The organism is Commensalibacter communis, from assembly GCF_947179015.1.
In the GTDB taxonomy this organism is placed as follows: domain Bacteria; phylum Pseudomonadota; class Alphaproteobacteria; order Acetobacterales; family Acetobacteraceae; genus Commensalibacter; species Commensalibacter communis.
In genome coordinates, this window is sequence record NZ_CAMXCM010000001.1 from 1 (window position 1) to 230686 (window position 230686).

Below are 230686 nucleotides of genomic sequence, written 5' to 3' on the forward strand. Positions count from 1 at the left end.
ACTCAGGCATATACACCCCTGCGGGGTGGAGCAGCCCGGTAGCTCGTCAGGCTCATAACCTGAAGGTCAGAGGTTCAAATCCTCTCCCCGCTCCCAATACTCCAAATATAAATGTTTTAGAGAGACGGGTAGCGATGATTATCAGAAGTATCTCTACTAATAGTTAAAAAACTATAAAACTTATTAAATTTATAGTAATAAGGGCAGAGATATTGGTGACACACTAATCCACACTCTTAAAACTCACATTTTTACCATTAGTAAATTGACTTGCGTCTAGACACAAATATAACTACGACCTATATTTTTCTTGGTTTATCATAAATCAATGATACTAACGTGAAATTTAGTATTATATCTATCAATGTCTTATACGACGTTATATATAAAAAATAAATCGTAAGTTGTGAAGACCATTATTGGACATGTCTTATAGAATGATTTGGTGACTATTTAAATTTAAGAAGGCACTTGTGTTTTGAATATTATCAAAATTCGTAGGTAACATATCAATGTTATTTAGATCAAAATTATAATTAAACAAACTAATTTTACTACCTGAAATTTTATCGAAATTTCCTACGACTGTTTTTAAACTTTTACTACTATATAATAATATGTCTCTTATGATACCAGTTGATATATGATTACTGTTACTTGCTGTAGCTACAAGATTTATGTAATTAGCTATGTAAGAAGTGTATGTCTGGATTTTTTTGTTTTTCAGCCCGGCCTGTAAATTATAACGCTCTCCGACGTGTCACATATTCCTAAATTTGAATAAACTCTGGTTTATTTAGGAGGTTTAGCAAAATTTTATACTTTGTTTGCATCAATTTTGCAAAATGTTGTCTACTTTCCTTAAGTTTTCTTTTATTTTATAGGCACAGTCATATTTAAATTCAGTTCAATTACTCTTCAATTGTTTTTTACTTTTATTTACTAATTTAGCGGCTTTGAAAATTGAAAAAATAAGTATAGCTGATTTCGTTCCTAGAAATTGCTTTATTTTTGGATGATGTTTGATGATGAACTATAGAATGGGTTTATTGTGTATACTTTGACAGCTTATTTGAAACAGTACGTATATTGTAATATATCTTGTTTTTATCAATTAAATGAGGATCTTCAGCAGTGTAAATGATAGTAATTTTTATATTGTTAGCAAAAATTCTTTGTCTTGATTTATATCTAAAAAAATGTTTTGATTAGCAAATTATTCTGATAAGATTAAGGTATAAAGTGAAAATTATGCAACAAGATAAAATTACTATATCTATTATTGGTGTAGGACCCAGGGGAATAAATTTATTCGAAAGAATAATTGCTCATTGTTTTTTTGATAAAAAATTACATGGTAAAGAAATAACAATACAATTATTCAATAATAACTCGAATTATGGTATGGGTTGTCATGATATTAATCAATCTGAAAATCTATTAGTTAATACTATATGTAATCAAATTACGACATTTCCAGATGAAAGTGTTTTAAATTATAAGTTTTCATTAAAAGGACCTTCTTTTTACGAATGGTTGCAAAATAAATACAAGAATAATAACGAGTTTAAAATTGACCCCTTGGGATATTATTCGAGGAAAGAGCTTGGTAATTATTTATGTTGGTCTTTTAATTTTCTATATTCGATAGAATTGCAACATGTAAATTTTATTAAAATTGTTGATACAGTTACAGATATTCAAAAAGGAGACGATAATAATTGGATATTATCAACAACTGATACACAATATTTATCCGATTTCGTATTCATAACAACAGGTCATGACTGTCACGAATATACATTTTCTAACAAGAAAAAAATGTATGCGTATCCTTTAACTAATATCCAAAATAATGTTGATGCAAACGATATAGTGGCTATACAAGGAATAGGTTTAACAACATTTGATGTTATAGCTACGTTAACAGAGGATAGAGGGGGTAAGTATATTAAACAAAGTGATCGATATACTTATCTTCCGTCAGGAAAAGAACCAAAAATAGTTGCATTTGCCAGATCTGGACTACCATTAAGTGCCAGAGGAAAATCATATAAAGAATTAAGAGAGCAATATAAAGCAGAATTTTTTACACGCGAAAAAATTCTTGCTTTACAAAAACAAAATAAAAAAGATTTTCAAAAAGATTATTTGCCTTTGATATTACAAGATATGGAATATGTTTACAGTTTTACGTTCTTAAAAAATAAAGATATTATTAAGGCCTATAACTTCTTAAACGATTACATGATGTATGAAACAGAAAGAGAAGTTATTATCGACAAATATATTCCCAATAAAGAAGATCAGTTTTCTTGGGAAAAGATTAGTAATCCTCTTTTAAATCGATCATTTGAAACTCAGGAAGATTTTGATAAATGGCTTTTAAATTATCTGAATGAAGATGTTGACAATGCTATGCAAGGAAATACCCAAAATCCTATTAAAGCATGTACAGACATTTTAAGGGATATAAGAGACTTAATTAGACTATGTGTTAATCATGGCAATTTAACAGAAGAGAGTGCGATTTGGTTTAATAATATATTTGTTCCGATTATGAATAGAATATGTGTTGGTCCACCCGTGGAGCGTATTCAACAGATGCTCGCCTTGGTAGAAGCGGGGATATTAACAATAAATTTAGGTCCCAATGTGCAAGTAGAAGAAAAAAAAGATGGTTTTTATTTGCATACAACGTTTAATACGACAATTAAAAGCGATTTTTATGTAGTTGCAAAAGTATATACGCCTCTTTTGGATCATAGTGAAAATTCTCTAGTAAAAAATATTCTGAATAATAATATTAGTTGTCAATTTAAAATTAATAATTACCAGTATGGTCAGTTTAATGTAGATGATAATTTTAATTTAGTTGATGATAAAGGTAATGTAATAAAGTCGATTTATGCGTTGGGTGTTCCTACTGAGGGGGCAAAATTCTATACTTACATATTGCCAAGACCTTTTGTGAACTCTACAGCATTATACGATGCTGAGGTTTGTGTTAATCATATGTTTTCGCACATTACAAAAAACTAAGACGTTTTTATGAGAATAAACTCTGTTTTATATTTTAATGCCTTAATATCTATCTTATTAATTACAATAAATACATCTTTGAAATTAGATAATATAGATATTAGGATATTTGAAATTATTATACTTTCCATAATCATTTTGCCTGATTTTATTAGAAAGATTAAGAAAAAATTATTATGGATTATGATTTCCCAGTTATTAATTAGTATTGTTATAAGTTATTATTATAATATCAATATAGAGAAAAATATTATATATTCATTGCATTTCGTAGATATTGTTATATTTCTTTTATTTATGAATCTATATTCTGTAATATTTAAAGAAACGAATATAAAAAAAAGTTTTTTACAATTATTATACAGAGTGAATATACGTTTGAGAAAGGCAACTTTGCTAACTATTGCAATTATTAGTGGTTTTGGCTTAAGTCTTGGTACTTCACTCGTTTTATCACAAATTTTTGAAAAAAAAGATTACTTTATTACAGCATTGCTATCAAGAGCGATTATATTGTCTATGATGTTATTTCCTGTGACGGCGACAACTGCGACTTTGATTGTGATTTATTCTGATTTATCTATTTTTTCTATTATTATTACAATACTTCCTATCTTTTTAATGGGTTTTTTGGCTAATTTTTATTTAAATAAAAACACGATTTCTTTACCTAAAAATATCGACACTATCAGAGAGAAAAAGGTGAATCTTTTACCTTTTGCTATTAGTTTTATAACAGTCATTACTTTAATATATTTTAGTATTCCTATATTGCTGGCATTATGTTGGGGTGCAATCATAGGTTTTTTATCTTTAGAACGTGGTAAAAGAAATATTAAAAAGTTAGGAGTGCATTTAACAAAATCTATGGGATTGCTAAAATCGGAGATGTCCTTATTTTTAATCACGGGATTATTAGTAGGGAATATTAGTAATCTGCAATTGCAAATGCATTATAATATCCCTGAAAATTTGCAAATTTATATTGTACCTCCGTTATTGGTGGCGATTTTCATATGCACAGCTTTACTAAGCTTGCATCCCATGGTTGTATTTGGTTTTATTTACCCTCTGAGTATTTCATTTATTAACGCTATTCCTCATAATTTATTATATTGTATATGGACAGTTTGTTTTGCAGCATCTTTATTAATGTCACCTGTCTCGATTATATCAATTACATCATCAATGTGTTCTGGCTTATCGGTAATAAATTGCAGTTATAAAATGCATTGGAGATTTGTTGCCATTCTCTCTATTTCCATGATTATATATATTTATTTATATTCATATTTTTTTCTGTAATCATTACTTACACATGATACCATGAGAAAGTTTTTGGACTAAATCTTTTGCTTCTATTCTTTCTATTTCGGAAACATTCATACCAGCCCAATAAGGTTCATATTTGTTATCTTTTGTTAATTTATACAATTCTTTAGCAAAATAATAGGCATGAGGATATGGTGGAGGTGAGGGGCAATTTGGATGATCGATATAGCGATGCCAATCGTTAATTAATCCTCTTGCGGGACGCCCTGAAATACTTGATGTAATTTGAGTTTCTCTATGGCGAAATAATGCGTCTACATAATTTTTGCTTGCATTAGAGGTACTACATTGTACAAAAGCAGTCCCTAATTGCACAGCATCAGCGCCAGCTTTAAAACATTGCTGAACATGTTGAGAATTCATTATTCCGCCTGCTGCAATAGTCGGAATAGTAATTTCTTTTTTGATTAAATGGATTAAATCAATTGTTTTAATGGAAGAATCAGTGTGGGTATTAAATGTTCCACGATGTCCCCCAGCTTCTATCCCTTGAGCAATAATGATATCAATTCCTGAAGCTGCTATATATAGTGCTTCACTGACATTTGTAGCTGAGGCCATCGTAACGATGTTGGCCTGTTTTAGCTTGTCTATTTGATATGCATGGGGAATTCCAAAATGAAAACTAACAATAGGGACTTGTTCTTTTATTACTAAGTTTAAATAATCATCCCCATCTTTGAAACTCTTATAAAGACAAGGAAATGGAGAATTGATCTGTTTTATCAGCTCTAGATTTTGAAACTGATGGCAACAATATTTCATCCAATTTTTTTCTAAGTCATCATTTGAATCTATAGATTCATGGCAGAAAAAATTTACTTGAAACGGTAGGTTAGTTTGTTTTTTTAAGCTTTGAATCTGCTCCCTCGCTTTATTGATAGATGAGGATCCTAAACCCAAAGAACCAAGGCCTCCAGCATTTGAAACCTCTGCAGCTAGTTCTGGTGTTGATACACCTGCCATAGGAGCAAGTAATATTGGATATTTAATTTTGAGTAAATTTTGTAACACTTTCAAATTCCTTTATTTCTGAGCATATAGGATGTGCCGAATGTTATAAAGTACGATGTTATTAGCAGTAAGAGTATCATCACTTACATTACTTATGTTTGTATTGTCGCCGATCCAAGTTAAAAAGAGAATGATAAAATCCATTCTTTATTGTTTTAATATAAATTATATCAAAAAATTATCTTTAGCGCTATTTATCAGTAATATATGTTGTGAATGTGTTTCGATTGCCATTTACAATATGTTATTAGAATATTCATTGATGGAAAGTTGTGTGTAATGGTTCGTTATTTTAATAATTCTTATATTTTGCACTCACACAATAAACCCATAAAATTGTGTCATGCAGCCAAACAATAACATATGTAAAAAAAATCTGACTAATCGTTTTAATAAAGATATAATCTGCTTTTTTAGCTTAGACAATTATCTCTGCAATGATAGACTCTTTCAGACAATCTGAGAATATCACTAAATAAGCCATCAATCATATTTATAGAAATAGGCTAGTTGAATAATTTGACAATTACATCTGGCATTCTTCGGAAATTCAAGAATTGGAAAAAGTTTAGAACAACTTGTTTTATAAGATTGTGACGCTTGAGAGGTTCTTCCACACACAATTCAAAATTGTGTTAATTTGGATTTCGCTTTTGATAATGTAAAAAAGTTACGTTTTATTCGGATATGTGATTGTTCATCATTTGAAGAATTTCCCGATATAATTGCTGTGTTCTATAGTTCAAGAGGATCTGATTTATCTGAGATCATTAATTTAAAGAGATTAATAGAAGCCATTTTTGGTCAATTTACCAAATTATATTAAAGTTATCTTAAGAGGAATACGCGCATTCAGCGATAATGATCATTTCTAAATATATTCTTTACGTTTGCATCTCTAACATCTTATTGATACCATTAATCATTTATAATATTGAAAATAATATATATGTTAGAACTTTTTGAAATTATAGGGATAGGGCTTGTCACGCTTTTACCCTTGGCTAACCCTTTGACTGCGGTAGCGTTATTTCTCAGCTTAACTGAGGATATGAATCAAAAAAACCGTAATCAACAGGCATTGATGGCGGGTGTATATGTTTTTATCATTATGATTGTGACATGGTATGCTGGTCAGATCGTTATGAATACTTTTGGCATATCTGTGCCTGGATTACGGATTGCGGGCGGGTTAATTGTTTGTTTTATTGGGTTTCAAATGTTGTTCCCTGTAAAAAAATTACATGAGGTACCAGAGGTTCATTCTGTGACCGCAGAATTAAAAAAAGAACCAGATACAAATATTGCATTTGTTCCTTTGGCGATGCCAGGAACAGCGGGGCCAGGAACGATTGCGATGATTATCAGTAATGCCTCAGCGATAAAGCAACCGACAGTGCATATTGCGGAATGGATTATTTATGTTGCTCCAGTCGTGGTTTTTTTGATTGTGAGTGTTTTATTATGGGTCTCCTTACGTAGTTCAATGGTTATTATGCGTATTATTGGGAATAGTGGAGTACAGGCAATATCACGGTTAATGGGATTTTTGCTGGTCTGCATGGGGGTTCAATTTATTATCAATGGTTCTTTGGACATTGCTACAAGTATACATTAAGTTTTTTTAAAGAAATCACGATCTATTGAGTTGACTAGACGGCTTGCTTTTGATTTTCTGCTTGAATTTATTGATCTAAGGGTTTGCAAAAATGTTGCGAAAAAGCAATTATAAAATATCTACTGCTTTAATGGTAATTACTTTTTTTTCAGCAGCATATACCAATCAAGTAGAAGCTCAACAGGCTTTTCAATTAAAAAAAAACAAAAACCTTCAAGTAGAAGACCATAACGATACAAAAGGTGACCCATCTAAAGAGTTATTCTTTAGCGGATTAAACCGCTATTTGGATCAATATGGTATTCAGTTGGGATTAAATTGGGTTACTGAAACGGCTGGAGTTGTCAGTGGTGGCAAGCGTAAAGGTGCAGATTTCACCCAACAGATTGCTTTTTCAGTAGATGTTGATTGGGAAAAGATTATCGGTTGGAAAGGCTTTTCAACTCATGCAGTTATTATGAATCGTTCTGGACGTAATGCCAGTGCAGATTATGTTGGCGATTCTCAAATCCAAGCCCAAGAAGTTTATGGGGGTGGATATGCCCGTTTGCTGCGCATGTATGATTTTTATGGTGAACAGAAATTATGGCACGATAAAATTGATATTAAAATGGGGCGTATGAGTGTGGGTGATGATTATGCCCATAGTGCGATTGCTTGCCAGTTTATGTTATTGACTACTTGTGGCCATCCCAGAAGCACACAATCACAACAAGGGTTTTCCGATTGGCCAGGTGCTGTTTGGGGAGGTCGTATCTTATATAAATTTACTCCTCAGGCCTATATACAAGTGGGTGCCTACCAAAGTACTCCTTGGCCTCAAGGTGGCAGAACTGGTTGGGATTGGGGCACATCAGAGGCAACTGGTGCATTTGTTCCTGTAGAATTAGGGTACAATCCTAATATCGGTAAGAATCACTTGGTGGGTCATGTTCATGTAGGGGCTGGGATTGATAGCAGTCGTTTTGAAACTTGGTCTTCCCAAGTAACGGGTTCAGGTAAAAAAGATAATCGTTTTCAATTTTGGATCCAAGCTGACCAAATGGTTTACCGTAACGATCCTATTGAAGACCATGGATTATATGTGATTGCAAATTACGGTCATGATGCTGCAACAACCTCTACTTTCAAGGATTTTTACAATATTGGGGTTTTGGATCGTGGTTTTTGGAAATCGCGATCATACGATCAATTTGGGTTGATGTTAACTTACTATACCGTTCCACGCGGCTTAAGTAGAGCACAGCAATATCAAATCAATAATGGTATGGTGACGGGTGCTAATGGAATTTTTAATGGTTTATTAAATGGCGCACCTGGGGTTCAAACAAATAGTTTGCTGTTTGAAGCGAATTATGGAGTTGCAGCATATCGCGGTGTCATGTTAATGCCAATTTTTGAGTATTTTCATAATGTTGCTGCGACAAAAAGCACGTATAAAGATGCTGTAGTGTTTGGTTTAAAAACAAACGTTACTTTTTAAAGAAACTATTGTATAAATAACTGCTATTCATTCGTTGAATTGATATCGTATTGAAAATTTGACACGATTATATAAAATGTAACAGCGGTATTTAACAAAGTGATAAAAAAAATAATTTTATCAGGATTTACACTTTTATTACTAGGTGGGTGTAATCCTGAGATGGGTCGTTTGCCTCTTGAAAGCGATGTAGGTTGTTTACGTAAAGAACTATCTTCGGATATGCATTTATCTTTTCAAACAGCCACTAATTTTTGTCAGAAAAGCGATCATGGGGTTCCATTGCCTTTAAACCTTAAAGGTGCATTAGACCTGCAAGTACAAGCAGAGCAAGCAAACATTGCATATATAAATTAAGAATAATTATATTTCGAATTGTTAAGAGATATCAGTTTTTTTAAAATTGATATTGTTCTTTACAGCTCACAGAACGTCTAAAGCGTTACTGGCAATCAATAAAAAAACTTGGAAAGTGCGATGATATATGTATTATTTAGTTGTAGTTAACAAAAGCACTTAATTTTTATATAAAATAAAGTGGTGCCGACACTCGGAATTGAACCGAGGACCTACTGATTACGAATCAGTTGCTCTACCCCTGAGCTATGTCGGCTTATATGTTTTGCTTTTTATATAGGAGCTGAGCATAGACTGCAAGAGTGATAAAGAATTTTTCTATAAGTTTATTTTAAATTTATAGATTTATCACAGTATCTATGTTTGCTTATACAGAAAAAACGTAGAAAAGATACGTAAGGTAAATTGACGCTGAAACAAATGGTCAGGTTTACATTTGATTAAGAGAGAGTTTGTGTTAGAAAGTAAGAAATTAAACGAAGCGATATGTATCGTTGATCAAGTCGTGGAATGTCATTCTTGTGGATTGGTGCAACAATATCCAGAAGTCAATCATGGCGAGTTGGTTGCATGTCATCGATGTGGGCTTGAACTTTTTCGTCATCCCCTTAGCCGACAATGGGCTGTTCCTTTTGCCTTTGCGATATCTTCGGTGATCTTATATTTAATGATGGTGTCATTTCCTTTATTATCTGTGAATATTTATGGGCGGACGAACTCGTTGGGTATTTTGAATGGTAGCATCGAATTCATGCATCAAAGCTTGGGGAGTGTCGGAGCTTTAGTAGGGTTAGTCGTGGTTGTTTTTCCGATTGTGATTATCGGTTTGATCCTTAGTATTTTGTATTATTCACGTTTTACGATACTACCGTCTTTTTTTCCTAGATTATTGCATTTATACCGATTATTACGACCATGGTCGATGATTGAAGTCTATATTTTAGGTGTTTTTGTTGCTTATACAAAATTGGTAGGGATGGCATATGTACAGATTGATTATTCACTATATGCTATGGTCTTATTGATGATTTCTATGAGTGTCACAGATGCAAGTACTGATTTTGCCACTTTATGGGAACGATGCGCAATTAACAAAACAATGGTCTATCATCATAAACAAGTAGAAGTCGGCCATTATCATTCTGATATATTGCCCGAAAATGACTATTTAGCTTCATGCGAATGTTGCGGGTTAGTTTTTAAAACCGATACAAGCATTCACGAAGATGAACATATTGGTACATGTCCTCGGTGTGGAAAAAACATACATAAACGTAAACCCAATAGTTTAAATCGGTCGTTGGCTCTTTTAATTACAGCTTTTGTTTTTTATATTCCAGCGAATTTATATCCTATTATGAGTACAACAATGATGGGTAGGGTAAGTAGCCATCAAATCTTTGGTGGTGTTGTGGAGTTATGGCAAAGCCAAATGATTCCATTGGCGTTGCTTGTCTTTGTGGCAAGTATTGCAGTTCCTGTATTGAAAATATCAGGTATTGGATTAATGATTGCCGCAAGTATAATGAGATCTAAAAAATGGTTGGTAATGAGATCTAAACTATTTCGCGTCATTACCTTTATTGGCCGTTGGTCAATGATTGATGTCTTTATGATATCAATTTTAATTGCGTTGATTCATTTTGATGCGTTGGCGACAGTGCATGCCCATGTTGGCATTTTGATGTTCGCTGCTGTCGTTGTGGTCACAATATTTGCAGCAGATACCTTCGATCCACGTTTAATGTGGGACTATGCTAAAATGAATGATTCCCAAACCGGTCAAACAAAAGCAGATAACAATTAAATCTTAATAAAATTCATGTAAACATTATCAACATTCAGTAAAAGAAATATGTCGAACAATAATAATGATCAATTACCCTTGGCGCCGACACGAAAGATCAAGTTTTCTTTGGTGTGGGTTGTTCCTATTCTGGTCGCCGTCCTAGCGATTTACTTGGGATGGAAAGCCATTTATAACGCAGGTCCTACAATTACGATTTCGTTTGAAACAGCAGATGGGATTGTCAGCGGTCAAACACAGGTAAAAAATAAATCTGTTGTATTAGGGACGGTCAAAAGCGTTAATTTAAGTAAAGATATGCGTCATGTTGATGTTCAAGTGGCAATGACAAGACGCGCTGCATCTGTGATTTCTAGCAACGCACGCTTTTGGGTGGTTCGACCACGCTTTAATGGAGCAAATATTTCAGGATTAGAAACCTTGATTAGTGGTGCTTATATTGCGTTTGATCCTGGCGATTATCAAGTTGGCAAAAGACAACGCTATTTTGTTGGATTGGAATCCCCACCTGGGGTCCGTTCAGGACAGCCAGGAACCACTTATACATTAGCAACTAATAATCTTGGGTCTTTAGGGGAGGGTGCTCCAATTTTCTATCGCGATACGGTGGCTGGGGAAGTTCTTAGTTACGATATGCCAAAGGGCGGTGTAGGACCCATTTTATTACATATTTTCTTAAAGAAACCTTATGATAGCTATTTACATCCTGATAGTGCTTTTTGGAATGTATCGGGCATTAAGTTCGGTTTTGGTGCGACGGGATTAAATATTGAATTACAGTCGATTCAGGCATTAATGTCTGGAGGTGTTGCTTTTGATGAATTAGATAGGCCTTTGGTTGCAGATAAAGAGCATCAAAATAAAGAGACAGTGCCTGCCAATACACAATTTAATTTATATGCTGATAAAGATGCCGCAGAAAATGCGCGTTATCAAGATAATGTCCATCTTGTCACTTATGTGACCTCTTCAGTTAAAGGATTATCCAAAGGAAGTAGAGTTACTCTGTTTGGATTACAGATAGGAACTGTGCAAAATGTTGCTTTAATTATTGATCGGGCTGCGAATAAAACCCGTGCAAAAATTACAATGGACATTCAACCAGACCGTGTCTTTTCTTTTCAAAAGAAATATGATTCTGCGACATTGGCTTTGATTACGAAATCGTTAATTGCAAATGGGATGAAAGCAAGTGTTGCAAGTGATAATTTCTTGTTTGGTAGCTCTTTAATTTCTTTGAACTTTATTGATATGAAAAAGCCCATCATTCCTCAAAAAGAAGGCGATGCTTTGGTGATCCCGAGTCAAGCAGGGGGCATGGACGGGATTATGGCTTCTATGTCAACGGTTGCATCAAAATTAGCGGCAATGCCGTTAGATCAGTTGGGTGAGAACCTTAATAACTTAATGGCACATGCTGATGATCGATTAAATAGCCCAGATGTTACCAAAACGTTGAAAGCAATGCGTCAAACGATGCAAAATATGAGCGATCTTAGTAAGAAAGTAAATAATGGGGCATCACCATTGTTGAAAGAGTTACCAGAAATGAGTCGCCAGTTAGATCAAACCTTAAAGAATGCTAATAAATTGCTAGGAAGTTATGGTGGCAACACAGATTTTCATCGTAATTTGCAAACAATGATTGTGCAATTAAGCGAAACGGCAAGATCATTAAAATTCTTTAGCGATTTTATGACCCAGCATCCATCCGCATTTATAACAGGACGTAAATAATGACTCGTTTAAATACAAAAAATATAGTATTGCGCCGCCATCTTTTGAAAACGATGATGGGAGGATCTTTGTTAGCCGTAACGGGTAGTGTATTGACAGCATGCAGCAATTCTGGCCCGACATACTATACGCTTTCCCCTGTACAAGGCAGGTTGTATAATGTGACTTCTTCTATTATAGAGGTCAGAACACCTTCATTAGCAGGCTTTTTAGATAAAGATCGTATTGTTTCAGAGATCAGTAATAATAAACTTACGTTATCCTCTTCGGATGCATGGGCGGATAATATTACAAATATGATTGGTCGTGTGATGATGTTAGATCTGGCACAACGTTTACCCAATTCACGTGTATTTTTACAAAATCAAGCAACGCAAACTACGCCACAATTCTATGTAGAAATGGATATTTCAAGATTTAATCAAGATGCAAGTGGTAAAGCAGTAGTGACAGCAGATGTAGTGATTCGCACTGATAGCGATAAACCATCCAAATTTAATCGATTATTGACGCTTGAAAAAGTTCCTGCGGATAGTAGCACACAAGCATTGGTCGTTGCATTAAGCCAAATACTTGGGGAAATTGCCGAGACTACTGCTGCAAGTTTGGCTAATTTGCCTTCTATGCCTATAGTAAATTAATTTTTAGAATATATTTATGAGGAAAAAGGAAGGTATATCCTTCCTTTTTTTATGATCTTAAGTGTGAATGTAAAAGGTACGTGATTATATATGTGGAAAATACTAGAGACAATTGGCACGAAGAGTAGTGAAAATGGAGATATAATTCTAGAAGAAGAAAGTTATTTGGGAGCACGTATTACATTGGAGAAATGTGAAAAATATTACACAATCACGGCTGGTATCTATGGCGCCATGGTTCACACAGTATTTTGTGATGAAAAATCTTGTCAAAAACAATATCAAGCAATGAAAAAAGATATTCAAGAATTTCTTGAACAAGATACAGTAGAAACAGAAGCGTTACAATTCTGCGAATATTTTATGAGAAAATATTAAAAAACGCTTTAAAATATTAAAGCGTTTTGAAAGATCTATAATTTTTCGACTTGGTTATATTCGAGTTCAACCGGGGTTGAACGACCGAAAATAGAGACGCTGACTTTTAAGCGACCTTTTTCTGTATCGACTTCTTCGACAACACCATTAAAGGAAGTGAATGGACCATCGGATACTCTGATTTGCTCACCAACTTCAAAATTGACTGAAGGACGAGGGCTATCCATGCCTTCCTGAGCTTGTTTCATAATTTGTTCAGCTTCGGCATTCGAAATAGGAGAGGGGCGCATTCTGTTGCCCAGAAATCCTGTTACTTTGGGAGTATCTTTGACTAAATGCCAAGCTTCATCCGTCATTTCCATTTTTACCAGCACGTAGCCTGGGAAAAATTTACGTTCAGTTTGAATTTTCTGACCGCGTTTAACTTCGATTACTTCTTCAGAAGGAACCAAAATTTCTTCGATTTGACCTGTTAAGCCTTTTTGTTCTGCCTGTTCTTTGATTTGCTGAACAACTTTTTTTTCAAATCCAGAATAAACGTGAATCACGTACCATCTTTTTGCCATGACTGGCTTAACCCCCTATAAGCCAAACAAAGATTGAATACCAAAGCCGATGACTTGGTCTACAATAAAAAAGAATGCGGAAGCCCCAGCGGCCATGGCAAGCACAGCGGCTGTTGTGACTAATGTCGTGCGACGTGTTGGCCAAGTAACTTTCTTGGCTTCACTACGAACATCACGCAAAAATTTCGTGGGATTGACCGACACGAAACACCTTTCCTAATTCAAAATAGTACAACATATTATATTTGTATATAATATATCCGTACGGTTAAAGGACAAGATGAATGTGATTACATTCATGAAATACTATACGTGTCTTTTGGCAGGGGTGGAGGGTCTCGAACCCGCAACCTCCGGTTTTGGAGACCGGCACTCTAGCCAATTGAGCTACACCCCTGCATGATCACTGTGTGACTTTAAACTAGAATCACTCTTTTTGCAAGAACGATCATTTAAAATCATGATTAGGAGAAAAAGCAATGAAATGGATCGAAAGTCAAGAAAAAAATGATGGAAAATATTTTTTTCTATAAAAATAAAAAAAAGACTTGATCTGATAAAAATTTTTGCTAAAAGAGTGTTACATTTATCGAATGCTTATACAAAGCATATCGACATTCTTGGTATAAGCGGGCGTAGCATAGTGGTAATGCAGTAGCCTTCCAAGCTTCTGAGGAGGGTTCGATTCCCTTCGCCCGCTCCAAAAAATTCCCTTACAATTGAAATTATAAAATATAAGCATCGATCTATGCTTGCGTTTTTATATTGATTTTGACATTATTTTTATTGTTCAAATAAGATGATATAAGGATCAATGCAATGTCATATGATAAAGCAAAATATCATTATGGTGCCGACGATTTCCCTGAAGAGTTACCCATCACTCAAGGTGGCGTGCATATGGCTTTTTTTCTATCGTTGGATGTTGGAAAAAGGGTTTGCAGGCGAAGATTTGCTGGAGGATGGCGCTGATTTGTTAGTCAAGATTCATCAAGAGACTGAAGATTACTCTGTATTAGATTTATTATTTGATTTTAATGATGGTGGCTTGATGGACGAGGATTTTAATCAAGAAGGTGCCGAATTTGCGGATGCTTATTATGACGACACCTCAGTATTTTCAAAAAAGTATGGATCTTATTTACAAGATTATAGTGGGTTAGATCTGGATTTACTGGAGGGTGCTAAAGAGCAAAGCTATTATTATATTCAGTTTTCAGATCAAAATTATGAAAAAGTAAAAGGGCTGCTTGATCAACGGTATCAACAGTTCTTAAAATTTCAGGAAAACTAGTTTTTAACGCGCAAATATTCATGATTGACCAAAGTTAAAATAAGCAGGTTTTTGAAAAGAAGCTTCAAACTTTTTTAAAGGCAAAATTGATCGATTATCCTTATTTGCGTGTAAATAAAAAATGTATCTTCATTGAGAATAAAAAAGGGTTTCGGGCAAAAATTAGCTGGAGCTATTTGAGTGCCAGTTTGGAATATGCTTTTTCTCTTTCCGTGAATGATGTTGCAATCAGATCTTTTATTGATCAATTATCCCCTCCTTATATGTCCAATATTGCGAATACAGAAATGATATATTCGTCTTACTACGCATCTGAAGATAACTGTTCAGACATTTTCCCCATTATGTTGCCCAGAACAGAGGAGGGCATAGAACGCGCTTGCTATCGTGTTGCAAGGTTCTTTATTGAAAAATACCTAAAGCGCGTTTATCATTTGATGGAAGCAAAAACCGAACTTATTAATGATATTCTGGAAAATCCCAATTATTATGCATTTCCGTTTTTAACAGCCTTATATGTAATTAAAAAGAATCACTTGGATAAAGCAGGTATAGATTTGGAGTTATTATTGAGTGAGGATAAAATGGGCTATTTGAATGATAAGAATTTAAAAGCATCATTTAATAAAACCATTGCACAGAAATGGGCAAAGGCGCTCGTGTAAAATTGCATGACATGGCAAAATGATTGTTTAGAATTCGTTGTATATATCGCCTAGGATTTTGTTACTTAAAAATCAAGTTATAAAATAATTCATCATTTATACTTGATCTGCCTTATTTTGGATGTTCTAGGGCTTTCCTTTTTATTAAAAATCTTTTATCTAACACACAAGTTTAAAGTTACGGGTTTTGTGGTTTTGCGCTGGGACGTGTTTGTTTGGTCGTACAGACTTGCAACACTTCAGAATTAAACGATAAGCAAAGTGCTTTTTAGTTTATGTTTTTAATAGGGTTTGGTATAGAATACGTTTTTTATAAACATCTATCCAAAGTTGTTGGGAAGGTAAAGAAAGCTATATGGCTTTGTTACGCTATTCTAGAAGAGAAATGAAAGAATAAACGAAGTGAATACCGATGCAACAATGGCTGCTGGCGCAGCATCAACTTTTGCGGCAAATGATCTCAAAGGTCGTTATGCTACTGCTCTTTATGAGTTGGCAGAAGAAGAGCGAGTTTTGAATGAAGTCGTTAGTGAAGTTGAAAATCTGTTAAAAATTATCAACGAAAGCGAATTGTTAAGAGAGGTTCTAAATAACCCTTCTTTTGATACAGCGCAAAGCCGTGAGATTATTGTTAGCACTTTAAAACAAGCTGGATTTAGTCAATTACTTCAAAATTTTGTTGGCGTAATTGCAAATAATCGTCGGCTTGCAAGTTTAAAATCTATTTTATTAGCTTTTTTTGCTTTGGTTGATTTCCGTCGTGGCGTAAGCACGGCCGAAGTAACCACAGCGCATCCTTTAACAGACAAACAACGTGCTCAGTTAAAAGATCGCTTGGCTCAAGTAGGGTATAATAAAGTAAATATACAAGAGCGTATTGATGCAAAGTTACTAGGCGGCTTTGTCATACGCATTGGGGCTCAGCTTTATGATGCTAGCCTTAAATCTCGTCTTAATCGTCTACATAATGTTATGAAGGGAGCCGCGTGATGGAAATCCGTCCCGCAGAGATTTCGGACATCCTTAAAAAACAAATTGCGTCCTTTGATAAAGAGTCTAACGTTGAGGAAACAGGAATTGTTTTGTCTGTTGGTGACGGTATTGCATTGGTTTATGGCCTGCAAAACGTCATGGCGGGTGAATTAGTTTCCTTCGGCGATGGTGACTTAAAAGGGATGGCATTGAACCTTTCCAGCGATCACGTTGGGGTTGTTATTTTTGGTAACGACAGCCAAGTACGTGAAGGGGACACTGTTTCTCGTACGAATCGTGTGATCGACGTTCCTGTTGGTAAAGGTCTTTTGGGTCGTGTTGTTGATGGCCTTGGAAATCCAATTGATGGCAAAGGTCCATTAAAAGATGTTGAACGTCGTTTAGCAGAAGTAAAAGCACCTGGCATTATGCCTCGTCAATCTGTTTGTGAACCGATGTTAACAGGGATTAAAGCCATTGATGCTTTGGTTCCTATCGGACGTGGACAACGTGAATTGATTATTGGAGATCGTCAAACAGGAAAATCAACTGTATTGATCGACACAATGATTGCGCAAAAGAAAACAAATGCGTTAAACGATCCAAAGAAAAGTCTGTATTGTATTTATGTTGCTATTGGACAAAAACGTTCAACAGTGGCTCAGGTTGTTCGTACTCTTGAAGAACAAGGGGTAATGGAATATTGTATCGTGGTTGCAGCAACAGCTTCTGATGCCGCTCCTATGCAATATATTGCGCCTTATGCTGCGGCTTCTATGGGTGAATATTTCCGTGATAACGGAATGCACGCATTAATCAGCTATGATGATTTATCAAAACAAGCGGTTGCTTATCGTCAAATGTCATTATTGTTGCGTCGTCCACCTGGACGTGAAGCATATCCTGGGGATGTGTTCTATTTGCACTCACGTTTGTTGGAACGTGCTGCAAAAATGTCTGACGAAAATGGTGGCGGTTCATTAACAGCTTTACCAGTTATTGAAACACAAGCTGGTGACGTTTCTGCATATATTCCTACCAATGTGATTTCGATTACAGATGGTCAGGTCTTCTTAGAAACAGATTTGTTTTATCGTGGTATTCGTCCTGCAGTTAACGTTGGAACATCTGTTTCTCGTGTTGGTTCTGCAGCGCAAACAAAAGCAATGAAACAAGTTGCAGGTAGTATCAAACTTGAGTTAGCACAATATCGTGAGATGGAAGCGTTCTCTCAATTTGCTTCTGACCTTGATGCGTCTACTAGAAAACTATTGGCTCGTGGTGCGCGTTTAACAGAGTTATTGAAACAACCTCAAAATTCTCCATATACTATGGAAGAAGAAGTTGTTGTTCTATATGCTGGAACTCGTGGATACACAGACGAAATTGCAGTTGATAAAATTGGTCACTTTGAAAAACAATTTATCGAAGTAATGCGTTCTTCTGGTGCTGACATTCTTAATGGAATCCGAGATGCTGCTCAAATCACCAAAGAATTGGAAGAAAAATTGGTGGCATTCTTAAAAGATTTCGTTATCAAGTTCAAGCAAGTTTAAGGGGCATTGCAATGGCTTCTTTAAAGGAATTACGCGCGAGAATTAATAGCGTTAAATCGACAAAAAAAATTACAAGCGCCATGAAAATGGTTGCTGCTGCAAAGATGAACCGTGCTGAAAGACGTTCTCGTGAAGCAAAACCTTTTGCAACAACGATGCAACGGATTTTGGTTAATTTAAAAGAATCTTTGGGTGATCGTCCTGGCTTGCCAAAATTATTGGCAGGAACAGGGAAGCAAGATATTCACTTGATTATTCCAATGAGCAGTGATCGTGGTTTGGCTGGTGGATTTAACGGAAATATTAACCGTGCAACACGTGGCATCGTTGAAAAACTTCTTAAAGAAGGAAAAAACGTAAAAATATGTCCAATTGGGTTTAAATCCTACGTTTATTTCCGTGGTGAATATCCTAATCTTGTTGTAGGACCAGAAGGTGGCGATCATCGGTTGGGAAATGTAACATTTGATACGGCTGATCAAATTGCCAGCTATATTGAAAAATTGTTGCAAGATGAACAATGTGATGTTTGCACCGTGGTTTATAACCAGTTTAAGAATGTCATGTTACAAGTTCCGACTGAATTGCCGTTGATTCCTTTGAATATTGCTGCAACTGAGAAACATGAAGAAACCTTAGACGAAAAATTAGCTGTTCATACAGAGCAATTACAAGCTGAATATTTATTTGAACCTGAACCAGAAGAAGTATTGCATCGCTTACTTCCTCAGAATCTACGGGTTCAATTATTCTCAGCTATGCTTGAAACCAACGCTGGTGAGCAAGGTGCTCGTATGACGGCTATGGATAGTGCGACACGTAATGCAGGTAAAGCAATTGATAAGTTAAGCTTACATTACAATCGTACTCGTCAAGCGAATATTACGAATGAACTTACTGAGGTTATATCAGGTGCAAATGCTGCCTGATTGTTATAATTATTCTGCTAGGAGCTGACCCTATTATGTCGGAAACCGCAATTGAAGAAAAAAACGCAGCATACACTGATTCATCAGCGGGGAATCAGGCTGCATCTAAAAGTAACTCTGTAGGTCGCGTCACCGAAGTCAAAGGTGCTGTTGTTGACGTGCAATTTACAGGTGATTTGCCTTACATTTTGAACGCATTAACTTGTAAAGTTGGCGATCGTAATTTGGTATTAGAAGTCGCACAAGAAATTGGTGATAACCAAGTTCGTTGTATTGCGATGGATTCTACCGATGGTATGGTTCGTGGAATGGAAGTTGCTGATACAGGACATCAAATTCGTATGCCTGTTGGTAATGAAACATTGGGTCGTATTTTAAACGTTATTGGTGAACCTATTGATGAACTAGGTCCAATTAACGCAAAAAGCTACTCACCGATTCACCGTGAAGCACCATCTTTTGAAGAACAAAGTGCAGCAAGTGAAATCTTGGAAACAGGTATTAAAGTTGTTGACTTACTTTGCCCATATCTTCGTGGTGGTAAAGTCGGCTTGTTCGGTGGTGCTGGTGTTGGTAAGACCGTTTTGATTCAAGAGTTGATTAACAATATTGCAATGGGACATGGTGGTGTGTCTGTATTTGCTGGTGTTGGTGAAAGAACTCGTGAAGGTAACGATCTGTATCACGAAATGAAAGATGCTGGCGTTATTAAAGTTGACGGAAACAGCACCGAAGGTTCAAAAGTGGCTCTTGTTTATGGGCAAATGAATGAACCTCCTGGGGCACGTGCTCGTGTTGCATTATCTGGGTTAACTGTTGCAGAACATTTCCGTGACGAAGCTGGACAAGACGTGTTGTTCTTCGTGGATAATATTTTCCGCTTTACCCAAGCTGGTTCTGAAGTTTCTGCGTTGTTGGGTCGTATTCCATCTGCTGTGGGGTATCAACCTACATTGGCAACGGAAATGGGTAATTTACAAGAACGTATTACCTCCACGAAAAAGGGCTCTATTACGTCAGTGCAAGCTGTTTATGTGCCTGCTGATGACTTGACAGATCCTGCACCTGCTACAACGTTTGCTCACTTAGATGCAACAACAGTGTTGAACCGTTCAATTGCAGAACTTGGGATTTATCCTGCGGTTGATCCGTTGGATTCTACATCTCGTTCATTGGATCCTCGTATTGTTGGTGAAGAACATTACGAAGTTGCACGTAGCGTTCAGAAAATTCTTCAAAACTATAAATCTTTGCAAGACATTATTGCGATTTTGGGTATGGATGAATTATCTGAAGAAGATAAAAAAGTTGTTTCACGCGCACGTCGTATTCAACGTTTTCTTTCTCAACCTTTCCATGTTGCTGAAGTCTTTACGGGTATGTCTGGTAAACTGGTTCCAGTTAAAGATACTGTACGTTCCTTTAAAGAAATCATTGATGGTAAGCATGATGATTTGCCAGAAGCAGCTTTCTATATGGTAGGAACCATTGATGAAGCAATTGCAAAGGCAGAGAAAATGAAACAAGATGCTAAATAAGCATTTTGTAGAACTGTAAAGGAAGACAGTAATGTCGATACAACTTGAAATTGTCAGCCCAGAGAAAGTTGTCGTTTCTCAAAAGGTCGATATGGCTGTTTTACCCGGTTTAGAAGGTGATATTGCTGCAATGGAGGGTCATGTTCCTATGATCCTTCTCCTTCGTGGGGGTGTTATTCACCTTTATGAAGGGGACAAAATAACGGATAGTTTTTTTGTTGAAAGCGGTTTTGCTGAGATGCAAGAAACAAAATGCACCGTGCTTGCCAAAGAAGTCAAAAAGCTGGACGAGTTGTCTGAAGAGACAGCAAGTAAACGTTTGGCTGACTTAGAGGAAAGTTATAAAGTAGCTTCTAAGGGTAATGATGCTGAAAGACAACGTGAGTTAATTGACGAAATGCAAAATGCTCGCGTTATGCTAGAGTTAGCTACCTCTGTAAAGAAGTAGCCTTCTCATCATAGAGGAAAGGTATTTATTACCTTCCTCTATATGCCGGAACCTCTTGTTCTGGAATCCATACTTTTTTAGGTGGCGTATCTGTTTGCCAAAACACATCAATTGGCATTCCACCTCTGGGATACCAATACCCACCAATTCTTAACCATTTGGGTTTTAATAACTTTACTATTGTTGAACCGATTTCGACGGTGCATGCTTCGTGAAAAGAGCCGTGGTTACGAAAGCTAGATAAATATAATTTTAAAGATTTACTCTCAACGATCCATTTTTCTGGAATATAATCAATGACAAGGTGGGCAAAGTCAGGTTGTCCTGTAATGGGGCAAAGAGACGTAAATTCTGGCGCGGTAAAACGAATAGTATAATCATACTCTTGATAGGGTGCTGGCACTCGTTCCAGTTTCGCGTCTTGTGGAGATTGTGGCAAAGGGGTATTTTCCCCTAATTGGGTCAGATGTTTTTTCAAATCAGGTGATTTAGACATAATTTTATATTCAATGTTAAAATAGGGTTGTTTGTTCAGAAAATAGTATAAAATGAACTTTAAAAATATTCTATCTTAATATGTAAGTATTGAAGAGAAAGGATAAAATATTGTTTACTAACGAGGAAAAAGAACAGGCAAAATATTTTAAATTTTCTTTTCATCCTTTAGATGAATTGGAGCATTATTTACAACCTCGATTTTTGCCAATTATCGATAAAAACTCAGTGGTAGAAGTAAGAGAAAATTATTCAATCACTGTTCCTAAGCATATTATTTTATTTTGGCATGAGACGGTCCCTCCACTAGATGTGCAGGATTCTATTGATAAAATCCGCCATCATAATCCGACTTATCAAGTGCAGTTATTTGATGAAAAATCAGCAGGTGAATTTATTCAACAGCATTATGGGCAAGACATTTTGCATTTATATGAACGTCGTTGTGTGCATCCATCAATGAAATCTGATTTCTTTCGGATGGGTTATTTATTACAAAAAGGGGGAATATATGTTGATATCGATATTGATTGCTTCACAAGTTTAGAAAAAATTTTCAAGCATTATGATTTCGATTGTTTACTATTTTATACTAAAGGGCAGCCATGTTGTATTGATAACGATTTTGTTGTGTGTCAGCCACATAATCCTGTTATTGAAGCAATATTTAACAAAATATGTAATAATTTAACAGGTGATTATCGCTTTTCAAGTGTGTGGGATTGTACGGGACCCGGTGCAGTATCAATGGCAGTGATGGAACTTTTGATGCAAGGCATCATTGGTGATTCGATGGGTCAGGTAGGATTAAATCGTTTACAGTTATTCGAACATCATTTTATGACCAAAGCATATAGTCATTTAGAGTTAGAATATAAAAAAACAACAGATGGAAATTGGCGATATTTCAAATTACCCACACGCTTAAATTTATTATGAACTTAAAATTTACTTAGAATGGGTTTTTTATCAGCAGTAATAGTATTGTCTTTGATGTGATTTTTGATCAAATCCATTAGAAAATTATTTTGAAGCAAAGTGAAGTATGATAAGTTTATTTTCCGGAAAAATTATTTTCATAAAAGTATATGATCAATTTACAAAAATTTTCTAAACCTGTGATGATTATAGACAATGAGTCATTACAGAAGATGGTTGCATCTTTATTGCAGGAAAAATTCGTTACAGTGGATACCGAATTCGTTCGGGAACGAACTTATTGGCCTGAATTATGTCTTGTACAAATTGCAGGAACAGGAACTGTATATTTACTAGATGCGTTGTCGTCTGATATTGATTTGTCGTTGTTGTTACCGTTATTAACGGCACCTTCAGTCGTAAAAGTTTTTCATGCAGCTCAACAAGATTTAGAAATATTTTTGCATTTACTGGGAGTATTGCCGGCGCCTGTTTTCGATACCCAAGTTGCGGCAATGGTGGCTGGGTTTGGTAATCAAATTGGATATGACAGTTTGGTTGAGTCTTTACTCAAAGTAACGATTGATAAATCACATCGGTTTAGTGATTGGGCAATGCGCCCATTAACAGCTGCACAACAAAATTATGCGGCAGCAGATGTGACTTATTTATGGGATGTATATTTAGTTTTATTACAAAAATTACAAGATACGAATCGGCTAAGCTGGGTTGCAGCTGAGATAGACGTATTGTCCGATCCAAATTTCTTTTTGCCTCCATTGGCAAAAATATGGAAACGTTTACGTCCCAAGACAAATAATCGCCGTGTTTTAGGGTGCTTATATGCTATTATTCAATGGCGTGAAGAAGAAGCACAAAAGCTAAATATTCCTCGGCAACATTTGGTTAAGGATGAGAGCCTGCTGGCGATTGCTGCTGCCTTGCCTGATAGTGTCAAGGCATTGTCTCGTATTCGTGGCATCTCGCATGGTTTTGCAGAGGGTAAAGAAGGTGGGACTTTATTAGCTGTTATCAAAACAGTGAAAAATACAGATGTTGAATCATTGCCTTTGCCTATTCCTGTTGAATCGAACAAACGAAAACCATCTGAAGCAATGATTGCTTTACTCAAAGTATTGCTACAAGCGAAATGTGAACGATATCAAGTGGCTCCAAAATTAGTGATTGATAGTAAAGATATTGAAAAACTGGCATTGGGAAAACGTGATTTGCCTGTATTATCTGGGTGGAGGCGTGACGTATTTGGACAAGATGCTATTGATCTTTGTAATGGGCAGCTTATTTTAGGGGTTCAAGATCAAAAAATAGAATTAATTAAACGTTAATTGATTTTCAGCTTTAGAATAACTAATTGTATAAATCAGATCGATATTATAAAGGGTAGTATGCGTAATGGAATGGAATGAAGAAGCCGTAGGACGGTTAAAAGAGTTATGGGCGCAAGGGCTGTCCACGGCTGAAATAGGACGGCATTTAAATGTGACTAAAAACGCAGTGGTGGGTAAGGCGCATCGTTTAGGGTTGGAAGGAAGACCTTCACCGATTCGTAGAGCAGCTGCAAAAAAAGAAAAAGCACCAGCACCAGCTGTGACAAAAGCTGAAACTCAACCTGCAGAAAAAGTCGTAAAGGTTGCAAAGTCAAAAGCAGAAAAAATTGAGAAAATTGAAAAAGAAAAGCCTGCGTTAACGGCTAATACTGCAAAAGCAGCGGAAGTTACTCAGTTAGAGATGATAGCGCCGATCGTAAAAAAGGAAATCAAACCATCAAAGAAAACAAAAATTGATTTTACAACACCAGTAGAATTGCCAAAAAGACGTTCAATGTCTGATTGTTGTTGGCCTATTGGCGATCCAGGTACGAAGGATTTTCATTTTTGTGGTTCTAAGGTTGTTCCAGGAAAACCATATTGTTTAGAGCATGTTCAAATTGCGTATGTTAAGTTAAGAGATCGTAAAAATAACGTTGCTTAATCTGCTATGTTTCTCTGAACAGTTAAGGTTCAGAGAAACAATATGTATTAATCGATTCTAGGCTCAGCTGTTTTTAGAAGTTCTTCTGCAATAGGAGTCTCTTCGTTGGTTTTGACTTCTGTTTCTGTGTGAGCGGCGGCTGCTTTTGGTTTATCAGCAGTAATCATTTCAATTTGACCAGTGATTTGCCCGCCATCTTCGACTTTTAAGCGACGGCATTTTGCTTTACCAATTAAACGACCGGTTGCTGTTACAACTAAGTTCCCTTGTGCAATAATATTTCCCTCTAAAATGCCTGTAATTTCGATATCTTGAGAATCGACCTCACCTTTAAGGAGACCTGTTTTTTGCACAATGATTTTTTTTGCTTTAATCGTATTGGTTTCGACAGTGCCTTCGATGATTAATGTTTCAACGTCTTCTATTACGCCTTGGATGCGAATTCCTTGTCCTATTGCAAGGGTACGACGATGGGATGCATTATCATGATGTAAAGAACTATTTGTACCATAAGCGCGCTCTGTATTGGGTAAGAGTGTATTACGATTAATTAGTTTTTTCTCTAAGGTTGGGGGTAGGTTATTTTTCATAGAGTGAGAGCCTTCATCATGATTTGGGATAAAATAAAGATTGTATGATTATAAGGTTGTTCTTTAAAACACTAATCTTCATATAGTTGATTAAGGTTAAAATTGTAAATCATAATTAATAAATATATACCAGTTAATATGATTAAATATCAGTTTTCATAATAAGAATTAAGAAAAACTAGATATTGTTTTTAGATAAGACAATGCAAAAAAGAGTTGCTATCGTAATATGTTAATTAATTACGATAATAAAAAGGAAAATAAAGTAAAGATGAGAAGTTTCAGAGAAATCTTGGGTCGTAAACGATCAGATGATACAGAATTTGATATCGTAGGAATAGGGAACGCGATTGTGGACGTCCTGGTTCAAGTCGATTCGAATTTTCTTGAACAACAAGGGATGGTTCCTGGAACAATGGCACTTATTGATGGGCAACGTGCCAAAGAACTTAAATCCATGTTAAAAGCTGAAAAGCAAATGAGTGGTGGTTCTGTTGCGAATACATGTTTTGTTGCTGCGTTGATGGGGGCAAAAACAGCTTATCTTGGCAAAGTTGCTGATGATGGGTTAGGAAAAAACTTTGCGGATGATATTCGACAAGGTGGGGTTTATTTTCCTTCTCAACCTTTAAAAGCCAAAGGGAATGCGGATTTATTGACGGCACGTTCAATCATCTTTGTGACCCCTGATGGACAACGCACGATGAATACATATTTAGGTGCGTGTACGCAATTTAAACCTGAAGATGTTATTGAAGAAGTCATCAGTGCAGGTAAAGTTACCTTTTTAGAAGGTTACTTATTTGATGGTGAATTAGCACAAAAAGCGTTTTATCAAGCTGCAGATATTGCTCACAAAGCTGGAAAAAAGGTTGCATTAAGTCTTTCTGATGTTTTTTGTGTACAGCGTCACTTGGCAGCATTCAAGGATTTTGTATCGACACGTGTGGATATGGTTTTTGCAAATGATCATGAAATTTGTGCTTTATACGAAACAGAAGATTTTGAAACGGCTATTGCTCAAGCTGCAAAGGATGCCCCGATTGTTGTTGTAACACGCGGGGAAAAAGGAAGTGTGATTGTTGCCGAGAATGAGCGAATAGAGGTTGCTTGTGTTCCTACGGTTGTAGTAGATACAACAGGTGCAGGGGATGCTTATGTTGCTGGTTTCTTGGCAGGATGGACAACAGACCGTACTTATGCAGAATGTGGACGTTTAGGAAGCGTGGTTGCTTCTGAGGTTATTTCTCATTTTGGTGCAAGACCATTGCCTGAATTAAAAGAAGTAATGAATTTTTAATATGCAAAGTTATCTTGTCCTCTGACGTGATAGAGGTTAAAGGTAATTGCAAAGATATTTATGCTGTGGATAAGGCATAGAGAATTAATTTTATTGGAGAAAATAGAGTATTATGGAAATCCGTAACATTGCCATTATTGCACACGTTGACCATGGCAAGACAACATTAGTTGATCAATTACTACAACAATCTGGAACATTCCGTGAAAATCAACATGTTGTTGAACGCGCGATGGATAGTAATGATTTGGAACGTGAACGTGGTATTACAATTTTGGCAAAATGTACATCAGTTGTTTGGAATGATGTAAGGATTAATATTATTGATACCCCAGGCCATGCTGATTTTGGTGGTGAAGTTGAACGTATCTTATCAATGGTGGATGGTGCTGTTGTGTTGGTTGATGCTGCTGAGGGTGCATTACCACAAACAAAATTCGTTGTTGCCAAAGCATTAAAACGTGGATTACGCCCGATTGTTGTGGTGAATAAAGTGGATCGTTCTGATGCACGTGCAGATGAAGTGCATGATGAAGTGTTCGATTTATTTGCAGCTCAAGGTGCGAATGACGAACAATTAGACTTCCCAATGCTTTACGCATCTGGTCGTCAAGGTTGGGCTGATTATGTTGTCGATGGTCATAAAGAAGATTTAAGTTCTTTGTTTGATTTGATCGTAAAACATGTTCCTGCACCAAATGTTAATAAAGATGCACCTTTTGCGATGGTTGCTAGTATCTTAGAAGCTGATAACTTCTTGGGTCGTATTTTAACAGGTCGTGTTGAACAAGGGATGGCCAAAGTTAATATGCCTGTTCGTGTATTGCGTGTGGACGGGACGATTGTTGAAACAGGCCGTATCAGTAAATTATTAGCATTCCGTGGTTTGGAACGCGTTCCTGTGGATGAAGTTCAAGCTGGGGATATTGTTGCGATTGCTGGTCTTTCTGACGCAACGGTTTCTGAAACCATTGCTTCTCCTGAAGTTACAGAAGCATTACACGCAGACCCAATTGATCCGCCAACATTGTCTATGACCTTCCGTATTAACGATGGTCCTTTGGGTGGTCGTGAAGGTAAAAAAGTAACATCACGTCAGATTCGTGAACGCTTATTCCGTGAAGTCGAAAGCAATGTTGCGATTAAAGTAACCGACAGTAATGAAACGGATGCTTTTGAAGTTGCAGGACGTGGAGAGCTTCAATTAGGTGTGTTAATTGAAACCATGCGCCGTGAAGGATTTGAGTTAACGATTGGTCGTCCAAAAGTATTAACACGAATCAACGAAGAAACAGGTGAAAAAGAAGAACCATACGAAGAAGTATTGGTCGATGTTGATGAGCCTTATTCAGGTGTTGTGGTTGAAAAATTATCAGTACGTAAAGGGGTTATGCAAGATATGAACCCTTCTGGTGGTGGTAAAGTTCGATTGACTTTTGCGATTCCATCTCGTGGGCTAATTGGGTATCACAATGAGTTCTTAACAGATACTCGTGGTACTGGGATTATGAACCGCCTATTTTCAGGCTATGGCCCATGGGCTGGCGCAATTCCAGGTCGTCGTAATGGATCATTGATTTCTGCAGAAGATGGTGTAGCCGTTCAATATTCTTTATTCTCTTTACAAGATCGTGGAACTTTGTTCGTCAGTAATGGTGAAAAAGTTTATGTTGGGATGATTCTTGGGGAACATTCCCGTGAAAATGACTTGGACGTAAATCCAGTTAGAGAAAAGAAGTTAACCAATATTCGTGCTGCTGGTAAAGATGAAGCGTTATTATTGGTTCCACCTCGTAAAATGTCTTTGGAACAAGCAATTGCGTATATTGAAGATGATGAGTTGGTTGAAGTGACTCCGTCAGCGGTTCGTATTCGTAAACTTTATCTTAATCCTCATGACCGTAAAAAGAATTCTCGTCAAAAAGCTGGCTAATTCTTGTAACTAAATGTAAAAAAGCCACCTTAATTCATTTTAAGGTGGCTTTTTTTGTAACAAATTGTATTATGATAAGCATATGCTTTTAAAGTATTTTTTATAAATATGACTTAAATATGCCAATTGTAATTAAACAAACATGGCAGATATAAAGAAATAAGACCAAAAGATGGTCTAATTGTAATAAATTGTAACAAAATTAAAACTTTAAAATAAGACACGTTAAAAACATTATGTTAGCTTTTATTCATGTCGAAACAACACGGTTTTCGATCCCGTTTTTTAAACTTGGTGATATAAAATGAAATTATTTTCTCGTCTTTCAGCAGTTCTTTCAACTGTAGCAGTATTAGGTTTCGCAGCTCCTGCATTCGCTCAAGAAGCAGCTCCTGCTCCAGCTCCTGCTGTACAAGCAGCTCCTGCTCCAGCAGCAGCTCCTGGTGCACCTGTTGCTCCAGAAGGTAAAGGTCCTGCTCATCATGGAAAAAAACATGATGGTAAAAAACATGCTGGTAAAAAAGGCCATCATGGTAAAAAAGGCCACCATGGCAAAAAAGCTGCAGCTCCAGAAGCAGGTTCAGAAGCTCCAGCAGCAGAATAATCCTAGCTTCTCCTAGGTAGTTTTCAGAAAAAGGGATAGTGAAATCACTATCCCTTTTTTGTTGTGATAAAATAATTAAAGTTTTTTAATACTAATGCAAAATTTTACTTGCTGTTTAACAAGAGAAACATTAAATGATGTCGTTGTGACAGGGTTCATTGATGCGGACAATAAAAATCAATCAATTTTTCACCCTCTGTATGACAGACTATTTTTTATTTTTGATCAATTTATTTATCAGATTTATTTAGATCATGGCGGTTTTATTCAAGCTAATATTATCGATGAAATTAATCTGTGGTTTGATATTGATGATGACGATCAATTCTTACAAATGTCTATTTATTCTCAGATGTTTAAGACAGAACAAGAGATCAAGGTATTAAAGGCTAACTATCAACACACATCGCTTTCGTCATTATTTATTACCTATATTGAAGGTGATATTGAAAGAGATATTGTATTAGATCCTCGTCATTTCTTTGGATTTACTTTTTACTAGAATAATAAATCACGTGTAAATACGATGATATCGATTCCCCAAAGACGTTAATATTTCGTATCCAATGGTATCTGCCTCTTGAGCAAGCGTATCAATAGAGCAATGATCACCGATTATTTCAATTTTATCGCCCACTTGTATAGCAACTTCTGGCAAATTTGTAATATCTAGGCATAAAGAATCCATTGAAACACGCCCTAGTAAGGCAAGTGGAGTACCGGGAAATTTTGGGCTGGTTGCTGATATTTTATTACTGAAGGCTCGAAAAAAACCATCCGCATATCCAATAGAGATTAATGCCAATCTCATATCCTTGGTTGCTGTAAAGCTTGCACCATACCCAATAAAAGCCCCTTTTGAAATATGGCGTGTTTGAATGATTTTTCCTTGTAGAGAAATAACATTTTTCATAGGATTCGGCTGGCTTGGTGTTGGATTTCCGCCATACAGCGCAACGCCTGGTCTTACGATATCGAAATGCCAGTCATTCCCTAGAAAAATACCACTGGATGCAGCAAGGCTGGAACGACAATTGGGGATTAATTGTTTTAAAATATGAAACTGTTCGAGTTGATGTTGGTTTGCTATATGATTGGGTGTATCAGCGCAAGCTAAATGGCTCATTACCAATATTGGGTGAAATATACTCCAATCAACTTGTTGCAAATTGCTTAACTCATCTTGACCAATTCCGAATCTGGACATGCCAGTATCAAATTGTACACCCGCAGCATAAGATGTTTGATGATCTTTACATAAGGACGACCATCTTTGTAACTGATGAATATCATTCAAGATGGGGATAAGATAATGCTTTAGAAAAATGGATTCTGTGCCATAAGGCACACCATGCAAGACATAAATAAGGTATTCTTTTCCTAAGATATTTCTTAAAGCGATTCCTTCGTCAAGATGTGCAACAAAAAACTCTTTGCATCCAGCTTTGGCTAGAGCTTTGGCAACAGGGACCATACCCAACCCATAGGCATTGGCTTTTACAACTGCTCCACATTGTGCAGGAGCCACTTTCTTTTGCAAAGAATGATAATTCTGCACAATAGCAGAAAGATCAACATAGAGTTCGCCCCCTGCATGTTGCGTAAACAAAGTGGGATCAATAAAAGGATATGGTTGTGACATATACAAAGCCCTAAAGAATGTAGTTTACTGAGGGATTCCTTGAGTTGTGGAATGTTCAAAATGCAACGCCAAATCTGGATAAACAACGCTATAGACATCATGTGCAGCCATGGCAGCTTCACTGAACCCTTGTAAGATCAGTTTCAATTTTCCAGGATATTGCGCAATATCACCAATAGCATAAATACCTTCTTGACTCGTTTGTAAAGTGGTTTGATTTACAGGAATGCGTCCTTGACTAATTTCAAAGCCCCAATCTTTCAAAGTCCCAAGGTCGGTTGTTAAGCCAAAAAAAGCTAATAAATGATCTGCTTTTAAACTTTTAATTTCGCCGTCTAGAGAAATCACATCAACTTCATTTAAACATCCTTGCTCACCACGTAATGCATGGAGCTGATAAGGAACCAGTTTATTAATTTTTTGTTCGTTAATCGCTTGTTCTAACCGACAAAGACTTTCTGGTGCAGCGCGAAAACGATCTCGGCGATGGATCAAAGAAATAGAATTGGCTTTGTCTTTTAATGCCAATGCCCAATCAACTGCGGAATCCCCACCACCAGCAATAACAATATCTTTGCCGATAAATTGGTCACTATACCGAACATAATAGTGAATATTTCCTGCTTTTTCAAATTGTTCAATATTGTCCAAAGGGGGACGATTGGGACCAAAAGAGCCAGCACCTGCAGCGATAATGATAGCCTTCGCATGGATTTCATCACCTTTCTGGGTAATGAGGGTAAAGTTGCCTTTTTCTCCTTTTAAAGTAGTAACTGTTTTAGAAAGTAAGCGAGGAACAGAAAAAGGTTCAATTTGTTTTTCAAGAGAATCAATTAAAGATTGTGCAGTAATAGCAGGATGCGCAGGAATGTCGTAAATGGGTTTTTCTGGGTATAAAGCTGAACATTGTCCCCCTACATGTTCCAATGTATCAATCAGAACACAGGTCATTTTTAGCATGCTGCACTCAAATGCCGCAAATAATCCTGTAGGACCTGCGCCGATAATGGCAACATCAGTAGAGATGGATGATTTTGTCATAGCTTTTGACCTTTAATGATTCATCATAAGAATGGTTAATGATTTCGTATTCATAAATAAAAACGCAATATACTGTAGAATAATGGTTTTATAAATAACTTCCCTTTGTAATATAATATGTATAACACCATTTTATAAAGAATAAGCAACTCTATATGCTTTAAGACAAAGAAAATTGATCGTATGAGATTGATGTAAGCGGTTGGGCAAAGGGATAAAAAGATGGATGAATTACTGTATGCATTGCCAAATTTAGAGGCAACAGAGGCATTAGCACAAAAAATTGCTCAGCAAATAAGAAAGCAGGATTCTATTTTATTATTCGGCCCATTAGGCGTAGGGAAGACATCTTTAGCTCGTGCATTATTAAGAGTTGTTTGTAAAGACTCAGAGATGGAAGTTCCCAGTCCTTCTTTTACGTTAGTACAACAATATGACACTTCTGACTTTTCTTTGTATCATTATGACTTATGGCGTTTGCAAGACGAAGAAGAGTTAATAGAGCTGGATTGGGATGACGCTAGAGAAGAGGTAACCTTGGTTGAATGGCCAGAACGATTAGGCAGTTTACTACCAGAAGATAGCTTACAAATTCATCTTTCCATTCAATCAGAAACCATGCGACAAGCAAAGTTAATCGGCTGGAAAGATCGTCTGTCTTTACTGTCATAACAGGTTAAATATTTTAGACTTTGATAAAATAGGAACAAATAGCGGCATGAATTTAATCTCTATCCCGTTTAATATGCCTTTTTTAGAAATCTTGGCAAAGCGATGGATCCATGAAGCACAAAATCAGCCTGATATGATTCGTCAAGGCATGATTCTTGTTCCTAATCAAAGAACAGTCAAAGCACTCATTGATACATTTTTAAGAATTACCGAAGGGAAACCGATTTTATTACCTCGGATTATGTCGATTGGGGCGATTGATGAATCGGCGTTAATCTTAAAAGGTGACCATGCGTTTGCGTTGCCTCCAGCGGTTGATCCTATTTTACGCACTTCTGTTTTAACCAAGCTAATTATGAAAATGGATCAGTCTTTGGAGCATAAAGAACAAGCTGGTGAAATTTGGAAGTTGGCATGTTCTTTAGCAGAACTGATGGATGAAGCAGAATGGGCGGATTGTTCTTTAAAGGATGCACTGCCGAAAGCTGTCGAAGGGGAATATGCACAACATTGGCAAAATATTCTGCAATTCCTCAGTATAATTACAGAGATTTGGCCACAATGGTTGCTTGATAATCAAGTGATGAACCCGATTGCCAGAAAAGCAGCATTATTACGTATACAAGCTAAACATTGGCAAGAACATGGCGCATCAGCTTCAATATGGGCAATTGGGTTTATTGACGCACGTCCATCGGTGGTGGAGTTGCTTTCTTCGATTATGAATTTGCCCAATGGGAAGTTGATTGTCACTGGAATACAAGAAGATCTACCTGAAGAGGTGTGGAATAATTTAGCATTAACGCACCCTTATGCGGAAATGGCGAAGATGTTTATTGCGTTGGGGGTTAAACGATCTGATCTTCAATACTGGCAAGAAGATACGCTTTTGGTTCCTAATGAACGGGTTGAGGCATTTCAACAAACTCTATTGCCTGCCGAGTTATTGGATCAGTGGTTGGTAGGGCAACATTCAATTACGTTGCCAAATTGTTATTTATCTGAACCCACCGATCAACAACAAGAGGCGGTTTCGATTGCATTGATGATAAGGGATGCTTTGGAACAACCCGATAAAAGAGTCGCTTTGGTAACGCCAGACCGTAACCTAGCAATGCGTGTTGCGTTAGAGCTGGGGCGGTGGGGAATCGTCGCGGATGATAGTGCGGGGGAGCCTTTATACAAAACACCAGCGGCTATTTTGCTCAGCCTTGTGGTGCGAGCCTGTATTGAGAAATTTACCCCTGTTTCTTTACTTGCGTTGTTAAAACACCCTTTTGTGTGTTGTGGATATTCTCAAAAAACTTGTCGTGAATATACCCGCTTACTTGAGATCAATATTTTGCGACAATTTGCAGCAACAGGTTTGGAAACGATCGGTCATGCAACGCGCCAAAGAATAGCAGAGTTACAATTAACGCATCCAGAGCATTTGGGTGAACAATCTCTGCAATTTATATCCCATGCCTATGAGGTTTTGAATCTTATTCATTTGCTTGAAAAATTTATGGCACCCTTAATAGAAGGCGATTATAAACGCCCTTTGGATCAATGGGCGATTGCTTTGGTTGAAGTGGTTGAATCATTGACGTCTAATAGTGAACAAGCAGGCGAAGATTTATTATGGACAGCCGAAGAAGGCAATGCTTTGGCTGAGCATTTAAGGAATCTAATCGCTGAAGCACAAATTTTAACAGAAATTACCTTGCAAGAATTTGAAGGGATTCTAAACGCTTCTTATACGGGTATGATCGTGCATACACGTCGAGTTTTGCGAGGGCGAAAAGATAAAGAATTACATCCCAGAGTCTATATTTGGGGATTAATCGAAGCACGTTTGCAGGTCGTGGATATGGTTATTTTAGGTGGGTTGTCCGAGGGCGTATGGCCACCAACGATTGATTCTGGCCCTTGGATCAGCAGACCGATGCGTAGTAAGATCGGAATTCCGTTACCAGATGCCGAGGTCGGACGTTCGGCTTATGATTTTATGTTAATTTGTTGCTCTGTTCCAGAAATCGTGCTGTCTGTGCCTTTGCAAAGGGATAATGCTCCCGTTGTGCCGTCACGATGGATTACCCGATTAAAGGCGTGGTTAAAAGGAAGACAAAGCTTTATTGTTGAGCATCCAGCTTTAGGTTGGGCAAAATTATTGGATCAACCCAAAGGGGCTGCTCAACCTATTTCTGTACCAAAACCAACCCCACCTTTGAAATGGCGACCTAAAACGATTTCGATTACTGACGTGGAATATTGGTTAAAAGATCCTTATGAGATTTATGCAAAACGGATATTAAAACTCAGAAAAATTGTTGGGCTTGAAGAAGATCGCTCTGCCAGTATTTTTGGGAATGTCGTTCATGAAGGGTTAAAAAAAGCCTATCAGCAAGTCGGTTGGGATGAACAAATTGTTAAAGATAGCATGATTCAAGCGTTGGATGAACGGCGAGATATTATTCCTTCGATGCGGGAATGGTGGCGATCCAGAGTGCTAAAGATTGCAGACTGGGTGTATGAAGAAGAGCAAGCTAGGCGCAATGAAAAGAATTTTGGACGAGTTTATTCTGAAATATCCGGTTCGTATGATTTTTCCGAGGAAGCAGGAATATCCTTTACTTTACGTGGTATTGCCGATCGAATAGATTTTAATTACGATGGCACGATTGAAATCTTTGATTACAAAACAGGGCAAGCACCCTCCATTACTAGTGTAAAAAATGGCTCTGCTCCTCAACTCCCTTTAGAAGCTGCGATGATCTATCGTGGTGCTTTTGGTCAAAATCTTGCAGGAAAAATCATTACTCAGCTTTATTATTGGAAGCTCAAAGGCGGCTTGGATAATGATGAGCAAGTAAAGATTGTTAAGAAATCTTCTGGAATCACAATGGAGAATGAAGTTTATTTCTTATCTCAGCATTATTGGGACGCGTTGATCCGTTTGATTAAGCAATATAATGATCCGCAGCAGCCTTATTTGTCTCGTCCCCGTCCTTATTTGTTTGAAAAATCTGCAAGTGGTGGCATCCCAAGATTTGGTGATTACACCCATCTGGCTAGAGTGCTAGAGTGGAGCAGCATGGCAGGGGACGACTAATGCAGTTAGAATTCTTAATGAATACGCCTGTTGACGAAGCCAATGCCCAACAACGATTGGCATCGACACCAACAATTTCGGTCTTTGTGTCTGCTTCTGCGGGGAGTGGTAAAACCAAGTTATTAGTGGATCGTCTATTGCGGTTAATGTTGCCCAGAAAAGGGCGAGGTGGCACGTTACAGCCAGGAACGCATCCACAAAAAATTCAGTGTTTGACTTATTCCAAAGCTGCTGCTGCGGAAATGGCTATTCGATTGCAGCGTAAATTAAGTGAGTGGGTTGGATATTCAGAACAAGAACTTAATCAAGCTTTGCGTGGCTTAGAAATTGAACCAGACGAAGCCATGCGTAAAGCGGCACGTGCTCTATTTGCTCAAGTGCTTGATTTGCCAGGGGGGATGCGGATTGAAACCAACCATGCTTTTTGTCAATCCATCTTGCAGCGTTTTCCATTAGAAGCCTCGATTAATCCTCAATTTAAAATTATAGAGGAAGGGGATAATATCCTTGCGTTTAAACGGGCATTTGATGAGAAAATACATCTGGCTTCTGAACAAGACATAGAATTATTAAGTCCGATTGTCAGTAGTCAGAATTTCTTGGAAATCTTACAAGAATTACAACAAAATCAACGTTTTTTGCCTCCTGTATTTCAACTGATTGAAGAAGGCAGTTTTTCTCTATATTTACGTCAATTATTACAAATTTCTTATTCAAGTAGAGAGGAATATTTACACGCTGTTTGTGAAAAATGGCGTGATGAAACAGAATTTAAAGCATATTTGCAGCAAGCTCTTGAGGCAGATTCCAAGAGATTGAGAGACATAGCAGAATCTATCATGCAATGGCTTTCCTATCCCACAGATCAACGGATAGAGAATTGGGATTTTTTCACTAGTTGTTTTTTAACACAAAAAAACGAACTGAAATCGATCAAAGGAAATAAATCGGATAATCCTGATATTGCGGCTTATTTCATAGAGCAAGGACAATATGTTCTGGATGTGATTGGTCGATTAAACATCTATATTGTGTATGAATATACATTGGCCTTAATGAATGTTTTCGCACCAATTTGGAAACGGTATCAAGAGATTAAACGAACCCAAGGTGCTTTATATTATAATGATTTAATCGCTTATACATTGACCTTGTTAGATGATCCTGGTTCTGCTTGGGTATTATATAAACTGGATGGTGGGTTGGATCATATCCTGTTAGATGAAGTACAAGATAACTCGGCGGAACAATGGAAAATTGCTGCGGATTTATCAACAGAGTTTTTCTCTGGTATGGGACGAGATGAGGATCAACCGCATCCCAGAACGGTTTTTGCTGTAGGTGACTATAAACAATCGATTTATTCTTTCCAAGGCGCAAAACCTCAAGAATTTTTAAGCTGGCAAAAAATATTCAAACGCACTGTGTTAGAGGCAGGACAATTATGGGAAGATCCTCAACTACGTGTCTCTTTCCGATCCAGTCAAATTATTCTGGATTTTGTAGATCACGTATTTGATCCTCAACAAGCGCTAAAAGGATTATCAGGTAGTGGTTCAGAGAATCAATTTCCTGCACATCGTTCCGCTAGGACGGACTCGCCAGGTCGTGTCGATATTTGGCCATTAACGCGTATCGATGCGTTGGATAAAGAAACGGAAATGGAGTTATGGCAGCCCTTAAAAGAAAATCAAAAACATCAAAGTGCAGAGCTTATTCTCGCTGAAACCCTAGCTGATTGGATATCTAAACAAATAGGCAAGGTGCCTCCGTATGGAGGTAAGCCTATTCAGGCTGGGGATATTTTGATCTTGATTCGTAAGCGATCAGTGTTTTCAAAAGCATTGATCCGATCTTTGAAATCTAAAAATATCCCTTTGGCGAATTTGGTTAAAACTCAATTATTGGATCAGTTAGCAGTTCAAGATTTATTGGTTCTATGTGAGGTGTTATTATTGCCTCAAGATGATCTAACGCTAGCTTGCGTATTAAAATCTCCTTTGGGTGGGCTAAGCGAAGAAAGTCTGATGGAACTTGCTGCACCAAGGAAAAATGGCCAAAGCCTGTGGGGGACTTTATTTATCAGGCATAAGGAAAGACCCGATTGGACAGCAGTATGGAAGATGTTGTCCAGTCTGTTCTTGCGTATTGATTACGTCACTCCTTACGCTTTGTTGGTGGAGATTTTAGGCGAATATCAAGGGCGCACGAAGTTACTTGCACGATTGGGTGGGGAAGCTATTGAGGCGATTGATGAGTTACTCTCTCAGGCTCTGCAATACGAAACATTGCATACCCCCTCTTTGCAAGGGTTTCTCTATTGGTTAAAGCAATCTGAGCGGATGATTAAAAACGAAGCCGAATCCAGTATTGATATGGTTCGGATTATGACGGTGCATGGGGCCAAGGGGTTACAAGGGCGTTTGGTGATTTTACCTGACACGATGAATGCAGCGTCAAAGCAGGGGGGCTTTCAATCAGATAAAGTATTAATTTGGAAAAATGATCCGTCTTTGGGGTTAACCGTCCCGCTATATATCCCTCAAAAGCAGTTTGATATCGCTGAAAGCCAGTTGGATAAAGACGCGAAAAAGCAAAGTGATGAAGCAGAAAGTAATCGTTTGCTTTACGTGGCTTTAACCCGTGCCAGTGAATGGCTATTAATTTGTGGCTGGCAGAAATCAACCAAAGAAGAAAAAGGGCTGGAGGAGTTGCCAGTTGGGAATTGGTATAGGCATAGCGTGACAGCTCTGCGACAGTTAAATGCACATTCACGAGATTTTTTCGGTGGGTGGGAAGGCGAGCATCTGTGGATTGAACAGAAAGGGCTTTCTTCTAAACAAGAAACTGCTTTAGATCAACAAATAACAAAATCAGTCCAACCCAAAATTATTTTACCAGCATGGATGGGGCAAGAAAATAATTGGATTGCTCAGACATTAGCGTCCGAAAAGCTACCTGCGGCACATTTGGCACCGAGCCGCCCAGAAGGAATAGAAATGGGGGATGTTTCTTCTGTGATCTCTCCTTTACAAACCAAAGCGAAAAGAGACCCTTTATATCGTGGGCGCTTGGTGCATCAGTTGTTACAATATTTACCAGATTGTCGCCAAGAAGAACGTGCTGATATCGCCCTGCATTGGTTAACACCGCTTGAGGGGCAATTTTCAGCCAAAGAAATTCACTATTTGGTCAAGCAAGTGTTACGGATTATAGAGCATCCTGAGTTACATTGTTTGTTTGATAAAGAAAGCTTAGTAGAGCAACCTTTGGTTGGCACAGTTAATGGGGTTGTTGTCACGGGACAAATCGATCGAATGCGTATTTTATCCGATCAAATTCTATTATGTGACTTCAAATCTGGGCGAAAAATCCCTCAGCAACCAGACGAAACACCAGTAAACTACTTAAAACAGATGGCTGCTTATTGGTCGCTATTAAAATTATTATATCCTAAACATCGGATAAAACCGTTGATTGTATGGACTGATGCAGCTCGAATAATGTTTTTACCAGAGGAATTATTGATGAATTATATTCCAACTGTAAAAGATAATCTTTCTTGATTTCGAAATAGTCGTTATTATGTATAAATTAATCAATGATGACTTATTTTAATGATAAAGGAATTAAACATGGGTGAATTTACAAAAGCAGTCACAGATGCTTCATTTGAAACAGATGTCTTAAAATCTTCTAAACCAGTATTGGTTGATTTTTGGGCTGAGTGGTGTGGCCCTTGTAAAATGGTTGCACCAGTTCTAGAGGAACTCGCTAAAGAAATGGGTGAGCAAGTAACTATTGCCAAAGTGAATGTGGAAGAAAGTCCAGATGCACCGACTAATTTTGGTGTACGAGGAATTCCAACAATGATTCTCTTTAAAGATGGGGTTCCAGTGGCAACAAAAGTAGGTGCGCTACCTAAAGAAAAATTAAAAGAATGGATTGAATCTGCTCTATAAGCTATTCATTCAATTAATGAACATTATCCCAAGTAATTGGGGTAATGTTGTTTTCTTTTAAAATCTTAGGAAAATCTGGATGGCATAAAGCTTCTAGTTCTTTGGTAGGTTCATAATCTGGCATCAGATTTTGATATAATCCAGAGTGGCTGATTGAGGGATGAAAAAAGATCTCCGAACGACCTTTGGGAAGATTGTGAAGTAATTTTGAGATCTTATCGAACTTCATATGCCCACACCAAGATAATCCAAAACACCAATCTAAATAACGCATATTCGCATGGCGCAGCTGATATTTCAGGATGTTTGTCCAATATTGCACCAATAAATTTCCAATATTTTCTTTATAGGTGGTGTTGTCAATCGCCATTAATGTTTTTACTGGTTCGTGTGGCACACGAATATTTCGTACACCAAACTCTTTACTGATCTCTATCAGCATTTTCCCAACGCTGGGATGCAGATGCATATGTTTATGCACATCAATATGATCTAAAACAAGACCAGTATCAATAAATGTCTGTATCTGGGCTCTGATTTCTTTGCGAAGTTGATGCTGTATTGGTTTTTTAAAGAAATAATCTATTCCCATTCGTAACTGATCCGAAGGGAATAGATTATTTGAATTAACGATTAAAGGAATTTCAGAATGTGGCAGAACAGAAGGCCCTTCAATCACCACAAGATGTAATCCAACTTTCAATTTAGGCAATCTTTTTGCCCGTTGGATCGCATCTTCAGCGGCAGCCCCAGCAATCATCAGATTTGCTGTGCTTAAGACACCCTGACGATGTGCTTGCTCGATGGCCTCATTGACCTCGACTGATAATCCAAAATCATCAGCCGAGATTAGAACTTGTCTATTCACAAAAATCCTTTGGTCGTTTAACAGATTAAGAGTGTCTATCGCGTAAGAATTGGAAGAATTCAACACCTTCACGTAAACGGCGTTTCATCATTTGTGGGCTGGTAATCATTTCACCGACGATAGATGCAATTTTTGGCGCGCGGAAATAGAATTTTTTATAGAAGGTTTCAACGCTATCAAAAATTTCTGTGTGGGAAAGATGAGGGTAATGCAAAGGTGCAATTTGAACACCATTTTCATCGATTAACTCGGCATGATCTTTATCTAACCAACCATTTTCCATTGCTTGTTTATACAAGAATGTTCCAGGGTAAGGAGCAGCCAAAGAAACTTGCATTGTATGAGGATTAATTTCAGTTGCAAATTTAATGGTTTCTTGAATGGTTTCTTTGGTTTCTCCAGGAAGACCCAAAATAAAGGTGCCGTGGATTTTAATGCCTAATTCGTGACAGTTTTTGGTAAATTCACGAGCAACTTCAACACGCATCCCTTTTTTAATATTATGCAGGATTTGTTGATTGCCACTTTCATACCCAACCAATAGAAGGCGTAACCCATTATCACGTAATACTTTAAGGGTGCTGCGTGGTACATTGGCTTTGGCATTACAAGACCATGTAACCCCTAATTTACCCAGTTCTTTGGCAATAGCCTCTGCACGGGGAAGATCATCGGTGAACGTATCATCATCGAAGAAATATTCCTGAACTTGTGGGAAATATTGTTGTGCAAGTCTGATTTCAGCCGCAACATGCTCTGGGCTACGAGTACGATATTTATGCCCACCAACCGTTTGTGGCCATAAACAGAATGTGCAATGAGATTTACAACCACGACCTGTATATAAAGAAAGATAAGGGTGTTTTAGATACCCAATAAAGTAATCTTCAATACGCAAGTCTCTTTTATAAACTTCTGTAACGAATGGTAATGAGTCCATATCTTCAATAATAGCACGGTCTTTATTATGAACGATTTGACCGTTTGCATCACGCCATGAAATCCCATCAATATTTTTGAAATCCATGCCTTCTGCAACGTCTTTGATGGTAAAATCAAATTCATTACGAGCAACAAAATCAATAACGTCACTTTTTTCAAGGCTTTCTTGAGGTTGTACAGCCACCTTTGCACCAACCATACCGATTTTCACAGATGGATTGGCATCTTTCAGCATTTTAGCCACTTTAACATCAGATGAAAAAGATGGGGTCGAAGTATGCATAATGACCAAGTCACGATTTTTAACGTCAGCTAAAATCGGTTCCATTCCCATCTTTGCAGGTGGTGCATCAATCAGACGACTATTAGGAATTAATGCAGCTGGTTGTGCCAACCAAGTTGGATACCAAAAAGATTTAATTTCACGCTTTGCTTGGTAACGAGAGCCTGCGCCACCATCAAAACCTTCAAAAGAGGGGGGTTGTAGAAATAGCGTTTTCATCATGATAGCAGTTATCCTTTGAGTGCTACTTTGCAGATTGGAAACAGGTAGCTTTGAATATAATTAATTGATTTGGTTATATATCATCATATGATGTTGTTTGGAACTCTGGATGTTTTTTTATTGTCATTTTTTGCCCACGCCATGTTACATTGGCACCAAAAAAACTGTTAAACATCACAAGGGCAGAGAACCAATCCCTGTAGGGAAGTAATGGTAAGATAGCAAGATGTAGATAGTCTAGTTTTTTATTAATAACAGAACAACATAATGCCTTGTATCCCCAACATACAAAAAAGGAAATCCAAGATACGGACGTAAGTGGGTTAAAAAGAATAGCCAGAGAAGCCCAAAATAGCGGGAGTTGCAGAAAAGAAAATGTAAATCCTACAGGTTCTAAAGTAAAGGTTGTACGATTCCAGCGTAATTCATGTTCATATAGCGAGAATAAGTCTTTTTCAACGATTGTTGTTTTGACAATATCAGATGAAAGTGCAATATCCAACGATCGTGCTTGGACTTTACGACCAATAACAGCATCATCAGCAACGTGATTGACCAGACTTTGAAAACCACCTATTTCATTTAATAAATCACGCTTGATCGTTATAGCAGCGCCCAGACAATCTTGACGTCCTAGATAGCGAGACAAAAGAACACCAGGCATAAAATTATAATTAATATGTGCACTGGCCATATGCTGCACGCGTGATTCAAAAGACGGTAACCCGCTATATAAAGAGGTTACCAAGCCAACATTTGGTTTTTGTAATTCTGTTACAACTTCTTTTAAATAGTTCTTACTGGGCGCATGGATATCTGAATCTGATATTAAAAAAATATCATGTTTTGCAATCGTAGACATGTTGATAAGGTTAGAAACCTTGCGGTTGCAACCGTGTATGTCCGAATTTACAACGATATCAATGTCTAAGTCAGGATAGTGCTCTTGTATTTTTTTAACAATAGGTAATGCACTATCTCTGGCATCATGTAATCCAAAAATGATTTGCAACTTTGGATAATCTTGTTCACAAAAACTCTTTAACGCTTCAAACAATAAGGGTTCTTTGCCAGACAAGGGTTTAAAAATTGTAATCGCAGGTAATGGAGAATAACTATGAAGGTTACTTACTTTATGGTTTTTTTTAAAAAAATGAACCAACAAAGCCCCAATACCAGCTTGAATACATCCTAGTGCAGCACAGCCCAATAAAAATTTATTCGATTTTGAAAGTTTAAATGATGAACCAGACATAGTTTTCTTAAAGAGCACTATTTTTTATTAAATGACTGTGTTTTTTTATTAAGCATTTCCACAAGCGCTTGGCTACCACCTTTAGCTAAAGTGGAACTAAAATCGCCATGTTGAACAGCGGTTTGACTTATGTTGCCATTTAATAATACGTCAACAATTCTCCAGCCTTGGGGTGTGTTTTGCACAATGTAATTAATTGGTGTGGTGTCGTTTCCAGAACCAATCGTCGTGCTGACAATTTGTTTATTTCCTGTTGTGCCTGTTTTTACATCGGGAGAAATTTTGAATTGTGTATCTTTTTCGTTGGCAAAACTGGATAAATATCTTGCAATTGTATATTTCTTAAAGGCTTCTAAAACAGCTGTTTTTTCTTGTGAGGTAAAGGAATTATAACGATATCCAACTGTTTTTCCAACGATCGCAGGAAAATCGTAGCTGTTATCCAAAGCTTGATTCAATATTGCCTCATTTTGGACAAGAGAATTTCCAGCCGATTTTTGGATTGTGTTCAAAGCTTGATACAGTCTCATAACAGGTGCTTTGACAACATCTTGATTGTTGGTTGCCGACATATTACCAGAAGTTTGTGTATGTTGGACTTGTGCTTGCGCTTGAACAGTGATTGCACTCGTAAGGGTAAAACCACATAATAAGAGAAAATGCTGTAATTTCATTGCTGTGTTGACTTTATTCAAATGAACGTTTTGTTAAAGATTATATTAGACTAAGATGAGTGATAATCAACCCTCAATTGCTTTTATGGCTGTTTTTACAATTGATTCTGCATCTAAACCTGCTTGGGCATATTGTGCTTCTTGAGAGTTATGGTTGATGAAAAAGTCTGGAATAACCATTGGTCTAAAACGAATATTATCAAGTAATCCATTGCCTGCAAGATGTTCCATTACGAACGCTCCAAATCCACCACGTGAACCTTCTTCAATCGTGATTAAAACTTTGTGATTGCGGGCAATTTGATTAACTAAATCAGTATCTAATGGTTTTGCAAAGCGCGCGTCAACAATCGTAGGTGAGTAACCTTTCTCTGTTAGTGTTTCAGCGGCTTTTAGACATTCGGTTAAACGTGCACCAAAGGAGAGAATGGCAATACCACCTTTTTCTTTTCCGGTTTGTTCGCCCATTTCTTGAACAATGCGTCCTTTACCGATTTCGAGGATCTCGGCTTGTGTTGGAAGTGTCAACCCCAACCCCGGACCACGAGGAAATCTGAAAGCAATTGGACCTTCATCAAAAGCAGCGGCGGTTGCTGTCATATGCATTAATTCAACTTCGTTACTGGGTGCCATTAATACAATATCGGGCAAGCACCCAAGATAAGCAATATCATAGGTTCCAGCATGGGTGGCGCCATCAGCACCCACCAAACCTGCGCGATCAATTGCAAAACGAACGGGTAATTTTTGTAAAACCACATCATGCATGACTTGATCGTAGCCACGTTGTAAAAAAGATGAATAAATAGCGCAGAATGGGCGAATACCCTCTGTTGCCATACCAGCGGCAAATGTTACCGCATGCTGTTCGGCAATGCCAACATCGAAATAACGATCTGGGAATTTTTGCTCAAATTTATCTAACCCTGTTCCCGTAGGCATAGCAGCAGTAATTGCGACAATTTGCTCATCTTTCTCGGCACATTTTAGCAGCTCTTTGCTGAAAATAGACGTATAAGAAGGAGGGCCAGGAGGGGCTTTGGTTTGCTCACCAGTAATGACATTGAATTTCGAAACCGCATGATATTTATCACCAGAACTTTCGGCAGGTTTATATCCGTGACCTTTTTCTGTGACAATATGCAATAAAATCGGCCCGATATGTTCTGCATCACGCAGATTGCGTAATACTGGAACCAATTGTTGCAGATTATGACCATCAATTGGTCCTACATAATAAAAGCCAAGTTCTTCAAACAAAGTTCCACCGGTCATCATGGAACGCGCATATTCCTCGGCTCTTTTGGCCCTTTTTTCGATGCTTTCTGGTAATTTACTGGCTACTCGAGCAGCAAGATCACGTAGTCCTAGGAAGTGACGAGATGATAGTAGTTGGGACAGATAAACAGACATAGAGCCAACAGGCTGCGAAATCGACATTTCATTATCATTTAGGATAACAATTAATTTTTCCGCACCAGGTCCTGCAACAGCAGCATTATTCATAGCTTCATAAGCCATTCCTGCGGTGATTGATCCATCGCCGATAACGGCGAGAACGTTTCGTTCTATGTAACTTGGGTCGTATTTTGCTTTGAAATGGTTTGCAACTGCAATGCCTAATCCTGCAGATATCGAAGTTGATGAGTGTGCAGCGCCGAACGGATCGTAGACACTTTCTGAACGTTTGGTAAATCCTGATAATCCACCAGGTTGACGTAATGTGCGGATGAGACCCCTGCGACCAGTCAAGATTTTATGCGGATAAGCTTGATGCCCAACGTCCCAAATCAAAGAATCTCTTGGTGTATCAAAAACAGCGTGTAATGCAACGGTGAGCTCAACAACCCCCAAGGATGCCCCTAAATGTCCACCTGTTGTTGAAACAACATCGATGGTTTCAGCGCGTAATTCGCGTGCTACTTGTTCAAGTTGTTCGATGGATAGGTTATTAAGGTCAGCAGGGTGGCGAATATGATCCAATAAAGGGAAGCGCCCGTAGGTAGGAATAGATTTAATGAAATTAGCCGATTCATTTCCTGAAAGATTATGTTGATTCTTAGGATTTTCGGGTTGTTCATCCATGTTTTATCTCATCCGTTTTGTTGCACAAGGATACAAATGAGCGGAACATTTGTATTTCATAAAATTGCTTTTAACCTGTTTAATCGTAGATTGAAACTTCTAATTATACGAATCTTTATTCAATAAACAGTGTATTTAGACATTTTATGGAGTTTTTTTTAATCTGGCATTATAGTTTCGTGATAAAATTATCACGATAATAAGGCAAGAAAAAGATAATTTCACAAAAAAAATGCTATTTTGATGGAAATACATTATGTTGTGGTCTACATCAGGTATGAACGAGATGTGTTAATGAATTAATCTTGTTGAAATAATTTTTGTTGTTCAAAAGATCAAATTTACTCTTGTCGTATATTTTTATTTATCTTAAATAAATCTAAAATTTATTGTATTTTAAATACCGGTTTTCCGGTTTGGGAGCTGAAAAATGGCTGTTCCTCTGATGCAGGCGGTTCGAGTCGGCAGTTATGTTGTTAAACAACATCTACAAGGACGTAAAAAATATCCGCTGGTTTTGATGTTGGAACCACTATTACGGTGCAACCTTGCTTGTTCTGGTTGCGGAAAAATTGATTATCCTGCAGAAATTTTGAACCAAAGGCTAAGTGTCCAAGAATGTTTGGATGCAGATGCTGAATGTGGTGCACCTGTGGTGGCTGTGGCTGGGGGGGAACCCTTGCTGCACAAAGATATGCCCAAAATTATTCAGGGTTTAATTGCACGTAAACGTTATGTTTATTTATGTACCAATGGGTTATTACTTGAAAAGAAAATTGACGATTATAAGCCATCTCCCTTCTTTTCTTGGGACATCCACTTGGATGGCGACCAATTAATGCATGATGCGTCTGTTTGTCAAGATGGCGTATATGACAGAGCAATAACAGCGATTAAACTTGCTAAATCCAAAGGATTTAGAGTTTCAATCAACTGTACATTATTTGATGGTGCAGACCCTCATCGTGTTGCAGCGTTTTTTGATGAAGTGATGGCTTTGGGTGTTGATGGGATTATGACAGCGCCTGGATATGCGTATGAACGTGCACCAGATCAAGAACATTTCTTGAACCGTCAAAAGACCAAGCAATTATTCCGTGATCTTTTCCGCCTGGGTAAAGGGCATAAATGGCGCTTCACGCAGTCCCCTTTGTTCTTGAATTTCCTTGCTGGAAATGAACAATATCATTGTACTCCTTGGGGCAAACCTTTGAAAACAGTATTTGGATGGCAACGTCCTTGTTATTTGTTGGGTGAAGGATATGCATCTACTTATCAAGAGTTAATGGACGATACGAACTGGGATTTATATGGCACGGGTAATTATGCGAAATGTGCCGACTGTATGGTGCATTCTGGATATGAATCCACAGCTGTAAAAGATGCGATTCAACGTCCTTGGCATATTGCTCAGGTTGCGTTAATGGGACCAAAAACCGAAGGACCAATGGCACCAGAGATCGATTTGTCCAAGCAACGTCCTGCTGAATATGCATATAATGAACAGGTTGAAGGGTTGATGAAGAAGATCAAATCTGAAGCACCAAGCACAAGTAAACGCACCACAACAATTCGTCGTGTAAAAACGGTAAAAAAAGAAGAAGTTAAAGAAAACTCATAGGATTTTTTAATAACTTAAGTTTTTTTAAACGAGCTGTTCTTAACGAAAGCTCGTTTTTTTTATCAAGAATGAATGCTTTCTGCCTTTCGAAAAGAGTACAAACTATATTCAGATAAGATGGTCGGATCGATAAAAAATTTATAAAATCAACGTAATTTTTACGTTTCTGATGATTAATTAAAAATGGAAAATATCATGTCAGGAGAATTTTATATTCGCTTTGAATCTTTTGAATGGTATCAAAATAATCAGAAATCCATTGCAAGTTATCTTTCCTCTTTGCCTTGTTTTATCGAGCAGAATAATCGTAACGAATTTTGGCTGTTGGGATTGGAAGACAGGAATCTTCCAGAGCGATGGGAATTTGATATGCGTCTTTTTTTTTAAAAGCAATTTATATTGCTTGAGATTTCTGGGCATCCGGATAGTGTTTCAAAAGATTTAATGAAATTCTTGAACTGGTTAAGAGGACGAACGAGTATTATTGTGCAAGACGAAGATGGTGAACCTTTCGGTTGGTAGTTTTTTTGTTACTTTATTTTCCTTGCTTATTCCTTATTTCTTTCTACCATAGGCATTGTATGCAATCTAATTTGTAATTTTGTAAAAGGACTTTTTATGTCAAACTTAACATTTCGTACCGAAAAAGATTTATTAGGAACATTGGATGTACCTAGTGAAGCATATTATGGTATTCAAACATTAAGGGCGATTAATAATTTTAAATTAACGGGTGTTCCGTTATCTCATTTTGCGCATCTTGTGAATGGGCTTGCTCTGGTAAAATGGGCTGCTGCTGCTGCAAATCATAAACTTGGTTATTTATCCGACGAAAAATATAACGCCATAGAAAAAGCATGCCAACGCATTGTTAATGGCGAATTTCATGACCAATTCCAAGTGGATATGATTCAAGGTGGGGCTGGGACGTCAACCAACATGAATGCCAACGAAGTCATTGCCAATATAGCTTTGGAAGAAATGGGGCATCAAAAGGGCGAATATCAGTATCTTCACCCAAATAATGATGTGAATATGGCTCAGTCAACGAATGATGCCTATCCTACTGCTATTCGTGTGGGATTATTGTTGGGATACGATACTTTATTGGTGTCTCTTTCTAAATTAAGAGATTCTTTTGCAAAAAAAGGCGAAGAATTCGGTCATGTAATTAAAATGGGGCGCACTCAATTACAAGACGCAGTGCCAATGACGTTGGGACAAGAATTTCACGCATTTGCGACGACATTAACGGAAGATTTAGAACGTATTCGGGCGTTGGTTCCAGATTTGCTTTGTGAAATTAATTTGGGTGGAACGGCGATTGGCACGGGAATTAATGCTGACCCGCATTATCAAGCATTAGCTGTAGAACATTTGGCAAAAATCACAGGGCATAAATTGGTTCCAGCAACAGATTTAATTGAAGCAACTTCTGATATGGGGGCTTTCGTATTATTATCTGGCATGTTGAAACGTACTGCGGTGAAATTATCCAAGATTTGTAATGACTTAAGATTATTATCCAGCGGCCCAAGAGCAGGCATTAATGAAATTAATTTGCCAGCTCGACAACCAGGCAGTTCTATTATGCCTGGAAAAGTCAATCCTGTTATTCCAGAAGCAGTCAATCAGGTTGCATTTACGGTAATCGGAAATGATTTGGCGCTAACTTTGGCTGCAGAAGGCGGGCAGTTACAGTTGAATGTAATGGAACCTTTGATTGCTTATAAAACCATGAGTTCTAGCATTTTGTTAATCCGTGCAATGGATATGTTAAGAGAGTTATGTATTGACGGGATTACAGCCAATGTTGAACATTGTAAAAATCTTGTTGAACACTCTATTGGTTTAGTGACAGCATTAAACCCATATATCGGATATGAAAATGCCACCAGAATTGCGCGTAAGGCATTGGAAACGGGAAAGGGTGTTCTGGAACTTGTTCGCGAGGAAAAACTATTGAGTGAAGCTGAGCTTGAGAAAATATTAAAGCCTGAAAATATGATTGCGCCACATTTGGCATTATCTGACCTAAAGCACTAGATCTTTTTTCTAAGATAGTTGAAATATTCTATTTCTTGCCGGCAGTTCAACTTGCAAGTGGGAAATAGAATTTTGTTTTTTATCAACCTATTTGAATAAATATTACATTTTAGATCGAGATTAGGTATATAATTTTGTCTCACGTTTTTTTTGAGCAGGTTAGTACCAATTTATGATTATCTCTATTATCATTATTATATGTTTAATTTTTCTGAATGGCATCTTTGCCATGGGGGAATTGGCATTAATTTCTAGCCGAAAAACGCGTTTGGTAACAATGCAACGCCAAGGTGTACGTGGGGCAGATCGTGCCATACGGTTGATGGAAGATCCACATAGTTTTTTACCAACCATTCAAATAGGAATAACCATTGTTTCAATTTTTGAAGGTGCGTTTGGGGGCGCAAGGCTAGAGGCAGGTTTAAGCGGATGGCTTAGCACATTTCCTGTTATTGGTCCTTTGGCTGATGATATTTCCATTTTTGTGGTTGTTTTGGTGATTACGTTTTTTATGTTGGTTTTTGGTGAGCTCATTCCAAAACAACTTGCTCTACAAGATCCAGAGGCGATTGCCGTTCGATTGGCTAGAACATTTGAAATTATGTCCAAGATTGCTGCCCCAGGCGTATGGGTCTTAGGAAAATGTTCAGAGGCTATTTTGAAAATATTACGTCGTCATAAAAATGTTCGTGTCTCTGTAAGTGAGGAAGAGCTGAGGGCGTATATTGCTGAAGGGGCTCAGACTGGTATTCTTGAAATTGAAGAACGTAATATGATTGAGAGGCTACTCCGTTTGGCAGATCGTCCAGTCAGAGCATTAATGCGACCAAGAAATGAAATTGTCTGGGTGGATCGGTCGGCTTCTGAGCAAGAATTAAAAAAAACGCTATTAAATGCACAGCATACTCGTTTGGTCGTTTGTGAAGGCGGGATTGATAATCCATTGGGGATTATTACAGCCAATGATGTATTGACCATGTTGTTACAAGGAAAAGAGCTGTCGATTGATGTATGTCTGCAATTACCATTGGTTGTTCCTGACAGTATGTCTGCGCTGGATGCATTGGAACGGTTAAGAGCCGATATATTAGGTGTTGTGTTAGTATTAGATGAGTATGGTTCTTTCGAGGGTATTATTACTGTGTCTGATATTTTTAAGGCAATCGTTGGCGAAGAAAATGAACCTTTGGATGCGCCACGTTTAGAATCAGGTGGGGTGAATGAATATTTACTCGATGGTACAACATTGGTTGATGGGGTGAAAGATCAGTTAAATCTTGATGACCTACCTGGTGAAGGTAGTTATCACACCTTGGGAGGATTGATTCTAGCTTTGTTACGCCGTGTGCCTGTAACAGGCGACAAAGTTGTATTTTCTGGTTGGTTATTTGAAGTGGTCGAAATGGATGGCAGGCGTGTGACGAAGGTGCAAGCAAGTCGTGAAGCTGTTGCAAAGAATTAGAATTGCTTGATATGACCAATTGAAAAAGGCTTTCCTGTTTATCAAGGAAAGCCTTTTTATTTTAATGAATAGTTACGGATTTCATAATATGTCGCTCATTTTCGAAACAAGGCCATTCATTTTTTACTAAAGAATTTAATGAAGGCCTTGGAAGATCGAGTTCTTTGGAATAAATCCATAAATAAGTTAATGCACGATGCAAATAATGTCTGGTTTCAGTTACAGGAATGGTTTCCATAAATAATAAAGGGTCGTGTTGATGGTCAGTTATATCTAGCCATTTATTAATCATAGAGGGACCTGCATTATAGCTGGCCAACATATGTAATAAATTGCCGCCTTGATTATCTTTTTTGTTGGACAATTTAGCCAAATGTTCCAAGTAGAGTTGCCCTATTTCTAAATTAAGAGCTGCGTTTTTTAGCTCTGATGGATAATTTAATGAAACATTATCTTGTTTTTTAGCGATATATTGGGCGGTTACGGGCATAATTTGCATTAATCCCATCGCGCCATTTTGAGAGATTGCTTTGCTATTAAAATTTGATTCTAATCGAGTTAATGCATAAACAAGCGCTGGATTCATTTTAAACCCGTGCCTTGGCTTTAACGTAGGCAGAGGCAGAGCAACGTTGCTTTTAACGGCTTCTTCATGATGCGTTAAAATGGTTTTTAATTGGTTAGAAAGTGTTTCAAAATCAGCAGCTTCAGCGATTAGTTGAATAGAGCGGGATAGGGCAATATTATGATTGCTTTGCATCCATAGCTGTCTAAGGACGATCTCCGCTCTTTCTCTTTGCCCCACCTGTAATAATGCAAAAAAACGTTTTCCAAAAGGCGTGTCTTCAACCGCACTAACGTCAGCATTACTTGCTGTATCATTTGATGAAGAGGGTTTGGAAAGATTTTGTTTGTCTTTTTCCAATGTTTCTTGGGCCAAGATCCCATAAAAGGTCAATGGCGCATTTGCAGCTTTACGCAGCCACGTTTGATACCCATTTGGATCATGTGCTTGCAAGCGTGTGCGTGCGGCCCAAAAGAAGCAACCTGCTTGAATATGGGATGCCGTTATATCGGCATGAGAGGCTTTGGAAAATAAATAAAAAGCCAAGTCATTATTATTTTGTTTCCACGCAATCAGGCCAGCAATATAGCCTGCCAGGCCCACGCGTCCTTTGGAAAGCGAAAATGCTTGTTGAGCAATACGAAGAGCGTCTTCATCTTTTCCGATAGAAAAAAGCTGCTGCGCAATTTCAGCTTGTAATTGAGCTGCGTATAGATCCGTCATCCCTGAAGTTTTTTTGATGAGGTGTAGGGCACTTGTTGCCCCTTTTATCCCCAAAGTACTACGGGTATAAATGGTTTTATCTAATAAAGGATTTCTTTTAAAAGGCGTTACGATAGGATCTGTTTCTGTCGGCATAGGCAATGATGCTTGCTTGACATCTGCTTTTAAGACAGGGAAGGCGTGATCCATAGGAATGGGTGTATTGGTAGTATTTAAACTGTTCAATCTTTTGATGATTTCTGGAGAATCAGCATAAGTTGGAAAGTTTTTTAACCAAAGTCTGAGTTGCCCAGTATTTGGGGTAAATTGAGGGTTAAGATAACGCTCGGCCAAAATATCGCCAAGCAACAAATTGTCTGAAATCGCAATTGTTTCAGACTGAGCCGTTTTGAAATCCCCTTGACGTTGAAGATCAAATATGTGGCGAATACGCCGAGCATCCAACGCATCTAATGGGCGCGGAAACCGAATTGAACCATTACTGCCACTTGATGAAGGACGAGTGGTTGTGATGGTTGCTTCTTCATATTGATCTTGTTGCTGAGGTGTTTGCGCTCTGATCGTAGACGCTGAAACACCTGCCAACAAGGTTGCACTGGCCACCAAAGCCCGAACAACCGAAGGGGAGATAGAATATATCCCTTGCATAATGCCCCAATATGTAAGTTATTTGTCTAATAAATCAAGTTTTTTATTTTAAAAGTAGGCGAAATGGTATAATTTATTAAACAAATCAAAGGCTTATATAGGAAAATTTATACCTGCTTCTTCAAGCGTTTTACGAATATGTAAAAGGTCATGCCAAGTTTCTTGTCTTATCTTTGCGCTGGCTTGGATTTGAGAGGGGTGACGTAAAGGGAATAATTGTAATGTAATATGTGTTTGTGGCAGATGAATCGTATGCCATTTCCCTTGTAATTGACTGATTGGGGCGGAAGTCTGTGTTAAGACGCGAGCAGGTAGAATGCCAACACTAAATATGAATTGAGGTTTGTAGATCTCTAGTGCCTTGTAAAGAAAAGGTAAACAGACGGTCAGCTCATTGTTGGATAATTGTCGTCCTCCTGGTGGGCGCCAAGGGATAATTGGCATACGGAAGCAATCCTCCAAAGAAAGATGAATGCTATTTAACATCTGATTGAGCCAGAATTCAGATTGACCAAAAAATACTTGCCCACTACGATCTTCGTCAGCATCAGGAACTTCGCCAATGACAAAAATAGGTGAATTTGGATTTCCCTTTGGCAAAATAGAATGCATTGCCGTATTATGTAAAGGGAACTCTTTAAAAGAAACAATAGCCTTGCAAAGCTCATCTATATTTTTTGCTTGTAAGGATTGATTTGTATGTTTTACAAGGGAATGATGATGCGGAGAAGATGTTTTGATAACAGGGATTGAAGGGGTTGACTTTCTGTCATCCAAGTGGTTTGTACATAAGGATGTAAGGGTTTCATCAACGCCCCATTCTGAATAAAGAGTTAAAAGAGATAAATGATCAAACATGTTGGGTAACGATCAATCTGAAGGTTGATTAAAATCCTGCTTATTGAAAAGATATACATTATGCAATGTCCTCGCTTTTTATGCACTATATTTTTATCTATTTCTATGATTGCTGAAATTCCTTTGGCTTCACAAGCTGTGGCTGTGGCACAGGATCCCGATCCTGTTTTATCTTTTGAGCATAAAAAGGGGGGGTATGGCGATTATTTAGCCGCTGTATTTGCCGCCAGAACTGATGATAGTGATATGGCATCCCGCCTTTATCATAATGTGTTATCTTTACGCCCAACCGATAATGATTTACGTCGGATCACATTTTATCACAGTGTGTTGGCGGGAAATGATATTGCTGTGCAACTGGCAAAAACCCAAAAAGATCCTGTTGCAGACTTAATTATGGCAAATGATGCGATTTTAAAGGGGCAGTGGCAAGATGCATATCGTTACGTTTCGCGCCCTCCGATGGATATGTTCAGTCAAATGACCTATCCTTTATTACAAGCATGGTGTTTATATGGTGAGGGTAACAAAGACCAAGCCTTAGCAATGTTAATTAAAAATAGTCAAGGCAAACCGTTATCCGCTTTATATACGTTACATACGGGTATTATGTATTCTTTAGCTAAAGATGATGATAAAGCGGGTGCCTATTTTGAAAGAGCTAATAAATCCTTTCCTGGTGAAGATATGCTCTTAACCCAGACTTATGGAAACTGGCTTATTCGGCATCATAGAGCTGGTAAAGCTGAAGCTATGGTGGGTAATTTAGTCAAAAACTTACCTTTTTTACAAGTTTCCGCACAAGATATTAAAAATGACTTACAACAATTTCCATTAAAAAATACGCAACAGGCAATTGCACAAGTTTATTTAGCAATGGCATCTTTGTTGCAACAAGATATTGCCTCTCAACCACCAGATAGTAATATTGATCAGAAGCTCGCTAATAGGATAGCGCTACACACCGAGCAGATATTTTTACGATTAGCACTAAAATTGAACCCTGACTTATCTTCTGCAAAAATGATGTTGTCTGGAATTTTGGCACAAGAAAAAAATTTCGAAGCAGCAAAAGATGTTTTATTACCTATTGCTGTAAATGATCCATTAAAGACCGTTATGCAATTGCGTGTTGCGCGTTTAAATGCATTGTTAGATCATAATGAGCAAGCAGAAAAAGAAATAAAAACTCTTATTCAAGACTATCCTTTGTCGGCCGATATTCGACAGGCTTTGGCGGATTTATATTTTGATCAAAAACAATATCAAAAGGCAGCGGAAACATATAGTAAAGTTCTAGAGCTGACCCAATTAATGGATAGTAGTGTTTGGCCAGTATTTTTTGCGCGTGCAGCATCCTATGAAAAATTAAACCAATGGGATAAAGCAGAGAAAGACTTAAAACAAGCCTTAGTATTTGCACCCAATGAGCCCATGTTGTTGAATTTTCTTGGGTATTCTTGGATATTAAAAGGAAAAAATACCCAAGAAGCACAAGAAATATTACAAAAAGCCGTTGATATTGCTCCTGAAGAAGGCGCCATTCGGGATAGTCTTGGTTGGGCAATGTTGGTTAATAATCAACTTGACGATGCGGTTAAGCAATTAGAGTTAGCGGCAGAAACAATTCCACAAGATCCAGAATTGAACTATCATCTAGGGGTTGCGTATTGGAAAACAGGGCGACATCAAGAAGCGATTAATCAATGGAACGTGGCGTTAACCTGTTCGCCTACTCCTGAGGAAAAAGAACTGATTTTAAACGCATTACAAAGCGCCAAAGAAAACAAAGATATTACCGTCATTACTCCAGAAAAATAGAGACAGAGGATATTTCCAATTATGGAAGAAAAAGCGTATGCAAAGATTAATTTAAATTTGCATGTAACAGGTAAAAGAGAAGATGGGTATCATTTATTAGATAGCTTGGTGGTTTTTCCTGATGTTGGGGATCGTGTGATAGTAATGCCTGCCAAGGCTGGGCAAACGGATTTGGTCAATTTGCAGATAGTCGGGCCATTTTCTGCATCATTACAAAACGAAGATTTAAAGAGTAATCTGATTGTTAAAGCTGCATATCAATTGTCAGCTTTAGCAAAGAAAGAGTTATCACCTGTCAATTTAATTCTTGAAAAGAATTTACCAGTAGCTTCTGGGATTGGGGGTGGTTCTTCTGACGCTGCGGCAACGTTACGGGTATTAATTAACTATTGGAATATTGAAATATCATCGCAAGAGTTAGCACAGTTGGCATTAAAGTTGGGCGCAGACGTTCCTGTTTGTTTAACGCCTGTTGCACAACGAATGGAGGGAATAGGGGAAACACTTTCCTTGTTACCAGAATTGCCTCGGTTTGGAATGGTTTTGGTTAATCACGGAGAAGCTGTTTCGACAGCAGAAATTTTTCGTAAAAGAGATGCCCAATTTTCAAAGCATCTAGAGACTATAAATAGTGTAAATAATTTCGAGTTACTGATTCAAGAACTATTAAAATTGACCAATGATTTACAGCTGCCTGCTTGTGCGTTAAACCCCAAGATTACGACTGTATTACAATCAATTGAACAGCTGCCTTTTTGTCGTTTGTCCAGAATGAGTGGGTCTGGAGCAACTTGCTTTGGATTGTTTGAAACAGCACAACAGGCAAATGAAGCTGCAATTTTATTAGCGCAACAACATTCATGGTGGATTTGGGGAGGCGAGGGAAACATTAAATAGAGATATGTTTCTATTGTATTAATTTTTCAAAAACGATATCCATTATTTAAATAATAAGATAGAGAAAGAGAACAAAATGGCTATTGATATTAATATTAAAATTGCAGATGATCGTAACAAAGCAACCTTAACTTTTTCAGATGAGACCAATCCAGGTTCAAAGATTGATTTAACTCAAGCAGAATTAGAAGACCTTATCCGTGTATTAGGAATAGTAAATTGGTCTATGGCTGATGGAAAACCCATTCCTGATATTAAGGGTGCAAAAATAAAACCTGCATATCAAACAAAATGGGCGATACAAAAGGATAAAGATACAACTGGGACGTTGCTTGCATTTCAGCATCCTGGCTATGGTGCTGTTGGATTTGTCTTATCTGATCAACAAACTAAAGAATATACAAAAGCATTGCAGAAAAGTTTAAAAATCAAAAGATCTGTTTCAAATTAAAATTCAGAAACCTGTTTATTGTATAAAATAGGTTTCTAAATAACTTAATCCGAAGCCGGTTAAATATATTTAAATGCTAGTATACCGCCGAGTAGTAGTATACAAAAAGCAGTAGCAACCCAAATCATTCGCTTTTCTATGAAGTCTTGGATAGGGGGGCCAAATTTATAAAGCAGTGCAGCTTCTGCAAAAAAACGTATCCCGCGAGTGACTAGACTGGCAATCATAAACGGCATAATAGAGAAATGTGCAGCTCCAGAAGCAATGGTAACAAATTTATAAGGAATAGGGGTTAATCCTTTGATCAGAATGATCCACACACCATATTGATTAAATTTTTCTTGTAAGTTAAGAAGCTGTCGTTCGGCATGATAAAAATGAACGATTGGCATGGCCAAATATTGCAATAAGAACGCCCCAATAATCCATCCTAGCAATCCACCAAAAACACTGAAAATGGTGCATATGGTTGCATAAAACCAAGCTTTATGCCTTTTAGCGAGGATCATTGGACATAATAAAACATCAGGTGGTATAGGAAAGAAACTGGCTTCGGCAAAAGCAATACAAGCAAGCCATACAGTTGCGTAACGGCTTCCTGCTAATTGAATAGCACGTTGATAAAGGCGGTTGAGCATAACATTATTCCTGACTATCAAAGAATTAATATAGCTCTGCCATGTTTATCTTTGCTCTGCAAGGTTTTATATAAGTCATCAGGTGCTTATGCGATTAACGTCACTTTTGCGCATAGACCATTAGGCTGGCGATTATTTAAGGTAATATCTCCACCTTGTCCATGAATAATATTTCTTGTGATCGATAACCCCAGTCCAGTTCCTCCTGTTGCTCGATTTCGGCTGGTTTCCATACGAACGAATGGTTCAAAAACGTGGTCTAGGGCTTCTTCGTTAATACCTGGCCCATCATCTTCAATTAAAATAACAATTCTTTTGTCGTGGTGTGGATCTTTTATTGAGGATAATTGTTCTATTTTCAATGTAACCGACACATTACCAGCATAATGGAGAGCATTTTCCATTAGGTTTTGTAAAGCACGTTTTAGACTAATAGGGCGGGCTTTAGTGGTGATATGCGGTGTTGGTTCACATAAAAGGATATTTTCTTTTTTATCAGGATGTGTTTCTTGTAATTCATGAATTAATGCATGTAATAATTTTGTTAAATCAATCGATACAATAGGTTCATGACGAGCGCTGTCTTTCCCAAAATCAAGGGTTGCTTTAATCATACTTTCTAATTCGTCTAAATCTGCAATAAATTTCTTTTGTAAGGTTGGATCCTCGATAAATTCAGAACGTAATTTTAATCGTGTGATCGGTGTGCGTAAATCGTGACCGATTGCAAGTAATAATTGGGTGCGATCATTAACAAAACGATTAATGCGATGAGCCATATTATTAAATGCCCTTGCAGCACGAGCGACTTCCAAAGGACCAGTTTCAGGTAAAGGGGGGGCATTGACGTCTTGTCCCAGCCTTTCAGCAGCAGCAGCCAAAGTGCCAACAGGGGCAATTAAACGACGTACTCCCCAAAAGGTTAACAGTCCCGTTGCGGTTGCCATGACGAAAAAAGCGATTGGAAAAGTGGCTGATGTAAATGGGTTTGGAGATGACAATGTATAGCTGATATTTAACCATTTATTATCATCAGGCAGTTGAAAGGCAATGGCACTGCGATGCGTATCTCTGTCAGAAGCTGCAATGATTTCTTTGGGGCGTAATTCTGGTGGAAAGAGAACTGTGGTGAGTAAATGCGATACAGTTTGTTCTAACTTTTGAGAGCGAGATGAGATTTTTTGTAAATCAGGTTGATTAGATAAAAAGATTGTAAAGCCATGCATCGGATCAAGATCATTGATTTCATCGATACGATCAACACTATCCACTTCTGAAATATCACGATAGATTGCGGTCGCACGATTGGCGGCTTCTTGTTCTTGGGTAAGGCGGTCGAAGTCTAAACGATCCAATGTATGAATCATTAACCCGCAAGCCTCTACCAAGCCTATTCCAACAATCAACAATAATCCTGTTCTGGCTGCTAATGAAGAGGGCCATAAACGCCATTTTTTAGACGGTTTTCTAGACATGACGGACAGGTACTGCGATGAGATACCCCCCCCTATGAACAGTTTTAATGAGTTGAGACTGTCGTCCATCATCTTGCAATTTGCGCCTTAAACGGCTGAGCGTCACGTCAATCGTGCGATCTGTTGGGGGTAATTCATGTCCATAAAGAATTTCAGAGAGTTGGTCTCGTGTTACGACTTTGGGAGCATGTTCCAAGAGTGCCAGTAGTAGATCATATTCTTTTCCAGTCAGAGGCGTTTCTGTTTTATCTAAATGGCGTAATTGGCGTGAAGTTGTATTTAAAACCCATTCACCAAATTGAATAGAGTGTTTATGTTGTTGACTATTGGATTGAATCCTACGTTGAGATCGATGTAAAACAGAGTGAATACGCGCAAGTAACTCTCTGGGGTTAAAAGGTTTTGCCACATAATCATCAGCACCTAGTTCCAGTCCAATAATTCTGTCTGTTTCTTCACCCATTGCGGTCAACATAATGATTGGAATATCGTCTTGTTGCCTTAACCAATGGGCAATTTCAAAACCACTTTCGCCTGGCAACATTAAATCTAAAATAACCAGATGATAAGTATTTTTTTTCCATATTTGTCGAGTTTGCTCGCCATTATATGCGTGGCTTACTTCAAAATGATGACGTTTTAAAAATTGAGAGAGAAGTTCAACGATCTCATGGTCATCATCAATAATTAGTAAATGTGCTGAATGTTCCATTGCTGATCCACCATGTTTTTTGAGAATATGTTCGTAAGAATTTTTTAATGAAAGTAAAGATATTTAAATTTGTTTTTTGTCGGTATAAGTTAAATATAATAACGGATAAGGTCTATTTTGCTGGTCATGGTCTGTACGATGTGTTTGTTGAAAGCCTAGATGTTTGTAAAAATCAACGGCTTGAGTATTCTGTTCGTTAACAGTGGTTGTTAAATGAGCATGCTGTGATAAAGCGTGCGCAATCAGTGCCTTGCCAATGCCTTGTTTACGCAAAGTATGGTTAATAAATAAGGCTTCTATATGATTTTCGTTTAAAATCATAAAACCAATAATTTCTTTTTGTGAGTTTATTGCTAAAATAACTGGTATATTGGGTATAAAAGAAGAAAGCTCTTGATGGATAAGATGAAAGTCTTCATTTGATAAAAAATGATGGGTTGCTTTAACCGTATCATGCCATAGATTAATAATAGCTTGGCTATCTGATGGTGTTGATCGACGAATAGTAATGGTCATCATAATGCCTTTGATTCTTTTTAAGGTAGTATTGGATATTATCGTGTTTAATGCGTTTTATAAATTTATTATTGAGTAAGGACTTTAAAATGATTGATGAAAAAACACCAACTGAAACATGGGATCAGTTAAAGAATAACGAGAATACGGTGTTAATTGATGTTCGTACGCCTCAAGAGTGGCAACAAATAGGTTATCCTGACCTATCATCTTTGAATAAAAATATTTTAAAGATCAGTGTCCAAAATATTTACGGGGAACGAAATAATAATTTCATATCAGATTTGACAGAAGCTGGTTTAAAACCAGAACAAACACTTTATTTTGTCTGTAGATCTGGCAAGCGCAGTATGCTTGCAGCGATGCTTGCGCAACAAGCAGGGTTTTCCCATGTTATTAATGTGCAAGATGGATTTGAAGGTCCAGCAGATCAAACTGGTCGGACGGGAAGTATCGCTGGATGGTTGGCTGAAAAGCTGCCTGCAATTCAGCCAATATAATTTAATTATTTATGTGATGCTGTTTCAGCATCATATAAAACTTCTAGAACAGCACACCAAGGGTAACGAGTATCATAGCTGGTTCCATTTGGATCAGCTAATTTTCCTGATGAATCAACAGGAACATGGGTTAGAGCAACAGAATCGTCAACATTTCCCCCAATAATACTGATTTGACGCCCAAAAGGTTGTCCATTTTCATTAACAGCAACGACAATTCCACAATGTGCAGGGAACATATACCCTGTTGGTAAGCTAGAGAAACGGATACTATCTCTGTTTTTGCCACGTGCAGTGCAAATCATATCGCCAAGTTTAGGCGCATAATTTGCTGGATCTTGGGCACGTAGAATCTGAGATTCGCCAGAGGCTGCCGCATTGATATAAGTGGAATGGTTAGGTGAATAAGGGAAACGATTATTTGCACCTGCAATACGCATAACGTAAGATAAGAATGCAGCAGACCATGCATAATGTCCGTCATTACGGAAATTAAAGGTGCTGCCATTTGAATTATGTTTACCTGTATAACTGCCTTCGGACATGCCTGGATCCATACCAATCCACCAATATTCGCCAACACGCTGCCATAAACCTGGCATCCGTTCTGCTTTGAAATCTGGAACTTCTGGTTCAGGATGTTGTAATGGATCGTAATCTGCAACAGGTTGACCAAATAAACGCCATTCACGCAAAGCGATCGCAACAGCTTCTTGTCTTGCAAAAGGTTCAAAATTGTTGGTGGCAAAATCAGGTACACGATCATCATAATATGACCGTTGTTGAGGCGAAGTCCCCCCTGGATTTGTTTGAATTGGTTGATTAGAGGGACCACCACAAGCGGTTAAAAATCCCAATAGAATGAACGGTGACAACTTACGAATCATGTTTGTATTCAATCATCTTATAAATAAGGCGTTAACAGATATGAAGAATGTATTAATAAGCACTCTTGTGTAAAATAGTTTTTGCTTTTTTAAAATCATTTTTATTTATGAGAACACAGCATTATAAAAGGATTGTTGCTTTTTAGCACTTTAATATATGATAAACGATTATATTCTACCTGATCATCAGGTGTTTTATAACTTTTTTTTAATTTATTGATAGTTAAGGTTTTTTTCATGATTGTAGCTCGTACTCTACAAGAATTTTTACAGGCCAGAGCTGGGTTCAACGATTATTCTGTTGCACTCGTTCCGACAATGGGTGCGTTGCATGAAGGGCATATGGCCTTGGTAAAACGTGCCAAGGAGCTATCCCATTATTGTATTGTAACGATATTTGTTAATCAATTACAATTTGACCAGCAAGAAGATTTTACCCGTTATCCAAAAACAGAAGAACAAGATATTCGATTATTAGAGCAACATCACGTTGATTTGGTCTGGTTGCCAAGGGTAGGAGATATCTATCCTAAAGATTTTGCTACACATATTACAGTTGGTGGCCCTTCTTTGTTATGGGAAGGAGAAAAAAGACCAGGACATTTTTCAGGGGTTGCGACGGTTGTTTATCGTTTATTTTCCTTGATAAAACCTCATATTGCTTGTTTCGGAGAGAAAGATTGGCAGCAACTACAAGTAATCCATAGAATGGTCGAAGATTTGAATATACCTATTTCAATTTTTGGTGTGCCAATTGTCCGAGAAACTGACGGACTTGCAAAATCGTCTCGGAATCGTTTCTTATCACAAGAAGATCATCAGAAATCTGCATTATTATATAAAGTGTTAAAGCGTAGCCATCAAAGATTATTGAACGGTGAGGTCGTTGCAGAAGTTTTACAAGATGCTGTGCAACAATTATCAGACAATGGATTTGAGGTGGATTATTTTAATGCTGTAGATGGTCAATCTTTATGTAGAATTACAGAATGGCAACAAAATGCACGATTAATTACGGCAGCCAAGTTGGGATCTGTCCGCCTATTGGATAATATATAAGAGAATTAAAAAAACCTTGTTATAAAAAACAAGGTTTTAAAAAGCGATCTGGGGCTAAGATCAGTCTACGGGAAGATCATCTCGGTAGATTTTTTCTTTTCTCTCATGCATTTCTTGTGCTTCGATAGACAAAGTTGCAACTGGGCGTGCTTCCAGCCGTTTTAAACTGATTGGTTCGCCAGTCACTTCGCAATAACCATAGGTGCCATCTTCAATTTTTCTTAGCGCATGTTCAATTTTTGAGAGTAATTTTCTTGCGCGATCATGCGTTCTTAATTCTAATGCACGGTCTGTTTCAGAGCTGGCCCGATCATTTAGATCAATGTCAGCGGGTCGGTCTTGAGAGAGATGGTTTAATGCTTCGTTTGAGTCGTTTAGAATAGAAGCTCGCCATGCTTCTAATTTTGCCTTAAAGTATGCGAGTTGACGAGGGTTCATAAACTCTTCGTCATCAGAAGGTTGGTAGTCATTTTTCAATGAAATCGTGTTCATATATTTAAGTACCTACTTTTTGCATATAGTAAAAATTGATAGATATTGAAAATTACCCTTACTCTTTGTTTTTTAAGGGTTATAATATCAACCGAACCTTACGCCAAGAAAAAAATGTACTTTCAATTAAAAAAATTTTAATCTACGAAATATACAAGACAAATATATCAGTTATATTCACTTTTATTACGAATATTTTAAGTATTTATTAATTAGATGTTGAATTGTATCGTTTTTTTTAAACAAAGCCCATTTTGTTTAAAAATTCTCTACTGGCTTTGACATCTTGTAAACTTCCATCAGCATGACGAGGATCTCTTTCTTGTTCAATGGTTATAAATCCTTCGTATTTAATTTGTTTCAACATAGTGTAAATGGATGGATAGTCCAATATGCCCTGACCAATTGGGCACATAACGCCTTTGGCACAAGCATCAAAGAAACGTATTTTTTCTTGCATGATGTTATGAAAGACAGACAAATTAATATCTTTAAAATGAATATAATCGATACGCTCTTGATAGTGTAAAAGCGTTTTAACTGGATCCATTCCAGCATAATATGTATGACCTGTATCAATACATAATCCAGCAGTTTGAGAATCAACATCTTGGACTATTTTTTCAATTTCGTCTGAAAATTCGATATATCCACCTGCGTGTGGGTGAATAACAGTACGTATACCATAAGTATCAAAAGAATGTTTTGCGATTAATTTAATTGTTTCTATCATGCCTTTCCACTCATCGGATGATAAACGTGGTGCACGGTCACTATGCCCAGCAGAGAAATCTCTAACGTCATGCCCCCAATCCATGATGGTTAAATAAGGAGCAGCATAATGTTGATTCGGATACTGATTCGGTTTCGGAAGTTGTGATATTAAACGACAAATATTATCGGTTTGTAATAATAGCGCTTGACGGTTCGATAAGGATACAAGATCGTTAAAAATAGTCCCTGCGATAATAAATAAATTATATTGATTAAGTGCATTTGAAACCAGATTGACATCCAATGGTAAATATCCATATGGACCCAGTTCTAGCCCTTTATATCCAGCCAGGGAAGCCTCTTCTAAAACACGTTGCCACGCTGGTAGATAGGGGTTTTTGGGGTCATCAACCCCCCAACAACAGGGTGCTGTCGTAATAAACATATTAAGTGGATTTTGTTTGGTCATGATCTTATATCTTTGATTGCAAATTATCGTATTATTACGTTAATAATGTATAAGAAAATTTACAAAACACAGCTTTGTTACAAAACGTAAATTATACATCTCGTTGTCTGGTAAATATAAACATTTTTATAAAAAAATATAATTTTCATAAAAAAAGACTTGTGATTCATTGGATAAAGGATCATATAGTAACCCAAATATGACGTCAGTCATTTGTTTCATGGAATATAGAGTGATTAAAATTATTTTAGCCTAGGTTAACCTATATAAGTATTGATTTTGGTCATATAAAATATATTCTACTTTTTCGAATTCGTTTGGCCCAAGGGGGCGTAAAGCCCAACAGGCTATCTACTGGTTTAGGGGTACGTTGATGAACGCACTTGCTCAACTGGGGATGGTCTCGGAAGTTCCGAGAAGTAACCAGGTTTCGGGTGATCTTTCATATGAGGAAGATCGCAAAGATTATTTTATTGTTAGAGACGGTATGCGTTTTGCGGGGACACATTTGCTTGTGGATCTGTGGGATGCGACGAATCTAGATTCTCCTGAAGAAATAGATCGCGTTTTGCGCGAGGCTGCAATTGTTGCGGGCGCAACAATTTTGCATAGCCATTTCCATCATTTCTCTCCGAATGGTGGTGTATCAGGCGTCGTTGTGTTGGCAGAGAGCCATATTTCGATTCATACGTGGCCAGAACGCAATTTTGCCGCTTTGGATATTTTTATGTGTGGTTCATGTGATCCATATACATCTATCCCTGTATTGCAACGTTTCTTTAAGCCAGAACGTATTGTTCTGGACGAACAGAGACGTGGAAAAGAAAATCTCTAGGCCAGATAATTGATCGGCGAGAGTTACAGATCAAGGAAAGCTGGGCAAATATAATGCCCAGCTTTTTTGTATTTGAAGATAGTGAAAAGGACAACAAAATGTCTAAACAATGGATCGATGAAACACTTTACGATGAATGGAAGCAAAGCTTTCGTGTTGATAAAGAGCTAGCTCATAAACAATCTGATTATCAAGATATTCGAATTATTGAGAATGAATTCTACGGACGTGTGCTGTTGTTGGATGGTGTAACGCAAATTACTGAAAAAGATGAATTTGTTTACCAAGAAATGCTGACGCATGTTCCATTATTCACGCATGGCAATGCCAAAAGAGTTCTTATCATAGGTGCTGGGGACGGGGGTGTTCTACGTCGTGTTTTACAGCATCCAGAAGTAGAAAAAGCAACCATGGTGGAAATTGATGGGGATGTTGTATCTTTATCAAAAGAATTCTTACCTAAGATTTCTGATGGATGTTGGGATAATCCAAGAGCAGAACTTATTATTGGCGATGGTATTCGATATGTTGCGGACGCCAAAGATGAAAGTTTCGATGTGATTATCGTTGATAGCACAGACCCAATTGGTGTTGGTGAAGTGTTATTCACAGATGCATTTTATCGTGATTGCGCCCGTATTTTAACAAGCCAAGGGTTGATTGTTAATCAATGTGGCGTTCCATTTATGCAAGCTGATGAGCTTCGTGAAACAAGTTTGCGTAGGGCCAAATTCTTTTCATATGTGTCTGCTTATGTTGCTGCGGTTCCAACCTATGTTGGTGGGTTTATGACATTAGGTATTGCTGGAAAAGGCAAGGATCAAACACGACAATCCGTCGATGTAATTACTGAGCGTGCCCAAAAATCAGGCATTTTAGGTAAAACAAAATATTGGTCACCAGAAGTTCATGCAGCTTCTTTTTGTCTGCCACCATATATTCAAACGCAATTGCCTTAAATGATGGGCAAGGAATATTAGAAGTGGTTCTAGATACTTCTAATATTCTATGTATAATGTTTATTGAAGAAGCTGTATAATTTTCAACTTGTCATGATGTATATATTTATTTCTTTTGACGCTATTAATTCTTGATCGTCTTGAGTAAGCGTATGTATTATATCTTGTTATAAAAAATAAAAAATTTGCCATAGATCACAGGTTTAAAAGCTAACAATATAATGTTGAAATATCGATTCAATCGATTTATAAAAAGCTTTAACTATGGCTAATTATTTGTAAAGCTAAGTTATATATTGAATGAGTGTGATATTGTAAGATCATACTGGTATTTTTGTGATAGCAATTTATTGCAATTGTTGGATTGCATAATTCATGAGAGCAGAGGCGAATAATGAACCAAGTGATGATTTTGCTGACCGTTTGTATTATTGCTTTAGCGATGTTTGCAATTTTTTATTCGTTATGGGATGTCTTAATGGGGCGTTGGTCAGAAAAGAAACGTATACAGAGCCAGATCGAAGACCAAAATGATTTTGATAATAGTTGAACGATCTAAGTTATGATGACAAACAAAAACAATAATGTAACACGAGTTCATTTTCAAATTGGTTTAATCCGTCACCCTCCTGTGAATGTGCCTGTTGGATTATGCTATGGACATACTGATGTTCCTTTGAAAGAAGAGTGGGAACAATATGCAGTGCTGCCAAGTAATTTTCAAAATGTGACAATATATACATCGCCAGCAACACGTTGTTTAAAGCTGGCTCAAAAAATTGCAGAACAATATCATCTTCCTTACCAAATAGAAGACCGTTTATTAGAATTTAATTTTGGTAATTGGGAAGGAAAATTGTGGGATGATTTGACTAAGGAACTCATTGATGAATGGGCTAAAGATCCTTGGGGATGGAACGTGCCGGGAGGGGAGAATGGTCAGGAATTATTTGATCGTGCTTCTGAAGTTTGGCAAGAAATTTATCAAAAACAGGAAAATGCACTGATTGTATCTCATGCGGGTCCCCTGCGTTTATTACGCCAAGTGGCAATGAATATAAAACCGATTGAGTTATTGGGTGATTTACCCAATTTTGGAAAGTTAGAAATTTTTAATTTTTAAGCTAAAACAAGGCCACAAAGATAGTGCTGGATACTAGAATCCCAGTTGCTACAAAAACTTGTATAGCACCCAGAATATCCCCTGTATATCCTTGAATATGTTGATAAGAGAATGAAGTAATTCCGATTGCGATGATAATTGCTAGAAGACTATAGGCGATTGCACAGATCAACGGGGCTAATGAAAAAGTAAGGATGAAGGTGGCTAGGGCAGCTATGATTGTTGAAGGAAGCGCAGTATTTTTTAATGTGCTGGCTAAACCATCATCTCTTGCTGGTTTGCTAATGTAAATTGGTAATAAAATGCTCATTCGCGAAAGGATCGCAGTAATGATTAAAATAGGAATAGCTTTATAAGAATATTGTACAAGAAACGCAAGACTGCTGGCTTGTAGTCCTAAGATAATTACTAGCGTTAAAACACCATAAGTTCCTAAACGACTATCTCGCATAATGAATAACTTATGTTCTTTATCTTTTCCTCCCCCAAATCCATCAGCCATATCGGCCAATCCGTCTTCATGTAATCCTCCAGTCAATAGTAACTGAAATCCAATGGTTAGAAATGCGACGATCCAAGAGGATGGAAAATAACGAGATGCAGTAAAGAAAAAAACGCCGTTCAAGGAGCCTAAAAGAACGGAGACTAAGGGCCATGTCCAAATGGCTCGACCAAAAGAGAATGGAAAATCTGAACGATAAAGCCATTGGACGGGTAATCGAGAAAAGAACGAAAGCCCGCAATAGAGATCGGCATGAATTTTTCTAAAAAATAAATTCATGATTGTGGCGAGGGAAGTCCTGCATCTTGATAGCTATTCATACCTGTGTAACACGCCAAAGCGCCTTTGAGTAAAGGCACGACTGTTGCTGCACCCGTTCCTTCTCCTAACCGCATGTTAAATGCAATTAAAGGATAAAGACCTAAATTCCCAGCGAGGAGCAAATGTCCTTTTTCAGCAGAAAGATGGCTGATTTTGGTATGATCTAATCCTACGGGATTTAATTTTTGTAATGCAGCGATGGCAGCCGTGCATACAAACCCATCTAATAAAACCGGAATATTTAAATGACGCGCTGCAAGAACAGCACCTAGTAACGCTGCATGCTCATACCCGCCTAAACGACGACAAGTTTCCAAAGGATCGTGTAAGAAAGATTCATGGAGTGCTAAGGCTTTATCAACGGCTTTTTGTTTGTTGATTGTATGTTCTGCTGCGGTGCTGGTGCCTTTGCTGACCCATTGTGAGCCATCCCCACCAAACAAAGCAGCACTTAATGCTGCTGCAATGGTTGTATTTCCAATGCCGACTTCTCCTAAACAAAGCAAATCAATATTGGGTGTAACAGCGTTATAGCCAGCTTCGACAGCTTGTAAAAATTGTTTTTCTGTCATGGCTGGTGCTTGGGTAATATTAGCGGTCGGTTCCAAGTTATTAACAGGAATAACCCTTAACTCTGCATTAGCATTTTTGACTAATTGATTAATTGCTGCGCCACCTTGATTGATTTGTGCAACCATTAACTCTGTGATGCTGGCAGGATAAGGGGTGACATTTTCTGCTGTTACGCCATGATTGCCAGCAAAAATCATCATGCAAACACGATCAAGCGTTGGATTAGGCTTGTTTTGCCATGCTGCCAACCAACCAACTAAATTTTCCAATTCCCCAAGGCTGCCAGGGGGTTTCAATAAAGTTTTTTGTTTTTCATATGTTGCTTGTTCGCTGACATCGTCTTGAGAAGAGAGGTCTAAACATGCTTGTCTAAATTGGTCTAATGTTTCAAAATTTTTCATGATTGTAATGCAATACTATGGAAAAAACAGCCTGTGATAAGATTTCGGCGCCCACCTTCTGTCCCTAGAGGGTTTCCAGTGCCGTCGGTCAGCGTAGCATAAGGAAGATCATCCCCTGGGTCAATGACCGTGGCATAATGAAATTCGTGTCCATGGATCAATTCTCGTTTAGGTGTATTAAGGAATGCTCGACGATAACCAAGATGTATTTTATGTTTTTCATAACTACAAGAATGGCTTAATAATCCCGTCATTTGATGAGAAATACCATCTTTATCGATTAATGTTTTCCCCATGACCATATAGCCTCCACATTCCCCATGCACAGGGCGCGTTTGAGCAAAGGATTGCAACCCTTTTATAAATTGATCTGCATTGGCTAACTGCCCAGCATAAAGCTCTGGATAGCCCCCAGGAAGCCAACAAGAATCACAATGTTCGGGAGGGGGATCATTATTCATAGGAGAGAAAAAGTGAATGTTAGCCCCTTGGTCTTTCCATCCTTTCAGAATATGTGGATAGATAAAGCTAAAGGCAATATCTTTGGCGATGGCAATTTGTTGTCCAGGCGGAGGCAAAGCAATATAAGTTGATGTGTTTGGAGTTTGGATTGTCATATCCAGTTCCAAGATTGCATCGATATTGATATATTTCTCTGCAATATCTGCTAAGTGATTTAAATGAAGATTAAGATCATGATGTTCTTCTGCTTGAATTAGCCCCAAATGACGCGCTGGTAAATGAAGTGTAGGGTCACGTGGAATTGATCCAAGAACAGGAATATTGATGCGTTTAAAGGCGGCTTCGGTGCTGGCGTGATGTCGTGGAGAGGCAACATTATTGAGAATGACACCTTTAACTTGAATATTGGGATTGATATTGGCAAAACCATAAGCAATCGCAGCAGCAGATTGGGCTTGTCCTGTAATGTCCAGCACTAAAATAACAGGCAGGTTATAGTGTTCTGCCAGATCAGCCCCACAGCCTCTGTGACCATCTTGGGTTTCAATGCCATCAAAAAAACCCATCGAGGACTCGATAATTGTAAGGTCAGATTCTTGTAGTGTGGTCGCGAGCAAATGATCTAATAAAGGAGTAGGCATTGCCCAGCTATCTAAGTTAAAAGAAACTGCATCGGTGGCAACGCCATGAAATGCAGGATCAATATAATCTGGTCCAGATTTGGCAGCACGGACTTTGATATTTCTGCGTTTTAATGCAGTGAGTAAACCCAAGGTAATGGTGGTCTTTCCGCTGGCAGATTTTGGGGCAGCGATAATGAACCCCTTTGCGTTTTGTTCAGAATGCGTCATAGTTTGCTTTGAAGGGAATATGAATGAACCAAGAGAATCAACCATTACGATATGGATGGACAACAGGGGCTTGTGCAACGGCTGCTGCCAAAGCGGCTTATCTTGCTATACATAATGGTTTTTTCTTGGATTGTGTAGAGATTACCTTGCCACAAGGTAAAAAAGTTTCTTTTTCTTTATTTAAAAAAGAGTTCGTTACCGCAGATTGTGCGATTGCCTCGGTCATCAAAGATGCTGGAGATGATCCTGATGTGACACATGGCGCAGAAATATGGGTGCAGGTTAAACGATTAGATGTTGGACAAGGGATTGTTTTTAAAGCAGGTAAAGGGGTTGGAACAATTACCAAACCAGGATTGCCTTTGGCGGTAGGTGAGCCAGCAATTAATCCAGTGCCTCGTCAAATGATTATTCAGGCTTTATCAGAAGTTGTTGAGAATTGTGATGTCGAAATTACAATCGGTGTCATCAATGGTGAAGCAATCGCCTTAAAGACGATGAATCCACGGTTAGGGATATTGGGAGGCTTATCGATCTTAGGAACCACAGGGATTGTTGTTCCGTTTTCTTGTGCCGCGTGGATTGCCTCTATTCATCGTGGGATTGATGTGGCGAGGGCTGCGGGTTTAGATCATCTGATTGCTTCAACAGGAAATGTTTCAGAGGTTGCCGCACAAAAGATTTATAATCTGCCCGAAAGTGCATTGATCGAAATGGGAGATTTCGCTGGTGGGGTTTTAAAATATATCAAAACTCATCCCGTAAAAAAACTAACATTGGCTGGTGGAGTTGCCAAAATGACCAAACTTGCCCAAGGGCATTTGGATTTACACTCTAAACGCTCTTCTGTCGATTTGGAATTGTTAGCCGAATGGGTCGCACAGCTTGGGGCTAGTAAAGAAATGGTCGAACAAGTTAGAAATGTAAATACAACGGCTGAAGTTTTTTCGTTATGTCAGGGGCGTATTGCGTTAGGAGATTTTGTTGCACAGAAAGCATTGGAAATTGCAAGACAAATGCTTGGTCCTGTCTTAATTGAAATAGAAATATTGCTTTTTGATCGGCAGGGGCAGTTACACGGGCAGATTGGTTAATTTATAATTTGATATATATTATTATCTATAATAAATAGCATGTTTAATGGATTTATATATAAAAATATTTTCAACTAATATGGATAGGCTGTCAATGAAATGGATAATTTTGTAGGCGTATTAATACTACCTTTTATAATGTTGGCTCTATCGATATTTTTGATAGTTAGGAGTTTTTTACCGCCATCACAAAAGACAGCAAAGTGCGATCAGTGTGGTTCTTCGAATGTCGATTGCATTCACCGTGAAGAAATAGAACGCTTTTTAGAGCGTAGTACAAAACAGTTTCAGCCAAACCAAATTACAACAGTTAAGATCAGTAAAACTTATATTTGCTCATCATGTCATCATGAATTTAAACTGATGGACTATTACCAACTGACTCGCAGAATACTAGATCAATTTGATTTGGAAGATCAAGCTATTCAAAGAAATAGGCAAAAATATAATTTAAACTCTGAATAATTTTGTATGGATATATTATTTTGAAGCGCTTTATTATTAACAAATAATTTCGTATTTTTGATTAAGTTATTCACTCTGAAACGAGTGAATAAAGATAATGTAATATTCACCAATTTTTATACTTAAATATGATATAAGTTTCTTGCCGAAAGCATATTGATCCAATATTCTCGTCTATCGTAAGCACTTATGCTTGGGTTTGGATAAAATAATCAGTAGAAATGCAATTACTCTTTATAAATTTATATTTCTATATTTGGAGCAATTCATGATAACGTTTTTTTTGTTAAAGAAAAATATCATATACATTCTTTAAAACTAACCCTTTTAAAAAACTTATGCTGACGTTAAGCGATATAAAGCGGTTTGATGGTGTCTGATAAAGCAGCATTATCGCTTTCATCTTTCAAACGAACGCCACTGATTTGTTTGATAAAACTTTGCTCTAATAACCATGCAAGCTTAAATGCAGCCAGATCGTGTTTTAACCCTTCTGGACGAACATTTGAAATACAATTGCGATCGGCATCATTGCGTGTATCATTTGGTTGCCACGTCATATAAATACCAAGGCTGTCTGCAGAGGATAATCCAGGACGCTCGCCAATTAGCATCGCAATGGATTTTGCACGTAGGATACTCCCAATTTGATCGCCAAGTGCCACTCTGGCTTGATGTGCAAGAATGATTGGTCCCAATTGCATATTTAATTTCTTTAAATAAGGTAGTAACGCACGAATAACGCATACAGCCTGACGATCAACTGCATAAGAAGATAACCCATCCCCAATAATAATGATTAAATCAAAAGGGTTTTGATAGGCTTTTTCAAGTTTCTTAATACTTTCTAGGTTTAATTTTCGTCCTAAATCTGGGCGACGCAAATATTCTTCTCGATTTTTAACGCAGCTGTGAACGGTAAGTGTTGATAAACCCATTTTATGTAATTCACTTTGGATTTGATCGCTATCAAAAGGTTGATGCACAGCATCTCTTGCTTGTGCGTGAGATAGAGAAAAATTCAAAATTTCGTTGGTTGGTAAGCTAACACCATTACGTCCTAAAGCGATTCTTGCTTTGGTAAATTGTTTTAAAAATAACCAATTATCAGGAAGGGTCATGTTTATTCTCCTGCTGGTAAAGAAGCGAGTAAAGGATGATTAGAATTGGCGGTTTGTAATTGCCCCATTTGATCGGTGATATGCATTTGTTCTAGCCATTTTCCAAATTCAGGAGCGTGTTTGAGGTTTAATAGACGACGAAGATATAATGCATCATGAAAAGAGGTGCTTTGATAGTTTAACATAATATCATCAGCGCCAGGAACATTGATAATAAATGGGATATGGGCTGTTCCTAATAAAGTGAGTAATGTATCCATATCATCTTGATCGGTCTGGGCATGATTTGTATAGCAAACATCACAACCCAACGGTAAACCCAGTAACTTTCCACAGAAATGATCTTCTAACCCAGCTCTGATAATTTGTTTACCATCATATAAATATTCTGGTCCTATAAATCCGACCACGGTATTGACGAGTAAAGGCTTGTAATGTCTTGCTACTGCATAGGCTCTGGCTTCACAGGTTTGTTGATCGACCCCATGATGTGCATCGGCAGATAAACAACTACCCTGCCCAGTTTCGAAATACATGACATTATTTCCAACAGTGCCTCTATTTAAAGAAAGTGCAGCCTCGTAAGATTCTTGTAAAATATTTAAATTAATTCCAAAGCTAGTGTTGGCTTTTTCTGTGCCTGCAATGGATTGAAAAACGAGATCTACGGGAATATTTTTTTCTATCAGTTGAATCGTATTGGTAACATGTGTGAGCACGCAGGATTGTGTAGGAATTTCAAAACGTTGAATGACTTCATCCAGCATTTGGTTAATTTTTCCCAAGATGGGTAAACTGTCACTTGCTGGGTTAATTCCAATCACTGCATCGCCACTACCATAAAGTAACCCATCCAACATGCCTGCAGCAATTTCTTGTAAATCATCGGTTGGGCTGTTGGGTTGTAATCGGGTGCTTAGATGTCCTGGCAATCCTATCGTATTTCGAAATTTTGCTACAACATGACATTTTTTTGCGGCGATAATCAGGTCTTGATTACGCATTAATTTACTGACTGCTGCGGCCATTTCAGGGGTAATCGCAGGGCTTGCAGAGGTGATCATTTCTGGTGTGGTTGTATCGGCTAAGATCCAGTTACGAAAATCCCCAACCGTTAAATGGCTAATAAGCTGAAATTTTTCTTTGTCATGACGATCAACGATGAGGCGTGTAACTTCATCTTGTTCATAGGGGATTAACTGATCCTCTAGAAAAGTTTTTAATGGAATATCAGCCAGCGCCATTTTTGCAGCAGCGCGTTCCTCATCACAACTGGCAGCAACACCCGCCAACACATCGCCTGAACGTAGAGGGGATGCTTTGGCCATTACTGTTTTTAAATCTTCAAAAACCCAAGTCTGATTAGCTAAAATTGTTTTATACATAATATATACTTGCTCTTAATGTTATTAAGGTTTTTCTGGATTCATTTTACTTCTAAAGGATCGAGTAGATAAAAAATAAAGATATCCAATTCCCATAAACCCGATAAAGCATCCTGCTAGTTCAAGGTTATAGAGTGCCATTGTAATCAAGCATAAGATAGACATGATCATTGCAAAAAGCGGTGCAAAAGGATACAAGATGGCTTTAAATGGTCGATGAAGATTGGGTTCAGTACGGCGTAATTTAAATAAGGATGCCATTGAAATAATATACATCAATAATGCACCAAATGCAGCCACAGTCATAATACTTGCTGTTAAAGGCTGATTTGCAATAATGATCAGAGAGTCTGAAAAAATGGCACCGATACCAACGAAACCACCTGCTAAAATAGCAATATATGGTGTATGGGTATATTTATTTACTTTTGCTAAACATGGGGGTAAATAGCCCTCGCGTGCCAAAGAAAATATTTGTCGAGAGTAACCCATAATAATGCCGTGCAAAGAAGCAATTAACCCAAATAACCCAAGCCACACTAATAAATTTAACCAGATACTTTTTGCACCAACAACGGCTTTCATTGCTTGTGGTAAAGGGTCATTAATATTAGCCAGCAAACGCCAATCACCTTTTGCTCCTCCTGCAAATAGCATAATCAGTAATGCAAGCAGAGTAACGGTAATAATGCCAGCCCCCAATGCTTTTGGAATTGTGCGTTGTGGATCTTTTGCTTCTTCAGCTGCCATAGAAGCGCCCTCAATGGCGAGGAAAAACCAAATGGCAAAAGGTGTTGCAGCTAACATGCCTTCAATCGTTGAAAAGTGAAATTGGTTTTGTCCACCCCATCCATTACTAGCAAAATGTTCCCATGAAAAAGTAGGAGCAACGATTATCATAAACAGAATTAATGCAAAAATGGCCAGTAAAGTAACGACTAATTCAAAGGTTGCCGCAATATGAACGCCAATAATATTAAGCCCCATAAAGAGTAAAAACGCTGTGCAGGCAATTAGCTTAGTATTAATAAAAGGAAATTGAACATTGATATAAGCCCCAATCGCCATCGCAATCGCAGGAGGGGCAAAAACAAATTCAATTAATGTTGCAAATCCAGCGAAGAAACCAATTGTTGGTCCAAAAGCTCTTAATGCATAAGCAAAAGGTCCCCCTGCATGAGGAATGGCGGTACTCAGCTCGGTTAAACTAAAAATAAAGCAGCAATACATTAATGCAATTAACAGAACGACAATTAAAAACCCTAATGTTCCAGCAGAAGCCCAACCATAGCTCCATCCAAAAAAAGATCCAGAAATGACCAGTCCAACTGCAATTCCCCAAAGGTGGAAACCACTTAATGTTTGTTTAAGAGCTGTGTTTGATGACATAAGCAACCTTTTGTATAAATAAAAAAACTATAAAAAATGCTAATTAAATTATAAAAATAAAGCAAATAAAAAAATTAATAGGATATTTTTTATGAAATATTTGAAATATTTGAAATATTGGATTGTTAATGTTTGTTTTAAATCTTTTGTTATCATTAAAAAAAGAGCAAAATTATAATTTGACAAGAGGTAAAATAATTATATAACACGTTATATAATTATTTTATAGTCATGGAATTGTATAATGTTTGATGTATTGGGTGAGTTTGGCTCTGTCTTTTTAGGTAGTAGATTAAAACGCCTTGGCGATCGTATGCAGGCAAGTGCAGCTCGCATCATCACAAATGCAGGTTTGCCAGTTCAACCTGGGCATATGCCTATTTTATTTGCGCTTGGTCGCGAAGCAATGACAATTAACCAAATTGTGAAGGTTGTCGGTATTAGTCAGCCAGGGATTACGCGCAGTATAGGTCAATTGATTGATCTTGGTCTTCTTTCATCCAAAGTGGGTATAGATCAACGTCATCGAACAATTTCGCTGACCGCTGCTGGATATAAGGTGATGATGAAAGCTCAACTTTATATATTTCCTCAGGTTGAAGAAGCAATAGATCAATTATGTGGTGGCTATGCATCAAAATTTTTAAAGCAAATGAAAGCGTTGGAAGATAGTCTGGTTGTTACCCCTTTAGATGTTTTGGCATCGCAAATAAAAATAGATGTGATGATGATCGAAGAATTTTCTGATGAACTTGCTCATTATTTCCAAGATATTAATACTGAATGGATTGAGGCAGAGTATCAACTTGAAGATGTTGATCGTAAAGTGCTTGAAAATCCAAGGGACGAAATCATTAATACTGGTGGTGTCATTTTATTTGTTAATGTTAAAGGGCTTGGTATTGTTGGGACTGGTGCGCTTAAGAAAACAGGAGCAACAAGTTATGAGTTAATAAAATTTGGAGTGTTTACAAAAGCAAGAGGTCTAAAAGTAGGTGAATTTTTATTAAAAGAAATTATCAAACGTGCAATGGTGATGGGTGCAGATCCGCTATATCTTGTTTCGAATAAGCGTGCAAAAGCTGCAATACATCTTTATGAAAAGCTGGGCTTTTACCACGATGATGGGATCATGAAGCAGTATGCGGGGGCTTGTGAACGTGCTGATGTAGCCATGCGTTATATGCCTAATCGTTAAGTTTATTCATAATTAGTAAAAATTTGGATGCTTATCATGCTTAACAATAATAGATTATTATCTGTGGCTCTTGTTCTTTTTGGGGTAACTTTCTGTTTAATATATCCGCTTGCTATGTTGTGGCCTTCTGGTTGGGCTTGGCATGAGGGTTCTCCGGTTTCAAGTCACTACTTTATGATGATTGTTGGTATCTACGCGACCCTTGGTATCTTCATGATTTGTGCTGCTAAAAATCCTACCGGTAACCGTTCTTTAATTTGGTTTGTTATTTGGTCAAGTATTGTCCATGCTGGTGTGATGGGATTACAAGCATTGGGGAATGGTATGCATCGTGGTCATCTTACTGGTGATGTGCCTGCATTATTAATTGTAGCGGCTGTGCTTGCATTTTTAATGAGGCGTGTTGATATGTATATTAAATAATCGTAATTTTTGATAACATTTTCAATAAGTATTTTTAAATCGTCGTTGATACTCCACATTATATAATGCACTTTCGGTTGCTTGTGTATCATGTAGGGCAGGGCCAACCATAATCAAGGCGGTGCGTTCAACGGGTTGTTGGTTGAATTGTTCAATAATCGTGCCGAGGGTTCCTTTTAAGATTTGTTCATTTTCCCATGTTACTCTGGCTGCAATCACTATAGGACAATCTGTTCCATAAAAAGGGATGAGGCGTTCAACAATTTCCTCTAAACGATGAATGGCGAGGTGTAAAAGAAGTGTGCATCCCGTTGTCGCAAAGATCTCTAGTTTTTCATTTTCTGGCATAGTGGAAGCTCGCCCTGAAATACGAGTGAGGACAACAGATTGTGCAATTTCTGGAATAGTCAGTTCTTTTTCTATCAAAGCGGCCGCGGCTGCAAAAGCAGGCACGCCAGGAGTTAGCGTATAAGGAATATTATGTTTTTTTAAACGCCTAATTTGTTCGGATACAGCACTATAAACGGATAGATCTCCGGAATGAAGACGGGCAATATCTTTGCCTGCTCGGTGGGCTTTGACATATTCGGCTTCGATTTGATCAAGATTCAACGGGGCCGTATCAATTAATGTCGCCTTAGGTGGGCAAAAATCTAGCATTTCTTTGGGGACAATAGAGCCCGCATATAAACAAATCGGACATTCAGATAGGAGTTTATGTCCTCGTAATGTTAATAAATCCACAGCCCCAGGGCCAGCACCAATAAAATGAACGGTCATAAAGGGTCTCCTTTGATTGCTATGGAAAAACTAATCTTGTTATAAATCATTTTAGGAATCAGTAAACGCCCATTTTTATACATAAGTGCCAAAGCACAAGCCTCTGCCACGGCACCAAGGCCAGTATGACGATAAGAAATTTCTGAAAAGCTACTGCATTGATGTTGTAAATTAAGTAATTTTTCTTGGTTAATAAAATGTATGGGGAGCGTTGATAGGGTGATTAAGTCAATAGTATTTTGATCATGTTGTTTAAATGTGGGAAGAGCAATATCCGTTGCTTGATATTGATGTTGTTTAAAAAATGTTTCTAAGGTTTGGATTAGCTCAACAGCAGATATTTTTTTTGAAAATCCCATACCAACAATGACAGGTTTTATAGGGAGAGAATTTTTTTTGATAGAATTGTTTGAAATAATTGTTTGCATCTTTTTTAATCTAAATTTAGACAAAATATATTTTAGAAATATGCTTATTTTTTTATAATAATTTGTTCTGCTTCTAACGTAAATTGTTTAAGTTCAAATTTACATTTTGATAAGAATCAATTGGTTTGTATGAATTGTAGAGATAAACAGGCGTTATTGTTTTTGCATGAAAAATGATGTGATTAGTAGGTGTGTTTTTTATCTCTTTATTCTCTGGGTTTATGTAAAGAGTTGAGATAATAAGTGATCCAGAAGCGGGCAGCAATGATAATTCTTTAAATAATACTGCGGATCCGTTCCATGTAGGATCAGGTATGATATTATCTTTACCATCTCGAATATCTTTAAAATAGAATGATGTTGTTATATGCGTCATTGCTTTCAAAGGAATGTATAAATCTTGATTTGTATTATTCTTAATGCTGATATTTAATTGTAATGTATTTTCTTTTGAATAAATACATTGTGGGTTACCAGGGCAGATAATCGATAAACTAAGCAGATTATTATTGTCTGTGGTAACATTTTGAGCTTTGCTTTGATAAGCGAAGAAAAAAAATATAGCGAATAACAATCCAATGATTTGTTTTGATTTAATAAATAATACTTGCATTACGATTATATTCTTATATCCCCTAAGGCTTCTGAACAACATATTGCGTAATGGCTCGAGCAGGTTTAAAGCCATGATATTGTCCCAAAGGTTCATAATGTTCGAGATGTAATCGTGTCATCTCTCCACCCCATTGTTGTTGTGCTTGGAAGAGTAAAATATCGCCTTCAATAGTTACAGAGTTAATTACTAAACGTCCTAAGGGGCGTAATGCATTCCATACTGTTTTGAGTAATGTAGGCGATGTTAATCCACCACCAATAAAAATTGCATCAGGACGAGGTAAATTATGTAATATTTCAGGAGCCGTTCCTTCAACCATTTGTAATGATGGAACCCCAAGTCGTAAGGCATTTTCTTTAGCACGATGGGCACGGTCGGTTCTAGGTTCAATAGCAATAGCTTTGCACATAGGATGTGTTAGCATCCATTCAATTGCAATAGAACCAGAGCCCGTTCCAATATCCCATAATAATGCCCCAGGATAGGGTTGTAATGCAGATATTGTATTGGAACGAATGGGTTGTTTTGTAAGTTGCCCATCATTTTTAAACCAATGATCCTCTCGTCCATGTGTAAAAGGGAGAGGAGCAAATATGTCCAACTCAACTGCAATTATATTTAATGGGTGAATATTATTGGGTAACAGGTCTTCTTGAGTAAAATGACATATATTTTCACTGGAACCACCCAGAGCTTCTAAAATATAAAAATGCTTATAGCTGATGTCCCATACTTTGAATTTTTCATATACATGATGAGGAGTTTGTTCATTGGCAGATAAGATAAGTAGTCGTCGATAAGGTATGAGTGCAGGGCGTAATGTTTCAATAGGACGTCCGCATAAAGAAACGGTGTGAATATCTTGCCCATGCCACCCCAAATGATTGCATGCCAAACTATAGGCAGAAATGGTTGGAAAACTTTCCCACTCAGTGCGGGTTAATGTTTTTGTTAATAAAGGACCAATCCCATACCAAAAAGGATCACCAGATGCCAAAACAGCAACAGAGTTCGGTTTATGTTGCAAAATTTTTTCTATAGAATGATCCAAAGGGTTTGACCATATTTGTTTTTCCCCTTGAATTAAGGTGTGTGCATGGGCAAGATGACGTTTTCCACCGACGACAAGGCTAGCATTTCGGATGCGGTGTTGGGCGGTGGGGCAAAGTCGGTCGATACCATCTTCACCAATACCAATAATGCTTAAAAACGGAAATGTCATCGAGATCTGGGGGTCAATTCAATATGAAGAAAAAGATTTTAATACTAGGAGGAACGACAGAGGCTTCAGCTTTGATTCAATCCTGCGTTGACCATGTAAATTATGATCTGATCTTATCATTGGCTGGTGTAACCAAAAATCCTGTCTTACCCCCACAAGTGACAGCTAGGATAGGAGGATTTGGCGGCGTAGTAAAGATGGCAGAGTGGATGCAAGGTAATAATATTCATGCTGTTGTTGATGCAACGCATCCTTTTGCTCAACAAATTACAAGCAATGCGTATCAAGCAGCACAGATAGCCAATATTCCTTACTTACGGTTGGAACGACCTGAATGGCAAAAAGAATCAGATGATCTTTGGTATGAAGTAAAAACTGTAGAGGATGCAGTCTTAAAATTGGGCAAAGATCCTTTACGTGTTTTCGTAACAATTGGCCGTAAAGAGCTATTGCCTTTCAAAAACGGTGTTGTTTCTCATTATTATTGGATCAGAAGTGTTGATCGTCCTGATGAGTGTTATCTTCCTCGTCATGCTCAGTTGATCCAAGCCAAGGGACCCTTTGATGAAGCGGATGAAATCGCTTTTTTAAAACAGCACCAGATTGATTGTATTGTCAGCAAGAATTCGGGTGGACAAACTGTGTATGCAAAGATCAGTGCTGCACGAAAATTAAAGATCCCTGTATTATTGATTCAAAGACCCAGAATGGAATCAATGCCACGTGTAGATACGTGGCAACAAGCCCAACAATGGATATTACAGATTTAATATCATAATCCTAACTCTGATAATGAAGCATGGTCTTCAGGTCTTGCTGCTCCCATAGACCAAAAATATTTACGTTCATGTTCTTTAATAGGTAAATCATTGATACAAGCAAAACGCTTGCTCATTAGCCCATGTTCATCAAATTCCCAATTTTCATTGCCATAAGAACGAAACCATTGATTTTCTGTATTACGCCATTCATAAGCAAAGCGAACGGCTATTTTATTATGTGTATAAGCCCATAACTCCTTGATTAATCGATACTCTAACTCTGTTTGCCATTTTTGGGTTAAAAATTGGACGATTTCTTGTCGTCCATTGATAAATGCAGAGCGATTACGCCACTGACTGTCAATCGTGTAAGCCAAGGCAACTTTTTCTGGAGCTTGGTTATTCCACGCGTTTTCAGCGAGACGCACTTTTTGGCAAGCAGTTTCAAAAGTAAAAGGAGGTAAAGGTGGGCGTTGCTCTGTCATTATATTATGGCTTTCGAATGAGGAAGTTGTGCAGGCTTGTTTACTTTAAATATTTCTCCACTCAATATCTAAATCAACATTTTGCTTATGTTGTTCGATCAGTTGAGCATTGGGTTCATCCGTATGCGCTACCCATGCTTTGGCATCTTCTTCGGAACGCCCAAAATAACAGTGACGATCAATTAAACGTTGTTGACGCTCTGCAACAGGGGCCGTTACAAACCAACGTTCATCAAATATGGATGCTAATGTCTGCCATTTCCCTTGGGATAATAAAAGGTAATTGCCTTCGGTAATAATCAAAGGAATATCTTCAAACACAGGAATAGATCCAGCAATCGGTTCCTCTATGGTTCGATAAAATTCAGGTGCATAAATAATTTCGTTTTCTTGTTGATTTTTCAACCGTTCAATCAGCGATTTGTATCCCCATACATCAAATGTATCAGGCGCACCTTTGCGCTCTTTGCGTCCTAGGCGTTCCAGTTCTTTGTTGGATAAATGATAACCATCCATTGGGACAATCATGGAAATCTCTTTGAGGGCTTCATGCAATAATCTGGCAACCGTTGACTTCCCAGAACCTGGCGCGCCTGCAATGGCAAGGATCGTGCGTTTATTCTTCTTGGCTAATGCTCTGGCACGTTCAATATATTCTTCAGCCAATACTAACCCTTGCACAGGATTTTCACTGATATTTGCCATTATTTTGTCCTTTAAAAACGAGTGTTTGATATAGAATAATATAATTTGTAAAAAGTGAAAGTCATTCTTATGGAAATGCTTGATGATGCAGTTAAAAGAGAACTCAGGAAATTACCATTTCAAATAAGAATTATCGATGATGTAAGTAGCCAGCGTTATTTAGCCAGTATTCTGAACGAGCAGTTTACGTGGCGTGGCTCTAAAATTGATTGGTTTACGTCCATTGGTCATCAAACTTGTGAAATTAATTTTGACAATCAAGCCTATGAACAAATAGAGCATTTTATTAATGATTCTCAAGTTGCAGAAGTAGTTTTGAATAATTCAGAAATTTATTATATGAATGATTCAGCCCTCAATTTCAGCATTTGTATCAATGGAAAAGATATGTTGCCTTTTATTAAATGGATTGTTGAGACTATACCCTTACATCATTATTTTTTTGATTTAACAGGGCATTGGTGTTTGGCGATTACGATGGAAGGCTATGTTGATTTTGGTTTTTCTGCGTTTATGTTTCATTCATAATGATTGAATTGATAATGAGAAGATCATGATGCAAGATAATTGTTGCCCATCTGAAGAGCTAAACGATCTTTTGCGACACAAAATATATATGATTTTTAGTGAAAATCTTTTGGTGTTTGGTGCAAAAGAATTTTCGGATCAACTTGTCATTCCGTTATATGATCCTGATGAACTCTATTTAGATAATATTATTCTTGATTGCGTGGAAGCACTTGAACTACCCTTTGAGTTAATTTATCAAGGAACGGCGCTTGATCAATATTATGATTACGATCCGAATAATCTTTTAACCATTGCAAAATTTGCAGATATTTTGATTGATATTTATCTTTAATATCATAGGCAATTACATAGATTTCATTCGTTACCGATCGACATACAAGAAAAATATTATCGTAAAATATACCATATCATTGAAGAGTATTTACCATCAAAATCAAACATATTTTCTCCTGATATTATTAATCGAGGTAAATATGGTATTTGTGGTTGGGCAGCGAAAAGAATGGTGATGCGATCTACTATGGTGATGGGACTTAACCAGAAAGCCATTTATCGGTATTTTGATAGCCAAAATCTGTTTATCTTTCCGATGAGATTAAGAGATATCGTTTTAGGTTTTTTTGTTGTAATGGCTTCTATAATTAACTTGATTTTTTACACGATGAAATGGGTTCTTACTGGTAAATGGGAATTTAATCGTTTTGCAGGACGCATTGAACAATCATTAACAGCAAAAGAATTTGCGGATATTTTGATTCACTTATGGTTAATGAAGGAAAATGATTGATCCATATCAATATAATCTATGGATCAACCAATAATAATTTTAATTTTTAAGTAATCGCAATCCGTTTGCAACGACCAACAGACTTGCGCCAACATCAGCAAAAACCGCCATCCACATGGTTCCCATGCCAATAAACGTTAAAACAAGAAACACTAGTTTGATCCCCAAAGCGAAGCTAATATTTTGAATAATCACATTGTGGGTTCTCTTGGATAAACGGATGAACTCAGGTATTTTACGAAGGTCATCGTCCATTAACGCAACATCAGCGGTTTCAATGGCGGTATCTGTTCCAAGACTTCCCATCGCAAACCCAATTCTTGCCGCAGCAAGGGCAGGGGCATCATTAATACCATCTCCAACCATTCCTGTTGTTCCTTGGCGTGAATATTTTACGATCACATCATATTTATCTTGAGGTAACTGATTTCCTCTGGCTTCATCAATACCAACTTCTTTTGCAATCGCTTGGGCGGTGGACGCATTATCACCTGTCAACATTACGGTCTTCACACCCAGTTGATGTAATTCATTGATTGCTTCTTGACTACTGTCTTTGATGGTGTCGGCAATGGCAAATAGTCCCAGAATTTGTTGACCATTATTCAGTAAAATAACTGTTTTTCCTTGATTTTCAAATTGTTCAACTTGTTTTTTGATTGCTTCATCACAGCTAATAATCTCATTCGTTAACCGCAAGTTCCCCAAGTAATAGATTTGCCCTTGGACAACGCCTTTGATTCCTTTGCCGACTACTTCCTCAAATTGTTCCACTGTGTATAAAGTCAAATCAGATGCAGCTTTGGCAACAGCTTGGGATATTGGATGATTAGAGTTGTTGGCAAGGCTGGCTGCTAATGTAAATCCTTGATTTGGATCGAGTTCACCATAAATGACCTGATTGGTTTGAATAGGTTTTCCGTGCGTGATGGTTCCTGTTTTGTCTAAAGCAAGGTATTTTAATTGACGTCCTAACTCTAAATAAACACCTCCTTTAACAAGGATTCCTCGACGGGCAGCAAGGGTTAAACCACTGACAATCGTAATCGGTGTCGAAATCACCAATGCGCAAGGGCAAGCAATAACCAGCATAATCAAAGCTTTATAAATCCACTCTGACCAAGTTCCGAAATGGAGCATTGGTGGAAGAATGGCAATAATCAAGGCAATCAGTAAAACCGTTGGCGTATAAATCCTAGAAAAACGATCAACAAAACGTTGAATAGGGGCTCTGTTTGCTTGTGCTTCTTCTACGGCATGAATGATACGTGCAATCGTACTATCATTCGCCAGAGAGGTTACGCTATATTCAAATAAACCAGTTTCATTAATTGTCCCCGCAAAGATTTGGTCGCCTTTGCTTTTATCGATAGGGAGGCTTTCCCCTGTAATCGGGGCTTGATTAATGGTTGTTTGTCCATGAGTAATGATTCCGTCCAGCCCAATACGCTCACCAGGTTTGATTTTAATAATATCATTGATTTTAACCGAGCTGACCTCTGTTTCTTGCCACGATCCATCTTGTTGCTGAACCATTGTTGTATTTGGGGTCAGGTTCATCAGAGAGCTAATCGCGTTACGAGCACGATCCAGAGATTTTGCTTCGATAAGCTCTGCAATGTTAAATAATACCATCACCATTGCTGCCTCTGGCCATTGCCCAAGGATCAAAGCCCCTGTCACAGCAATACTCATCAGCGCATTAATATTCAGATCAAAATTCCGAATAGAAATCCAACCTTTTTTATAAGTCTTTATTCCACATGCAGCCACAGCAATCAGCGCAAGGATCAGTTGCACCCACCATGGGAACTTCATGAAATGTGTAATCTCTGCTAAGATTGCAGCCAAAGATGCAAGGATTAATAGCCAATATTGTTTTTTATGCTCGACAGATTGTGGGCTTTTGTCATTTTTATTATAAATTTCAGGTTCAAAATCTAATTGTCGAATAACGGCTAGAATTGAATCTAAAGCATCTGGACGATGCGTAACGGTTAGAACGCGTTGTATCAAATTAAAATGAAGCTCTTTAACCGCTTTCATTTCGCCGAGTTTTTTGCGTATAATGTTCTCTTCAACAGGACAATCCATCTGCATAATGCGGATTTGCGTCAGCTGAAATCCATCAATTGTTTTTGATTCAGACAGTTCAGTCAAAGATTGAGGTTTAGAAGAACAGCAATCATCTCCATGCTGATGTTCTTTGACTTCTGTGTGATCGTGAGAATGGTTATGATCGTGAAGATTATGGTTGTGATTATTTTTTTGTTTTTGATGATTATCATGTGAATCACAATGACAGTGCTTATTTACATCTTTTACCATTCATTTTATCCTATAACTCAATTAACATGATGGCTATTCAACACCCTGAAGTAACTATAAGGTCAATCGTAAAAGAGACGAAAATGAAAATTAGTGAACTAGCACGTCAAGCAAGCTGCTCGGTTGAAACTATTCGTTATTATGAAAAAGAAAAATTATTACCTCTACCATTAAGGGAGCAAGCCAATAATTATCGATATTATGATAATACCCATTTGGAAAGGTTGCTTTTTATACGCCGTTGTAGAGCTTTAAATATGTCTCACAAAGAGATCAAAATTATTCTAGAAGCGTGTGATGTGCAAAATCGTGATTGTGGCGAAATAAATAGTGTTATTCAAGAACATCTTGTGCATGTCCAAAATAAAATCGCAAAATTAAAAATTCTTGAAGAAGAGCTGCAACATCTTAATCAACGTTGCCATGCAAGTGGTGTCGTTGAAAAATGTGGAATAGTGAATAAACTAAAGTCTTTATAAAAATATTATTAGAATTTTGAACAAATATAGTGTTTAGAGATATTTATTAATATATTTTACATGTCAAAATATAGTGTAAGTATTAGTAGGGGTTAAATAATTTTTATGAAAATTTATTATGTTATTACAAGTTTGGAAGGTGGTGGAGCTGAATTTATTGTTCCTGATTTAGCAGAATTTTTTATCAGCCAAGGTCATGATTTTAAAGTATTAGCATGCCTTCCACGAGATATGGAAACTGCAGCATTGCTAGAGGATCGTAATATTCCTTATCAACTTCTTTCGCTGAACGGGGATCATCGGTTAAAATCGACTTATAATTTACTAAAAATCGTTAAAAAATCCCGTCCTGATTTAATTTGGACGTCATTGGCACGTGGGGCAATGGATGGGCAAATCGTAGGAAAGTTGTGTAATATTCCCGTTGTCAGCTGGAAACATAGCGCCAATATAATGGCGCATAAAATCTCTGCTGTTCGTTTTTTACAGAGATATAGTCAGTTATGGGTTGCTGATTCGGATGGCGTTGCTGATTTCTTACAAACAAGTATGGATGTGGCGGCGGATCGTATTATGACGTGGCCTTTGTTCAAAGTGCTAGAAAATTTACCTGATATGCCCGTATGGGATGGCAAAGGTATTTTTCACATTGGCAGTATGGGTCGCTTACACCCAGTGAAGAATTTTGATGTAATGATTAAATCGATTGATTATATTAATAAGAAATATCCAGATGTCGGACAGCGTATTCATTTCTCGATCGCAGGGGCAGGGGAAGAAGAACATAAATTACGCAATTTAATACAAGAGTTGCAGCTTAAAAACGTAGAGTTGGCAGGCTTTTATACTAATGTGATGGATTATTTAAAAACACTGCACTTATATACGCAAACATCGACGTTTGAAGGGATGTGTATTGCATTGCACGAAGCTCTGGCAGTGGGTCTGCCTGTCATTTCAACCCCTGTTGGAGAAATGCGTTTTTGTGTGAAAAATAATCCAATAGGAACGTTGTTAAAAGAGAACTCACCCGAAGCATTGGGTGAAGCTATTGTGGAGTATTTTCATCATCCTGCTAAGGCCAACGACTATGGGAAAAACGCTCGGGGTTATATTCAATCTCGATATAGTAAAGAGGCATTTCAGAATGCAGGAAAAACAATTTTACATCGTATTGAAAACGAGATTCTACCAAAGTTCCATAAGTAAAAGTAAGCTTTATTGAAATGGATCAATTGATGTTGATGCTTGATATTCGCGTACAGGTTTTTTATTAACATACGACTTTTTATACAAATACTTGACGCTAAGAACGGATGGTACGATGAAGATCAAACTTCTTCCAATCATTTTAGAAAAAATTTCTGTTTCAGGGTCAGAAGTGCCAAGAAAAGAGACAAGGAGAAATGCAAAAATCAGAAAAGAAATAATAAAAAATAAACTTCCTAAAAAAAAACTGATGATTGTTTTCTCTGTACCAGTTGAGTTAAAATTGAAAAAACACTTAAGAAGAAATGCCATTATAAATGAAGATGGAGTAGCAATCATCAAATAAACAAAACAGCAAATGATATTGATAAAAACCACGGACTCATAACTGCCCAAAATGCTCAGTAGACGTCTATAATCGTCGTGATTACTCTGAGCAACATATGTGCCAAGGAAACCACCTAAGATTGGACTAATGAATAAAAAAAATATTAATTTTATAAATCCTAGTAAATGTTGGTCGTTAAGTTTTTTCATTCTGTTTCATCTGTTGTTGGATACCCAATAAGCTCACGCCATTCTTTTTCATTTAAACATTGAACACCCAGCTCTTTGGCTTTTCGTGCCTTACTGCCACCATCAACACCCTCGATAACAAAGTCGGTCTTGGCGGATACGGAGCTGGTTACTTTTGCGCCTAGTCGTTCTGCAATATCTTTTGCCTCAGAGCGAGTCATGGTGGATAAAGTGCCTGTAAAAACCAGGATTTTACCGACTAATGCGCCTTCTTGTGTGGCTTCAACATCTTGAATGTTCAGAACGGCAGCAAGATCATGTAAGGTTTTCTGATTATGTTCTTCTGCAACAAAGGCAACCAATTCATCGGCTATGGCTGGGCCAATCCCTTCTATGGAGCCCAAAGTTAATCGTTCATCTGATCCAACCTGTCTTGCCTTTAACATTTGTTCAAACCAGTTCGTATAAGATGTATAGTGCTTCGCCAAAATTTTGGCTGTGGCAATACCAATACGACGAATACCAAGCGCATAAATAAAACGGTCAAAGGATATCGTTTTTTTGTTTTCAATGGCGCTGAGAAGATTTTTAACAGAAAGCTCTGCCCATCCTTCAGAATGCAGGATTTTATCTTGATGGTCTTGCAGGTGAAAAATATCCGCAGGTTGGTGAATTAATCCTGCATGGAAAAATTCAGAAACGGTTTTTGTCCCCATACCGTCAATATCAAACGCATCTTTGGAACAAAAATGGATGAGGCGCTCTTCAATTTGTGCATTACAAGTCAGACCGCCTGTGCAGCGGCGCACAACTTCATTGGCAGGTTTTTCAGCATTGGCACCGCAGACAGGACAATGTGTGGGAAATTGATAAGGTTCAGAGCGTTCTGTTTCTAAGGTTGAGGGATCAACAGCAACGATTTGAGGGATCACATCGCCTGCACGTTGTAAAATCACACGATCATTTTCACGCACATCTTTACGTAGAATCTCATCTTCATTATGCAAGGTGGCTCTGGTGACAATCACACCTCCGACATTAATCGGCTCTAATAATGCCACTGGTGTCAGGGCACCAGTTCTGCCGACTTGAATATCAATTTTCTTTAGACGGGTAATCGCTTGTTCCGCAGGAAATTTCCATGCCGTTGCCCAACGAGGCGAACGTCCAATAAAGCCAAGACGTTCTTGGAGATTAATGTTGTTCACTTTATAAACAATACCATCAATATCATATGGCAGCCCAGAACGTTTCGTCATTAATTCTTGTTGAAAGGCCTCCGCCTCATCAGCATTTTTAACAACTTGATACAAAGGATTCACATCGAATCCCCATGTTTTTAATTGTTGTAGGAAAAGATCATGTGTGCTGGCGATGGACTGACTGGAATAGCCTTGGGCATAAACAAATAAAGACAAAGGACGTGCGCGCGTGACCTCTGGATCAAGTTGACGCAACGACCCTGCGGCAGCATTACGTGGATTTGCGAATAAGCGTTTATTGGCTTGTTCTTGCTCTTGATTCAGTTTCAAGAAGTCCTCTTTTGAAATATAGACTTCTCCACGGATTTCCATAATATCAGGAACATTTCCTGTCAGTTTTCGGGGTAAGGATGCGATCGTTTTAATATTCGCAGTGACGTCTTCACCAACTGTTCCGTCACCACGAGTACTTGCTTGAACTAAAATACCGTTTTCATAGGTGAGGTTAATCGAAAGACCATCAATTTTAGGTTCTGCAACAAAGGCAAGATGGGTTAGATCATCCGCTTTAAGATCTAAATATCGTTGAATACGGTTGATAAAGTCTTGAAATTCTTCACTATTAAACACATTGTCCAAGGAAAGCATCGCGACACGATGTTTGATTTTCTTTAGCCCACCTGTAGGCTGACTACCAACTGTTTGGCTAGGACTGTTTTGCTCAATCAATTCTGGAAAGCGTGCTTCAATTTCTTTATGTCTACGACGCAGTTGGTCATAAGTTGCATCATCAGCGACGGGGTTGTCTTGGTTATAATAAGCATCGTCACATTGACGCAGAAACTCGGTTAAAGTAGAAAGCTCGTCTTTTGCTTGAGGAAGGGTAAGATCTTGAGGAGCAATCGTAGAGAATGGTGTTTCAAAAGAATTCATTAATTTGATCTATGTAATAAACTATCTGCTGCAGCGCGAGCTGCATCGGTAACATGATTTCCCGCCAACATACGAGCAATCTCTTCGCGCCGTTCTTCAGCACTTAATTGTTTGGTATGGGTTAAGGTTACCCCGTTTTCAATGGTTTTACTGATTTTTAATTGAATATCACCACTGGCTGCAACTTGTGGGCTATGGGTCACTACGAATACTTGTAGATTTTGCGCTACTCGGTGTAAACGATCCCCAATAGCCGATGCTGTTGATCCTCCAACACCAGAATCGATTTCATCAAATACCAATGCAGACAAAGTCGATTGTTGGCTCAGAACAACTTTTAGTGCCAATAATAATCGAGATAACTCGCCACCTGAAGCAGCTTTATTTAATGGGGCAGGGGGAACACCAGGATTGGCGGCAATTAAAAATTGAATTTGGTCTTTGCCTGTTTGGTTCCAAGCTTCATTTGATAAGGGTGTTATTGAAACAAAGAATTTTGCACGATCTAATTTTAACGGAGTTAATTCTTGCGTGATGGCTGTTTCAAGTTTCTTAGCGATTTTTTGTCGATCAGCAGATAATTTTTCTGCAATATCTTCATATGCTGTTCGACAGTTTGCAACTTCTTGTTCAAGTTCTTGTATTTGATGGTTTCCAAGGTCAAGATTGATTAAACGGGTTTCAAAATCTTGTAATAAATTTGAAAGCTCATCAATATTAACACTGTATTTTCGCCCCGCAGCACGCAGAGTAAAAAGACGTTCTTCAATATCATCCAGATGCTGTGGATCGAGTTGAATATCATTAACAATGTGATTTAGAATATTTTCTGCTTCACCCAAAGCTTCTTCTGCACGAATAATGGCTTCTAATGCTTCTTGTACAGCTTGGTCGGTTGAACTGAGTGAAGTCTGCTCATCGAAACTAGAAGGAAGCAATTTTTGTAAAGATTTGCTGGCATTGAGTAGAGCTTGAGCAGGTTGGAATGCACGACGATCTTGAGGGGAGAGGATCGTTAAAGCTGAAGTTAGGGCTTCTTGACGACGTTCATCTTGTTGTAGATTTTTACGTTTTTCAACAAGGTCGAGCTCTTCATTAGCTTGAGGGGCAAGTTGTTTCAGTTCTTCTACTGATTCTCTTAACCATTCCTCTTCTTGGGCTGTGGCTTCGATGGTTGCCCTCAGCGCAGAAAGCTTAGCGGTTGCTTCGATCCATTTAGCATATAGAGTTTGTGTTTTTTGTAAAAAGGTTTTAGAAACACCAAAATTATCCAAGATAGATAAATGTCCTCTTGGATCCATCAAGCCAACTTGTTCATGTTGACCTTGCATTTCAACAAGGTTTTGTGCGATTTCTTTTAAAAAACTGAGCCCAACAGGTTGATCGTTAATATAAGCACGTGACCGTCCATCTGACGCAATAATTCGTCGGATAACCAGCACGCTATCCGCTAAATCAGCATCTTCAAATCCTTGTTCGGATAGTTGCTTATAAACGGGATGCGTGAGGGATATTTCGAAACAAGCCGTGACTGTGGCTTGATTAGCACCAACTCTTACCAAAGAAGCACTGGCTCTTTCGCCCAGCGCCAATCCAAGACTATCGAGCAAAATCGATTTCCCAGCACCCGTTTCCCCTGTGAAAACGGTGAGACCTCGATCAAAGAATAAATCGAGTTTTTCTATTAAAACAACATTGCGTATAGAGAGTTGTGTTAACATTGGGGGAAAACAATGCTAGGACTAATGGTTAAAATATAGAATTCCACATACGGCTAAAGAATCCAGGCCCTTTTGCAGTTGGTTTTTCGGCTTGGTTTGAAGCGAGATTATATTTCTTTAGATCATTATAGGTGTAACGATACCATGTGCTGTTAGGATAGTTATAACCAAGTATGGATGCTGTTTTACGGGCTTGGTCTGTTAATCCAAGTTTTAAATATACCTCAACAGAACGGTGTAATGCTTCTGCAACATGGTTTGTTGTTTGGTAGTCTAAAATAACCCGTTGGAACCGTGTAATTGCCGCTTCATAGTTTTTTTGTTGCTCATAGAAACGACCAACTAACATTTCTTTACCCGCCAAATGGTCGCGACAAAGATCAATTTTTAATTGTGCATCGCGCGCATATGAAGTGCCAGGAAAGCGATTGACCACATCATTTAAAGCACTCAGTGCCTCTAACGTACTTTGTTGGTCGCGCGTTACGTCAGAAATACGTTCGTAATAACATAAGGAACGTAAATAAAATGCATAGGGTGCATCGGGGCTGTTAGGATGTAACTGTAAAAAGGTTTCTAATTGCTTGACGGCTTCTGGATATTTGTTTTGTAAATAAAAAGCATATCCTTGCATCAATTGTGCATTAGGAGCGTAGCTAGAATATGGGAAATTTTCTTGTAACAATTCAAACTGCTTTGTCGCCAGTTTGTAATGTTTTGTTTTGATCGCATCTATACCATTATTATAGAGTTGCTCAGCGGTTCCTTGCTTTACATTTGCTTCGGAAGCGCTTGTTTCTAGTGTTTTTTTCTCACCTTTACTATCACTACCACTGCCGCATGCGACCAAACTAGTCACAAGCAGGACAGAAAAAAAACCGCGTGATATATGTTTAAACATATGTGAGTGTGTTTTTGGATTCACTGTAACCACAGTTTGACAACTTTCTGCTTTAATAAAAATGGCACAATACTTGATAAGCGAAATATTTTTATATCATGTCGTTAGAGAAGTTGAAGAACTTTATTTAAAAAATTTTCATTTTAATTTGAAGTGAGGTTTTTAAGCCTCTTGTATTTGATGTGTTGGGTAGGAAAAATTTACCAATTGTTCTGGTGTAATTGAACGTGCAGAGCTAGGTAAATAACACCATGCTTTTTTATCAGCCATTAATTTTCGTAACAAAAGATTATTTAAACTATGACCCGATTTATGACCGATGAATTCACCATGTATACGAACATTGGCCAAAGACAAATCGCCAATTGCATCAAGCATTTTATGTTTTACAAATTCATTCTCACAACGTAAACCATTGGGATTTAATATAGTATCATTCTCAACAACGATAGCGTTCTCAAGGCTTCCGCCTTTGGCTAGCCCCATTTTGTGAAGGATATCAATTTCACTTTTTAATACGAATGTGCGGCAATGCGCTAATTTTGTTTTGAAGTTTTCTGGCGTAAGTTGCATTTTAAAGATTTGTTTGCCAATGGCCGCAGCAGGGAAATCAATTGATAAATTCAAAGACAAACCATTATATAATGATGGATTGAGTTCCGCAAAAGCATCTTTGTGTTCGACACGGACAGTTTTCAAAATTTTAATGCTTGGTATAACTGCTAGTAAAGTTTGGCGACCTGCTTGCTCAATCAATTCATTAAATTGCGAAGAAGATCCATCTAAAACAGGAAGTTCTGGTCCATCACATTCAACAATAATATTATCAATTTGATTGCCTGATAAAGCTGCCATAAGATGTTCTATAGTTGCTATTTTTATAGAAGGATTATGCGGACAAGCGACCACAGTGCTTAATGTAGTATCAACTACATTGTTGTAATGGGCTTGAATAGGATGATTGTTAAGGTCGGTTCTGCGAAAAATAATACCTGTCCCAGCAGGCGCAGGTAATAATTTAAGATTTATATATTTCCCAGAATGTAATCCCACACCAGAAAAAGAAATCGGCGTGGAAATTGTATGTGCAGGTGCAACTGGAGATTGGATCAAAGGGAATGAAGAATAAATAGTGCGTGCAGTTAGTGGCAAAGATTTTGTTTGTATTTGATCCATAGTTTTTTCCGATCTAAATTTGATGCAACTATATTTAGATTAATACTTAGAGAGGAAATAAAACGAATGCCAGTCAAAGATTGTTGCATAGTGTTACGAGAAACGGATGATAGGGCATAAAAAAAGGTCTCTAAATTAATCTTCAGAGACCTTCTAAAAAACAGAAATTAGGATTTTCGTCTTAAAAATGCTGGAATATCAAGACCTTCTTCGTCTAATTTAGCTTGCGTTTCGCCGTTTGATTGACCTTGTTCTTCTGTATTACTAGTAATAGAAGGTTCGCTTTTCCCTTGCTCATTAGAAGGGTTAGGATAGTTTTTATTTCCGCGTAGTGCCCCAGTTACAATACCAAACAGACTTCTTGATGGAGGAGGAGGGGTGTCATCTTGACGATGATGGGAATCAGAGAACAAACCTGAACGAGGAGATGTTTTTGCTGCACGTTCTGGAATCGCATCTGGGGAAGGCGCACGAGGCTCATCACTGTTATGTGTTGCGCTGTTTGTTTCAATAGGAGTTTCGATTTTTGGTTGGGTTGCTGGTTTTGCCATAGCAGGCGGTTCTTGATATTTTATCGGTTCAGGGACCTTTTGTGTCTCAACTGTTTCTGCAACTTGACCAACATTGGTGTTGGTTGTTCTATTTGTGTTCAAAGACGCGGCTTCTGGAATAACAACTTTTTTTTCAGGTTCAGTTGGCGGTGCAACAGGAGACTGTTTTTCGTATTGTACAGGGCTTTCGATACCTGTCGCAACGACAGAAACTCTGATTTTACCCGTCAGGCTTTCATCAATTGCCGAACCGAAAATAATATTGGCATCTTCTGCAACTTCTTCACGAATCCGATTCGCAGCTTGATCGACTTCAAACAAAGTAAGGTCAGAACCACCGGTAATATTAATTAATAATCCACGAGCCCCAGACATAGAAGTATCTTCTAATAATGGATTAGAAATAGCAGACTCAGCAGCACGAATCGCTCTATTTTCACCTTCTACTTCGCCCGTACCCATCATTGCTTTACCCATTTCTGCCATGACGGTTCGAATATCAGCAAAGTCAAGATTAACAAGACCAGGTGACATCATTAAATCGGTAACACCCTTGACGCCCATATATAGGACTTCATCCGCCATTTTAAAGGCATCTTGCCAGGTTGTATTTTCGGTCGCTGTGCGGAATAGATTTTGGTTCGGAATGACAATTAATGTATCTACAAATTGCTGAAGTTCGGCAATACCTGTTTCTGCAAGGCGTGCTCTTCTTGCACCTTCGAACGTAAATGGTTTTGTAACCACACCTACGGTCAAAATACCACGTTCACGTGCCATACGTGCAATTACGGGTGCTGCACCAGTACCAGTACCACCACCCATGCCAGCAGTAATGAATACCATATGAACATTTTCCATATGACGGGCAATTTCTTCTGCGGCTTCTTCAGCTGCTGCACGTCCGATATCAGGCTTTGCCCCTGCTCCTAACCCTTGGGTCAAGTGTGGACCAAGTTGAATACGATTATCAGAACAACTTTTCATTAATTGTTGCGCATCAGTATTCGCAACAACAAATTCAACTCCTTTGAGTTGTAATAAAATCATATTATCAACAGCATTAGTACCGCCACCACCAACACCAAAAACTGTGATACGAGGTGTAAAATCAGCATAGGCAGGTTGTGGAATTGTCAAATTGAGTGTCATGGATATCCTCGAACCAAGTATAGCTTTATATTTTGTAAAGTAGGATACATTAGAAAAGTGTTAGAATCCAAAGAAATATTTATATATGTATTCTGATAAACTCAATAAGCTTTTTCAAAAAACCCTCAGATTTTTTTTCTGCGAAATCCAAATCTGCTAGTGTGCGACCATCTCCCGCAGCCCACGCCAATAACCCAGCAGCCGTTGAAAAAGCAGCTGAATTTGCTGTGTCGTCTGGTAAGCCTATGATATTGTTTGGTTTTCCTAACCGAATTTGTCGATTTAAAATCCGTGCAGCCAAAGGTCCAAGCCCATCCAATAAAGAGCCACCCCCTGTTAAAATGACTCTACCATTGGCAGCATTACCGACATTTGCATTGTCTAAACGATCACGGATCAACTCTAATGTTTCCTCAATTCGAGGGCGAATAATAGAAATAACTCGTGATAGTGGTATTTTTGTAACTACTTCATAGTCATCATCACCAATCATTTGAATAGGAAGCTGTTGATATTCATCATCATAAGAATATTCAGCACTACCCCACATGGTTTTTAACCATTCGGCGGTATCAATAGAGGTTGACAAAATACCTGCAATATCTCGGGTAATATGTGATCCACCAATAGGAATCTGAGACGTATAAAGCAGCTGGCCTTCTCCAAAAATGCCAATAGAGGTCGTTCCACCCCCCATATCGACAATTGTTGCACCCAATTCCCGCTCATCAGGTGCCATTACGGCAAGTCCGGCAGCTAGAGGCGTGGATATAATGGCTTCAATTTCCAGCTCTGCACGCATTAAGACGGTTGCAAGATTACGCAAAGCCGTTGCGGAAGTATCAATAATATGTAAACGTGTGCTTAATAACTCACATTGATGACCACGAGGATCTTCAACCCCAGAGGTTTCATCGACATTAAACGCCAGTGGTAGTGCATGAATAATTTCTCTACCATCTATTTGTGCTCTTAAAACCCCTTCGTTAACCAGTCGATAAATATCATGATTATTGATTTCTTTGCCGCCAATAGGCCAATCAACATTAAAAAGCTGACTCTGAGGTTTTCCACCTGACAGATTAACATAGATCTTACTTAAACGGCGTTCTGCGGCTTCTTCTGCTTGACCAACAGCTGATCGAATGGCACGTTCTGCGGCTTGCAAGTTGACTATCCCACCTTGTTTCACCCCGTGAGATCGACGCCAACCATATCCTAAAACTTGCAGTTGGCCATTTGACTTACCTTGTCCAATTAAACAAGTAATTTTATTACTGCCAATATCTAAAACACCAAAAATCCCCGGCAACCAGTCTTTTTTATAAGGAAGATCATCTGGGGGAAACACACGGCTTTTTACCAGTTGTCTTGACTGTGCCAAAGTCAAAGCATTTTTGTCATGATTTGTATTATGATTATTTTTTTGAGCTTTGTTCTTGGAAGAAGTTAGCTTGCTCATGACCTTTACCCTGTTTATAAAGCAAAATGCTTAAGATTTAATGTGCGCTTGATGGCGCGGATGTGTTGTTAGAATTATCGGAGTTATTGAGATTATCAGGATTATCAGTATCTTTGGGTTTATTTAGAAAACTTTTATCTTCTTGAATAATTAATCGATCCGCTAAACGTAAATCAATAGTTTTTATAGGTCGATCCAAAATCTGTAGTTCTTTTTGTAGTCGATTTAACCGCTGAAGTGCCGGTAACTCTTGGTTTTCTGGTAGCAAAACGACTGTACCGTTTTTTAAATCCAAATTCCATCGCCTGTTGCCAACACGGACTGCGGCGACGACATGTTGTTTGATTTCAGGTTGCGAGGATAAGATATCAATTAATTCAGAAGCACTTGTATTCGCACCATATCCAACAACTAATGGCAGTTGTAAAAATGCTTTGCCGTCTTTTCCGCTCATGCCATGATCGTTGACGATTTCGCCTTTGCGGTCGATCAGTTTGAAATGATGGTTAAATTGCCACACAGCAAAAGGTGTTCGTTCCGTAATATGAATGATGATGGTATTAGGTAATTGCCTCTTTAACAAAGCATGATCTACAAAAGGGAGGTCATTTAGACGATCTTGAGCATCTTGTACTGAAAAATTAAAAATAGAATCACCAACCTGAATGCCCAAAGCTTCTTTCACATCTTGTTCTGACGTAAGATTGCATCCAGTAATGAGGATTTTAGTAATTTTCATGGGTAGAATATTTGCAACTTTTTCTTGAATAACAGAAAAATGCTGATCGCCAGCCATTTTGAAAACTAGCCATCCACCACCTATAAAAAAGCCGATAATAATAAGTAATAGAATAAAAGGGCGCAATAATCGTTTAGAACGAAGAAGCGCGATCTTACTCTTTGACGGACGGTCGTTTTGATGCTCTGGACGTTTTTTTAAATACGACATCTTGCATGTTCCACCAGCCACGAGCAAAGTTCTGGATAAGATATATTGCAATAAGCCGCTTGTTCAGGCAGTAAAGAGGTTTTGGTCATGCCTGGTTGGGTGTTAATTTCCAAAATATAAAGTTTACCAGGTTTCTCTGGTGTCTCATTGGTATTATCATATCGGAAATCTGTTCTAGAAACAGGGTAACAACCTAGAATCTTGTGCGCTTGTTGTGCGTAATTCATAGCCTCTTGAAAGGCTTTCGGATGTATTTGCGCAGGCAAAATATGCTTTGATTCTCCGGCGGTATATTTTGACGTATAATCATAAAAATGATGTGTGCCAGAAGAAATGTCTGTGATGGTCAATGCTTTGTCTTGCATGACACAGATTGTTAATTCTTTTCCAGGAATGAATTGTTCAATCAAAGCATTATCACCAAAATGCCATTCTTTAACAATATTTTCTCGTTTCTGTTGGCGTAGATTTTCATCTTCTTCTGTAATAATATAAACACCAACCGAAGACCCTTCTTCAATTGGTTTTACAACATAAGGAACGGGGAGAGGGTCTTGAGATGCTAATGCTTTAATTGGAATAACTTTGCCTGTGGCAACGGGTAATCCTGCGTCGATTAATAAAATGCGAGTCATTTGTTTATTCATCGCAATGGCAGAAGAGCAAACCCCACCATGGGTATAAGGGATATTCATCCATTCCAATACACCTTGTATCGCGCCATCTTCGCCAAAACGCCCATGTAGTGCATTAAAGACAACATCAGGACGCTTCTCTTTTAAAAATTGGATTACATATTCCAGATCATCATTAACGATTAAATCGCTGACTTGGTATCCAGCTTCTTGAAGTGCTTCGATAATATTGCTACCACTTGCAAGGCTTACTTCACGTTCAGAGGAAATTCCACCCCGCATAACGGTGACATGTTTTTTGGACATTGACTGTTTTCCTATTGTTCTAATGGACGACCAACGCGTTTAATTTCCCAGTGAAGCTGAATGCCAAATTGATTCATGACACGTTTTTTAACTTCTTCACCTAGATTCTCGATATCAGCAGCGGTTGCTGTGCCAGTATTAATTAAGAAATTACAATGTTTTTCACTGACTTGAGCACCACCAACCATCAAGCCTCGGCCACCAACCAAATCAATTAATTGCCATGCTTTGTACTGTGTTTCTGAAGGATCTGGATTACGAAAGGTTGATCCCCCTGTTCGAGAGCGGATTGGTTGAGACTCTTCACGCTGCTTTTTAATGGCATTCATCGCTTGGGTAATTTTCTCTTTGTCCCCAGCAATCCCTTGAAGGCGAGCTTTAGTTACAATAGCATCTTGTGGTAACGAAGAATGCCGATAGCTTAATCCTAATTCGCTGACAGATAAACGTAATAATTGCCCTTCTCGGGTGATAATCTCTATCCAGTCTAAAATATTAGAGAGTTCTGAGCCATGTGCTCCTGCATTCATTTTCACGGCGCCACCAATAGAACCTGGAATACCAATTAAGAATTCCAGCCCTGAAATTCCATGAGCCGCAGCATGTTCAGCGACTGTTGTGTCTAAACAAGCAGCACCGACAATAAACCCATCATGGTCGGGTGTAATTTCGTTAAACCCTTTGCGTAGTTGGAAACTAATCCCAGCAATGCCACCATCACGGATTAAAAGGTTAGAAGTCGCACCTAAGGTAAATATTGGCCATTCTAAAGGGATTGTGTTTAAAATATACGCAAGGTCTTCGTCGTTGGCAGGATTGATCAAGGTTTCTGCATTTCCGCCTACTCTAAACCAACTGCGCGCACTCAAAGGAACATCAAAATTGATTTTTCCTCGTAGTTTGGGCAGTAAATCAGAAAATGCTTCTTTGGTAAAAAGACCTTGTTGCTGCATATTTTATCCTTTTAAGCGCTTTCTTGTTGTAATTTTTTAAGTTGTTCTGGCAAAGCATGAGCCCAATGGGTGACAGATCCTGCACCTAAACAAATTACCACATCGCCAGGTTCAGCAATTGCATTAATCATTTCCGCTAGTTGATCGGGATGAGGTAATGCAACAACAGATTGATGTCCATGCGCACGCAAACCCTCGATTAACGCATCACGATCGAAATCGGGAATAGGATCTTCACCTGCGGCGTAAACATCTGCCACAATAACAGTGCTAGCATCATTCATGCAGGAACAAAATTCAGTAAATAAATCACGAAGTCTAGTATAGCGATGGGGCTGAACGACTGCAATAACATTATTAGAGGTTGCTTGGCGTGCTGCCTTCAGAACAGCAGAAATTTCAACAGGATGGTGTCCATAATCATCAATAATACTGATTTTCCCAACCTCGCCTACGCGGGTAAAGCGACGTTGAACCCCTTTAAATGCAGCAAAAGCAGAGCGAATATTATCTTCGCTGATATCCATTTCCAAAGCCACTGCAATTGCAGCCAAAGCATTTTGAACGTTATGTTGACCCAACATAGGTAAACGAAATGGCCCAATACGACGATTAATTTGTTTGTGACGGTTGGTGACCACAACATCAAACGTGGTGCCTAATTTATCAGTAATTATTTTGTCTGCACGAACATCGGCCTGAGGGGAAAAACCATAAGTAATTAAACGACGATCAGACAAGTTCGGTAGCATTTTTTGAACGCCAGGATGGTCAATACATAAAACGGCAAATCCATAAAACGGAATATTGGACACAAACTGATGATAGGCTTTTTCCATGGCCTCTGGGGTTCCCCAGTGATCCATATGTTCAGGATCCATATTGGTAACAATCGCGATGACAACAGGAAGATGTAAGAAAGAACCATCACTTTCATCGGCTTCGACAACCATCCAATCCCCAGAACCCATACGTGTATTGGTTCCATAGGCTTCAATAATACCCCCATTAATAACGGTAGGGTCAAGTTTTGCATGTTCTAGTAACGTTGCAATTAAGCTGGTTGTTGTGGTTTTTCCATGGGTTCCGCCAACAGCAATAGACCAGCGTAGGCGCATTAACTCTGCCAACATTTCTGCACGGCGCACGACGGGAATAAAGCGAGAGCGTGCATCAACAACCTCTGGGTTATCTTTTTTAATTGCAGAAGAAACCACGACAACTTGAGCCAATCCAACATTATTGGCACTGTGACCAATATGAACGGTAATACCCAGTTTACGTAAACGTAAGACATTGGCGTTTTCTGACATATCTGACCCTTGGATTTTATATCCCAGATAATGCAATGTTTCCGCGATACCAGACATGCCAATACCGCCGATACCTACAAAATGAATAGTACCAATCGAAAGGGGAAGAGATCTCATAGTTACAGTGCTTTCTTTATCAAAAAATCGCTAAGATGATTATATGGTGATATAGGATTCGATCAAATCTGCCAATTCTTTTGCAGCATTTGGGTAGACTAATTGATGGGATTGTGCCGCTTTGCTCAATTTATCAGGGTTATTTAATAAATCAGATAATAGCGAAGTCAGTGCTGTTACCGAAAAATCATTTTGGTCAATAATCCAAGCAGAACCTTCTTGCTCCAGTGCTTTGGCATTATAATGTTGTTCTTGATTAGCAGCAAATGGATAAGGAATGAGAATTGCAGGTCTCCCTGACAAAGACAGTTCCGATACAGAAGAACCGCCAGCACGCCCGATGACCAGATGTGCTTGCTTTAACAAAGAAGACACATTGGTTAAGAATGGCGCAAGCGTTGCTTGAATATTTGCTTTTTCATAGATTTGAGCCACATGGGATAAATCTTCTTTGCGCACTTGTTGGGTAATGCGTAATTTTTGTTTAATCTCGATAGGTAAATTCGCTAAAGCGTATGGAACGATTTCTCCAAATATTTTAGCACCCAAAGACCCACCCCAAATAAGTAAAGAAATCGTATCTGTTGGTGCTTGATAGGACGAAGGGTAAAGTGCTGTGATATCAGGTCGAACAGGTAATCCTGTAGTTTTGATAGGAATATGTTTTGGAATGCCAGTGACTTCTGGATAAGAGGTTGCAATAATTGTCGCAAAATGGGACAGCATGGCATTGGCTTTGCCAATAATTGCATTCCCTTCATGGAGGATAATTTGAGGGCGGCGTTTTTTTGAAAGTAAGCGAGCAGCGGTCAAAGGGGGAATAGATGGATACCCTCCGAAACCAATAATTGCAGCAACGGGATTATTTTGTAGAATTTTCCGAGATTGAGCAATCCCTTTCAGCAATTCAAAACTATTGCTAAGTTTTTGTACGACTGATTTTTTTGCAATCCCACCACCATCAATGACAAATTGTTGGACTTCGTTCCATTCCGCTAATTGGGGATCTTCAATACGTTTATCCGTCATAAATACAACAGGATAATTCCGCTCTCTTAATTGCATAGCAAGTGCTTTTGCGGGGAAAAAATGTCCACCTGTTCCACCTGCAACAATAGCGATTTTAGGTTTGCTCATCGTAAAATACTCCTTTTGCTAAAGGGTTGATTATTATTTTTAAAAAATTGAGGAGCTTCAATGCGGCGACGGGTTAATGCTAAAACCATACCAATGGTTAATGCAATCGAAAGCGCTGATGACCCACCATAAGAAATAAACGGTAACGTCATCCCTTTTGTTGGAATAAGATGTAATGTTGAACCCATATTGATAAAGGCTTGTAATCCAAAACCAGTAATTAATCCAGAGGCTGCCAAAATAATAAAAGGATCATCTTCTTTAATCAGTTTAAGTAAGGTTCTGACAACGATAAAGCAAAATATAAAGATGATAAGGCAACAAATAATCATGCCATACTCTTCACCCGCAACGGCAAATACAAAGTCTGCGTGCGCATCAGGTAATAAATCTTTGACGCGCCCTTCACCAGGGCCTCGCCCCCACAATCCACCATTCCCAAACGCACGTAAGGCAGTATCAATTTGATAATGATCGCCCACTTCTGGATGTAAAAACCGTTCTACACGTGACCTTACGTGAGGTAATACAACATACGCACCGACAAAGGCTGCAATCATTCCACCTAAGCCAGAAAAAATCCAGAACATATTCAAGCCGTTGATGAACAATTGGGTCAGCAAAACAGCAGTAATAACGGCTAGCATCCCAATATCGGGTTGAGATTTCAGGATGAATAAAATGACCGCATAGACCCCCAATGCAATGAAAATGCCAGGAATATAGAATCGTTTTTTCCATTCCGTTAACAACCATGCTGTACAAATGGCAAAACAAGGCTTTAAAAACTCAGAAGGTTGCAACGACATGATCGGCAGCGCAATCCAGCGTTTTGCCCCTTTAATATCCATTCCATGTACTAACGTATAAGCAGTCGCAAGAATGGCAATAAACGTGCCAACGATACTTAATTTTTTTATGGTCTGGGTCGAAAGCATCGAAATAAAGATAATGGTCAGGGCAGCAATGCTAAGGAACATGACCTGTTTAAAGATAAAAACATCTCTGGACGCACCAATACGCTGCGCCACAGCAGGGCTGGCCGCCATCATCAAGATATATCCAAAACCAATAAGCAATCCAACAGAACCAAGCATCCAATGGTCAATATTACGCCACCAACGTGCAAGTAATGAATTATCAGAGCGAGAAATTCCAGACATTGATTTTGGATCCTTAATCCTTTGATGATTCAGAAAGAGAAGATGACAGTTGCATGACAAGTTCAGCAAAACGATCTCCACGTTCTTCAAAGCTGCTAAATTGATCAAAGCTAGCACAAGCTGGTGAGAGTAAAACGGTTGGAATACGATTTTGTTGTGCGTATTGATATGCTTCTGGTACCGCATGTTCAAGGGTGTGAACAATACGATAAGGGACTTGATAGTGCTTTAAGGTTTGTTCCAAAACAGGTGCGTCTTTGCCAATCAGTAAAGCGAGTTTTATACGAGGGAAATAAGGGGCAAGCTCATCAATGCCATTTGACTTTGCAAGGCCTCCAGCAATCCAAACAAGTTCATCATAGCAAGTTAATGCCTTTGATGCGGCGTCAGCATTGGTTGCTTTGCTGTCATTAATAAACGTAACGTTATTTAAATTTGCTACAGGTCTTTGACGATGCGCCAATCCTTGGTAAGAGCTTAACCCAGATTGTATTTGTTCTTGGTTGAGACCTAAATGGATAGCCATTGCTGTGGCAGCAGCAGCATTTTGCGCATTATGATCGCCTGGTAAAAAGCGTGCTTTGGTAAGATCAGCAATGATCCCATGTTGGTCTTGTATTAAATAGTCTTTCACCCAGATATTAGCATTGATATTCGTGCCAGCTATCGTTTTAACTTGCATCTTATTTTGTTGTTTAAGTTCATTTGCAATGGTTGCACAGATCGCATCTTCAACGCCGATGACCGCTAATTGGTTGAGGTTTTGGTGATCAAATATATGGTGTTTTGCCTCAATATAACCTTGTATATCTCCATGACGCTCTAAATGATCCGGGGTGATATTGAGTAAACAGGAAATATCAGCAGTAAATTGAGAGAAACGCTCTAGCATATAAGAAGACATTTCTAATACATAAACACCTTGATCTTCCAACAAAGGAAGAGCCAAAGCAGCGGGGCCGAGATTCCCACCTGCAACCGCTGGAATACCAGCTTCTTTTAACAAATGTGTTAGTAACACAGTTGTTGTAGATTTTCCGTTTGTGCCTGTAATAGCAACAAAGCGCGCTTTTGATCCTGATGCTTTAACGGCACGATATAAAAGCTCGGCATCAGATAAGATAGGAAGGTTTCGTTGAAAGGCAAGCTGAGCAACAGGATGAGGTTTAGGTAAATGATGAGGAATACCAGGAGACATCACCAACGCATCAAAATCATGCAAATTATCAAATGGCGCAATCAAAGATTTGAGTTCTGCTGGAACTGCGTTCCTTGTTTTTTCTTGATCATCCCAGATTTGAATTGTTGAGCCTATTGCTAATAATCGTTCGGCAGCAACAATGCCATTTTTGCCTAGCCCTAGGATTGCATATCGATGATTTTGAAAAAGAGTTGGTGAAAAATTCATATTAACGCAACTTTAATGTGGCCAGACCAATAAGACCCAGCATGATTGCAACAATCCAAAAACGAATAACAATTTTTGATTCTGATAGCCCCTTTTTCTCAAAATGATGATGTAAAGGTGCCATTAAAAATACACGCGTCTTGGTACGTTTATACCAAGCGACTTGAATAATAACAGATAAGGTTTCAACAACAAATAGCCCACCGACAATACATAAAACAAGCTCATGTTTAACGGCAACGGCAACAGTTCCTAAAGCACCACCCAAAGCCAAGGAACCCGTGTCCCCCATAAAGACAGAGGCAGGAGGGGCATTGAACCATAAGAAACCTAAGCCAGCCCCAATGACGGCGGCACAAAAAATGCCTAACTCACCAGATTGAGGCACAAAATGGAGAAATAAATATTTGGCAAAGATAGCATTTCCGACCAGATAAGCAATTAATGCAAAGACTAAAAATGCAATGACAACAGGCACGATTGCTAAACCATCTAGCCCATCAGTGAAATTAACAGCATTTCCAAATCCAGCAATTACGACCATGCCGAATATAGGAAAGAAATATCCCAAAGGAATCATCAAATTTTGGAAAAAAGGTAAAGCAACTTGATTAGCAATCTCTGGTGGGGTGATATGCTGCAAGGCAAAAGAGGCAAGAATAGAGATTAGAAATTCTCCGCCCAGACGGGTGCGTTTAGACAATCCATCTGTATTTCTTTTGGCTAATTTTTGGTAATCGTCAAAAAATCCAATCATGCCAAATCCAAGTGTTACGAATAACACAATCCACATAAAGCCGTTTGACAGATCGCTCCATAACAACGTTGAAAACGTTAAAGTCAAAAGCATCATGATCCCCCCCATTGTTGGGGTTCCTGCTTTTTCTTTGAGATGACGTTCTGGCCCTAGGGCACGGATAGGTTGACCGTCGCGTTGGATTTTATGGAGCTTTGCAATAATATAAGGCCCAATCCACAGGCTTAGGAAAAAGGCAGTAAAACACGCCGCTCCAGCGCGAAAAGTAATATAGCGAAACAGGTTGAATGGAGAAAGATATTCCAACCCAAAACGCGTAATTAGATCATATAGCATTAATTTTTCCTTATCTCTGGAGCGGTTAAAGTGGTTACAATGGAATTCATACGCATGCTGTTACTTCCTTTGACTAACAGCGTATCATTTTCTTGTAATTGAGATTGTATAAAAGGGATCAACTCTTGTGCTGTTGCGCACCATCCCCCTCGTAGAGGCTGAGGTAATTGTTCAAATACAATATGCATCATTGAACCACAACAAAAAACAAGATCAGCATTGGCAATAAGATGTGGTAACAAAGAAAGATGTTCTTGCTCACTAAAATCCCCCAACTCCATAATATCACCTAAAATAACTATCTTTCTGGCAGGTGCTAACAAAGATAATGTTTTTAATGCGGTGCTGATCGACAGGGTAGAAGCATTATAACTTTCGTCTAAAATACGACCATTAATGGTTGGTAGAGATAAGATTTTTCCTCTGCCATTGCCTGTTTGAAAATCGACAAGAGTAGTGATAGCCTGTTGGATATCTAGTCTCAAAGCATGAATTGCCCCGATCACCAATCCAGCATTGCGTATTAAATGCTCACCTGGTGAAGAAAGAGTAAAAGCGTAATCTTGTTTTTGAATTGAAATTTGGAAATTTGATTGCTGCGCACCAAGATCGATATTGCTAATTTGTACAGAAGCAGCCTTAGAGGCGCCAACAGTTTGTAATTGGACTTGATATTGTTTGGCAATGCCTTGGAAAATATCCAAGCCGTAAATTGTTTCTGGCACCAACGCAACGGCCTGAGGTGGAAGTGCTATTATAATCTGGCTTTTTTCTTTGGCAATATTATCCAGATTTTGCATATATCCTAGATGAGAAGATGCCACTTCGGTAATAATAGCGATATGTGGGCTGACAAATGTTGCCAAAGGTGCAATTTCACCAATATGATTCATGCCAATTTCACAGATACAAAAATCTGTATCTTTTGGCAATCGTGCTAGGGTCAAAGGAACGCCAAGATGATTATTATGCGAACCAGCCGCAGCATGAACCGTTCCATAAGCAGATAACGTCATTTTGAGCATTTCTTTGGTCGTTGTTTTGCCAACACTGCCCGTAATTGCAATGACTTTGCCAGTAAAACGATTGCGTGCATAGCGTCCCATATCTGTTAACGCTTGTAATGTGTCTTTGACATACAGAATAGGCGCAGTATCAGGTATTTCTGAAATCGGATGACTTACGATTGCACAAGCTGCTCCAGCATCTAGAGCTTTTTGAACATACGCATGTCCATCACTATTTTCACCAATAATTGCGACAAAGATATCGCCTTTTTCAATAGAGCGTGTATCGATTGAGATACCATTACCTTTGATGGAGGTGGAACAAGGAAAAATTCCATTGGTTGCTTGGATAAGGTCTGTTTCAGTCCATAAAACGCTCATAGGCTACTCACATGTTTTCGAATAATAGTCACGTCATCAAAAGGATGAACAACAGAACCAATTATTTGTCCTTGCTCATGACCTTTTCCTGCTACGACCAGAATATCGCCACTTTGTAGCTTTTTTATGGTTTGGGCTATGGCTTCTTCTCGATCTGCAATTTCCAATGCAGCTGGGGCGCCTGCTTTAACTTCCTTGCGAATATGGTCAGGATCTTCTGTCCGAGGGTTATCATCGGTGATAATAACGCAATCTGCATATTTTGATGCTTCTTGTGCCATTAAGGGGCGCTTGCCTGCATCGCGATCTCCGCCAGCGCCGAAAATAACGTATAAGTCGTTATCAGTATGGGGGCGTAAAGATTGCAACAAATGTGCTAGCGCATCAGGTGTGTGTGCATAATCAACATAAATTGCTGCACCATTAGGCAAAATAGCAGCTTGTTCCATTCGACCTCTGACCCCTTTAAGGTGAGGCAACAGAGGGATGAGGTTGGCGATATCTTGTTCATTTTTAGCAATGAGCGCCACAGCTAGTAAAATATTATCGACCTGATATCGCCCTAACAAAGGAATAGTTACTGAAAACACATCATTAAGTGCTGTTTTGATTTCTAACTTTTGCCCTTCCGGTAAAGGCGTTACAGAAAGAAGTTGTAAAAACTGTCCTTGCTCTCCAACCAATCGTAAATTTTGTTTTCGATCTAAAATAGCTTGCTTAATTTTTATTAAAGCATCTGGATCCATATCCGCATTAACGCCAGCAACCCCACCGATGGGCAGAATATTCTTAAATAACCTTAATTTTGCTTCTAAATAATGTTGAAAATCATGGTGATAATCCAAATGATCGCGCGTTAAATTGGTAAAGCCAGCAGCCTCTATCGTTAATCCATCTAAACGATATTGATCCAAGCCATGAGAGGATGCTTCTAAAGCAAGATGTTGCACGTTATGCTCAACTAAGTTTGTCAGGATCTCATGTAACATGATACTATCAGGAGTGGTCAACACAGGTCCCGTATAGTTATAATTTGTATTACTAATAACCCCTAAAGTACCGATTGTTGCAGCTTTAAGGTTTTGTAATTGCCAAATTTGTCGGATGAAATCAGCAGTGCTAGTCTTTCCGTTCGTTCCTGTAATTGCGACTTGGTGTTGTGGATGGTTGGGAAAGAAAATAGCTGTCATTAGTGCTAAAACATAACGTGGGTTATCACAGTGAATAGCAATACATTGATTTGTTTCAGGAAAAGATGCATTGGTTGGTAAAAGAATAGCGCTTGCGCCTTTCTCAATAGCCACATCAATATAATCACACCCATTAGACTTTGCCCCTGGAAGTGCGGCGAAAAGATACCCCTGCTGTATTTTACGACTATCTAATGTTATTCCTGTGATTTGAGTGTCACTCGGAACAAGTGGCAAATGAATATGGTGAAGCAGCGCATTAAGAGAAATCATGGTAAAAGGAGCTTTATTGTGATCGTGTTGAAGAAGCTTTGGCCGAAGGTTTCTTTTTACTCTTTTCTTTATTTTTTTCTGGACGATTTAAACGAGGATCGCCTGGATCATTTCCAGGACCTAAAGGTCTTATCCCTCTGGGTACAGGGGGGCGCAATGGGATCGCAAGCTGAGCATCAATGGTTGCAGCATCTTTGGTATTTGGAAATAAATTCAAAATTGGACCAATACGCCCAATAATTTTAGAGACTGCTGGAGCGGCGTTCCATCCCGCTGTTGTCCAGCCATGGGTTTCTTTGGTTGGTTTTGGACTGTCCAACATGACATAGACAGCATATTTAGGATCATTCATTGGAAATACAGCAGTGAAAGCGGAAACGTTGACGTGCTTTAAATATCCACCTGATTTACTGACTTTTTCACTGGTACCTGTTTTCCCACCGACAAAATAGCCAGGAACTTCCCCGTTTTTACCAGTTCCTTTGGTAACGTCCAGCCGTAAAATTTTTCTTAGGGTCTCAGAGGTTTTTTCGGATAGAACTCGCTCCCCTTGAGCCTTAGGTTGTGGTGTTGGGGCATTGTTATCTACGGGTTGTTGTGAAAGATCATTATTACTAATATCTTGCAAGGATAACAATGTTGGTTTCAGTAAGATCCCTCCATTGACTGTCGCCGCTGTTCCACGAACAATAGCTAACGGAGATTCAGCAATACCATGACCAAACGCAATCGTCATCACAGTTGATATACCCCAATTTTTGATTGATGGTACAATGGGTCTTCCTGATTCTGGTAACTCTATGGGAACTCGAGCTAAGAAACCCATTCTTTGCATCCACTCTCTTTGCCTCTCTGCTCCAACGTCCAATCCGATGTGGGCAGAGGCTGGATTGGATGAATAAGCCATGACTTCTGGCAAAGAAAGATAAGGGGGGAAATGATCAGTTCTTAAATCTTTAATCGTGAACCTACCCACACGAATTGGGGCTGTTGCAAAACGATCCCAAATATGGGCTACGCCCAATTCAAGTGCCATCGCAACATTTTGCAGCTTAAATGTTGAGCCAGGTTCATACATCCCAGTTGTCGCTCGGTTAAAACGAGAGTTAGGGGGGGCTTTACTAAATTGATTAGAATCATAGTCCGGCAAGCTAATCATTGCCAAGATTTCACCCGTATGAACATCCATCACAATGCCACAAGCTGCCTCTGCTTGGAATTTATTCTTTGCTGCTTCGACTTCTTCTTGAACGACAGTTTGAACATGGGTGTCTATTGATAATCTTAAGGGGTGACGCGTATCCATTAACCGTTGATCAAAATATTTTTCAACCCCGGCGATTCCATGGTCGTCGATATCAACACTGCCCAGAATGTGAGATGCTAATCGCCCCAAAGGATAACGACGACGTTCACCGGCTTCGAAATATAATCCTGGTATTCCCAGATTATTAATCGCAACTTCTTGCTGTGGGGAGATATCGCGAGCAAGATAAACAAATTGCTTTTTAGAAGACAAACGTTCATAGGTTTGATTAACATCAAGTTTCGGCAAAATTTCTTTTAGTTTTTTTGAAACGTCCGCAGGATCAATAATTTCTAAAGGATTGGCATAAACTTGTGCAACAGGCAAAGAAATAGCTAGTATTTGACCATTGCGATCGATAATGGACGCTCTTTTAATTTGTGGTAGAGCAAAATCACCAGACATCACGCCTTTGGGATCACTTTTAGGTATTGCAGGAACTTGAGGGGCTATTTGTTGCTTTTGTGGGGCAAGCGGCATTAAAATAGTCGCCATTGTCAGTTTAAAAGAAACTGCACCATACAAACAACAAAAACCACACGCTGTGATGAGTAAGCGTGCTCTGGTTTTATCCATTCGGTTATAGTTTTTTTTCTTCTTTTTTATATTAACGTGTGGTTGTGGCTCAGCACGATTTTCCCTCTCTTGAGCACGAGGGGAACCTTGATTCCGATCATCCCTGTATCGCATTATTTTTTATACAACCTTTGAGTTTACGGTGCAAAAGGTACAGGAGCAGGAAGCGCTTCGTCGCCACTTCCCCCTAAGGCAGACTCAGAATGTGCAACTGTGACTGTAGAAGAGCGTTTCTTTTGTATACTATTGGAAGAGGACTGTGTTTGTTTAGGTTTTGAAGTTTTGTTGTGAGAAAAAGGATTTCCACTTTGAATATTGTAAGCGACATTCTCAATATGATTTTTCTTAATCGTTTGTGGTTTTAAATTTGGAGTATCCACAGAATCATTGGTATCAGCTGTCTCTATGGGTTTAACTTTTTTGCGATGTGTTGAGAGAGCTGAAGCAGGGGTAATAGATTGATCTGTTAGGCTATTCTCTTTTGGTTTAGCGTTTGCAACAACAGATGGCTTTTTAATTGTTTGTGGTTTTAAAGTTTGTGTTTTTATTGCATCACTAGCTTCAGCAACTTCCACAATTTTTACTTTTTTGCGTTTTACAGGTGCAGGTGCAACAACAGGTTCAGCTGGAGGATTAGTTGCTGTCACAACAGGTTTGACCGTTTGTTGCGGCTTTTGTTGTAACATAGGGGGGGAGGCATCTGCATTATTATTGGCAGGAATAATAATTGGTGGTGCTTGAACAGATGATGTTTGATGAAGATCTTTTTGAGCGGTTGTTGCATCAGCAATAATATCGCCAGATTGTCCATGGTTTTGGGCAACGTTCTTAACCAAATCCTCACGTGTTTTGTCTTTTTCAGGAGTCTTGGTAATCGGTGGTAACATAGAAGTAGCCGCAGACATTTGAACAAATTGTGATGGGCTATATGGATGTAATACGGGTATAAATTTAGCAGATAATTCTTTTAATCGATCAGGTTGATTAAGCAATGTCCACTCTGTACGTAACATGGCCGTACGTGACTTAATTTTTTGTGTATCATACACAATTTTTGTAATTTGTTTGTCAAGGAGGGTTGTTTTATGCTTTTGGGCATACAAAACCATACCAGAAACCCCAGCAAAGAAAACACAAAATAAAGTAAATGGACGGATCATCATAGGGAAATTTTCCTTTTATCAGATCATGTAATACGTTTGATTGCACGCAGTCTGGCACTGCGTGAACGAGCATTAATATAGCATTCTTGTTCAGAGGGACGTTGTGGTTTCGAGGTCAATAATTCAAAACCAACCTTATCTTGTGACTGAGACAAGGAAAGAGGAAGATGCCGAGAGGGTTTTGCAACCCGTCCAGCAGCTTTATTCATAATATCTTTGACAATACGATCTTCCAGAGAATGGAAAGAAACAACAATTAACTTTCCACCAAGCTTCAATAAATTCAATGCGGCATTAAGAGCCGTATGGATTTGCTCTAGCTCATTATTAACTGCAATACGCAACCCTTGAAAAGAGCGTGTAGCAGGGTTGATCTTGCTTTTGTCCGTTGGGATCGTTCTTTGGATAAGGCTTGCTAAGTCTTGAGTTGTTTCAAAGAGAGATTCTGCACGTCGAGCAACAATTGCTTTTGCAATTCGCCGAGAAAAACGCTCTTCACCATAGTGGAATAAAATATCTGCAATTTCGGTCTCAGAAAGATAATTTACTAAATCAGCCGCGGTTTTTCCCGTGCGGCTCATACGCATATCTAATGGCCCATCAAAACGAAAGGAAAAGCCTCGATCTGCTTGATCCAGTTGAAATGATGAAACCCCAAGATCTAGAACAATGCCATCACATTCGGTCACTTCTTGTGACTTTAATAATGAGTCGATATTTTCAAAATCCCCTTGCAACAAATGTAGAGAAGGGAATTGTTTTTGAATTTCTTGTCCACGTGTAATTGCATCAGGATCTCGATCAATCCCCCACACATTACAATTAGCAGCAGCGAGAATTGCTTTGCTGTAGCCGCCACCACCGAAAGTAGCATCGACATAAACACCATTGGTTTTGGGTTCCAACCATGCCATTACTTCATTAAGCATGACAGAGAAGTGTCCGTCATGTGCAGGATAGATTTCTTGTGTCATGATTCTATCCTTTTTATATTGGATTGTGGGGTAATTGATAAGTTTTTTTGTTGCACCTTTTGACGTGCTGTTTTGCAACGTTCCGCAGCAGCAGAAGGTTCCCAAATTTGAAAAATGGTTCCAAGCCCCATAAATGTTACTGCATCCGTTAAATTCGCATGTTCTTTTAGAATATCTGGCAGTAATATGCGACCTTCACGATCTGAATCAATGGGCCAAGCTTCTGCATAAAGAGTGGTGGCGATATCATCATGCTCTTCCGAAAATAAGTCTAGACTATTTAAAGAGTTTGTTAATTCAGAAAAAATAGATAAAGGCCACCCTTCGATGCAAGGCATTTTATGAGAGGGTCGAAAAATAAGGGGATTATTTTCTTTAGATTGTTCTTTGCGTAATGCAGCACGAAAGCTTGCAGGTACAGAAACCCTTCCTTTGGCATCAAGTTTATTTTGATGTGTACCAAGGAATAAGCTCATTCTTGTGTGATCCCCTTTAAACGTGCTGCATAAATAAGAAAAAGAAACTTTAGAATCGATAATCTATTTTCACCAGAAATGATTATGTTCTTTTATGGGATAGCATGGGTAATCGTGGGAGGTCAAATGTTTAGAATTAAAATTTCTCTTATTTTCAGTAGGTTTTGTCAAATATTTCATATTTTACTTTCAGAGATGATAAAAAAGTTTCACTTTTCGATATCAAAATAAAAAATAGTTGAATAAAAACGGATACATAAAGGGGATTAAAGTCAGATAGCGTATAAGCCGGGTTCTGTGAATGTCCGAAGACAAGCGATGACCATTCATCTAGAACACGATTCGCATCGTATTTCATGCAACCAACCCGGATAACAAGACGGAAATTCTTCGACTATCTTGCGATAATCCGTTATCCCTATTAGGTTTTGCTCCTGGTGGGGTTTACCCTGCCATTCTTGTTACCAAGAACGCGGTGTGCTCTTACCACACCATTTCACCCTGACTTGTAATTTATTGAATACTCAACAAATTCCGACAAGCGGTTTGTTTTCTGTGGCACTTTCCCTAAGGTTACCCTTGCCAGCCATTAACTGGCACCATTTTTCCGTGGAGCCCGGACTTTCCTCTCTTTATATACCAATGAAGATTTATAAACAGCGATCATCTGGCTATCTGACTGCAAAGATAAGGACTGTTTTTATGGCAAAAGTCAAGAAAAATTACTTTTGAATTCTATTTTGATATAATTATATTTTTTAATATGGTGGAGCAAAAATTAATATGAAATGTTATGTAGTCGATGCTTTCAGTAATGAAATATTTAAAGGAAATCCAGCTGCTGTTTGTATTTTAGATCAGTGGGTTTCTGATGAATTGATGCAAAAGATAGCTTAAGAAAATAATTTGTCTGAGACTGCATTTGCGATCAAAAGCAATCAAGATCGTTTTGAGTTGCGATGGTTTACCCCAGGGGATGAAATTGATCTCTGTGGGCATGCCACATTGGCAACAGCCTATATCTTAATGCGTTTTTTTGACGTTAAAGATCAAATTATATTTGATACAAGAAGTGGTGCCTTAAAGGTCTGTCAAAAAGGAGATCTATACGAATTGGATATGCCTTCTTATCAATTAGCGCCTGGTACCATCACGAATATTATAGAAGAAGCAATTGGTATTCGTCCTCAAGAAGTGTGGAAAGCAAGGGATCTGGTTTGTATTTTAGAAAATGAAGATCAAGTTAAATCTGTTATTATTGATGAACAAAAAGCAAAAATATTGGAAGGATTACTTTTGCACGTTACTGCACGTTCTACCAAGTATGATTGTGTTACCCGTAGTTTTGCGCCGAAACTTGGTGTTTTAGAAGATCCTGTGTGCGGGTCAGGTCATTGTCATATTGTGCCCTTATGGGCGAAAAAATTAAATAAGACAACATTAATTGCTTTGCAAGCTTCACAACGATCAGGGATTTTATATTGTCGATATGACAAGGACAGGGTTTATCTTGCGGGAAAAGCGGTTTTATATTCGATTAACGAATTATTTCTTGGTTTACTGAGTTAAGCTATATTTGTTTGATCTGCGTGAAATCAAAATTCTGCCCTTTGGGATTTTCACCGATACGGATAATGTTTGGTTTTAAATAGGTATAGGGTGGAATTGGTAAATTATATGGGGCTGGCATAGATTTATAGACACGTCCGGCTAAATCAAACCTTGAGCCATGACACGCACAATTATAAAAGCTGCCTAACTTAGCGCCTAGCTTTAATGTCGGCACACAACCTAAATGCGTGCAAGATCCAATTAAAACAACAGTTTCTGGACGAATTGAACGGTGCCAATTTTGGGTATAAGAAGGCTGCTGTAATTCTTTACTATCAGGATCTCGTAATCGTGTGATTAAGCTTGCGTCTTGTAAAGCCTGAAGCGCCTCTGTCGGACGATTTAAAATAAAAACAGGATGTCCTTGCCATGTTACGGTTATTTGCTGCCCTGCCTTTAGAGAAGAAATATCAATATCAACAAAATTTTGTTCAAGTGTTGTGTTTTGAGAACTAAGGCTGTTTAGAAAAGGGCAGGCCACAACAACCCCTCCTACAGTCACAGAACTGGCAGTTAATAATTGTAAAAAACTGCGACGATTTTGTGAGGGAGGTATTACAGGTGTTGGTGTGGATGGATTGTCTGTCATTTGAGTTGAACCTTGTCAATAATCACTTTAATGAATAGGATAAAAGTGATTAGGAGATCCTTTGTCTACTTGTATATTACCATCTGTTCGATTGACACGAAAGGTAAATAATACAGGAAAATCAGTCCGTGTATTAGAACAACTACTATTATGCTGTTCTCTGACCTGCATATTAACTATTTCGCCGCCATTATCATTATTAATTACAAAAACAAGACAGTTGGTTGGTGTCTGAGTTAATTGGTTGTCAGTAATGACAGTGCGAAGATACTGAGTAACCTGTTTATTATCCATCCAGTTGACTTTTTGTTTAGTCCATTGGCGGGAAATATTATTTAACCATCCCATTTCTTGGGCACCAATAACAGCCGCAGAAAAGAGCAGCGCAAAAATAACACGCTGCATAATTCTGCGTTTCATAGAACGACGAGGTTTGCCTGTAGAGCGAGAAGTAATCTTTTCTTGCTCAACAGGCTTTTGATTCTTATCAGATAATTGCGACATCACAGATTAAGGCATATTTTCGTGCCAAATATGGCCATCTCTTGCTAATAATTGTTCTGATTCCAAAGGTCCCCAAGTTCCAGCCTTATATTTAGAAAGCGGTACAACGTCACGTGCCCATCCATCAAGGATAGGTTCAATCCATTTCCAAGCAGCATCAACTTCGTCCCGACGAATAAATAGCAACGGATCACCCTTTACAGCATCCATTAATAAGCCTTCGTAAGAATCAGGATAACGAATATGAAATGCGGGAGAGAACGCAATATCAATTGAGGTGTTGCGTAAGCTTGTATGAGACTTGCTTGGGTCTTTGACTTGCATAGACAAAGAAACACCTTCGTCAGGTTGAATGCGGATATGTAAACGATTTGGTTCTGAAGCTGTAGGGAACAAAGACCATGCAGATTTTTTGAACTGAATCACAATTTCACTTGTTTTTTCAGCCAATCTTTTTCCTGTTCTAAGGTAAAAAGGAACACCAGTCCAACGAGATGTATTGATTTGTGCTTTGATCGCAACAAAAGTTTCGGTATTGCTTTTGTCTTTTTGAAGCTCCTCTAAGTAGCCAGGAATAGCTTCTCCATCAATAGTATTTGCAGTATATTGACCTCTTACCGTATCTGTTTGAATCATTTCATCGGTCATTGGTTTTAGAGAACGTAAAACCTTTAATTTCTCGTTGCGTAAATCATCTGCGTTAAGGGAAATAGGAGGATCCATTGCTACCATACAGAGGACCTGCAGCAAGTGATTTTGCACCATATCACGCAGCGCACCCGCGCCATCATAATATCCACCGCGCTTACCGACACCAACAGTTTCAGCTGCTGTAATCTCAACATAATCAATGGAGTCTGAATTCCATAAACGCTCGAAGACAGGATTTGCAAACCGTAACGCTAAAATATTTTGAACAGTTTCTTTGCCTAAATAATGGTCAATACGGAAGATATGATTTTCAGGTAAGTGTTTACCAACACGACTATTGATTTCTTCTGCAGTTTCAAGTGAAGTACCAATTGGTTTTTCCAAAACGACCCGCGTCGTTTTTGTTAGTAATTTGCGATTGGATAAATTATCACAAATATCACCATAGAGGCGAGGGGCTGTCGCAAAGTAAAAAATGCGAATTGCGCTGGCTTGATCTGAATTTAATAGTTTTTCGATATCAACCCATTTGCCATTTGGATCTGCCCCATCTAAGCTAACATAATAAATATGTTGCACGAACTCTTCTATTTTTTCAGGCGTGCGATCTTCTTCACGGATAAATTGGTTCAACCCATCACGAGCACGATTTCTGAAATCCTCGTCACTTAAAGGTGAACGTGCAGTACCAATAATACGTGTATTGCCAATAAGTTGGCCATCAAGGAAACGATAATATAATGCAGGTAATAATTTTCGAGTTGTTAAATCGCCTGTTGCACCAAATATGATAAAATCAAATGGTGAATAGGAGTGTGGCTGTTCCATAAAAAAATTAACCTTTCAGATTACTTGTATTTAGTCATATGACTTTGTGTAAAAATATACTTGGTAAAAAACGTTATAAAAATATAAACCTATCATTGAATAGTCAGCCTGACTGATTATCATGATTTAACGTTAGCTTAATATGATATTTTTTTTTTTCAAACTTTTAATTATTGTTTGTTAAAATAATAATGCATCAAATAATTGACCATATTAAAAGGATTGCGTAATGCAATATATATAATAGTCAATATTAGATTATATAAAAACGATAGGAATTAAAATGAGTGAATTTGAAAAAACACCCGAAGTTGGTGGAATCGCAGCAGACCGTTTACGGAGTATAATTGAACGTATTGAACGTCTAGAAGAAGAACGTAAAGGCTTAGCAAACGATATTAAAGATATTTATGCTGAAGCTAAGTCAGCGGGGTTTGACGTTCCTGTAGTTCGTCGTATTATTAGTGCACGTAAGAAAGAGCCATCTGAGATTGAAGAGCAAGAAACGCTTTTCGATATTTATCGCCGTGCGTTAGGAATGTAACGAATAAAAAAGGAAATTTTGACAATTTCCTTAAACTTGATAAATTCGTTTATAATTTTAAGAATATTTTTAATTACTTATAAGTTAGATAGCTGGAATAGATTTATGGCGCTTTTTTTTCCAGAATGGATTCCTTGGTGGTTACAGCTCGTCATTGTTGGTGTTGTTATCATTTTTGGGCTCTGTTTTTTATTAATGCCTTTTTCCGTTTTTGGGTTAAAAAGTCGTTTAACGTATTTGGATCATCAAATGGAAGATATCCAAGCCCAGTTACGCGTATTGTTAAAACGGATCCCAGATGCTCGTGAACGGTTAGAATTTAAATTACAACCGGTTCCAATGTCTGAGCGGGATATGGTGCGTGAAGAAACTATTGCAAGAGACAGGAAGGCTACCAATCCTCCTGAATATTACTCTGTGGTGCCTTCAACTAAAAGCAATCCGACTTGTTTTGATCCACCTTCGCAATCAGGGACGGTCGCTACACCTGTTGGAGTAACTTCAAAAACAGCAGTCTATAATGATGCTCCAGACGTCGTAACCGATAATCGGACGAGAACTAGATCTATTGAACCAGTGCAAGAGAAAGCATCTGCTCCAGTAAGAAGAGAAGAACGTGTTTATGATCCTCCACCCAAATCTGCCAGAGAAGAAAGGCAAGAAGAATCACAACAACGTCGTCGAGCAGAGCCTATTTTGCGTTGGCCTCCGAGATAGATAAAAGGGGAGGAAGTACCATGTCGTCATGATGAATGACTTCATCGGGTCCTTCCCACCCTAAGGAGGTATTAATATCTTCTGTTTGCAGACCAATAATTTGATTAATTTCAGAAGAATCATAAGCAGTAACGCCGCTGCCAATAATATTTCCCTCTTTATTCCCAATCTTGATCAAGTCACCCCTTTGAAAATATCCATCAACTTTGGTAATGCCAACAGGTAGTAAAGATTTACCAGAATATAACGCTTTTTCTGCACCATGATCGATATAAATCACACCTTTGGTGGTCATACCCCCCGCAATCCATCTCTTACGTGCAGTATAGGTTGAGCTATTTGGTAAGAACCATGAGCATCTAGCGCCCTCTTGTAATGCTTTCAGAGGATGTTGTAATTTTCCAAAAGCAATCGCCATGGCACAACCTGCAGTGTTTGCGATGGTTCCCGCAGCAAGCTTCGTTGCCATTCCTCCAGAAGAATATCCAGTAGGGGCTTTGCCACCCATTGTCATAATTTCGGGCGTGATCTCTTGGATAACGGGGATATGTTTGGCATTTGGATCGCTCTTAGGATCAGCTGTATATAATCCGTCAATATCTGAAAGCAAGATTAATTGGTCTGCTCCGACCATTTCAGCAACACGGGCAGCAAGGCGGTCATTATCTCCAAAGCGAATTTCCGAAGTTGCTACGGTGTCGTTTTCATTAATAATAGGAATGCACTTTAACTTTAACAAAGTTTCCAAAGCAGAGCGTGCATTTAGATAATGAAGACGTGTCTCAGTATCTTCTAATGTTAATAAAATCTGAGCAGTAGTTATATTATGCTCCAGAAAGTTTTCGCTCCATGCTTGGGCTAGTTTAATTTGCCCAATGGCCGCCGCTGCCTGCTTTTCTGCAAGTCGTAATTTATGACGATTAAGGTTAAACGTATAACGTGCCAGCGCAATCGCACCCGAAGAAACCACAAGCACATCGCAATTTTGTTGATGTAAATTGGTAATGTCTTGGACAACGCTTTTTAACCAAGATTGTCGAATACACGCATTTTGTCCATCGACAAGCAATGCACTACCAATTTTAACAACGATTCTTCGGGCTTTATTAAGTTGAGGAGTTTGCATCATATTGGGCTAAATGGTTTTTGGTGAGAACTATCATTTAATTTATGATTAGTAATGTAGTTTTGTAAATAATATAAAATATCTTTAACACCATGATGCGTGGCTGCAGAAAGTAAAAACACCTTTTGCCCTGTTGCTTTTTCCAAAGCCTGTTGTTTCTCTGCGGCTTCTTCTGGCGTCAGAAGATCGGCTTTATTTAACCCGATGATTTCGTGTTTTTTTATAAGATTACCTTCGTAAGCTTCCAGCTCATGACGAATGGTTTTCCACGTTTGCACCACGTCTTCAGAAGTGATATCGATCAAATGAAGGAGTAACGCACAACGCTCAACATGCCCTAAGAATCGATCACCAAGACCGCTACCTAGGTGGGCGCCTTCGATCAATCCAGGAATATCAGCCAAGACGAATTCTTCTGTAGAAGATAAACGCACCATTCCTAATTGAGGGTGTAAGGTTGTAAATGGGTAATCGGCAATTTTTGGGCGAGCTGCAGAAGCAACTGACAAAAAGGTAGATTTACCAGCATTGGGTAAACCAACCAATCCAGCATCGGCAATCAACTTCAAACGTAGCCATACCCAGCGTTCTTCACCAGGCCATCCTGGATCTGCACGGCGAGGGGCTCTGTTCGTGCTGGATTTAAAGCGTGCATTACCGAAACCGCCATCACCACCACGGCATAAAGTGATTGTTTTTCCTGCTTCATCAAGGTCTGCCAAGAGCGTTTCTTTGTCATCATCAAAGATCTGCGTTCCAACAGGGACTTTGATAACGACATCTTCTGCAGCAGCACCTGTGCGATTGGCACCAGACCCATTCCCACCTTTTCTGGCGCGGAAATGCTGAGTGTAGCGAAAGTCAATTAAGGTATTTAGATTATCAATAGCTTGGAAAATGATGTCCCCACCGCGTCCGCCATCGCCACCATCAGGGCCACCATATTCGATGAATTTCTCTCTTCTAAATGCGACTACACCATTGCCACCATCACCTGATTTTACATAAATTTTAGCTTGATCGAGAAATTTCATCTTTTATCTATACCTTAAAATATAAAGGGTCGATTCAAAACGAATCGACCCTTTATTGAATAACATAGACCCAAAAAGGTCAATGATCGTTTTATTCAGCAGCGTTTGCTAGTGTTTCTACGGAAACTGTAACGTTTCCTTTGTTACGGCTATCAAAACGTACATTGCCATCAACAAGGGCAAAAATTGTGTGGTCGCGACCTAAACCGACATTAGCGCCTGGTTTAATTTTTGTTCCACGTTGACGCACAATGATGTTACCAGCGATAACAGATTGTCCACCAAATTTCTTCACTCCAAGACGACGACCTTCTGTATCACGTCCGTTTCTGGAGGAACCGCCTGCTTTTTTATGTGCCATGATTTATCTCCTGTTTTAAAATCAATATTGAATAGGTTTATGAATTACGCAGCATTAATTTCGGTAATGCGCAAAACTGTTACAGGTTGACGATGTCCATTTTTACGACGGCTGTTTTGGCGACGGCGTTTTTTAAAGATGATGACTTTCTTTAAGCGATCTTGTGCGATAACAGTTGCTTTTACAGAAGCACCAGCAACAGTCGGGATACCAATTGTACCATCAACAGCTAATACGTCAGAAAAAGTTACTGTGCTTCCTGCTTCGACATCAAGTTTTTCAACTTTTAATACCATATCATGAGTAACGCGATATTGTTTTCCACCCGTGCGGATAATTGCAAACATTATAAACTCTCTATAGATGTCAAATTCTTGTAATGATCTTTACAGAATTTCTTTTTGTTATAATTCGTTTCAGAAGATTAGATCTGAATTTCAGACTTATATCATATTTTTTGATAAAAAAGTCAATCACTAAGTAAATTTATTTATTTTCTTTAATTTAATAATCAGTATATTGATGCTTTGTTATATATTTCAAATCATTCAATAAAATTTATCGTAAAGAACCACCAGAGCCTATTTGCAAATATGAGCCATTAACATATTGATGTTTGTCGCTGTTTTTTGTACAGTTTGTCAAAGAAAATAAAGCGATAATACATATAATAGACACTGTTTTTACTTGAAACATGATTTTTAAATCTCTGTTAAAGTGATCATTATTGCGATCGTTCTTTATGACATAAACATAAAACAAAATATTATCAAACTTTTATTTTAGCTAATGAGTATAGTATCAAGGTTAATTAATTTTTTTATAATTTTGTATAGTAATTATTTTAAATAATGCTAAAACTGTTATCAGTATGTATAGTAAAAGAGTGTTTATTATATAATTTTATTTAAATTTTTTAAATGAAATTCAAATATTTAGTGTGATATTTTGGATAATATAATATGGAATTAGAAGAAAAAAATTTATCATTGTTAGAACTGACTGTCAAAGTAGTTTCCTCTCATATATCAAATAATTCGGTGGGCTCTGACCAGTTGCCAGAATTAATCAGACAAGTCTATCAAACATTAATTTCTATAGAGAAGAATGGTTCCGATACAGAAAAGTTGCAGCCTGTTGTTCCAATTAAACGTTCTGTTTTCCCTGACTATATTATTTGTCTAGAAGATGGGAAAAAGCTTAAAATGTTAAAACGACATATTCAAAGTGCTTATGGGCTGACTCCTGAACAATATCGTGAACGTTGGAACTTGCCTGCTGACTATCCTATGGTGGCACCCAATTATGCAGAGCGTAGATCTAATTTAGCTCGTGAAATTGGATTGGGGCGTAAAAATGTAGCCAGCAGCAAAAGTGAACCACGTAATCGTAGAGGTCGTAAAGAAGATTAGTAATATTCTTTTGACACTATAGGTTTGGATATCTATATATCCAATCTTTAAGGTTATTAAATGATAGTTAATTTGTTACGGGATAGTCTGATCAATGCAATTAGAAAGTGATTTGTTACTAGAACGCCAGAAAATTCGACGAAAGTTGGTTTTATGGCGGTGTATCGCATGTACTATATTTATTGTGTCTATTGTAACAATTATTGCAGGTTCCTCTTTATCTAAAATGGGACGCAATACCGATCATTTAGTGAAGTTAAAGATTGAAGGTATTATTGGTTCTGATGTTTCTAAACAAGTTAAATTGATTGATGATGCTTTGGCGGATAAATCTGTCAAAGGGATGATTTTATGTGTAAATAGCCCAGGGGGCGCCGTTACTGGAGGCGAGCAACTGCATGATGCGGTTACGCGTTTTGCAAAAAAGAAACCTGTAGTTGTGAGTATGGGAGGCGTTGCTGCTTCGGCTGGCTATATGATTTCCGTACCTGCTAATCGCATTTTCGCTCTTAATTCGACATTGACGGGTTCGATTGGTGTTATTATGCAAGCTCCTGATATCTCAGGATTGTTGGGTAAAGTTGGAATTAATGTAGATCAATTGGTTTCTGGTCCGTTAAAAGGTCAACCCTCAATGATTAAACCACTTTCCCCGCAAGGTCGTGAGATGTTGCAAGGATTGATTGAGAATTTTTACGATCAGTTTGTCGGGATGGTTGTTGAAGGAAGACATATGGATGCTGCAAAAGTCAGAGAACTTGGCGATGGTCGTCCATATAGTGGTCAACAAGCGGTTAAAAATGGATTGATTGATCAAATTGGTACAGAAAAAGATGCTAAAAATTGGTTAATTCAATACTCAAAATTACCATCTGATATCAACATAACGGAATTAAAGAATAAGAAACCTTCTAAATGGTTTTCTAAATTTGTAGGCGAAATGTTGGGAGATTCAATGAACGGTTTTATACATCAAATTGTGTATAAAGATCATGAAAATCTCGATGGTGCGATAGCAATTTGGAATCCTTAGGTAAAAAATTATAAAACGAGTATAAATTAAATGACTAAATCTGAGCTTATTTTAGAGATTGCAGCTGCACATCCAAATTTATTAATTAAAGATATTGATTTGATTGTTTCTACTATTTTCGATGAAATCGAAAGTTCTCTAGCCCAAGGCGGTAGAGTAGAATTACGTGGTTTTGGTGCTTTTTTCGTGAAAAATCGTAAAGCACGTACTGGTCGTAACCCAAGAACAGGAGATGCTGTAGACGTTCATGAAAAATATGTTCCTTTCTTTAAAACAGGAAAAGAATTAAGAAAACGGACAAACAGTCAAATGGATGAGGCTTAATTATTTTCGATAAAGCTTAAGGAAATCAGGCAAAGGGGTATAGGATGAGTGGAACTGAAATGATAAAAATTGTTCCAGTGATTTTATCAGGTGGAACGGGTAGCCGTTTATGGCCTGTATCTCGAGCCAGTTTTCCTAAGCAATTATGGCCGTTATTATCTGAAAATTCGATGTTGCAAGATACAGCACTTAGAGCAATTGGGTCTTTATTTACAGACCCAATCATTGTTTGTAATAATGACCATCGTTTTTTAATTGCCGAACAATTACGTGAAATCGGAATCGAAAAAGCCCGTATTTTATTAGAGCCAATAGGAAAAAACTCTGCACCTGCTATTGCAGCTGCTAGTCTATTAGTAGAAGAAGAAAATCCACATTATATCCTTTGGGTGATGGCAGCGGATGCAGTTGTTCAAGAAACTGAACGATTAATTCAGTTGGTTGAAGAAGCAGCGTCTCTGGCTAAACAAGGGAATATAATTACTTTTGGGATTCAACCTACTCGACCAGAAACAGGCTATGGATATATTCAAAAGGGTGATAAAGTCTCAGATGCCCAACATGCTTTTTCTGTAAAAGCATTCACTGAAAAGCCAGACTTTCAGCGGGCTTCTCAAATGGTTGAGTCTGGGCAGTATTTGTGGAATTCGGGAATGTTTGTATTTTCTGCACAAACCATGTTGCAGGAAATGGGAAAATATACGCCAGAGCTGCTTTCGAGTATCCAAACTGCCATTCAACAACGTAAAACTGATTTGTTTTTTGAGCGTATTCAATTGGAAGATTTTGAGAAAGTTCCTGATATCTCCATCGATTATGCAATTGCAGAAAAAACTGAAAAAATGTTGGTGATTGCGGCTGACTTGACTTGGTCAGATATTGGTAGCTGGGATGGACTTTGGGACATTAGTGCAAAAGATGAGGTAGGGAATGTTGCCATTGGCAATGTTGTTCTTGAAAATACACAGAACAGCTATATCCGTTCGGATGACATGGTTGCTGCGGTCAATGGTCTTGAGAACATTGTTGTGGTGGTTACCAAAGATGCAGTTTTAGTTACAGATCGACGCAAATCTCAAGACGTAAAAAGAATCGTTGAAAAGTTAATATTAGCCAATCAGAAAGAAGCATTTGCACATACACGCTGTTACCGTCCGTGGGGATATTATGAAACTTTGGCGAGCGGGCATCGTTTTCAAGTTAAACAATTGGTTGTGAATGAGGGTGCACAACTTTCTTTGCAAAAGCATTATCATCGTTCGGAACATTGGGTTGTTGTTTCTGGAGTGGCTGAGGTTACACGAGATACTGAAATTATTTTGGTCAAAGAAAATGAAAGTATCTATTTGCCTGTTGGAACATTACATCGTTTGAAAAATCCAGGACGTATTCCGTTGGTGGTTATCGAAATACAATCTGGTTCTTATTTAAATGAAGATGATATTGTGCGTTTGGAGGATAATTATAATCGTTTAGACTAAGCCTTATACTTTATAAATATCCATCCTTTATAAGAATTTAAAGTATCTATTGGGGCATTTGTCTGGGTTAAAATGATTTCTTGGGATTGAAAGTCAGGAAAATCAGCGAGTATTTCAGTAACAGCACAATCTATGATTTCATAGTCGTCCTCGGTTGGTTCAGTATCATAATACGCATAAATAAAGACCGAGTTGGTTGTATAATCAAAAGCAATTGCACGAACATTACTTGTAATATGCCCCAAAAAAGCCCTATTGGCAGATAGTTTTACATCAGTATTATTAACCATTTCGAGAGTAGTGGGAAATAATATTGCTATTTCCCACTTTTATTTTATTTATTCAATTTCACTTATAAACCGTTCAGCATCCAAAGCAGCCATACAGCCTGAACCTGCTGCAGTGATCGCTTGGCGATAGGTTTTATCTTGAACATCGCCTGCAGCGAAAACGCCAGGAATAGATGTTTTAGGCGTGCCTGATTGAGTAATTATATATCCTTCAGAATCGAGATCAAGTTGGCCTTTGAATAAAGATGTATTGGGATTATGACCAATAGCAATGAAAACCCCATCAATCTCTAAAGTTGATTGCTCATTGGTTTTTACATTTTTCAAAGCAAGACCCGTAACAGCTTCTGGAGTTCCGCCTGAAAGAATATCTTCAACAACACTGTCCCAAATCACAGATACTTTTGGATTATTCAATAAACGATCTTGTTGAATTTTTTCAGCTCTTAGACTATCACGGCGATGAATTAGGGTCACGTGTGAAGCATGATGGGTCAGATACAAAGCTTCTTCAACCGCGGTATTGCCACCACCGATAACGGCTACTTTTTTACCACGATAAAAGAAACCATCACAAGTTGCACACGCAGAAACCCCATAGCCTTGTAAACGCTGTTCTGCTTCTAGTCCTAACCAGCGTGCTTGGGCACCTGTGGCGATAATAACAGTACGGGCTTTATAGATATCGCCATTATCTGTATGAAAAATAAAATATCCATCTTCCTTTTGAGGATTCAACAAGGAACATTTTGAAACGCTATCCATAACGATTTCAGCGCCAACATTTTTGGCTTGAGCGGCCATTTGCTCCATTAACCAAGGTCCTTGGATTGCATCGGCGAAGCCTGGAAAATTTTCGACATCATTGGTGATGGTTAATTGTCCGCCAGGTTGCATGCCTGTTAATAAAACAGGTTTCATATTGGCTCTGGCACCATAAATCGCAGCGGTATATCCAGCTGGGCCAGCACCAACGATAAGCATATTTGTTATAAAAGTTTCTGTCATATTGTTATATCCTGATTTAATCGTAGCGATTTTTGAAATTATATATATATTGGGTTTATTGTATAAGAAGAAGGTTTTGTTTAACAATAGTCTTTTATAGATATTAGCAAAATGCTAGGGCGGAATAAGAAGTATATGGCACATTTAGTAGACCTTGATAAGATTGACTGGTTGATTTTAGATGAATTACAAAAAGATGGTCGCATTACCAATATAGATTTGGCTCAGCGTGTTGGAATATCTGCTCCTCCTTGTTTAAGACGCGTCAGACGATTAGAGGCGATGGGCGTTATTCAAAGCTATCATGCCAGAATCAACACCGCTGCAGTGGGATGGTCTTTGACTGTATTTGTATTGGTTGGGTTGGATAGCCAAAAAGAATCAGTATTAAAAGAATTTGAAGCCCAGATGGCACAATTACCAGAAGTTCGTGAATGTCATATGGTCAGGGGTGGCGTTGATTTTTTGATTCGTTTTATTGCCAAAGATGCAGAAGATGAGAATCGATTGACGCATGAATTAACCAATAACCCTCATGTCGCACGCGTGCAAACATTGCAAATTATCAGAACCAGTTTACAACGAGAAGGGGTTCCCTTAGAAAGTAATGCGGAATAATTTCCATAGATATAGGTTAGATTAATAGATAGTAAATGATGTTATGAATGCTTCTCGTCCTTTCGAAAATAGACTAGAGCTAAGTGTTATTATCCCATGTTATAATGAGCGCGATAATGTCGAGCCGTTGTTCAGTGCACTAATCAAAGCGTTAGATGGACGGAAATGGGAAGCAATCTTTGTCGATGACAATTCCCCTGATGGCACAATAAAACAAGTCTGGCAACTTGCACAACAAGATCAACGAATTAGAGGGATATTACGCGTAGGAAGAAGAGGACTTTCTTCTGCTGTAATTGAAGGTGTACTATCTTCTTCAGCGGAATGCGTGGCTGTTATTGATGGTGATATGCAGCACGATGAAACATTATTGCCGACAATGTTAGATGCAATATTACGGGAAAATTATGATTTTGCTGTTGGAAGTCGCCATGTCGAAGGAGGCGATAATACTGGATTAGCCAATCGTTGGCGACTTTTTTTATCCAATACAGGGATTCGAATCTCTCAACAATTTTTACCAGTCACCTTGAACGATCCAATGAGTGGCTTCTTCATGTTAAGGCGCTCTTTATTTATTCAGCTGTTGCCCGCATTATCGGGCACGGGGTTCAAGATTTTATTGGATTTAGTCATGTCTGCCTCAGCATCGGTTCGCTTAAAAGAAATTCCATTTCAATTTCGTCAAAGACTTTTTGGCGAAAGCAAATTGGGTTTTAAAATTATGGTGCAATTTTTATTCATGTTGATGGAAAAATTATTCAAAACATCGCTAAAGAAAAAATAGTTTATTATATTTTCGAATTTGTAAGGAATAAGTTATGGATATTTTGCTTATAGAATTACAGTCTGAAGATGTCGTAACAAGAAAAAATGCAGTTGCTCGTATCAATAGACTTTCGAGAGGAAGATGGACTGTTAAAAACAAAGAATTTTTAACGGATGATGCAGTGCTTTCTATTGTAATTCATGCGATAGAACAAGAGATAGATATAACAATCTTATTAAATACTGTAGGTAGTATCAGCCAAAGATACGAATATTACGATTTAAGGATTTTAGAGGCACTTATTCCACTTTATGAGCATGTGTCTATTTCTATCAAAGTAGCGGCATGTACATGGACAATACAATTTAATGACCCTAAAACATGGAATGCAATTTGTCAGATTTTTGGAGTAAAGACAACAAAGATTACAAATAGGTTACTTGGATTAATGATTGCTAGGCATGCAAAGAATGTACCTCAAAATTTTATAGTTAAGTTATCTTCTCTTATTCAAAATGCTTTTGTTCAAGAAAAGAATCTGGATGCTAAAGATGCTTTATTACTTGCATTAGGAAAAGTCGGAAATGACGCAACGATTGCATTTATTAATAAACAGGTTTTGAAGAAAGGAATGGACCGTTTGTTAAAGGAACGTGCAACACATATACTGGAAGAAATAGCCGAGAGGTCTGCAAAATAAGTAATAGACCTTCATTATAATAAAAATATATAAAATTAAAGTGTAAATTTTTTATGTATTTAAATATTATTTTTATAATAGATATGATTAGTAACGTAATTTTCTTGATATGTTACAGTCGGTATTTTATTACAACATATGTACCGGCATAATGATAAAAGATCTGGTTTTGTATTTATGAAAAATAATTTACTTCTCAAACTATCTATTGGGTTGGGTCTGTTGACAATAATACGAATTATTGTCGCAGCTTCTGTGCCTTTATCACCTGATGAAGCCTATTATTGGGTCTGGTCACGTCATTTGGATTATAGTTTTTACGATCATCCACCCATGATCGCACTATGGATCAAAGCTGGTTGTTTATTGTGGGGGAATACAGAGCTAGGGGTTCGCTTTTTAGGTTCACTGGCTGCTTTTATCGGTAGTTTCTTTATTTTTTTTGCTGTTAAAGATTTTAACAATCACCAATCTGATTCAGATCAAAAAGCGCTGATTGCGGTTTTATTATTAAACGCGACTTTGACGGTCGGGGTTGGGGCAATTATTATGACTCCAGATACGCCTTTATTATTCTTTGTGTGTGTATTTCTTTGGGGCTGCGGTCGCTTATTTTATACAAAATCAGTACAATGGTGGTGGTTTATTGGTGCCAGTGCAGGATTGGCGTTACTGAGTAAATATACAGCTATTTTATTGATTATGGCTTTGGGAATATGGTGTTTAATTAGTCAAGAAGGACGTTCTTATTTAAAAACAAAAGAACTGTGGGGTGGTGCAGTTTTAGCCAGCGCTATTTTCTCACCTGTGATTTTTTGGAATAGTCAACATCAATGGATCAGTTTACTTAAACAAGGTGGACGGACAACTGACTGGAATCCTAGTCGCGCGTTACAATTTTTATCAGAATTATTGGGTGGGCAAATTGGTTTATCAACGCCTATTATTTTTATTTGTTTTTGTATTGGGATAGTATCTTTAACCAAAACTATTTGGTATAAAAAATTTAGCTCATGCGCTTTGTTATTATGGTTAATGATTATTGTGCCTGTTTGCGTGTTTATCCAACATGCAGTTGGGGATCGTGTGCAAGCAAACTGGGTCGGATTATTGTATCCTGTGCTGGTTGTTATTGCAGGATTGTATGTTACTCAATGGTTGAAGACGGCTATTATTATTGGCTTTTCAGTCATATCATTGGTTTATATCCAAGTGTTATTTGCAATTCTTCCTTTGCCTGCAAAAAAAAATATATTGTTAAAACAGCTAGGTGGATGGCAAACATTTGCACAATCAGTGAACTCTGCGGTTCCTTCAGACCGAGTGATTATTTCTGATAACTATGGGTTGGCATCAGAACTAAGATTTTATTTGCCAAAACGACAAATCATAGTTGTTGGAGATCGCTGGAAATATTTTAATTTACCCGTAAGCTATACAATGAAAGGGTATTATATTCGTAAACAGAATAATAAAGAATCTTCTTTTTTATCAGTTGATGAAAATAGCTATTTTGCTCCCGCTTATAATCCATTAGGTTATCCGCCCAGAGGGAAAATAGAACGTCAACAATATGATCAAATAGCGCAAATATATGAATTATATAATGTTGATCTTAACCCAAGATTAGCTACTATAGGTGAAAGTAAGCAGTTGCCAAATTAATTTGCAATCAAATTAAACCATTTATATAAATTTGACGCGAAGTAAATATAATTTTGTTATCAAGCAGAGTTCAATGCTTGTAACGTTTTGGTGACGGGTATTTCAAAAGCTTGCTCAACAGACTTCATCAATGTTGGCAAACGAAACGGCTTTTCTATTCGAGGCAAAGGTAGTCGTGCCAGGCGTTTATTTAACTCGAAATTTCCGCTCATTAGCAAAACTTTGCATTGTTGCGCCAATAATTCTTTGACCAACGGATAAGGATCACCATCTGGTAAACAAGAATCAACGATAGCGACATCAAAACGATATTTAGATTGTAAATGACAGGCTGTAGATACTGAATGCGCAATATGTATTTGTTCTACTTTATCAAGCAAACTGAGTTCAATTAAATCACATATTTCTGGTTGATCTTCTATGATCAGAAGCGAGGAAGAAGGGGGTATCATCAACTAATCAATCATATATTTCGTATTAATGGTATGAAGTAATTCTTTATAACAAAAACTTGATTGTTTGTATAACAAAATTTTCATATATTTGATGATTTTTTGTAATATATCAATGTTTCATTGATGATATTTATAATGGCGCACCCGACAGGAATCGAACCCATAACCCCCAGATTCGTAGTCTGGTGCTCTATCCAGTTGAGCTACGGGTGCGTCTTGAATAAGGCTTTTATCTTATCTTTTTTTTTATTGCAAGTCTTTTTTTAAATTTTATTTATTAATGTGCGATGGCATCGGATAATCCATAATGATTAGGGCGATAAAATGTAATATGCGCACGACAATCAGGCGTTCCATAAGTCCCTATAATATTCTCATTTTGTGCTTTACCTTCGAAAATAAGATCGTATGGCTTGTGATCCATATCAACACGATGAAGTTGAGCAACTAAATGTCTTGGCTTTTGTTTTTTATCGAAATCACCTCTGAGAATCAAAGCACCGTTATCTGGGGAAAAAAGAACCATCTTTTTATCAATGCGTAATGCAGCCATTCTATCCGTAGGGCACGTTCCTTGTTCAACTTCCATTTTCCCCAACCACACACCTTGTGGGTGATCTTCTGCAAGTTTACTGCTACAGGCGCTTAGAACAAGGCAAGTCAGCCCTAAAAACATTGTATTCGTTAAAAAATATCCTAATTTCTTTTTAAACATAGAAGGCTCCGACAAAATTCAATAAAAAACTATAGTATAAAAATATTAAATTGATTTAGTCTTATAAACGAGAAAGTTAAATTTTTTTAGATAATTCCCTTTTTATCTGAATGTTTTTCGCTTATGTGATATGGAAACATGTTTTTTGATAAGTATTAATAAAGAAGTTGGTATGATGACCCAAGTAAGTGACTTAGAACAATCTTTACACGAAGAAAAGATTCTTATTCTTGATTTCGGCAGTCAAGTAACCCAATTAATTGCCCGACGTGTTCGGGAAAGTGGTGTTTATTGTGAGATTTGGCCTTATACCAGCAAGAATGAAAAGATTCGTTCTTTTGCACCTAAAGGGATTATTTTATCAGGGGGACCTGCCAGTGTTGCGGATAAAGATTCTCCTCGGATTCCAGATGAAGTCTTTGCATTGAATATTCCTGTGTTGGGAATTTGTTATGGCGAACAAGCGATGTGCCATCAACTAGGTGGACAGGTCGAATCTAGCGATCATCGTGAATTTGGTCGTGCGCATGTTGATGTTGTGGAAGATAGCTCTTTATGTCGTGGCGTGTGGTCAAGAGGAAGTCGTGAACAAGTATGGATGAGCCATGGCGATCGTGTTGTTAAGCTCCCGCCTGGATTTAAAGTCATCGGAACCAGTGAAGGCGCACCTTATGCAATGATTGCGGATGAAGGTCGTCGTTTATATGGTGTTCAATTCCATCCAGAAGTTGTGCATACACCTCATGGTGCAGCATTGTTAAAGAATTTTACGCATAATATTGCGGGTTGTCATGGTAATTGGACTATGGCGAGTTTCCGTGATTTAGAAATCGCACGTATACGTGACCAAGTTGGCGATAAAAAAGTTATTTGTGGTTTATCAGGCGGTGTTGATTCTGCGGTTGCAGCTGTATTAATCCACCAAGCGATTGGCGATCAATTAACCTGTATTTTTGTCGATCATGGTATGTTACGTCAAGGCGAAGTGGATGAGGTTGTTAAGACATTTACTGGACAGTTTAATATTCCTTTAATTAAACGTGATGCCTCTGATCTTTTCTTAAAAGAACTTGAAAATGTTACTGATCCAGAAGTCAAACGCAAAACGATTGGCCGTCTATTTGTAGAAGTCTTTGAAGAAGAAGCAAAGAAATTAGGTGGTGCTGACTTCCTTGCCCAAGGAACGTTATACCCAGATGTGATTGAGAGTGTTAGCGTTACTGGCTCATCTGTGACGATTAAATCTCATCATAACGTGGGTGGTCTACCAGAACGGATGAACATGCAGTTGGTTGAACCGCTTCGTGATCTGTTTAAAGATGAAGTCCGCGATCTTGGTCGTGAAATGGGTATTCCAGAAAATATTGTTGGTCGCCATCCTTTTCCTGGACCAGGACTGGCTATTCGTATTCTCAGCGATATTACGCGGGATAAACTCGATTTATTGCGCAAAATTGATTCTATTTATTTGGAAGAAATCCGTAGTGCAGGGTTGTATGACGCGATTTGGCAAGCCTTTGCTGTGTTATTGCCAGTACGTACCGTTGGTGTGATGGGGGATGGTCGTACTTACGATCATGCATGTGCATTGCGTGCCGTTACCAGCGTAGATGGAATGACTGCTGATGTCTATCCATTCGATATGGCATTTTTAACCCGAGTGGCTGGGCGCATTGTCAACGAAGTGCGTGGCGTTAACCGTGTGACGTATGACATCACCTCAAAACCACCAGGGACGATTGAGTGGGAATAAGGGTTTAATTATAAGTAAGAACTATAAAAAAGCTTAATTAGTTGAAACACTGATTGAGCTTTTTTATTCTGCATAATAGAGAGTATTGAATGTATAAACGATTTATATTTTTGTGGTTACCTTTTGCTTTTATGATGTTAAGCGCATGTCGTAATTATTATCACCCAAAATATTATACAATTTTATTATCTCAAGAAATTGTTCCTTGTCGTGGATGGATGGGAATGATGGAGAAATGTATGCAGGTTAAAGATTTAAGTAATAAAGATCAAAAAAAGTCAGAGTGGGAATTTTTATATAATCCTATTAAAGGATTTATACCAGAAAAAGGGTATATATATCAACTATATGTTAAGGATACGGATAGAGGAAGGCAAATTCCTACAGATTCTGTTGGGCAATATTGGACATTAGTCAAAATTATTCATCGACAAAAGATGGATGTAAAATGATAAAATACCATTTAGATGGCATATTATCAAAGATCAATAGTTAAAGGTAGTATATGTCTACCCACAAAACAGGTCTTGTTTTATCCCCCAAACATTATAAAAATTGGTGCGCTGAATGTGTTAGCGATTCAGCCGATACAGGGGGAATCTATGTTGTTCTTCATCATACTGATCATTGGAAACCAGTGACGTTTTGGGAACTAACTCTGAATGAAATGGAACAGGCTTTAAGAGATCAGAATATTACTATTCTTTGGGAGGACGAACATACGATCTCTTCGTTTTTGAGTAGCGACAATTTAACAAAGAAATTTGCTAAAAAAATTATAGAGAATTTTTACACTCGAACTGAAGCAACGATGACTTTCAATCTGACCCAACTGGCGTTTGACTTTAAATCTTCGTTAGTCATAGTTTCATATTATGTTGAACAAGAAACCTATCCCGATATTGTTTTTTCTTTCGAACAATTAGAAGCTTTATTACTTGAATATCTAATCCAATAATATACTGTAAGAGTATGCTTATATTTGAGATGCTAATGTCTGAGTAGAGTATCAAAAGACTTTGATTGATCCTTTAATCTACAATAAAATCTATAAAAAACTGATATTTAATAGAATCTGTAATATTTTATTTAAATCATACCAAGCGTTTGACATTATACAACTATTAAGGAGTTAATAGTAAAAATGTGGTTGAGAACAATTATTGTATCTATATTCCTTTTCCTAATAATGCCCTTCCAAACATACGCAGGGGAACCAATGAAAATTCTTATCAGCACGGATGATGGTCAACACTCTATCAATGTGACTTTGGACAATAATCCAACGGCTCGAGATTTTTATCATCAATTACCAATGGACTTAATATTAGTAGACTATGGGGATAAAGAAAAAGTCTCAGAACTACCTAAAAAACTGACTCAGGAAAATGCGCCTAAGGGCCATAAACCCCTCAAAGGGCAGTTGGCATATTTTGCACCTTGGAATAATTTTGTGATTTATCGTGAAGATGCGTCTTTCTATCCAGGAATTATTTATCTTGGTAAAATCGAAACGGGTCTTTTATTCGTTGATGAAGCAGGAAAAATCAAAGTACATATTCAATCTGCTCCATGACTTATTTTATCTAAACGTGTTTGTATTTCTTTTTGTAGTTTTTTAGTTTTAACAGAGGCAAGTAGCATAGTTAGGATTTCAGAATTACTATGCTTATTTTCTGCAATATATTGATGTAGATATTTATTACCTGATTTGATTAATTTTTGAACGATTTTAAGATCATTATAATGGTTTTCAAAAGTTATCATTTGCTCTTCTAAACGATAATGGTCTTCTGCTGTTTGTTCATTCGTGCCTTGTGTGAATATATATAATTCTAAGTGATCTTCTGTGTTTATTGCAAATAAATAGATGGTTTCTCCACAAGTAAAATATTCTTTTTCTAATCTTTCTTTTTTTAATATAAGATTGCCCAAAGAAAAATGCTGTTTGATTCTCAATCATTGGAATCTCTGAATCGTAATGTTTCCATTTCGGAGGGCGGCGTAGGCAACGAATTTTTTTGGTATTGAACATATCACCATAGATGCTGTTACTTAATATTATCTCCATCAATAGTGCAATAAAAAGTACTTTCACTGTGAGTAAGTTGGGCTAAGATTAAGCTATATTGTTGGTCTTTATCAATTTCTATGATTAGGAAATTAGCATGCCATGTTTCTATTCCATCATAAATTTTACCAGTTGAGATTTTATCAGCAAATATTTGTATAGTAAGCTTTAAACTGATTCCTAAGGTTGTCGCTTCTTCATTTTTGATCTCCATTGTTCCTAATAGAATGGATGGGTTTCCTTTGATTTTTGGATTATTTTCGATTTTTCGTTGACCCATTTATTTTGCTTATATGGTTTACTGTGTTCTTGTAGCAATCTGATTGTTTTTTAATTGCTGACCATGATTATAAAATATATTTTTGTTTTTATTTTTGTGTACTTATCACACACAGATAAAATTAATTGATGTCAAGACCATTGTTTAGTTGATTTTACATCATCATATAGATATTTATAATCTTTAAATATACTATATATAGACAATTAACCATTTCATTGAACAATTTATGGTGTATGGTTAGGGATATAAAGAGTCCCTAAACCGTTAATCTTGTTTTACGAGGATATGAGACGTGAGCCCTGTTGATGTACTTGAAAGAAAGCCCTCTGCAACTACAAAAGATAAAGTTGAACAACCAAAGTTTGATTTTACTGATGCGTTGGCAGGAAATGTTCAACTTTATGGACGGTATCAGGTAAAACTCGATCATTCTCGTGATAATTTATTGACGCCTTTTGGTAAGGCAACATTGGATGATCGCTATTTAATGGAAGGCGAATCATATCAAGATTTATTTGCACGTGTTGCCTCTTACTACGGCAGTGATGCAGGTCACGCGCAACGTATCTATGATTATATGTCTCAACATTGGTTCATGCCAGCGACGCCTGTCTTATCGAATGGCGGAACGTCCCGTGGATTACCAATTTCTTGTTTTTTGAACGAAGCTGAAGATAGCCTTAAGGGCATCGTCGAGCTTTGGAATGAAAATGTATGGCTAGCTTCAAGAGGCGGTGGGATTGGTTCTTATTGGGGCAATTTGCGTTCGATTGGTGAGAATGTAAAGCGCAATGGCAAAACATCTGGGGTCATTCCTTTTATTCGCGTGATGGATAGTTTGACATTGGCGATTAGCCAAGGTTCATTGCGCCGTGGTTCCGCAGCTGTTTATTTACCTATTTGGCATCCTGAAATTGAAGAATTCATTGAACTACGCAGACCAACGGGTGGCGATCCAAATCGTAAAGCATTGAATTTACATCATGGCGTGTTGGTTTCTGACGCCTTTATGCGTGCTGTAGAAAAAAATGAAGAATGGGCTTTATTATCCCCTAAAGATCAATCTGTGATTCGTAAAGTTTCAGCCCGTTCTTTATGGATCAGATTATTAACTACTCGTATTGAACAGGGCGAGCCATATATTGTTTATTCCGATACAGTGAATAATGCACGCCCTGAACATCACAAGCTGGCAGGGTTAGAAGTAAAAACATCAAATCTTTGTGCGGAAATTACCTTGCCAACAGGGATTGACCATAAAGGTGAAGAACGAACAGCCGTTTGTTGTTTGTCTTCTTTGAACTTAGAATATTGGGATCAATGGCATCAAAATCCTCAATTTATCCCTGATGTGATGTTGTTCTTGGATAATGTATTACAAGATTTTATCAATAATGCACCTGATGAAATGGCTCGTGCGCGCTATGCTGCCTCTCGTGAGCGTTCGGTTGGGATGGGCGTGATGGGTTTCCATTCGTTTTTGCAAGCGAAAAAGATCCCATTTGAAAGTGTAATGGCTAAGGTATGGAATAAGAAAATGTTCCAACATATTCGCCAACAAGCTGACAAAGCTTCTGTGATGTTAGCTGAAGAACGCGGAGCTTGTCCAGATGCAGAAGATTACGGCATTAACGAGCGTTTTTCAAATAAAATGGCCATTGCACCAACTGCTTCTATTTCGATTATCGCTGGAAATGCCAGCCCAGGAATAGAACCGATCAATGCTAATGTATTTTTACAAAAGACATTATCAGGGTCTTTTACGGTGCGTAACCGTCACCTACGTGCATTGTTGCAAAGTAAAGGACAAGATACAGATGAGATTTGGTCCTCTATCACTTTGAATAAAGGCAGTGTGCAGCATTTAGAGTTTTTAACTCAAGATGAAAAAGATGTCTTTAAAACAGCGTTTGAGTTGGATCAACGTTGGATTATTGAACATGCTGCGGATCGTTCTCCGTTCATTTGTCAATCTCAGTCAATTAATTTGTTTGTGCCAGCGAATATTCATAAAAAAGATTTACATCAAATCCATTATCAAGCATGGAAAAAAGGTGTGAAATCTTTGTATTATTGTCGTTCTTTATCCCTGCAACGTGCTGATGACGTCAGTAATGTTGCGGTAAAGATGGATGTATTATCTCCGATTTCGCCAGCAACACCGATAGATGGCAATACAACGACTGATTATGAAGAGTGTTTATCCTGTCAATAAATTTTATTTATTTGTAATTTTATGAAAACCCCTTATCCTTAATAGAAGATAAGGGGTTTTATTTTACACTTGCTATACAAAAAATAGAAATTCACCATAACAGAAAAGGATATTAAATGACCGATATTCCACAATTGACGTTGAATGATGGCACGAAAATTCCAGCTGTCGGATTTGGCACTTATAAACTCAATGGCAAGCAAGGTGCCAAAGATATCGTCAGAGCCATTCATAATGGTTATTATTTTTTAGATTCTGCTTTTAATTATGAAAATGAAGGCACAGTGGGGGAGGCCGTTCGTCAGAGTGGTTTGTCTCGTGATAAAATTCAAATTACTTCGAAATTACCAGGTCGTCGTCAACAATATGATCAAGCATTGGTCACTATCGAAGAATCTTTATATAGAGCTCGGTTGGATTATTATGATTTTTACTTAATTCATTGGCCCAATCCGCAGACGGGGCATTATGTAGAAGCGTGGCAAGCTTTGATTGAGGCGCGTAAAAGGGGGATGATTAAATCAATCGGTGTTTGTAATTTCTTACCTGAACATTTGGATAACATTATCAAAGAAACTGGGGTAACACCTTGTCTCAATCAAATAGAGTTACACCCTTATTTTTCCCAAGAAACGCAACGGGCTTATAATAAAAAACTTGGAATTGTTACTCAGTCATGGAGCCCGATTGGCAGAGCGAATAATATGCTACAAAATCCAGTCATTCAGGAAATCGCAGATCAATATCAGCGATCTATTGCTCAGGTTATTTTGCGTTGGCATATTCAATTGGGGGCAATGCCCATTCCAAAAGCAACATCCGATGAAAGACAAAAAGAGAATTTGTCTTTGTTTGACTTTGAACTATCTCAAACCGATATTGATAAAATTAAAGGATTAGATAAACCAGATGGCCGTTTAAAGGATCAAGATCCTGCACGTTATGAAGAATTCTAACAATAATTAAACTTATGAAAGAGGTTAATTCACTTAACCTCTTTTTTTATGAGAAGTATTAAGAATCTAGGATCATATCTTCAAAAGCATCTTCCCATGTGCCTTGAGTCGCAGCACGGCTATATTCCGTAGAACGATTTTCAAAGAAGTTTGTATGTTCAACCGCATTCAACATTTCATCCATCCAAGGTAATGGATTTTTATCAATATCATAAAGTGTATCCACGCCCAGTTGGGTTAAACGGCGATTAGCAATAAAACGGATATATTGTTTGACGGTAGCGGCATCCAAGCCTTCAATGTCACCCATTTCAAAGGCAAGATCAATAAAAGCATCTTCATGTTCAACGATCGTTGCGCAAATATCGCGTAATTCTTGTTGGAATTCAGGAGTCCACAAAGAAGGGTTTTCTTGAATAAAAGTACGGAACAGTTTGATAATCGATAAACAATGTAAGGTCTCGTCACGAACAGACCAAGAAACGATTTGCCCCATACCTTTAAGTTTATTAAAACGTGGGAAATTCATCAAAATCGCAAATGTTGCGAATAATTGTAACCCTTCGGTAAATGCACCGAAAACAGCCATGGTTTTGGCAATTTCATAAGGGTTATCAACGTTGAAATTCTGCATATAATCATATTTATCCCGCATTTCTTTGTAATTTAAAAATGCAGAATATTCAATTTCAGGCATGCCAATTGTATCTAGCAGATAGCTATAAGCAGCAATATGAATCGTTTCAATATTAGAAAATGCTGAAAGCATCATCAGAACTTCAATCGGTTTGAAGACCTGACTATAATATTTCATATAGACGTTATTAACTTCTACATCGGATTGAGTAAAAAAACGAAAGATTTGAGTAATCAAATGTCTTTCTGATTCGGTGAGTTTTTTATGCCAATCCTTGACATCTTCTGCTAATGGAACTTCTTCTGGAATCCAGTGAAGACGTTGTTGTGTTGACCATGCATCATACGCCCACGGATAATGAAACGGCTTATAAACAGGGTTATAAGTCATTAAATTATGAATCTTTTCATTATCTTTAGTATCGTTGCTCAACGAACGTCTCCTTTATAAATTTCTTTTGGGTTATTCATCTCGTAAAGATGGCGAATAATCTCAAAATAGCAATCTATATCTGCATAATAATATCCAATCGCTAGTGCAGATATTGATGAAATGATGATAAATATTATATATATGGTATCTAAAAAAATGTAAATATACTATATATAGTTTTTAAGCGATTACAAAGAAATGCTATTTTTATTCAAATAATCATAAAAAAAAATATATGACTTGATTTTTATATGGGTTGTTTATCTAATTTAATTTGTTTTAAGGAAGTAAGCAAAGCATTTGTCCATCTCTGAGGATATGATTGGCTTGGGTGGTAAAATCACCATTTTCATTGTGTAAAATCATACCTGGAGAGATCTGACTTCCCCCCGTAGATCCCATACGCCCTTGTAATAAAATGATTCGAGAAGAGCGATTCAGTTTTGGCCATAATGGAAATAAAACGATAGATCCTAGTTTATACTGATTCATGATCGCGCTGGCCTCAACATATAAAGAGGCAGAGAGAGCAAGGGTTAACGTGCCGCCTTGGCGTAATGGTCGGCTCAGTGCATAGATCCATTCTGCAAGACAATCTTTTGGGAGTCTTTTTGCCAAATCTTTTTGCAGATCAGGAGAAGGAAAGCTATTATGGGCATGCCAAGGAGGATTGGCAAAGACATGATCGACGTGTTCTTGTCCTTTGGACAGAAAATCAAAAGGACGCTTTGGGAGTTTTGGAAGGCTTACTTCAACAACCTTAAGGCGATTCATATGGTTAAGTTGAAAATTTTCATTTGCCAATGTAAGCATTTTTGGATTTTGTTCAAAACCAATGCCTGTAATATTTGGAACACGATAGTTTAGGCACATTAATCCAGCCCCCGCGCCACAACCGCCTTCAATAATGGTTTGACCAGGTTTTGCTGGAATAGATGCCGCCATTAAAATGGGTTCAAGTGCCGTTCTATATCCTTCTTGATATTGTCGATAGAAAATCTTTCCTCCGAGAAGTGTTCCATCAGATGTTTTTTTTGATTTATGGTGTATAAAAGAGGACGAAGATGATAGCGATTGCATAAATCATGAACCAAAAAGATGTTTCGACAAAATAAATTATATACTAACTTAATAATAAGTGAGGTGTTAAAGATAAAAATGTTCTATAGTCTTGTTTTTGGATTGAATAAGAATATTTAAAGTTTTACACATAGTTGGTTGGAATTGAAAGTAACAATTCTATAAAAAGATAGAAGAGTAAGAAGCCCATCTCAATGGATAAAAAAGAACCCTTACAAAGATTATTAGATTACTTAGACGAAGATATGACGCTTTGTAATCGTGTCATTATGGATAGAATGCAAAGCTCTGTAGAATTAGTTTCACAGTTAGCTGCGCATCTTATTGTTGCTGGGGGCAAGCGATTACGCCCTTTGTTAACGTTGGCTTCAGCTCGGTTATGTGGATATGAATACAGCCCTGATGATGTGATGCCTCGTCATGTCCGTTTGGCAACGTGTATTGAATTTTTGCATACGGCCACTTTATTACATGATGATGTGGTGGATGAAAGCTTGTTGCGACGTGGGGCAGAAAGTGCCAATGTCGTATTTGGGAATGCAGCTTCTGTGTTAGGGGGGGATTTTTTATTTTCCCGCGCTTTCCAGATTATGACAGAAGATGGATCATTGGAAGTCATGCGCATTATTTCCCAAGCTTCTGCGACGATCGCAGAAGGCGAATTGTTGCAAATGACGATACAAAATGATTTATCGACATCTATCGTTCGATATTATGAAGTCATCTATGGTAAAACTGCTGCTCTTTTTGCCGCTTCTTGTCGAGTTGGGGCAATTGTTGCTGAACGGTCTTTGAAAGAAGAAGAAGCATTAGAAGCTTACGGTCTCAATTTAGGAATGGCTTTTCAACTTGTGGATGATGCGTTGGATTATTCAGCAAATCAAGAAGAGTTAGGTAAGACAGTTGGTGATGATTTCCGTGAGGGAAAAATTACTTATCCTATCTTGATTGCTTATCAACAAGCAGATGCAGAAGAAAAGAAATTTTGGGAACGGGTTATTGAAGCTTGCGATCAAAACGAAGATGATTTGAAACATGCTCTGTTCTTAATTCATAAACATCAAGCTCTAGAGGCAACGTTGCAAGAGGCCATGAATTTTGCCAACAAGGCATGTGATGCTATTCGTTTTTTTCCTGAAGGAGAACTACACAGCTTATTTGAGGATATTGCTCGATATACTGTTAATCGTCACTTTTAAGATTCGAAATGTGATAAGTCTGTATAACCCATTGTTAATATTTGTGTTAACAAAGCCTTATCTTCAGTGGGTAAGGCAGTATAATAAAAATTATTCTTTCGTGGAATGTTATTGTTAGGTAAATGATTGCTCTGCAACATGATGTCTAAAGCATGTTTTGCCACAGCATTTGCAGGGTCTAGCCACTGAATATGACGAGGCGATAACGCTTGTAGATGAGGTAAGACAAAAGTGTAATGAGTGCATCCTAAACAAACAGTGTCGATTTGGTCTGCTGATGGCATCTGTAATAATGCATCAATTTCTTTTTGAATATCTTCTGAATTATATGCCTCTTGCCTAAAAACGCGTTCAGCAATTTGTGCCAAAGTCGGTGAGCCATATCCAATCAGTTGACAATCTGCTGCAAATTGTTCTTTTAAACTTGTAAGATAAGGTCTTCTCACGGTGGCACGCGTTGCTAATAGCCCAATATGCTTAGATTGACTGATCCTAGCAGCCCAACGAATGGGTGGAACGCAGCCGACGAAGGATGTATTTGGGTAATTTTCTCTCAGAGCCTGTAGGGCAATTGTACTGGCTGTATTGCAGGCAATAATTACCAGATCAGGCTCTAACCGATCAATTGCAATACCAATTAAATTAATAATTCTTTGAATTAAAAAATTATCTTCTTGCTCGCCATAAGGGAAGATTAAATTATCTTCCAAATAATCGATCGATAAATTAAAAGAAGTGTTTTGAAGCTGCTGTTGGAGGCTTTGGACAATACCAAGCCCCCCAATACCAGAATCAAATGCAAGGATATGATAGGTCATTTGTATGACAAAGATTTATGAACTATAAACGTGCTTTTTTATAAGCTAATGCTTCTTGTTCATTGCTGACACCACCATGTTTGGCAGACCAAGCACAAGGATCTTCTAAGAAGCGTCTGATTTCAGAAGTGTCGCCATTTGAAAAATATGGATATTCAGAGCTTACTTCTAAAATATCCCACCATGTGCAAAGTGAATGAAGCGTAATACCCATTTCACTTAACGTTTGATAGGCACTGGTAAATACGCCATAAAAAAAGACAACGAAGGCATGGTCTACGATTGCACCTGCATCGCGTAATGCTTTGGCAAAACCAATTTTAGACATACCATCTGTGGTTAAATCTTCAACTAACAAAGTGCGCATATTTTCTGGAACGTCGCCTTCGATTTGTGCATTACGTCCAAATCCTTTTGGTTTTTTTCGCACATATGCCATCGGTGTCATCATGCGATCTGCAAACCATGCAGCAAAAGGAATCCCCGCCGTTTCACCACCAACCACAGCATCAAAAGATTCGTATCCGACATGGCGACAAATTTTCTCTACACCTAATTCAATAATTTTTGCTCTGGCTCTGGGAAAGAAAATAATCTTGCGGCAATCAATATAAACAGGAGACTTCCAACCTGCAGTCAGAAGATAAGGATCATTTGGGCGATAATTAACAGCTTTGATTTCTAGTAATAATCTTGCTGTAATTAATGCAGCATCACGATCCCACTCGGTCATACGAGGAGAACGAGGTTGTTTTCTGGTAGAAGCAGTTGTTGTTTGAGACATAATAAGTTCGTGTCCTGTTTTAAAATCTTACTTGTGATGTTCAATCTTATATATATGGTTTTTTATAAAAAATCAGTAAATATCGTGTTAAAAATGTCAAAAGTCCCAAGAAATCATCAACAGTTTATTATAAAGTGACTTTACTTAGATGGTATTGCTTCTTATTCTTAACTTTTTGTTAATAAATTGGGAATCGCTGATGACTATTCTGGCAAATAATATACAACGTCGATGTGAACGCTCTGTTATTACAGCTTATCAAGAGTTAAAATCAGCAGGGGTGGATGAGGTTCAAGTGTTCAAGAGCTGCACAAATTTGTATAGAATCTATCATCCCGAATCGTCTATTACAGAAGCGCGTTTGTTGGTTTCTGAATGGATCGATCATTATTTTTATAATGTATCAGACGGTGGAACTCGTGGATGTAATTGTGCCGAAGCTTCAGGAAATTTAAAACACTAAATTTCCTGAATATTATTTTAGTTTGAATTATTTTGAGTTTTTAAGATCGCGTTCTGTTGGGCCAGTATATAGCTGGCGAGGGCGGTAGATTCTGCGTAAAGGATCGTTAAACGCTTCTTTCCATTGGCTGACCCAGCCGACTGTACGAGCAACCGCAAATAGTGCAGTAAACATCGTTTCTGGAATGCCCATTGCTTTGAAAATAATGCCAGAATAAAAATCCACGTTTGGATATAATTTACGTTTTACAAAATATTCATCTTGTAGAGCGTATTTTTCTAATTCCATTGCAAGCTCTAATAATGGATCATCGGTTCCTAATTCGCGAAGTACTTCATCACACGTTTTTTTCATGATTTGTGCTCGTGGATCGAAGTTTTTATAGACACGATGTCCAAAGCCCATTAAGCGCACATCACTGTTTTTATCTTTGACTTGGGCGATGTAATCAGGAATATTTTCTTTCGTGCCAATGGTATGAAGCATTTTTAGAACAGCTTCGTTGGCACCACCATGAGCAGGTCCCCACAAAGCCGCAATACCCGCGGCAATACATGCAAAAGGATGAGCCCCCGTAGAACCTGTAAGTCTTACGGTAGAAGTCGATGCATTTTGTTCGTGATCGGCATGTAAAATCAGAATAAGATCTAATGCTCGACTAAGAATAGGATTAACTTTGTAAGGAGCATCTGGACGAGCAAAAAGCATATTTAGGAAGTTTTCTGAATATGAGTAATCTGCTCTGGGGTAAACAAAGGGTTCACCACGAGAATATTTGTAAGCCCATGCAGCGATTGTCGGAATTTTGGCAATGAGGTGAACAGCCGCAATATCACGACTTTCTTCATTTGATGTATCTGTACCTTCTGGATAGAAAGCAGACAAACCAGCAACCGTTCCGCAAAGGATGGACATTGGGTGGGCATCACGACGAAATCCATTGAAGAAGTTACGGATTTGTTCATGTAGTAACGATTTTTCTTCTAGGCGATTGACGAATTCGTTATATTCATGACGCGTAGGTAAATTTCCATATAAAAGTAAGTAAGCTACTTCTGGAAAACTTGATTTTTCAGCGAGTTGTGTAATAGGGTAACCTCTGTAAAGTAGAGTACCTTTCTCTCCATCAATGTAAGTGATTTTACTTTCGCAAGACGCTGTTGTTCCAAGGCCTGGATCGAATGTAAATAAATTGAGGTCTTTTTGTAGGTTGCGTATATCAATAACATTATTGCCGTTAGTCCCCGATAAAACGGGCAATACTGAGCTTTGCCCTTTATAAGTAATGGTTACAGAACCTTCATCTTGGGGTGGGCTAAAAGATGGAGCGGTTGGCGTGGTTTGAGTCATACACTTACTCCTAAGTAAAATATTAAAGTTATTAAGACTGATTTATTAAAAATATTATAACAAAAAATGAAACATATCTTGTCACGTCTATGCGAGGCGTGCAAGTTTTATGGATGATAAGAGGACAACAATCCTTGATGCCAGTTAATTTCAGACCAATTTTCACAATAGAAATGAATTTCTACAAGCGCACATTTAGGAAGGGATCTAGATAGAGAATCTTGCAGCACGCTTTGATGTAACGGATTAATAGAAAGTAAATCATAAGCAAATTGATGTAGTCCAGGATTGTGCCCGATGATTAGTGCTGATTTCCCATGGGTGATTTGTTGTGTACAAGCTAATAAAATTTCAGGATCACAAAGATACAGATTATTATCAGTAATAATCTGTGATTTATCGATATTTATATCTAAGTAGCTTAGTGTTTCAGCGGTTCGTTTGGCAGCACTACATAAGATCGTATCGATAAGAGGAGTTTTATTTTTGAGTAGCGTTCCTTTTTCAATCGCTTGTTGCTGTCCTTTTTTGGTCAAAGGGCGATCAAAGTCAGTATTAGCGTGATCGCTTGCTTTAGCATGTCTTAGGATAAAAAGAGTTAAATAAGAGGATGTAGGCATTATTTACTATCTTTTTGTTCGGCAATGGCTTTGTGATGTTGAATCACTTCTTTAATAATAAAATTTAAAAATTTCTCAGCAAAGTCAGGATTTAACCGTGCGGATTGCGCCATCTCACGTAAACGCGCAATTTGTCTTGCCTCTCTTTGCGCGTCTGCAGGGGGAAGGTTATGAGTTGCTTTGAGTTCTCCAACTGTTTGAGTCAAACGAAAACGTTCTGCTAGGATATGAATTAAAGCATTATCAATATTATCAATACTAAGACGAAGATTTTGTAATTGTTCTAAAGCATCTGCAGAAGAAGGAGAGCTCATTATATATGATCCTTTTTAAATAAAAATAATGATATTTATAAAGTAATATCAACCCATGATAAATGCCCGCCTTTGCTGGCGCCTGTATCCATAAATATTGCTGTGCCACCAGCATATCCTTTGCGTACCCAAGGTCTACCATCGGTTGAACGGCAATCATGACCACAATATAAAGTATATCCTTCGGGAATATGATTAACCCATTTTAATTTGCGTACAGGATATCCACTTTTATAAAGTTTATTGCTGGTTTCCCCGTACAAAGCTCTAGATAAAAGAGGATTAATCTGTGCCAATGGGTTTAGAGGTGGTTGTTCTGTAAGCATTCTTGTGTGAAAGCCTGCGTGAACGAAAATAAGTTTTTTAAGAACAATCCAAGCTGGAGCCTGTTCTAAGGCGTGGATAATTTTTTCGGGTAGCTCTTTATCATGATGGCTGTTAATTTGTTCAATTGTCTCATTCAAGGCATTATCTATACGAGGTTTATGCCCTTTAAGAACGAGCCCTAGTTTGCGATCATGATTTCCAATAAGAAATAATCCTCTTTTTTCTTCGATGACTTTTAACATCAAAGCCATGACTTTGCCGCTTTCTGCGCCGTAATCAACCAAATCGCCTAATTGTATAATAAAATGGTTTGTATGTACGGCGTGCTTAAAGGCGTGCCAATCACCGTGCACGTCTCCAATAATACGCAAAGATTTAGGGTTCGATGAAAACAAACTAGACATAAGAAAGTATTTTAAACATAAAGTACAAAATTTGCATCATATATTTCATAAAAGGAATCTCTAGAATATGCGCTCACGGTGTTTTGTGCTGCGTATGTACAGTTTTTTATCTCTTTTTGAGGGCAAAGCGGGTTATATTGTTTCAATTACAATTAATAAGAGGGCATTATGAATCAAGATAAGCGTATTCATCATACTGGATTACAACGTAAGATATGTAGTGCAGAGGATGCTGCACAATGGATTAAGCATGGTGATTTAGTGGGGGTTAGTGGTTTTACAGGCTCAGGTTATCCTAAGGCTGTTCCAGGTGCTTTGGCTCAGCGCATAAAAGAATCTCATAATAAAGGTGAAGAGTTCAAAATTAAAGTGCTGACGGGTGCTTCAACTGGTCCTCAAATGGATGGTGTTCTTGCAGAAGTCAATGGTGTTTCTTATCGGTCATCTTTTAATACAGACCCAAAAATGCGTGAGCGTATTAACAATGGTGATACAACCTATTTTGATATGCATTTGGGTCAGGTTGCTCCTTTTTATCGTAGCGGTGCAATCGGTGATATGGATGTTGCAATTATTGAATTGTCAAGTGTTCGTGCAGATGGCACATTGATTGCTTCGTCGGCAGTTGGGAATAACCAGCTCTGGTTAAATAGTGCTAAAAAAGTTATTTTAGAAGTTAATTCATGGCAACCCGAAGAACTAGACGGAATGCACGACATTTGGGAAGTTTCCACCAATTATCCGCAGGATATTATCCCTATTCGTACTCCATCAGATCGTATTGGTGTTGATTATATGACGGTTGATCTTGAGAAGGTGGTTGCTATTGTAGAAACCGATACGTCTGATCGTAATACTCCGTTTAGCCCACCTGATGATAATGCGCGTATGATTGCAGGTCATTTGATGGAATTCTTAAAAGATGAAAAAAAGAAAGGTCGAATTCCAGAAAAATTCTTACCATTACAATCAGGGGTTGGAAATGTTGCCAATGCTGTGATGGAAGCGTTAAGTCAAGGAGATTTTGAAAATCTGACAGCCTATACCGAGGTGATCCAAGATGGGATGTTAGCAATGTTGGAAAGTGGAAAAATGAGTGTTGCTTCAGCGACTTCATTTTCACTTAGCCCTGAGAAAGTACAGTATTTTAATGATAATATCAGTAAGTTCCGCGATAAAATTATTCTGAGACCTCAAGAAATTAGTAATCATCCTGAAGTCATACGCCGTCTTGGGTGTATTGCGATGAATGCTGCTATTGAAATTGATATTTTTGGTAATGTTAATTCAACCCATATTATGGGTACGCGCATGATGAATGGGATTGGTGGGTCTGGTGATTTCGCACGAAACTCTAAACTTACAATTTTTATGACACCATCTTTGGCTAAAAATGGTGCAATTTCTGCAATTGTTCCGATGGTTTCTAGAGTAGATCATGCCTCTATGGATATTCATGCCGTAGTGACAGAATATGGATTGGCTGATCTGCGAGGGCTTGCTCCGAAACAACGTGCAGAATTATTAATTGAAAAATGTGCACATCCAAACTTTAGACCTTTATTAAGAGAATATTTCAAAAAAGGTTTAGATAATGGTTCGATGTATACACCGCATTATTTAAAAGAAGCTCTTTCTTGGCATGAGCGTTTTGTTGCTACGGGTAGCATGCTGCCGAAGTAAATTTAAATCTTTTAACTCCGTCTGTTGATATTATTGTAGTGATTGACCAGAATGTTCAAAACGGACGGGTTTAGATGTTAGAGCTTGCAAGGTTACGTATAATAACCTTGCAGTTTAAAATTATCAGTAACTCTTATACTGTACAGGTCTGAAATGATCACGATTATACGCAAGTTGTTCTGGTGATAATTGAAAACCAATAAACAGCTCATATCCATCTGGTTGTCTATCGGCTGTTGCTGGGATTTTGAGTAATATTTTATCAGATTTTAAAGTAACTTGATCGATGTTATCTGGAAATTGTACATTTGCAACAAATTGCTGTTTATCTATAATCTCGCCGTTTTTAATCATCGTAATAAAGTATGGAATTTGATAGCGACGTTCTTGTGCTGCAGGACCACGTTTGACTTGAATGACGACATTCATCGTTGTATCGATTTTATCGGTATACGCTTTTTTTCGTTTTTTCTTTTCTTTATTATCTTCGTTTTTAGGATCGTCTATACAATTTCCTTCGGCTCCTAAGATACTTGCTTTGGTTACCAGATGAGCAAGATCATTTGTATTATTTGAAAATTGATAGGCATCAGAGGCAGAGGAAAGAACCGTCACCTTGGGACAAGCAGGTGGGAAATCATATGTTTCTTTTGCATTACATCCTAAGAGGAAAAGGCTGGCACTTATTGGAACAAACAAAGTGTTTAATACTGGTTTTTGAAGAATGTTTAAAAGAATCATATTTTTACTGCCATGATAGTATATTGATTAAGAACAACGATGTTTGCATAACATAAAGCAAAATGATTAAATGTGGAATATACTGTATATTTAAATTCTTAATGTGAAATGGTATCTTGCCTACCGATCAAACTATAAATATATAGTATATACATTAATTATTTATTTGGAAAAGTCATGCCTAGTCAAAATTTAGAATCCTCTGCGACAGATTCTCGTGCATTAAAAGTCTTATTGGCTGGACCACGTGGTTTTTGTGCGGGTGTAGATCGTGCCATTCGTGTGGTGGAAGAAGCATTGCGCAGGTATGGTGCTCCTGTTTACGTGCGTCATGAAATTGTTCATAATCGTACTGTTGTTGAAGATTTAGAAAAACAAGGTGCGATCTTTGTAGAAGAACTTGATGAAGTTCCGCAAGATGCGCATGTTGTGTTTTCTGCTCATGGTGTGCCTAAAACGGTGCCACTAGAGGCAGAACGCCGTAATTTGCTTTATCTTGATGCTACTTGTCCGTTGGTTTCAAAAGTGCATAGAGAAGCAGAGCGTCATTTTGCCAATGGTGGAGAAAACTCTCGTCATATTTTGATGATTGGACATGCTGGACATCCTGAAGTTGTCGGCACAATGGGGCAATTACCTGCTGGTGCAGTAACGTTGATTAAAGATGCAGATGAAGCGAGAACGGTTCAACCAGAGAACCCAGCAAGATTAGCATTTATAACGCAAACAACTCTTTCAGTTGATGATACTGCTGAGATTGTAGCAATTCTTCGTGATCGCTTTCCTCAGATCGAAGGCCCTAAACGTGAAGATATTTGTTATGCAACCACGAATCGCCAAGAGGCTGTAAAAAGAATAGCGCCAGAATGTGATTTAGTACTTGTGATTGGCTCACCTAATTCTTCTAACTCACAACGTCTACGTGAAGTTGCAGAACGCTCTGGAGCACCAAAAGCATTGTTGATTCCTAAATTGGAAAATTTAGAATGGGATGCTCTGGATGGGGTTAATGTATTAGGGATTACAGCCGGTGCTTCTGCGCCAGAGACGTTGGTGCAAGAAATTATTGAAGCCTTGTCTGATAGGTTTAGCCTCAACATTGAAGAGCGTATTGTTAAAGAAGAACACGTTACCTTCAGTTTACCAGCACCACTAGGATAATTAGGAATTATAGGGCTTATTCATGGCCGTTTATACGCAAGTTTCAGAACAGGAAGTCTCGCAATGTTTACAAAATTACGAGATCGGTGATCTTGTAAAATTGAAGGGAATTGCTCAGGGAGTTGAGAACAGTAATTTTTTATTGGAAACAACGACGGGCAAATATATTTTAACGCTTTATGAAAAGCGAATTAAGGCTGAGGAATTACCTTGGTATTTGGAATATATGGGGCATTTGGTTAAACATGGTGTTTCATGTCCTTTGCCTGTTGTCGATAAAGATGGCGTTGCGTTGACTGTTCTTGCTGGACGACCAGCAGCGATCGTTACTTTTCTTGAAGGAAAAGAAGCGTCTGAAATCACTGAACATCATTGTTTTTTACTAGGGCAAGCCATTGCCCAACTACATCTGGCTGGTTTAGGTTTTACCAAATGCAGAAAAAATAATGTGGGTCCAGATTCTTGGCAAGAGTTATTAAATAAATCAAAGGGCTACGATCAAGAGCAATTGATTCAAGAGATTGAACCTGTTTTACAAGAAATATTATCCCAATGGCCAACTGATAAGAATAATTTACCAATTGGGCAAATCCATGCTGATATCTTCCCAGATAATGTGTTTTTTTCTGCGCCAGATCAATTAAGTGGGTTTATTGACTTCTATTTTGCTTGTACTGATTTCTTAGCCTATGATTTGGCTATTGCGATTAATGCTTGGTGTTTTCAGGATGATGGTCGTTGTCTAACGAATTTATCGGCCGCCGTGATAAATGGGTATGAGACTATACGTCCGTTAACGACCGAGGAAAAACGTTTTTTCCCAATATTGAATATGGGTGCAGCAGTTAGGTTTTTATTAACGCGGCTACATGATTGGATTCATACGCCTGCGGATGCCTTGGTTACACCAAAAAACCCTAAACCATATCTATACCGCCTTCGATACCATCAAACATTGATAGCGCTTTCTGATGGAACATGATGCCAGTGCCACTTTAATCCCTGTTGATATCTGGACAGATGGCGGGTGCAGTCCCAATCCTGGTGCAGGAGGATGGGGAGTATTATTGCGTTGTCGTGGAAAAGAGCGTGAATTATCTGGTGGGGAAGCAGAGACAACGAATAATCGTATGGAGTTAACCGCTGCTGCTGTGGCTTTAGAAACATTAACTCGTCCTTGTTTGGTCAATTTATATACAGATAGCGAGTATGTAAGAAAAGGAATTACTGAGTGGTTGGCAGGTTGGAAACGGAATGGCTGGAAAACTTCGGCTAAGAAACCCGTTGCGAATGCTGATTTATGGCAACGTTTGGAAGCAGCAGCAGAAAGTCATCAAGTGCAATGGCACTGGGTTAAAGGGCACTCAGGCCATCCTGAGAATGAACGCGTCGATCAGCTGGCCACGCAAGGGCGTATTGCATTATAGATAATATAATACGTAGAACTATAATGTAATAATAATATGGAGCTATTATGTCTTCTTTGGTACAACAGAATAGAATTGAGTGGGTAGATCAATTAAAAGCCATTTGTATGGCTTTAGTTGTATTTACGCACTGTCATGAGAATACAGCTAATATTTCACTAGGTTTTAAATCAATTTTTTATTCAATTGATCGTTGCGGTGTACCTATCTTTTTTATGTTATCAGGTGCATTTATTATTCAAAAAGCCAATACAGATGATATCGCAAGTTTTTATATAAAGAGATTACCTCGATTTATTGTAGCAATATTTTTTTGCTGCTTTATAACTAATTTTGTTTATTTAATAGCTCATGATAATTTACCTTTAGGTAATGCCTTACTTACATCGCTAATCAAATATAATGGGGTATTTGGTTCTACAGGGGCGACAGTTCAAATTTGGTTCATGTATCCTTTAATACTTATTTATTTGCTTGCACCTTTTATTGCTAAAATGGTGATTAAAACGAGAACATCAAACATTTTATTTTTATTGGCACTTTCTATAATTTTTGGGCAACTTCAAAGTACATTAAATACCTTTGGTTATAATTCAGAATTTCTTTCTCGTTTTGGAGGAATTGATTTTCCTAGCCCTTATATATCCTATTTTATTATTGGTTACCTTATTTTTAATAAAGTACAAAAAAACAATAAAATGATTTTTTTCTTAGCAACTGCTATTTTTATTTTCTCTGTATCTACTGTATATTACCTTGATGCTAAGAAAGGTGACCTTTATGGTGAATTACACTGGTATGGTACATCTTTGTTTATTTACATCTCTAGTATCAGTTTAGTGTTTGCACTAAGATTCGTTCTAACAAAGATTAATTTAAATCTAATGAATGATATTGGTCAGAAATCTTTTGGTATATATTTATTACATGATGCTTATATTTTTATAATTATTTATTTCACTCAAAATTATAATTTGTACTGGTATAATAATGTAACAATTTTATTCTTATTTAGCTTTCTTCTTTCTTATATAACAACTAAGTTACTATATAAAATACCAGTATGTAAGTATGTTATAAAATAAATAAAAATTTTTGTTACATAAAATTCTCTCTATTTCATATTTGAAAAAGGGGGAAGTAGATTTGTACAAAGATTTAAATGACTTGCTAAAAGCAACATCAGCCTTAAACTTAGATTCCCACAGAAATTAAATGCTTCATCAACACTATTAAACCACCATTGGATAAAGGAATAATTATTCGTTGTATAAGTATTAAAGCCAAGTGATTGAACCAAGTTTGGTTAATAAAAACTGCTTTTGTGTTTTAAGTAGATTTTTTGTATCGAAGATTTGCTCTCGTAAAATATGTGTTATTTATTGCTTGGTTAATTTTTTAGTGCAGAATAAATTAGTTTACTTAATTGAGAAATGCTAACATGTTTTAGTGTTATATAAAATGTTATATTTAGTATTTGCTAAATAAGTTATATTTGTTTGTGCATTAGTAAAAGAATGCACAAACAAGTGCGCAATATAAAATTAATATCCGTCTCCAACACTCTGTTGTAAGATTGCATTTCTGTTGCCACCGGGTTGTCCAGCATATGTGTCATAAGATGCTGCGGCATTATAGGGCGGGGAAACAGGTGCGTCAAAATAAGCACGAATACCCGTTCCTGGAATATTAATGGATGGTCCATTATATGGTCTGTTAGGGGATTGGCTTGGGGTCGAACCAGGTAATCCAGGCCCTTTTTTAGAAGTAACACTATCGGATTGTGTAGCAGTCATTGAACTGGTGTATTCTTGCACAGGTTGATATTCTGACATGCCAGGACTTGGGGTGGGGCGTGCTGTATTTTGTTGTGCAAAAGAAGAGCTTGCTATTCCAACACTGCCAAAGAGAAGAGAAAAAGACAAAAGCGTTTGGGTAATTGTTTTTTTTGTAAAGCGGAACATTTGATAAATCCTTTTCCAGTAGTTATATTACAAATAAATCTTTTTATGCAGCAATCAATAATAAAAAGTAGAATAACAGAGATTTAAAAAAAGATGGTTTTTATGCCATATATTTTGAATAAAGATACTTTAAACGGGATCAATGAAATCAAGTTGATGATAAAGTAGGTTCAATTTTTAAAAAATAATATGATATTGTAATTTACTTTATTATTCATTCGTTTTGATATCATGATACCAAGAAAAAGAAGGTTTCGCAAATGACCATTAAAGATCATACAAGTTTAACACCACTTTCTTTGAACGATCAAGAAATTGCCCAATTGACGCAAGCGCTGGATAAATTGGAATCTGGTCGAGGGGTTTTGCTGCGTCTTGCTGATATTATGGGGGGCGCTGTGGGACATGCGGTTAAATTAAGTAGTCGTAGCCTTGGGTTGTCTGGCAATTTTCAACAGAAAATACAAAATTTAGCTAATAGTGCCGTTCAGATTGCTTTTGATGTTGCAATTGTAGGTATGGATCATCAATCAGGTCGTTTGAAGAATTTACCAAACTATAACAAAATACGCAGCTCGGTGATGCAAGCAATGGTCGTTACTTCTGGTGCTGTGGGTGGTTTTACTGGATTTACAGGAATGCTGCCTGATATCAGTTTTACCACATTGGCGCTGATGCGAGAGATTGCTAATATCGCTCAGGAAGAAGGTGAGGATCTATCCAATGAAGATACAAAGAGAGCCTGTTTAGAAGTCTTTGCGCTGCGCTCTTTTGGAAATGCAGGGCGTGCTAATGAGGAAAATGAACTAGGCTTTTTCTCTGCGCGATTAATGTTGCGTGGGCGACCTATGGTATTGTTAATGGCGGATATTTCTTATCAATATGGCCTTAGCTTGTCACAAAAATTGAGTTTACAAATGATGCCTGTGGTTAGTGCTTTGTGTGGTGCATCTTTGAATGCAGCGTTCTTGTCGCATTATCGTGCATTGGCGCGCGTGCATTTTGTTGCACGTCGATTGGAACGTGAACATGGACCTTTGGCAAAGGAAACGATTGAATATATTCGTAAACAACGTTTTGACGAATATGCAGCCTCTTAAAATATGTCAGTAAGCAACGAAGAGATTACGGCTGATATTTTGTTAGAAGCCTATAGGCAAGGTGTTTTTCCTATGGCTGATGATAAAGATGATCCAAGATTATATTGGTATCGTCCAGAGGAAAGAGGTATTCTTCCTTTGGACGAGTTTCATTTATCAAGACGGTTGGCAAGGACTGTTTTAGCCAATCCTTACGAGGTTAAAGTCGATACCGATTTTTTAGCGGTGATTGATGCATGTGCACATCCGACACCTCAAAGAGAACAAACATGGATTAATCAGCCCATACGTTCTTTGTTTTTTGAGCTTTATGAACGAGGTCACGCTCATACTGTAGAAGTGTGGGACAAGGATCATCTGGTGGGTGGGTTATATGGGCTGTCAATTGGGCAAGCTTTTTTTGGAGAAAGCATGTTTTCAAGAAAAACTGACACTTCGAAAATTGCATTAGTACATTTAGTTGCACGGTTAAGGTTAGGTCATTTCCAACTATTAGATACTCAGTTTATGACATCGCATTTGGCTCAATTTGGTGGGTTGGAAATTAAAGATTTAGAATATGAAACACGATTATATCAGGCGATTACACGATCGGGGCATTGGTTAAATAATGAGTGGCAAGCCGATATTTTCCAAGAAATCAAAGCAATGCGTGCATCAAGATAAGTTTGCGCATATAGTATCGAATAATTATAGTTAATAAATGAAGGTTCAAAAAAGAATGTCGTCTCTTTTAAAAAAGAATTATCAATTGCCTTTATATAAAGGGGTGATGTTTGGTTTGGGTTCTTTCGTGATGATTTCTGGGGCGTGGGCTCAAGATGTCAGTTCTGAAAAGCCTTTATTTATGCCCAAACGCGATGTGACCGTTCTTTATGCCGTCAAACCAGAAAATTCGTCTTTGTTGCAAAGCAGAAAGATTATTTTTTCTGGTGATGGTAACAGATTACGTGTTGATGGTCCTGACAATATGGGAATTGTCATTGTTGATTCTGCAAAAAAAACGGCGACCGTGATTGCCAATAAATCAAGGGTATATGCAGTTGTTCCCAGTAAATCCGATCAATATGGTTTATTTTTAGATCCTAAAATGACTTTTCAAAAGAAAGGTACCGAGCGTATTGCAGGCGTTTTGTGTCGAGATTGGAAAGTAAAAGGCCCCAAAGGTTCGGCAGTTGTTTGTATTACAGATGATGGGGTTTTGTTAAAACAAGAAGGTACTGATGCAGACGGAGTTGAAGGGAAAACCGTTGCTTTATCCGTTGATTATAGCAAATTGCCTGAAGCAACATTTCAAATTCCTGTTGGATACCAGCCTGTAAAACTACCTCAGCATAAAGGGGATACACCAACTTTAATCGCACCGAATAGTGTAGCTCAACCCTTGATTCCGATGAAAGCAAAAGCAGCTGATGAGTCAAAAGGATTAAAAGTTGATGCGGATCAAAATCCTTTTATTACCCCTCAACATGATGTGGATGTTGTTTATGCAATTGCTGGAGCAATGCCTGGTTTACCACCATTCCATCAAAGAATGCGTTGGTCTGTAGGGGAATGGAAACAACGTATTGATTCTCAAGGTGTCGATACATACATGATTACCGATTATAAAAAGCAGCAATTGGTTGTGTTAAATCCAGAATTAAAGAAAAAAACAACAATGCCTGCACCTGGAGACTCAACTTTAGCCCCTGGGCAAAGGCCTGCTGGAGATTATATGAAGGTTGGTGAAGCCACCGTTGCAGGTCAACATTGTAATGAATGGCAAATCGTTGATAGCGAAGGCAATCCTAATGACATTTGTTATACAGATGATGGGGTGATGTTACGTGTCGTACGAAATAATATTCCGTTAGTGGTGGCGTTAAAAGTGAATTATGCCCCACAAGATGCAAAACTATTTCAGGTGCCATCTAATTTAACAGAATTGGCACCAGCGCAGTAAAATAGGCTTACTGGTCAAGTTCTTGGATGGTTTTTAAGACATCCTCAACATGACCAGTAACTTTTACTTTTGGCCAAATTTTAACAATTGTACCTTGTTCATCGATTAAAAATGTAGCCCGTTCAATGCCCATATATTTACGGCCATACATCGATTTTTCAACCCAAACGCCATAGGCTTCTGTCACATGTCCTTCTTCATCAGAAGCCAGAGGAAAGGTCAGATTATATTTATCTGCAAATGCTTTTAATTTTTTAACGGGGTCTCTTGAAACGCCAATCACTGGAATATTAATTTTGTTCAAAGTAGAAAGGTTTTCCTCGAACGCACAAGCCTCTTTGGTGCAACCAGAAGTATCTGCTTTTGGATAAAAATAAAGAATAAATTTCTTCCCTTTTAACTCAGATAAGGAAATCGATTTATCTAGTTGTGTTTGCATTTCAAAGTTCGGTGCTTTGGCACCTTCGGTTAATGTTGTCATTGCACATACCTTTATGATTTAAAGAAATAGAATAAATACAGCATATCAGTTTATGTAAGAGAGCCAATATATTTTATAAAAATAGTTCTGACCTGTTTACCAATCATTTCTGCTTTTTCTTGAATTTTCGTAATGGCTTGAATATCTTGAGTCGCTGTTCCCAAAAGGTCTCTGGACATTACTTCGATAATTGCAGGTGTCAGATCTGTGGTAATCTCTTTTGGTGGTAATTTGCCAAAGAAAATTCTTAGTAGACTTTGTAGATTTCTCCAGAAACAATCAGCCTGAATTAATATTTTCGCATCTTTAGCGTCTAAAACATTATGCTTGGCTAAATTTCGTAAAGCAATACGGGTGCATGGATGAAAAATACTTGGATTTTTGGCAATTAATTGCAGCGTTTGAGCAATGAATTCAACTTCCATTAATCCTCCAGTAAGGTGTTTAACATCCCAAGGACTGCTGGGCGGGGCATCTCTTAACAAACGTGCTCTCATATCAGCGGTATCTCTTAGCACTTTTTTATTGCTGAGGTTATGAGGTGCATTTAATAATGCGTGTTGAATAGTCTTGGTTATCTTTTTTTGTAATTTTAATGGACCACCAATAACTCTGGCTCTTGTCAATGCCATTCTTTCCCATGTCCAGGCTTCTTCTTTGTGGTATCGCTTAAAAGAAGTCAGAGAAACCGCAACGGGACCCTTGCTGCCAGAGGGGCGTAAACGCATATCAACTTCATATAATGAGCCCGCTGAACCAGCATTGGTGATGGCAGAGATAAAATTCTGTGTGAGTCGTATGTAATAGTTATTGGTCGAGAGCGAGCGCTGCGTTGAATTGTTTTGGTGCGTAGTGTTACATACACTTTCGTAAATTTCTGGTGGATGATCAAAAATCAACATTAAATCGAGATCAGAACCAGCAGTCATTTCCCAAGAGCCAGCTTTTCCCAAAACAACAATACAAATCCCCCCATTGGGGATTATTCCATATTTCTTTTTGTGCTCTTTGGTAACTTGCTCAAGCAACGATTTCATGATGCTATTGGCCATGGAGGTGCGTAAAATCTGGGCTTTATTAAGGCTAAGTTGATTATCTAGATGTGCTACGGATAATCGAAATTCTTCACTATGTACTAAACTATGTAACGCAGGAATAACATCCATATAATATTCGGCATTTTTAAGGTAATTTCGAATCGTTTTTTGTAAATCAAATCGGTTTTTCACCATATTTGTTTCTAAGAGTGCATCAATAGCGGCTGGATTGCTGGCGATATGTTCAGCAATAAAGTGGGATGTTCCAATAACGGCTGACAATCGTTTGATTAATGCGGGATTGCGTTCGAATAGGGATAAAAGTTGAATACCCGCACGGTGGCGTGCCAGAATAGTGTCAAATCGTTGTAAAACCAATAACGGATTGCGTTGGTTGGCAAATGCATCTAGTAACTTAGGGAGTAGATTGGTTAGAATAGTTCTCGCCTTGGCCGTTCTTAATGCTCTGGGACCACTATCATTCCATGATTGTAAAATGGTGGCAGCTTCGACAGGAAATCCTTTTTGGTTTAAATATTCCTTCAGCTCTTCGGTTGGCATATCTAGAATATATTGCTCATCATTTTCAGGGGTGGCAAATAATCCTTCAAAGGTTTGTCTGACAAATTGCATCAACGGAAATAGATCATGAGCAAATTTCTGAGGTGTTTCATATCCCATGAAAATAGAAAATTGTTCAAGTTCCTCAAGACTATTGGGTAAAGAATGGGTTTGATAATCATTTTGCATTTGCAAACGATGTTCAGTCTTACGCAATAAAGAATATGCTTCGATGAGTTTTTGTGTTTGAGATGCGGTCAGTAAGTCTTTGTCGGTCAGTTTTGTTAAGCCACCAACGGTTGTGGAATCTTGTAATTCTGGAAAACGCCCGCCCCAAACCAATTGCATGGTTTGAGGACAAAATTCGATCTCTCTGATCCCGCCGTGCCCTAATTTAATGTTTTGACCAACCAGCCAATTTAGGGCGTCTTGATCTGATATATTGGGGGGAAGTTTTGATAAATTTTGTTTGCCAGTTTTTTTATGTTGATCTATTCTTTTTTTCATTGCGTGAATATCGTCAATCACGGTGAAGTCGAGATGTCTGCGCCAAATGAACGGGCGAATGGCTTCTAAGAAAGTATAACCAGCTGGAATGTCCCCTGCAATCGGTCTGGCTTTGCTCATTGCAGTGCGTTCCCATGTTTGACCTAAACTTTCGTAATAAGTAATTGCTGCTGGTAAAGAAACAGCCAAAGGAGAAGAAGAGGGGTCTGGACGTAACCGCAAATCAGTTCGGAATACATAGCCATTTTCGTCGCGCTCTTCCATTAAAGAAACGAGTTGACGTGTCAGTCTCACAAAAACCGTATTTAAGTCATCATTATCTGGATAAGTGTCAGGATCGTATAAAATAATCAGATCAATATCAGAGGAATAATTTAATTCTTTTGCCCCAAGCTTTCCCATTCCAAGGACAATAAATCCACAATTTTTTTCAGGGGTGTTTGGATTGTGTAAATTTAATTTTTTATTTTGGTGTGCATGGAGTAAAAGATGATTAATAGCAAGATTTAATGTTGTTTCTGCAAGTGTGCTGAGCGTTAAAGTGATTTGTTGTAATGACCACACATTTCCAATATCTGCCAGAGCGCAACTTAATGCAATTTTTTGTTTAGTGACGCGTATTATTTTGGCGACTGCTTGACGAGATTCTTGTGCTGAAAATTGATGTAGCGTATCAAAGGTTATTTTACAGGCAAGATCAGGATCATTTTGTAATAGGAATTCAAAAAAATGGATATTTTGTAAAATTAAATGTGATAAATAAGGGCTGTTACCACCAATAGAATGAATAAGACTAACGATTATTTCTTGATCTAAAAAAGAGGGATCTTTTTCATACTGTATCCATAATTTCACAAGGTCTTCGTGAAATAAATCAGCGGATTGTTGATTTGCTGGTTTAGGCCAGTTTTGATGAAACCACGGAATTGAGGTAGAATGGGGTGCAGGCATATCAATGATCCTTGTAATTCCTAATCCATTGATGAGTAGTTATATAAAGTATGCAATCGAATACAGACCAAGAACCACAGACGATAACGACACAAAAATATCTTATACGATGGTTAAAAAACTTTCTATTCCTTATTCTTGGAGTAGTAATTTTTTTAAGCGCTATTGTGGTGACTGGTGGTATTTATCTTACTTTAGAGCCGGTGAATATTACGCCTTTTGTAAAATCTTGGTTACCTATACCTATTATCAAAGGGACGAACAAACACCACCCAGCAGGAACGTTGAATTTTCAGAAGCTTGTTGTTGCGTGGCCTGTATGGAAACTAGGTTTCTCAGCGCCTTTGCAAATAGAAATTCAAAAAGCTGAGATTTTGGATTATCAAGAACATGTGCAGGGAAGTATCCAATATGCAAAGCTCGGCTTGGCAGTTGCCCCTTTATTTCATCGTGAGATACAGCCTTTGTCCTTGAATGTGGTTGGGGCAGAGTTACGGTTTAAAAGAACAACGGATCAAAGTATTCAACTAGATCTAGTCGATCAAAAAAAGAGCTCTTCTAAGTCTAAGTTTCATTTTAATCTAAAATACCTGCATGACATTACTATTCGTAATAGCCATGTTAAATTAATGGATGAAGTGAATAATAAAGTCATTCAATTAAAACAAATTGATATGAATATTTCACCATTTTATATTCAAAATACGTTGGGCGTTGTTGGGCATGTAATGGCGCAGCTTGATGTTGATGGTCATGTGATTAATCTGAGTGCACAAAGTGGTGCCGATGAGAATATCGAAATAGCACGTCAGATGCTTAATAACACAGGTTTACTAAAATGGCATGTGCAGATGGATGGGTTCAATCCTGCTGATTTTGCACAAATCAATCCAGCGTTAAAAGAATTAGCACAAGTTAATCTTCCCATTTCACTTATGGCAGATATTGGCTTAAAATCAGAACAAAATCAATCTGTTATAGAACCTTATGAAATGTCTTTAACTATTAAAACCGGTAAAGGCAAAGTTGGGGTTAAGGGGCAAGATTTATATCCATCATCGCTTGATGCGCATATTCGTGCTAATTTTTCAACAGATTTGTATAAACCAGCTCATGTGACAATTGACAAGATGGCTTTGCAATTACGCTCTCCCAAGGCATTGGATCAGGATCAAAGTGGGCCATTATTCCAATTTACTGGATCTTTGTTTTTATCAAGCTTAATTAAGACTAAAGAAGTTAGAGTAAATTTCTCGGCGAATAGTTCAACGTTAGATTTTGCAACGATCAAAGATTACTGGCCTGCAATGGTTGCCAAAGGTGCACATGCGTGGGTAACAGAGAATATCACATCTGGGCAAGTGCACGGATTTAATATTGAAGCTGGATTATCCAGCCAAAAAGGCTGGGAACATTTGGATTTAGTGCATCTGGGCGGTGGTATTAAAGAAGCCGATCATGCGGAAATCCATTGGCTGCGTCCAGCCCCACCGTTAAAAGATATGAAAGCGAGCCTACGCTTTGTGGATCCTAGTCGTATCTATATCAAGCTTTGGGATGGGTATCAGGTTGTATATCCTAATAATACACCAACAGATCAATATCACAAATTATCAGTGCCCAAAGGAGATATGTGGATTACTGGGCTTGATAATCATCAAGAAACAGGGATAATTTCAACTGATATCCAAGGAAAATTACAAGATATTATTGCGCTTTTATACGAACCTAGATTACGCTTATTATCCCGACATCCTTTGCCTTTTAAGCATCCCAGTGGAGATGTCAAAACGACGTTAAAAGTCAAACTTCCTTTGAAAAAGAAAGTCAAAATAGAGCAAATTTCTATTCAAGGTCATAATGAAATTCGCAATGCGTATTTAGATAATGTCGCTTTGGACAGAGATTTTAAAAATGGGTCATTGACGATCAACGTAGATACCGACCATTTGGAGTTAACAGGCAAGGGGATATTCTCTGTTTTTCCTGTAACCTTAAACTATATGCAAAAATTCTCGCATAAGAGTGAGCAAAGTATTACAGAGATCGCTCAGGCAAAATTGGATATTACCCCTGATCGTTTTAAAAAAATGAAGGTCGATACATCGGGCGATTTTATAGGAGAGATCCCTTTATATGTTGGGTATCAGAAATTGCATAATGGTCAAGCAACTGTAAAATTACGATTTGATTTGCTTAATGCAGGTGTTCAATTGCCGATATGGACAAAAAATATTGGGCAACCAGCCATACTTGCTGGCGAAATAGCACTAGATCAAGGAAAATTAATTGGTATTAATAATTTATATGCGCAAGGAAAAGATCTTTCATTAGATGCTAATATTGATGTTATTAATCATACCCCTCAACAGTTAAATATTACGTCTTTCCAAATTGGTCGTTCAATTGGCCAAGCCAGCTTAAATATTCCCATGACCAAAGAAGCGATGAACAATCCACAAAAGGGCGATATACGTCTTTCTGTAAAAGCGGATGCTTTGGATATCGCACCTTTTGTTCACAAATATGTGGGGCAAGATAAGAAAAAAAGTAAAACCACGAAAGCGAAAGATCAATATCAACTTCCGATTGCTGCAACAGGTCGATACTCAGGGCCAAGAGGACGCAAGTGGGTTGTGAATATACAAGCGCAAAAGATTTTTTATCGCAAAGATCAATTCCTAAGCAACGTGACAACGTATATGGAGTATAATGGGGTGCGCTTGATGCGTTTATCTTATGGGATGCGCAAACCTTTTGTATTGACAGCCTCATTATTCCCCAAAGATCAATATCGATATTTTCATTTAGAGGCTCAAGATTTTGGTCAGATTTTAGAAACGGTGGGCGTTTCAACACAATTAAAAGGAGGAACGGTTGTTTTTAAAGGGCAATTTGATGATGCTAAACCTTCTGCACCTTTTACTGGTCGGGTTAAGATCAAAAATGTGACGTTAGAAAATGCCCCGCTTGCTATGCGCCGATTAAGCGATGCGTCAATTTACGGTTTGTTTAAGAAACGAAAAAACAAGGAAATTATTTTGGATACTATTCAAACTAATTTATCATTAGGTGATGGAATTTTAAATGTTACCGATGGGTTAGTGCATAACGCAGAGCTAGGGGCCACGTTGCAAGGTGATATCGATCTTAATCAAGCCAATTTAAATTTAAGAGGGACGATCGTGCCTGTATACGCAATTAATAAACTATTTGGTTTTTTACCTGGCGTTGGTAAATTGTTTAGTCCAGAAAAAGGGGGCGGGTTTGTTGCCGTTCCTTTTGATATCGAGGGTGGCTTTAAAAAACCAATTTTTGATTTATATCCTGCTCGAATTTTAACCCCAGGGGTTTTAAGAGAGCTGTTTTATTAGTTAAATTTTATTAACGAAACCGTAGCATTTTATTTATAGATAAGTGTTTAATAAAATACGACCTGGGAATAACGATTGTATTTCAGTTGCAAAAGTGAAGGAAATAATAATACAAAAGTTGAATGAAGAGCTTTCACGTTTTATACAGTTATATCGAGTTTTAGAGTGAATCTAATTGCCTTAATACTGCCTTAATCTCGACTTATTGACCTTAATTATGATTTTTTGATTTAAAAGAAATTTGTAATATTATGGGTTATTTCTTTTGTGTAACAAGAATTCATTTAATCTAGTATCATATTTAAATGGTTTATAATCATTCTTATTATGGCATGATTATTCATTTATATAAAATCATACTGATTATATAAATTAAGCGTTATATGAGAGCTTTATAATTTGTAGTCATGTTAAATGATTAAGCACATCGTTATTTAAGCTGCTGTGAAAATTATTTATTATTAAAACTAAAGAAATGGAGCATTTAGTTACGTGAATGCGATAGTTATTACGGCGTTAAAACGCCCGTATACCTTTGTTGTCTTAGCAATTTTAATCGTTGTATTTGGGGTTTTATCAATTTTTAAAACACCAACAGATATTTTTCCTGATATTAAAATACCTGTTGTCGCTGTGGTTTGGAATTATAATGGATTAATGCCCGAGGATATGTCAGGGCGAGTGGCTTACTATTACGAAAGAGCCCTCACGTCAACCGTCGATAATATTGAGCATATTGAAAGCAATTCTTTTTATGGTCGTGGGATTGTAAAAATATTTTTCCAGCCGGGAACAAATATTGCCGAGGCACAAACTCAGATCACATCTGTTTCTCAAACTGTTTTAAAACAAATGCCAAAGGGGATTACGCCTCCTTTGATTTTAAAATATAATGCGTCTTCTGTCCCTGTATTGATGTTAAAAATCTCTTCCAGCACCATAACAGGATCTCAGCTTTATGATATGGCCTCTAACCTTATCCGCCCATCATTGGTTTCAGTAGCAGGGGCAGCATTGCCTTCACCCTATGGGGGAACGGCTAATAATGTGCAAGTTTCTTTAAATCAAAAACGCTTACTAGCTTATGGATTGACGGCTACGGACATTGGAAACGCGCTCAATCAGCAAAATATTGTTTTACCTGCTGGGGATCAAAAGATTGGTGCTGTTGACTTTATGGTACAAACAAATGCAACACCACGGGCGATAGAAGAATTTAACAATATTCCTATTAAGCAAGTTGGAAATGCGACTGTTTATTTAAAAGACGTTGCTTGGGTGCATAGAGGCGGTTCACCACAAACAAATTTAGTGCTGGTAAAAGGGCACAAAGCCATTTTGATGGTGGTAATGAAATCAGGTGATGTATCAACATTGAATGTTGTATCTGGGATAAAAAAATTATTACCTCAAGTGCAAAAAACACTGCCACCAGGGGTTAATATTGACATTATCTCAGACGCTTCGACTTTTGTAAAAGAGTCCGTGGAAGACGTTGTCCATGAAATGGTTATTGCTGCTTTATTGACCAGCATAGTGGTCATTTTATTTCTGGGTTCATGGCGATCCACGTTAATTATTGCCACGTCAATTCCTTTGGCTATTTTAACGGCGTTGATTGGATTGGATTTAGCAGGGCAAACCATTAATGTTATGACCCTTGGGGGGCTGGCGTTAGCAGTGGGTATCTTGGTTGATGATGCTACGGTGATGATTGAAAATATTGATACGCATTTAGAGATGGGAAAAAATCTCTATGACGCAATTGTGGATGCGGCCAATCAAATTGTTATTCCAACCTTTGTCTCTACACTTTGCATTTGTATTGTGTGGTTTCCGTTATTTGAGTTGACTGGCGTAGGTGGATGGTTATTTATGCCAATGGCAGAAGCTATTATTTTTGCGATGATCGCTTCTTTTATTTTATCCAGAACCTTGGTTCCCACGATGGCTTATTATCTTTTGCCAGGTCAGATCAGAGAGCATGAAAATCCTAATCGAAAGATTTCAAAACTTCAAAAGTTTTTAAATCGTTTTGACGCAGGTTTTGAGCGTTTTAGAACAAATTATAAGGCATTATTAGAGCATTTATTATCTATCCGAAAAAGATTCATCGCTGGTTTTATGGTTTTTTCAGTTGCTTCGATGGGATTATTATATTTTTGTGGGCAGGATTTTTTCCCTGAAATTAAATCAGGGGAACTGGATTTGCATATGCGCGCGCCTTTAGGGACGCGGATTGAAGAAACAGGTAAAATCTCGTATTTAGTTAATGAAGAAATAGAGAAATTGTTACCTGGCCAGGTCAAAGGCATTGTCAATAATTGTGGACTACCATTCAGTAGTCTTAATCAGGCTTTTATTCCCACGCCTACTATTGGGTCGCAAGATTGTGATTTAACAATTTCTTTGAATAACTCTGAATCTCCGATTACAGAATATCGTAAAATATTACGTCAAGGATTAAGGGATAAATTTCCTGGGACGGATTTTGCATTTATGCCAGGGGATATGACGGCCAAGATTCTGAATTTTGGCTTGCCCGCACCAATTAATGTTCAAATTGTCGGACGTAATCTATCTGCAAATTATGAATATGCTAAATTTGTGGCTTCTAAATTAAAAAATATTCCTGGGATTGCTGATGTTCGGGTGCAACAAACAGTGACTACTCCAACGTTAATGATAAATACACGCAGAACATTTGCCCTCAGCACAGGATTAACAGAGGCTGATATTGCTAATAATGCGTTGGCAACATTGTCAGGCAGTGGTCAGACGGCTCCGACTTATTGGCTTGATCCTAAAACTGGTGTTTCCCATTTGGTCAATATCCAAACACCGCAAGCAGAACTACAAACGATGAATGATTTGGAAACCATTCCTGTCAATGGGCCAGAGGGCGCCAGTGGGAAAACCAAAACACAAATGTTGGGGTCTTTAAGTCACATTTCACAAACTGGAACGGGTGGAGAGGTTTCTCATTATAATATTATGCCTGTTTTCGAGATTTATGCCAGCAATGATGGTCGAGATTTGGGTGCCGTATCAGCGGATGTAAATAAAGTTGTTCACGATCTTAATTCTCAATTGCCCAGAGGATCCACGATTGCGATCCGAGGGCAATCAACAACCATGTACAATGCATATTCTCAATTGATCGGTGGCTTAGCCATGTCAATTTTATTGGTTTATCTGATTATTGTTGTTAATTTCCAGTCTTGGTTGGATCCATTTGTGATTATCACGGCATTGCCTGGTGCATTAGCTGGAATTGCTTGGAGTTTATTTATAACCCATAGTTCTATATCTGTACCTGCATTAACGGGGGCGATTATGTGTATGGGTACAGCTACGGCAAATTCTATTTTAGTCGTTTCATTTGCAAGGGAACGTTTAGCTGTGCATGGAAATGCTGTTTTAGCAGCAGTGGAAGCAGGGTATGGACGTATTCGACCTGTTTTAATGACGGCTTCGGCAATGATTATTGGGATGTTACCAATGTCACTCAGCAATACTCAAAACGCCCCTCTGGGTAGAGCAGTGATGGGTGGATTAAGCGTTGCAACCTCAGCAACTTTACTCTTTGTTCCTTGTGTTTTTGCACTTGTTTATTATCGCCAGAAAAAGGAAGCTGTTTAATGTCTGGATTTTCAAAAAAAACAAAAGCAGTTTTTGCATTTATTGCGGTCGGTGCAGTCATTTACACTGGAATAGAAATAGTTCAACGCCAGCATCATGTTCACGTGTTGGTCAAGGAAGCTAAAGATTCATCTATACCAAGAGTGCAATATATTAATCCACAAACGGGTCCCACAGTCCGTAACCTGACCTTGCCAGGAAATGTAACGGCTTGGTATCAGGCTCCTATTTATGCTCAAGTCTCTGGCTATGTTAAGCAATGGTATAAAGATTTTGGTGCTGACGTTAAAGCTGGGGATATATTAGCAACCATTGACACCCCAGGTTTAGATGCTGAGTATGAAGCAGCTAGAGCCAATTTAAAAGTGGCTCAAACAAAATATCAGCTAGCCAAAGTTACAGCACAACGATGGAAAGCACTTTCTGGAACAAAAGCTGTTTCACAACAAGAAGTAGACGTGCAGGCAGCAAATGCGAAAGTGCAAGATGCTTTGGTTGATGCTGCAAAACATGATGTTGATCGTTATGCGGCTTTACAAGCGTTTAGAAGTATTCGTGCCCCTTTTGATGGTGTGGTAACCTCTCGTTTAACGGATGTTGGGGATTTTGTGAATGATAATGGTGATCTGAGTCGTTCAGGAAAAGCTACGGAATTATTTACCGTGGCGGACATTCATCGATTACGTGTATTTGTCGATGTGCCACAAGATTATGCCTCTATTTTAAAGTCTGGTGTTAAAGCGGAATTGACAGCTATTCAATATCCTGGGAAAATTTTTAAAGCAGATTATTTAACGTCTGCGCGGGCATTTAATACAACGACCCGAACAGTGACAACCGAATTAACGGTTGATAATGCATCTCATTTATTGTGGCCGGGTACTTTTGTAAATGTTCATTTCATCGCCCCTGCAGATCCTAATATATTAATCTTACCAGAACAAGCGCTGATTTTTAGAGCGCAAGGTATGCAAGTTGCTGTGATTGGAACGGATAATCGGGTTCGAATGCACAATGTGACTTTGGGAAATAATTTGGGTAAATCTGTACAAATCTTATCAGGGGTTACTAAAACAGACCGTGTTGTGAATAATCCTTCGGCTGGATTGATGGACGGGCAATTGGTGAAGTTAGTGGATAGCACCCCTGGGTATAATGATGATTTTCAAAATACAGAGCAAATAACTCCTAAACATGAAAATGAATCGCTCAAGAAAAATGCTGCACAACCTGTCGAGGTACAACAATAATGTTGAATAACTTTAGATTACAGCACACTCGAATAGGGATATGTTTAGTTTCGGGTTTGTTGATGTTAAGCGCATGTGATTTAGCCCCTGAATATAAACGACCTCAATATGCTTTGCCTGATACATGGCAAGGGACGGCGCCGTTTCATGTTGCTCAACCCTTAGATGAAATCCCAAAAGGGACATGGTGGACTGTATTTAATGATCCAACTTTAAATCAATTAGAAGACCAGCTGAATAAAAATAACCCTGATCTAAAGGCTGCCGCAGAGACTTTTATGCAAAGTCGTGCGTTGTTAAGCGAAGTCAAATCTCAGCTCTATCCCAATTTAACGCTCTCGGCTGGTGGAGGACGGTATAAACAGTCTCATAATCGTCTGTTTCGTAGCTCGACAAGCAATGGACCTATTACAGAGAATAATGCCCAATATCAAGCCTCTGCAATGTGGGAGGTTGATTTGTGGGGCAGGATTCGTAATCAGATTAAAATGCAGCGCAGTCTAGCACAAGTGAGTGCTGCTGACTATGAAGCGGCTAAGTTGAGTTTACAAGCCGAATTAGCCCGAAACTATATGATTTTACGTGGATATGATGCGCAAAATGAAGTGTTAAAAGAGTCAATTAAATATTTTGAAGCCGCTGTTGATGTGACACGTATGCGTCAAATGGGGGCAATTGCTGCGGGCATTGACGTATCCAGAGCTGAAAATCAACTTGAAATGACCAAGGCACAACAGACAGAAATTCAGGCTCAACGTGATATTACAGAACATGCAATTGCGGTATTGGTCAATCAAGTTCCCATGGGTTTTCATGTTGAACCTATAAAATCGAATGAGGCGATGAATATTCCCAATGTGCCTTTGGGGGTTCCTTCTGCCTTGTTACAACGTCGCCCTGATATTGCCAGCGCTGAACGTCAAATGGCAGCGGCTAATCGTGCTATTGGGGTATCAAAAGCAGCTTTTTACCCAGATATTACCATTAATGCTTTAAGTGGATTTGAAGATAGTGGTTTTGGTTTAGCCACATTGCCGAACAGTATGTGGTCAGCGGCAGTTAAGGCTGCCCTTCCTCTATTTCAAGGCGGGTTACGCAGAGCAACGTTACAAAGGAATTGGTCTCAATATCGACAAACCAGAGACAATTATCGTTCAGTTGTATTAAATGGCTTTAAAGAGGTTGCTGATAATTTGACGTTGACCCAAAAAATGTCAAAAAAATTTAGAGAGAATAAAGCAGCGTCAGAAGCAGCATTGCGAACACAAGGGATGGCAATGTCTTTGTATACGGGTGGCTTAACAAATTATTTAGATGTTGTTACTGCACAAACAGCAGCCTTAACCGCCCAGATAGCAGAGGTGGAAAGTAAAACCAGGTTAATGCAAGCTTCTGTCAATCTGATCACCGCTTTAGGTGGGGGATGGGATGCAAACGAACTGCCACAGAAAAAGTTAGAATCAGTAGGTGTGTTTCAGTATAGTCATTTAGGGAATAGTGTGGGCAAAGAATAAACTCGAAATATGGAGAGTTCAATAAATTCATTGCTAGCAACATTTTAGTATTGTATAAATTCACCTAAATAATAACCTTTATAGCTCTAAAGTTAAAGTGAATATAAAAATGGAAAAGACTGTCCCTACGGTTGCTATTGTCTTATTTGTAAAAAATGAATTCTCTGATATCAAGGGTTGGATTGCTTGGCATTTTGCTCTTGGAGTTAAAACATTATTTGTTTTTGATGACCACTCGACCGACGGAACGTGGGAAGTATTACAAGCTGCGGCTAAATGTTTTGATATTCGTCTTTTTCGTACAGACCCTTTAAATGAAACTAATTTTTATTGGCGCCAGAAAAAAAGTTTTCTTCAAGCTGTCGAAGAGTGTAAGGGTGAATATGATTGGTTAGGTTTTTTAGATGGAGATGAATACATCTACATCAAGCATTTCGATACGTTACCTGAATTTTTTTACCGATTTGATCATGCTGATGCTGTTGCCTTTTCTTGGAAAATTTACGGACATTCTAATAAAGTCGTTAGACCTAAGCTTACTATTGTAGAATCATTTGTGGAGCATTCGACTACAAATCTAGGTGATAATCAACTTATTAAAACTTTTTTACGCCCAGAAAAATTAAAAGGCAATTATCATGATCCACATTGGTTCTACGATATTGATGCTGATCGTTATGTAAGACCTCATGGGGGTAAAGTTAAAAATCCTGGTGCAACTCAAGAAATTGAATGGTCAGATGCATTTGTAATGCATTATATTTGTAGAAGTATGGAACACTTTGTTGATCGTGTAAAAAAACGCCCAGACAACGCGGGATATTGGAAGCGCTTCGCATGTTCAGACATCAAAGATACAGAACCATTGCGTTTTGTTCCAAAAATGAATGACAACTTAATAATGATTCATAAAGCGATGTTGAAGGATGCTATTCAAAAATTAGGTAGCTCACCATATACGTCTCAAAATATAGTTGGTAACAATATTGGATATTCTGAAACGCCCGCGGTTTACCGAGTTAAATCCCATTTTGATACATTTCTTTGTTACGATCCATCTAGTAAACTCGTTGTACATGCCACAGAAGAGAGTATTAATCAAAATAATTATAAAATACTTTTGGGGCTCATATACCCTTCATTGCCAAACATAATAACTATTACATTAGAAATGCAAGATGATGACGTTCCTTATCTTAGAACTAGAGAAGGGGTGCCTTTGTATAATAAATTGTTCTTCCGTATTGATGCGTTGGATGATGGCAAAAAGGGGTTGCTTACCTTAGCTGGGGATGTTTATTATTACACCTGTTTCATGCCACCTAACGGGTCGTGTGGTGACTTGTATTCTGATCGTTTAATTTGTAACGATAATGAAAAAGTGACATTGGAGTATGTTGGTGAGGGGAGTGACTTCATCGATGACAGTCTTCCGTTTAATGTGTTTGACGTGTCAAGCGTAGATACGATTATAGAGTGGATTGCAAATACTCCTAATCTTTCAGAAGATCAGTTTTTACGCGTGATGTATGCTTTGCCACCATCAGTACGTGATCATATTTCTAAATATCTTATTCCAGGTCTATTATGGCCTTATATTTAAATATGCAGAGTTAACACTTTATTGACGGTCTGATGTTTGTAGTATCAGACAGTTTAAATGATGATGTTCGCTTATGTTTTATGAGATACAAAAAAGTGGTAACAAAATATTTGTATATAGGTGGTGTCGGATTAATTTAAGAGAATATTTTCAATAAAATTCTTGACAAATCTTTCAATAAATAGTTAAGAGGTAAGTTCTCATCGGAACGCGGGAGATGAACTGTAAGGTAATTAAGTATTTCCTTATGGTTTTCGTGTGAACCGCGGTCTGGGTAGAATTTATTAAGGAGACCCGGATATGGCCAAAAAGATTGTTGGCTACATTAAATTACAAATTCCTGCGGGGAAGGCGAATCCATCCCCACCAGTTGGTCCAGCATTGGGTCAACGTGGTTTGAATATTATGCAATTCTGTAAAGAGTTCAATGCTGCGACTCAAAATCTTGAACCGGGAATGCCAATTCCTGTTGTGATTACTGCTTATGCGGACCGCACATTTAGCTTTATTACAAAAACACCACCGAATACTTATTTCTTGTTAAAAGCTGCTAAAGTATCAAAAGGCGCTCAAGTTATCGGTAAAGGTGCGACTGTTGGTACAGTCAAAATGAGCCAATTGCGTGAAATTGCTGCTGAAAAAATGAAAGACATGAATGCGAACGATGTCGATGGCGCAGTTCGTATGTTGGTTGGTTCAGCACGTTCAATGGGCTTGAAAGTAGAGGAGTCTTAAGACATGGCTAAAAATAAACGTCTTGCTGCGGCTCATGCTACTTTAGAACGTCATAAAGTTTATTCTCTACAAGAAGCGATTGCTCTTGTTGTTGGTAATGCTAAAGCTAAATTTGACGAAACCATTGAAATTGCGATTAACTTGGGTGTAGATCCTCGTTATGCAGATCAAATGGTTCGTGGCTTAATGTCCCTTCCTCATGGAACAGGTAAAACATTACGCGTTGGTGTGTTTGCTCGTGGCGATAAAGCTGAAGAAGCAAGAGCAGCAGGCGCTGATGTTGTTGGTGATGAAGATCTAGCTGAAAAAATTCAAGCTGGTCAAATTGATTTTGACCGTTGTATTGCAACCCCTGACATGATGGCATTGGTTGGTCGTTTAGGTAAGGTGCTTGGTCCACGTGGATTAATGCCAAACCCTAAATTGGGAACCGTGACAATGGATGTTAAGGGTGCAGTCAGTGCGGCTAAATCTGGACAAGTAGAATATCGCGCTGAAAAAGGTGGTGTTGTGCATGCTGGTATTGGTAAAGCATCTTTTACTGCAACTAACCTTGTAGAAAATATCCGTGCATTTGTTGATGCAGTGCAAAAAGCACGTCCAACAGGTGTAAAAGGAACTTATATGAAGAAGATTTATCTTTCTTCAACAATGGGTCCTGGGATTGAAATTGATATTGCTAGCGTTAACGCTGGTTAATATGATATAGAGTTATCATTGGCTTGTATTTTACAAGTCAATGCATATATAGGGTAAGATATCTTGCCCTACACCTGTCCAAGACCGTGCGTAACTTTGTTTTAAAAGTTCTTGTAACTGCGAACGGGAGGCGGGGCTGGTATGTATAGATTTTATAAGTCTATTTATGTGCTAGTGTAACCGTTTAGGACAGGCGAACCGGATTATATTTCATGTATAATCTAAATGGTAACCTGAACAGTCAATGATTGACTGATCAAATTGGAGACGGGATTTGGACCGCACGGAAAAACGAGCTTTTGTTGCTTCCATGGCATCTGTTTTCGCAAATACATCAATGCTTGTTGTTACACGTAACAAAGGATTGGATGTGGCTGCTGTTACAGATTTGCGTCGTCGTATGCGCGCTGCTGGTGCAACTTACAAAGTTGGAAAAAACCGCTTGGTCACCCTTGCTGCTAAAGGTACCCCATTCGAAGGTATTACCCCATTGTTAACTGGTCCTACTGCTCTTGCATGGGCACAAGATCCAGTTTCAGTTGCGAAAGTAGCCGTCGAGTTCGCCAAAACCAATGATAAACTTGAAATTCTTGGTGGTAATTTAGATGGGCAGATGCTTGATTTAAATCAAGTTAAAGCTCTAGCAGAATTGCCTTCATTGGATGTATTGCGTGCACAGCTGGTTGGGCTTATTTCTACACCTGCTACGCGTATTGCTGGTGTTGTTCAAGCTCCTGCTGGACAATTGGCACGGGTTTTTGGCGCTTATGCGGACAAAGGTGAAGCGGCTTAATAAGATTAAGCTTTTATTAATTTGCTAAATTATTAGTAAATTTGTATTGAACACTTATATTAGTATATAAATAGGATAGATATCATGGCTGATTTAGCTAAAATTGTTGACGAATTATCTGCATTAACTGTTTTGGAAGCTGCAGAACTTTCTAAAATGTTAGAAGAAAAATGGGGCGTTTCTGCTGCTGCTCCAGTTGCTGTTGCTGCTGCTGCTGCTCCTGCTGCTGCTGCTGAAGAAAAAACAGAATTTGATGTAATTCTTGCTAAATCTGGTGACAAAAAAATTAACGTCATTAAAGAAGTTCGCGCAATCACAGGTCTTGGTTTAAAAGAAGCTAAAGATCTAGTTGAAGGTGCACCACAAACTCTTAAAGAGGGTGTGAATAAAGATGAAGCAGAAAAAATTAAGAAGACCCTTGAAGAACAAGGTGCTACTGTCGAATTTAAATAATGCTATGGATCAAACGTTTATAGGGCTTTCTCTATATCGTTGGATTTAGGATTACGGTAGGGCGGAACCCAAGGTTTGGGTGTCCGCCTACTTGGTCGTTAAAGAGTTTTTTTTGACGACGTAAATAAAATATGTTTCCCTAGGTTTTAGGGGTAGGCGTAACTCTTTGGTTGAGAGTTATATTTTAGTTATCATTAGCCGATTATTTGTTTTACAGATGATGGATAAAAACAAATATAGTTGGCAACAAGCGATGGGGCACAATACACGATGAACGCGGTAAGCAAATCGTTCACGGGACGCAAGCGCATTCGCAAAAATTTTGGACGGATTCCAGAAATCGCACCAATGCCGAATCTTATTGATGTGCAAAGGGCGAGTTATGAGGCTTTTTTACAGCGCGATGTAAAGCCAGAGAACCGTTCCTTAATGGGGTTGGAAGAAGTATTTCGTTCGATTTTTCCAATCAATGATTTTGCGGGTAATGGTCGTCTCGAATTTGTAAATTACGAATTTGAAGAACCGAAATATGATGTTGAGGAATGTCTTCAGCGTGGATTGACCTATGCGGCTCCTTTGAGAGTCGTTCTTCGTTTGATTGTATGGGACATTGACGAAGATACAGGTTCACGTTCTATTCGCGATATTAAAGAGCAACCCGTTTATATGGGTGATATGCCTTTAATGACGGAAAATGGTACCTTTATTGTCAATGGTACGGAACGCGTTATTGTATCGCAAATGCACCGTAGTCCAGGTGTGTTTTTTGATCATGATGGTGGTAAGACGCATTCTTCTGGTAAGTTTTTATTTACAGCCAGAATTATTCCTTATCGTGGTTCATGGTTAGATTTTGAATTTGATAGTAAAGATTTAATTTACGTTCGTATTGATCGTAAAAGAAAATTCCCTGTTACAACATTGTTGTACGCCCTCGAAGGCGAAAACTCTATTGCATTGCGCGATGCAAAAGCAATAGAAGGTGGGGATGTAGATTCTATTCCAGTACGTGGAATGGATGACGATGAAATTCTTTCTTATTTTTACAATACAGTTACGTTTAAAAAAATTGATGGTGGTTGGGCACGTTCATTCGAACCAGATGCTTTCCGTAATATGAAGTTATTGGCTCCATTGGTTGATGCTGATACAGGTGAAGTGGTTGCCGATGTTAATGTGAAGCTTACTGCACGCACCGTACGTAAAATTGCAGAAAAAACAAAAAGCGTTTTAGTTCGTAGAGAAGAGTTACTAGGTCGTTATTTTGCTCATGATTTGGTGAATGAAAATACGGGTGAAATTTATGCTGAAGCTGGTGAAGAGCTTACAGAGGCCACACTAGATCGTTTTGAAGAGCTTGGATTAGATGAAATTCCAACTTTGGCTGTAGATAATGTCACAGGGCCTTGGATTAGAAATACATTAATTACAGATAAAAATACTTCCAGAGACGATGCGTTGGTTGATATCTATCGTGTGATGCGTCCTGGTGAGCCACCAACTGCAGAAACTGCTGAATCTTTATTACGTGGATTGTTCTTTGATTATGACCGCTACGACTTATCAGCCGTTGGTCGTGTAAAAATGAATATTCGCTTAGGTGTTCCTGGCGATGATACAATTCGCGTTTTACGTAAAGTTGATATTCTTCGCACAATTAAAATCATGTGTGAACTTAAAGATGGTCAAGGTAGTGTCGATGATATTGATAACCTTGGAAACCGTCGTGTGCGTTCTGTTGGTGAATTGATGGAAAATCAATATCGCCTTGGTTTGTTAAGAATGGAACGTGCAATTCGTGAGCGTATGGGATCAGTTGATATTGATACCGTCATGCCTCATGATTTAATTAATGCTAAACCTGCTGTTGCCGCTGTTAGAGAGTTTTTTGGTTCTTCTCAGTTGTCACAATTTATGGATCAAACCAACCCATTATCCGAAGTGACCCATAAACGCCGCTTGTCTGCGTTGGGACCAGGTGGGTTGACTCGTGAGCGTGCAGGGTTTGAAGTTCGTGACGTTCATCCAACGCATTATGGTCGTATTTGTCCGATTGAAACGCCTGAAGGGCCGAATATTGGGTTGATTAACTCACTATCTACTTACGCGAAAGTGAATAAATACGGATTCATTGAAACACCTTATCGCTTGGTGCAAGACGGCAAATTGCAAGATGGATGGAAATATCTATCCGCTATGGAAGAGGACAAGCTAATTGTTGCTCAGGCTGATGCGAAGCAGGATGCTGAAGGTAATTTGACTGATGAGTTAGTTTCTGTTCGCAAGAGTGGTGACTTCCAGTTGGTGAAACCAGAAGATGTGACGGCTTGTGACGTTTCTCCAAAACAATTGGTGTCTGTCGCGGCAGCTTTAATCCCGTTCTTGGAAAACGATGATGCGAACCGTGCATTAATGGGTTCGAACATGCAACGTCAGGCTGTGCCGTTGATTCGTTCTGACGCACCTTTGGTGGGAACAGGTATGGAAGCAGCCGTTGCTCGTGACTCAGGAGCAACTATTGTCGCAAAACGTGGTGGTATTGTTGATCAGATTGACGGTGCGCGTATCGTCGTTCGTGCTACGGATGAGAATGGTTCCACTCAAGGTGTAGATATTTATCGCTTACGTAAATATACCCGTTCGAATCAATCAACATGCATTAATCAACGTCCGCTTGTTTACGTGGGTGATCAGATTAAGGCGGGTGATATCATCGCTGATGGTCCCTCAACGGAATTAGGTGAGTTGGCTTTGGGGCGCAACGTGTTGGTCGCGTTTATGCCTTGGAATGGATATAACTTCGAAGATTCGATCTTGATTTCAGAACGTATCGCTCGTGATGACGTATTTACTTCAATTCATATTGAAGAATTCGAAGTCATGGCTCGTGATACAAAATTAGGGCAAGAAGAAATCACACGTGATATTCCAAACGTTGGTGAAGAAGCACTTCGCAATTTGGATGAAGCTGGGATCGTTTATATCGGTGCAGAAGTTAACCCTGGTGATATTTTAGTCGGTAAAATTACGCCTAAGGGTGAAAGCCCAATGACACCAGAAGAAAAACTTTTACGTTCTATTTTCGGTGAAAAAGCTTCTGATGTTCGTGATACCTCATTAAAACTTCCTCCTGGAACCAGCGGTACGATTGTTGATGTCCGTGTATTCTCCCGTCGTGGTATTGATAAAGACGAACGTGCGATGGCGATTGAACGTGCTGAAATTGAACGTTTGAGTAAAGACCGTGACGATGAATTGGCTATTCAAGAGCGTTCATTCTATAATCGTTTAAGAGAAAACTTATTGGATCAAACTGCTGGTGTTGGTTTCAAAGGGATTCCTTCAGGAACTGTATTGACACTTGACGTACTGTCAGAGCATCCTAAAGGGGCTTGGCGCAATATTGTTGTTGCTGACGATACAGTCATGGCCAATATCGAAGCAGTTAAACGAGATTTCGATCGTGAAGTTGCTGGTGTTCAAGCACGTTTCAACAATAAAGTTGATAAATTACAACGTGGCGATGAGCTTCCTCCGGGCGTAATGAAAATGGTTAAAGTTTTCATTGCCGTAAAACGTAAATTACAACCTGGTGATAAAATGGCGGGACGTCATGGTAACAAAGGGGTTGTTTCCCGTGTTGTTCCCGTTGAAGACATGCCTTTCCTTGAAGATGGAACGTCTGTTGATCTCGTATTGAATCCACTGGGCGTGCCTTCTCGTATGAATGTTGGACAGATTCTTGAAACGCATTTGGGCTGGGCTTGTGCCAATATTGGTAAGCAAGTTAGTCAAGTGGTCGATGATTATGTTCGTCAAGGTGAGAAGAAGCAGGAGCTTTTGGATCGTCTTAAAACAATTTATGGTGAAAAAACTTACCAGGAAAAAATTGTTGATCTTGATGATAATGAGTTGGTTGAATTCTGTAACGATATCCGCAAGGGTGTATCGATCATGACCCCTGTGTTTGATGGTGCAAGTATTCCTGATATTGAAGGCATGTTGACCCAAGCAGGATTGAATCCATCTGGACAAAGCACGTTAATTGATGGTCGCACAGGTGAAGTTTTCGAACGTCCAGTGACAGTTGGTTATATTTACATGCTGAAATTGCATCACTTGGTTGATGATAAGATTCACGCACGTTCAATTGGACCGTATTCCTTGGTTACACAACAGCCATTGGGTGGTAAAGCTCAATTTGGTGGCCAACGTTTCGGGGAAATGGAAGTTTGGGCGTTGGAAGCTTATGGAGCTGCATATACATTACAAGAAATGTTGACGGTTAAATCTGATGACGTTTCTGGTAGAACGAAAGTGTATGAAGCGATTGTTAAAGATCAAGATGACTTTGAAGCAGGTATTCCAGAAAGCTTTAACGTATTGATTAAAGAACTGAAATCGCTCGGTTTGAATGTTGAACTGGAACAAAGTGCTGAATAAGCATATTGATTTGGTTTGTAAGTATTTTAATAAAGAGGTGTTATATTTAATAACGCCTCTATCCCCCAAAGGGTTTATGGCGAATGAATGAACTTATGAAAATTCTTGGTCAATCAGGCCAAGCAATGACGTTTGATCAAATTAAAATTCAATTAGCCTCGTCTGAGCAGATACGGTCATGGTCTTATGGTGAAGTTAAAAAACCAGAGACCATTAATTACCGTACATTTAAACCAGAACGAGATGGACTATTCTGTGCCCGCATTTTCGGGCCTATCAAAGATTATGAATGTTTGTGCGGAAAATATAAACGGATGAAGTTCCGTGGTATTGTCTGTGAAAAATGTGGTGTTGAGGTTACGCTTGCTAAAGTACGCCGTGAACGTATGGGGCATATTGAACTGGCAAGTCCTGTTGCACATATTTGGTTCTTGAAATCTTTACCAAGCCGTATCGGCCTTATGGTTGATATGACGTTAAAAGATCTTGAGCGTGTACTTTACTTTGAGAATTATGTTGTTTTAGAGTCAGGAACTTCTCCTTTAAAACAATATAGTCTGCTTTCCGAGGAGCAATATCTTGATGCCATGGATGAATATGGGCATGAAGGTGTAGAAATCAGTATCGGTGCAGAAGCAGTTAAAAAAATCTTGATTAACATTGATTGTGATGTTGATAAGGTTGATCTTCGTGCTGAATTAAAAGAAACAACATCAGAAGTTAAACGTAAGAAATTAGTCAAACGTTTAAAATTAGTAGAAGCATTTGCTGAAAGCGGTTGTCGTCCAGAATGGATGATTATGAATGTTGTCCCTGTGATCCCACCGGAATTAAGACCATTGGTTCCGTTAGATGGTGGTCGCTTTGCTACTTCTGATTTGAATGATTTATATCGTCGCGTAATTAACCGTAATAACCGTTTGAAACGATTAATGGAGCTTCGTGCACCAGATATCATCGTTCGTAACGAAAAACGAATGTTACAAGAATCTGTGGATGCGTTATTTGATAACGGTCGCAGAGGGCGCGCAATTACGGGTGCGAATAAACGTCCATTAAAATCTTTGGCAGACATGCTGAAAGGGAAACAAGGTCGTTTCCGTCAGAACTTGCTTGGTAAACGTGTTGATTATTCAGGTCGTTCCGTTATTGTTGTGGGTCCTGAACTAAAATTGCATCAATGCGGTTTGCCAAAGAAAATGGCTCTGGAGCTATTCAAACCATTTATTTATTCGAAACTTGAAAAATATGGACATGCTACAACCATCAAAGCTGCGAAGCGTATGGTTGAAAAAGAACGTCCAGAAGTTTGGGATATTATTGAAGAAGTTATTCGCGAGCATCCAGTGATGTTGAACCGTGCGCCGACATTGCATCGTTTAGGTATTCAAGCTTTTGAACCTATATTGGTTGAGGGCAAGGCTATTCAATTGCATCCATTGGTTTGTACAGCATTTAACGCTGACTTTGACGGTGACCAAATGGCTGTGCATGTGCCGTTGAGCCTAGAAGCTCAATTAGAAGCACGTGTTTTGATGATGTCTACCAATAATATCTTAAGTCCTGCAAGTGGTAAGCCGATTATTGTGCCTTCACAAGATATCGTGTTAGGACTTTATTATTTAAGTTTGGATATTCCTGAATTTAAATTGACACCAGATCAAGCAGAATATGATGCAGAAGGACGTTTGATCAAAGAAGGTGCTCCAGTATTTGCAAATATTGGGGAAATCGAACATGCTTTATCAGCTAAAGCAATTAAGTTGCATGACAAAATTCGTACTCGTTATGAAACTAAAGATGCAGAAGGGAATCCTATTACTCAACGTGTAATCACAACAGCTGGTCGTATGTTGATCTCTCAGATTCTTCCTAAACATCCAGCGATTGCTTTTGATTTGATTAACCAACAATTAACGAAGAAATCTATTTCTGATATTATTGATATGGTTTATCGTCATTGTGGTCAGAAAGAGTGTGTTATTTTCGCTGATCGTATGATGGGGCTTGGTTTTGCTTACGCTGCGAAAGCAGGGATTTCGTTTGGTAAGGATGATATGATTATTCCTGATGCTAAACAGGAATTGGTTGCAAAAACAACAGAAGAAGTCAAAGAGTTCGAACAACAATATCAAGATGGTTTGATTACTGCTGGTGAACGTTACAACAAAGTTGTGGATGCTTGGTCACGTTGTACTGACGAAGTTCAGGCTGCAATGATGAAAGAGATTTCACGTGTAGAACCTGGTCAGCGTATCAACTCTGTGTGGATGATGAGCCATTCAGGGGCTCGTGGGTCACCGGCTCAGATGAAACAGCTTGCTGGTATGCGTGGTTTGATGGCAAAACCTTCTGGTGAAATTATCGAACAACCGATTATCGCAAACTTTAAAGAAGGTTTGTCCGTTCTAGATTACTTCACGTCTACCCATGGTGCGCGTAAAGGTCTTGCTGATACGGCTTTGAAAACTGCGAACTCTGGATATTTGACTCGTCGTTTAGTGGACGTGGCGCAAGATTGTATTATTATTGATCAAGATTGTGAAACAGAACGCGGTTTGACAGTGCGCGCTGTGATGGATGGCGGTGAAGTGATTTCATCTCTGTCTGAACGTATCTTAGGACGTACTTTGGCTGCAGATGTTCTTGATCCAGCATCAGGTAAAACCTTGTATCCGCGTAATACTTTGGTTGAAGAGGCAGAGGCTGAAACCATTGAGAAAGCTGGCGTTGAAAGCGTGATGATTCGCTCTGTTTTAACTTGTGACAGTCAAGTTGGCGTGTGTGCGTATTGTTATGGTCGTGATCTTTCTCGTGGAACGCCAGTAAATATTGGTGAAGCTGTGGGTGTTATTGCAGCTCAATCAATTGGTGAGCCTGGAACTCAGTTGACTATGCGTACGTTCCATATTGGTGGGGCTGCTCAAAGAGGGGCAGAACAATCAATGGTGGAAGCATCTCGCGATGGCAGCATTAAAATCTTAAACTTGAATGTGGTTCAAAACAGTCAAGGTTTCGATATTGTGATGTCCAGAAACTGCGAAATTGTCTTATTAGATGAAAACAAAGTTGAGCGCGCACGTTATCGTATTCCTTATGGTGCAAGACTGTTGGTTAAAAATGCGGCTAAGGTCACGCGTAATCAGAAAATGGCAGAGTGGGATCCATACACCCTTCCAATTATTACTGAAAAATCAGGTACAATTGAATATCAAGACTTGATTGAAGGTATTACTCTGGTTGAGCGTATGGATGAAGTCACAGGCTTATCTTCTAAAGTTGTGGTGGATTACAAACAAACCAGCAAATCCCGTGACTTAAGACCAAGACTCCAATTGAAAGATTCAAACGGAGAAGTCATGAAGCTTGCGAATGGGAATGATGCACGTTATTTCTTATCACCAGATTCTTTGTTATCTGTAGAAAATGGTGTTGATGTAAATGCTGGTGATGTGTTGGCACGTATTCCACGTGAGGGTTCAAAAACTCGTGATATTACAGGGGGCTTGCCTCGTGTTGCGGAGTTGTTTGAAGCGCGCAGACCAAAAGACCACGCTATTATTGCAGAGAATGATGGTATCGTCGAATTTGGTAAGGATTACAAAGCTAAACGCCGTATCGTTGTACGTAATGAAGAAACTGGAGAAGAAACAGAATATCTGATTCCAAAAGGTAAACATATTTCTGTTCAAGAAGGTGACTTTGTTCGTCGTGGTGATCCATTGGTTGATGGGCCACGTGTTCCCCATGATATTTTGAAAGTTCTGGGTGTTGAAGCTCTTTCAGATTATTTGATTGACGAGATTCAAAGTGTTTATCGCCTTCAAGGGGTGAAAATTAACGATAAACATATTGAAGTGATTGTTCGTCAGATGCTGCAAAAAGTTGAAATTACCGATCCTGGTGATACAACCTATCTGGTTGGCGAAACCATTGATCGCCTTGAATTTGAACAAGAAAATATCAAGCGGATGAATGCGAATGAACGTCCAGCTGTGGCATCACCTGTACTACAGGGGATTACTAAAGCTGCATTGCAAACGAAATCATTTATTTCTGCGGCATCCTTCCAAGAAACCACTCGCGTATTAACCGAAGCAGCATCTGCTGGTAAAGTTGATACATTGATGGGTCTTAAGGAAAACGTTATCGTCGGGCGCTTAGTTCCTGCAGGAACGGGTAGCGTGATGAACCGCTTTAGAGCATTAGCTTATTCTCGTGATAAACAAAGATTAGCTGATGCTCGGATGCAAATTCAGTCTAAAGATTCTTTAGATGTAAATATTGCACAAGAAAATGAAATGGAAGACGTGACAGAGGCCGCAAAATAGGCTATAAGAAAACGATTCTATTAATTTCATATTGATCGGATAGGTCTTGATCTATCCGATCAATTTAAAATACGGGTTATTTTCGTCTTTTGGCGGAAATAAAATGCTTTGTTTCCAACAGGGTCTTTAAGTCTTGCATCTGAAGGTAAATAATTTACCTTGCAAGATTTATGATTTGGTGGTAAATAAAGCATCATTGTTCGTTGAATTAAATACATTTTTATGGAAACAAAGTTCAAAGAAATCCTTTGCTTTTTTTTATATTGGATGTATTCAGTAAGAAGTATCTATCGTTTGTTTAGATACAAGAGTGTTGTAAATGACCGTTAAGTCAATATATATTAAATTGCTTAACCTAGAAATAGTAAGGATCGGGAAAGGCGAATGCCGACCATTAACCAATTAATCGCTAAAGGCCGCGAACCTGCTGCCAAGCGCAATAAGGTTCCTGCTTTGCAGGGATGTCCGCAAAAACGAGGGGTATGTACTCGTGTTTATACAACAACACCAAAGAAGCCGAACTCAGCATTGCGTAAAGTTGCAAAGGTACGTCTGACAAATGGTTACGAGGTGGTGAGTTATATTCCTGGTGAAGGTCATAACTTGCAAGAACATAGTGTGGTCTTGATACGCGGCGGGCGTGTTAAAGATTTACCAGGTGTACGTTATCATATTTTACGTGGTGTCCTGGATACACAAGGTATTGCAAAGCGACGTCAACGTCGTTCTTTGTATGGTGCTAAACGTCCAAAATAAGAGGAATAATAGGCATGAGTCGCCGACACCGCGCAGTAAAGCGTGAGATACTTCCCGATCCAAAATTTGGTGATGTAGTCATCACGCGTTTCATGAATGCGTTGATGTATGATGGAAAAAAATCTGTCGCTGAAAAAATCGTTTACGGAGCATTGGAAACATTGCGTGCCCGTGGTGGTGCAGAAGCAGATCCAGTACGTTTGTTTCATGAAGCATTAGATAACGTAAAGCCAGCTGTTGAAGTTCGCTCTCGCCGTGTAGGTGGTGCAACTTATCAGGTGCCTGTAGAAGTTCGTGCAGATCGACGTCAGGCGTTGGCTATTCGTTGGTTGATTGATTCGTCTCGTAAACGTGGTGAAAATACCATGGAAGAAAGACTATCTAACGAATTGTTGGATGCAGTGAATAATCGTGGGTCTGCTGTTAAAAAGCGTGAAGATACACATCGTATGGCTGAAGCAAACAAAGCATTCAGTCATTATCGCTGGTAAGTAAACTGAGTTTAGGTTAACCTTTTAACCGAAAATCTTGGGCTGTCCAAGTAACGGAGAGAGAGAATGGCAAAGGCTAAATTTGAGCGGAATAAACCGCACTGTAATATTGGTACTATTGGTCACGTTGACCATGGTAAAACTTCATTAACAGCTGCTATTACAAAAGTATTAGCAGAAGTTGGTGGTGCAGAATTTACTGCATATGATATGATTGATAAAGCACCTGAAGAGCGTGCTCGTGGTATTACCATTTCAACAGCACACGTTGAATATCAAACCGACAAACGTCACTATGCTCACGTTGACTGTCCCGGTCACGCTGACTATGTTAAAAACATGATCACTGGTGCTGCACAGATGGATGGTGCTATTCTTGTTGTGTCTGCAGCAGATGGTCCAATGCCACAAACTCGTGAACATATCTTGTTGGCACGTCAGGTTGGCGTTCCTGCATTGGTTGTATTCATGAACAAATGTGACCAAGTGGATGATCCAGAGCTTCTTGAATTGGTTGAAATGGAAATCCGTGAACTTCTTTCTTCATATGATTTCCCTGGTGATGATATTCCCATCATTAAAGGATCTGCATTAGTAGCTCTTGAAGATGGCGATGCTGAATTAGGCAAAAACCGTGTTCTAGATCTTATGAATGCTGTTGATGAATATATTCCTCAACCTGAACGTCCAGTTGATCGTCCATTCTTGATGCCGATCGAAGACGTATTTTCTATTTCAGGTCGTGGTACAGTTGTTACCGGCCGTGTAGAGCGTGGTGAAGTGAATGTTGGCGAGGAAGTTGAAATTGTAGGTATTCGTCCTACAACTAAAACAACTGTTACTGGTGTTGAAATGTTCCGTAAACTTCTCGATCGTGGGGAAGCTGGGGACAATATTGGTGCACTTCTTCGTGGAACAAAACGTGAAGATGTTGAACGCGGTCAAGTTCTTTCTAAACCAGGCGCAATCAAACCTCATAGCAAATTTAAAGCTGAGGCTTATATTCTTACAAAAGAAGAAGGTGGACGTCATACTCCATTCTTTACAAATTATCGTCCACAATTCTACTTCCGTACAACGGACGTAACAGGTGTTGTGCATTTACCAGAAGGCATTGAAATGGTAATGCCTGGTGATAATGCTGCGATGGATGTTGAATTGATTGCACCAATTGCTATGGATGAAGGTCTACGCTTCGCTATTCGTGAAGGTGGACGTACTGTTGGAGCTGGTGTGGTTGCTAAAATCACAGAATAATTTCTAGCTCTTAAGTTTGGATTCTCAGTCAGTTTTCTGGCTGGGAATCTTGTTGCTATATAGGATCGGCTTTTTAGATCCGTTATTATGATTAGGCAAATAGAAGATGGAAAGCCAAAATATCCGTATTCGCCTCAAAGCTTACGATTACAGAGTGCTTGACAACAGCACCAAAGAAATTGTAAATACAGCGAAGCGTACGGGGGCGCAGGTAAGAGGACCAATTCCTTTACCAACGCATATTGAGCGGTTTACAGTTAACCGTTCTCCTCATATCGATAAGAAGAGTCGTGAACAGTTCGAAATTAGAACTCATCGACGTTTGTTAGATATTGTTGAGCCTAACCCGCAGACCGTGGATGCTCTCATGAAACTTGACCTCGCCGCTGGCGTGGATGTCGAGATAAAGCTATAAGGTCCAGACGATGCGTACAGGATTGATCGCAAAAAAGTTGGGGATGACCCGACTATTTAAAGAGGACGGCACACATGTGCCAGTCACTGTTTTGCACTTAGATGAAGTGCAAGTAGTAGATACTCGTACACAAGACCGTGACGGCTATACAGCTGTTCAATTAGGTATTGGTAAAGCTAAAGTTAAGAACGTTAGTCAGCCAAACCGTGGTCACTTTGCACGAGCAAAAGTTGAGCCAAAACAGAAGCTTGTTGAATTTAGAGTTTCTGAAGATGCGTTACTTGAATCAGGATCAGCATTGACCGCTGCACATTTTGTTGCAGGTCAAAAAGTTGACGTAACTGGAACCAGTAAAGGTAAAGGTTTCGCTGGTGCGATGAAACGTTGGAACTTCCGTGGTTTGGAAGCAACCCATGGTGTTTCAGTGAGTCACCGTTCACATGGTTCTACAGGTAATCGTCAAGATCCTGGTAAAACTTTTAAAAATAAGAAGATGGCAGGGCATTTGGGTGATGAAAGAGTTACCACTCAAAATTTAGAAGTCGCTGCTGTAGATGTTGAGAAAAATTTGATCATGATTAAAGGTTCAGTGCCTGGTGCAAAGAATGGCTTTGTCCTCGTACGTGATGCGATCAAGAAAGCCCGTCATGCGGATGCACCATTTCCTGCTGCATTAGCAACGGTAGCAGAGAAAGGTTGAGGGAAATGGATGTAGAAATCAAAACCCTCGATAATGGAAGTGCTGGTAATATCACGCTTCCTGCTGAGTTATTCGAAGTTCAACCTCGTGCAGATATCATGGCGAGAGTTGTTCATTGGCAACTTGCAAAACGTCGTGCTGGTACGCACAAAGCTAAAGGGCGTGGTGAAGTTTCTGGAACTACCAAAAAGCCATTCCGCCAAAAAGGTACTGGTAATGCACGTCAAGGTTCTTTACGTGGCCCACACTTCCGTACTGGTGGTGTTGTTCATGGTCCAGTGGTTCGTGACCACGGATATAGCCTACCTAAGCAAGTGAGAAGACTTGGATTAATTTCTGCTTTATCACAGAAATTGTCAGAAGGAAAATTGGTCATTATTGATCAAGCTAATGGTGTTGCTAAAACCGCTGAATTGGCTGCAAAACTAAAAGTGTTAGGTTGGAATTCTGCATTGATTGTGGATACAGCTGTTGATGAAAATTTTGGTCACGCAGTAAGAAATATCCATTCTGTAGATATTCTTCCTGCGATTGGTGCTAACGTTTATGATATTTTGAATCATGATGTTCTAGCTATTACTCGTGCTGCAGTTGATGGGTTGAAGGAGCGCTTAGTATGACAAATATTCTAGCTCTTCGTCGCAAAGCAGAAACAATGTCTCGCGAAGCGATGTTTAATATCATTCGTGCGCCTTTGATTACTGAAAAAGCAACGATGCTATCTGAAAAAAATCAGGTTGCTTTTAAAGTGGCTCCAAATGCAACAAAAACACAAATCAAAGTAGCAATCGAAACTTTGTTTGGTGTCAAAGTATTGGGTGTCAATACTCTTGTATTAAAGGGTAAAACTAAGAGATTCAAAGGTCGTTTAGGGCGCCGTTCTGATATTAAAAAAGCGTTTGTTCAGCTTGCCGAAGGTCAATCAATTGATTTGACCACCAAGCTGTCTTAAGCGCAAGGTAGGAATTAATGGCATTAAAGCATTTTAATCCAGTTACTCCAAGTCTTCGTGGAACGATTTTAATTGATCGTAAGGAGCTTTGGAAAGGAAAGCCAGTTAAAACGCTTACTGAAGGTAAGAATAAAACTGGTGGTCGTAACAACAATGGTCGTATTACCTCTCGTTTTATTGGTGGTGGTCATAAACAATCTTATCGTTACGTTGATTTCAAACGTCGTAAGTTTGATATGCCTGCAACCGTTGAACGTTTGGAATATGATCCAAACCGCACAGCCTTCATCGCTTTGATTAAGTATGAAGACGGTGAGTTGTCTTATATTTTAGCTCCACAACGTTTAAAAGTTGGTGATATTGTTGTTGCTGGTCGACGTGTAGACGTAAAACCAGGAAACGCAATGCCATTGGCGGCTATTCCTGTCGGAACAATTGTTCATAATATTGAACTTAAAGAAGGTGCTGGTGGTAAACTGGTTCGTTCTGCTGGTACATATGCGCAATTGGTTGGTAAAGACGCTGGTTATGCACAAATTAAATTGCAATCGAATGAATTGCGTTTAGTTCGTGGTGAATGTATGGCAACTGTTGGTGCAGTATCAAATCCAGATAATATGAACCAACATTTTGGTAAAGCTGGTCGTACCCGTTGGAAAGGACGTCGTCCTCATAACCGTGGTGTTGTGATGAACCCTGTTGACCATCCACATGGTGGTGGTGAAGGTCGTACTTCAGGTGGTCGTCATCCAGTTACTCCTTGGGGTAAACCAACAAAAGGCTATAAAACTAGAGTCAATAAACGTACGGATAGCTTGATCATCCGTCGTCGTAAGACAGGTAAATAAAGGGGCGAATAAAAGATGGCAAGATCCGTCTGGAAAGGCCCGTTTGTAGACGGGTATTTATTAAAAAAAGCTGAGGCAGCTCGTGCTTCTGGTCGTAATGATGTGATTAAAATTTGGTCACGCCGTTCAACCATTTTACCACAATTCGTTGGTTTGGTTTTCGGTGTTTATAATGGTCACAAATTTCTGCCAGTGCAAGTAAGTGAAAATATGGTAGGTCATAAATTCGGTGAATTTTCTCCTACACGTACTTACAATGGGCATGCTGCAGATAAGAAAGCAAAGCGGAGCTAGTTATGAGTAAACCAAAGCATCCACGTGCACTTTCTGAAAACGAAGCTCAAGCAGTTGGTCGTAACATCAGAACTAGTCCACGTAAATTGAATTTAGTTGCAGGTTTGATTCGTAACGAACCTGTGTCTCAAGCGTTAGCGAAGTTAACTTTTTCAAAGCGTAGAATTGCTCAGCAGGTAAAAACAATACTTGAAAGCGCAATTGCGAACGCTGAGAATAATCATCAGCTTGATGTTGACCGTTTGGTTGTGTCTAGAGCTGAAGTTGGTAAAGCCATGGTTATGCGTCGTTTTCATGCAAGAGGTCGTGGACGTTCAGCACAAATCGAAAAATTCTTTAGCCATATAAAGATCGTGGTTGCAGAACGTGAAGACAACGATGAAGGAAAGGCAGCATAATAATGGGTCAAAAAGTTAATCCAATTGGTTTGCGTCTAGGTATTAACCGTACTTGGGATAGTCGTTGGTATGCAGATCAAGATTATACCAGATTGCTATTCGAAGATTTCAAACTTCGCGATTTTTTGCGAAAAAAACTTGCTGGTGCTGGCGTTTCACGTGTTGTGATTGAACGTCCTGCTAAAAAACCTCGTGTGACCATTTATGCAGCACGACCTGGTATTGTTATTGGCAAAAAAGGTCAAGATATCGATGGTTTGCGTAAAGAATTAGCAGCAATGGCTAATGCAGATGTTGCATTAAATATTGTTGAAATTCGTAAGCCTGAGATTGATGCGACACTTGTTGCAGAAAACATTGCACAACAATTAGAAAGACGTGTTGCTTTTCGTCGTGCTATGAAACGTGCTGTTCAGTCAGCTATGCGTCTAGGTGCACAAGGTATTCGTATTAATTGTAGTGGTCGTTTGGGTGGTGCTGAAATTGCTCGTGTCGAATGGTATCGTGAAGGACGTGTGCCTTTGCATACATTAAGAGCAGATATTGATTACGGTGTTGCAGCAGCACAAACTACTTATGGTAAGTGTGGTGTGAAAGTTTGGATCTTTAAGGGCGAAATTATGGCTCATGATCCATTAGCACAAGATCGCCGTGCAGCTGATCAAGTTCCACAACGGTAATTGATTTTTTGGAGTTTAATAGTTATAAGAGACTATTACAACGCATGAGGATATTAAATAATGCTATCTCCGCGGCGGACTAAATTCCGCAAAGCTCATAAAGGTCGTATCCATGGTAATGCGAAGGGTGGGACAGAGTTGAATTTTGGTACTTATGGTCTAAAAGCTCTGCAACCCGAACGTATTACTGCACGTCAAATTGAAGCTTCACGTCGTGCGATTACTCGTGCTATGAAGCGTATGGGACGCGTATGGATTCGTGTATTCCCTGACCTTCCTGTGTCAAGCAAACCTGCTGAAGTTCGTATGGGATCTGGTAAAGGATCTCCTGAATTTTGGGTTGCTCGTGTTAAACCTGGTCGTATTTTGTTTGAAATCGAAGGTGTTTCGCCTGAGATTGCTAAAGAAGCATTGACGCTTGGCGCTGCTAAGTTGCCGATTAAAACAAAATTCATAACCCGCATAGGGGAGGCTTAAGAATGGCAAAGGCTTATAAGCCAGCTGATCTGCGCGCCAAAACTATTGATGAATTAAAAACGTTGTTAGTTGATCTTCGACGTGAACAATTCAACTTGCGTTTCCAACGTGCGACAGGTCAAAATGAAGGTGTCAGCCGTGTTGGTGTGATTCGTCGTGATATTGCGCGTATCAAAACCATCATGGGTGAATTAAACAAAAACGCCGTGGGTGCAGCTGCATCCACCAGCAAGTCCTAAGGAGTTCGTGGGCAATGCCAAGGCGCGTTCTGACTGGTCGGGTGACAAGCGACAAAATGGACAAAACAGTGACAGTACTGGTTGTTCGTCGTGTTATGCATCCGCTTTATAAAAAATTCATTCGTCGTTCTAAAAAATATGCGGCGCATGATGAATTAAATGAATGTAAAATTGGGGATATGGTTCGTATCATCGAATCTCCTCCAATATCTAAAAGAAAATCATGGGCTGTGACTACTCGTAATGGGGCTCCTCTTGAGGCAGCAACATCAGTATCCAGCGTTAAAGTTTAAGGGGGGCTAAGACATGATCCATCCCGAGACCAACCTTACCGTGGCTGATAATTCAGGCGCAAGAGAGGTGCAGTGCATTAAGGTGCTGGGCGGTTCAAAGCGGAAGACCGCTTCGGTCGGCGACGTGATTGTCGTATCTGTCAAAGAGGCTATTCCTCGTGGCAAGGTAAAGAAAGGTGAAGTTCATCAAGCTGTTATCGTTCGTACAAGTTATCCTGTACGTCGTGCTGATGGCACATCTATTCGTTTTGATAAGAATGCAGCTGTGTTGATTAATAAACAAAGTGAACCTATTGGAACGCGTATTTTTGGGCCAGTGGTCAGAGAATTACGTGCTCGTAAGTTTATGAAAATTATCTCCTTAGCTCCGGAGGTTCTATAATGGCTGCACGTATAAAAAAAGGTGATCAAGTTATTGTGATCACCGGCCCTTATAAAGGGGTTAAAGGTGAAGTTCTTTCTGTTAACCCAACAGAAGATAAAGCTGTTGTTCGTGGTGTTGCTGTTGCAAAACACCATAAAAAACCTAGCCGTATGGGTGAACAAGGTGGAATCATTGAACGTGAAAAACCTGTTCATTTGTCTAATTTGAAACTTGTTGATCCAAAATCTGGCAAACCAACACGCGTTGGTTTTAGGGTTCTTGAAGATGGTCGTAAAGTTCGTATCGCCAAAGCTACTGGCGAAGTGATTGAAAGTTAGGAGAGAGAGGAATGTCAGAAAATATTCAAACTGCATCTGAAGCCCGACTTTATACACTCTATAAAAACGAGCTGCGTAAGAATCTACGTGAACAGTTTTCGTACAAAAATGAAATGCAAATTCCCCGTCTTGAAAAAATCGTTTTGAACATGGGTGTTGGCGAAGCTGTTGGCGATCAAAAGAAATTAGATAACGCAACAGAAGAAATGACCTTGATTGCTGGTCAAAAAGCAGTTAAAACGTTAAGTAAGAAAGCCATTGCTGGTTTTAAAATTCGTGCTGGTCTGCCAATTGGTTGTAAGGTTACGTTACGTAGCCGCCGTATGTATGAGTTTTTAGACCGTTTAGTGACGATCGCTTTACCTAGGGTTCGTGATTTTAGAGGATTACCTGCGAATAAAGGTTTTGATGGCAATGGTAACTTTGCAATGGGTTTGAAGGAACAAATCGTATTCCCCGAAATCGTTTACGATAAAGTAGACGATGTGCGTGGTATGGATATCATTTTTGTTACTTCAGCTAAAACAAATGAAGAAGCTAAAGCTTTATTAAAGGCGTTTTCTTTACCTTTCGTTGGGTAAGTTTAGTTTCTTTTCGCTGCAAGGCAATGTAAATTGCCTTGCAAATCTATTTATTTTTGGAAAACGGTCGAATTTTTCGACAAGTTCCGGAGGGTAAAATAAAACATGGCAAAAACTTCCGCCATCTATCGCAATGCGAAGCGTGCTAGTATGTCTGCACGTGATAAAGAAAAGCGCATTGCATTAAAAAATATTGTTATGGATAGAGCGTTGCCTGTTGAAGATCGTTTTGATGCTTCTTTAAAATTGGCACAATTACCTCGTAATGGTTCTCGTGTCAGAGTCCGTTTGCGTTGTAAATTAACAGGACGTTCTCGTGGTAATTATCGTAAATTTGAGCTTTGCCGTATCGCATTGCGTGAATTAGCGTCTACTGGGCAGATCCCCGGTATGGTTAAGTCAAGTTGGTAAGGGGCTGTAGATGTCATTATCTGATCCATTAGGTGATATGCTCACCCGTATTCGTAATGCGCAATCTGCTCGTCATACATTTTGTGTAGCTCCTGCTTCTAACTTAAGAGTCAATGTTTTAGAAGCTTTAAAACGTGAAGGTTATATTCGCGGTTATAAAAAAGAAGAATTGCGTAAAGGTATTAACCAGCTTCGCATTGAACTGAAATATTCTGATGGCGAACCCGTTATTAAAGAAATTCAAAGAGTTTCTAAACCTGGTCGTCGTGTATACTCAAAGATTAAAGAACTTCCACGCGTTTATGCGGGGCTTGGCGTATCCATCCTTTCAACACCTTGTGGTGTTTTGTCTGATGTTGAAGCGCGCGCTGCTAATGTTGGTGGCGAAGTTCTTTGTCGTGTATTCTAAGGGGAATTAAATGTCACGCGTAGGCAAAAACCCCGTACAGATTCCACAAGGGGTACAAGTTACTTTAACAAACGGTAACATGACAGTTAAAGGAAAAAGAGGGGAACTCTCTATTCCTGTGTCTGAACACGTTGAAACTAAAATTGAAGATAATCAAGTTATTGTTAGCCCAAAAAACAAAGCAATTATTGCGAGAGCTATGTGGGGAACAACAAGAGCATTGGTTGCAAATATGGTTCATGGTGTTTCTGAAGGGTATTCAAAAACTTTGGAAATTACGGGAACAGGTTTCCGTGCGTCTGTGCAAGGTTCAAATTTGGTTATGAATCTTGGTTATTCACATGACATTGTTTATCCAATTCCTGCTGATATTAAAATTACAACACCACGTCCAACGGCTGTAACAGTTGAAGGCAATGATAAGCAACGTGTTGGTCAAGTTGCTTTGGACATTCGTAATTTTAGAAAACCTGAGCCTTATAAAGGTAAAGGTGTTCGTTATGATAATGAAGTCATACGTCGCAAAGAAGGCAAGAAGAAATAATGGGTACGCAACGTGAATTACAAACGCGCCGGCGTAGACGGTTGCGTTATCAGCTTCGTCAGAAAGGAAATGGACGTCCTCGTCTTTCAGTATTCCGTTCTAGCAAAAATATTTATGCTCAGGTTATTGATGATGTAGCTGGTAAAACCTTAGCTGTAGCTTCTAGTTTAGAAGCTGCGGTAAAAGGACAATTGAAAACTGGAGCTGATATTGATGCTGCTCGTACAGTCGGCAAGTTAATTGCTGAACGTGCAAAAGCAGCTGGGTTGGAACAGGTCGTGTTTGATCGTGGCTCCTATATTTATCATGGGCGTGTAAAAGCGCTAGCTGAGGCTGCCCGTGAGGGCGGACTTGCGTTCTAAGGGAGGTCGCGAATGGCACGTGAAGTTAAAGAAGGCGGTCGCGCAGGACGTGAACGTGAAAATGATGATTTGGTTGATAAGCTTGTAACGATCAATCGTGTTGCAAAAGTTGTAAAGGGCGGTCGCCGTTTTGCGTTTGCAGCATTGGTTGTTGTTGGCGATCAGCGTGGTCGTGTTGGGTTTGGATCTGGTAAAGCCAGAGAAGTCCCTGAAGCAATCCGTAAAGCTACTGAACAAGCAAAAAAATCAATGATCCGTGTTCCAATGAAAGAAGGCAGAACATTGCATCACGATGTTCAAGGCTGTTTTGGAGCTGGTAAAGTGATTTTAAGATCAGCAGAAGCAGGAACTGGTATTATTGCTGGTGGTCCTATGCGCGCTGTTTTCGAAAGTCTTGGGATTAATGACGTTGTTGCGAAGTCAACAGGTTCACGTAATCCTCATAACATGGTTAAAGCAACTTTTGATGCATTACGTCGTTGCGCAAGCCCTCGGGTCGTTGCAGCAAGACGTGGTAAAAAAGTTTCTGAAATTTTGGGACGTCGTGAAGCTCCAGCTAATGCTCAAAATGCGGAGGTTGTAAATGGTTGATACGAAAGCTGATAAAGTTAAAGTGACTCAAATCGCTTCTGCAATCGGTCGTCAGAAATATCAAAAACAAACATTAGTTGGTTTAGGGTTGAATCGCATTGGTGCCACGCGCGAGTTGGAAAATACACCAGCTGTGCAAGGGATGATCAATAAGGTTCGCCACCTTATAAAGGTGGAGGGATAATTTAATGAACTTAAATGAACTTCGTGACAATTTAGGCTCTAGATATACAAAAAAACGTCTAGGCCGTGGTATTGGCTCAGGCAAAGGTAAGACTTCAGGTAAAGGTCATAAAGGGCAACACGCCAGATCTGGTGTTGCAATTAATGGCTTTGAGGGTGGACAACTTCCGCTTTATCGTCGCTTACCTAAAAGAGGATTTAAGAATATCTTCCGCAAACTTTATGCGGAAGTAAACCTTGATACTTTATCTCTTGCAATTGACGAGGGCAAATTGAATGCTTCTTCTGTGATTAATGAAGAAGCATTGCGTAATGCGGGCTTATTTAAAGGAAAGAAATATGCTGGTGTTCGTTTGCTTGGCAAAGGTGAATTGAATAAAGTTGTAAATCTTGAAGTGTCTGGTGCGTCTATTGCAGCACTTGAAGCAGTGAAAAAAGCTGGTGGCTCTGTTAAGCTATTGGTTCCTTCTAGGGATGTATCTGCAGATGCCTAAAGTGAAACTGTAATATATTTTGTTAATAATAGAATTTTATCAGTTTATATTACACGATAAATCTTAAGGCTTAAAAATACAGCGTCCCGTAACTATTTGCGGTGACGCTGTTTTTTCTGAAAGGATAAGATTATGGCCTCTATGGCCGAGCAATTAGCATCTAATATTAATCTCAGTGCCTTTTCTAAAGCCACTGAATTAAAAAAACGCATATGGTTTACCCTTGGTGCTTTGATTATTTACCGTTTAGGTACATATATACCTGTTCCTGGTGTTGATGCTGCGATTATGGCTCAATTACTTGCCAAGCATCAAGGCGGTATTTTAGGTATGTTTGATATGTTTAGTGGTGGTGCGCTGGGTCGTATGACGATTTTTGCCCTAAACATTATGCCTTATATTAGTGCATCGATCATTATTCAGTTGATGTCTTCGGCTATGCCCTCTTTGGAAGCATTAAAAAAAGAGGGTGAGCAAGGACGTAAGAAGCTTAATCAATACACAAGATATTTAACCGTTTTCATTGCGCTGTTCCAAGCTTATGGGATTGCCGTTGGTCTTGCCAGTATGAGTACACCAGCTGGGAATGCCGTGCTTCATCCTGGATTCTTTTTCACTGCCACTTGTGTTATTACGCTAGTTGGTGGAACGATGTTTTTGATGTGGTTAGGTGAACAAATTACCGCTAGAGGGGTAGGGAACGGCATTTCGTTAATTATCTTTGCTGGTATTGTTGCGAATCTTCCAACCGCTTTGGCCAGTTTGTTTAACTTAGGGTATACAGGCGCGTTATCACCTATATTTGTTGTTATCTTTTTGGTATTAGCAGCGGTTACGATTGCTTTTATTGTTTTTATGGAACAAGCACAAAGACGTGTAGTTATCCAGTATCCTAAACGGCAGGTTGGTCAACGTATGTATGGTGGAGATTCCACTCATATGCCTCTTAAAGTCAATACTGCAGGAGTTATTCCACCTATATTTGCGTCATCAGTTCTGTTAATCCCAGTGACAATTGCAGGATTTTTATCCAGTGATTCTACACCTGGCTGGTTAGCATTTATAGGTCAAGAATTTAGCAATGGTCGTATTTTATATATGTTATTCTATGCAGCCATGATTATTTTCTTTTCTTTTTTCTATGCTGCGGTCAGTTTTAATCCCAAAGAAACGGCCGATAATTTGCGTAAACAGGGTGGTTTTATTCCTGGGATTCGTCCAGGTGCAAATACGGCCGCTTATTTTGATACGATCTTAACACGATTGACGACGATTGGTGCTCTATATCTCGTTGCAGTTTGTTTATTGCCACAGTTTTTGATTAATCACTATAATGTTCCATTCTATTTTGGTGGAACGAGTTTAATTATTATTGTGTCTGTAACCATCGATACAGTAACACAAGTACAGTCACATCTGGTTGCGCATCAATATCAAGGTTTATTACGTAAATCTCGTGGTGGTAAGGGGAAAAAGCGATGAAATTAGTTTTTTTAGGCCCTCCTGGGGCGGGTAAGGGAACACAATCCCAGCATCTTGCTCAAGAGTATAACATAGCTCAGATTTCAACAGGTGATATGTTACGTGCTGAAGTTAAGGCAGAATCTGATGTTGGTAAGCTTGCTAAGAAAATTATGGATAATGGAGAGTTAGTTCCAGACGATTTAATCGTTTCTATGATTCAGAAAAGAATCCAAGCAGACGATTGTAAAAATGGTTTCATCCTTGATGGTTTTCCTCGCAGTTTGGGGCAGGCCGAAGCATTGGACAAAATGTTTTCTTCTCAGGGAACGAGATTAAATGCGGTGCTTTCCTTGGAAGTTGACGAAGAAATCCTAGCTGAGCGTATTTCTGGTCGTTTTAGCTGTGCAAGCTGTGGTGCCAGTTACCATAAGCAATTTAAGCATCCTAAAGTGGAAGGTGTATGTGATAGTTGCGGCTCGACGGAATTTGTATCAAGAGCTGATGATAACAAAGAAACTGTTTTGGCGAGATTAGAAACATATCGTAAGCAAACTGCGCCATTATTACCATACTACGAGAAAAAAAACTGTTTATATGCAATAAATGGGATGAAAAGCGTGGGAGATGTCACAAAAGACATTGACCAAGTCTTAAAAAAAATTAAATTAAGCAACTAGAATTCTTTATACAAAATAAATTTTTTGTGTTGCGGTATTGACTCTAAAGGCAGGAAGGTTATATTGCTGCCTTTAAAGGTATTTTAGGTTGTTGGCTATTTTATAAACATTACTTTATGAAAAGTAGTTGTGTTTTTGTTGAGTAGCCGATTGTTCAAGAAATAAGCCTGAATTTTTTAGGTTAATTGAGGAGTAACAGGCGTGGCGCGTATTGCCGGCGTAAACATCCCGACAAATAAACGGGTAGCAATTGGTCTGCGTTATATTTATGGCATTGGGCCTACAAAAGCACAGGAAATTTGTAATAAACTTTCAATTCCTGAAGCACGCAGAGTGAACGAACTTTCAGACGATGAAATTCTGAAGATTCGTGAGTTAATTGATAGTGAATATCAAGTTGAGGGTGATCTTCGTCGTGAAGTCGCCATGAATATTAAACGTTTAATGGATTTAGGATGCTACCGTGGCTTACGTCACCGTCGTGGTCTACCTGTAAGAGGGCAAAGAACCCATACCAATGCGCGTACGCGTAAAGGTAAGGCTGTTGCTATTGCTGGTAAGAAAAAAGCAACACGCTAGTTCCTAGGTTGGTTTTTATTTTTGTAACTAAACAACAGGATAAAAAAAGTCATGGCGAAACCCGCCGCTCCGCGTCTTAGAAAAAAAGAACGCAAAAACATTATTTCTGGCGTAGCACATGTTTTGTCTACGTTTAATAATACAATGATTACAATCTCTGATGTTCAAGGGAATGCTATTTCTTGGTCTTCAGCAGGTGCACAAGGATTTAAAGGTTCTCGTAAATCAACACCTTATGCAGCACAAATGGCTGCAGAAGATGCTGGTAAAAAAGCACGTGAACATGGTATGGAAACACTTGAGATCGAAGTTTCTGGTCCAGGATCAGGTCGTGAAAGTGCATTACGTGCATTACAGGCAGTTGGTTTTACCGTTACTTCTATTCGGGATATGACTCCTGTGCCACATAATGGATGTCGTCCACGTAAACGACGTCGCGTTTAATCCGCTCCTTTGTTATTTCTCTAAAATCATTTAGAAAAATAACAGAAGATTAATCCTAATCTTTTGGTTAGGATTTTGTCGCCTCTATGGCAAAATTCTGAATTGAAAGGCCACCACCTTGGTCCTCCAAAAAAACTGGCAGTCTCTTATAAAACCAGAGAAGCTGGAAGTCGAACCGGGCTCGGCGTCATCTAATGTGGCGACCGTGGTGGCGGAGCCGCTTGAACGTGGCTTCGGCATGACGCTCGGTAATGCGCTTCGGCGAATACTTCTTTCTTCCCTTCAAGGGGCAGCTGTGACAGCGCTCCGTATTGATGGTGTTCTTCATGAATTTTCCTCTGTAAATGGGGTACGTGAAGATGTTACTGATATTGTGTTGAACGTAAAGCAACTTGCTATTCGTATGCATAGTGAAGGGCCAAAACGTATGATTTTATCTGCGGTTGGTCCTGGACAAGTGACAGCAGGACAAATTCAAACAGATCATGATATTGAAATTATGAATCCTGATTTGGTGATTTGTACACTTGATGATGGTGTTAAGCTTGGAATGGAATTTACCGTTTCTATGGGTAAAGGTTATGTTCCAGCAGCAGCAAATCGTCAAGAAGATGCGCCAATTGGAATGATTCCTATTGATGCAATTTATTCTCCTGTTCGTCGTGTTTCATACAAAGTTGAACCAACACGTGTGGGTCAGGTAACTGACTTTGACAAATTGTTATTAACTTTGGAAACAGATGGTTCTGTAACCCCTGAAAATGCTGTGGCTCTGGCTGCACGTATTTTGCAGGATCAGTTACAGCTCTTTATTAATTTTGATGAACCAAAACCTGTTCAAGCCGAAGAGCCTCAAGAAGATCTTCCATTCAATCGTAATTTATTGCGTAAAGTGGATGAGCTTGAGTTATCAGTTCGTAGTGCAAATTGCTTGAAAAACGACAATATCGTGTATATTGGTGATTTGGTACAGAGAACTGAACAGGAAATGTTGCGCACGCCTAACTTTGGTCGTAAGTCATTGAATGAAATTAAAGAAGTACTTTCAACAATGGGCTTATCCCTTGGAATGAATGTGCCTGCATGGCCACCTGAAAATATCGAAGAGTTAGCAAAACGGCTGGATGAGCTGTTTTAGCATTTTGAATAAAAAAGGATAGAATAAATTATGCGTCACGGTATGTCTGGCCGTAAGCTTGGTGTTACAACTTCTCATCGTAAAGCGATGTTCCGTAACATGGCTGTTGCTTTAATCAAGCACGAACAAATTACAACTACTTTGCCAAAAGCAAAAGAATTACGCCCAGTTGTTGAAAAATTAATTACTCTTGGTAAACGTGGTGATTTGCACGCACGTAGACAAGCATTCGCTTTACTTCGTGATGAAACCATTGTTTCTAAATTGTTTTCTACACTTGCAGAACGTTACAAAGCTCGTCAAGGCGGATATAGCCGTGTGTTAAAAGCAGGTGTTCGTTATGGCGATGCAGCTGACATGGCTGTAATTGAACTTGTTGAACGTGATGTCAACGCAAAAGGTTTAGACAGTGGTCCAAAACCTGAAGTAGAAGATGTAGATGATTTCGCTGCATAATTAGCATTTGTGCAGTTTATTTTCTATTGAGAAAAGAGGTGGTTTATCCACCTCTTTTTTTGTTGATAAGCATATTGTTGACTTATCTATTGGTGTTCGCAACTATTTACAAACGAATTATAAAATAATATGAGGATATCTATGCCGTTAGCAATATGGGCTTTGGCGATAATGACTTTTGGTATTGGAATTACAGAATTCTCGATATCAGGATTATTGCCTTTTATTTCACACGAATTCGAAATTTCAATCGATATTGCTGGATATGCTGCAACGATTTATGCGTTAGGTGTGTTTATTTTTACGCCTATTATTGTAATTCTAGGTGCAAAAATTCCTCAGAAAAAAATGTTAATGATTCTTGTGGGGTTGTTTATCTTAGGCAATCTAATCACCGCTTGGTCTCCATATTTTGCGGTTCTTTTAGTTGGCAGATTTATTACTTCCTTGGCTCATGGTGCTTTTATAGGTATTGGGTCATTGATCGCTGTTGAACTTTGTAAGGGGAGAGAGACTGCTGCTATTTCATTTATGTTCAGTGGATTAACCCTTTCGACTTTGCTGGGCACGCCCTTAGTCACTTATTTAGGGTATAAAATATCGTGGCATTTTGTTTTCTATATGATTACAGTCATTGGTATTATTGCCTTTATTGGGGTTGCTAAACTGGTTCCTGCGCAAATCAAAAGAGAAGATGAACCCGAATTTCATTTAGGACGTGAATTTGCAGTTTTCAAAGATATAGACGTATTAATAGCGTTGGCAATTACGGTATTGGGTCCCGCTGCTTTCTTTACTTCCATTACCTATATTGCACCCGTGGTGACCAAAGTTGCTGGTTTTCATGATACTGTTGTGCCTTGGGTGCTATTTATATTCGGGCTAGGGCTGTGCATAGGAAATATATTAGGTGGAAAACTGGCCAGTAAATCTTTGATGCCCGTTTTATTATCAAGCTTGTTATTGCAAGCACTCACATTGTTTATTTTATATTTTATGGCTGGCAATCAATGGGTTTTACTGATTAGTGTTTTCTGTGTCGCGGCATTTGGCTTTGCAACCGTTTCACCGATACAGCATTTGGTAATGACCAAAGCGCGTCAAGCAGGGGCAGCAAATTTGATTTCTTCTTTTAATATTGGAATGTTCAATCTTGGGAATGCTTTGGGTGCATGGATAGGGGGATTAGCGATCGCACATCAATTTGGTTATGCATCTCCTAATTTTGCTGGTGGAGTTTTATCGATTGCAGCTTTTTTACTGGCTTTAATTTCATATTTCAGAAGTAAAAGAAATCTTGTCGTGGTTTAGATGCTATGACGATAGGCTTTCCTAACAATTAATAAAAAAGACAGCCTATCACTTTATGCGTCAATTCGGATTTTTTTGGATAAAAGGTGGAACAAAAGGTAAGTTAGAGGTTAACGAAGAACGGCTTGGCAGACGTTTGTCATTCCATCCACCTCCTAGATTTTGAATTAACAGAACACTATCAACCATACGTTGTTGTTGTATCCCTAAAGCGGTTTGTTGGTTATTAAGGGATGTAATTTGTTGTGTTACCACGGTTGTATAGTCTTCTGTTCCAACTTTATATTGATTAAGTGCGATTTGGACAGTTTGGTTTGCTAATTCAACAGCTTGTTGTTGTTGAGTATATTGTTCGTCTAGGATGCGAAGGTTAGAAAGCTGATCCTCGACACCTTGTATGGCTTCTAAAACCGTTTGGCGATAGGTAGCAACAGCCATATCATATTGTGCTTCGGCTTGTTTTACCATTGATGTTCTGGAACCACCATCAAAGAGCGTTTCAGAAGCAGATGCTCCCAAAGACCAAATACGATTAGCTACTTGCACTAAACTGCCTACTGGATCTCCACTATAACTCAGGCTGGCGGTCAGGGTTACATCAGGATAAAATGCAGCAATCGCAGCACCGATTTGCGCATTTTGTTCTTGCATTTTTCTTTCCGCAGAGGCGATGTCAGGCCTGCGTTGCAGTAGTGTTGAAGGAACGGCAACGGGAATAGCAGGAACTGTGAAGCTTAATTTTCCTCGTGGAATATTGACTTCTGCAGGTGGTTTCCCGATTAAAATCGCAATGGCATGTTCATACTGCGCTCTTGTAATCCCAGCTTGTGTCAGTTGAGCTTTTGTTTGTTGTAATTGCGTTTTTGCTTGTAAAAAAGCCGTTGGTTCGATGGTTCCCGCATAATGTTGGTTCTGTGTCACACGTAACGAGGCTTCGTAAAAATCGACGTTCTTTTGAAGTAAATCTATCAGAGAATCTTGGTATCGCAGATTAAAATAAGTTTGTGCAAGTTGGCTTTGATAAGAAAGTCGGGCATTGGCTAAGTCTGCGGCACTGGCTTGAGCAGAGGCAACTTGGCTTTCAGTATTGCGTCTGATTTTCCCCCAAAGATCTAAATCCCAACTAGCAGCAGTTTGCAGAGCATAGGTATTTTTGGTTTGCCCTTTGGCATAGCTGATATTACCCCCACTGCCGATGCCAGTGGCGCCGCCACCATTGCCTTGACGATTAAAACTGGGGCCCATGGTTACTGTTGGGAAGAAGCCCGCTCTGGTTTGGTCAATTAATGCGCGTGCATATCGATAGGATGCTTCTGCTTGTTTCAAATTTTGGTTAGAGATATCAATTTGTTCTTCTAGTTGGTTTAACAAGGGATCATTATAGATGGTCCACCATTCACCTTTAGCCGCAGAAGCAAGATCTGGGTTTGCATTTACCCAACCAGAAACAGGTTTTAACTCTTTGAATTGTGGTGAAACGATAGCAGAAGGGCGATGATAATTAGGGCCTGCCATACAGCTGCTTAAGGTCAATATGCAAATGAGAGAGACACTTTTAAACAGGCTGTTTTTGTTGAATTTTGAAAAAGACAAGTTATGCACCTTGTTGCCCTTTGTTTTTAAAGAAGAAACGTTTGAAAGGACGCCATTTACGCAATCTATCCATATAAAGATAAATTACGGGCGTTGTATATAAAGTTAATGCTTGGCTCATGACCAATCCGCCTACAATGGCAATCCCAAGAGGACGACGAAGCTCATTGGCATATCCGCTGGCAATGATTAAAGGAACGCTGCCAAAAGCTGCGGCGATAGTGGTCATCATGATTGGACGAAAGCGTAATTTACAAGCCAGTATGATGGCGTCTTTTGCAGCCATATTATCCATTTTTTCTGCATTAATTGCAAAATCAACCAACAAAATCGCATTTTTTTTAACAATACCGATTAATAGGATAATGCCAATTAATGCGATAATCGTGAATTCTTGCCCAAAAAGATCCAAAGCTAATAATGCCCCAACCCCTGCAGAAGGGAGGGTTGATAAAATCGTGATAGGGTGAATATAACTTTCGTACAAGATTCCTAGTGTCACATAAACAGCAAAAATTGCAGCAAATATCAGAACAAGACCACTGCTGCTATTTTGTTGATATTGTGCGGCATTCCCTGAAAAACTGCCAGAGATATTTTTGGGAAGATGAATATTAACAGTCTCTGATTTAATGAGTTGAATGGCGTCGCTCAGCGACTTTCCTTTAGCAAGGTTAAATGAAAGTGTTGCTGATACAAATAACCCTTCATGGTTGACGCTCAAGGAGGTTAATGCAGGTTTTTTGTGGCTGACAATAGACAAAGGAACCATCGTCTGGCTAGAGGTCGAAACAGCAGAACCATTAGAAGCGCCATTTCCCCCCGCTAATTGGTTTGCGATTTGGTTCTTGAAATTTTGTTGGTTAATTTTAGCTTCTTCGCTTAGATTAGTATTTGCTGAAACACGTATTGTGTTCGACGTCGCGCCACCGCCAGCAGTACCACCAGAAACGCTGACCCACGTACGGGCTAACACAGTTGAATTTTCTGCAAATTTAGGATCAACTTCCATTATAACACGATATTGGTTCAAAGGATTATAGATGACTGAAGCAGCTCTTTGACCAAAAGCATCATAAAGTGTGTTGGATATTAATTGAGGTGTAATTTGAAAACGTGGTGCTGTATCTCTGAGAATATCGACATCAATGGCTTCGCCACCTTGCTGCACGTCCGAGGAAACATCTTTGACAATATCTGAATGTTTTTGTAATGCGCTAACCAGTTTTGGCATCCAATCATATAAATCTTTCGAAGAGTCACTTTGTAATGTGTATTGGTATTCTGCATTACTAGAGCGCCCACCAGCATGAATTAATCCTGGGATGGTAATGTAAAATTTAGCACCAACTAAATTATTTAATTTCTTAGAGAGGCGAGCAACCGTTTCTTGGACAGTGCCAGTTCGTTTGTCTTTATCCGTAAGTTGGATAAAGACATTCCCTTGGTTAACTGCTCTACCACCTGTAAAGGCAGAAATGGATTGAACATCTTTGTCTCGAACAATGATATTTTGAACCTCAATAATCTTTTTTCTCATATTTTGAAAAGAGATTGATTGGTCTCCTTGCAAATGACAAATTAAGATTCCTGTATCTTGCTCTGGAAAGAAACCTTTTGGCATGGTGATAAACAAGAACATCATTAAGATGATGGTAGCTGGGAGAGAAAGCACAACCAAGATAGGATGCTGTAATGCGACTTTTAAGGTGTCTTGATAAAAATCACCAAGAGCATTTATAAATTTTTCGCAGTTTTGACAGAGTTTCTCTTTGAATGTCAGTTTTCTTGTTGGGTCTTTGGGAGCAGGTCTGGTGAGCATATAGGCACACATCATTGGCGTTAATGTCAACGACAAGAACATCGAAGCAAGTAACGCAATCGCTAGCGTCATTGCAAATTCATGAAACAACTTGCCGACGATACCACCCATAAAAAGAATAGGGACGAAAACAGCAATCAGTGAAACTGTGATTGAAATAATGGTAAACGAGACTTCTTTAGCACCATATAAAGCCGCTCTGATTGGCGAAAGACCTTTCTCAATATGACGATTAATGTTTTCAAGCACGACAATGGCATCATCCACGACAAACCCTGTTGAGATAGTGAGTGCCATGAGAGAGAAATTATTTAAAGAATAACCTAATAAATGCATCATCCCGAATGTTGCAATAATTGATGTTGGTACAACAATTGCTGGGATAAGCAGAGACCGTAAATCTTGCAAAAAGAATAAGACAACCACCACCACCAAAACAACCGATAGAACAAGGGTCATTTGTGTATCTGCAAGGGATGCACGAATGGTTACCGAACGATCAATCGCAACTTCAATGCTGGTATCAGAGGGTAAAGCTGCTTGCAACTGTGGTAATGTTGCGTTAATTGCATCGGTAGTTTCAATGATATTCGCACCTGCTTGGGGGAAGACGACGGCAATAATTGAAGGATCATTATTATAAAATCCTGCATTATGAATATCTTCGACACTATCTTTGATATCAGCGACGTTTTTAAGCATGACAGGGGCATTATTTCGATATGCAATGACGATGCTTTTATAATCTTCTGCCTTTGGTGCTTGATCGTTTGTCGCTATTTCATACCGCTTATCGCCTTCATCGATGAATCCTTTGGGGGTGTGGGCATTGGTGGAGGCAAGAGCAGCTCTGACATCTTCAAAACCAATGCCATATTTAAAGAGAGGAAACGGATTTAAATCAATACGAACAGCGGGGAGAGAGCTGCCTCCAATTTCAACTTGTCCAACCCCTTCGATCGCTGATATTTGTTGTTGTAAAACATTGGTTGTATAATCGTATAATTGTGCCAGTGTTTTCGTTTTCGATGTGATAGCAATGATCATAATCGGTGCAGCAGCAGGATTCATCTTAAAATAAGAGGGATTAGAGCGCATCGATGTCGGCAAATCAGCTCGTGCAGCTTGTAGCGCCGCTTGCACGTCACGGGCAGCACTGTTGACATCGCGGGATAAGTCAAACTGCATAATGATTCTGACCTGCCCTTGAGTGGACTGAGATGTCATTTCATTCGTGCCAGGGATTTGTCCTAATCTTTTTTCAAGAGGGGCTGCAACAGAGGTGGCAATTTCCTCTGGTGTTCCTCCAGCTTGTTGTGCCCTTATCATAATCACAGGCATATCAACATTTGGTAAATCTGCAATGGGTAGTAGTCTATATCCTAAAATACCGCTTAGAATCAAAGCGATTGTTAAGAGAATAGTTCCAATCGGGCGTTTAATAAAAAGCTTGGAGATATTCATTGCCCAGCTTTCTTTGCCATCGTGAGGTTACGCAACCATGTGCTGAATCTGGCCATATATAAATAGACAACAGGGATAGTAAATAACGTCAATAGTTGGCTGGCAACCAACCCCCAAAAGATACAAATCCCCAGTGGGTGGCGTAATTCTGATCCTGTACCTGTTCCCAACATCATAGGAATAGCAGCAAACATTGCGGCTAATGTGGTCATCAAAATCGGACGGAACCGAAGGAGAGCGGCTTGATGAATAGCTTCTAAAGGTGGTTTCTTTTCAACTCTTTCTGCTTCTAGGGCAAAATCAATCATCATAATGGCGTTCTTTTTTACAATGCCAATTAAGAGAACAATACCAATAATCCCCATAATATCTAGGTTACTGCCATCAATCCACAGTGCGAATAATGCTCCGATTGCAGCAGAGGGCAGGGTTGATAAAATAGTGACGGGATGAATAAAACTTTCATATAAAATCCCCAACACAATATAGACAGCGACAACAGCGGCAATAATTAAGAATAGCTCGTTACTGAGGCTTTTTTCAAAGGCAGAAGCGACCCCTTGGAAATTAATCATGAAACTTTTAGGCAGGTTGAGCTCTTTTTCAGCTTGTGTAATGGCCTGGGTCGCATCTCCCAAAGAGGCACCTTTGGCAACGTTAAAAGAAATTGTTGTGGCAGGGAATTGCTTGTAGTGTGTGATTAGTAAAGGTGCTGTTGAGTATTTAACGGTTGTAACTCCCAGTAATGGCACTAAACCAGCGGTTGGATTACGCGTTGGGCCACTGGTTGATGAAGTGCTGCCACTGATGCCAGGAAGATAAAGTTGGCTTAGTGATTTAATTTGTTTTTGGAATTTCGGTTCGGATTCAAGAATAATTCTATATTGATTGGATTGTGTATAGATTGTTGAAACTTGACGTTGTCCAAAAGAATCATACAGAACATTATCAATGGTTTGAGGGGTAATAGAGTATCTGGCTCCAGTTGTGCGATCTAAGATAATGTTGGCAACAGGCCCTTCAGCTTGTAGATCAGAGGTTACATCGGTCAGAATTGGGTTTTGCTTTAATTGTTCTATTAATCGTGGCACCCAGATTTGGAATTGGTCATAATCTGGATTTTCTAACAAGAATTGATATTGTGTCGCACTAAATGACGTTTCTAGTGAAAGATCTTGTACGGCTTGTAAGTAAAGCTGGGTTCCAATGACTTTATGGGCGGCAAGGCTTATTCTTTTAGCGATTTCTTGTGCTGTGGCTGAACGTTGACTGCGTTCTTTCAGGTTAATTAAAAACCGGCCTTGATTAACCGTCATATTTTGACCATCAATCCCAATAAATGAAGATAGGCTGACGACGTCAGGGTCTTTTAAAATGACATCTGCAAGTTCTTGTTGTTTTTTAGAAACAACTTGTAAAGAAGATGTTTGCGACATCACAGACATGCCTTGCAAGATGCCATTATCTTGCGTTGGAAAAAAGCCTTTTGGTATATAATAAGCAAGCACGATCGTTAGGACTAGGGTAAAAATCGTCATAAAGAAAGTGGCAGGTTGATGTCTAAAAACGAATTGCAACCCTTTGTCATAGAGCTTAATAATTCCATGAATAAGTCGATCAAAAAAATGCTCTTTTGGTGACTCTTTTTGTTCTTGCAACATGCGTGCGCATAGCATCGGAACCAATGTCAACGAAACAATTGCTGAGATAATAATGGTCACGGATAAAGTGACAGCAAATTCATAGAATAATCGCCCAATCACATCACCCATAAAAAGCAAAGGAATTAAAACAGCGATTAATGAAATGGTTAATGAAATAATGGTAAAGCCAATTTCTGCTGAGCCTTTGAGGGCTGCGGTCATGCGATCTTCACCCATTTCAATGTAACGGCTGATATTTTCAATCATCACAATCGCATCATCAACGACGAACCCCGTCGCAATCGTTAATGCCATCAAGGATAAATTATCTAAAGAAAATCCAAGCAAATACATAATGGCAGCGGAGCCAACGATGGATAAGGGAACAGACAGGCTGGGAATAATAGTTGCGGAAATATTTTTTAAGAATATAAAGATTACGCCGATAACGAGCAGAATTGCAAGGAAAAGCTCTAATTTAACATCATGAACTGATGCACGAATAGTAATCGTACGATCGGTCAAAGGCGTTAAAGTAATCCCAGAGGGTAGGGTGCTTTCTATTTGGGGAAGAATTCTTTTGATATTATCAACAACGTCAATCACATTTGCACTGGGCTGGCGTTGAACATTTAAAATAAGAGCTGGTGTTTTATTTGCCCATGCTTGTAATTGTGTGTTCTCTGGCCCTTGGACGACGGTGGCAACATCGCGTAATCGAACAGGCCCCCCATTATTATAAGCAATAATTTGGTTTAAAAGTTGTTCGGGACTTTGTATTTGCCCATTGACTTGCAAAGTAATAGAACGTTGTGGTCCATCGAAATTTCCTGTTGGTGAGTTAACGTTCACATTGCCGATGGTTGTACGAACACTGTCTAAATCAATTCCGTAAGAAGTCAATTTTGGAATATTCATCTGAACGCGAATGGCTTTGCGTTGTCCCCCTGATAAGGTGACTAATCCTACACCTGAGATTTGACTGATTTTTGCTGCTAGTCTGCTATTGACGTAATCTTCTACTTCTGTCAGAGGGAGAGTAGAAGACGTAATGCCCAACGTAAAAATAGGGGTATCGGCAGGGTTTACTTTTGCATAAATCGGTGGGGTTGGCAGATCACTTGGTAGCAAAGAATTGGCTTGGTTGATTCCTTCTTGTACTTCTTGAGCCGCAACGTCCATAGACATGGTCAGGCTAAATCGTAAGGTAATGACCGATGCTCCACCCGAGGATTGAGATGTCATTTCATCCAGTCCAGGAATTTTACCCAATTGTGTTTCCAAAGGTGCTGTGACAGAGGTCATCATGACTTCTGAGCTGGCACCAGGATAAAAAGTACTGACGGTAATGGTTGGATAGTCAACTTGAGGTAAAGCAGAGAGCGGTAAGAAGCGATAGCCTAATATTCCGCAAATTAGAATAGCAAGCATGAGCAAGGTTGTTGCTACAGGACGCAGAATAAATAGACGCGAGGGATTCATTAGATCGTATCCAAAATTAAATGGTCGTTAAAGATTATTGTGGATTATTAGGGATAGTAACTTTGGCACCATTACGCAGCTGATCTATACCATCGGTTACAACTTTGTCATTTAGCTTTAATCCTGATTCAATGATGGTATTTTCCCCGTCATTATATCCTGTTTTAATATTTTGGAGTTTAACGGTGGAATTATCTTGCACAATATAAACAAACGAACCATCAGGTCCTGTTTGAATGGCATTATTGGGCACTGTAATCACGTCATGCAAATTTTTGACCAAAATATGTGCATTGACGAACTGATTTGGAAAAAGCTCCCAGTTTGCATTTGGGAAAATAGCACGCATCCTTACTGTCCCCGTTGAGGTATCAATTTGGCTATCGATAACGCTGGTTTTCCCGTCGGCTAGTTTTTCCGTATTATCACTATTCCAAGCTTCTACTGAAAGTTCCGATTTTTGTTTAAGGGCTTCTAACACCATACTCAGCTTATTTTCTGGAACGGTTAAAATCACTGAAATTGGGGTCATTTGTGTTAAAATAGCAATTCCATTGCTTTGCCCTTCGGTCACATAGTTCCCGGCATCGACTTGTCTGATCCCAATGCGTCCATCCACAGATGCACGAATATGCGAGTACATGATATTCAGTTCTTGTTGTTTGATTAAAGCTTGGTCTGCTTTAATTTGCCCTTCCAGTTGAGCCACCTTATATTGTTGGTCTTGAGCTGTCATAGGGGCGATACTATTTTGTTTTAATAATTGCTGATAACGCGCATTATCTAGTTTTGCTTGTTTTAAGGACGCTTCATCAGATTTTAATGTTCCTTCATATTGTGATTTGAGCGCTTCGTAAGGACGTGGATCAATTAAAGCTAATAAATCCCCTTTTTTAACCATTTGCCCTTCGGTAAAATAGACTTGTTGTAAATATCCTGAGGTTCTTGCTGGCACAGTAATATTCGCAATAGGAATAACCGTTCCAAGTTCAGTAAATATAATCGGAACATTTTGATGTTTTGCAACTGCAACTGCAACAGGTTTAGGTAAAATTGCCACTTTTTTCTCTGAGGAAGGGAAAAAAGAATTTACAAAACGATATCCTATGACCAAGATAATCATCAGAATGAAAAAAAGGAAAAACCTTTTTATCCATTTATAATTATGAGAAGTGGAAGGATTTTCTGTTGGCTGATTATTTTGAGGTGCAGTGGACGAGGACATTCGTTTTACGATCTTTATGATAGGTTTGATCAAAATAGTTTATATTTAATATATTTATTTAATTTTTATTTGCATAGAAATAATGATAATTTTATGACGTCACTCACAGAAATTGCATTTTTTAACAATAAATGTTTTTAATATACGATTATTACAATGAAATTATTCATATAGTTTTTTATTTTTTGTTGAAATGTAAGGATTTATTTTGGATTAAGTATGGACTTTATAAAATTCTATTGTCATAATTGAGATGTTATAAAAGATTTAATTTTGTTTGGAAGGAAGATAATAAAATGAGTAAAGATCTAAAAGATTCCGTCAAAGATGTAAGCGATAAAGTTGAAGATGCTGTAGATCAAGGCAAAGAACAACTTAAAGATGCAGCAAATAAAGCAAAAGATAACATGCACGATCTTAAAAATGATGCAAAAGACAAATATCACGATGCTAAAAATACCGTTAAGGACGGGCTTCATGATATGAAAAACAAAACTGATGATCATTTTTCTGGCTTTAAAGGCAAAGCTGAAGACTTTGCAGCAAGTGCTGAAGATGAATTTAATCGTTTATATGGTGACGAAGGAAAATTAGAATCCTTGGTTAATTTTGTTCGCGATAGACCGATCCTTTCAATGGGCGTAGCTGGTGTCGTGGCGGTTGTTGTAATGAAATTACTTAAATGTTGCTGTCGCAAGAAATGCTAATTTTGTTATTTATATAAAATAATTATAAAAGCTGTTTTTTCTATTAAAAAAAGAAAAAACAGCTTTTTTTTTAAATTTGACATTTTCCCTCTATTCTTTTGCGACTCGTTGAGTATATTATGGTTTCGTGAAAAAACCGATATAGAGTACTTAGATATAAATGCAATATGCCATAGAAATAGCAGGGGTCGATGAAGTGGGAGTGGGATGTATTGCTGGGCCAGTTGTGGCTGCAGCGGTGATGTTCCGAGGGTTTTTACCACAAGACTTGCGACATAATTTAGATGATTCAAAAAGAGTAAAACCTGCCCTAAGAGAGCAAATTTTTGCACGGCTTATGGATTTACCCCAAACGTATATTGGTATTGCTGCTGCTTCAGTTGCTGAGATTTTGGTTTTGAATATTAAAAAAGCAGCAGCTTTGGCTATGAAAAGGGCAGTTCAAAAGTTGCGCGTTTTACCTAAGCTTGTATTGGTTGATGGAAATTCGCCTCCAGATTTTGAATGTATGGCACAACCAATTATCAAAGGAGATGGGCTTTCGTTTTCAATTGCAGCGGCATCTATTATTGCAAAAGTTATTAGAGATCGCTTAATGGCTCGTTTAGCAAAAAAATGGCCAGCTTATGGATGGAACAAAAATGTTGGTTATCCAACGGTTTTTCATCGTCGTGCATTGGAAGAAAATGGTTGCTCTCCGCATCATCGGCAGGGGTTTGTCACGATTAAACAACTTTCTTTTAAAATGAATTTGCAAACTAATGAGGCGGCATTCGTGTCGGAAAAACTATGAGCGGTGCTGTCATGTTGGATCTTCCTTTGGATCAAGTGGTAAAGGGAGAATGTATTCAGGTTATGAAAAATCTACCATCGGCATCAATTGATTGTGTTTTTGCTGATCCTCCTTACAATTTGCAATTACAAGGAGAGTTGCGTCGTCCTGATGATACTTTAGTTGATGGGGTTACCGAAGAGTGGGATAAATTTCAAAGTTTTGCTGCTTACGACCAGTTTTGTCGAAATTGGCTAAAAGAATGTCATCGGTTGTTACGAAAAGACGGCACAATTTGGGTTATTGGTTCTTACCATAATATTTTTCGTATTGGTACAATCCTACAAGATCTTGGCTTTTGGATACTTAATGATATTATTTGGCGTAAATCAAACCCAATGCCAAATTTCAAAGGACGACGTTTTACGAATGCGCACGAAACGTTGATTTGGGCTGCTAAAGGGGCAGATAGTAAATATCGATTTAATTATCAAGCGATGAAAACATTGAATGATGATATTCAGATGCGTTCAGATTGGTTTTTACCGCTATGTACAGGGAATGAGCGGTTACGCAATGATCATGGGTTAAAATTACATCCAACACAAAAACCTGAAAGTTTACTTTATCGAGTTCTGTTGTCATCAACAAATATTGATGATGTTGTACTTGATCCTTTTGCAGGAACGGGAACCACGTTGGCCGTTGCCAAGCGCTTGCAGCGTCGTTTTATAGGGATTGAACGTCATCCTGATTACTTAAAAGCAGCCAAAGCACGGGTTGAAACAGAAACACCGCTGCCAGTCAAAGATATTAAGATTTCACCAGCAAAGCGTGAAATTCCAAGAGTGCCCTTTGGGAATCTGATTGAACAAGGCTTTATTCAACCTGGTACTGTATTAATGGACCGTCAACGCCGCGTTTTTGCAACGGTGACCTCTGATAGTACAATTGTCAGTGGTAATCAAAGAGGGTCTATTCATAAGATAGGCGCTGTTGTAACCAATGCGCCTTCTTGTAATGGGTGGACATTTTGGCATTTTGAAAAAGACGGTGCGTTACATGCATTGGATGTTTTACGCACTGAATATAATCAAACCATGGGACAAAAATAGTAAGTCTTCACAAATATTATCTATTTTGGAACCCTAAGAAGCCGATTTCAGGTTTAGGGGTTCCACTATTTTGTTCACTATAAGCAGAACCATTAGAAGCATTTATTGTTCCACGTTTGTTTTTACCTTTGACAGACATACGTGCTTTACCATCTTTAACAGTCACGCTAGATGCTTCCGTAGATACGCTAGTAAGCTGTTGTGGAGAGTTGTTATAACCCCGCATTGACAATAATAGGAATGTAATACGGTCTCTATTGAGGTCTACAGACATTTCCAAAGGCGTTTGTCCTAAAATATTAGCAGCATGCATATCAGCCCCACGGCTTAATGCTTCTTGGGCTTGGCGTAAATTGCCAGTATTGATTGCATCGAACAATAATTGGGTTGGATTTTTATCTTTCTCTCCAGGATTTGCATTATCATCTTGATCGTCATCATCAGATGCCTGTGGCTGTGGGTGTTTTGGCTGATGTTGAGTATTTTTTTGTGAATGTGGATGTCCTGTGACTGTTTGTGCATGGGCAGAAACAGATGAAAGAAGCATCACCATATAGGCAGAGCCTAGCAATGAAGAAAAGAAAGGCAATAAACGAGCTTGAGAGTTCATGATGCTATTTTCCGTCGCATTAAAATCGATCCTAGACATTAAGTTTTTCTGTGTATCAAATCAAGTCTTAATATAGTGGTTTGTTTAAGAGAAACTTTCTCTGTACCATGCCATAAAAATGCTTCCTAATCCAACAATTAAGGCCAACCATGGGGATAGAACAGGATGAATAGATTGCTTTGTTGTTGTATAAGTAACATGTTCAGGAAATTCCATAGTGCTAGAGCTGTTTACACTAGGGTTGTTTTTTACAATTTTCATTTCAGGAATTGTCAGGCGGTTGGAATTATCTCCTAACCAATAAACATGCCCATGTTTTTGTAGAAAAGGTAAAAGTTTTTGCTGTGTCACAGCAAGATCAGTCATTTCTATTGGATCAGAGTTTTGAGGTGCTGCATAGGCTGTTAAATCACCATTGGTAATTTTCCATAGACCATCTTCTTTAGCTGGAATAGTTGCGGTGGTCTCACCATTTTTTAGAGCGGTAAAATGGAGAGGCTGTACTGAACCTGAGGGAGAGGTAACTGTAAATTCTTGGTTTTGGTCACTATTTTTTAAAGTATGCCACTCAACGGTCAATTGTTGATTTTTGATAAAAGCAGAGAGCTGCTCTTCTTCAAGTTCAGGTTCTTTCATTAACCAATGGGAAAGACGGCGAAGTAACTCTGCTTGAGGGCCTTGTTCATGAATGCCTTTTGACCACAGCCAGATTTGATCAGAAAGCAGTAAAGCAACACGTCCTTTATCAACACGATTTAAAATCAATAACGGGGATTGATCCGGGGCTTGCATAAGAACTTGCCCTTCCGTGTGATCGGCTTTCAGATAGCGATACCATGATCCCCATGTTGTATTTTCTTTATTTAGCCCTTTTGTAACAGGATGTTTTTGCCCCATTTCTGTCAATGCAGGTTTGAATTGTTGTTCAATAATACTATTTGGTGAAGATACAGTACCAGGTAATACAGAACGTAGCGGTGAATTTTGTAATGAGAATTGTTGCGCGAACTCAGGGCCTGCGATCAATAATAACCCTCCACCGTTTTTCACATAATTTGCAATGCTGGCGATATAATAAGAGGGTAATGTGTATTTATTTTCAAAACTATCCAAAATGATTAAATCAAACTGGTTAATTTTCTGCATGAACAATTCATTAATTGGGAAAGGAATTAGAGCCAACTCAGAATCAGGGATATTCTCATTCTGTTCTGCTGAACGTAAAATCGTAAAATGAACAAGGTCAACAGAAGGATCGGATTTTAATAGACTGCGCCACGCACGCTCTCCTTGATTGGGCGCGCTGGAAACCAATAACACTCTTAATTTATCTCGGATACCATTAATATATAAAGTTTGGTGATTATTAAGGGCTGAAATCTCGTTTTTTAAAGGCGACACAGATAAGCTAATCAAATTTTTACCTGTATGGGTTACGGGTATCGTGATATTTTGAGGTTTCCCCACAGGAATTTGTATATTTATAGGCTGCTTATCTTCCTGTATGATTGTGAGAGTTGCTACTTTATTCTCTTCGCGTTGATCTCCCGTATCATTAATTTGAACTTGGATGGTCGCTTCCTTACCGACGATCGTATAAGCAGGGGCGTGAATGATTTTCAAAGAACGATCTGTTTGTTCCTTGGATGCTGGCAATAACGCATAAATAGGAATGTTTTTTTTATTTGGTAATGTAAGATATTTTGGAAATTCTTTTGGCACATCATGAATTTGACCATCTGTAATTAAAATAACACCACCCAATTGAGATGTTGGGATCTCATTGGTTGCTTTTTGAATCTCTTGAAAGATTTGTGTTCCTTGTTGGTATCCATTTTTGACATTGATAATTTTAATGCGTGCATTTGTAGGCACTTTATTTTGGAGTTGTTGTAAAGCTTTATTCGCAATCTGTTCACGATTGCCAATCATCATAGAACTGGATTGATCCATAACGATTAAAATTGTTTCAGGTAGAATTTGTTGATGGTTTTTAAGAACCATCGGTCCTGACAACCAGATGAGCAAGATAGAGAATGCAATAAAACGCCAGATAAGACCCTTATAGGATTTGTTCAATAGACTGAATAATAAAACTAATAAACATATAACAGTAAGAACAATAATCCCCCAAAAGGGTAACAACGGATCAAAGTGCAGGTTCAATGAAGAAAATGGTTGAGGCATTATTATTGTTTCCCTAATTGCTTAAGCAAGGCAGAAACATGAACCTGATCTGCTTTATAACTGCCTGTTAATGCGTACATGACCAAGTTTAGTCCAAATCGATAGCTGAGGTTACGTTGTTGTTCTGTATTTGGAAAAATTGGATAGGTCGGATTACCATCTTCTGTCGTTGCCCAAGCATGCGCCCAGTCATTTTCACCAATAATCACAGAGCTGACCCCATCATTAACCAAAGGATTACTTTTGGCAATCCATACAGGCATGGCATTATATCGTCCAGGAAAAGAGTGTAAGATATAAAAGGTTCTGCTCAATAAATCTTTGTCAGATAAGGTTGATAGAGCAGGAATTTTGAGTCCTTCTGTTGCAACTTTCAATGCTTGTGATGTGCCAGAGGCTTCACCAGCAAACTGATCAGGATGAACAGCTTCTATGGTAGAAGACGAGTCATGTCCTTGTGTATCTAAAACCAAAAAGCCTCCATGGGCAAGATAGTCGTTTAATACATCAACACGTTTTGGATTGGGTTGTAAATCTGCGGTAATTGGCCAATAAAGAATAGGATAAAAAGAAAGATTATCTTTGGTCGGATCAACAGCTTCAGGCGATGCCAGTTGTAGAGATGTTCTATCAGAAATAAATTTCGATAATCCCTCTAATCCTTGTTTAGATGCTAGGTTAACCGCTGGATCAGTTGTTAAAATATATCCTAATCTGGTTTGTAATGCAGCTTTGGGCACAGAAGGGGCATCTGTTGATTGAGCAAATCCATTTGTGCTGAGGCAACATAAGGCTAAGATGAGAATTGTACTAGATGCTTTCGTTTTTCTGAGATATCCTCTTAAAAATAGACTTGCTAATATATCTAATAAGATCAGGCAAATACTAATTATGATAAAAATGCTGCCTAATGTGTAAGAAAGGGAGACGCTACCTAAGGTAATTAATTTACCAATGGGTTGAGAAGCTTTTAAAGCTGGCACATGGTTGCCTAAATTGATAGCAAGCGAGGTTCCTGTATTTCCATATAATCCAGGTGGATGTTCAGGGGAGATGGTGAGTTTTTGTGATGTCTCAAAAGAGATCGGTTTTGCATAAGGGGACGGAGCTTCTAAACTACCCTGACCATTCAAGGTTAAAATAGGATTTAAAATTTCTCCTGCTTGTGTGGATTGCACACCAAAGGAAATTTGTATCAACCGATTGAGCATATCTTCAAACAAACTGGATAAAGGCAAAGAGGACCAATCTGGAGTACTATTAGTATGGAATAAAATAACTTGCCCTTTGCCAGCAGAGCGATGGGTAACTAATGGTGTGCCATCTTCTAATTTTGCCCAGATATATTTATCATTATCAAGAGTAGGTTTGACTAGGACTTGTTTGCTAATCGTGACATCTCTGGGGATTGTTAATCCATTAAATGGAGATTCTTGAGGAAATGGTGCGATTTTTTGTGGCTTTTCCCACGTCATTGCGCCGCCCAATTCTCTGGTGCCTTGCAATAAGGGAAGGGGAATTAATGGAGTTTCTTGTTGATTTAACGCGCTGCCAGCGACTAAATCACCAGAAAAACGGATCAGCACTCCTCCCTTTTTTACCCATTCTTGTAGTTCTTTTTCTGATTTTGGATCGGAAAATAACGTATCAGGTGCAATGATAACCGATAAAGGTTGAGATAAAAGTTCTTGTATGGAACCTTCTTTAATATCTCCCAAAGGTGCTAATGCTTTTTTCAAATAATATAGAGAACCAGTAAAAGGCGTATTACTATTATTTGACGCAGAAATAAAGCCAATAATATGTTTGCGATTATTTTCATCTAGAAGGTAAATACTACCCGCACTGGGATTATTGGCGACTTGTAAATAATCTATTTTATTACGTGCTTCTAAAGGTAATGTCAGTTCTATATCGCTTTTTGTTGTATTTGCAGCAATAGATTTTTTAATAGAAGAAATTAAAACACCTTGCTGTGTATAAGCCTGCAACGTTAATATTTGTTCCGTAGAGCGAGGTAACAGCTCGACAGATTGAGTTAACCCATTTTGTGTTGGTGTATTTTTCGTAAGTAAAAGCGTTGATAAGGCAGCATCTTGAGGGCGGATTTCATATAAATTGGTGCTTTGTGTAAGCTTGTCTCGAAAAGATGTATCTTTTTGATGCTCGATCCTATCAGAAAGATAATATATCACTTTGTAATGTGGTGCTTTATTAAGCGTTTCAGTTGCTTTTTGATGATTAACAGACCAAGGCATTGGGTGTAATGCATTGAATTGAACAGAGGCAGAGCTATTTGAAGAGAGTGATACAATCTTTAAACCGTTATTTTGTTCATCAGGTGCGGTTAATAATAAATGAACAGGTGTGCTTTCTTGTTGAGCTTGGGTTAAAATCTGTGATGCACCTTCGATAAATTGCGACCATTGAGAGGCTGAAGCCCATCCATTATCGATCACTAATAAAATTGGGTCTTTGGAATGCTGGACGGATAGATTTTTAGAGGGAATAACAGGTCGAGCCAATCCAATAATTAATAAAGCCACCGCCAATAATCGCAACAAAATTAACCACCAAGGGGCATGTACTGCTTCATGTGCTTTGGTTTGCAGTTGATGGAGTAATCGAATAGGAGGAAAGGATTGTTCCCTTGGTCGTGGTGGGGTTGCCCTTAAAAAGAACCAAATTAGAGGGAGCAATAAAAGTGCGAATAGGATATAAGGGGTCAGAAAGATCATGTTAATCTTGAATTGCTTTTATTTGATAGAATATTCCACGCTTGCAGCAAAATCTGTGCAGCATTACGATCAGAGAAATCACAAAGCATAGGAATCCCTACATTTTGGCTGAGGCGCTTCAGTTTATGTTGATGGTCTGTCCATAACTCTTTGTAGTTAGCAGAAGATTGTTTGTTATTGGATAAAATCAAACCTTCTTCGCCTTCAAGCCCAGTAAATTGGATACGTCCTTTAAAAGGAAGCTCTTTTTCTGCTGGATCTGTAACTTGTATTAACAAGATGTTACTGGGGCGTTGCGCCATTTGTTTTAAGAACTCAGCCAATTTTTCATAAGGATATAAAAAATCACTGATTAAAACCGTCCAAGCATGCGGAGAAACATATTCAGGCATAGGAAATGGATTAGCAGAGCTGGCTTCAGATTGTGTTAATTGTTCAGCTAACGGATAAAGTTGGTGGGTGCCGCGAAAGCTATTGATCTGTTGGTTAGGAAGCAGTAATTTCACACGCTCCCCGCCACTTAAGAGTAACGAGCTGAGTGTTAATCCCAGCAAGAAAGCTCTGTTTTGTTTGGTAGGTAAATCGGGTCGAGAATGCCATTGCATTGATCCAGAAACATCGCACCATAAATATAAAGTCTGTGTATTTTCTTCTTCTGTCTCTTTGACGTAAGCTTTGTTGCTTTGTGCGGATTTGCGCCAATCAATTGTTTGGATAGATTCGCCAGGTAAGGCATGGCGATATTGCCAAAATTGACTGCCTTGTCCTGAGCGTTTGCATCCGTGGCTCCCTGCTAAGACTGTTCTGGCAATTCTATGTGACGCCAGTAACAAATCAGGTAAACTTTGGGCGAGATGTTCGGATGACGGGACAATAGAGTTTAATGAAGTAGTATGATCGGGTCTCGATGATGCAGAAGTCGATGATCCTTGTGAATTTTTATGAAGTGTTTTTTGTAAAAATTGTGACCACCAAGAATCTTTGACCATGATTAGATTGCTTTGTTGAGGAGGTTTTTAAGGATATCATCAAGTTGTATATTTTCTGCTCTAGCCGTAAAAGTAAGCGCAATACGATGTCTTAAAACAGCAGGTGCCAAGGCAATCAGATCTTCTTGATTAGGTGCCAACCGCCCATTTAATAAAGCTCTTGCACGTACCAACAGCATTAATGCCTGTGCGGCTCTGGAACCTGGTCCCCATGCGATATTTTGTTGAATAAATGGATCTTCACTGGTCTCTGGACGAGCATTGCGTACGAGACGTAAAATACTATCGACTAGATTTTCTCCAATCGGTAAACGTCTGACCAAAGATTGTGCTTTGACAAGTGTATCAGAGGTGATGATCTGTTGGGCTTGGGACTCATTTGCACCAGTTGTTGCTAATAACATTGCTTTTTCAGTCGTTTGATCGGGATAGGTAAGGTTTACCTGAACCATAAAACGATCTAATTGTGCTTCGGGTAAAGGATAAGTCCCCTCTTGTTCAATAGGGTTCTGAGTTGCCAAAACATGAAAAGGTGCAGGCAGAGGATAGTCTTTTCCAGCAATAGAAATATATTTTTCTTGCATCGCTTGTAGTAATGCGGATTGTGTTCTGGGGCTGGCACGGTTAATTTCATCTGCCATTAATAACTGACAAAAAGCAGGGCCTGGAATAAAACGAAAACTTCGTTTCCCCTGAGCATCTTCGTCTAAAATCTCGCTTCCTGTAATATCAGCAGGCATGAGATCAGGGGTAAATTGAACCCGTTTTGCTGATAATCCCATGACTGTCGCCAAGGTGCTGACCAATTTGGTTTTTCCAAGCCCTGGGGCACCAACCAACAAAGCGTGTCCTCCACTAAGGATGCTGGCAATAATTTGCTTTATTTCTTCTTGTTGCCCATAAATGATGCGGCTAGTTTCAGTGATGGCATTTGTTAAATGAGTGCTAATCATATCAGCAAGTTGCGTATCATCAAGTTGAGGATCAATAGGCATTTTTTCTAAAGAGGTCATGTGCATCATACGGAGTTAAGATTAAAATAAATAGCGAATAAGAAAGTTGCATTTTGCAGTATAAAATATACTAGGAGTATACTGCAAGTTTTGTAAAATATTTTAAAGCAATTTATAAATAAAAAAACGTTTATTAACTATATTTCAAATAAGGAAAATGATTTAATTATGTCTATCTTAGAAAAATTATCCTGTCTGAATGAGGTTAATCTCATATGGAATTCTTTACCACAAGCGCGTTTGGTTGGTGGCGCTGTAAGGGATCTATTAGTTGGCAATAATATTGCAGATGTTGATATGGCGACACCAGAGCCTCCCGAACTAATTATGGAGACACTAAAAAATGCAGGCATTCCTGTAATCCCAACAGGATTATCACATGGAACTGTCACAGCAATTATTAATCATCATCCTTATGAAATTACAACGTTGCGAAAAGATGTTGTCACCGATGGTCGTCATGCTCAAGTGGTATGGACGGATAGTTGGGAAGAAGATGCTGCACGTCGGGACTTTACCATTAATGCCATGTTTTGTGATCGAGAAGGTAAGATTTGGGATTTTTATAATGGGAAACAAGATTTACTTTCTGGAAAAATACGGTTTGTAGGGAACGCAAAGGAACGTATCGAGGAGGATGTCCTGCGTTCGTTACGTTTCTTTCGGTTTTACGCCCGTTACGGCAAACAAATATTAGATGAAGATGCTGTTACTGCGATTCAACAGACGACACATTTATTAAAAAATCTTTCGGCAGAACGTGTTTGGTCTGAATTAAAGCGTATTTTAACAGGTCCTATGACAGCTGATATTATGCAAATGATGGATCATTATGACGTTCTGTCAGCGTTATTACCTTTTGGATATGATGTATCATTCTTTACAAAAATGATACAAATGGACGCGCCTAATCATCCAATCTTACGTCTTGCTGGGTTGGTCACGGGTGAGGGTAATGTTATCTCAAAACATTTACGCCTGTCTCGTCAAGAGGAGCAACTCTTACATGCTTTACAAAAAACATGGAATATTCATTCCCAAGATAATGATATTCAATTACGTCAACTACGAGCTTTATTTGATTTAGAGCTGTTAATTTATTGTAGTTGGATGAAACAACTTCGTAACGATCAACCATCATCTGAATGGGATCGATGGAGAGAGAGGCTTGCGGCAATTGAGCAACCTGTTTTTCCAGTCAAAGGCAAGGATTTATTCCAATATAATGTCAAGCCTGGGGTCGAGATGGGGGAAGCTTTGTCACAAATTAAGCAATGGTGGTTGCAACATGGTTGTTATGGGGATCTACAAGATTGTTTAGAGTGGTTTAAAAACAACAAAGAAAAAAGGATTGATATAAATTATTTAATTTTTACTGATAAATGGTTTAAATAGACATCAACAATTTTGTGAACATGATGTGTATCATTACATTTTGAATTATATTTAAAGAAAATCAATAGTGACTTCTATTCTGAAAAAACCAATAAGCCAAAAGAAAAAAACAATTTTATCGTCATTATTTGGAAATAACCCAAGTTTGCCTTATATGCAGCGGTTGTGGAAAGAAGAAATTCGCCTGCACCCAAAGCGTATTTTAATTATTGTCGTGTTAACAATGATAATGGCTGGGCTGACAGCGTTATATCCGTTGGTGATTAAACGTGCATTAGATATGTTTAAGGATAACGATCCCAGAATTTTGTATCAAGTGCCTTTATTGGTGATTATGGTAACCGCTGCCAAAGCTGCATCGCAATATGGTCAGACATTAGCAATTCAAGGATTGGTGCTGGTTGTTATCCGTGGTCTTCAGAAGAAGATGTTTTTACATTTGGTGTATTCCGATGTTGCCAAAGTTGAAAAAGAAGCCCCCGCGCAATTAGCTTCACGGTTTACCACAGATGCTTTGTCGATCCGCGAAGCCATGATTAGGGTTGTGAATGCTTTTGGGGACAGTATTACCGTTGTTGGGTTGATTGCTTCTATGTTTTATATGGATTGGGAGCTTAGCTTGATTGCTGCATTATTATATCCGATTGCTGCGGTTCCTATTCAAAAACTAGGAAAAAAAGTTCGCCGTGCATCTGGAAATATGCAAGAGCAAATTGGTAAAACCGCAGCTTTATTAAATGAAACATTTGCTCAATCCAGAACAGTGCGTGTTTATGGAATGGAACAACGGGAAATTGAACGAACGGGGCAATCCTTTGATCAGCTTTATGACGCGACATTAAAAATTATCAGTGGTAGAGCAAGAGTTGATCCTATTATGGAAGTTCTTGGCGGAACGGCTGTTGCTGCTGTTCTTGGGTTTGCTGGATGGCGCGCTGCGATGGGTGGGGCGACACTGGGGGACTTTTCTGGTTTTGTGGCGGCATTATTGCTAGCAGCTCGTCCATTACGGGCATTGGGTTCCTTAAATGCAGCAATGCAAGAAGGGATTTCAGGGTTGGATCGTATCTTTAATATGATTGATGATCCAATCGAAATTAAAAATAAACAAAACACAGTCGCTTTGCCAGAAGGTCAGGGACAAATCAAATTCGAAGATGTGCATTTCATTCATCCTGGGCGGCAATTGGGGTTGCAAGGGTTAGATTTTAACGTTGCATCAGGACTAACGGTTGCTTTAGTGGGGCCTTCTGGGGCAGGAAAATCGACAGCATTAACGCTTATTCCAAGATTACATGACGTGCAAAAGGGACGTATTCTTTTTGATGGCGTTGATTTACGCGATCTGAAAATGGATGAATTACGCGCTGCGATTGCATATGTTCCACAAGATCCTTTATTGTTTGATATGTCGATTGTAGACAATATTTTGATTGGTAAATCTGATGCAACGAAGGCTGAACTTGACGAGGTGTTAGAGGGTGCAGCAATTAATCAATTTGTTCATAACTTACCCCAAGGCTTGAACACCAGAGTAGGATATGGTGGGCAGCTTTTATCTGGCGGTCAAAGGCAACGTGTTGCGTTGGCAAGGGCTTTGTTAAGAAATCCACGATTATTGTTACTTGATGAAGCAACAAGTGCGTTGGATACAGAAAGCGAATATATGGTTCAACAAGCATTGGCAAAGCTGCGAAAAGGTAGAACAACGTTAATTGTTGCCCACCGTTTATCAACAGTGCGTTCTGCTGATTTAATCGTTGTCATGTGTGATGGTTTAGTGGCAGAGTACGGAAATCATGAAACATTAATGGATTATAACGGGTTATATGCACGACTAGTGCAAACACAAGATTTGAATCGTTAATTATATTGTCTATTTATTAAAATAAATTACTGCTTTTAAAAGGAAAATCAATGGCACAAACAGAGGATGAGACAGATCAAGAATCTGTTTCAGCAGTCGACAACTCAGCAAAGAAAAAAGGTAGTTCTTTTAAAAAATTATTAATCATAGCAATATGTTTAATCTTAATTGTTTGTGCTGGTGTATATTGGTGGTTAACCCGCCATGATATTGATACAGATGACGCATTTACTGCCGGGCGAATTGTGTATATTGCCCCGCATGTGAATGGGTATGTTACGGCTCTTTTGGTTAATGATAATCAATTTGTTCATAAAGGTGATCTATTATTTAAAATTGATCCCAGAGATTATGAAGCTGCTAAGAAAGAGGCAGAAGGCAATTTAATCCGAGCGCAAGGGCAATATATTGCGTCGCAATATATGTTAGAAGTCGCAAAAAAGAATTATCCGGGCAAGCTTAAAGTTGCTCAAGGTGATTTAGGTATTGCTAAATCTCAGGCTTTCAAAGCTAAGACAGAATATGCAAGGCAGCATAGTATTGTTAAAGCTGCTACCACTCAACAAGCGATCGATAATTCAACAGCTGGTTACGAGCAAGCTAAGGCAGAGATTATTAAAGCAGAAGGTAATTTGTTAATTGCCGAACCTGTAGAAGCAAATATCCAAACCAATAATAGCCAAATTAATGAACAAAAAGGCGCGTTGGAAGCAGCTGAAGCAAAGTTACGCCAAGCAGAGCTTAATCTAGGTTGGACAGATGTCAGAGCCCCTCATGATGGTTGGATTTCAAAACGAAATATTGAACAGGGGAATTATGTCACCACGGGTCAGTCTGTGTTGGCGATCGTAGAACCAGAAGTGTGGGTTGTTGCCAATTACAAAGAAACTCAAATTACAGATATGCGCCCTGGGCAGAAAGTTAAGATTGAAGTTGATGCCTATCCATTTCTTGATTTAGAAGGACATATTGATTCTATTCAAGCAGGGACAGGCGCCGTGTTTAGCGCATTCCCTCCTGAGAATGCAACGGGGAACTATGTAAAAATTGTTCAACGTGTTCCCGTTAAAATCTTGATTGATAAGGGATTAGATCCGAAGATTCCTCTTGCCATAGGATTATCTGTTGTGCCAACGGTTTATACAAAATGAGCGAAATGGTCGTTACGGATGATAGCATTGACCGTAATACATGGAAACCAAAGCATAACCCATGGTTAATTGCAGTGGTAGTCACACTTGCTGCATTTATGGAAGTTTTGGATACAACGATTGTGAATGTATCGTTGCCTCATATTGCAGGCACATTGTCGACTACGTACGATAACGCGACGTGGTCTTTGACCTCTTATTTGGCTGCCAATGCTGTGGTTTTGACAATTTCTGGATGGCTTGGACGTGTTTTAGGGCGAAAACGGTATTTTCTGATTTGTATTGGGATGTTTACTTTATCCTCTTTTCTTTGTGGAATGGCCAGCAGTCTTGGAGAGTTAATTATTTTTCGGTTGATGCAAGGTTTTTTTGGCGGTGGATTACAACCTAATCAGCAATCCATTATTTTAGATATTTTCCCACCTGAAAAAAGAGGAGCAGCTTTTGGATTAACGGCTATGGCAACCGTTGTTGCACCTATTTTAGGGCCTTCGTTAGGAGGATGGATCACAGACAGTTATTCTTGGCGTTGGGTTTTTTACCTGAATGTTCCTATTGGTATTATCACGATTTTTGCGGTGATAATGTTACTGGAAGATCCGCCTTGGGCAAAAAAACGTAAAGAGAGCGTCGATGTTATCGGATTGACCTTGATTACTGTTGGATTGGCTTGTTTGGAAGTCATGGTTGATCGTGGTGAAGATGCAGATTGGTTTGGATCGACAGCGATTTGTTGGTTGGCATTTTTTGCTGTTGTTGGAATCGTTGGGGCAATCTTTTGGTTATTAAAAGCCAAAGACCCTGTGGTTGATTTGCGTGCCTTTAAAGATCGTAATTTTGCAGTAAGTTGTATTCTAATGGCGGGGCTGGGCGGATGCCTTTATGCTTCTGCTATTATTGTTCCTCAATTCTCACAACAAATTATTGGCTATACAGCGTTTCTTTCTGGCTTGGTCTTAACCCCAGGGGGAATTGTGATTGTAATTTTGATTCCTTTGGTGGGTCGATTAATTAATTTTGTGCAAATTCGATATGTCATTGCTTTTGGTTTTTTCTGGATGGGGACATCAATGTTTATTTCTGCACATTTGACCCCAACACTTGATTTTAATCATTTAGTGTTGTTTCGGATTGCTCAAACAGCTTGCTTAGCATTTTTGTTTGTACCTTTATCGACCATTGCTTTTATGACCATTCCTGCCAAATATAATGCCGATGCTTCTGCATTATTCAGTATGGTTCGAAATGTTTTAGGGGCTTTATGCATTTCTGGTGCCACAGCATTGGTAACGAATATGAGACAGATTAATCAAGCACATATTGTACATACAATGAGTCCATTAAATCAGCCATTTAATGAATATCTTGCACATATGAAAGCCGCTGCTCAACAGGCAGGCTATGCCGCTCATGAGCAGACGAATGTTGCAATGTCATATTTATATAAAGATTTTCAAAAACAAGTAGCAATTTTAGCTTATAACGACGTTTTTATGATTATTGGTTTTTGTGCATTCGCTTTCGTGCCTATTTGTTTTTTATTGGATGGATATACTGCTAGAAAGAAAAAATCAAAATAGAAACAAAAAAGACATTCTTTTAGGGAATGTCTTTTTCTATAAAATTCATACGATAAATAAATTATATGTGCGTATATTTCTTAAAATGATCTGATATTTTCATGTAAATATCATATTTATATCCTGTTTTAATTGTCTTTAACTCAGTGATATCGATCCATTTCCACTCATCAAATTCTTTTTCGACATGATTATCAAGATCGATATCCTCATCTTTTCCCGTAAAACGAACAGCGAACCATTTCTGAGTTTGCCCTTTATATTTTCCTTTTAACGGATTAAGGAGAACATCAGGAGGGAAGTCATAAGAAAGCCATTCCGGATATTCTTCTAATATCTCAATTTGATCTGTGCCAATTTCTTCAGCAAGTTCTCTTTTGATCGCTTCAGAAGGATTTTCATTGGCATCAATCCCACCTTGAGGAAATGACCAAATCCCTTCCTTAGCTAAATCATGTCGAAGTGCAATAAAGATTTTCCCTTTAGGATTAAAAATGATTGCAGCAACATTGGGACGATAAGGAAGGTCAGTCATAATACTTTATATTCTTTCAATTAATGCGCAGCAGGTTGATGTGTCTGAGGAGCCTGCTGTTTATTATCAGTAGGTTTATTCTCATTCGCAGGCTTCGGTGTGGCTGCAGCGGGCTTGTCCTTTTTCCACACATCCGGATGTGTCACTGGGTCTGGTTTGATTTCAGGAACAGGTGTTTCTTTTTCAACAGGCAAACCTGCCATAGAGCGAACAACCTTTAACCCTTGCTGTAATTGGAAGTCAGTTGCAGGTTTACTGTAATCATATTTAGGCCAGTTTTTAGGTGGCTGTTTAGGAATAGAGGTCGCAATTGCAGGAAGATCGTTTCGAATAACGGGTTTTTCTTTGTTACCACCTTCATTTTTAATGACGTGGTTCAAATCTGCTTCACGGATGCTGAATTCAGGTTCATCATAACTATCTTGCACAGGAATATCAGGCGTAATACCTAACCCCTGGATAGAACGACCAGAAGGGGTATAGTAACGTGCAATGGTTAAACGGATCGCGCCATTTCCAGGAATTGGCATAATGGATTGTACAGACCCTTTACCAAAGGTTTTACCACCAAGGATAATGGCTCTACGATGATCTTGTAAAGCACCAGAAACGATTTCACTTGCTGATGCAGAACCACCATTCGTTAAAACGACAATCGGCAAACCATTGGTAATATCTTTACCGGAAGCATTCCAACGATGATTTTCTTTTGGATCTCTGGCTTTTGTTGAAACAATAGCACCTTCTTTGATAAAGTCACGGCTGACAGCGATGGCTTGGTCGAGTAACCCACCGGGATCATTACGAAGATCAATAATAAGCCCTGCCAATTTTCCGCCAGCTTCTTTTTGTAGTTTATCGTATGCCTTCAGCATGCCTTTTTCGGTTTCTTCGTTGAATTGAGAAATACGAATATAACCAATTTTTCCATACAAAGCCGACTTAATGACTTGAATATGAATAATTTCACGTGTCATTGTGACTTTGATTGGCTTAGGTGTTTTTAAACGCAACAGAGTCAATGTAATAGGCGTATTGGGTTTACCACGCATTTTGTCAACAGCAGTATTTAATGGGGTTCCATCAATATTCTTTCCGTCAATCGCAATAATATAGTCGCCAGCTTTGATTCCAGCACGAGCCGCAGGCGTTCCATCAATAGGGGAAACTACTTTGATATGACCATCTTCTTCTTGGACTTCCAGCCCCAATCCACCAAATTCACCTTTGGTTTGGATTTCCATATTGTGATATTGTTTTTCAGTCATATAGGAACTGTGTGGATCAAGACCCGTTAACATTCCGTTTAGGGCATTTGTGATCAAATCACGATCAGAAACAGGTTCGACATAATTTGCACGGACACGCTCGAAAACATCACCAAATAAAGTTAATAAACGATATGTTTCAGCACTTTTATCAGCGTTAGTTTGATCTTTTTTTACTTCTTCAGCAAGCGCTTGGACCACTAAACTATGATTAGAAAAAGAAGACCACTGACCGAGCTGGGAACCAAGCCCAACACCAGCGATTAAAAAAGCAGTACCTACAAGCAGCCCTTTACGGAACTTCATGCTGATTTTCTCCTGACAATCTATCCCTTATGGGGGAGCGTTAAAGTAAATGATAAAAAGTAAAAATGTCATTGTAATGTTTGTATATAATTTTTCTAGTATAAAAATAGAAAAAAAGCGATCTATAAAAAAGGTGAAGGGTTAATTGTGCGTTCCCCACGGCGCAGCTGCACGAATAAAGTTGGGCGTCCTGCACCAGAGGATCCTGACCATGCGGGCATACGTCCAATCATCACACCTTTGCTGACACTTTGTCCAGCACCAACATTCAATGCACCCATCCCCGCCAAAACAAAGCGGTAATTTTTTCCACAGTTTAAGATAATCATTTGACCATATCCACGAAAAGAACTGGCAAATTCAACCTGTCCACTACAAGGCGCACGGACGGAAGCCATCGATTGTGGGGCATAGGTTGTTCCTTGCGCTGGCCCTGTATCGGTTGAGCTGCCCCACAGGGAAACGATACGACCAGCAACAGGTGCACCTTTGCTGCTTGATGTGCTAAGACCTGGGCCATCATTGCTTTGGGTAACAGTTTTAATTTCTTTCTTAGCAGCTTCAGCTTTGGC

General features: G+C 38.5%; 219 protein-coding genes, 5 tRNA genes, 1 other RNA gene and 1 pseudogene (1 of these 226 cut by a window edge). 131 read left to right on the forward strand and 95 right to left on the reverse strand.

Features of this window, described 5'->3' with window-relative positions; genetic code table 11:
* Positions 1–19: 19 nt before the first annotated feature.
* The 3 genes from PQG54_RS00005 to PQG54_RS00015 all read left to right on the forward strand — a co-directional run bounded on the left by PQG54_RS00005 (position 20) and on the right by PQG54_RS00015 (position 4347).
* A tRNA-Met gene (locus PQG54_RS00005) sits at positions 20–96 on the forward strand.
* 1155 nt (positions 97–1251) lie between these two features.
* Entirely contained in the window at positions 1252–3042 is a 1791-nt protein-coding gene (locus PQG54_RS00010; RefSeq protein ID WP_271789511.1) for an FAD/NAD(P)-binding protein, read from the forward strand.
* A gap of 9 nt (positions 3043–3051) precedes the next feature.
* Positions 3052–4347 (forward strand): hypothetical protein, encoded by a 1296-nt coding sequence (locus PQG54_RS00015; protein ID WP_271789510.1) that lies wholly within the window; start codon positions 3052–3054, stop codon positions 4345–4347.
* A gap of 3 nt (positions 4348–4350) precedes the next feature.
* On the opposite strand, the gene PQG54_RS00020 is transcribed toward PQG54_RS00015, so the two are convergent.
* Entirely contained in the window at positions 4351–5388 is a 1038-nt protein-coding gene (locus tag PQG54_RS00020; protein ID WP_271789509.1) for an NAD(P)H-dependent flavin oxidoreductase, read from the reverse strand.
* Between the two features lie 949 nt (positions 5389–6337).
* On the opposite strand from PQG54_RS00020, the gene PQG54_RS00025 reads away from it, so the two are divergent.
* The 3 genes from PQG54_RS00025 to PQG54_RS00035 all read left to right on the forward strand — a co-directional run bounded on the left by PQG54_RS00025 (position 6338) and on the right by PQG54_RS00035 (position 8846).
* On the forward strand, positions 6338–7006 hold the full coding sequence (locus tag PQG54_RS00025) for a MarC family NAAT transporter (protein ID WP_271789508.1): 669 nt from the start codon (positions 6338–6340) through the stop codon (positions 7004–7006).
* Positions 7007–7097: 91 nt separating this feature from the next.
* Positions 7098–8489: a carbohydrate porin gene (locus PQG54_RS00030; protein WP_271789507.1), complete on the forward strand. Its 1392-nt coding sequence runs from the start codon at positions 7098–7100 to the stop codon at positions 8487–8489.
* A 99-nt stretch (positions 8490–8588) separates the two neighbouring features.
* On the forward strand, positions 8589–8846 hold the full coding sequence (locus PQG54_RS00035) for a hypothetical protein (RefSeq protein ID WP_370866890.1): 258 nt from the start codon (positions 8589–8591) through the stop codon (positions 8844–8846).
* A gap of 181 nt (positions 8847–9027) precedes the next feature.
* On the opposite strand, the gene PQG54_RS00040 is transcribed toward PQG54_RS00035, so the two are convergent.
* Positions 9028–9102, reverse strand: a tRNA-Thr gene (locus PQG54_RS00040).
* Between the two features lie 198 nt (positions 9103–9300).
* Between PQG54_RS00040 and PQG54_RS00045 the strand changes: the two genes are divergently transcribed.
* From PQG54_RS00045 to PQG54_RS00060, 4 genes are all read left to right on the forward strand, one after another.
* Positions 9301–10653 (forward strand): paraquat-inducible protein A, encoded by a 1353-nt coding sequence (locus PQG54_RS00045; RefSeq protein WP_271789506.1) that lies wholly within the window; start codon positions 9301–9303, stop codon positions 10651–10653.
* Between the two features lie 48 nt (positions 10654–10701).
* Positions 10702–12390: a PqiB family protein gene (locus PQG54_RS00050; protein WP_271789505.1), complete on the forward strand. Its 1689-nt coding sequence runs from the start codon at positions 10702–10704 to the stop codon at positions 12388–12390.
* Complete coding sequence (locus PQG54_RS00055; RefSeq protein ID WP_271789504.1) at positions 12390–13031, forward strand: PqiC family protein; 642 nt, start codon at positions 12390–12392, stop codon at positions 13029–13031. Before PQG54_RS00050 ends, PQG54_RS00055 begins: the two co-directional genes overlap by 1 nt.
* A gap of 90 nt (positions 13032–13121) precedes the next feature.
* Positions 13122–13409, forward strand: a complete 288-nt coding sequence (locus PQG54_RS00060) for a hypothetical protein (RefSeq protein ID WP_271789503.1) — start codon at positions 13122–13124, stop codon at positions 13407–13409.
* Between the two features lie 35 nt (positions 13410–13444).
* On the opposite strand, the gene nusG is transcribed toward PQG54_RS00060, so the two are convergent.
* The 3 genes from nusG to PQG54_RS00075 all read right to left on the reverse strand — a co-directional run bounded on the left by nusG (position 13445) and on the right by PQG54_RS00075 (position 14372).
* Positions 13445–13975, reverse strand: coding sequence for a transcription termination/antitermination protein NusG (gene nusG, locus PQG54_RS00065; RefSeq protein WP_271789502.1), 531 nt, complete (start codon positions 13973–13975; stop codon positions 13445–13447).
* Between the two features lie 15 nt (positions 13976–13990).
* Positions 13991–14179: a preprotein translocase subunit SecE gene (secE, locus tag PQG54_RS00070; protein ID WP_271789501.1), complete on the reverse strand. Its 189-nt coding sequence runs from the start codon at positions 14177–14179 to the stop codon at positions 13991–13993.
* A gap of 116 nt (positions 14180–14295) precedes the next feature.
* Positions 14296–14372: transfer RNA gene (locus tag PQG54_RS00075), tRNA-Trp, on the reverse strand.
* Positions 14373–14604: 232 nt separating this feature from the next.
* Between PQG54_RS00075 and PQG54_RS00080 the strand changes: the two genes are divergently transcribed.
* From PQG54_RS00080 to atpC, 9 genes are all read left to right on the forward strand, one after another.
* Positions 14605–14678, forward strand: a tRNA-Gly gene (locus PQG54_RS00080).
* Positions 14679–14794: 116 nt separating this feature from the next.
* Entirely contained in the window at positions 14795–14947 is a 153-nt protein-coding gene (locus tag PQG54_RS00085) for a DUF7832 domain-containing protein (protein WP_271789500.1), read from the forward strand.
* Positions 14928–15269: a DUF7832 domain-containing protein gene (locus PQG54_RS00090; RefSeq protein WP_271789499.1), complete on the forward strand. Its 342-nt coding sequence runs from the start codon at positions 14928–14930 to the stop codon at positions 15267–15269. The genes PQG54_RS00085 and PQG54_RS00090 overlap by 20 nt, the downstream gene beginning before the upstream one ends.
* A gap of 86 nt (positions 15270–15355) precedes the next feature.
* Positions 15356–15934 (forward strand): hypothetical protein, encoded by a 579-nt coding sequence (locus tag PQG54_RS00095; RefSeq protein ID WP_271789498.1) that lies wholly within the window; start codon positions 15356–15358, stop codon positions 15932–15934.
* 420 nt (positions 15935–16354) lie between these two features.
* A complete protein-coding gene (gene atpH, locus PQG54_RS00100; protein WP_271789539.1) occupies positions 16355–16924 on the forward strand; it encodes an ATP synthase F1 subunit delta in 570 nt (189 codons plus the stop codon).
* On the forward strand, positions 16924–18462 hold the full coding sequence (atpA, locus tag PQG54_RS00105; protein WP_271789497.1) for a F0F1 ATP synthase subunit alpha: 1539 nt from the start codon (positions 16924–16926) through the stop codon (positions 18460–18462). The genes atpH and atpA overlap by 1 nt, the downstream gene beginning before the upstream one ends.
* Positions 18463–18473: 11 nt before the next feature.
* Positions 18474–19391, forward strand: a complete 918-nt coding sequence (locus tag PQG54_RS00110) for a F0F1 ATP synthase subunit gamma (RefSeq protein WP_271789496.1) — start codon at positions 18474–18476, stop codon at positions 19389–19391.
* Positions 19392–19426: 35 nt separating this feature from the next.
* The gene (gene atpD, locus PQG54_RS00115; RefSeq protein ID WP_271789495.1) at positions 19427–20929 is read left to right on the forward strand and encodes a F0F1 ATP synthase subunit beta; all 1503 of its coding nucleotides are present in this window, start codon (positions 19427–19429) and stop codon (positions 20927–20929) included.
* 31 nt (positions 20930–20960) lie between these two features.
* Positions 20961–21377 carry an ATP synthase F1 subunit epsilon gene (gene atpC, locus PQG54_RS00120; protein ID WP_271789494.1) on the forward strand — a complete coding sequence of 139 codons (417 nt, stop codon included), beginning with the start codon at positions 20961–20963 and terminating at the stop codon, positions 21375–21377.
* 28 nt (positions 21378–21405) lie between these two features.
* Here atpC and queF read toward each other — a convergent pair whose 3' ends face one another.
* Entirely contained in the window at positions 21406–21873 is a 468-nt protein-coding gene (queF, locus tag PQG54_RS00125) for a preQ(1) synthase (protein ID WP_271789493.1), read from the reverse strand.
* 110 nt (positions 21874–21983) lie between these two features.
* Between queF and PQG54_RS00130 the strand changes: the two genes are divergently transcribed.
* From PQG54_RS00130 to PQG54_RS00140, 3 genes are all read left to right on the forward strand, one after another.
* The gene (locus PQG54_RS00130) at positions 21984–22811 is read left to right on the forward strand and encodes a glycosyltransferase family 32 protein (RefSeq protein ID WP_271789492.1); all 828 of its coding nucleotides are present in this window, start codon (positions 21984–21986) and stop codon (positions 22809–22811) included.
* A gap of 149 nt (positions 22812–22960) precedes the next feature.
* The gene (rnd, locus tag PQG54_RS00135; protein WP_271789491.1) at positions 22961–24136 is read left to right on the forward strand and encodes a ribonuclease D; all 1176 of its coding nucleotides are present in this window, start codon (positions 22961–22963) and stop codon (positions 24134–24136) included.
* Between the two features lie 67 nt (positions 24137–24203).
* Entirely contained in the window at positions 24204–24782 is a 579-nt protein-coding gene (locus PQG54_RS00140) for a GcrA family cell cycle regulator (protein WP_271789490.1), read from the forward strand.
* 47 nt (positions 24783–24829) lie between these two features.
* Here the strand turns inward: PQG54_RS00140 and PQG54_RS00145 are convergent, their stop codons facing one another.
* A complete protein-coding gene (locus PQG54_RS00145; protein WP_271789489.1) occupies positions 24830–25372 on the reverse strand; it encodes a bactofilin family protein in 543 nt (180 codons plus the stop codon).
* A 271-nt stretch (positions 25373–25643) separates the two neighbouring features.
* Between PQG54_RS00145 and PQG54_RS00150 the strand changes: the two genes are divergently transcribed.
* The 4 genes from PQG54_RS00150 (at position 25644) to PQG54_RS00165 (ending at position 29711) form a co-directional block, all read left to right on the forward strand.
* Positions 25644–26672, forward strand: coding sequence for an adenosine kinase (locus PQG54_RS00150; RefSeq protein ID WP_271789488.1), 1029 nt, complete (start codon positions 25644–25646; stop codon positions 26670–26672).
* A gap of 112 nt (positions 26673–26784) precedes the next feature.
* Positions 26785–28605 carry a translational GTPase TypA gene (gene typA, locus PQG54_RS00155; RefSeq protein WP_271789487.1) on the forward strand — a complete coding sequence of 607 codons (1821 nt, stop codon included), beginning with the start codon at positions 26785–26787 and terminating at the stop codon, positions 28603–28605.
* Positions 28606–28909: 304 nt separating this feature from the next.
* Entirely contained in the window at positions 28910–29209 is a 300-nt protein-coding gene (locus PQG54_RS00160) for a hypothetical protein (protein ID WP_271789486.1), read from the forward strand.
* Between the two features lie 94 nt (positions 29210–29303).
* Positions 29304–29711 carry a hypothetical protein gene (locus PQG54_RS00165; protein WP_271789485.1) on the forward strand — a complete coding sequence of 136 codons (408 nt, stop codon included), beginning with the start codon at positions 29304–29306 and terminating at the stop codon, positions 29709–29711.
* A gap of 9 nt (positions 29712–29720) precedes the next feature.
* On the opposite strand, the gene alr is transcribed toward PQG54_RS00165, so the two are convergent.
* The gene (gene alr / locus PQG54_RS00170; RefSeq protein WP_271789484.1) at positions 29721–30851 is read right to left on the reverse strand and encodes an alanine racemase; all 1131 of its coding nucleotides are present in this window, start codon (positions 30849–30851) and stop codon (positions 29721–29723) included.
* Positions 30852–30875: 24 nt separating this feature from the next.
* A complete protein-coding gene (locus tag PQG54_RS00175) occupies positions 30876–31892 on the reverse strand; it encodes an NAD(P)/FAD-dependent oxidoreductase (RefSeq protein WP_271789483.1) in 1017 nt (338 codons plus the stop codon).
* Between the two features lie 222 nt (positions 31893–32114).
* On the opposite strand from PQG54_RS00175, the gene tsaE reads away from it, so the two are divergent.
* The 4 genes from tsaE (at position 32115) to trxA (ending at position 39620) form a co-directional block, all read left to right on the forward strand.
* The gene (tsaE, locus tag PQG54_RS00180; RefSeq protein WP_271789482.1) at positions 32115–32564 is read left to right on the forward strand and encodes a tRNA (adenosine(37)-N6)-threonylcarbamoyltransferase complex ATPase subunit type 1 TsaE; all 450 of its coding nucleotides are present in this window, start codon (positions 32115–32117) and stop codon (positions 32562–32564) included.
* A gap of 46 nt (positions 32565–32610) precedes the next feature.
* Positions 32611–35658 carry a double-strand break repair protein AddB gene (gene addB, locus PQG54_RS00185; protein ID WP_271789481.1) on the forward strand — a complete coding sequence of 1016 codons (3048 nt, stop codon included), beginning with the start codon at positions 32611–32613 and terminating at the stop codon, positions 35656–35658.
* Complete coding sequence (addA, locus tag PQG54_RS00190; RefSeq protein WP_271789480.1) at positions 35658–39224, forward strand: double-strand break repair helicase AddA; 3567 nt, start codon at positions 35658–35660, stop codon at positions 39222–39224. Before addB ends, addA begins: the two co-directional genes overlap by 1 nt.
* A gap of 69 nt (positions 39225–39293) precedes the next feature.
* Entirely contained in the window at positions 39294–39620 is a 327-nt protein-coding gene (gene trxA / locus PQG54_RS00195; RefSeq protein WP_271789479.1) for a thioredoxin, read from the forward strand.
* Between the two features lie 13 nt (positions 39621–39633).
* Here the strand turns inward: trxA and hpnK are convergent, their stop codons facing one another.
* From hpnK to dxs, 5 genes are all read right to left on the reverse strand, one after another.
* The gene (gene hpnK / locus PQG54_RS00200; protein ID WP_271789478.1) at positions 39634–40488 is read right to left on the reverse strand and encodes a hopanoid biosynthesis-associated protein HpnK; all 855 of its coding nucleotides are present in this window, start codon (positions 40486–40488) and stop codon (positions 39634–39636) included.
* 25 nt (positions 40489–40513) lie between these two features.
* Positions 40514–41935, reverse strand: coding sequence for a hopanoid biosynthesis associated radical SAM protein HpnJ (gene hpnJ, locus PQG54_RS00205; RefSeq protein WP_271789477.1), 1422 nt, complete (start codon positions 41933–41935; stop codon positions 40514–40516).
* Positions 41936–42008: 73 nt separating this feature from the next.
* The gene (gene hpnI / locus PQG54_RS00210) at positions 42009–43190 is read right to left on the reverse strand and encodes a bacteriohopanetetrol glucosamine biosynthesis glycosyltransferase HpnI (protein WP_271789476.1); all 1182 of its coding nucleotides are present in this window, start codon (positions 43188–43190) and stop codon (positions 42009–42011) included.
* A 17-nt stretch (positions 43191–43207) separates the two neighbouring features.
* The gene (locus PQG54_RS00215; protein WP_271789475.1) at positions 43208–43864 is read right to left on the reverse strand and encodes an ABC transporter substrate-binding protein; all 657 of its coding nucleotides are present in this window, start codon (positions 43862–43864) and stop codon (positions 43208–43210) included.
* A gap of 66 nt (positions 43865–43930) precedes the next feature.
* On the reverse strand, positions 43931–45949 hold the full coding sequence (gene dxs / locus PQG54_RS00220) for a 1-deoxy-D-xylulose-5-phosphate synthase (protein ID WP_271789474.1): 2019 nt from the start codon (positions 45947–45949) through the stop codon (positions 43931–43933).
* 430 nt (positions 45950–46379) lie between these two features.
* On the opposite strand from dxs, the gene hpnH reads away from it, so the two are divergent.
* From hpnH to PQG54_RS00245, 5 genes are all read left to right on the forward strand, one after another.
* Positions 46380–47570 carry an adenosyl-hopene transferase HpnH gene (gene hpnH / locus PQG54_RS00225; RefSeq protein ID WP_271789473.1) on the forward strand — a complete coding sequence of 397 codons (1191 nt, stop codon included), beginning with the start codon at positions 46380–46382 and terminating at the stop codon, positions 47568–47570.
* A gap of 195 nt (positions 47571–47765) precedes the next feature.
* The gene (locus tag PQG54_RS00230; protein WP_271789472.1) at positions 47766–47957 is read left to right on the forward strand and encodes a hypothetical protein; all 192 of its coding nucleotides are present in this window, start codon (positions 47766–47768) and stop codon (positions 47955–47957) included.
* Positions 47958–47969: 12 nt separating this feature from the next.
* The gene (locus PQG54_RS00235) at positions 47970–48092 is read left to right on the forward strand and encodes a hypothetical protein (RefSeq protein WP_271789471.1); all 123 of its coding nucleotides are present in this window, start codon (positions 47970–47972) and stop codon (positions 48090–48092) included.
* 96 nt (positions 48093–48188) lie between these two features.
* Complete coding sequence (gene aspA, locus PQG54_RS00240; RefSeq protein ID WP_271789470.1) at positions 48189–49616, forward strand: aspartate ammonia-lyase; 1428 nt, start codon at positions 48189–48191, stop codon at positions 49614–49616.
* A gap of 172 nt (positions 49617–49788) precedes the next feature.
* Positions 49789–51078 carry a hemolysin family protein gene (locus PQG54_RS00245; RefSeq protein ID WP_271789469.1) on the forward strand — a complete coding sequence of 430 codons (1290 nt, stop codon included), beginning with the start codon at positions 49789–49791 and terminating at the stop codon, positions 51076–51078.
* Positions 51079–51139: 61 nt separating this feature from the next.
* Here PQG54_RS00245 and PQG54_RS00250 read toward each other — a convergent pair whose 3' ends face one another.
* A complete protein-coding gene (locus PQG54_RS00250) occupies positions 51140–53014 on the reverse strand; it encodes a lytic transglycosylase domain-containing protein (RefSeq protein WP_271789468.1) in 1875 nt (624 codons plus the stop codon).
* Positions 53015–53107: 93 nt separating this feature from the next.
* Positions 53108–53872, reverse strand: a complete 765-nt coding sequence (locus PQG54_RS00255; protein ID WP_271789467.1) for a uracil-DNA glycosylase — start codon at positions 53870–53872, stop codon at positions 53108–53110.
* 60 nt (positions 53873–53932) lie between these two features.
* On the opposite strand from PQG54_RS00255, the gene PQG54_RS00260 reads away from it, so the two are divergent.
* The 3 genes from PQG54_RS00260 (at position 53933) to PQG54_RS00270 (ending at position 57041) form a co-directional block, all read left to right on the forward strand.
* Entirely contained in the window at positions 53933–55693 is a 1761-nt protein-coding gene (locus PQG54_RS00260; protein ID WP_271789466.1) for a tetratricopeptide repeat protein, read from the forward strand.
* 21 nt (positions 55694–55714) lie between these two features.
* The gene (locus PQG54_RS00265; RefSeq protein WP_271789465.1) at positions 55715–56590 is read left to right on the forward strand and encodes a 4-(cytidine 5'-diphospho)-2-C-methyl-D-erythritol kinase; all 876 of its coding nucleotides are present in this window, start codon (positions 55715–55717) and stop codon (positions 56588–56590) included.
* Positions 56591–56666: 76 nt separating this feature from the next.
* On the forward strand, positions 56667–57041 hold the full coding sequence (locus tag PQG54_RS00270) for a hypothetical protein (protein WP_271789464.1): 375 nt from the start codon (positions 56667–56669) through the stop codon (positions 57039–57041).
* Between the two features lie 59 nt (positions 57042–57100).
* On the opposite strand, the gene PQG54_RS00275 is transcribed toward PQG54_RS00270, so the two are convergent.
* The 4 genes from PQG54_RS00275 to PQG54_RS00290 form a co-directional block, all read right to left on the reverse strand.
* Positions 57101–57679: a YqaA family protein gene (locus tag PQG54_RS00275; RefSeq protein WP_271789463.1), complete on the reverse strand. Its 579-nt coding sequence runs from the start codon at positions 57677–57679 to the stop codon at positions 57101–57103.
* Positions 57680–57765: 86 nt separating this feature from the next.
* Entirely contained in the window at positions 57766–59226 is a 1461-nt protein-coding gene (locus PQG54_RS00280; RefSeq protein ID WP_271789462.1) for an ATP-binding protein, read from the reverse strand.
* Entirely contained in the window at positions 59147–59866 is a 720-nt protein-coding gene (locus PQG54_RS00285) for a response regulator (protein WP_271789461.1), read from the reverse strand. Before PQG54_RS00285 ends, PQG54_RS00280 begins: the two co-directional genes overlap by 80 nt.
* A 63-nt stretch (positions 59867–59929) precedes the next feature.
* Complete coding sequence (locus PQG54_RS00290; protein WP_271789460.1) at positions 59930–60385, reverse strand: acetyltransferase; 456 nt, start codon at positions 60383–60385, stop codon at positions 59930–59932.
* 86 nt (positions 60386–60471) lie between these two features.
* On the opposite strand from PQG54_RS00290, the gene PQG54_RS00295 reads away from it, so the two are divergent.
* A complete protein-coding gene (locus PQG54_RS00295) occupies positions 60472–60882 on the forward strand; it encodes a rhodanese-like domain-containing protein (RefSeq protein ID WP_271789459.1) in 411 nt (136 codons plus the stop codon).
* Positions 60883–60887: 5 nt separating this feature from the next.
* Here the strand turns inward: PQG54_RS00295 and PQG54_RS00300 are convergent, their stop codons facing one another.
* Positions 60888–61769, reverse strand: coding sequence for a DUF2272 domain-containing protein (locus tag PQG54_RS00300; RefSeq protein ID WP_370866887.1), 882 nt, complete (start codon positions 61767–61769; stop codon positions 60888–60890).
* Between the two features lie 237 nt (positions 61770–62006).
* Between PQG54_RS00300 and panC the strand changes: the two genes are divergently transcribed.
* The gene (gene panC / locus PQG54_RS00305) at positions 62007–62828 is read left to right on the forward strand and encodes a pantoate--beta-alanine ligase (RefSeq protein ID WP_271789457.1); all 822 of its coding nucleotides are present in this window, start codon (positions 62007–62009) and stop codon (positions 62826–62828) included.
* Positions 62829–62888: 60 nt separating this feature from the next.
* On the opposite strand, the gene dksA is transcribed toward panC, so the two are convergent.
* Positions 62889–63320 (reverse strand): RNA polymerase-binding protein DksA, encoded by a 432-nt coding sequence (gene dksA, locus PQG54_RS00310; protein WP_271789456.1) that lies wholly within the window; start codon positions 63318–63320, stop codon positions 62889–62891.
* A 238-nt stretch (positions 63321–63558) separates the two neighbouring features.
* Positions 63559–64503 (reverse strand): sugar phosphate isomerase/epimerase family protein, encoded by a 945-nt coding sequence (locus PQG54_RS00315; RefSeq protein WP_271789455.1) that lies wholly within the window; start codon positions 64501–64503, stop codon positions 63559–63561.
* Positions 64504–64876: 373 nt separating this feature from the next.
* On the opposite strand from PQG54_RS00315, the gene speD reads away from it, so the two are divergent.
* The 4 genes from speD (at position 64877) to PQG54_RS00335 (ending at position 67420) form a co-directional block, all read left to right on the forward strand.
* Complete coding sequence (gene speD, locus PQG54_RS00320; RefSeq protein WP_271789454.1) at positions 64877–65338, forward strand: adenosylmethionine decarboxylase; 462 nt, start codon at positions 64877–64879, stop codon at positions 65336–65338.
* A gap of 98 nt (positions 65339–65436) precedes the next feature.
* Positions 65437–66297 carry a polyamine aminopropyltransferase gene (gene speE, locus PQG54_RS00325; protein ID WP_271789453.1) on the forward strand — a complete coding sequence of 287 codons (861 nt, stop codon included), beginning with the start codon at positions 65437–65439 and terminating at the stop codon, positions 66295–66297.
* A gap of 394 nt (positions 66298–66691) precedes the next feature.
* Positions 66692–66847: a hypothetical protein gene (locus PQG54_RS00330; RefSeq protein ID WP_271789452.1), complete on the forward strand. Its 156-nt coding sequence runs from the start codon at positions 66692–66694 to the stop codon at positions 66845–66847.
* 12 nt (positions 66848–66859) lie between these two features.
* Positions 66860–67420: a histidine phosphatase family protein gene (locus tag PQG54_RS00335; RefSeq protein WP_271789451.1), complete on the forward strand. Its 561-nt coding sequence runs from the start codon at positions 66860–66862 to the stop codon at positions 67418–67420.
* 1 nt (position 67421) lies between these two features.
* On the opposite strand, the gene cobS is transcribed toward PQG54_RS00335, so the two are convergent.
* The 3 genes from cobS to PQG54_RS00350 are packed head-to-tail and all read right to left on the reverse strand — an operon-like array spanning position 67422 to position 70530.
* Positions 67422–68201: an adenosylcobinamide-GDP ribazoletransferase gene (gene cobS / locus PQG54_RS00340; protein WP_271789450.1), complete on the reverse strand. Its 780-nt coding sequence runs from the start codon at positions 68199–68201 to the stop codon at positions 67422–67424.
* A complete protein-coding gene (cobT, locus tag PQG54_RS00345; protein WP_271789449.1) occupies positions 68198–69217 on the reverse strand; it encodes a nicotinate-nucleotide--dimethylbenzimidazole phosphoribosyltransferase in 1020 nt (339 codons plus the stop codon). Before cobT ends, cobS begins: the two co-directional genes overlap by 4 nt.
* Positions 69214–70530 (reverse strand): cobyrinate a,c-diamide synthase, encoded by a 1317-nt coding sequence (locus tag PQG54_RS00350; RefSeq protein WP_271789448.1) that lies wholly within the window; start codon positions 70528–70530, stop codon positions 69214–69216. Before PQG54_RS00350 ends, cobT begins: the two co-directional genes overlap by 4 nt.
* 23 nt (positions 70531–70553) lie before the next feature.
* Between PQG54_RS00350 and PQG54_RS00355 the strand changes: the two genes are divergently transcribed.
* Entirely contained in the window at positions 70554–71624 is a 1071-nt protein-coding gene (locus tag PQG54_RS00355) for a cobalt-precorrin-5B (C(1))-methyltransferase (protein WP_271789447.1), read from the forward strand.
* Positions 71625–71723: 99 nt separating this feature from the next.
* Positions 71724–72089: a hypothetical protein gene (locus tag PQG54_RS00360; RefSeq protein ID WP_271789446.1), complete on the forward strand. Its 366-nt coding sequence runs from the start codon at positions 71724–71726 to the stop codon at positions 72087–72089.
* Between the two features lie 347 nt (positions 72090–72436).
* Here PQG54_RS00360 and eutC read toward each other — a convergent pair whose 3' ends face one another.
* The 3 genes from eutC to eat are packed head-to-tail and all read right to left on the reverse strand — an operon-like array spanning position 72437 to position 75984.
* Positions 72437–73210: an ethanolamine ammonia-lyase subunit EutC gene (gene eutC, locus PQG54_RS00365; RefSeq protein WP_271789445.1), complete on the reverse strand. Its 774-nt coding sequence runs from the start codon at positions 73208–73210 to the stop codon at positions 72437–72439.
* Positions 73211–73212: 2 nt separating this feature from the next.
* Positions 73213–74595, reverse strand: a complete 1383-nt coding sequence (locus PQG54_RS00370; protein WP_271789444.1) for an ethanolamine ammonia-lyase subunit EutB — start codon at positions 74593–74595, stop codon at positions 73213–73215.
* Positions 74596–74619: 24 nt separating this feature from the next.
* Positions 74620–75984: an ethanolamine permease gene (gene eat, locus PQG54_RS00375; protein ID WP_271789443.1), complete on the reverse strand. Its 1365-nt coding sequence runs from the start codon at positions 75982–75984 to the stop codon at positions 74620–74622.
* Between the two features lie 244 nt (positions 75985–76228).
* Here eat and PQG54_RS00380 point away from each other — a divergent pair, with 244 nt between their 5' ends.
* Positions 76229–77182 (forward strand): bifunctional helix-turn-helix transcriptional regulator/GNAT family N-acetyltransferase, encoded by a 954-nt coding sequence (locus PQG54_RS00380; RefSeq protein WP_271789442.1) that lies wholly within the window; start codon positions 76229–76231, stop codon positions 77180–77182.
* A 36-nt stretch (positions 77183–77218) separates the two neighbouring features.
* Positions 77219–77605 (forward strand): DUF6632 domain-containing protein, encoded by a 387-nt coding sequence (locus PQG54_RS00385; protein ID WP_271789441.1) that lies wholly within the window; start codon positions 77219–77221, stop codon positions 77603–77605.
* A 21-nt stretch (positions 77606–77626) separates the two neighbouring features.
* Here the strand turns inward: PQG54_RS00385 and cobM are convergent, their stop codons facing one another.
* The 4 genes from cobM to cbiE all read right to left on the reverse strand — a co-directional run bounded on the left by cobM (position 77627) and on the right by cbiE (position 80651).
* Complete coding sequence (cobM, locus tag PQG54_RS00390) at positions 77627–78385, reverse strand: precorrin-4 C(11)-methyltransferase (protein WP_271789440.1); 759 nt, start codon at positions 78383–78385, stop codon at positions 77627–77629.
* The gene (locus PQG54_RS00395; RefSeq protein ID WP_271789439.1) at positions 78382–78813 is read right to left on the reverse strand and encodes a cobalamin biosynthesis protein; all 432 of its coding nucleotides are present in this window, start codon (positions 78811–78813) and stop codon (positions 78382–78384) included. The genes cobM and PQG54_RS00395 overlap by 4 nt, the downstream gene beginning before the upstream one ends.
* A 73-nt stretch (positions 78814–78886) precedes the next feature.
* Positions 78887–79426: a hypothetical protein gene (locus PQG54_RS00400; RefSeq protein ID WP_271789438.1), complete on the reverse strand. Its 540-nt coding sequence runs from the start codon at positions 79424–79426 to the stop codon at positions 78887–78889.
* A 22-nt stretch (positions 79427–79448) separates the two neighbouring features.
* Positions 79449–80651 carry a precorrin-6y C5,15-methyltransferase (decarboxylating) subunit CbiE gene (cbiE, locus tag PQG54_RS00405; RefSeq protein WP_271789437.1) on the reverse strand — a complete coding sequence of 401 codons (1203 nt, stop codon included), beginning with the start codon at positions 80649–80651 and terminating at the stop codon, positions 79449–79451.
* 23 nt (positions 80652–80674) lie between these two features.
* On the opposite strand from cbiE, the gene PQG54_RS00410 reads away from it, so the two are divergent.
* Positions 80675–81421: a cobalt-precorrin-6A reductase gene (locus PQG54_RS00410; RefSeq protein ID WP_271789436.1), complete on the forward strand. Its 747-nt coding sequence runs from the start codon at positions 80675–80677 to the stop codon at positions 81419–81421.
* A gap of 2 nt (positions 81422–81423) precedes the next feature.
* On the opposite strand, the gene PQG54_RS00415 is transcribed toward PQG54_RS00410, so the two are convergent.
* Together PQG54_RS00415 and PQG54_RS00420 are read right to left on the reverse strand one after the other, a co-directional pair.
* Positions 81424–81897, reverse strand: coding sequence for a nuclear transport factor 2 family protein (locus tag PQG54_RS00415; RefSeq protein WP_271789435.1), 474 nt, complete (start codon positions 81895–81897; stop codon positions 81424–81426).
* A gap of 45 nt (positions 81898–81942) precedes the next feature.
* A complete protein-coding gene (locus tag PQG54_RS00420) occupies positions 81943–82602 on the reverse strand; it encodes a nucleoside/nucleotide kinase family protein (protein WP_271789434.1) in 660 nt (219 codons plus the stop codon).
* A gap of 69 nt (positions 82603–82671) precedes the next feature.
* Here PQG54_RS00420 and PQG54_RS00425 point away from each other — a divergent pair, with 69 nt between their 5' ends.
* From PQG54_RS00425 to PQG54_RS00435, 3 genes are all read left to right on the forward strand, one after another.
* A complete protein-coding gene (locus tag PQG54_RS00425) occupies positions 82672–83130 on the forward strand; it encodes a hypothetical protein (protein ID WP_271789433.1) in 459 nt (152 codons plus the stop codon).
* A gap of 25 nt (positions 83131–83155) precedes the next feature.
* On the forward strand, positions 83156–83464 hold the full coding sequence (locus PQG54_RS00430; RefSeq protein ID WP_271789432.1) for a hypothetical protein: 309 nt from the start codon (positions 83156–83158) through the stop codon (positions 83462–83464).
* A 171-nt stretch (positions 83465–83635) separates the two neighbouring features.
* Entirely contained in the window at positions 83636–83920 is a 285-nt protein-coding gene (locus tag PQG54_RS00435; protein ID WP_271789431.1) for a hypothetical protein, read from the forward strand.
* 39 nt (positions 83921–83959) lie between these two features.
* Here the strand turns inward: PQG54_RS00435 and PQG54_RS00440 are convergent, their stop codons facing one another.
* Positions 83960–86248 (reverse strand): heavy metal translocating P-type ATPase, encoded by a 2289-nt coding sequence (locus PQG54_RS00440; RefSeq protein ID WP_271789430.1) that lies wholly within the window; start codon positions 86246–86248, stop codon positions 83960–83962.
* Between the two features lie 83 nt (positions 86249–86331).
* Between PQG54_RS00440 and PQG54_RS00445 the strand changes: the two genes are divergently transcribed.
* The 3 genes from PQG54_RS00445 to PQG54_RS00455 all read left to right on the forward strand — a co-directional run bounded on the left by PQG54_RS00445 (position 86332) and on the right by PQG54_RS00455 (position 88282).
* Complete coding sequence (locus PQG54_RS00445) at positions 86332–86727, forward strand: Cd(II)/Pb(II)-responsive transcriptional regulator (protein ID WP_271789429.1); 396 nt, start codon at positions 86332–86334, stop codon at positions 86725–86727.
* 105 nt (positions 86728–86832) lie between these two features.
* Entirely contained in the window at positions 86833–87936 is a 1104-nt protein-coding gene (locus tag PQG54_RS00450) for a glycosyltransferase (protein ID WP_271789428.1), read from the forward strand.
* A gap of 115 nt (positions 87937–88051) precedes the next feature.
* The gene (locus PQG54_RS00455; protein ID WP_271789427.1) at positions 88052–88282 is read left to right on the forward strand and encodes a hypothetical protein; all 231 of its coding nucleotides are present in this window, start codon (positions 88052–88054) and stop codon (positions 88280–88282) included.
* A gap of 187 nt (positions 88283–88469) precedes the next feature.
* On the opposite strand, the gene ligA is transcribed toward PQG54_RS00455, so the two are convergent.
* The 21 genes from ligA to rnpB all read right to left on the reverse strand — a co-directional run bounded on the left by ligA (position 88470) and on the right by rnpB (position 114649).
* A complete protein-coding gene (ligA, locus tag PQG54_RS00460; RefSeq protein ID WP_271789426.1) occupies positions 88470–90587 on the reverse strand; it encodes an NAD-dependent DNA ligase LigA in 2118 nt (705 codons plus the stop codon).
* Positions 90587–92308 (reverse strand): DNA repair protein RecN, encoded by a 1722-nt coding sequence (recN, locus tag PQG54_RS00465; protein ID WP_271789425.1) that lies wholly within the window; start codon positions 92306–92308, stop codon positions 90587–90589. The genes ligA and recN overlap by 1 nt, the downstream gene beginning before the upstream one ends.
* 28 nt (positions 92309–92336) lie before the next feature.
* Positions 92337–93167, reverse strand: coding sequence for an outer membrane protein assembly factor BamD (locus tag PQG54_RS00470; protein WP_370866886.1), 831 nt, complete (start codon positions 93165–93167; stop codon positions 92337–92339).
* Positions 93168–93371: 204 nt separating this feature from the next.
* Positions 93372–94385: a UDP-3-O-acyl-N-acetylglucosamine deacetylase gene (gene lpxC / locus PQG54_RS00475; RefSeq protein WP_271789423.1), complete on the reverse strand. Its 1014-nt coding sequence runs from the start codon at positions 94383–94385 to the stop codon at positions 93372–93374.
* Between the two features lie 167 nt (positions 94386–94552).
* On the reverse strand, positions 94553–96088 hold the full coding sequence (ftsZ, locus tag PQG54_RS00480; RefSeq protein WP_271789422.1) for a cell division protein FtsZ: 1536 nt from the start codon (positions 96086–96088) through the stop codon (positions 94553–94555).
* A 79-nt stretch (positions 96089–96167) separates the two neighbouring features.
* Positions 96168–97550: a cell division protein FtsA gene (ftsA, locus tag PQG54_RS00485; RefSeq protein ID WP_271789421.1), complete on the reverse strand. Its 1383-nt coding sequence runs from the start codon at positions 97548–97550 to the stop codon at positions 96168–96170.
* A 37-nt stretch (positions 97551–97587) separates the two neighbouring features.
* A complete protein-coding gene (locus PQG54_RS00490) occupies positions 97588–98499 on the reverse strand; it encodes a cell division protein FtsQ/DivIB (protein WP_271789420.1) in 912 nt (303 codons plus the stop codon).
* Positions 98487–99440 (reverse strand): D-alanine--D-alanine ligase, encoded by a 954-nt coding sequence (locus PQG54_RS00495; protein ID WP_271789419.1) that lies wholly within the window; start codon positions 99438–99440, stop codon positions 98487–98489. Before PQG54_RS00495 ends, PQG54_RS00490 begins: the two co-directional genes overlap by 13 nt.
* A gap of 11 nt (positions 99441–99451) precedes the next feature.
* Entirely contained in the window at positions 99452–100393 is a 942-nt protein-coding gene (murB, locus tag PQG54_RS00500; RefSeq protein ID WP_271789418.1) for a UDP-N-acetylmuramate dehydrogenase, read from the reverse strand.
* A gap of 11 nt (positions 100394–100404) precedes the next feature.
* Positions 100405–101823, reverse strand: coding sequence for a UDP-N-acetylmuramate--L-alanine ligase (murC, locus tag PQG54_RS00505; RefSeq protein ID WP_271789417.1), 1419 nt, complete (start codon positions 101821–101823; stop codon positions 100405–100407).
* A gap of 39 nt (positions 101824–101862) precedes the next feature.
* Entirely contained in the window at positions 101863–102960 is a 1098-nt protein-coding gene (gene murG, locus PQG54_RS00510; RefSeq protein ID WP_271789416.1) for an undecaprenyldiphospho-muramoylpentapeptide beta-N-acetylglucosaminyltransferase, read from the reverse strand.
* Positions 102957–104123, reverse strand: coding sequence for an FtsW/RodA/SpoVE family cell cycle protein (locus PQG54_RS00515; protein ID WP_271789415.1), 1167 nt, complete (start codon positions 104121–104123; stop codon positions 102957–102959). Before PQG54_RS00515 ends, murG begins: the two co-directional genes overlap by 4 nt.
* Positions 104124–104136: 13 nt before the next feature.
* The gene (gene murD, locus PQG54_RS00520; RefSeq protein WP_271789414.1) at positions 104137–105531 is read right to left on the reverse strand and encodes a UDP-N-acetylmuramoyl-L-alanine--D-glutamate ligase; all 1395 of its coding nucleotides are present in this window, start codon (positions 105529–105531) and stop codon (positions 104137–104139) included.
* Between the two features lies 1 nt (position 105532).
* On the reverse strand, positions 105533–106624 hold the full coding sequence (gene mraY / locus PQG54_RS00525; RefSeq protein ID WP_271789413.1) for a phospho-N-acetylmuramoyl-pentapeptide-transferase: 1092 nt from the start codon (positions 106622–106624) through the stop codon (positions 105533–105535).
* The gene (locus tag PQG54_RS00530; protein WP_271789412.1) at positions 106624–108012 is read right to left on the reverse strand and encodes a UDP-N-acetylmuramoyl-tripeptide--D-alanyl-D-alanine ligase; all 1389 of its coding nucleotides are present in this window, start codon (positions 108010–108012) and stop codon (positions 106624–106626) included. The genes mraY and PQG54_RS00530 overlap by 1 nt, the downstream gene beginning before the upstream one ends.
* Positions 108009–109475 (reverse strand): UDP-N-acetylmuramoyl-L-alanyl-D-glutamate--2,6-diaminopimelate ligase, encoded by a 1467-nt coding sequence (locus PQG54_RS00535; RefSeq protein ID WP_271789411.1) that lies wholly within the window; start codon positions 109473–109475, stop codon positions 108009–108011. Before PQG54_RS00535 ends, PQG54_RS00530 begins: the two co-directional genes overlap by 4 nt.
* A gap of 13 nt (positions 109476–109488) precedes the next feature.
* Positions 109489–111357, reverse strand: a complete 1869-nt coding sequence (locus PQG54_RS00540; RefSeq protein ID WP_370866898.1) for a peptidoglycan D,D-transpeptidase FtsI family protein — start codon at positions 111355–111357, stop codon at positions 109489–109491.
* Positions 111358–111494: 137 nt separating this feature from the next.
* On the reverse strand, positions 111495–112520 hold the full coding sequence (ftsL, locus tag PQG54_RS00545) for a cell division protein FtsL (protein WP_271789409.1): 1026 nt from the start codon (positions 112518–112520) through the stop codon (positions 111495–111497).
* A gap of 23 nt (positions 112521–112543) precedes the next feature.
* Positions 112544–113494: a 16S rRNA (cytosine(1402)-N(4))-methyltransferase RsmH gene (rsmH, locus tag PQG54_RS00550; RefSeq protein ID WP_271789408.1), complete on the reverse strand. Its 951-nt coding sequence runs from the start codon at positions 113492–113494 to the stop codon at positions 112544–112546.
* Positions 113491–113970 carry a division/cell wall cluster transcriptional repressor MraZ gene (gene mraZ, locus PQG54_RS00555; RefSeq protein ID WP_271789407.1) on the reverse strand — a complete coding sequence of 160 codons (480 nt, stop codon included), beginning with the start codon at positions 113968–113970 and terminating at the stop codon, positions 113491–113493. The genes rsmH and mraZ overlap by 4 nt, the downstream gene beginning before the upstream one ends.
* Positions 113971–114238: 268 nt before the next feature.
* Positions 114239–114649, reverse strand: an RNA gene (gene rnpB / locus PQG54_RS00560) — RNase P RNA component class A.
* Between the two features lie 104 nt (positions 114650–114753).
* Here rnpB and PQG54_RS00565 point away from each other — a divergent pair.
* Positions 114754–115539, forward strand: a pseudogene (locus PQG54_RS00565) (PhzF family phenazine biosynthesis protein).
* 1 nt (position 115540) lies between these two features.
* On the opposite strand, the gene petA reads toward PQG54_RS00565, so the two are convergent.
* The 3 genes from petA to zwf are packed head-to-tail and all read right to left on the reverse strand — an operon-like array spanning position 115541 to position 118153.
* Entirely contained in the window at positions 115541–116170 is a 630-nt protein-coding gene (gene petA, locus PQG54_RS00570; protein ID WP_271789406.1) for a ubiquinol-cytochrome c reductase iron-sulfur subunit, read from the reverse strand.
* Between the two features lie 27 nt (positions 116171–116197).
* Positions 116198–116674 (reverse strand): hypothetical protein, encoded by a 477-nt coding sequence (locus tag PQG54_RS00575; RefSeq protein ID WP_271789405.1) that lies wholly within the window; start codon positions 116672–116674, stop codon positions 116198–116200.
* 6 nt (positions 116675–116680) lie between these two features.
* Positions 116681–118153, reverse strand: coding sequence for a glucose-6-phosphate dehydrogenase (zwf, locus tag PQG54_RS00580; protein ID WP_271789404.1), 1473 nt, complete (start codon positions 118151–118153; stop codon positions 116681–116683).
* 283 nt (positions 118154–118436) lie between these two features.
* On the opposite strand from zwf, the gene PQG54_RS00585 reads away from it, so the two are divergent.
* Positions 118437–118697 (forward strand): DUF2312 domain-containing protein, encoded by a 261-nt coding sequence (locus PQG54_RS00585; RefSeq protein ID WP_271789403.1) that lies wholly within the window; start codon positions 118437–118439, stop codon positions 118695–118697.
* A gap of 105 nt (positions 118698–118802) precedes the next feature.
* The gene (locus PQG54_RS00590) at positions 118803–119414 is read left to right on the forward strand and encodes a hypothetical protein (RefSeq protein ID WP_271789402.1); all 612 of its coding nucleotides are present in this window, start codon (positions 118803–118805) and stop codon (positions 119412–119414) included.
* Here PQG54_RS00590 and proB read toward each other — a convergent pair.
* The 4 genes from proB to rplU form a co-directional block, all read right to left on the reverse strand.
* Positions 119389–120540 carry a glutamate 5-kinase gene (gene proB, locus PQG54_RS00595; RefSeq protein ID WP_271789538.1) on the reverse strand — a complete coding sequence of 384 codons (1152 nt, stop codon included), beginning with the start codon at positions 120538–120540 and terminating at the stop codon, positions 119389–119391. The genes PQG54_RS00590 and proB overlap by 26 nt on opposite strands.
* A complete protein-coding gene (gene obgE, locus PQG54_RS00600; RefSeq protein ID WP_271789401.1) occupies positions 120540–121574 on the reverse strand; it encodes a GTPase ObgE in 1035 nt (344 codons plus the stop codon). Before obgE ends, proB begins: the two co-directional genes overlap by 1 nt.
* Positions 121575–121665: 91 nt before the next feature.
* Positions 121666–121935 (reverse strand): 50S ribosomal protein L27, encoded by a 270-nt coding sequence (gene rpmA / locus PQG54_RS00605; RefSeq protein ID WP_271789400.1) that lies wholly within the window; start codon positions 121933–121935, stop codon positions 121666–121668.
* A 44-nt stretch (positions 121936–121979) separates the two neighbouring features.
* Positions 121980–122282: a 50S ribosomal protein L21 gene (gene rplU / locus PQG54_RS00610; RefSeq protein ID WP_271789399.1), complete on the reverse strand. Its 303-nt coding sequence runs from the start codon at positions 122280–122282 to the stop codon at positions 121980–121982.
* 615 nt (positions 122283–122897) lie between these two features.
* On the opposite strand from rplU, the gene PQG54_RS00615 reads away from it, so the two are divergent.
* The 4 genes from PQG54_RS00615 (at position 122898) to PQG54_RS00630 (ending at position 126185) form a co-directional block, all read left to right on the forward strand.
* Complete coding sequence (locus PQG54_RS00615; protein ID WP_271789398.1) at positions 122898–123347, forward strand: MucR family transcriptional regulator; 450 nt, start codon at positions 122898–122900, stop codon at positions 123345–123347.
* A 94-nt stretch (positions 123348–123441) separates the two neighbouring features.
* Positions 123442–124380 (forward strand): signal peptide peptidase SppA, encoded by a 939-nt coding sequence (gene sppA, locus PQG54_RS00620; RefSeq protein ID WP_271789397.1) that lies wholly within the window; start codon positions 123442–123444, stop codon positions 124378–124380.
* A gap of 30 nt (positions 124381–124410) precedes the next feature.
* On the forward strand, positions 124411–124704 hold the full coding sequence (locus PQG54_RS00625) for an integration host factor subunit beta (protein WP_271789396.1): 294 nt from the start codon (positions 124411–124413) through the stop codon (positions 124702–124704).
* A gap of 44 nt (positions 124705–124748) precedes the next feature.
* Positions 124749–126185: a mannose-1-phosphate guanylyltransferase/mannose-6-phosphate isomerase gene (locus PQG54_RS00630; RefSeq protein WP_271789395.1), complete on the forward strand. Its 1437-nt coding sequence runs from the start codon at positions 124749–124751 to the stop codon at positions 126183–126185.
* Here PQG54_RS00630 and PQG54_RS00635 read toward each other — a convergent pair.
* The gene (locus PQG54_RS00635; RefSeq protein WP_271789394.1) at positions 126182–126475 is read right to left on the reverse strand and encodes a hypothetical protein; all 294 of its coding nucleotides are present in this window, start codon (positions 126473–126475) and stop codon (positions 126182–126184) included. The two genes, PQG54_RS00630 and PQG54_RS00635, sit on opposite strands and share 4 nt — an antisense overlap.
* Before the next feature lie 48 nt (positions 126476–126523).
* On the reverse strand, positions 126524–127483 hold the full coding sequence (gene trxB / locus PQG54_RS00640) for a thioredoxin-disulfide reductase (RefSeq protein WP_271789393.1): 960 nt from the start codon (positions 127481–127483) through the stop codon (positions 126524–126526).
* A gap of 135 nt (positions 127484–127618) precedes the next feature.
* Here trxB and PQG54_RS00645 point away from each other — a divergent pair, with 135 nt between their 5' ends.
* From PQG54_RS00645 to PQG54_RS00660, 4 genes are all read left to right on the forward strand, one after another.
* Complete coding sequence (locus tag PQG54_RS00645; protein ID WP_271789392.1) at positions 127619–128101, forward strand: Lrp/AsnC family transcriptional regulator; 483 nt, start codon at positions 127619–127621, stop codon at positions 128099–128101.
* A 43-nt stretch (positions 128102–128144) separates the two neighbouring features.
* Positions 128145–128888, forward strand: a complete 744-nt coding sequence (locus PQG54_RS00650; RefSeq protein WP_271789391.1) for a polyprenol monophosphomannose synthase — start codon at positions 128145–128147, stop codon at positions 128886–128888.
* A gap of 34 nt (positions 128889–128922) precedes the next feature.
* Positions 128923–129570 (forward strand): hypothetical protein, encoded by a 648-nt coding sequence (locus tag PQG54_RS00655; RefSeq protein WP_271789390.1) that lies wholly within the window; start codon positions 128923–128925, stop codon positions 129568–129570.
* Between the two features lie 177 nt (positions 129571–129747).
* Entirely contained in the window at positions 129748–131235 is a 1488-nt protein-coding gene (locus PQG54_RS00660; RefSeq protein WP_271789389.1) for an ArnT family glycosyltransferase, read from the forward strand.
* 59 nt (positions 131236–131294) lie between these two features.
* Here the strand turns inward: PQG54_RS00660 and PQG54_RS00665 are convergent, their stop codons facing one another.
* The 3 genes from PQG54_RS00665 to PQG54_RS00675 all read right to left on the reverse strand — a co-directional run bounded on the left by PQG54_RS00665 (position 131295) and on the right by PQG54_RS00675 (position 132405).
* Entirely contained in the window at positions 131295–131687 is a 393-nt protein-coding gene (locus tag PQG54_RS00665; RefSeq protein WP_271789388.1) for a response regulator, read from the reverse strand.
* A 139-nt stretch (positions 131688–131826) separates the two neighbouring features.
* Positions 131827–131903 (reverse strand) — tRNA-Arg (locus PQG54_RS00670).
* A gap of 64 nt (positions 131904–131967) precedes the next feature.
* Positions 131968–132405 carry a hypothetical protein gene (locus PQG54_RS00675; RefSeq protein WP_271789387.1) on the reverse strand — a complete coding sequence of 146 codons (438 nt, stop codon included), beginning with the start codon at positions 132403–132405 and terminating at the stop codon, positions 131968–131970.
* 175 nt (positions 132406–132580) lie between these two features.
* Between PQG54_RS00675 and guaA the strand changes: the two genes are divergently transcribed.
* The 4 genes from guaA to PQG54_RS00695 all read left to right on the forward strand — a co-directional run bounded on the left by guaA (position 132581) and on the right by PQG54_RS00695 (position 135734).
* On the forward strand, positions 132581–134158 hold the full coding sequence (gene guaA / locus PQG54_RS00680; RefSeq protein ID WP_271789537.1) for a glutamine-hydrolyzing GMP synthase: 1578 nt from the start codon (positions 132581–132583) through the stop codon (positions 134156–134158).
* Between the two features lie 89 nt (positions 134159–134247).
* A complete protein-coding gene (locus tag PQG54_RS00685) occupies positions 134248–134610 on the forward strand; it encodes a DUF4377 domain-containing protein (protein ID WP_271789386.1) in 363 nt (120 codons plus the stop codon).
* A gap of 53 nt (positions 134611–134663) precedes the next feature.
* Positions 134664–135116 (forward strand): hypothetical protein, encoded by a 453-nt coding sequence (locus PQG54_RS00690; protein ID WP_271789385.1) that lies wholly within the window; start codon positions 134664–134666, stop codon positions 135114–135116.
* A gap of 261 nt (positions 135117–135377) precedes the next feature.
* On the forward strand, positions 135378–135734 hold the full coding sequence (locus PQG54_RS00695) for a cyclophilin-like fold protein (protein ID WP_271789384.1): 357 nt from the start codon (positions 135378–135380) through the stop codon (positions 135732–135734).
* Here the strand turns inward: PQG54_RS00695 and PQG54_RS00700 are convergent.
* Together PQG54_RS00700 and PQG54_RS00705 are read right to left on the reverse strand one after the other, a co-directional pair.
* A complete protein-coding gene (locus PQG54_RS00700) occupies positions 135719–136117 on the reverse strand; it encodes a hypothetical protein (protein ID WP_271789383.1) in 399 nt (132 codons plus the stop codon). The two genes, PQG54_RS00695 and PQG54_RS00700, sit on opposite strands and share 16 nt — an antisense overlap.
* 92 nt (positions 136118–136209) lie before the next feature.
* Positions 136210–136509 (reverse strand): hypothetical protein, encoded by a 300-nt coding sequence (locus PQG54_RS00705; RefSeq protein WP_271789382.1) that lies wholly within the window; start codon positions 136507–136509, stop codon positions 136210–136212.
* A gap of 295 nt (positions 136510–136804) precedes the next feature.
* On the opposite strand from PQG54_RS00705, the gene PQG54_RS00710 reads away from it, so the two are divergent.
* Both PQG54_RS00710 and PQG54_RS00715 read left to right on the forward strand, forming a co-directional pair.
* A complete protein-coding gene (locus tag PQG54_RS00710) occupies positions 136805–138727 on the forward strand; it encodes a ribonucleoside-diphosphate reductase subunit alpha (RefSeq protein WP_271789381.1) in 1923 nt (640 codons plus the stop codon).
* A 116-nt stretch (positions 138728–138843) separates the two neighbouring features.
* Entirely contained in the window at positions 138844–139683 is an 840-nt protein-coding gene (locus PQG54_RS00715) for an aldo/keto reductase (RefSeq protein ID WP_271789380.1), read from the forward strand.
* Positions 139684–139741: 58 nt separating this feature from the next.
* Here the strand turns inward: PQG54_RS00715 and PQG54_RS00720 are convergent, their stop codons facing one another.
* Positions 139742–140710: a ribonucleotide-diphosphate reductase subunit beta gene (locus PQG54_RS00720; RefSeq protein ID WP_271789536.1), complete on the reverse strand. Its 969-nt coding sequence runs from the start codon at positions 140708–140710 to the stop codon at positions 139742–139744.
* Positions 140711–141031: 321 nt separating this feature from the next.
* On the reverse strand, positions 141032–141832 hold the full coding sequence (locus tag PQG54_RS00725; RefSeq protein ID WP_271789379.1) for a tRNA1(Val) (adenine(37)-N6)-methyltransferase: 801 nt from the start codon (positions 141830–141832) through the stop codon (positions 141032–141034).
* Positions 141833–142026: 194 nt separating this feature from the next.
* Between PQG54_RS00725 and PQG54_RS00730 the strand changes: the two genes are divergently transcribed.
* Positions 142027–143031, forward strand: coding sequence for a polyprenyl synthetase family protein (locus PQG54_RS00730; protein WP_271789378.1), 1005 nt, complete (start codon positions 142027–142029; stop codon positions 143029–143031).
* Here the strand turns inward: PQG54_RS00730 and murI are convergent.
* The gene (murI, locus tag PQG54_RS00735; protein WP_271789377.1) at positions 143028–143849 is read right to left on the reverse strand and encodes a glutamate racemase; all 822 of its coding nucleotides are present in this window, start codon (positions 143847–143849) and stop codon (positions 143028–143030) included. The genes PQG54_RS00730 and murI overlap by 4 nt on opposite strands.
* Positions 143850–143871: 22 nt before the next feature.
* Positions 143872–144633 carry an orotate phosphoribosyltransferase gene (locus PQG54_RS00740; RefSeq protein WP_271789376.1) on the reverse strand — a complete coding sequence of 254 codons (762 nt, stop codon included), beginning with the start codon at positions 144631–144633 and terminating at the stop codon, positions 143872–143874.
* A 199-nt stretch (positions 144634–144832) separates the two neighbouring features.
* Here PQG54_RS00740 and PQG54_RS00745 point away from each other — a divergent pair, with 199 nt between their 5' ends.
* Positions 144833–145096 (forward strand): hypothetical protein, encoded by a 264-nt coding sequence (locus PQG54_RS00745; RefSeq protein ID WP_271789375.1) that lies wholly within the window; start codon positions 144833–144835, stop codon positions 145094–145096.
* 27 nt (positions 145097–145123) lie between these two features.
* Here PQG54_RS00745 and PQG54_RS00750 read toward each other — a convergent pair whose 3' ends face one another.
* From PQG54_RS00750 to PQG54_RS00765, 4 genes are all read right to left on the reverse strand, one after another.
* Positions 145124–146446 carry a citrate synthase gene (locus PQG54_RS00750; protein ID WP_271789374.1) on the reverse strand — a complete coding sequence of 441 codons (1323 nt, stop codon included), beginning with the start codon at positions 146444–146446 and terminating at the stop codon, positions 145124–145126.
* 107 nt (positions 146447–146553) lie between these two features.
* Positions 146554–147066, reverse strand: coding sequence for a SixA phosphatase family protein (locus PQG54_RS00755; RefSeq protein WP_271789373.1), 513 nt, complete (start codon positions 147064–147066; stop codon positions 146554–146556).
* Positions 147066–147380, reverse strand: a complete 315-nt coding sequence (locus tag PQG54_RS00760; protein WP_271789372.1) for a chorismate mutase — start codon at positions 147378–147380, stop codon at positions 147066–147068. The genes PQG54_RS00755 and PQG54_RS00760 overlap by 1 nt, the downstream gene beginning before the upstream one ends.
* Positions 147381–147415: 35 nt before the next feature.
* Positions 147416–148111, reverse strand: a complete 696-nt coding sequence (locus PQG54_RS00765) for a metallophosphoesterase (protein WP_271789371.1) — start codon at positions 148109–148111, stop codon at positions 147416–147418.
* Between the two features lie 168 nt (positions 148112–148279).
* Here PQG54_RS00765 and PQG54_RS00770 point away from each other — a divergent pair, with 168 nt between their 5' ends.
* Complete coding sequence (locus tag PQG54_RS00770) at positions 148280–149794, forward strand: acetyl-CoA hydrolase/transferase family protein (protein ID WP_271789370.1); 1515 nt, start codon at positions 148280–148282, stop codon at positions 149792–149794.
* A 123-nt stretch (positions 149795–149917) separates the two neighbouring features.
* On the opposite strand, the gene PQG54_RS00775 is transcribed toward PQG54_RS00770, so the two are convergent.
* Positions 149918–150535: a hypothetical protein gene (locus PQG54_RS00775; protein ID WP_271789369.1), complete on the reverse strand. Its 618-nt coding sequence runs from the start codon at positions 150533–150535 to the stop codon at positions 149918–149920.
* Positions 150536–150712: 177 nt separating this feature from the next.
* Here PQG54_RS00775 and ispH point away from each other — a divergent pair, with 177 nt between their 5' ends.
* Genes ispH through PQG54_RS00795 form a run of 4 tightly spaced genes read left to right on the forward strand, consistent with a single transcriptional unit; the run spans position 150713 to position 154208 of the window.
* Entirely contained in the window at positions 150713–151696 is a 984-nt protein-coding gene (gene ispH / locus PQG54_RS00780) for a 4-hydroxy-3-methylbut-2-enyl diphosphate reductase (RefSeq protein ID WP_271789368.1), read from the forward strand.
* A 22-nt stretch (positions 151697–151718) separates the two neighbouring features.
* Complete coding sequence (locus PQG54_RS00785) at positions 151719–152678, forward strand: homoserine kinase (protein ID WP_271789367.1); 960 nt, start codon at positions 151719–151721, stop codon at positions 152676–152678.
* Positions 152668–153123 carry a ribonuclease HI gene (rnhA, locus tag PQG54_RS00790; protein WP_271789366.1) on the forward strand — a complete coding sequence of 152 codons (456 nt, stop codon included), beginning with the start codon at positions 152668–152670 and terminating at the stop codon, positions 153121–153123. Before PQG54_RS00785 ends, rnhA begins: the two co-directional genes overlap by 11 nt.
* Before the next feature lie 47 nt (positions 153124–153170).
* A complete protein-coding gene (locus tag PQG54_RS00795) occupies positions 153171–154208 on the forward strand; it encodes an acyltransferase (protein WP_271789365.1) in 1038 nt (345 codons plus the stop codon).
* Positions 154209–154667: 459 nt separating this feature from the next.
* Here PQG54_RS00795 and PQG54_RS00800 read toward each other — a convergent pair whose 3' ends face one another.
* A complete protein-coding gene (locus PQG54_RS00800; RefSeq protein WP_271789364.1) occupies positions 154668–155087 on the reverse strand; it encodes a hypothetical protein in 420 nt (139 codons plus the stop codon).
* A gap of 260 nt (positions 155088–155347) precedes the next feature.
* Here PQG54_RS00800 and PQG54_RS00805 point away from each other — a divergent pair, with 260 nt between their 5' ends.
* Genes PQG54_RS00805 through PQG54_RS00815 form a run of 3 tightly spaced genes read left to right on the forward strand, consistent with a single transcriptional unit; the run spans position 155348 to position 158132 of the window.
* The gene (locus tag PQG54_RS00805; protein WP_271789363.1) at positions 155348–156187 is read left to right on the forward strand and encodes an EcsC family protein; all 840 of its coding nucleotides are present in this window, start codon (positions 155348–155350) and stop codon (positions 156185–156187) included.
* 3 nt (positions 156188–156190) lie between these two features.
* Positions 156191–156853, forward strand: a complete 663-nt coding sequence (aat, locus tag PQG54_RS00810; RefSeq protein WP_271789362.1) for a leucyl/phenylalanyl-tRNA--protein transferase — start codon at positions 156191–156193, stop codon at positions 156851–156853.
* Positions 156854–156908: 55 nt separating this feature from the next.
* Positions 156909–158132, forward strand: coding sequence for a DUF4412 domain-containing protein (locus tag PQG54_RS00815; RefSeq protein WP_271789361.1), 1224 nt, complete (start codon positions 156909–156911; stop codon positions 158130–158132).
* A gap of 7 nt (positions 158133–158139) precedes the next feature.
* Here the strand turns inward: PQG54_RS00815 and bcp are convergent, their stop codons facing one another.
* Complete coding sequence (bcp, locus tag PQG54_RS00820) at positions 158140–158613, reverse strand: thioredoxin-dependent thiol peroxidase (RefSeq protein ID WP_271789360.1); 474 nt, start codon at positions 158611–158613, stop codon at positions 158140–158142.
* Between the two features lie 50 nt (positions 158614–158663).
* Positions 158664–161669: a bifunctional [glutamine synthetase] adenylyltransferase/[glutamine synthetase]-adenylyl-L-tyrosine phosphorylase gene (locus PQG54_RS00825; protein WP_271789359.1), complete on the reverse strand. Its 3006-nt coding sequence runs from the start codon at positions 161667–161669 to the stop codon at positions 158664–158666.
* Between the two features lie 50 nt (positions 161670–161719).
* On the opposite strand from PQG54_RS00825, the gene PQG54_RS00830 reads away from it, so the two are divergent.
* The 42 genes from PQG54_RS00830 (at position 161720) to PQG54_RS01035 (ending at position 202652) form a co-directional block, all read left to right on the forward strand.
* The gene (locus tag PQG54_RS00830; RefSeq protein ID WP_271807695.1) at positions 161720–165043 is read left to right on the forward strand and encodes a YhdP family protein; all 3324 of its coding nucleotides are present in this window, start codon (positions 161720–161722) and stop codon (positions 165041–165043) included.
* 492 nt (positions 165044–165535) lie between these two features.
* Positions 165536–168685, forward strand: a complete 3150-nt coding sequence (locus PQG54_RS00835) for an efflux RND transporter permease subunit (RefSeq protein WP_271789357.1) — start codon at positions 165536–165538, stop codon at positions 168683–168685.
* Positions 168685–169935 (forward strand): efflux RND transporter periplasmic adaptor subunit, encoded by a 1251-nt coding sequence (locus PQG54_RS00840; protein WP_271789356.1) that lies wholly within the window; start codon positions 168685–168687, stop codon positions 169933–169935. The genes PQG54_RS00835 and PQG54_RS00840 overlap by 1 nt, the downstream gene beginning before the upstream one ends.
* Positions 169935–171449 carry an efflux transporter outer membrane subunit gene (locus PQG54_RS00845; protein ID WP_271789355.1) on the forward strand — a complete coding sequence of 505 codons (1515 nt, stop codon included), beginning with the start codon at positions 169935–169937 and terminating at the stop codon, positions 171447–171449. The genes PQG54_RS00840 and PQG54_RS00845 overlap by 1 nt, the downstream gene beginning before the upstream one ends.
* Positions 171450–171558: 109 nt before the next feature.
* Positions 171559–173052 (forward strand): glycosyltransferase family 2 protein, encoded by a 1494-nt coding sequence (locus PQG54_RS00850; protein WP_271789354.1) that lies wholly within the window; start codon positions 171559–171561, stop codon positions 173050–173052.
* Positions 173053–173352: 300 nt separating this feature from the next.
* Positions 173353–173787, forward strand: coding sequence for a 50S ribosomal protein L11 (rplK, locus tag PQG54_RS00855; protein WP_271789353.1), 435 nt, complete (start codon positions 173353–173355; stop codon positions 173785–173787).
* A 3-nt stretch (positions 173788–173790) separates the two neighbouring features.
* Positions 173791–174486, forward strand: coding sequence for a 50S ribosomal protein L1 (rplA, locus tag PQG54_RS00860; RefSeq protein WP_271789352.1), 696 nt, complete (start codon positions 173791–173793; stop codon positions 174484–174486).
* Positions 174487–174760: 274 nt separating this feature from the next.
* Entirely contained in the window at positions 174761–175279 is a 519-nt protein-coding gene (rplJ, locus tag PQG54_RS00865) for a 50S ribosomal protein L10 (RefSeq protein ID WP_271789351.1), read from the forward strand.
* 84 nt (positions 175280–175363) lie between these two features.
* Entirely contained in the window at positions 175364–175732 is a 369-nt protein-coding gene (gene rplL, locus PQG54_RS00870) for a 50S ribosomal protein L7/L12 (RefSeq protein ID WP_271789350.1), read from the forward strand.
* Positions 175733–176002: 270 nt separating this feature from the next.
* Positions 176003–180175 (forward strand): DNA-directed RNA polymerase subunit beta, encoded by a 4173-nt coding sequence (gene rpoB / locus PQG54_RS00875; RefSeq protein WP_271789349.1) that lies wholly within the window; start codon positions 176003–176005, stop codon positions 180173–180175.
* 83 nt (positions 180176–180258) lie between these two features.
* Positions 180259–184506: a DNA-directed RNA polymerase subunit beta' gene (gene rpoC, locus PQG54_RS00880; protein WP_271789348.1), complete on the forward strand. Its 4248-nt coding sequence runs from the start codon at positions 180259–180261 to the stop codon at positions 184504–184506.
* 384 nt (positions 184507–184890) lie between these two features.
* A complete protein-coding gene (gene rpsL / locus PQG54_RS00885; protein WP_003621118.1) occupies positions 184891–185262 on the forward strand; it encodes a 30S ribosomal protein S12 in 372 nt (123 codons plus the stop codon).
* Positions 185263–185276: 14 nt separating this feature from the next.
* Positions 185277–185753: a 30S ribosomal protein S7 gene (gene rpsG / locus PQG54_RS00890; RefSeq protein ID WP_271789347.1), complete on the forward strand. Its 477-nt coding sequence runs from the start codon at positions 185277–185279 to the stop codon at positions 185751–185753.
* 66 nt (positions 185754–185819) lie between these two features.
* Positions 185820–187010 carry an elongation factor Tu gene (tuf, locus tag PQG54_RS00895; RefSeq protein WP_271789346.1) on the forward strand — a complete coding sequence of 397 codons (1191 nt, stop codon included), beginning with the start codon at positions 185820–185822 and terminating at the stop codon, positions 187008–187010.
* 106 nt (positions 187011–187116) lie between these two features.
* Entirely contained in the window at positions 187117–187425 is a 309-nt protein-coding gene (gene rpsJ, locus PQG54_RS00900; protein WP_040363643.1) for a 30S ribosomal protein S10, read from the forward strand.
* A 10-nt stretch (positions 187426–187435) separates the two neighbouring features.
* A complete protein-coding gene (rplC, locus tag PQG54_RS00905) occupies positions 187436–188125 on the forward strand; it encodes a 50S ribosomal protein L3 (RefSeq protein ID WP_271789345.1) in 690 nt (229 codons plus the stop codon).
* A gap of 5 nt (positions 188126–188130) precedes the next feature.
* Positions 188131–188745, forward strand: coding sequence for a 50S ribosomal protein L4 (gene rplD / locus PQG54_RS00910; protein ID WP_271789344.1), 615 nt, complete (start codon positions 188131–188133; stop codon positions 188743–188745).
* Positions 188746–188780: 35 nt separating this feature from the next.
* The gene (locus PQG54_RS00915; protein ID WP_271789535.1) at positions 188781–189077 is read left to right on the forward strand and encodes a 50S ribosomal protein L23; all 297 of its coding nucleotides are present in this window, start codon (positions 188781–188783) and stop codon (positions 189075–189077) included.
* A 17-nt stretch (positions 189078–189094) separates the two neighbouring features.
* Positions 189095–189925 carry a 50S ribosomal protein L2 gene (rplB, locus tag PQG54_RS00920; protein ID WP_271789343.1) on the forward strand — a complete coding sequence of 277 codons (831 nt, stop codon included), beginning with the start codon at positions 189095–189097 and terminating at the stop codon, positions 189923–189925.
* A 15-nt stretch (positions 189926–189940) separates the two neighbouring features.
* Positions 189941–190219 (forward strand): 30S ribosomal protein S19, encoded by a 279-nt coding sequence (rpsS, locus tag PQG54_RS00925; protein WP_271789342.1) that lies wholly within the window; start codon positions 189941–189943, stop codon positions 190217–190219.
* A gap of 2 nt (positions 190220–190221) precedes the next feature.
* Positions 190222–190617 (forward strand): 50S ribosomal protein L22, encoded by a 396-nt coding sequence (gene rplV / locus PQG54_RS00930; RefSeq protein ID WP_271789341.1) that lies wholly within the window; start codon positions 190222–190224, stop codon positions 190615–190617.
* Between the two features lie 2 nt (positions 190618–190619).
* Positions 190620–191297 (forward strand): 30S ribosomal protein S3, encoded by a 678-nt coding sequence (gene rpsC, locus PQG54_RS00935; protein ID WP_271789340.1) that lies wholly within the window; start codon positions 190620–190622, stop codon positions 191295–191297.
* 60 nt (positions 191298–191357) lie between these two features.
* A complete protein-coding gene (rplP, locus tag PQG54_RS00940; protein ID WP_008853162.1) occupies positions 191358–191774 on the forward strand; it encodes a 50S ribosomal protein L16 in 417 nt (138 codons plus the stop codon).
* Positions 191775–191776: 2 nt separating this feature from the next.
* The gene (rpmC, locus tag PQG54_RS00945; protein WP_271789339.1) at positions 191777–192013 is read left to right on the forward strand and encodes a 50S ribosomal protein L29; all 237 of its coding nucleotides are present in this window, start codon (positions 191777–191779) and stop codon (positions 192011–192013) included.
* A gap of 14 nt (positions 192014–192027) precedes the next feature.
* Positions 192028–192306, forward strand: coding sequence for a 30S ribosomal protein S17 (gene rpsQ / locus PQG54_RS00950; RefSeq protein WP_271789338.1), 279 nt, complete (start codon positions 192028–192030; stop codon positions 192304–192306).
* Positions 192307–192319: 13 nt separating this feature from the next.
* Positions 192320–192688, forward strand: a complete 369-nt coding sequence (gene rplN / locus PQG54_RS00955; RefSeq protein WP_034335786.1) for a 50S ribosomal protein L14 — start codon at positions 192320–192322, stop codon at positions 192686–192688.
* Positions 192688–193008, forward strand: coding sequence for a 50S ribosomal protein L24 (gene rplX / locus PQG54_RS00960; RefSeq protein ID WP_271789337.1), 321 nt, complete (start codon positions 192688–192690; stop codon positions 193006–193008). Before rplN ends, rplX begins: the two co-directional genes overlap by 1 nt.
* 11 nt (positions 193009–193019) lie before the next feature.
* Positions 193020–193589 carry a 50S ribosomal protein L5 gene (rplE, locus tag PQG54_RS00965; protein WP_271789336.1) on the forward strand — a complete coding sequence of 190 codons (570 nt, stop codon included), beginning with the start codon at positions 193020–193022 and terminating at the stop codon, positions 193587–193589.
* A gap of 105 nt (positions 193590–193694) precedes the next feature.
* Complete coding sequence (gene rpsN, locus PQG54_RS00970; RefSeq protein WP_271789335.1) at positions 193695–194000, forward strand: 30S ribosomal protein S14; 306 nt, start codon at positions 193695–193697, stop codon at positions 193998–194000.
* A 10-nt stretch (positions 194001–194010) separates the two neighbouring features.
* Entirely contained in the window at positions 194011–194409 is a 399-nt protein-coding gene (gene rpsH, locus PQG54_RS00975; protein ID WP_271789334.1) for a 30S ribosomal protein S8, read from the forward strand.
* A 10-nt stretch (positions 194410–194419) separates the two neighbouring features.
* Positions 194420–194953, forward strand: coding sequence for a 50S ribosomal protein L6 (rplF, locus tag PQG54_RS00980; protein WP_271789333.1), 534 nt, complete (start codon positions 194420–194422; stop codon positions 194951–194953).
* Entirely contained in the window at positions 194953–195315 is a 363-nt protein-coding gene (gene rplR / locus PQG54_RS00985) for a 50S ribosomal protein L18 (RefSeq protein ID WP_271789332.1), read from the forward strand. The genes rplF and rplR overlap by 1 nt, the downstream gene beginning before the upstream one ends.
* Before the next feature lie 12 nt (positions 195316–195327).
* Positions 195328–195906, forward strand: a complete 579-nt coding sequence (gene rpsE / locus PQG54_RS00990) for a 30S ribosomal protein S5 (RefSeq protein ID WP_271789331.1) — start codon at positions 195328–195330, stop codon at positions 195904–195906.
* The gene (gene rpmD, locus PQG54_RS00995; protein WP_271789330.1) at positions 195899–196090 is read left to right on the forward strand and encodes a 50S ribosomal protein L30; all 192 of its coding nucleotides are present in this window, start codon (positions 195899–195901) and stop codon (positions 196088–196090) included. The genes rpsE and rpmD overlap by 8 nt, the downstream gene beginning before the upstream one ends.
* 4 nt (positions 196091–196094) lie before the next feature.
* Positions 196095–196583 (forward strand): 50S ribosomal protein L15, encoded by a 489-nt coding sequence (rplO, locus tag PQG54_RS01000; protein WP_271789329.1) that lies wholly within the window; start codon positions 196095–196097, stop codon positions 196581–196583.
* Positions 196584–196715: 132 nt separating this feature from the next.
* Complete coding sequence (secY, locus tag PQG54_RS01005; protein WP_271789328.1) at positions 196716–198065, forward strand: preprotein translocase subunit SecY; 1350 nt, start codon at positions 196716–196718, stop codon at positions 198063–198065.
* A complete protein-coding gene (locus PQG54_RS01010; RefSeq protein WP_271789327.1) occupies positions 198062–198724 on the forward strand; it encodes an adenylate kinase in 663 nt (220 codons plus the stop codon). The genes secY and PQG54_RS01010 overlap by 4 nt, the downstream gene beginning before the upstream one ends.
* A 201-nt stretch (positions 198725–198925) precedes the next feature.
* Positions 198926–199303, forward strand: a complete 378-nt coding sequence (gene rpsM / locus PQG54_RS01015) for a 30S ribosomal protein S13 (protein ID WP_008853177.1) — start codon at positions 198926–198928, stop codon at positions 199301–199303.
* A gap of 51 nt (positions 199304–199354) precedes the next feature.
* Positions 199355–199747 carry a 30S ribosomal protein S11 gene (gene rpsK, locus PQG54_RS01020; RefSeq protein ID WP_008853178.1) on the forward strand — a complete coding sequence of 131 codons (393 nt, stop codon included), beginning with the start codon at positions 199355–199357 and terminating at the stop codon, positions 199745–199747.
* 118 nt (positions 199748–199865) lie between these two features.
* On the forward strand, positions 199866–200885 hold the full coding sequence (locus tag PQG54_RS01025) for a DNA-directed RNA polymerase subunit alpha (protein WP_271789326.1): 1020 nt from the start codon (positions 199866–199868) through the stop codon (positions 200883–200885).
* 30 nt (positions 200886–200915) lie between these two features.
* Positions 200916–201341 (forward strand): 50S ribosomal protein L17, encoded by a 426-nt coding sequence (gene rplQ / locus PQG54_RS01030; RefSeq protein ID WP_271789325.1) that lies wholly within the window; start codon positions 200916–200918, stop codon positions 201339–201341.
* A gap of 141 nt (positions 201342–201482) precedes the next feature.
* Positions 201483–202652, forward strand: a complete 1170-nt coding sequence (locus PQG54_RS01035; RefSeq protein WP_271789324.1) for an MFS transporter — start codon at positions 201483–201485, stop codon at positions 202650–202652.
* Positions 202653–202712: 60 nt separating this feature from the next.
* Here the strand turns inward: PQG54_RS01035 and PQG54_RS01040 are convergent, their stop codons facing one another.
* The 4 genes from PQG54_RS01040 to PQG54_RS01055 are packed head-to-tail and all read right to left on the reverse strand — an operon-like array spanning position 202713 to position 211881.
* Positions 202713–204245 (reverse strand): efflux transporter outer membrane subunit, encoded by a 1533-nt coding sequence (locus PQG54_RS01040; RefSeq protein ID WP_370866884.1) that lies wholly within the window; start codon positions 204243–204245, stop codon positions 202713–202715.
* Position 204246: 1 nt separating this feature from the next.
* Positions 204247–207531, reverse strand: coding sequence for an efflux RND transporter permease subunit (locus PQG54_RS01045; RefSeq protein WP_271789322.1), 3285 nt, complete (start codon positions 207529–207531; stop codon positions 204247–204249).
* A complete protein-coding gene (locus tag PQG54_RS01050; protein WP_271789321.1) occupies positions 207528–210656 on the reverse strand; it encodes an efflux RND transporter permease subunit in 3129 nt (1042 codons plus the stop codon). The genes PQG54_RS01045 and PQG54_RS01050 overlap by 4 nt, the downstream gene beginning before the upstream one ends.
* Before the next feature lie 34 nt (positions 210657–210690).
* Positions 210691–211881 (reverse strand): efflux RND transporter periplasmic adaptor subunit, encoded by a 1191-nt coding sequence (locus tag PQG54_RS01055; protein WP_271789320.1) that lies wholly within the window; start codon positions 211879–211881, stop codon positions 210691–210693.
* 296 nt (positions 211882–212177) lie between these two features.
* Here PQG54_RS01055 and PQG54_RS01060 point away from each other — a divergent pair, with 296 nt between their 5' ends.
* The 3 genes from PQG54_RS01060 (at position 212178) to PQG54_RS01070 (ending at position 214475) form a co-directional block, all read left to right on the forward strand.
* Positions 212178–212588, forward strand: a complete 411-nt coding sequence (locus PQG54_RS01060) for a YtxH domain-containing protein (protein WP_271789319.1) — start codon at positions 212178–212180, stop codon at positions 212586–212588.
* Between the two features lie 160 nt (positions 212589–212748).
* Positions 212749–213381 (forward strand): ribonuclease HII, encoded by a 633-nt coding sequence (locus PQG54_RS01065; RefSeq protein ID WP_271789318.1) that lies wholly within the window; start codon positions 212749–212751, stop codon positions 213379–213381.
* Positions 213378–214475: a site-specific DNA-methyltransferase gene (locus PQG54_RS01070; RefSeq protein WP_271789317.1), complete on the forward strand. Its 1098-nt coding sequence runs from the start codon at positions 213378–213380 to the stop codon at positions 214473–214475. The genes PQG54_RS01065 and PQG54_RS01070 overlap by 4 nt, the downstream gene beginning before the upstream one ends.
* A gap of 16 nt (positions 214476–214491) precedes the next feature.
* Here PQG54_RS01070 and PQG54_RS01075 read toward each other — a convergent pair whose 3' ends face one another.
* From PQG54_RS01075 to PQG54_RS01095, 5 genes are read right to left on the reverse strand one after another with little or no spacing between them, the layout of a single operon-like run.
* Positions 214492–215124, reverse strand: coding sequence for a hypothetical protein (locus PQG54_RS01075; protein ID WP_271789316.1), 633 nt, complete (start codon positions 215122–215124; stop codon positions 214492–214494).
* A 45-nt stretch (positions 215125–215169) separates the two neighbouring features.
* Positions 215170–217272 carry a DUF7408 domain-containing protein gene (locus PQG54_RS01080; protein WP_271789315.1) on the reverse strand — a complete coding sequence of 701 codons (2103 nt, stop codon included), beginning with the start codon at positions 217270–217272 and terminating at the stop codon, positions 215170–215172.
* Positions 217273–217274: 2 nt separating this feature from the next.
* Positions 217275–220010: a DUF4159 domain-containing protein gene (locus PQG54_RS01085; RefSeq protein WP_271789314.1), complete on the reverse strand. Its 2736-nt coding sequence runs from the start codon at positions 220008–220010 to the stop codon at positions 217275–217277.
* Positions 220007–220999 carry a DUF58 domain-containing protein gene (locus PQG54_RS01090; RefSeq protein WP_271789313.1) on the reverse strand — a complete coding sequence of 331 codons (993 nt, stop codon included), beginning with the start codon at positions 220997–220999 and terminating at the stop codon, positions 220007–220009. Before PQG54_RS01090 ends, PQG54_RS01085 begins: the two co-directional genes overlap by 4 nt.
* Before the next feature lie 2 nt (positions 221000–221001).
* Positions 221002–222012 carry an AAA family ATPase gene (locus tag PQG54_RS01095; protein WP_370866883.1) on the reverse strand — a complete coding sequence of 337 codons (1011 nt, stop codon included), beginning with the start codon at positions 222010–222012 and terminating at the stop codon, positions 221002–221004.
* A 168-nt stretch (positions 222013–222180) separates the two neighbouring features.
* Here PQG54_RS01095 and PQG54_RS01100 point away from each other — a divergent pair, with 168 nt between their 5' ends.
* From PQG54_RS01100 to PQG54_RS01115, 4 genes are all read left to right on the forward strand, one after another.
* Positions 222181–223407, forward strand: a complete 1227-nt coding sequence (locus PQG54_RS01100; RefSeq protein ID WP_271789311.1) for a CCA tRNA nucleotidyltransferase — start codon at positions 222181–222183, stop codon at positions 223405–223407.
* 154 nt (positions 223408–223561) lie between these two features.
* The gene (locus PQG54_RS01105; RefSeq protein WP_271789534.1) at positions 223562–225274 is read left to right on the forward strand and encodes an ABC transporter ATP-binding protein; all 1713 of its coding nucleotides are present in this window, start codon (positions 223562–223564) and stop codon (positions 225272–225274) included.
* A 50-nt stretch (positions 225275–225324) separates the two neighbouring features.
* The gene (locus tag PQG54_RS01110; protein WP_271789310.1) at positions 225325–226425 is read left to right on the forward strand and encodes an HlyD family secretion protein; all 1101 of its coding nucleotides are present in this window, start codon (positions 225325–225327) and stop codon (positions 226423–226425) included.
* The gene (locus PQG54_RS01115) at positions 226422–228005 is read left to right on the forward strand and encodes a DHA2 family efflux MFS transporter permease subunit (protein WP_271789309.1); all 1584 of its coding nucleotides are present in this window, start codon (positions 226422–226424) and stop codon (positions 228003–228005) included. Before PQG54_RS01110 ends, PQG54_RS01115 begins: the two co-directional genes overlap by 4 nt.
* 61 nt (positions 228006–228066) lie before the next feature.
* On the opposite strand, the gene PQG54_RS01120 is transcribed toward PQG54_RS01115, so the two are convergent.
* The 3 genes from PQG54_RS01120 to PQG54_RS01130 form a co-directional block, all read right to left on the reverse strand.
* Complete coding sequence (locus PQG54_RS01120) at positions 228067–228540, reverse strand: RNA pyrophosphohydrolase (RefSeq protein WP_271789308.1); 474 nt, start codon at positions 228538–228540, stop codon at positions 228067–228069.
* A gap of 20 nt (positions 228541–228560) precedes the next feature.
* Positions 228561–230114, reverse strand: a complete 1554-nt coding sequence (locus PQG54_RS01125; RefSeq protein ID WP_271789307.1) for a S41 family peptidase — start codon at positions 230112–230114, stop codon at positions 228561–228563.
* 122 nt (positions 230115–230236) lie between these two features.
* On the reverse strand, positions 230237–230686 hold the final stretch of the coding sequence (locus tag PQG54_RS01130) for a murein hydrolase activator EnvC family protein (RefSeq protein WP_271789306.1). 579 nt of this gene lie beyond the right edge of the window; the window shows 450 of its 1029 coding nt (coding positions 580–1029); its start codon lies beyond the right edge, outside the window; the stop codon is at positions 230237–230239.

What these genes read in the sequence shown, in the direction of transcription:
- PQG54_RS01035 (WP_271789324.1), top strand. Translation starts at nt 201,483, where the DNA reads ATGCCGTTAGCAATATGGGCTTTGGCGATAATGACTTTTGGTATTGGA.
- cobS (WP_271789450.1), bottom strand. Translation starts at nt 68,201, where the DNA reads ATGAATTTATTTTTTAGAAAAATTCATGCCGATCTCTATTGCGGGCTT.
- PQG54_RS00400 (WP_271789438.1), bottom strand. Translation starts at nt 79,426, where the DNA reads ATGCAAGTATTATTTATTAAATCAAAACAAATCATTGGATTGTTATTC.
- rplE (WP_271789336.1), top strand. Translation starts at nt 193,020, where the DNA reads ATGTCAGAAAATATTCAAACTGCATCTGAAGCCCGACTTTATACACTC.
- PQG54_RS00270 (WP_271789464.1), top strand. Translation starts at nt 56,667, where the DNA reads ATGGCTATTGATATTAATATTAAAATTGCAGATGATCGTAACAAAGCA.
- rplC (WP_271789345.1), top strand. Translation starts at nt 187,436, where the DNA reads ATGCGTACAGGATTGATCGCAAAAAAGTTGGGGATGACCCGACTATTT.
- rplK (WP_271789353.1), top strand. Translation starts at nt 173,353, where the DNA reads ATGGCCAAAAAGATTGTTGGCTACATTAAATTACAAATTCCTGCGGGG.
- PQG54_RS01115 (WP_271789309.1), top strand. Translation starts at nt 226,422, where the DNA reads ATGAGCGAAATGGTCGTTACGGATGATAGCATTGACCGTAATACATGG.
- PQG54_RS00850 (WP_271789354.1), top strand. Translation starts at nt 171,559, where the DNA reads ATGGAAAAGACTGTCCCTACGGTTGCTATTGTCTTATTTGTAAAAAAT.
- PQG54_RS00360 (WP_271789446.1), top strand. Translation starts at nt 71,724, where the DNA reads ATGGATAATTTTGTAGGCGTATTAATACTACCTTTTATAATGTTGGCT.
- ftsA (WP_271789421.1), bottom strand. Translation starts at nt 97,550, where the DNA reads ATGAGCAAGCTAACTTCTTCCAAGAACAAAGCTCAAAAAAATAATCAT.
- rsmH (WP_271789408.1), bottom strand. Translation starts at nt 113,494, where the DNA reads ATGACACAAGAAATCTATCCTGCACATGACGGACACTTCTCTGTCATG.
- PQG54_RS00140 (WP_271789490.1), top strand. Translation starts at nt 24,204, where the DNA reads ATGGAATGGAATGAAGAAGCCGTAGGACGGTTAAAAGAGTTATGGGCG.
- rnhA (WP_271789366.1), top strand. Translation starts at nt 152,668, where the DNA reads ATGGAACATGATGCCAGTGCCACTTTAATCCCTGTTGATATCTGGACA.
- murD (WP_271789414.1), bottom strand. Translation starts at nt 105,531, where the DNA reads ATGAATTTTTCACCAACTCTTTTTCAAAATCATCGATATGCAATCCTA.
- PQG54_RS00050 (WP_271789505.1), top strand. Translation starts at nt 10,702, where the DNA reads ATGTCGAACAATAATAATGATCAATTACCCTTGGCGCCGACACGAAAG.
- PQG54_RS01060 (WP_271789319.1), top strand. Translation starts at nt 212,178, where the DNA reads ATGAGTAAAGATCTAAAAGATTCCGTCAAAGATGTAAGCGATAAAGTT.
- PQG54_RS01125 (WP_271789307.1), bottom strand. Translation starts at nt 230,114, where the DNA reads ATGAAGTTCCGTAAAGGGCTGCTTGTAGGTACTGCTTTTTTAATCGCT.
- PQG54_RS00730 (WP_271789378.1), top strand. Translation starts at nt 142,027, where the DNA reads ATGGATAAAAAAGAACCCTTACAAAGATTATTAGATTACTTAGACGAA.
- dksA (WP_271789456.1), bottom strand. Translation starts at nt 63,320, where the DNA reads ATGAACACGATTTCATTGAAAAATGACTACCAACCTTCTGATGACGAA.
- recN (WP_271789425.1), bottom strand. Translation starts at nt 92,308, where the DNA reads ATGTTAACACAACTCTCTATACGCAATGTTGTTTTAATAGAAAAACTC.
- PQG54_RS00765 (WP_271789371.1), bottom strand. Translation starts at nt 148,111, where the DNA reads ATGTCTAGTTTGTTTTCATCGAACCCTAAATCTTTGCGTATTATTGGA.
- PQG54_RS00575 (WP_271789405.1), bottom strand. Translation starts at nt 116,674, where the DNA reads ATGTCGCAATTATCTGATAAGAATCAAAAGCCTGTTGAGCAAGAAAAG.
- PQG54_RS00705 (WP_271789382.1), bottom strand. Translation starts at nt 136,509, where the DNA reads ATGGGTCAACGAAAAATCGAAAATAATCCAAAAATCAAAGGAAACCCA.
- cobM (WP_271789440.1), bottom strand. Translation starts at nt 78,385, where the DNA reads ATGACCGTTCATTTTATTGGTGCTGGCCCTGGGGCTGTGGATTTATTA.
- PQG54_RS01090 (WP_271789313.1), bottom strand. Translation starts at nt 220,999, where the DNA reads ATGGTCAAAGATTCTTGGTGGTCACAATTTTTACAAAAAACACTTCAT.
- rpmD (WP_271789330.1), top strand. Translation starts at nt 195,899, where the DNA reads ATGGTTGATACGAAAGCTGATAAAGTTAAAGTGACTCAAATCGCTTCT.
- rpsH (WP_271789334.1), top strand. Translation starts at nt 194,011, where the DNA reads ATGTCATTATCTGATCCATTAGGTGATATGCTCACCCGTATTCGTAAT.
- typA (WP_271789487.1), top strand. Translation starts at nt 26,785, where the DNA reads ATGGAAATCCGTAACATTGCCATTATTGCACACGTTGACCATGGCAAG.
- PQG54_RS00915 (WP_271789535.1), top strand. Translation starts at nt 188,781, where the DNA reads ATGTCTCGCGAAGCGATGTTTAATATCATTCGTGCGCCTTTGATTACT.
- murI (WP_271789377.1), bottom strand. Translation starts at nt 143,849, where the DNA reads ATGACCTATCATATCCTTGCATTTGATTCTGGTATTGGGGGGCTTGGT.
- murG (WP_271789416.1), bottom strand. Translation starts at nt 102,960, where the DNA reads ATGAGCAAACCTAAAATCGCTATTGTTGCAGGTGGAACAGGTGGACAT.
- PQG54_RS00530 (WP_271789412.1), bottom strand. Translation starts at nt 108,012, where the DNA reads ATGAGCGTTTTATGGACTGAAACAGACCTTATCCAAGCAACCAATGGA.
- PQG54_RS01085 (WP_271789314.1), bottom strand. Translation starts at nt 220,010, where the DNA reads ATGATCTTTCTGACCCCTTATATCCTATTCGCACTTTTATTGCTCCCT.
- PQG54_RS00420 (WP_271789434.1), bottom strand. Translation starts at nt 82,602, where the DNA reads ATGGCAAATATCAGTGAAAATCCTGTGCAAGGGTTAGTATTGGCTGAA.
- PQG54_RS00290 (WP_271789460.1), bottom strand. Translation starts at nt 60,385, where the DNA reads ATGATGACCATTACTATTCGTCGATCAACACCATCAGATAGCCAAGCT.
- PQG54_RS00150 (WP_271789488.1), top strand. Translation starts at nt 25,644, where the DNA reads ATGAGAAGTTTCAGAGAAATCTTGGGTCGTAAACGATCAGATGATACA.
- PQG54_RS00410 (WP_271789436.1), top strand. Translation starts at nt 80,675, where the DNA reads ATGAAGAAAAAGATTTTAATACTAGGAGGAACGACAGAGGCTTCAGCT.
- murB (WP_271789418.1), bottom strand. Translation starts at nt 100,393, where the DNA reads ATGCAGCAACAAGGTCTTTTTACCAAAGAAGCATTTTCTGATTTACTG.
- ispH (WP_271789368.1), top strand. Translation starts at nt 150,713, where the DNA reads ATGCCTAGTCAAAATTTAGAATCCTCTGCGACAGATTCTCGTGCATTA.
- PQG54_RS00280 (WP_271789462.1), bottom strand. Translation starts at nt 59,226, where the DNA reads ATGATGGACGACAGTCTCAACTCATTAAAACTGTTCATAGGGGGGGGT.
- PQG54_RS00665 (WP_271789388.1), bottom strand. Translation starts at nt 131,687, where the DNA reads ATGATACCCCCTTCTTCCTCGCTTCTGATCATAGAAGATCAACCAGAA.
- PQG54_RS00425 (WP_271789433.1), top strand. Translation starts at nt 82,672, where the DNA reads ATGGAAATGCTTGATGATGCAGTTAAAAGAGAACTCAGGAAATTACCA.
- cbiE (WP_271789437.1), bottom strand. Translation starts at nt 80,651, where the DNA reads ATGACATTTCCGTTTTTAAGCATTATTGGTATTGGTGAAGATGGTATC.
- PQG54_RS00745 (WP_271789375.1), top strand. Translation starts at nt 144,833, where the DNA reads ATGACTATTCTGGCAAATAATATACAACGTCGATGTGAACGCTCTGTT.
- PQG54_RS00430 (WP_271789432.1), top strand. Translation starts at nt 83,156, where the DNA reads ATGATGCAAGATAATTGTTGCCCATCTGAAGAGCTAAACGATCTTTTG.
- sppA (WP_271789397.1), top strand. Translation starts at nt 123,442, where the DNA reads ATGCAATTAGAAAGTGATTTGTTACTAGAACGCCAGAAAATTCGACGA.
- PQG54_RS00230 (WP_271789472.1), top strand. Translation starts at nt 47,766, where the DNA reads ATGTCAGGAGAATTTTATATTCGCTTTGAATCTTTTGAATGGTATCAA.
- PQG54_RS01075 (WP_271789316.1), bottom strand. Translation starts at nt 215,124, where the DNA reads ATGTCTAGGATCGATTTTAATGCGACGGAAAATAGCATCATGAACTCT.
- lpxC (WP_271789423.1), bottom strand. Translation starts at nt 94,385, where the DNA reads ATGGATCAAATACAAACAAAATCTTTGCCACTAACTGCACGCACTATT.
- PQG54_RS00330 (WP_271789452.1), top strand. Translation starts at nt 66,692, where the DNA reads ATGAACCAAGTGATGATTTTGCTGACCGTTTGTATTATTGCTTTAGCG.
- mraZ (WP_271789407.1), bottom strand. Translation starts at nt 113,970, where the DNA reads ATGAGCTTATTCCTTGGTACACATCAAAATAAACTTGATGCCAAAGGA.
- PQG54_RS00300 (WP_370866887.1), bottom strand. Translation starts at nt 61,769, where the DNA reads ATGATTCGTAAGTTGTCACCGTTCATTCTATTGGGATTTTTAACCGCT.
- PQG54_RS00635 (WP_271789394.1), bottom strand. Translation starts at nt 126,475, where the DNA reads ATGGTTAATAATACTGATGTAAAACTATCTGCCAATAGGGCTTTTTTG.
- PQG54_RS00315 (WP_271789455.1), bottom strand. Translation starts at nt 64,503, where the DNA reads ATGACCAAACAAAATCCACTTAATATGTTTATTACGACAGCACCCTGT.
- PQG54_RS00695 (WP_271789384.1), top strand. Translation starts at nt 135,378, where the DNA reads ATGAAAATTCTTATCAGCACGGATGATGGTCAACACTCTATCAATGTG.
- addA (WP_271789480.1), top strand. Translation starts at nt 35,658, where the DNA reads ATGCAGTTAGAATTCTTAATGAATACGCCTGTTGACGAAGCCAATGCC.
- PQG54_RS00645 (WP_271789392.1), top strand. Translation starts at nt 127,619, where the DNA reads ATGGCACATTTAGTAGACCTTGATAAGATTGACTGGTTGATTTTAGAT.
- zwf (WP_271789404.1), bottom strand. Translation starts at nt 118,153, where the DNA reads ATGGAACAGCCACACTCCTATTCACCATTTGATTTTATCATATTTGGT.
- PQG54_RS00495 (WP_271789419.1), bottom strand. Translation starts at nt 99,440, where the DNA reads ATGTCCAAAAAACATGTCACCGTTATGCGGGGTGGAATTTCCTCTGAA.
- PQG54_RS00615 (WP_271789398.1), top strand. Translation starts at nt 122,898, where the DNA reads ATGGAATTAGAAGAAAAAAATTTATCATTGTTAGAACTGACTGTCAAA.
- PQG54_RS00085 (WP_271789500.1), top strand. Translation starts at nt 14,795, where the DNA reads ATGTCATATGATAAAGCAAAATATCATTATGGTGCCGACGATTTCCCT.
- addB (WP_271789481.1), top strand. Translation starts at nt 32,611, where the DNA reads ATGAATTTAATCTCTATCCCGTTTAATATGCCTTTTTTAGAAATCTTG.
- atpD (WP_271789495.1), top strand. Translation starts at nt 19,427, where the DNA reads ATGTCGGAAACCGCAATTGAAGAAAAAAACGCAGCATACACTGATTCA.
- PQG54_RS01055 (WP_271789320.1), bottom strand. Translation starts at nt 211,881, where the DNA reads ATGTCCTCGTCCACTGCACCTCAAAATAATCAGCCAACAGAAAATCCT.
- aat (WP_271789362.1), top strand. Translation starts at nt 156,191, where the DNA reads ATGTCAGTAAGCAACGAAGAGATTACGGCTGATATTTTGTTAGAAGCC.
- obgE (WP_271789401.1), bottom strand. Translation starts at nt 121,574, where the DNA reads ATGAAATTTCTCGATCAAGCTAAAATTTATGTAAAATCAGGTGATGGT.
- murC (WP_271789417.1), bottom strand. Translation starts at nt 101,823, where the DNA reads ATGAGATCTCTTCCCCTTTCGATTGGTACTATTCATTTTGTAGGTATC.
- PQG54_RS01070 (WP_271789317.1), top strand. Translation starts at nt 213,378, where the DNA reads ATGAGCGGTGCTGTCATGTTGGATCTTCCTTTGGATCAAGTGGTAAAG.
- mraY (WP_271789413.1), bottom strand. Translation starts at nt 106,624, where the DNA reads ATGCTATATGATCTAATTACGCGTTTTGGGTTGGAATATCTTTCTCCA.
- rplN (WP_034335786.1), top strand. Translation starts at nt 192,320, where the DNA reads ATGATCCATCCCGAGACCAACCTTACCGTGGCTGATAATTCAGGCGCA.
- PQG54_RS00260 (WP_271789466.1), top strand. Translation starts at nt 53,933, where the DNA reads ATGCAATGTCCTCGCTTTTTATGCACTATATTTTTATCTATTTCTATG.
- PQG54_RS01110 (WP_271789310.1), top strand. Translation starts at nt 225,325, where the DNA reads ATGGCACAAACAGAGGATGAGACAGATCAAGAATCTGTTTCAGCAGTC.
- rplR (WP_271789332.1), top strand. Translation starts at nt 194,953, where the DNA reads ATGGGTACGCAACGTGAATTACAAACGCGCCGGCGTAGACGGTTGCGT.
- PQG54_RS00685 (WP_271789386.1), top strand. Translation starts at nt 134,248, where the DNA reads ATGTATAAACGATTTATATTTTTGTGGTTACCTTTTGCTTTTATGATG.
- PQG54_RS00490 (WP_271789420.1), bottom strand. Translation starts at nt 98,499, where the DNA reads ATGTCGTATTTAAAAAAACGTCCAGAGCATCAAAACGACCGTCCGTCA.
- PQG54_RS00800 (WP_271789364.1), bottom strand. Translation starts at nt 155,087, where the DNA reads ATGTTCCGCTTTACAAAAAAAACAATTACCCAAACGCTTTTGTCTTTT.
- PQG54_RS00025 (WP_271789508.1), top strand. Translation starts at nt 6,338, where the DNA reads ATGTTAGAACTTTTTGAAATTATAGGGATAGGGCTTGTCACGCTTTTA.
- PQG54_RS00275 (WP_271789463.1), bottom strand. Translation starts at nt 57,679, where the DNA reads ATGCTCAACCGCCTTTATCAACGTGCTATTCAATTAGCAGGAAGCCGT.
- PQG54_RS00660 (WP_271789389.1), top strand. Translation starts at nt 129,748, where the DNA reads ATGAAAAATAATTTACTTCTCAAACTATCTATTGGGTTGGGTCTGTTG.
- PQG54_RS01095 (WP_370866883.1), bottom strand. Translation starts at nt 222,012, where the DNA reads ATGACCTCTTTAGAAAAAATGCCTATTGATCCTCAACTTGATGATACG.
- panC (WP_271789457.1), top strand. Translation starts at nt 62,007, where the DNA reads ATGATTGTAGCTCGTACTCTACAAGAATTTTTACAGGCCAGAGCTGGG.
- PQG54_RS00440 (WP_271789430.1), bottom strand. Translation starts at nt 86,248, where the DNA reads ATGGTAAAAGATGTAAATAAGCACTGTCATTGTGATTCACATGATAAT.
- PQG54_RS00625 (WP_271789396.1), top strand. Translation starts at nt 124,411, where the DNA reads ATGACTAAATCTGAGCTTATTTTAGAGATTGCAGCTGCACATCCAAAT.
- PQG54_RS00795 (WP_271789365.1), top strand. Translation starts at nt 153,171, where the DNA reads ATGTCTTCTTTGGTACAACAGAATAGAATTGAGTGGGTAGATCAATTA.
- proB (WP_271789538.1), bottom strand. Translation starts at nt 120,540, where the DNA reads ATGCAAACTCCTCAACTTAATAAAGCCCGAAGAATCGTTGTTAAAATT.
- PQG54_RS00175 (WP_271789483.1), bottom strand. Translation starts at nt 31,892, where the DNA reads ATGACAAAATCATCCATCTCTACTGATGTTGCCATTATCGGCGCAGGT.
- PQG54_RS00775 (WP_271789369.1), bottom strand. Translation starts at nt 150,535, where the DNA reads ATGATTCTTTTAAACATTCTTCAAAAACCAGTATTAAACACTTTGTTT.
- tuf (WP_271789346.1), top strand. Translation starts at nt 185,820, where the DNA reads ATGGCAAAGGCTAAATTTGAGCGGAATAAACCGCACTGTAATATTGGT.
- PQG54_RS00285 (WP_271789461.1), bottom strand. Translation starts at nt 59,866, where the DNA reads ATGGAACATTCAGCACATTTACTAATTATTGATGATGACCATGAGATC.
- PQG54_RS00255 (WP_271789467.1), bottom strand. Translation starts at nt 53,872, where the DNA reads ATGTTTGATCATTTATCTCTTTTAACTCTTTATTCAGAATGGGGCGTT.
- PQG54_RS00650 (WP_271789391.1), top strand. Translation starts at nt 128,145, where the DNA reads ATGAATGCTTCTCGTCCTTTCGAAAATAGACTAGAGCTAAGTGTTATT.
- PQG54_RS00740 (WP_271789376.1), bottom strand. Translation starts at nt 144,633, where the DNA reads ATGTCTCAAACAACAACTGCTTCTACCAGAAAACAACCTCGTTCTCCT.
- PQG54_RS01065 (WP_271789318.1), top strand. Translation starts at nt 212,749, where the DNA reads ATGCAATATGCCATAGAAATAGCAGGGGTCGATGAAGTGGGAGTGGGA.
- rplL (WP_271789350.1), top strand. Translation starts at nt 175,364, where the DNA reads ATGGCTGATTTAGCTAAAATTGTTGACGAATTATCTGCATTAACTGTT.
- rpsC (WP_271789340.1), top strand. Translation starts at nt 190,620, where the DNA reads ATGGGTCAAAAAGTTAATCCAATTGGTTTGCGTCTAGGTATTAACCGT.
- rpsG (WP_271789347.1), top strand. Translation starts at nt 185,277, where the DNA reads ATGAGTCGCCGACACCGCGCAGTAAAGCGTGAGATACTTCCCGATCCA.
- PQG54_RS01105 (WP_271789534.1), top strand. Translation starts at nt 223,562, where the DNA reads ATGCAGCGGTTGTGGAAAGAAGAAATTCGCCTGCACCCAAAGCGTATT.
- PQG54_RS00825 (WP_271789359.1), bottom strand. Translation starts at nt 161,669, where the DNA reads ATGCCTGCACCCCATTCTACCTCAATTCCGTGGTTTCATCAAAACTGG.
- hpnH (WP_271789473.1), top strand. Translation starts at nt 46,380, where the DNA reads ATGGCTGTTCCTCTGATGCAGGCGGTTCGAGTCGGCAGTTATGTTGTT.
- rpmC (WP_271789339.1), top strand. Translation starts at nt 191,777, where the DNA reads ATGGCAAAGGCTTATAAGCCAGCTGATCTGCGCGCCAAAACTATTGAT.
- PQG54_RS00015 (WP_271789510.1), top strand. Translation starts at nt 3,052, where the DNA reads ATGAGAATAAACTCTGTTTTATATTTTAATGCCTTAATATCTATCTTA.
- queF (WP_271789493.1), bottom strand. Translation starts at nt 21,873, where the DNA reads ATGTCTAAATCACCTGATTTGAAAAAACATCTGACCCAATTAGGGGAA.
- PQG54_RS00535 (WP_271789411.1), bottom strand. Translation starts at nt 109,475, where the DNA reads ATGATTTCTCTTAATGCGCTGCTTCACCATATTCATTTGCCACTTGTT.
- rplX (WP_271789337.1), top strand. Translation starts at nt 192,688, where the DNA reads ATGGCTGCACGTATAAAAAAAGGTGATCAAGTTATTGTGATCACCGGC.
- PQG54_RS00805 (WP_271789363.1), top strand. Translation starts at nt 155,348, where the DNA reads ATGACCATTAAAGATCATACAAGTTTAACACCACTTTCTTTGAACGAT.
- PQG54_RS00840 (WP_271789356.1), top strand. Translation starts at nt 168,685, where the DNA reads ATGTCTGGATTTTCAAAAAAAACAAAAGCAGTTTTTGCATTTATTGCG.
- rplA (WP_271789352.1), top strand. Translation starts at nt 173,791, where the DNA reads ATGGCTAAAAATAAACGTCTTGCTGCGGCTCATGCTACTTTAGAACGT.
- rpsL (WP_003621118.1), top strand. Translation starts at nt 184,891, where the DNA reads ATGCCGACCATTAACCAATTAATCGCTAAAGGCCGCGAACCTGCTGCC.
- PQG54_RS00455 (WP_271789427.1), top strand. Translation starts at nt 88,052, where the DNA reads ATGAAGATCAAACTTCTTCCAATCATTTTAGAAAAAATTTCTGTTTCA.
- PQG54_RS00160 (WP_271789486.1), top strand. Translation starts at nt 28,910, where the DNA reads ATGAAATTATTTTCTCGTCTTTCAGCAGTTCTTTCAACTGTAGCAGTA.
- PQG54_RS01100 (WP_271789311.1), top strand. Translation starts at nt 222,181, where the DNA reads ATGTCTATCTTAGAAAAATTATCCTGTCTGAATGAGGTTAATCTCATA.
- PQG54_RS00110 (WP_271789496.1), top strand. Translation starts at nt 18,474, where the DNA reads ATGGCTTCTTTAAAGGAATTACGCGCGAGAATTAATAGCGTTAAATCG.
- rplD (WP_271789344.1), top strand. Translation starts at nt 188,131, where the DNA reads ATGGATGTAGAAATCAAAACCCTCGATAATGGAAGTGCTGGTAATATC.
- rpsS (WP_271789342.1), top strand. Translation starts at nt 189,941, where the DNA reads ATGGCAAGATCCGTCTGGAAAGGCCCGTTTGTAGACGGGTATTTATTA.
- ftsL (WP_271789409.1), bottom strand. Translation starts at nt 112,520, where the DNA reads ATGATGATCCGTCCATTTACTTTATTTTGTGTTTTCTTTGCTGGGGTT.
- PQG54_RS00830 (WP_271807695.1), top strand. Translation starts at nt 161,720, where the DNA reads ATGCAATCGAATACAGACCAAGAACCACAGACGATAACGACACAAAAA.
- PQG54_RS00750 (WP_271789374.1), bottom strand. Translation starts at nt 146,446, where the DNA reads ATGACTCAAACCACGCCAACCGCTCCATCTTTTAGCCCACCCCAAGAT.
- PQG54_RS00725 (WP_271789379.1), bottom strand. Translation starts at nt 141,832, where the DNA reads ATGCAATCGCTATCATCTTCGTCCTCTTTTATACACCATAAATCAAAA.
- PQG54_RS00395 (WP_271789439.1), bottom strand. Translation starts at nt 78,813, where the DNA reads ATGCAAACAATTATTTCAAACAATTCTATCAAAAAAAATTCTCTCCCT.
- rplU (WP_271789399.1), bottom strand. Translation starts at nt 122,282, where the DNA reads ATGTTTGCAATTATCCGCACGGGTGGAAAACAATATCGCGTTACTCAT.
- PQG54_RS00010 (WP_271789511.1), top strand. Translation starts at nt 1,252, where the DNA reads ATGCAACAAGATAAAATTACTATATCTATTATTGGTGTAGGACCCAGG.
- rpsJ (WP_040363643.1), top strand. Translation starts at nt 187,117, where the DNA reads ATGGAAAGCCAAAATATCCGTATTCGCCTCAAAGCTTACGATTACAGA.
- PQG54_RS00590 (WP_271789402.1), top strand. Translation starts at nt 118,803, where the DNA reads ATGGCGCTTTTTTTTCCAGAATGGATTCCTTGGTGGTTACAGCTCGTC.
- secY (WP_271789328.1), top strand. Translation starts at nt 196,716, where the DNA reads ATGGCCTCTATGGCCGAGCAATTAGCATCTAATATTAATCTCAGTGCC.
- ftsZ (WP_271789422.1), bottom strand. Translation starts at nt 96,088, where the DNA reads ATGACACTCAATTTGACAATTCCACAACCTGCCTATGCTGATTTTACA.
- rpsQ (WP_271789338.1), top strand. Translation starts at nt 192,028, where the DNA reads ATGCCAAGGCGCGTTCTGACTGGTCGGGTGACAAGCGACAAAATGGAC.
- tsaE (WP_271789482.1), top strand. Translation starts at nt 32,115, where the DNA reads ATGGATGAATTACTGTATGCATTGCCAAATTTAGAGGCAACAGAGGCA.
- PQG54_RS01080 (WP_271789315.1), bottom strand. Translation starts at nt 217,272, where the DNA reads ATGCCTCAACCATTTTCTTCATTGAACCTGCACTTTGATCCGTTGTTA.
- rnd (WP_271789491.1), top strand. Translation starts at nt 22,961, where the DNA reads ATGATCAATTTACAAAAATTTTCTAAACCTGTGATGATTATAGACAAT.
- rpsE (WP_271789331.1), top strand. Translation starts at nt 195,328, where the DNA reads ATGGCACGTGAAGTTAAAGAAGGCGGTCGCGCAGGACGTGAACGTGAA.
- cobT (WP_271789449.1), bottom strand. Translation starts at nt 69,217, where the DNA reads ATGAAAAATTTTGAAACATTAGACCAATTTAGACAAGCATGTTTAGAC.
- PQG54_RS00335 (WP_271789451.1), top strand. Translation starts at nt 66,860, where the DNA reads ATGATGACAAACAAAAACAATAATGTAACACGAGTTCATTTTCAAATT.
- rpsN (WP_271789335.1), top strand. Translation starts at nt 193,695, where the DNA reads ATGGCAAAAACTTCCGCCATCTATCGCAATGCGAAGCGTGCTAGTATG.
- PQG54_RS00265 (WP_271789465.1), top strand. Translation starts at nt 55,715, where the DNA reads ATGGAAGAAAAAGCGTATGCAAAGATTAATTTAAATTTGCATGTAACA.
- rpoC (WP_271789348.1), top strand. Translation starts at nt 180,259, where the DNA reads ATGAATGAACTTATGAAAATTCTTGGTCAATCAGGCCAAGCAATGACG.
- aspA (WP_271789470.1), top strand. Translation starts at nt 48,189, where the DNA reads ATGTCAAACTTAACATTTCGTACCGAAAAAGATTTATTAGGAACATTG.
- PQG54_RS00060 (WP_271789503.1), top strand. Translation starts at nt 13,122, where the DNA reads ATGTGGAAAATACTAGAGACAATTGGCACGAAGAGTAGTGAAAATGGA.
- rplV (WP_271789341.1), top strand. Translation starts at nt 190,222, where the DNA reads ATGAGTAAACCAAAGCATCCACGTGCACTTTCTGAAAACGAAGCTCAA.
- PQG54_RS00785 (WP_271789367.1), top strand. Translation starts at nt 151,719, where the DNA reads ATGGCCGTTTATACGCAAGTTTCAGAACAGGAAGTCTCGCAATGTTTA.
- PQG54_RS00250 (WP_271789468.1), bottom strand. Translation starts at nt 53,014, where the DNA reads ATGCAAGGGATATATTCTATCTCCCCTTCGGTTGTTCGGGCTTTGGTG.
- eat (WP_271789443.1), bottom strand. Translation starts at nt 75,984, where the DNA reads ATGTCATCAAACACAGCTCTTAAACAAACATTAAGTGGTTTCCACCTT.
- rplF (WP_271789333.1), top strand. Translation starts at nt 194,420, where the DNA reads ATGTCACGCGTAGGCAAAAACCCCGTACAGATTCCACAAGGGGTACAA.
- PQG54_RS00815 (WP_271789361.1), top strand. Translation starts at nt 156,909, where the DNA reads ATGTCGTCTCTTTTAAAAAAGAATTATCAATTGCCTTTATATAAAGGG.
- PQG54_RS00215 (WP_271789475.1), bottom strand. Translation starts at nt 43,864, where the DNA reads ATGAAATTACAGCATTTTCTCTTATTATGTGGTTTTACCCTTACGAGT.
- rpmA (WP_271789400.1), bottom strand. Translation starts at nt 121,935, where the DNA reads ATGGCACATAAAAAAGCAGGCGGTTCCTCCAGAAACGGACGTGATACA.
- speD (WP_271789454.1), top strand. Translation starts at nt 64,877, where the DNA reads ATGAACGCACTTGCTCAACTGGGGATGGTCTCGGAAGTTCCGAGAAGT.
- PQG54_RS00435 (WP_271789431.1), top strand. Translation starts at nt 83,636, where the DNA reads ATGGTGATGCGATCTACTATGGTGATGGGACTTAACCAGAAAGCCATT.
- PQG54_RS00675 (WP_271789387.1), bottom strand. Translation starts at nt 132,405, where the DNA reads ATGTTTAAAAAGAAATTAGGATATTTTTTAACGAATACAATGTTTTTA.
- atpA (WP_271789497.1), top strand. Translation starts at nt 16,924, where the DNA reads ATGGAAATCCGTCCCGCAGAGATTTCGGACATCCTTAAAAAACAAATT.
- trxB (WP_271789393.1), bottom strand. Translation starts at nt 127,483, where the DNA reads ATGACAGAAACTTTTATAACAAATATGCTTATCGTTGGTGCTGGCCCA.
- PQG54_RS01050 (WP_271789321.1), bottom strand. Translation starts at nt 210,656, where the DNA reads ATGAATCCCTCGCGTCTATTTATTCTGCGTCCTGTAGCAACAACCTTG.
- PQG54_RS00690 (WP_271789385.1), top strand. Translation starts at nt 134,664, where the DNA reads ATGTCTACCCACAAAACAGGTCTTGTTTTATCCCCCAAACATTATAAA.
- rpsK (WP_008853178.1), top strand. Translation starts at nt 199,355, where the DNA reads ATGGCGAAACCCGCCGCTCCGCGTCTTAGAAAAAAAGAACGCAAAAAC.
- rplO (WP_271789329.1), top strand. Translation starts at nt 196,095, where the DNA reads ATGAACTTAAATGAACTTCGTGACAATTTAGGCTCTAGATATACAAAA.
- PQG54_RS00245 (WP_271789469.1), top strand. Translation starts at nt 49,789, where the DNA reads ATGATTATCTCTATTATCATTATTATATGTTTAATTTTTCTGAATGGC.
- PQG54_RS00655 (WP_271789390.1), top strand. Translation starts at nt 128,923, where the DNA reads ATGGATATTTTGCTTATAGAATTACAGTCTGAAGATGTCGTAACAAGA.
- PQG54_RS00145 (WP_271789489.1), bottom strand. Translation starts at nt 25,372, where the DNA reads ATGAAAAATAACCTACCCCCAACCTTAGAGAAAAAACTAATTAATCGT.
- atpH (WP_271789539.1), top strand. Translation starts at nt 16,355, where the DNA reads ATGGCTGCTGGCGCAGCATCAACTTTTGCGGCAAATGATCTCAAAGGT.
- PQG54_RS00385 (WP_271789441.1), top strand. Translation starts at nt 77,219, where the DNA reads ATGCTTAACAATAATAGATTATTATCTGTGGCTCTTGTTCTTTTTGGG.
- PQG54_RS00760 (WP_271789372.1), bottom strand. Translation starts at nt 147,380, where the DNA reads ATGAGCTCTCCTTCTTCTGCAGATGCTTTAGAACAATTACAAAATCTT.
- nusG (WP_271789502.1), bottom strand. Translation starts at nt 13,975, where the DNA reads ATGGCAAAAAGATGGTACGTGATTCACGTTTATTCTGGATTTGAAAAA.
- hpnI (WP_271789476.1), bottom strand. Translation starts at nt 43,190, where the DNA reads ATGTCTGGTTCATCATTTAAACTTTCAAAATCGAATAAATTTTTATTG.
- PQG54_RS00350 (WP_271789448.1), bottom strand. Translation starts at nt 70,530, where the DNA reads ATGACGCATTCTGAACAAAACGCAAAGGGGTTCATTATCGCTGCCCCA.
- rplP (WP_008853162.1), top strand. Translation starts at nt 191,358, where the DNA reads ATGCTATCTCCGCGGCGGACTAAATTCCGCAAAGCTCATAAAGGTCGT.
- PQG54_RS00165 (WP_271789485.1), top strand. Translation starts at nt 29,304, where the DNA reads ATGCAAAATTTTACTTGCTGTTTAACAAGAGAAACATTAAATGATGTC.
- alr (WP_271789484.1), bottom strand. Translation starts at nt 30,851, where the DNA reads ATGTCACAACCATATCCTTTTATTGATCCCACTTTGTTTACGCAACAT.
- petA (WP_271789406.1), bottom strand. Translation starts at nt 116,170, where the DNA reads ATGACAGACAATCCATCCACACCAACACCTGTAATACCTCCCTCACAA.
- PQG54_RS01010 (WP_271789327.1), top strand. Translation starts at nt 198,062, where the DNA reads ATGAAATTAGTTTTTTTAGGCCCTCCTGGGGCGGGTAAGGGAACACAA.
- PQG54_RS00540 (WP_370866898.1), bottom strand. Translation starts at nt 111,357, where the DNA reads ATGGATAAAACCAGAGCACGCTTACTCATCACAGCGTGTGGTTTTTGT.
- rplB (WP_271789343.1), top strand. Translation starts at nt 189,095, where the DNA reads ATGGCATTAAAGCATTTTAATCCAGTTACTCCAAGTCTTCGTGGAACG.
- rplQ (WP_271789325.1), top strand. Translation starts at nt 200,916, where the DNA reads ATGCGTCACGGTATGTCTGGCCGTAAGCTTGGTGTTACAACTTCTCAT.
- PQG54_RS00715 (WP_271789380.1), top strand. Translation starts at nt 138,844, where the DNA reads ATGACCGATATTCCACAATTGACGTTGAATGATGGCACGAAAATTCCA.
- PQG54_RS00845 (WP_271789355.1), top strand. Translation starts at nt 169,935, where the DNA reads ATGTTGAATAACTTTAGATTACAGCACACTCGAATAGGGATATGTTTA.
- PQG54_RS00450 (WP_271789428.1), top strand. Translation starts at nt 86,833, where the DNA reads ATGAAAATTTATTATGTTATTACAAGTTTGGAAGGTGGTGGAGCTGAA.
- speE (WP_271789453.1), top strand. Translation starts at nt 65,437, where the DNA reads ATGTCTAAACAATGGATCGATGAAACACTTTACGATGAATGGAAGCAA.
- dxs (WP_271789474.1), bottom strand. Translation starts at nt 45,949, where the DNA reads ATGGATGAACAACCCGAAAATCCTAAGAATCAACATAATCTTTCAGGA.
- guaA (WP_271789537.1), top strand. Translation starts at nt 132,581, where the DNA reads ATGACCCAAGTAAGTGACTTAGAACAATCTTTACACGAAGAAAAGATT.
- PQG54_RS00585 (WP_271789403.1), top strand. Translation starts at nt 118,437, where the DNA reads ATGAGTGAATTTGAAAAAACACCCGAAGTTGGTGGAATCGCAGCAGAC.
- PQG54_RS00515 (WP_271789415.1), bottom strand. Translation starts at nt 104,123, where the DNA reads ATGTCTGGAATTTCTCGCTCTGATAATTCATTACTTGCACGTTGGTGG.
- PQG54_RS00055 (WP_271789504.1), top strand. Translation starts at nt 12,390, where the DNA reads ATGACTCGTTTAAATACAAAAAATATAGTATTGCGCCGCCATCTTTTG.
- hpnJ (WP_271789477.1), bottom strand. Translation starts at nt 41,935, where the DNA reads ATGATGAAAACGCTATTTCTACAACCCCCCTCTTTTGAAGGTTTTGAT.
- eutC (WP_271789445.1), bottom strand. Translation starts at nt 73,210, where the DNA reads ATGACCCTTCCTGATAATTGGTTATTTTTAAAACAATTTACCAAAGCA.
- PQG54_RS00380 (WP_271789442.1), top strand. Translation starts at nt 76,229, where the DNA reads ATGTTTGATGTATTGGGTGAGTTTGGCTCTGTCTTTTTAGGTAGTAGA.
- bcp (WP_271789360.1), bottom strand. Translation starts at nt 158,613, where the DNA reads ATGACAACATTAACCGAAGGTGCCAAAGCACCGAACTTTGAAATGCAA.
- PQG54_RS01045 (WP_271789322.1), bottom strand. Translation starts at nt 207,531, where the DNA reads ATGAATATCTCCAAGCTTTTTATTAAACGCCCGATTGGAACTATTCTC.
- ligA (WP_271789426.1), bottom strand. Translation starts at nt 90,587, where the DNA reads ATGAATTCTTTTGAAACACCATTCTCTACGATTGCTCCTCAAGATCTT.
- PQG54_RS00630 (WP_271789395.1), top strand. Translation starts at nt 124,749, where the DNA reads ATGAGTGGAACTGAAATGATAAAAATTGTTCCAGTGATTTTATCAGGT.
- PQG54_RS00355 (WP_271789447.1), top strand. Translation starts at nt 70,554, where the DNA reads ATGAACCAAGAGAATCAACCATTACGATATGGATGGACAACAGGGGCT.
- atpC (WP_271789494.1), top strand. Translation starts at nt 20,961, where the DNA reads ATGTCGATACAACTTGAAATTGTCAGCCCAGAGAAAGTTGTCGTTTCT.
- PQG54_RS00755 (WP_271789373.1), bottom strand. Translation starts at nt 147,066, where the DNA reads ATGCCTACATCCTCTTATTTAACTCTTTTTATCCTAAGACATGCTAAA.
- trxA (WP_271789479.1), top strand. Translation starts at nt 39,294, where the DNA reads ATGGGTGAATTTACAAAAGCAGTCACAGATGCTTCATTTGAAACAGAT.
- PQG54_RS00415 (WP_271789435.1), bottom strand. Translation starts at nt 81,897, where the DNA reads ATGACAGAGCAACGCCCACCTTTACCTCCTTTTACTTTTGAAACTGCT.
- PQG54_RS00295 (WP_271789459.1), top strand. Translation starts at nt 60,472, where the DNA reads ATGATTGATGAAAAAACACCAACTGAAACATGGGATCAGTTAAAGAAT.
- PQG54_RS00370 (WP_271789444.1), bottom strand. Translation starts at nt 74,595, where the DNA reads ATGTATAAAACAATTTTAGCTAATCAGACTTGGGTTTTTGAAGATTTA.
- PQG54_RS00030 (WP_271789507.1), top strand. Translation starts at nt 7,098, where the DNA reads ATGTTGCGAAAAAGCAATTATAAAATATCTACTGCTTTAATGGTAATT.
- PQG54_RS00770 (WP_271789370.1), top strand. Translation starts at nt 148,280, where the DNA reads ATGAATCAAGATAAGCGTATTCATCATACTGGATTACAACGTAAGATA.
- PQG54_RS01120 (WP_271789308.1), bottom strand. Translation starts at nt 228,540, where the DNA reads ATGACTGACCTTCCTTATCGTCCCAATGTTGCTGCAATCATTTTTAAT.
- PQG54_RS00720 (WP_271789536.1), bottom strand. Translation starts at nt 140,710, where the DNA reads ATGACTTATAACCCTGTTTATAAGCCGTTTCATTATCCGTGGGCGTAT.
- PQG54_RS00445 (WP_271789429.1), top strand. Translation starts at nt 86,332, where the DNA reads ATGAAAATTAGTGAACTAGCACGTCAAGCAAGCTGCTCGGTTGAAACT.
- rpoB (WP_271789349.1), top strand. Translation starts at nt 176,003, where the DNA reads ATGAACGCGGTAAGCAAATCGTTCACGGGACGCAAGCGCATTCGCAAA.